The sequence below is a fragment of the Stenotrophomonas sp. 116085_Sma genome (assembly GCF_056479585.1).
Map to the genome: position 1 here is coordinate 4,162,955 of NZ_CM151057.1, position 222,839 is coordinate 4,385,793.

At 66.9% G+C, this 222,839-nt stretch carries 209 protein-coding genes, 1 tRNA gene, 1 pseudogene and 2 riboswitches (2 of these 213 running past the window's edge); of the genes and pseudogenes, 83 read left to right on the plus strand and 128 right to left on the minus strand.

The genetic code is table 11. The annotated features are described in order from the left end of the window. Positions 1 to 6: the end of an oxidoreductase gene (locus ACZK0Z_RS19265; protein WP_197632644.1), read on the plus strand. The gene continues 1,038 nt to the left of window position 1, outside the view; 6 of the gene's 1,044 nt are visible here — the last part of the coding sequence; its start codon lies off the left edge, out of view; the stop codon is at positions 4 to 6. 346 nt (positions 7 to 352) lie between these two features. Here the strand turns inward: ACZK0Z_RS19265 and gnd are convergent, their stop codons facing one another. The 7 genes from gnd to ACZK0Z_RS19300 all read right to left on the minus strand — a co-directional run bounded on the left by gnd (position 353) and on the right by ACZK0Z_RS19300 (position 7,824). Continuing rightward, positions 353 to 1,258, minus strand: coding sequence for a phosphogluconate dehydrogenase (NAD(+)-dependent, decarboxylating) (gene gnd / locus ACZK0Z_RS19270; protein ID WP_049429378.1), 906 nt, complete (start codon positions 1,256 to 1,258; stop codon positions 353 to 355). A gap of 10 nt (positions 1,259 to 1,268) precedes the next feature. Further along, positions 1,269 to 2,504, minus strand: coding sequence for a hypothetical protein (locus ACZK0Z_RS19275; protein ID WP_197632643.1), 1,236 nt, complete (start codon positions 2,502 to 2,504; stop codon positions 1,269 to 1,271). Between the two features lie 17 nt (positions 2,505 to 2,521). Then, entirely contained in the window at positions 2,522 to 3,112 is a 591-nt protein-coding gene (locus tag ACZK0Z_RS19280) for a DUF2242 domain-containing protein (RefSeq protein ID WP_197632642.1), read from the minus strand. Positions 3,113 to 3,346: 234 nt separating this feature from the next. After that, positions 3,347 to 5,524 carry a carboxy terminal-processing peptidase gene (locus ACZK0Z_RS19285; RefSeq protein ID WP_049429375.1) on the minus strand — a complete coding sequence of 726 codons (2,178 nt, stop codon included), beginning with the start codon at positions 5,522 to 5,524 and terminating at the stop codon, positions 3,347 to 3,349. Positions 5,525 to 5,818: 294 nt separating this feature from the next. Then, positions 5,819 to 6,829, minus strand: coding sequence for a lipoyl synthase (gene lipA, locus ACZK0Z_RS19290; RefSeq protein WP_197632641.1), 1,011 nt, complete (start codon positions 6,827 to 6,829; stop codon positions 5,819 to 5,821). 18 nt (positions 6,830 to 6,847) lie between these two features. Then, a complete protein-coding gene (lipB, locus tag ACZK0Z_RS19295) occupies positions 6,848 to 7,558 on the minus strand; it encodes a lipoyl(octanoyl) transferase LipB (protein WP_197632640.1) in 711 nt (236 codons plus the stop codon). Then, entirely contained in the window at positions 7,546 to 7,824 is a 279-nt protein-coding gene (locus tag ACZK0Z_RS19300) for a YbeD family protein (protein ID WP_478449260.1), read from the minus strand. Before ACZK0Z_RS19300 ends, lipB begins: the two co-directional genes overlap by 13 nt. Before the next feature lie 302 nt (positions 7,825 to 8,126). On the opposite strand from ACZK0Z_RS19300, the gene ACZK0Z_RS19305 reads away from it, so the two are divergent. Both ACZK0Z_RS19305 and ACZK0Z_RS19310 read left to right on the plus strand, forming a co-directional pair. Beyond that, positions 8,127 to 9,200, plus strand: a complete 1,074-nt coding sequence (locus ACZK0Z_RS19305) for a lipid A deacylase LpxR family protein (protein WP_404830726.1) — start codon at positions 8,127 to 8,129, stop codon at positions 9,198 to 9,200. A 379-nt stretch (positions 9,201 to 9,579) separates the two neighbouring features. After that, a complete protein-coding gene (locus ACZK0Z_RS19310) occupies positions 9,580 to 10,461 on the plus strand; it encodes a trypsin-like serine peptidase (protein WP_197632638.1) in 882 nt (293 codons plus the stop codon). Positions 10,462 to 10,563: 102 nt separating this feature from the next. Here the strand turns inward: ACZK0Z_RS19310 and ACZK0Z_RS19315 are convergent, their stop codons facing one another. From ACZK0Z_RS19315 to ACZK0Z_RS19360, 10 genes are all read right to left on the minus strand, one after another. After that, entirely contained in the window at positions 10,564 to 11,784 is a 1,221-nt protein-coding gene (locus ACZK0Z_RS19315; RefSeq protein ID WP_197632637.1) for a serine hydrolase, read from the minus strand. Between the two features lie 100 nt (positions 11,785 to 11,884). Then, on the minus strand, positions 11,885 to 13,147 hold the full coding sequence (locus ACZK0Z_RS19320) for a septal ring lytic transglycosylase RlpA family protein (RefSeq protein ID WP_197632636.1): 1,263 nt from the start codon (positions 13,145 to 13,147) through the stop codon (positions 11,885 to 11,887). Then, positions 13,144 to 14,289 (minus strand): lytic murein transglycosylase B, encoded by a 1,146-nt coding sequence (mltB, locus tag ACZK0Z_RS19325; protein WP_197632635.1) that lies wholly within the window; start codon positions 14,287 to 14,289, stop codon positions 13,144 to 13,146. Before mltB ends, ACZK0Z_RS19320 begins: the two co-directional genes overlap by 4 nt. A gap of 234 nt (positions 14,290 to 14,523) precedes the next feature. Next, a complete protein-coding gene (locus ACZK0Z_RS19330) occupies positions 14,524 to 14,763 on the minus strand; it encodes a hypothetical protein (RefSeq protein ID WP_152906619.1) in 240 nt (79 codons plus the stop codon). Between the two features lie 632 nt (positions 14,764 to 15,395). After that, positions 15,396 to 16,490 (minus strand): rod shape-determining protein RodA, encoded by a 1,095-nt coding sequence (gene rodA, locus ACZK0Z_RS19335; RefSeq protein WP_049431831.1) that lies wholly within the window; start codon positions 16,488 to 16,490, stop codon positions 15,396 to 15,398. 158 nt (positions 16,491 to 16,648) lie between these two features. Next, positions 16,649 to 17,761, minus strand: coding sequence for a rod shape-determining protein RodA (gene rodA / locus ACZK0Z_RS19340; RefSeq protein WP_005411073.1), 1,113 nt, complete (start codon positions 17,759 to 17,761; stop codon positions 16,649 to 16,651). After that, complete coding sequence (gene mrdA, locus ACZK0Z_RS19345) at positions 17,758 to 19,833, minus strand: penicillin-binding protein 2 (protein ID WP_197632634.1); 2,076 nt, start codon at positions 19,831 to 19,833, stop codon at positions 17,758 to 17,760. The genes rodA (ACZK0Z_RS19340) and mrdA overlap by 4 nt, the downstream gene beginning before the upstream one ends. 3 nt (positions 19,834 to 19,836) lie before the next feature. Continuing rightward, positions 19,837 to 20,322 carry a rod shape-determining protein MreD gene (gene mreD / locus ACZK0Z_RS19350; protein ID WP_049431823.1) on the minus strand — a complete coding sequence of 162 codons (486 nt, stop codon included), beginning with the start codon at positions 20,320 to 20,322 and terminating at the stop codon, positions 19,837 to 19,839. After that, positions 20,319 to 21,449: a rod shape-determining protein MreC gene (gene mreC / locus ACZK0Z_RS19355; RefSeq protein ID WP_049431821.1), complete on the minus strand. Its 1,131-nt coding sequence runs from the start codon at positions 21,447 to 21,449 to the stop codon at positions 20,319 to 20,321. The genes mreD and mreC overlap by 4 nt, the downstream gene beginning before the upstream one ends. Positions 21,450 to 21,570: 121 nt before the next feature. Continuing rightward, on the minus strand, positions 21,571 to 22,617 hold the full coding sequence (locus ACZK0Z_RS19360) for a rod shape-determining protein (protein ID WP_005411077.1): 1,047 nt from the start codon (positions 22,615 to 22,617) through the stop codon (positions 21,571 to 21,573). Positions 22,618 to 22,900: 283 nt separating this feature from the next. Here ACZK0Z_RS19360 and ACZK0Z_RS19365 point away from each other — a divergent pair, with 283 nt between their 5' ends. After that, entirely contained in the window at positions 22,901 to 23,839 is a 939-nt protein-coding gene (locus ACZK0Z_RS19365) for a carbohydrate kinase family protein (RefSeq protein WP_049431820.1), read from the plus strand. A 220-nt stretch (positions 23,840 to 24,059) separates the two neighbouring features. On the opposite strand, the gene ACZK0Z_RS19370 is transcribed toward ACZK0Z_RS19365, so the two are convergent. From ACZK0Z_RS19370 to ubiE, 4 genes are all read right to left on the minus strand, one after another. Next, positions 24,060 to 24,680, minus strand: coding sequence for an HAD family hydrolase (locus tag ACZK0Z_RS19370; RefSeq protein WP_049431834.1), 621 nt, complete (start codon positions 24,678 to 24,680; stop codon positions 24,060 to 24,062). Next, positions 24,680 to 25,411, minus strand: coding sequence for a hypothetical protein (locus tag ACZK0Z_RS19375; RefSeq protein ID WP_197632632.1), 732 nt, complete (start codon positions 25,409 to 25,411; stop codon positions 24,680 to 24,682). Before ACZK0Z_RS19375 ends, ACZK0Z_RS19370 begins: the two co-directional genes overlap by 1 nt. Before the next feature lie 125 nt (positions 25,412 to 25,536). Beyond that, positions 25,537 to 27,465 carry a M1 family metallopeptidase gene (locus ACZK0Z_RS19380; RefSeq protein ID WP_049431813.1) on the minus strand — a complete coding sequence of 643 codons (1,929 nt, stop codon included), beginning with the start codon at positions 27,463 to 27,465 and terminating at the stop codon, positions 25,537 to 25,539. A gap of 264 nt (positions 27,466 to 27,729) precedes the next feature. Further along, a complete protein-coding gene (gene ubiE, locus ACZK0Z_RS19385) occupies positions 27,730 to 28,491 on the minus strand; it encodes a bifunctional demethylmenaquinone methyltransferase/2-methoxy-6-polyprenyl-1,4-benzoquinol methylase UbiE (protein WP_008267586.1) in 762 nt (253 codons plus the stop codon). A gap of 80 nt (positions 28,492 to 28,571) precedes the next feature. Here ubiE and ACZK0Z_RS19390 point away from each other — a divergent pair, with 80 nt between their 5' ends. The 4 genes from ACZK0Z_RS19390 to ACZK0Z_RS19405 all read left to right on the plus strand — a co-directional run bounded on the left by ACZK0Z_RS19390 (position 28,572) and on the right by ACZK0Z_RS19405 (position 30,386). Further along, a complete protein-coding gene (locus ACZK0Z_RS19390) occupies positions 28,572 to 29,024 on the plus strand; it encodes a nucleoside deaminase (RefSeq protein WP_049431809.1) in 453 nt (150 codons plus the stop codon). 200 nt (positions 29,025 to 29,224) lie between these two features. Next, positions 29,225 to 29,485 carry a hypothetical protein gene (locus tag ACZK0Z_RS19395; RefSeq protein WP_049431806.1) on the plus strand — a complete coding sequence of 87 codons (261 nt, stop codon included), beginning with the start codon at positions 29,225 to 29,227 and terminating at the stop codon, positions 29,483 to 29,485. A 75-nt stretch (positions 29,486 to 29,560) separates the two neighbouring features. Next, complete coding sequence (locus ACZK0Z_RS19400; protein WP_005411085.1) at positions 29,561 to 29,896, plus strand: hypothetical protein; 336 nt, start codon at positions 29,561 to 29,563, stop codon at positions 29,894 to 29,896. A gap of 67 nt (positions 29,897 to 29,963) precedes the next feature. After that, positions 29,964 to 30,386 carry a low affinity iron permease family protein gene (locus ACZK0Z_RS19405; protein ID WP_049431804.1) on the plus strand — a complete coding sequence of 141 codons (423 nt, stop codon included), beginning with the start codon at positions 29,964 to 29,966 and terminating at the stop codon, positions 30,384 to 30,386. Between the two features lie 39 nt (positions 30,387 to 30,425). Here ACZK0Z_RS19405 and ACZK0Z_RS19410 read toward each other — a convergent pair whose 3' ends face one another. The 5 genes from ACZK0Z_RS19410 to smeD (ACZK0Z_RS19430) form a co-directional block, all read right to left on the minus strand. Beyond that, positions 30,426 to 33,539 carry an efflux RND transporter permease subunit gene (locus tag ACZK0Z_RS19410; RefSeq protein WP_458998408.1) on the minus strand — a complete coding sequence of 1,038 codons (3,114 nt, stop codon included), beginning with the start codon at positions 33,537 to 33,539 and terminating at the stop codon, positions 30,426 to 30,428. Positions 33,540 to 33,551: 12 nt separating this feature from the next. Beyond that, the gene (gene smeD / locus ACZK0Z_RS19415) at positions 33,552 to 34,703 is read right to left on the minus strand and encodes a multidrug efflux RND transporter periplasmic adaptor subunit SmeD (protein WP_458998561.1); all 1,152 of its coding nucleotides are present in this window, start codon (positions 34,701 to 34,703) and stop codon (positions 33,552 to 33,554) included. Between the two features lie 315 nt (positions 34,704 to 35,018). Beyond that, a complete protein-coding gene (gene smeF, locus ACZK0Z_RS19420) occupies positions 35,019 to 36,404 on the minus strand; it encodes a multidrug efflux RND transporter outer membrane subunit SmeF (protein ID WP_049431838.1) in 1,386 nt (461 codons plus the stop codon). Between the two features lie 97 nt (positions 36,405 to 36,501). Further along, on the minus strand, positions 36,502 to 39,624 hold the full coding sequence (gene smeE / locus ACZK0Z_RS19425; RefSeq protein WP_336339866.1) for a multidrug efflux RND transporter permease subunit SmeE: 3,123 nt from the start codon (positions 39,622 to 39,624) through the stop codon (positions 36,502 to 36,504). 12 nt (positions 39,625 to 39,636) lie between these two features. Further along, positions 39,637 to 40,821, minus strand: a complete 1,185-nt coding sequence (gene smeD / locus ACZK0Z_RS19430) for a multidrug efflux RND transporter periplasmic adaptor subunit SmeD (RefSeq protein ID WP_478449268.1) — start codon at positions 40,819 to 40,821, stop codon at positions 39,637 to 39,639. Positions 40,822 to 41,043: 222 nt separating this feature from the next. Here smeD (ACZK0Z_RS19430) and smeT point away from each other — a divergent pair, with 222 nt between their 5' ends. Both smeT and ACZK0Z_RS19440 read left to right on the plus strand, forming a co-directional pair. Beyond that, the gene (gene smeT, locus ACZK0Z_RS19435; protein WP_049429262.1) at positions 41,044 to 41,703 is read left to right on the plus strand and encodes an efflux transporter SmeDEF transcriptional repressor SmeT; all 660 of its coding nucleotides are present in this window, start codon (positions 41,044 to 41,046) and stop codon (positions 41,701 to 41,703) included. A 45-nt stretch (positions 41,704 to 41,748) separates the two neighbouring features. Beyond that, positions 41,749 to 42,741 (plus strand): Gfo/Idh/MocA family protein, encoded by a 993-nt coding sequence (locus ACZK0Z_RS19440; protein WP_049429261.1) that lies wholly within the window; start codon positions 41,749 to 41,751, stop codon positions 42,739 to 42,741. Positions 42,742 to 42,837: 96 nt separating this feature from the next. Here the strand turns inward: ACZK0Z_RS19440 and hslU are convergent, their stop codons facing one another. The 8 genes from hslU to ACZK0Z_RS19480 all read right to left on the minus strand — a co-directional run bounded on the left by hslU (position 42,838) and on the right by ACZK0Z_RS19480 (position 50,394). Next, the gene (gene hslU / locus ACZK0Z_RS19445; protein WP_049429260.1) at positions 42,838 to 44,211 is read right to left on the minus strand and encodes an ATP-dependent protease ATPase subunit HslU; all 1,374 of its coding nucleotides are present in this window, start codon (positions 44,209 to 44,211) and stop codon (positions 42,838 to 42,840) included. Positions 44,212 to 44,305: 94 nt separating this feature from the next. Continuing rightward, positions 44,306 to 44,857: an ATP-dependent protease subunit HslV gene (gene hslV, locus ACZK0Z_RS19450; RefSeq protein ID WP_197632718.1), complete on the minus strand. Its 552-nt coding sequence runs from the start codon at positions 44,855 to 44,857 to the stop codon at positions 44,306 to 44,308. Positions 44,858 to 44,942: 85 nt separating this feature from the next. Further along, positions 44,943 to 45,839 carry a tyrosine recombinase XerC gene (gene xerC, locus ACZK0Z_RS19455; protein WP_049429259.1) on the minus strand — a complete coding sequence of 299 codons (897 nt, stop codon included), beginning with the start codon at positions 45,837 to 45,839 and terminating at the stop codon, positions 44,943 to 44,945. Positions 45,840 to 45,855: 16 nt separating this feature from the next. After that, positions 45,856 to 46,530, minus strand: a complete 675-nt coding sequence (locus ACZK0Z_RS19460) for a DUF484 family protein (protein ID WP_197632719.1) — start codon at positions 46,528 to 46,530, stop codon at positions 45,856 to 45,858. Further along, entirely contained in the window at positions 46,527 to 47,378 is an 852-nt protein-coding gene (gene dapF, locus ACZK0Z_RS19465; RefSeq protein ID WP_336339864.1) for a diaminopimelate epimerase, read from the minus strand. Before dapF ends, ACZK0Z_RS19460 begins: the two co-directional genes overlap by 4 nt. Then, positions 47,371 to 47,643, minus strand: a complete 273-nt coding sequence (gene lptM / locus ACZK0Z_RS19470; RefSeq protein ID WP_197632721.1) for an LPS translocon maturation chaperone LptM — start codon at positions 47,641 to 47,643, stop codon at positions 47,371 to 47,373. The genes dapF and lptM overlap by 8 nt, the downstream gene beginning before the upstream one ends. Before the next feature lie 159 nt (positions 47,644 to 47,802). Further along, entirely contained in the window at positions 47,803 to 48,228 is a 426-nt protein-coding gene (locus ACZK0Z_RS19475; protein WP_049429256.1) for a YbaN family protein, read from the minus strand. Between the two features lie 54 nt (positions 48,229 to 48,282). Further along, positions 48,283 to 50,394, minus strand: coding sequence for a S9 family peptidase (locus ACZK0Z_RS19480; RefSeq protein WP_049429255.1), 2,112 nt, complete (start codon positions 50,392 to 50,394; stop codon positions 48,283 to 48,285). A 191-nt stretch (positions 50,395 to 50,585) separates the two neighbouring features. Here ACZK0Z_RS19480 and ACZK0Z_RS19485 point away from each other — a divergent pair, with 191 nt between their 5' ends. Beyond that, complete coding sequence (locus ACZK0Z_RS19485) at positions 50,586 to 51,770, plus strand: pyridoxal phosphate-dependent aminotransferase (protein ID WP_197632735.1); 1,185 nt, start codon at positions 50,586 to 50,588, stop codon at positions 51,768 to 51,770. A 109-nt stretch (positions 51,771 to 51,879) separates the two neighbouring features. On the opposite strand, the gene ACZK0Z_RS19490 is transcribed toward ACZK0Z_RS19485, so the two are convergent. Further along, positions 51,880 to 53,976 (minus strand): prolyl oligopeptidase family serine peptidase, encoded by a 2,097-nt coding sequence (locus tag ACZK0Z_RS19490; protein ID WP_049429253.1) that lies wholly within the window; start codon positions 53,974 to 53,976, stop codon positions 51,880 to 51,882. A 69-nt stretch (positions 53,977 to 54,045) separates the two neighbouring features. Next, complete coding sequence (locus ACZK0Z_RS19495) at positions 54,046 to 54,375, minus strand: hypothetical protein (protein ID WP_049429252.1); 330 nt, start codon at positions 54,373 to 54,375, stop codon at positions 54,046 to 54,048. A 127-nt stretch (positions 54,376 to 54,502) separates the two neighbouring features. On the opposite strand from ACZK0Z_RS19495, the gene ACZK0Z_RS19500 reads away from it, so the two are divergent. Then, complete coding sequence (locus ACZK0Z_RS19500) at positions 54,503 to 55,105, plus strand: lipocalin family protein (protein ID WP_197632722.1); 603 nt, start codon at positions 54,503 to 54,505, stop codon at positions 55,103 to 55,105. 120 nt (positions 55,106 to 55,225) lie between these two features. Here ACZK0Z_RS19500 and ACZK0Z_RS19505 read toward each other — a convergent pair whose 3' ends face one another. The 3 genes from ACZK0Z_RS19505 to ACZK0Z_RS19515 all read right to left on the minus strand — a co-directional run bounded on the left by ACZK0Z_RS19505 (position 55,226) and on the right by ACZK0Z_RS19515 (position 58,026). Then, on the minus strand, positions 55,226 to 55,915 hold the full coding sequence (locus tag ACZK0Z_RS19505; protein ID WP_049429251.1) for a methionine ABC transporter permease: 690 nt from the start codon (positions 55,913 to 55,915) through the stop codon (positions 55,226 to 55,228). Then, the gene (locus ACZK0Z_RS19510; RefSeq protein ID WP_010481369.1) at positions 55,912 to 56,919 is read right to left on the minus strand and encodes a methionine ABC transporter ATP-binding protein; all 1,008 of its coding nucleotides are present in this window, start codon (positions 56,917 to 56,919) and stop codon (positions 55,912 to 55,914) included. Before ACZK0Z_RS19510 ends, ACZK0Z_RS19505 begins: the two co-directional genes overlap by 4 nt. A gap of 210 nt (positions 56,920 to 57,129) precedes the next feature. Then, on the minus strand, positions 57,130 to 58,026 hold the full coding sequence (locus ACZK0Z_RS19515) for an EamA family transporter (RefSeq protein ID WP_197632723.1): 897 nt from the start codon (positions 58,024 to 58,026) through the stop codon (positions 57,130 to 57,132). Between the two features lie 91 nt (positions 58,027 to 58,117). Between ACZK0Z_RS19515 and ACZK0Z_RS19520 the strand changes: the two genes are divergently transcribed. Then, positions 58,118 to 58,600 carry a YajQ family cyclic di-GMP-binding protein gene (locus ACZK0Z_RS19520; protein WP_005419468.1) on the plus strand — a complete coding sequence of 161 codons (483 nt, stop codon included), beginning with the start codon at positions 58,118 to 58,120 and terminating at the stop codon, positions 58,598 to 58,600. 35 nt (positions 58,601 to 58,635) lie between these two features. On the opposite strand, the gene ACZK0Z_RS19525 is transcribed toward ACZK0Z_RS19520, so the two are convergent. From ACZK0Z_RS19525 to ACZK0Z_RS19535, 3 genes are all read right to left on the minus strand, one after another. Next, positions 58,636 to 59,730: a helix-turn-helix domain-containing protein gene (locus ACZK0Z_RS19525; RefSeq protein WP_238378644.1), complete on the minus strand. Its 1,095-nt coding sequence runs from the start codon at positions 59,728 to 59,730 to the stop codon at positions 58,636 to 58,638. A 339-nt stretch (positions 59,731 to 60,069) separates the two neighbouring features. Beyond that, positions 60,070 to 61,197, minus strand: coding sequence for an NAD(P)-dependent alcohol dehydrogenase (locus tag ACZK0Z_RS19530; protein WP_197632724.1), 1,128 nt, complete (start codon positions 61,195 to 61,197; stop codon positions 60,070 to 60,072). Positions 61,198 to 61,214: 17 nt separating this feature from the next. Next, complete coding sequence (locus tag ACZK0Z_RS19535; RefSeq protein ID WP_197632725.1) at positions 61,215 to 62,681, minus strand: aldehyde dehydrogenase family protein; 1,467 nt, start codon at positions 62,679 to 62,681, stop codon at positions 61,215 to 61,217. Positions 62,682 to 62,874: 193 nt separating this feature from the next. Here ACZK0Z_RS19535 and ACZK0Z_RS19540 point away from each other — a divergent pair, with 193 nt between their 5' ends. Next, the gene (locus tag ACZK0Z_RS19540) at positions 62,875 to 63,441 is read left to right on the plus strand and encodes a DUF1415 domain-containing protein (protein WP_164147128.1); all 567 of its coding nucleotides are present in this window, start codon (positions 62,875 to 62,877) and stop codon (positions 63,439 to 63,441) included. Next, positions 63,438 to 64,241 carry an SDR family oxidoreductase gene (locus tag ACZK0Z_RS19545; protein ID WP_197632726.1) on the plus strand — a complete coding sequence of 268 codons (804 nt, stop codon included), beginning with the start codon at positions 63,438 to 63,440 and terminating at the stop codon, positions 64,239 to 64,241. Before ACZK0Z_RS19540 ends, ACZK0Z_RS19545 begins: the two co-directional genes overlap by 4 nt. A gap of 108 nt (positions 64,242 to 64,349) precedes the next feature. Here ACZK0Z_RS19545 and ACZK0Z_RS19550 read toward each other — a convergent pair whose 3' ends face one another. Then, positions 64,350 to 66,380, minus strand: coding sequence for a M3 family metallopeptidase (locus ACZK0Z_RS19550; RefSeq protein ID WP_197632727.1), 2,031 nt, complete (start codon positions 66,378 to 66,380; stop codon positions 64,350 to 64,352). A 170-nt stretch (positions 66,381 to 66,550) separates the two neighbouring features. Between ACZK0Z_RS19550 and ACZK0Z_RS19555 the strand changes: the two genes are divergently transcribed. Further along, positions 66,551 to 66,955 (plus strand): hypothetical protein, encoded by a 405-nt coding sequence (locus ACZK0Z_RS19555; RefSeq protein WP_197632728.1) that lies wholly within the window; start codon positions 66,551 to 66,553, stop codon positions 66,953 to 66,955. A 48-nt stretch (positions 66,956 to 67,003) separates the two neighbouring features. On the opposite strand, the gene ACZK0Z_RS19560 is transcribed toward ACZK0Z_RS19555, so the two are convergent. Next, positions 67,004 to 68,116, minus strand: a complete 1,113-nt coding sequence (locus ACZK0Z_RS19560; RefSeq protein WP_049429245.1) for a PLP-dependent cysteine synthase family protein — start codon at positions 68,114 to 68,116, stop codon at positions 67,004 to 67,006. 125 nt (positions 68,117 to 68,241) lie between these two features. Here ACZK0Z_RS19560 and gloA point away from each other — a divergent pair, with 125 nt between their 5' ends. Both gloA and ACZK0Z_RS19570 read left to right on the plus strand, forming a co-directional pair. After that, on the plus strand, positions 68,242 to 68,760 hold the full coding sequence (gene gloA, locus ACZK0Z_RS19565) for a lactoylglutathione lyase (RefSeq protein WP_049429244.1): 519 nt from the start codon (positions 68,242 to 68,244) through the stop codon (positions 68,758 to 68,760). A gap of 79 nt (positions 68,761 to 68,839) precedes the next feature. Continuing rightward, complete coding sequence (locus ACZK0Z_RS19570; protein WP_049429243.1) at positions 68,840 to 69,268, plus strand: VOC family protein; 429 nt, start codon at positions 68,840 to 68,842, stop codon at positions 69,266 to 69,268. A 67-nt stretch (positions 69,269 to 69,335) separates the two neighbouring features. On the opposite strand, the gene ACZK0Z_RS19575 is transcribed toward ACZK0Z_RS19570, so the two are convergent. Further along, positions 69,336 to 69,767: a CBS domain-containing protein gene (locus ACZK0Z_RS19575; protein ID WP_005411115.1), complete on the minus strand. Its 432-nt coding sequence runs from the start codon at positions 69,765 to 69,767 to the stop codon at positions 69,336 to 69,338. Between the two features lie 444 nt (positions 69,768 to 70,211). Then, entirely contained in the window at positions 70,212 to 72,050 is a 1,839-nt protein-coding gene (gene glmS, locus ACZK0Z_RS19580) for a glutamine--fructose-6-phosphate transaminase (isomerizing) (protein WP_049429242.1), read from the minus strand. Positions 72,051 to 72,253: 203 nt separating this feature from the next. Here glmS and ACZK0Z_RS19585 point away from each other — a divergent pair, with 203 nt between their 5' ends. From ACZK0Z_RS19585 to ACZK0Z_RS19615, 7 genes are all read left to right on the plus strand, one after another. Beyond that, positions 72,254 to 73,531, plus strand: a complete 1,278-nt coding sequence (locus tag ACZK0Z_RS19585) for an efflux RND transporter periplasmic adaptor subunit (protein WP_049429241.1) — start codon at positions 72,254 to 72,256, stop codon at positions 73,529 to 73,531. 35 nt (positions 73,532 to 73,566) lie between these two features. Further along, positions 73,567 to 74,292, plus strand: a complete 726-nt coding sequence (locus ACZK0Z_RS19590; RefSeq protein ID WP_049429240.1) for an ABC transporter ATP-binding protein — start codon at positions 73,567 to 73,569, stop codon at positions 74,290 to 74,292. Between the two features lie 10 nt (positions 74,293 to 74,302). Continuing rightward, positions 74,303 to 75,601: an ABC transporter permease gene (locus ACZK0Z_RS19595; protein WP_005414537.1), complete on the plus strand. Its 1,299-nt coding sequence runs from the start codon at positions 74,303 to 74,305 to the stop codon at positions 75,599 to 75,601. A 20-nt stretch (positions 75,602 to 75,621) separates the two neighbouring features. After that, on the plus strand, positions 75,622 to 76,839 hold the full coding sequence (locus ACZK0Z_RS19600) for an ABC transporter permease (protein ID WP_049429239.1): 1,218 nt from the start codon (positions 75,622 to 75,624) through the stop codon (positions 76,837 to 76,839). A 1-nt stretch (position 76,840) separates the two neighbouring features. Next, entirely contained in the window at positions 76,841 to 77,233 is a 393-nt protein-coding gene (locus tag ACZK0Z_RS19605; protein WP_049429238.1) for a PDZ domain-containing protein, read from the plus strand. Between the two features lie 123 nt (positions 77,234 to 77,356). Beyond that, on the plus strand, positions 77,357 to 78,703 hold the full coding sequence (locus ACZK0Z_RS19610; RefSeq protein WP_049429264.1) for a sigma-54-dependent transcriptional regulator: 1,347 nt from the start codon (positions 77,357 to 77,359) through the stop codon (positions 78,701 to 78,703). Further along, positions 78,700 to 80,052: a sensor histidine kinase gene (locus ACZK0Z_RS19615; RefSeq protein WP_197632729.1), complete on the plus strand. Its 1,353-nt coding sequence runs from the start codon at positions 78,700 to 78,702 to the stop codon at positions 80,050 to 80,052. Before ACZK0Z_RS19610 ends, ACZK0Z_RS19615 begins: the two co-directional genes overlap by 4 nt. Before the next feature lie 90 nt (positions 80,053 to 80,142). On the opposite strand, the gene ACZK0Z_RS19620 is transcribed toward ACZK0Z_RS19615, so the two are convergent. Both ACZK0Z_RS19620 and glmU read right to left on the minus strand, forming a co-directional pair. Further along, positions 80,143 to 80,676 (minus strand): GNAT family N-acetyltransferase, encoded by a 534-nt coding sequence (locus ACZK0Z_RS19620; RefSeq protein ID WP_197632730.1) that lies wholly within the window; start codon positions 80,674 to 80,676, stop codon positions 80,143 to 80,145. Next, on the minus strand, positions 80,645 to 82,012 hold the full coding sequence (gene glmU, locus ACZK0Z_RS19625; protein WP_049429235.1) for a bifunctional UDP-N-acetylglucosamine diphosphorylase/glucosamine-1-phosphate N-acetyltransferase GlmU: 1,368 nt from the start codon (positions 82,010 to 82,012) through the stop codon (positions 80,645 to 80,647). Before glmU ends, ACZK0Z_RS19620 begins: the two co-directional genes overlap by 32 nt. Positions 82,013 to 82,095: 83 nt before the next feature. On the opposite strand from glmU, the gene ACZK0Z_RS19630 reads away from it, so the two are divergent. Beyond that, a complete protein-coding gene (locus ACZK0Z_RS19630) occupies positions 82,096 to 82,479 on the plus strand; it encodes a GtrA family protein (RefSeq protein WP_049429234.1) in 384 nt (127 codons plus the stop codon). 184 nt (positions 82,480 to 82,663) lie between these two features. On the opposite strand, the gene ACZK0Z_RS19635 is transcribed toward ACZK0Z_RS19630, so the two are convergent. The 9 genes from ACZK0Z_RS19635 to ACZK0Z_RS19675 all read right to left on the minus strand — a co-directional run bounded on the left by ACZK0Z_RS19635 (position 82,664) and on the right by ACZK0Z_RS19675 (position 89,881). Beyond that, complete coding sequence (locus ACZK0Z_RS19635) at positions 82,664 to 83,086, minus strand: F0F1 ATP synthase subunit epsilon (protein WP_005411127.1); 423 nt, start codon at positions 83,084 to 83,086, stop codon at positions 82,664 to 82,666. Between the two features lie 113 nt (positions 83,087 to 83,199). Beyond that, on the minus strand, positions 83,200 to 84,606 hold the full coding sequence (atpD, locus tag ACZK0Z_RS19640; RefSeq protein ID WP_049429233.1) for a F0F1 ATP synthase subunit beta: 1,407 nt from the start codon (positions 84,604 to 84,606) through the stop codon (positions 83,200 to 83,202). 38 nt (positions 84,607 to 84,644) lie between these two features. Beyond that, positions 84,645 to 85,508 carry a F0F1 ATP synthase subunit gamma gene (gene atpG, locus ACZK0Z_RS19645; protein WP_006471334.1) on the minus strand — a complete coding sequence of 288 codons (864 nt, stop codon included), beginning with the start codon at positions 85,506 to 85,508 and terminating at the stop codon, positions 84,645 to 84,647. 97 nt (positions 85,509 to 85,605) lie between these two features. Next, entirely contained in the window at positions 85,606 to 87,153 is a 1,548-nt protein-coding gene (atpA, locus tag ACZK0Z_RS19650) for a F0F1 ATP synthase subunit alpha (protein ID WP_005419511.1), read from the minus strand. Positions 87,154 to 87,197: 44 nt separating this feature from the next. Beyond that, complete coding sequence (locus ACZK0Z_RS19655; RefSeq protein ID WP_005411131.1) at positions 87,198 to 87,725, minus strand: F0F1 ATP synthase subunit delta; 528 nt, start codon at positions 87,723 to 87,725, stop codon at positions 87,198 to 87,200. A 2-nt stretch (positions 87,726 to 87,727) separates the two neighbouring features. Continuing rightward, entirely contained in the window at positions 87,728 to 88,198 is a 471-nt protein-coding gene (locus ACZK0Z_RS19660) for a F0F1 ATP synthase subunit B (RefSeq protein ID WP_005419512.1), read from the minus strand. A 106-nt stretch (positions 88,199 to 88,304) separates the two neighbouring features. Beyond that, complete coding sequence (gene atpE, locus ACZK0Z_RS19665; RefSeq protein WP_005411133.1) at positions 88,305 to 88,610, minus strand: F0F1 ATP synthase subunit C; 306 nt, start codon at positions 88,608 to 88,610, stop codon at positions 88,305 to 88,307. A 73-nt stretch (positions 88,611 to 88,683) separates the two neighbouring features. Next, on the minus strand, positions 88,684 to 89,484 hold the full coding sequence (gene atpB, locus ACZK0Z_RS19670) for a F0F1 ATP synthase subunit A (RefSeq protein WP_010481316.1): 801 nt from the start codon (positions 89,482 to 89,484) through the stop codon (positions 88,684 to 88,686). Between the two features lie 31 nt (positions 89,485 to 89,515). Continuing rightward, on the minus strand, positions 89,516 to 89,881 hold the full coding sequence (locus ACZK0Z_RS19675; RefSeq protein WP_197632731.1) for a hypothetical protein: 366 nt from the start codon (positions 89,879 to 89,881) through the stop codon (positions 89,516 to 89,518). A 459-nt stretch (positions 89,882 to 90,340) separates the two neighbouring features. Here ACZK0Z_RS19675 and ACZK0Z_RS19680 point away from each other — a divergent pair, with 459 nt between their 5' ends. Then, a complete protein-coding gene (locus ACZK0Z_RS19680; protein ID WP_197620382.1) occupies positions 90,341 to 91,159 on the plus strand; it encodes a hypothetical protein in 819 nt (272 codons plus the stop codon). A gap of 507 nt (positions 91,160 to 91,666) precedes the next feature. Here the strand turns inward: ACZK0Z_RS19680 and lpdA are convergent. The 3 genes from lpdA to ACZK0Z_RS19695 form a co-directional block, all read right to left on the minus strand. Beyond that, entirely contained in the window at positions 91,667 to 93,475 is a 1,809-nt protein-coding gene (lpdA, locus tag ACZK0Z_RS19685; RefSeq protein ID WP_197632732.1) for a dihydrolipoyl dehydrogenase, read from the minus strand. Positions 93,476 to 93,582: 107 nt separating this feature from the next. Beyond that, positions 93,583 to 95,295: a dihydrolipoyllysine-residue acetyltransferase gene (gene aceF / locus ACZK0Z_RS19690; RefSeq protein ID WP_197632733.1), complete on the minus strand. Its 1,713-nt coding sequence runs from the start codon at positions 95,293 to 95,295 to the stop codon at positions 93,583 to 93,585. Between the two features lie 167 nt (positions 95,296 to 95,462). After that, the gene (locus tag ACZK0Z_RS19695) at positions 95,463 to 95,978 is read right to left on the minus strand and encodes a DNA-deoxyinosine glycosylase (RefSeq protein WP_197620385.1); all 516 of its coding nucleotides are present in this window, start codon (positions 95,976 to 95,978) and stop codon (positions 95,463 to 95,465) included. Positions 95,979 to 96,164: 186 nt separating this feature from the next. On the opposite strand from ACZK0Z_RS19695, the gene ACZK0Z_RS19700 reads away from it, so the two are divergent. The 3 genes from ACZK0Z_RS19700 to glpK all read left to right on the plus strand — a co-directional run bounded on the left by ACZK0Z_RS19700 (position 96,165) and on the right by glpK (position 100,082). Continuing rightward, positions 96,165 to 96,800: an OmpW/AlkL family protein gene (locus tag ACZK0Z_RS19700; RefSeq protein WP_005411140.1), complete on the plus strand. Its 636-nt coding sequence runs from the start codon at positions 96,165 to 96,167 to the stop codon at positions 96,798 to 96,800. Between the two features lie 192 nt (positions 96,801 to 96,992). Continuing rightward, entirely contained in the window at positions 96,993 to 98,480 is a 1,488-nt protein-coding gene (glpD, locus tag ACZK0Z_RS19705; protein WP_049429099.1) for a glycerol-3-phosphate dehydrogenase, read from the plus strand. A gap of 102 nt (positions 98,481 to 98,582) precedes the next feature. Beyond that, positions 98,583 to 100,082, plus strand: a complete 1,500-nt coding sequence (glpK, locus tag ACZK0Z_RS19710; RefSeq protein WP_197632734.1) for a glycerol kinase GlpK — start codon at positions 98,583 to 98,585, stop codon at positions 100,080 to 100,082. 177 nt (positions 100,083 to 100,259) lie between these two features. Here the strand turns inward: glpK and ACZK0Z_RS19715 are convergent, their stop codons facing one another. Continuing rightward, entirely contained in the window at positions 100,260 to 101,054 is a 795-nt protein-coding gene (locus tag ACZK0Z_RS19715) for a MetQ/NlpA family ABC transporter substrate-binding protein (RefSeq protein WP_049429097.1), read from the minus strand. 26 nt (positions 101,055 to 101,080) lie between these two features. Continuing rightward, complete coding sequence (locus ACZK0Z_RS19720) at positions 101,081 to 102,052, minus strand: helix-turn-helix transcriptional regulator (RefSeq protein ID WP_005411144.1); 972 nt, start codon at positions 102,050 to 102,052, stop codon at positions 101,081 to 101,083. 81 nt (positions 102,053 to 102,133) lie between these two features. Here ACZK0Z_RS19720 and ACZK0Z_RS19725 point away from each other — a divergent pair, with 81 nt between their 5' ends. Next, on the plus strand, positions 102,134 to 102,736 hold the full coding sequence (locus ACZK0Z_RS19725; protein WP_197620388.1) for a hypothetical protein: 603 nt from the start codon (positions 102,134 to 102,136) through the stop codon (positions 102,734 to 102,736). A 106-nt stretch (positions 102,737 to 102,842) separates the two neighbouring features. Then, positions 102,843 to 103,619 carry a DUF481 domain-containing protein gene (locus ACZK0Z_RS19730; RefSeq protein WP_005411146.1) on the plus strand — a complete coding sequence of 259 codons (777 nt, stop codon included), beginning with the start codon at positions 102,843 to 102,845 and terminating at the stop codon, positions 103,617 to 103,619. 73 nt (positions 103,620 to 103,692) lie between these two features. On the opposite strand, the gene hemC is transcribed toward ACZK0Z_RS19730, so the two are convergent. The 6 genes from hemC to mdoH form a co-directional block, all read right to left on the minus strand. After that, positions 103,693 to 104,604, minus strand: coding sequence for a hydroxymethylbilane synthase (hemC, locus tag ACZK0Z_RS19735; protein ID WP_197620390.1), 912 nt, complete (start codon positions 104,602 to 104,604; stop codon positions 103,693 to 103,695). Positions 104,605 to 104,760: 156 nt separating this feature from the next. Then, positions 104,761 to 106,112, minus strand: a protein-coding gene (locus tag ACZK0Z_RS19740) for an IS3 family transposase (protein ID WP_197633811.1) whose coding sequence is annotated in 2 segments (ribosomal slippage) — positions 104,761 to 105,665 and positions 105,665 to 106,112 — 1,353 coding nt in all. Because the reading frame shifts where the segments join, the coding sequence is not laid out codon by codon here. A 502-nt stretch (positions 106,113 to 106,614) separates the two neighbouring features. Next, a complete protein-coding gene (locus tag ACZK0Z_RS19745) occupies positions 106,615 to 107,346 on the minus strand; it encodes a LytR/AlgR family response regulator transcription factor (protein WP_012481330.1) in 732 nt (243 codons plus the stop codon). Between the two features lie 10 nt (positions 107,347 to 107,356). Further along, positions 107,357 to 108,400, minus strand: a complete 1,044-nt coding sequence (locus tag ACZK0Z_RS19750) for a sensor histidine kinase (protein WP_180849008.1) — start codon at positions 108,398 to 108,400, stop codon at positions 107,357 to 107,359. Positions 108,401 to 108,403: 3 nt separating this feature from the next. Next, on the minus strand, positions 108,404 to 109,063 hold the full coding sequence (locus tag ACZK0Z_RS19755; protein ID WP_080355019.1) for an alpha/beta hydrolase: 660 nt from the start codon (positions 109,061 to 109,063) through the stop codon (positions 108,404 to 108,406). A gap of 50 nt (positions 109,064 to 109,113) precedes the next feature. After that, a complete protein-coding gene (mdoH, locus tag ACZK0Z_RS19760) occupies positions 109,114 to 111,039 on the minus strand; it encodes a glucans biosynthesis glucosyltransferase MdoH (protein WP_049429463.1) in 1,926 nt (641 codons plus the stop codon). A gap of 492 nt (positions 111,040 to 111,531) precedes the next feature. Here mdoH and ACZK0Z_RS19765 point away from each other — a divergent pair, with 492 nt between their 5' ends. Then, the gene (locus tag ACZK0Z_RS19765; protein WP_197632479.1) at positions 111,532 to 113,577 is read left to right on the plus strand and encodes a TonB-dependent receptor domain-containing protein; all 2,046 of its coding nucleotides are present in this window, start codon (positions 111,532 to 111,534) and stop codon (positions 113,575 to 113,577) included. 60 nt (positions 113,578 to 113,637) lie between these two features. On the opposite strand, the gene ACZK0Z_RS19770 is transcribed toward ACZK0Z_RS19765, so the two are convergent. Next, positions 113,638 to 113,811, minus strand: coding sequence for a hypothetical protein (locus ACZK0Z_RS19770; protein ID WP_180849012.1), 174 nt, complete (start codon positions 113,809 to 113,811; stop codon positions 113,638 to 113,640). 215 nt (positions 113,812 to 114,026) lie between these two features. Between ACZK0Z_RS19770 and ACZK0Z_RS19775 the strand changes: the two genes are divergently transcribed. Further along, on the plus strand, positions 114,027 to 114,413 hold the full coding sequence (locus tag ACZK0Z_RS19775) for a DUF2628 domain-containing protein (RefSeq protein WP_197632480.1): 387 nt from the start codon (positions 114,027 to 114,029) through the stop codon (positions 114,411 to 114,413). Positions 114,414 to 114,511: 98 nt separating this feature from the next. Here ACZK0Z_RS19775 and ACZK0Z_RS19780 read toward each other — a convergent pair whose 3' ends face one another. From ACZK0Z_RS19780 to ACZK0Z_RS19790, 3 genes are all read right to left on the minus strand, one after another. Next, positions 114,512 to 117,043, minus strand: coding sequence for a methyl-accepting chemotaxis protein (locus tag ACZK0Z_RS19780; RefSeq protein WP_478449278.1), 2,532 nt, complete (start codon positions 117,041 to 117,043; stop codon positions 114,512 to 114,514). 209 nt (positions 117,044 to 117,252) lie between these two features. Beyond that, positions 117,253 to 118,146, minus strand: a complete 894-nt coding sequence (locus ACZK0Z_RS19785; RefSeq protein ID WP_005414561.1) for an NAD-dependent epimerase/dehydratase family protein — start codon at positions 118,144 to 118,146, stop codon at positions 117,253 to 117,255. Positions 118,147 to 118,244: 98 nt separating this feature from the next. Continuing rightward, entirely contained in the window at positions 118,245 to 119,156 is a 912-nt protein-coding gene (locus ACZK0Z_RS19790; RefSeq protein ID WP_049429459.1) for a S41 family peptidase, read from the minus strand. 49 nt (positions 119,157 to 119,205) lie between these two features. Here ACZK0Z_RS19790 and ACZK0Z_RS19795 point away from each other — a divergent pair, with 49 nt between their 5' ends. Both ACZK0Z_RS19795 and ACZK0Z_RS19800 read left to right on the plus strand, forming a co-directional pair. Further along, entirely contained in the window at positions 119,206 to 119,670 is a 465-nt protein-coding gene (locus tag ACZK0Z_RS19795; protein WP_049429458.1) for a MarR family winged helix-turn-helix transcriptional regulator, read from the plus strand. Positions 119,671 to 119,860: 190 nt separating this feature from the next. Then, positions 119,861 to 120,154 (plus strand): KGG domain-containing protein, encoded by a 294-nt coding sequence (locus ACZK0Z_RS19800; protein ID WP_049429457.1) that lies wholly within the window; start codon positions 119,861 to 119,863, stop codon positions 120,152 to 120,154. A gap of 11 nt (positions 120,155 to 120,165) precedes the next feature. On the opposite strand, the gene ACZK0Z_RS19805 is transcribed toward ACZK0Z_RS19800, so the two are convergent. Further along, the gene (locus ACZK0Z_RS19805; RefSeq protein ID WP_049429456.1) at positions 120,166 to 121,638 is read right to left on the minus strand and encodes an MFS transporter; all 1,473 of its coding nucleotides are present in this window, start codon (positions 121,636 to 121,638) and stop codon (positions 120,166 to 120,168) included. 126 nt (positions 121,639 to 121,764) lie between these two features. Between ACZK0Z_RS19805 and ACZK0Z_RS19810 the strand changes: the two genes are divergently transcribed. Continuing rightward, positions 121,765 to 122,394 (plus strand): TetR/AcrR family transcriptional regulator, encoded by a 630-nt coding sequence (locus tag ACZK0Z_RS19810; protein WP_049429455.1) that lies wholly within the window; start codon positions 121,765 to 121,767, stop codon positions 122,392 to 122,394. Positions 122,395 to 122,409: 15 nt separating this feature from the next. Here ACZK0Z_RS19810 and ACZK0Z_RS19815 read toward each other — a convergent pair whose 3' ends face one another. Both ACZK0Z_RS19815 and ACZK0Z_RS19820 read right to left on the minus strand, forming a co-directional pair. Continuing rightward, positions 122,410 to 122,760: a VOC family protein gene (locus tag ACZK0Z_RS19815; RefSeq protein ID WP_005411161.1), complete on the minus strand. Its 351-nt coding sequence runs from the start codon at positions 122,758 to 122,760 to the stop codon at positions 122,410 to 122,412. 156 nt (positions 122,761 to 122,916) lie between these two features. Continuing rightward, a complete protein-coding gene (locus ACZK0Z_RS19820; protein WP_049429454.1) occupies positions 122,917 to 123,117 on the minus strand; it encodes a hypothetical protein in 201 nt (66 codons plus the stop codon). A gap of 188 nt (positions 123,118 to 123,305) precedes the next feature. Between ACZK0Z_RS19820 and ACZK0Z_RS19825 the strand changes: the two genes are divergently transcribed. Further along, positions 123,306 to 126,662: an autotransporter domain-containing protein gene (locus ACZK0Z_RS19825; RefSeq protein ID WP_197632481.1), complete on the plus strand. Its 3,357-nt coding sequence runs from the start codon at positions 123,306 to 123,308 to the stop codon at positions 126,660 to 126,662. 71 nt (positions 126,663 to 126,733) lie between these two features. On the opposite strand, the gene ACZK0Z_RS19830 is transcribed toward ACZK0Z_RS19825, so the two are convergent. Then, on the minus strand, positions 126,734 to 127,186 hold the full coding sequence (locus ACZK0Z_RS19830; protein ID WP_049429452.1) for a PA2169 family four-helix-bundle protein: 453 nt from the start codon (positions 127,184 to 127,186) through the stop codon (positions 126,734 to 126,736). Positions 127,187 to 127,661: 475 nt separating this feature from the next. Between ACZK0Z_RS19830 and ACZK0Z_RS19835 the strand changes: the two genes are divergently transcribed. After that, entirely contained in the window at positions 127,662 to 128,303 is a 642-nt protein-coding gene (locus ACZK0Z_RS19835; RefSeq protein WP_049429466.1) for a glutathione S-transferase family protein, read from the plus strand. A 23-nt stretch (positions 128,304 to 128,326) separates the two neighbouring features. On the opposite strand, the gene ACZK0Z_RS19840 is transcribed toward ACZK0Z_RS19835, so the two are convergent. Together ACZK0Z_RS19840 and ACZK0Z_RS19845 are read right to left on the minus strand one after the other, a co-directional pair. Then, complete coding sequence (locus tag ACZK0Z_RS19840) at positions 128,327 to 128,734, minus strand: hypothetical protein (RefSeq protein WP_049429451.1); 408 nt, start codon at positions 128,732 to 128,734, stop codon at positions 128,327 to 128,329. A 49-nt stretch (positions 128,735 to 128,783) separates the two neighbouring features. Continuing rightward, positions 128,784 to 129,203 carry an H-NS histone family protein gene (locus ACZK0Z_RS19845; protein ID WP_049429450.1) on the minus strand — a complete coding sequence of 140 codons (420 nt, stop codon included), beginning with the start codon at positions 129,201 to 129,203 and terminating at the stop codon, positions 128,784 to 128,786. A 118-nt stretch (positions 129,204 to 129,321) separates the two neighbouring features. Here ACZK0Z_RS19845 and ACZK0Z_RS19850 point away from each other — a divergent pair, with 118 nt between their 5' ends. After that, on the plus strand, positions 129,322 to 129,714 hold the full coding sequence (locus ACZK0Z_RS19850) for a DoxX family protein (RefSeq protein WP_100443696.1): 393 nt from the start codon (positions 129,322 to 129,324) through the stop codon (positions 129,712 to 129,714). A gap of 18 nt (positions 129,715 to 129,732) precedes the next feature. On the opposite strand, the gene ACZK0Z_RS19855 is transcribed toward ACZK0Z_RS19850, so the two are convergent. The 6 genes from ACZK0Z_RS19855 to dtd form a co-directional block, all read right to left on the minus strand. Next, on the minus strand, positions 129,733 to 131,508 hold the full coding sequence (locus tag ACZK0Z_RS19855) for a serine hydrolase domain-containing protein (RefSeq protein ID WP_414489364.1): 1,776 nt from the start codon (positions 131,506 to 131,508) through the stop codon (positions 129,733 to 129,735). A gap of 61 nt (positions 131,509 to 131,569) precedes the next feature. Further along, positions 131,570 to 132,211, minus strand: coding sequence for a hypothetical protein (locus tag ACZK0Z_RS19860; RefSeq protein WP_049429448.1), 642 nt, complete (start codon positions 132,209 to 132,211; stop codon positions 131,570 to 131,572). 90 nt (positions 132,212 to 132,301) lie between these two features. Continuing rightward, positions 132,302 to 132,377, minus strand: a tRNA-Ile gene (locus ACZK0Z_RS19865). Positions 132,378 to 132,417: 40 nt separating this feature from the next. After that, a complete protein-coding gene (locus tag ACZK0Z_RS19870) occupies positions 132,418 to 132,747 on the minus strand; it encodes a hypothetical protein (RefSeq protein ID WP_219632053.1) in 330 nt (109 codons plus the stop codon). A gap of 578 nt (positions 132,748 to 133,325) precedes the next feature. Continuing rightward, complete coding sequence (gene rpoD / locus ACZK0Z_RS19875) at positions 133,326 to 135,179, minus strand: RNA polymerase sigma factor RpoD (protein ID WP_049429436.1); 1,854 nt, start codon at positions 135,177 to 135,179, stop codon at positions 133,326 to 133,328. A 90-nt stretch (positions 135,180 to 135,269) separates the two neighbouring features. Beyond that, complete coding sequence (dtd, locus tag ACZK0Z_RS19880; RefSeq protein ID WP_043034581.1) at positions 135,270 to 135,710, minus strand: D-aminoacyl-tRNA deacylase; 441 nt, start codon at positions 135,708 to 135,710, stop codon at positions 135,270 to 135,272. A 61-nt stretch (positions 135,711 to 135,771) separates the two neighbouring features. Between dtd and ACZK0Z_RS19885 the strand changes: the two genes are divergently transcribed. From ACZK0Z_RS19885 to ACZK0Z_RS19900, 4 genes are all read left to right on the plus strand, one after another. Beyond that, positions 135,772 to 136,692, plus strand: a complete 921-nt coding sequence (locus tag ACZK0Z_RS19885) for a lauroyl acyltransferase (RefSeq protein WP_049429435.1) — start codon at positions 135,772 to 135,774, stop codon at positions 136,690 to 136,692. A gap of 86 nt (positions 136,693 to 136,778) precedes the next feature. Beyond that, entirely contained in the window at positions 136,779 to 137,915 is a 1,137-nt protein-coding gene (gene ribA / locus ACZK0Z_RS19890; RefSeq protein WP_197632483.1) for a GTP cyclohydrolase II RibA, read from the plus strand. A 75-nt stretch (positions 137,916 to 137,990) separates the two neighbouring features. After that, complete coding sequence (locus ACZK0Z_RS19895; RefSeq protein ID WP_049428937.1) at positions 137,991 to 138,491, plus strand: PH domain-containing protein; 501 nt, start codon at positions 137,991 to 137,993, stop codon at positions 138,489 to 138,491. Further along, positions 138,488 to 140,026, plus strand: a complete 1,539-nt coding sequence (locus ACZK0Z_RS19900) for a PH domain-containing protein (RefSeq protein ID WP_197632484.1) — start codon at positions 138,488 to 138,490, stop codon at positions 140,024 to 140,026. Before ACZK0Z_RS19895 ends, ACZK0Z_RS19900 begins: the two co-directional genes overlap by 4 nt. A gap of 169 nt (positions 140,027 to 140,195) precedes the next feature. Here ACZK0Z_RS19900 and ACZK0Z_RS19905 read toward each other — a convergent pair whose 3' ends face one another. Beyond that, on the minus strand, positions 140,196 to 141,254 hold the full coding sequence (locus ACZK0Z_RS19905) for a CDP-glycerol glycerophosphotransferase family protein (protein WP_197632485.1): 1,059 nt from the start codon (positions 141,252 to 141,254) through the stop codon (positions 140,196 to 140,198). Between ACZK0Z_RS19905 and ACZK0Z_RS19910 the strand changes: the two genes are divergently transcribed. Continuing rightward, positions 141,253 to 142,071, plus strand: a complete 819-nt coding sequence (locus ACZK0Z_RS19910) for a glycosyltransferase family 2 protein (RefSeq protein ID WP_049428934.1) — start codon at positions 141,253 to 141,255, stop codon at positions 142,069 to 142,071. The two genes, ACZK0Z_RS19905 and ACZK0Z_RS19910, sit on opposite strands and share 2 nt — an antisense overlap. Before the next feature lie 43 nt (positions 142,072 to 142,114). Beyond that, complete coding sequence (locus tag ACZK0Z_RS19915) at positions 142,115 to 143,236, plus strand: glycosyltransferase family 4 protein (RefSeq protein ID WP_049428933.1); 1,122 nt, start codon at positions 142,115 to 142,117, stop codon at positions 143,234 to 143,236. Here the strand turns inward: ACZK0Z_RS19915 and ACZK0Z_RS19920 are convergent. From ACZK0Z_RS19920 to def, 5 genes are all read right to left on the minus strand, one after another. Then, entirely contained in the window at positions 143,209 to 144,498 is a 1,290-nt protein-coding gene (locus ACZK0Z_RS19920; protein ID WP_049428932.1) for an O-antigen ligase family protein, read from the minus strand. The two genes, ACZK0Z_RS19915 and ACZK0Z_RS19920, sit on opposite strands and share 28 nt — an antisense overlap. A 117-nt stretch (positions 144,499 to 144,615) precedes the next feature. Beyond that, positions 144,616 to 146,337: an ArnT family glycosyltransferase gene (locus ACZK0Z_RS19925; RefSeq protein ID WP_197632486.1), complete on the minus strand. Its 1,722-nt coding sequence runs from the start codon at positions 146,335 to 146,337 to the stop codon at positions 144,616 to 144,618. 23 nt (positions 146,338 to 146,360) lie between these two features. Further along, positions 146,361 to 147,692 (minus strand): 16S rRNA (cytosine(967)-C(5))-methyltransferase RsmB, encoded by a 1,332-nt coding sequence (gene rsmB, locus ACZK0Z_RS19930; protein ID WP_049428930.1) that lies wholly within the window; start codon positions 147,690 to 147,692, stop codon positions 146,361 to 146,363. A gap of 3 nt (positions 147,693 to 147,695) precedes the next feature. Then, positions 147,696 to 148,619: a methionyl-tRNA formyltransferase gene (gene fmt, locus ACZK0Z_RS19935; protein WP_197632487.1), complete on the minus strand. Its 924-nt coding sequence runs from the start codon at positions 148,617 to 148,619 to the stop codon at positions 147,696 to 147,698. Between the two features lie 120 nt (positions 148,620 to 148,739). Then, the gene (gene def, locus ACZK0Z_RS19940; protein WP_010481177.1) at positions 148,740 to 149,252 is read right to left on the minus strand and encodes a peptide deformylase; all 513 of its coding nucleotides are present in this window, start codon (positions 149,250 to 149,252) and stop codon (positions 148,740 to 148,742) included. A 126-nt stretch (positions 149,253 to 149,378) separates the two neighbouring features. Here def and ACZK0Z_RS19945 point away from each other — a divergent pair, with 126 nt between their 5' ends. The 9 genes from ACZK0Z_RS19945 to ACZK0Z_RS19985 all read left to right on the plus strand — a co-directional run bounded on the left by ACZK0Z_RS19945 (position 149,379) and on the right by ACZK0Z_RS19985 (position 158,988). Beyond that, the gene (locus ACZK0Z_RS19945; protein WP_049428928.1) at positions 149,379 to 150,512 is read left to right on the plus strand and encodes a LysM peptidoglycan-binding domain-containing protein; all 1,134 of its coding nucleotides are present in this window, start codon (positions 149,379 to 149,381) and stop codon (positions 150,510 to 150,512) included. 180 nt (positions 150,513 to 150,692) lie between these two features. Further along, positions 150,693 to 151,820 (plus strand): DNA-processing protein DprA, encoded by a 1,128-nt coding sequence (dprA, locus tag ACZK0Z_RS19950; RefSeq protein ID WP_197632488.1) that lies wholly within the window; start codon positions 150,693 to 150,695, stop codon positions 151,818 to 151,820. A 43-nt stretch (positions 151,821 to 151,863) separates the two neighbouring features. Then, positions 151,864 to 152,337: a DUF494 family protein gene (locus ACZK0Z_RS19955; RefSeq protein ID WP_005411195.1), complete on the plus strand. Its 474-nt coding sequence runs from the start codon at positions 151,864 to 151,866 to the stop codon at positions 152,335 to 152,337. A 39-nt stretch (positions 152,338 to 152,376) separates the two neighbouring features. Then, positions 152,377 to 153,135, plus strand: coding sequence for a pilin (locus ACZK0Z_RS19960; RefSeq protein ID WP_197632489.1), 759 nt, complete (start codon positions 152,377 to 152,379; stop codon positions 153,133 to 153,135). Positions 153,136 to 153,184: 49 nt separating this feature from the next. Continuing rightward, positions 153,185 to 154,117, plus strand: coding sequence for an RDD family protein (locus ACZK0Z_RS19965; protein WP_049428925.1), 933 nt, complete (start codon positions 153,185 to 153,187; stop codon positions 154,115 to 154,117). A gap of 193 nt (positions 154,118 to 154,310) precedes the next feature. Beyond that, complete coding sequence (locus ACZK0Z_RS19970; RefSeq protein ID WP_197620484.1) at positions 154,311 to 156,791, plus strand: DNA topoisomerase I; 2,481 nt, start codon at positions 154,311 to 154,313, stop codon at positions 156,789 to 156,791. A gap of 94 nt (positions 156,792 to 156,885) precedes the next feature. Beyond that, positions 156,886 to 157,476, plus strand: coding sequence for an L-threonylcarbamoyladenylate synthase type 1 TsaC (gene tsaC / locus ACZK0Z_RS19975; protein WP_080354994.1), 591 nt, complete (start codon positions 156,886 to 156,888; stop codon positions 157,474 to 157,476). A 43-nt stretch (positions 157,477 to 157,519) separates the two neighbouring features. Further along, complete coding sequence (locus ACZK0Z_RS19980; protein WP_049428924.1) at positions 157,520 to 158,209, plus strand: DUF4124 domain-containing protein; 690 nt, start codon at positions 157,520 to 157,522, stop codon at positions 158,207 to 158,209. A gap of 35 nt (positions 158,210 to 158,244) precedes the next feature. Next, positions 158,245 to 158,988, plus strand: a complete 744-nt coding sequence (locus ACZK0Z_RS19985; RefSeq protein WP_197632490.1) for a hypothetical protein — start codon at positions 158,245 to 158,247, stop codon at positions 158,986 to 158,988. 115 nt (positions 158,989 to 159,103) lie between these two features. Here the strand turns inward: ACZK0Z_RS19985 and ACZK0Z_RS19990 are convergent, their stop codons facing one another. After that, positions 159,104 to 159,880, minus strand: coding sequence for an SDR family oxidoreductase (locus ACZK0Z_RS19990; RefSeq protein WP_019660789.1), 777 nt, complete (start codon positions 159,878 to 159,880; stop codon positions 159,104 to 159,106). A gap of 111 nt (positions 159,881 to 159,991) precedes the next feature. Here ACZK0Z_RS19990 and ACZK0Z_RS19995 point away from each other — a divergent pair, with 111 nt between their 5' ends. After that, positions 159,992 to 160,204 carry a hypothetical protein gene (locus tag ACZK0Z_RS19995; protein ID WP_164136776.1) on the plus strand — a complete coding sequence of 71 codons (213 nt, stop codon included), beginning with the start codon at positions 159,992 to 159,994 and terminating at the stop codon, positions 160,202 to 160,204. Between the two features lie 120 nt (positions 160,205 to 160,324). On the opposite strand, the gene sppA is transcribed toward ACZK0Z_RS19995, so the two are convergent. The 4 genes from sppA to ACZK0Z_RS20015 form a co-directional block, all read right to left on the minus strand. Beyond that, entirely contained in the window at positions 160,325 to 162,247 is a 1,923-nt protein-coding gene (sppA, locus tag ACZK0Z_RS20000; protein ID WP_049427515.1) for a signal peptide peptidase SppA, read from the minus strand. Positions 162,248 to 162,362: 115 nt separating this feature from the next. Further along, complete coding sequence (locus ACZK0Z_RS20005; protein ID WP_014038646.1) at positions 162,363 to 163,727, minus strand: MATE family efflux transporter; 1,365 nt, start codon at positions 163,725 to 163,727, stop codon at positions 162,363 to 162,365. A gap of 295 nt (positions 163,728 to 164,022) precedes the next feature. Beyond that, complete coding sequence (locus tag ACZK0Z_RS20010; protein ID WP_049427519.1) at positions 164,023 to 164,607, minus strand: DUF3106 domain-containing protein; 585 nt, start codon at positions 164,605 to 164,607, stop codon at positions 164,023 to 164,025. Next, positions 164,600 to 165,604, minus strand: coding sequence for a hypothetical protein (locus ACZK0Z_RS20015; RefSeq protein ID WP_049427521.1), 1,005 nt, complete (start codon positions 165,602 to 165,604; stop codon positions 164,600 to 164,602). The genes ACZK0Z_RS20010 and ACZK0Z_RS20015 overlap by 8 nt, the downstream gene beginning before the upstream one ends. A gap of 413 nt (positions 165,605 to 166,017) precedes the next feature. Here ACZK0Z_RS20015 and ACZK0Z_RS20020 point away from each other — a divergent pair, with 413 nt between their 5' ends. Continuing rightward, a complete protein-coding gene (locus tag ACZK0Z_RS20020; protein ID WP_197632498.1) occupies positions 166,018 to 168,195 on the plus strand; it encodes a primosomal protein N' in 2,178 nt (725 codons plus the stop codon). Positions 168,196 to 168,291: 96 nt separating this feature from the next. Here ACZK0Z_RS20020 and ACZK0Z_RS20025 read toward each other — a convergent pair whose 3' ends face one another. After that, positions 168,292 to 168,912, minus strand: coding sequence for a glutathione S-transferase family protein (locus ACZK0Z_RS20025; protein ID WP_197632491.1), 621 nt, complete (start codon positions 168,910 to 168,912; stop codon positions 168,292 to 168,294). Positions 168,913 to 168,991: 79 nt separating this feature from the next. On the opposite strand from ACZK0Z_RS20025, the gene ACZK0Z_RS20030 reads away from it, so the two are divergent. After that, positions 168,992 to 169,183, plus strand: a complete 192-nt coding sequence (locus ACZK0Z_RS20030; RefSeq protein ID WP_152906551.1) for a hypothetical protein — start codon at positions 168,992 to 168,994, stop codon at positions 169,181 to 169,183. Positions 169,184 to 169,217: 34 nt separating this feature from the next. On the opposite strand, the gene ACZK0Z_RS20035 is transcribed toward ACZK0Z_RS20030, so the two are convergent. Beyond that, complete coding sequence (locus ACZK0Z_RS20035; protein ID WP_010481148.1) at positions 169,218 to 169,997, minus strand: NYN domain-containing protein; 780 nt, start codon at positions 169,995 to 169,997, stop codon at positions 169,218 to 169,220. A gap of 123 nt (positions 169,998 to 170,120) precedes the next feature. Between ACZK0Z_RS20035 and ACZK0Z_RS20040 the strand changes: the two genes are divergently transcribed. Then, positions 170,121 to 171,401, plus strand: coding sequence for an NAD(P)/FAD-dependent oxidoreductase (locus tag ACZK0Z_RS20040; RefSeq protein ID WP_049427525.1), 1,281 nt, complete (start codon positions 170,121 to 170,123; stop codon positions 171,399 to 171,401). 128 nt (positions 171,402 to 171,529) lie between these two features. On the opposite strand, the gene ACZK0Z_RS20045 is transcribed toward ACZK0Z_RS20040, so the two are convergent. The 3 genes from ACZK0Z_RS20045 to ACZK0Z_RS20055 all read right to left on the minus strand — a co-directional run bounded on the left by ACZK0Z_RS20045 (position 171,530) and on the right by ACZK0Z_RS20055 (position 172,843). Further along, positions 171,530 to 171,985 (minus strand): hypothetical protein, encoded by a 456-nt coding sequence (locus ACZK0Z_RS20045; protein WP_049427680.1) that lies wholly within the window; start codon positions 171,983 to 171,985, stop codon positions 171,530 to 171,532. Between the two features lie 3 nt (positions 171,986 to 171,988). Further along, positions 171,989 to 172,420: a nuclear transport factor 2 family protein gene (locus tag ACZK0Z_RS20050; RefSeq protein WP_049427681.1), complete on the minus strand. Its 432-nt coding sequence runs from the start codon at positions 172,418 to 172,420 to the stop codon at positions 171,989 to 171,991. A 147-nt stretch (positions 172,421 to 172,567) separates the two neighbouring features. Beyond that, a complete protein-coding gene (locus ACZK0Z_RS20055; protein WP_197632492.1) occupies positions 172,568 to 172,843 on the minus strand; it encodes a GIY-YIG nuclease family protein in 276 nt (91 codons plus the stop codon). Between the two features lie 40 nt (positions 172,844 to 172,883). Beyond that, positions 172,884 to 172,973: riboswitch (glycine riboswitch) on the plus strand. Positions 172,974 to 172,986: 13 nt separating this feature from the next. Next, a riboswitch (glycine riboswitch) is annotated at positions 172,987 to 173,090 on the plus strand. Between the two features lie 84 nt (positions 173,091 to 173,174). Between ACZK0Z_RS20055 and ACZK0Z_RS20060 the strand changes: the two genes are divergently transcribed. Further along, entirely contained in the window at positions 173,175 to 173,792 is a 618-nt protein-coding gene (locus tag ACZK0Z_RS20060; protein WP_005411215.1) for a trimeric intracellular cation channel family protein, read from the plus strand. Positions 173,793 to 174,003: 211 nt separating this feature from the next. Here the strand turns inward: ACZK0Z_RS20060 and ACZK0Z_RS20065 are convergent, their stop codons facing one another. From ACZK0Z_RS20065 to ACZK0Z_RS20095, 7 genes are all read right to left on the minus strand, one after another. Beyond that, positions 174,004 to 175,077, minus strand: coding sequence for a 3-deoxy-7-phosphoheptulonate synthase (locus tag ACZK0Z_RS20065; RefSeq protein WP_197632493.1), 1,074 nt, complete (start codon positions 175,075 to 175,077; stop codon positions 174,004 to 174,006). A gap of 297 nt (positions 175,078 to 175,374) precedes the next feature. Then, positions 175,375 to 175,632 carry a hypothetical protein gene (locus tag ACZK0Z_RS20070; protein ID WP_049426991.1) on the minus strand — a complete coding sequence of 86 codons (258 nt, stop codon included), beginning with the start codon at positions 175,630 to 175,632 and terminating at the stop codon, positions 175,375 to 175,377. Positions 175,633 to 175,722: 90 nt separating this feature from the next. Continuing rightward, a complete protein-coding gene (locus ACZK0Z_RS20075) occupies positions 175,723 to 176,061 on the minus strand; it encodes a DUF6616 family protein (protein ID WP_197632494.1) in 339 nt (112 codons plus the stop codon). 46 nt (positions 176,062 to 176,107) lie between these two features. Continuing rightward, positions 176,108 to 176,848, minus strand: a complete 741-nt coding sequence (locus ACZK0Z_RS20080; RefSeq protein ID WP_197632495.1) for a DNA alkylation repair protein — start codon at positions 176,846 to 176,848, stop codon at positions 176,108 to 176,110. Then, the gene (locus tag ACZK0Z_RS20085; RefSeq protein ID WP_197632496.1) at positions 176,845 to 177,339 is read right to left on the minus strand and encodes a MarR family winged helix-turn-helix transcriptional regulator; all 495 of its coding nucleotides are present in this window, start codon (positions 177,337 to 177,339) and stop codon (positions 176,845 to 176,847) included. The genes ACZK0Z_RS20080 and ACZK0Z_RS20085 overlap by 4 nt, the downstream gene beginning before the upstream one ends. A 72-nt stretch (positions 177,340 to 177,411) precedes the next feature. Continuing rightward, positions 177,412 to 178,710 (minus strand): sensor histidine kinase, encoded by a 1,299-nt coding sequence (locus ACZK0Z_RS20090; protein WP_049432072.1) that lies wholly within the window; start codon positions 178,708 to 178,710, stop codon positions 177,412 to 177,414. Between the two features lie 32 nt (positions 178,711 to 178,742). Continuing rightward, positions 178,743 to 179,450 (minus strand): response regulator transcription factor, encoded by a 708-nt coding sequence (locus tag ACZK0Z_RS20095; protein WP_049432076.1) that lies wholly within the window; start codon positions 179,448 to 179,450, stop codon positions 178,743 to 178,745. A 106-nt stretch (positions 179,451 to 179,556) separates the two neighbouring features. On the opposite strand from ACZK0Z_RS20095, the gene ACZK0Z_RS20100 reads away from it, so the two are divergent. Together ACZK0Z_RS20100 and ACZK0Z_RS20105 are read left to right on the plus strand one after the other, a co-directional pair. Further along, positions 179,557 to 180,486 carry a pepsin/retropepsin-like aspartic protease family protein gene (locus ACZK0Z_RS20100; protein WP_336339780.1) on the plus strand — a complete coding sequence of 310 codons (930 nt, stop codon included), beginning with the start codon at positions 179,557 to 179,559 and terminating at the stop codon, positions 180,484 to 180,486. Positions 180,487 to 180,556: 70 nt separating this feature from the next. Further along, positions 180,557 to 181,720 (plus strand): serine hydrolase, encoded by a 1,164-nt coding sequence (locus ACZK0Z_RS20105; protein ID WP_197632497.1) that lies wholly within the window; start codon positions 180,557 to 180,559, stop codon positions 181,718 to 181,720. Positions 181,721 to 181,748: 28 nt separating this feature from the next. Here ACZK0Z_RS20105 and ACZK0Z_RS20110 read toward each other — a convergent pair whose 3' ends face one another. The 3 genes from ACZK0Z_RS20110 to ACZK0Z_RS20120 form a co-directional block, all read right to left on the minus strand. Beyond that, positions 181,749 to 182,360: a DUF6445 family protein gene (locus ACZK0Z_RS20110; RefSeq protein WP_049432082.1), complete on the minus strand. Its 612-nt coding sequence runs from the start codon at positions 182,358 to 182,360 to the stop codon at positions 181,749 to 181,751. Between the two features lie 133 nt (positions 182,361 to 182,493). After that, entirely contained in the window at positions 182,494 to 184,143 is a 1,650-nt protein-coding gene (groL, locus tag ACZK0Z_RS20115) for a chaperonin GroEL (protein WP_100443702.1), read from the minus strand. Positions 184,144 to 184,224: 81 nt separating this feature from the next. Next, positions 184,225 to 184,512: a co-chaperone GroES gene (locus tag ACZK0Z_RS20120; RefSeq protein ID WP_049427125.1), complete on the minus strand. Its 288-nt coding sequence runs from the start codon at positions 184,510 to 184,512 to the stop codon at positions 184,225 to 184,227. Positions 184,513 to 184,863: 351 nt separating this feature from the next. Here ACZK0Z_RS20120 and ACZK0Z_RS20125 point away from each other — a divergent pair, with 351 nt between their 5' ends. The 4 genes from ACZK0Z_RS20125 (at position 184,864) to ACZK0Z_RS20140 (ending at position 189,999) form a co-directional block, all read left to right on the plus strand. After that, positions 184,864 to 186,654: an endonuclease gene (locus ACZK0Z_RS20125; protein WP_049427126.1), complete on the plus strand. Its 1,791-nt coding sequence runs from the start codon at positions 184,864 to 184,866 to the stop codon at positions 186,652 to 186,654. 68 nt (positions 186,655 to 186,722) lie between these two features. Further along, positions 186,723 to 187,061: a divalent-cation tolerance protein CutA gene (cutA, locus tag ACZK0Z_RS20130; RefSeq protein WP_197633749.1), complete on the plus strand. Its 339-nt coding sequence runs from the start codon at positions 186,723 to 186,725 to the stop codon at positions 187,059 to 187,061. Continuing rightward, on the plus strand, positions 187,058 to 189,439 hold the full coding sequence (locus ACZK0Z_RS20135; RefSeq protein ID WP_197633748.1) for a protein-disulfide reductase DsbD domain-containing protein: 2,382 nt from the start codon (positions 187,058 to 187,060) through the stop codon (positions 189,437 to 189,439). Before cutA ends, ACZK0Z_RS20135 begins: the two co-directional genes overlap by 4 nt. Then, the gene (locus ACZK0Z_RS20140; RefSeq protein ID WP_049427132.1) at positions 189,436 to 189,999 is read left to right on the plus strand and encodes a TlpA family protein disulfide reductase; all 564 of its coding nucleotides are present in this window, start codon (positions 189,436 to 189,438) and stop codon (positions 189,997 to 189,999) included. Before ACZK0Z_RS20135 ends, ACZK0Z_RS20140 begins: the two co-directional genes overlap by 4 nt. 435 nt (positions 190,000 to 190,434) lie before the next feature. Here the strand turns inward: ACZK0Z_RS20140 and ACZK0Z_RS20145 are convergent. Continuing rightward, a protein-coding gene (locus ACZK0Z_RS20145; protein ID WP_197633811.1) for an IS3 family transposase occupies positions 190,435 to 191,786 on the minus strand; the annotation gives its coding sequence in 2 pieces (ribosomal slippage) (positions 190,435 to 191,339 and positions 191,339 to 191,786; 1,353 coding nt in all). A gap of 265 nt (positions 191,787 to 192,051) precedes the next feature. Here ACZK0Z_RS20145 and ACZK0Z_RS20150 point away from each other — a divergent pair. Then, positions 192,052 to 194,574 carry a PepSY domain-containing protein gene (locus tag ACZK0Z_RS20150; protein WP_197633747.1) on the plus strand — a complete coding sequence of 841 codons (2,523 nt, stop codon included), beginning with the start codon at positions 192,052 to 192,054 and terminating at the stop codon, positions 194,572 to 194,574. Positions 194,575 to 194,694: 120 nt separating this feature from the next. On the opposite strand, the gene ACZK0Z_RS20155 is transcribed toward ACZK0Z_RS20150, so the two are convergent. Continuing rightward, positions 194,695 to 197,235, minus strand: a complete 2,541-nt coding sequence (locus ACZK0Z_RS20155) for a methyl-accepting chemotaxis protein (RefSeq protein ID WP_049428688.1) — start codon at positions 197,233 to 197,235, stop codon at positions 194,695 to 194,697. A gap of 203 nt (positions 197,236 to 197,438) precedes the next feature. Between ACZK0Z_RS20155 and ACZK0Z_RS20160 the strand changes: the two genes are divergently transcribed. Both ACZK0Z_RS20160 and ACZK0Z_RS20165 read left to right on the plus strand, forming a co-directional pair. Beyond that, positions 197,439 to 198,278, plus strand: a complete 840-nt coding sequence (locus ACZK0Z_RS20160; protein ID WP_197633746.1) for an arylamine N-acetyltransferase family protein — start codon at positions 197,439 to 197,441, stop codon at positions 198,276 to 198,278. A gap of 102 nt (positions 198,279 to 198,380) precedes the next feature. Further along, positions 198,381 to 198,611, plus strand: a pseudogene (locus tag ACZK0Z_RS20165) (arylamine N-acetyltransferase family protein); the annotation flags it as partial. A 65-nt stretch (positions 198,612 to 198,676) separates the two neighbouring features. Here ACZK0Z_RS20165 and ACZK0Z_RS20170 read toward each other — a convergent pair. Genes ACZK0Z_RS20170 through ACZK0Z_RS20180 form a run of 3 tightly spaced genes read right to left on the minus strand, consistent with a single transcriptional unit; the run spans position 198,677 to position 200,863 of the window. After that, entirely contained in the window at positions 198,677 to 199,048 is a 372-nt protein-coding gene (locus ACZK0Z_RS20170; RefSeq protein ID WP_197633779.1) for a VOC family protein, read from the minus strand. A 22-nt stretch (positions 199,049 to 199,070) separates the two neighbouring features. After that, positions 199,071 to 199,709: a response regulator transcription factor gene (locus ACZK0Z_RS20175; RefSeq protein ID WP_049429006.1), complete on the minus strand. Its 639-nt coding sequence runs from the start codon at positions 199,707 to 199,709 to the stop codon at positions 199,071 to 199,073. Further along, positions 199,706 to 200,863 (minus strand): sensor histidine kinase, encoded by a 1,158-nt coding sequence (locus ACZK0Z_RS20180; RefSeq protein ID WP_459018392.1) that lies wholly within the window; start codon positions 200,861 to 200,863, stop codon positions 199,706 to 199,708. The genes ACZK0Z_RS20175 and ACZK0Z_RS20180 overlap by 4 nt, the downstream gene beginning before the upstream one ends. Positions 200,864 to 201,024: 161 nt before the next feature. On the opposite strand from ACZK0Z_RS20180, the gene ACZK0Z_RS20185 reads away from it, so the two are divergent. From ACZK0Z_RS20185 to ACZK0Z_RS20195, 3 genes are all read left to right on the plus strand, one after another. Then, positions 201,025 to 201,447, plus strand: a complete 423-nt coding sequence (locus ACZK0Z_RS20185; protein ID WP_049428966.1) for a DUF2141 domain-containing protein — start codon at positions 201,025 to 201,027, stop codon at positions 201,445 to 201,447. Positions 201,448 to 201,473: 26 nt separating this feature from the next. Further along, a complete protein-coding gene (locus ACZK0Z_RS20190; RefSeq protein WP_197633778.1) occupies positions 201,474 to 202,997 on the plus strand; it encodes a carotenoid oxygenase family protein in 1,524 nt (507 codons plus the stop codon). Positions 202,998 to 203,060: 63 nt separating this feature from the next. Continuing rightward, the gene (locus ACZK0Z_RS20195; RefSeq protein ID WP_019338955.1) at positions 203,061 to 203,777 is read left to right on the plus strand and encodes an ABC transporter substrate-binding protein; all 717 of its coding nucleotides are present in this window, start codon (positions 203,061 to 203,063) and stop codon (positions 203,775 to 203,777) included. Positions 203,778 to 203,868: 91 nt separating this feature from the next. On the opposite strand, the gene ACZK0Z_RS20200 is transcribed toward ACZK0Z_RS20195, so the two are convergent. Further along, entirely contained in the window at positions 203,869 to 204,768 is a 900-nt protein-coding gene (locus tag ACZK0Z_RS20200; protein WP_010481100.1) for a LysR substrate-binding domain-containing protein, read from the minus strand. Between the two features lie 98 nt (positions 204,769 to 204,866). Here ACZK0Z_RS20200 and ACZK0Z_RS20205 point away from each other — a divergent pair, with 98 nt between their 5' ends. After that, on the plus strand, positions 204,867 to 205,010 hold the full coding sequence (locus tag ACZK0Z_RS20205) for a hypothetical protein (RefSeq protein ID WP_180849023.1): 144 nt from the start codon (positions 204,867 to 204,869) through the stop codon (positions 205,008 to 205,010). 7 nt (positions 205,011 to 205,017) lie between these two features. Here ACZK0Z_RS20205 and ACZK0Z_RS20210 read toward each other — a convergent pair whose 3' ends face one another. Both ACZK0Z_RS20210 and ACZK0Z_RS20215 read right to left on the minus strand, forming a co-directional pair. After that, on the minus strand, positions 205,018 to 205,584 hold the full coding sequence (locus ACZK0Z_RS20210) for a GIY-YIG nuclease family protein (RefSeq protein ID WP_049428968.1): 567 nt from the start codon (positions 205,582 to 205,584) through the stop codon (positions 205,018 to 205,020). Positions 205,585 to 205,626: 42 nt separating this feature from the next. Continuing rightward, positions 205,627 to 207,180, minus strand: coding sequence for an alkaline phosphatase (locus ACZK0Z_RS20215; RefSeq protein WP_197633152.1), 1,554 nt, complete (start codon positions 207,178 to 207,180; stop codon positions 205,627 to 205,629). Positions 207,181 to 207,299: 119 nt separating this feature from the next. On the opposite strand from ACZK0Z_RS20215, the gene ACZK0Z_RS20220 reads away from it, so the two are divergent. Next, entirely contained in the window at positions 207,300 to 208,094 is a 795-nt protein-coding gene (locus ACZK0Z_RS20220; protein WP_197633153.1) for a serine hydrolase, read from the plus strand. A 6-nt stretch (positions 208,095 to 208,100) separates the two neighbouring features. Here ACZK0Z_RS20220 and ACZK0Z_RS20225 read toward each other — a convergent pair whose 3' ends face one another. Both ACZK0Z_RS20225 and ACZK0Z_RS20230 read right to left on the minus strand, forming a co-directional pair. Beyond that, positions 208,101 to 208,694, minus strand: a complete 594-nt coding sequence (locus ACZK0Z_RS20225) for a TetR family transcriptional regulator (protein ID WP_197633154.1) — start codon at positions 208,692 to 208,694, stop codon at positions 208,101 to 208,103. Between the two features lie 16 nt (positions 208,695 to 208,710). After that, positions 208,711 to 209,307, minus strand: coding sequence for an NAD(P)H-dependent oxidoreductase (locus ACZK0Z_RS20230; RefSeq protein WP_197633155.1), 597 nt, complete (start codon positions 209,305 to 209,307; stop codon positions 208,711 to 208,713). Between the two features lie 126 nt (positions 209,308 to 209,433). Between ACZK0Z_RS20230 and ACZK0Z_RS20235 the strand changes: the two genes are divergently transcribed. Then, a complete protein-coding gene (locus tag ACZK0Z_RS20235) occupies positions 209,434 to 209,967 on the plus strand; it encodes a hypothetical protein (protein WP_197633156.1) in 534 nt (177 codons plus the stop codon). A 151-nt stretch (positions 209,968 to 210,118) separates the two neighbouring features. Here ACZK0Z_RS20235 and ACZK0Z_RS20240 read toward each other — a convergent pair whose 3' ends face one another. Further along, positions 210,119 to 210,946: an isocitrate lyase/PEP mutase family protein gene (locus tag ACZK0Z_RS20240; RefSeq protein ID WP_049429008.1), complete on the minus strand. Its 828-nt coding sequence runs from the start codon at positions 210,944 to 210,946 to the stop codon at positions 210,119 to 210,121. A gap of 168 nt (positions 210,947 to 211,114) precedes the next feature. Here ACZK0Z_RS20240 and ACZK0Z_RS20245 point away from each other — a divergent pair, with 168 nt between their 5' ends. From ACZK0Z_RS20245 to accC, 5 genes are all read left to right on the plus strand, one after another. Continuing rightward, the gene (locus ACZK0Z_RS20245) at positions 211,115 to 211,843 is read left to right on the plus strand and encodes a DOPA 4,5-dioxygenase family protein (RefSeq protein ID WP_197633157.1); all 729 of its coding nucleotides are present in this window, start codon (positions 211,115 to 211,117) and stop codon (positions 211,841 to 211,843) included. A gap of 358 nt (positions 211,844 to 212,201) precedes the next feature. After that, a complete protein-coding gene (aroQ, locus tag ACZK0Z_RS20250; protein ID WP_049428974.1) occupies positions 212,202 to 212,651 on the plus strand; it encodes a type II 3-dehydroquinate dehydratase in 450 nt (149 codons plus the stop codon). Beyond that, entirely contained in the window at positions 212,648 to 213,073 is a 426-nt protein-coding gene (locus ACZK0Z_RS20255) for a lysozyme inhibitor LprI family protein (protein WP_197633158.1), read from the plus strand. Before aroQ ends, ACZK0Z_RS20255 begins: the two co-directional genes overlap by 4 nt. Before the next feature lie 53 nt (positions 213,074 to 213,126). Next, positions 213,127 to 213,606, plus strand: coding sequence for an acetyl-CoA carboxylase biotin carboxyl carrier protein (gene accB / locus ACZK0Z_RS20260; protein ID WP_010481080.1), 480 nt, complete (start codon positions 213,127 to 213,129; stop codon positions 213,604 to 213,606). Between the two features lie 10 nt (positions 213,607 to 213,616). Continuing rightward, positions 213,617 to 214,984, plus strand: coding sequence for an acetyl-CoA carboxylase biotin carboxylase subunit (accC, locus tag ACZK0Z_RS20265; RefSeq protein WP_049428976.1), 1,368 nt, complete (start codon positions 213,617 to 213,619; stop codon positions 214,982 to 214,984). 127 nt (positions 214,985 to 215,111) lie between these two features. Here the strand turns inward: accC and ACZK0Z_RS20270 are convergent, their stop codons facing one another. Further along, positions 215,112 to 215,486: a hypothetical protein gene (locus ACZK0Z_RS20270; protein ID WP_005411254.1), complete on the minus strand. Its 375-nt coding sequence runs from the start codon at positions 215,484 to 215,486 to the stop codon at positions 215,112 to 215,114. Continuing rightward, positions 215,483 to 216,448 carry a hypothetical protein gene (locus ACZK0Z_RS20275; protein WP_049428977.1) on the minus strand — a complete coding sequence of 322 codons (966 nt, stop codon included), beginning with the start codon at positions 216,446 to 216,448 and terminating at the stop codon, positions 215,483 to 215,485. The genes ACZK0Z_RS20270 and ACZK0Z_RS20275 overlap by 4 nt, the downstream gene beginning before the upstream one ends. A gap of 164 nt (positions 216,449 to 216,612) precedes the next feature. Between ACZK0Z_RS20275 and prmA the strand changes: the two genes are divergently transcribed. The 3 genes from prmA (at position 216,613) to fis (ending at position 218,736) form a co-directional block, all read left to right on the plus strand. Further along, positions 216,613 to 217,533 (plus strand): 50S ribosomal protein L11 methyltransferase, encoded by a 921-nt coding sequence (gene prmA / locus ACZK0Z_RS20280; RefSeq protein WP_197620223.1) that lies wholly within the window; start codon positions 216,613 to 216,615, stop codon positions 217,531 to 217,533. Between the two features lie 42 nt (positions 217,534 to 217,575). After that, positions 217,576 to 218,346 (plus strand): DUF3426 domain-containing protein, encoded by a 771-nt coding sequence (locus ACZK0Z_RS20285; protein WP_049428979.1) that lies wholly within the window; start codon positions 217,576 to 217,578, stop codon positions 218,344 to 218,346. Positions 218,347 to 218,460: 114 nt separating this feature from the next. After that, positions 218,461 to 218,736, plus strand: a complete 276-nt coding sequence (fis, locus tag ACZK0Z_RS20290; protein ID WP_005419706.1) for a DNA-binding transcriptional regulator Fis — start codon at positions 218,461 to 218,463, stop codon at positions 218,734 to 218,736. A gap of 128 nt (positions 218,737 to 218,864) precedes the next feature. On the opposite strand, the gene ACZK0Z_RS20295 is transcribed toward fis, so the two are convergent. The 5 genes in view from ACZK0Z_RS20295 to ACZK0Z_RS20315 are tightly spaced (at most 23 nt apart) and all read right to left on the minus strand, a layout consistent with a single transcriptional unit that may run on beyond the window. Then, a complete protein-coding gene (locus tag ACZK0Z_RS20295) occupies positions 218,865 to 219,860 on the minus strand; it encodes a phosphatidate cytidylyltransferase (protein ID WP_049428980.1) in 996 nt (331 codons plus the stop codon). Beyond that, entirely contained in the window at positions 219,857 to 220,486 is a 630-nt protein-coding gene (locus ACZK0Z_RS20300; protein WP_049428981.1) for a lysophospholipid acyltransferase family protein, read from the minus strand. The genes ACZK0Z_RS20295 and ACZK0Z_RS20300 overlap by 4 nt, the downstream gene beginning before the upstream one ends. 13 nt (positions 220,487 to 220,499) lie before the next feature. Then, positions 220,500 to 220,937 (minus strand): hypothetical protein, encoded by a 438-nt coding sequence (locus tag ACZK0Z_RS20305; RefSeq protein ID WP_049428982.1) that lies wholly within the window; start codon positions 220,935 to 220,937, stop codon positions 220,500 to 220,502. Then, a complete protein-coding gene (locus ACZK0Z_RS20310; RefSeq protein WP_238378662.1) occupies positions 220,934 to 222,238 on the minus strand; it encodes a phosphatase PAP2/dual specificity phosphatase family protein in 1,305 nt (434 codons plus the stop codon). The genes ACZK0Z_RS20305 and ACZK0Z_RS20310 overlap by 4 nt, the downstream gene beginning before the upstream one ends. 23 nt (positions 222,239 to 222,261) lie before the next feature. Further along, positions 222,262 to 222,839, minus strand: the 3' end of a protein-coding gene (locus tag ACZK0Z_RS20315) for a class I SAM-dependent methyltransferase family protein (protein ID WP_197633159.1). Its footprint extends 1,174 nt past the window's final position; only the last 578 of its 1,752 coding nucleotides appear in the window; its start codon lies off the right edge, out of view — the gene reads right to left on this strand; it ends in the stop codon at positions 222,262 to 222,264.

The window sequence follows — 222,839 nt, forward strand, 5'->3', positions numbered from 1 at the left end:
GGATGATCGGCAGGGCTGCGCCCTGCACCTGCCGAATCAACGGCAACGGCAACGGCAACGTCAAAAGCAAGCTATCCGTGAGATGGCGGGGTGGCTCAGGCCGCGGGGGACGGCGCAAGTACGTCCATGTAGCCTCGGTCGCGCCATCCCTGGCGCTCACGCCCCCGCAACCTGAGCCACCCCGCCTTCGACAGTTTCCTGCGGGCTATTGGAACCTGCTGCTGTTGGTGGGTACCGACCGTTGGTCGGCACTGGATCGGATCTGGTAGGTGTCGACCTTGGTCGACACAGTAATGGGTTGATGGGTTCGGAGCCCTTTCCTACGGAAAGGGCTCCGAACCCACCGCAGTGCTTACGACTTCTTGATCGCGTGGCCGCCGAATTCATTGCGCATCGCCGACAGCAGGCGATCGGTGAACGAATTGGATTCGCGCGAACGCAGGCGCTCCAGCAGTGACAGGGTGATTACCGGTGCCGGCACATCAAGTGCGATCGCTTCGGCCACGGTCCAGCGGCCTTCGCCGGAATCCTCCACGTATGGCGCGATGCCATCCAGCGAGGGATTGCGCTTGAGCGCTTCGGTGCTCAGGTCCAGCAGCCAGGAACGCACCACGCTGCCGTGGCGCCACACCTCGGCCACCTGCGCCAGGTCCAGCTCCATCTCCTGCTTGCGCTCCATCAGCGCGAAGCCTTCGGCATAGGCCTGCATCATTCCGTACTCGATGCCGTTGTGGACCATCTTGGTGAAGTGGCCGGCGCCAGACGGTCCGACACGTGCCCAGCCGCGATCTTCGGCCGGTGCCAGCGTGCGCAGCAGCGGTGTGATCTGCTCCACCACCGGCGCTTCGCCACCGACCATCAGGCTGTAGCCTTCCTGCAAGCCCCACACGCCACCGCTGGTGCCGCAGTCCACGTAGCCCAGGTCATCCTCGGCCAGCGCCTTGGCGCGGCGGATCGAGTCCTGGTAGTTGGAGTTGCCGCCGTCGATGACGATGTCACCCTCGGCCAGGTGCGGGGTCAGTTGGCCCAGGGTCTGGTCGACGGTTTCGCCGGCCGGCACCATCAGCCACACCACGCGTGGCACCGGCAGCGCGGCAACCGCGGCGGCCAGCGAATCAACCACCTCCAGGCCAGCCTCGGCGGCGCGCTGGCGGGCGCCTTCGCCCGGGTCGTAGCCGACCACGCGGTGGCCGCCGCGATGCAGGCGCTGGGCCATGTTGGCGCCCATGCGGCCGAGGCCGATCATTGCAATATCCATTGTTTCACCTTCAGTTGGGGTCTAGGGTCAGGCTGCCTGGCCTGCCGGTAGCCGCGCAGTGACGCAGCTGCGCCTCGCGCCAACGCCGGTAGAGCGTGGTATGCAGATTGTGCACTGCCAGGTCGATCGAAAACGGAGTTCTCGGGTTGCGGTCGAGCAGGCGGGCGATGTGGTAGCCGATGGGACGTATACCGCGTGGGTGCACATAGATCACGAACTGCTGGTAGAACGGATCGTCCAGCAGCTGGTCCATGCGTGCCAGCGTGGCGTGGTAGCGCGGTTCCAGCCGTGCACGAAGGTCCGGATCGCGCTCGAACAGCAGGCGCTCGAAGTAGCGCTGGCCGATACGCGGGATGTCCTGCGCGAGTTTCCATAGTTCGACATTGCGCTGGTCGTACCAGGCCAGGCCGCCGTGCGCAGCCAGGGCCTGCGCGGCCTCCTCGCCCACCGACACCACCACGAAGTTCTCGGCCTGGTTGCTCAGGTCGTCCAGCGTGCCCTTGTCGTACACATGTTCGATGAAACCAGGCACGCCGACGAAGGCCTGCTGGCCCATCGCCGATGTGCGTATCGCCTTGCCATCGGCGAAGAGATCACCCGCATGTGCGCCGAGCAGGATGCTGTCGGTCTCGTGCAATGCGAGGAAGGTGCCGATCGACAGTTCGTCTGCGGCGAATTCAGCATCGAATGCCGTGTCGCCATACAGTTCGCGCTGGGTGGCCAATTGAGCGACCTGGCGACCGACCCCGCATTCGGCGCGCACATTGCCGCTGTAGAACGCCTGCAGCGCCTGGCTGTTGCCCGCAGTGGGCGCGAAACCACGACCGAAGCTTCGCGTGCGCTGCCAACCTTGCACCTGTGCGCCGTGCAGACCGAAGCCGATCCAACCGAGCTGCAGGCCAGAGAAACGGAATCCTGGATTGCCCTGCAGTGCACTAGCGGCACGTTGCGTGGCGGCGCCCAGTTGGAAGGCGTAGGCGCAAACCGTAGCTGGATCGTCCAGCACCTGCTGCAGCAACGCCTTGCGCGCTACAGCGGGCATGTCCACCGGCCATTGCACGCGCAGATCGCCCGCCGCCTGTGCCTCCGGCAGCGACGCGCGCGTGCACACAGGACCACCATGCACCTGCGGTGCACTGATCGCGCGTGCTTCGAAGTGCCAGCCCAGGCGCTGCAGCAGCCCTTGTGTACAGTCCAGCGGCGTGGCTGTCGCGCCCAGCACAGGCAGCAGCAGGGCCACGGCCATCCATCTACCGCGCACAATCAACCCTGGTCCGTGCTGGCCGGTGGGGGTTCGGGAGTTGCAGACGCGGGAGGCGCAGGCGTGCCGGTGTCCGATGGCAGGTACTGCTGCAGGCGCTGGAAGAAGCGGCGATAGAACTCGGCATCGGTGACCGTGCTGCTGGCCACCTTCACCAGCGAGTCGTCGTTGCTGCCGAACGGCAGCGACACCGAACCCAACGCGCCAACACCGACGCTGGCCGAAGTCGGACTCTTCTTCAACGCATAGCGATCCTGCACGGCACTGACGAATACCAGTGTCTGGTTCCCCCGTGGTGCGCAGGAAATGCGCAGCACCAGCTGCTCATGGTCGTCCTCGCGCGGCTGGAAATTCTTGTTGCCTTCCACCTGCGCCGTGTCGGAACGGGCGATGGCATAGCCCTGGCTGAGCAGGGTGCGCCGCGCAGCCTCGCACGCATCCCCCGGGCGACCATCGACGGTACGCGAGAAGGTATCGCTGGAATCAAAGGATTCGCGCAGCAGCGTGCTGTCTGCGGCACGACCACCACAGGCCGACAGGATCAGGGCGCCGGACAGCGCCACGGCAACGCTGGAAAGACGGGAGGCCCGCATGGGTACTCCTGCGAGGACGGTACCGCCAAGGGTAGTCCCGCCACCGTGTGCGGCAGGTCGACAACACCGCCCACGTTGTTCCCGGTTCATGCGCCGGTAGCGCCGGGCCATGCCCGTCGGAAGCGCGCCATGCACACAGCTCGCCGGGCATGGCCCGGCGCTACCGGGATCAGGTCCCCAGACGAAGAGGGGCCGGCAATGCCGGCCCCTCGGGTATACACGCGTCCTGCCGGCTCAGTCAGCCCAGCGGCCGGCACCGGTGGACTGCGGCAGCACCTGCGCCGACAGCGGGCGGTCGTTGGCCAGCAGGTTCACCGCGTCGGCCAGGATCGAGGCCGACTCGCGCAGCAACGGGTCCGGACGCTTCTCGGCGGCCTTCTCGCGGGCGGCATCCTTCACGATGTCGCGCTCGTTGCCGGTCAGGCCGTCGTCGTTGCTGTCATCGGCCAGCGGGTCCAGGGCCAGGCCCAGCTCCTTGCGCATCGCCTGGCGCTCCTTGCGCTGGGTGTCCTGACGCTCACGCTCGGCGCGGCGGGTGGCCTCGTTGAGCGAGATGTACTTCTTCGCGGCCTCGGTGCGGAACTGCTGCACGTCCTCGTTCCACCACTGGAATTCCTTGTCGGCGGCAATGCGCGCGTCATGGCGGGTTTCCAGCTTCGGCAGCAGCGGCGCGAAGTTGCCGTACTGGGTGTGCGGCACGGCAGCGATGCGGGTCCACGGCAGCGCGTTGTCGTAGGTGCTCTCGCCGAACTCGGTGGCATCGACGCTGGCCGGGAAGGCCAGATCCGGCACCACACCCTTGTGCTGGGTGCTGCTGCCGCTGATGCGGAAGAACTGGGCGATGGTCAGCTTGACCTGGCCGAAGCGCTGGGTCTCGCCACTCGGCCAGCGATCCAGGTCGACGATGTTCTGCACGGTGCCCTTGCCGAAGCTGGTCTCACCGATCACCAGGCCACGGCCGTAGTCCTGGATGGCACCGGCGAAGATCTCCGAGGCCGAGGCCGAACCGCGGTTGATCAGCACCGCCAGCGGGCCGTCCCACGCCACGCCCTGGTTGCGGTCGCTGTTGACGGTGACGCGGCCACCGGACTCACGCACCTGCACCACGGGGCCCTGCTCGATGAACAGGCCGGTCAGTTCGATCGCCTCATCCAGCGAACCACCACCGTTGTTGCGCAGGTCCAGCACCACGCCATCCAGCTTGTCGTTCTTGAAACCGGCCAGCAGCTTGGCCACGTCACGGGTCGCCGAGGCATAGTCGGCCGCATTGCGGCGACGGCCTTCGAAGTCCTGGTAGAAAGTCGGCAGCTTGATCACGCCGATCTTGCGCGCCGGTTCGCCATTGGCGGCCGGAATGGTCATGGTCTCGCCCTTGGCAGCCTGTTCGGCCAGGCGCACCTTCTGGCGGGTCAGCACCAGCGTGTGGTGCTTGCCGTCGGCACCCTCGGCGGCCGGGATGAACTCCAGCTTGACCTGGGTATCCTTGGCGCCGCGGATCTTGGCCACGACATCGTCGATGCGCCAGCCGATCACGTCCTCGACCAGGCCGGACTTGCCCTGGCCAACGCCGACGATACGGTCACCCGGTTTCAACGTGCCGTCTACCGCCGCCGGGCCACCGGCGATGATCTCGCGGATCACCACCACGTCGTCCTGGCGCTGCAGCTGCGCGCCAATGCCTTCCAGCGACAGCGACATCGCCTGGTTGAAGTTCTCGGCGGTGCGCGGGGTGAAGTAATCGGTGTGCGGATCGACCGCACTGGTGTACGAATTCATGAAGAACTGGAAGACGTCCTCGCCCTTCAGTTCATTGACCGACTTTTCCAGCGTGGCGTATCGCTTGTCCAGCGTCTTGCGGATGTCATCCGGCTTCTTGCCGGCCAGCTTCAGGCGCAGCCAGTCGTTCTTGACCGACTTGCGCCACAGCTCATCCAGCTCGGCACTGCTGGCCGCCCACGGCACCTTCTTGCGGTCGTACTCGAAGCGTTCGTCGGTGGTGAAGTCCGGCTCCTGCTTGAGCAGCTTGCGCGCATAGGCCACGCGCTCCCCGACGCGCTGCTTGTAGACGGCGAACACCTGGAACGCCGGCTCCAGCTCGCCACCACGGATGGCCGAGGAGATGTTGGCCTCGAACGGTGCGAAGCGCGCCACATCGGCCTGGGTGAAGTACTGCTTGCCGCCGTCCAGCGTTTCCAGATAGCGCTTGAACACGTCCTTGGAGGTGGCCTCGTCCAGCGCCCGAGGGCGGTAGGCGTAGCGGCTGTCGGACAGCAGGCCGTACACCAGCTTGGAGGTGGTCACCTGATCGGCGGTTGCCGCGGCGGGCAATGCCGGCGAGTCGGCCTTGGCCGCCAACGCCAGCGGCGCGACCAGCGCCAGGGCCATCAGGAATGCGGGGGCTTTGAATTTCATTGAAGTGCTCGAAGGCGCCTTGCCAAGGGGGAGACTGCGTGGTGTTCAGACACCACGACAGTGCCGAAAGTTGCCGGGTTTGTCACCCGCCCACATCCGGTGGAAAACCAGCCTAGCGGGGCCGGTGTAGCAAATTGTGAATGCAGGCGAAGGCTGGGCCGGCCCTGTAGAGCCAAGCCTGTGCTCGGCTGTGCGACCGAAAGCAGCCGAGCATGGGGCTCGGCTCTACGGCAGGCAGAGGCGTGCGAACCAAGGTTCGCACCCACAGGAAACAATCCCCCCACCGGCTGGGCGTCAGGAAACCCCTGCGCCCTTGGCCTGGACGTCGGCGTGGTACGACGAGCGCACCATCGGGCCGGAGGCCACGTGGCTGAAGCCCAGCGCGTAGCCGTAGTCTTCCAGCGCCTTGTAGTCTTCCGGGGTCCAGTACTTCAGCACCGGGTGGTGGTGCGCGGTCGGCTGCAGGTACTGGCCGATGGTGATCATGTCCACGTCATGCGCTCGCAGGTCGCGCATGGTGGCCTTGATCTGTTCGAAGTCTTCGCCCAGGCCCAGCATGATGCCGCTCTTGGTCGGCACCTCCGGGTGCTGCGCCTTGAAGTTCTTCAGCAGGTTCAGCGACCACTGGTAGTCCGCACCCGGGCGCACGTTGCGGTACAGGTCCGGCACGGTTTCGATGTTGTGGTTGAACACGTCCGGCGGGTTCTGCGCCAGGATCTCCAGCGCGCGCTCCATGCGGCCCTTGCCGCGGAAGTCCGGGGTCAGCACTTCGATGCGGGTGCCCGGCGACTTCTCGCGGATGGCGGTGATGCAGTCGACGAAGTGCTGGGCACCACCGTCACGCAGGTCATCGCGGTCGACGCTGGTCACCACCACGTACTTCAGGCCCATGTCGGCCACGGTCTGGCCGAGGCTGGCCGGTTCGTTGGCATCCGGCGGCTTCGGGCGACCGTGGGCCACGTCGCAGAACGAGCAACGCCGGGTGCAGACCTCACCGAGGATCATGAAGGTGGCGGTGCCGTGGCCGAAGCACTCGTGGATGTTCGGGCAGCTGGCTTCCTCGCACACGGTCACCAGGCGGTTCTCGCGCAGCTTGGCCTTCAGGTTCTGCACGGCATTGCCCGAAGGAATGCGCACGCGGATCCAGGACGGCTTGCGCAGCACCGGCGCATCGGCGAACTGCACCGGCGAGCGGTTGATCTTGTCACCGCCCAGCTGCTTGACCCCGGCCTTCAAAGGCGCGGCGGACGGGGAGTCGCCCTGCACGATCTGCAGGGGAATGGAACGGGCGGTGGTTTCAGTCATGGCAGTTCCGGGGAGCGGTCAGGCGGCCGCAGAAAGATCGGGCAGTTCGGGGGTGTGCCGCAGCAGCAGGCCGAACTGGCGGGCCAGGTGGTCCAGCAGCACCGGCTTGACGGCCTCCATCCCGGAGGGGCCGCCCAAGTCTACCACCGAGGTCACCTGCAACCCCTGATAGCCACAGGGATTGATGCGGTGGAAGGGTTCCAGGTCCATGGCCACATTGAAGGCCAGGCCATGGAAGGTGCAGCCGCGACGCACGCGGATGCCGAGTGCAGCGATCTTGGCGCCACCGACATAGACACCCGGGGCGCCCTCGCGGCGTTCGGCGCCGATGTTCCACTCGCCCAGCGTATCGATGATGGCCTGTTCGATGCGGCACACGTAGTCGCGCACGCCGATGCCCAGCCGCGGCAGGCGCAGCAACGGGTAGACCACGATCTGGCCGGGGCCGTGGTAGGTCACCTGGCCGCCCCGGTCCACATGCAGCACCGGGATATCGCCCGGCGCCAGCACATGCTCGTCCTTGCCGGCCTGGCCCAGGGTGAACACCGGGTCGTGCTCGACCACCCACAGTTCGTCGGCATCGGTGTCGCTGCGCTGGTCGGTGAAGCGCTGCATGGCGCGCCACACCGGCTCGTACGCCTGGCGGCCGAGGTCACGGACCACCGCCGGACGCGGCGCGCGGTCTTCCGGGGCGGCGTCGGCCGGGCAGCTGTCGGCTACAGCGTCCACTTCACTTCCGGGTGGTCGCGCAGCGCCTGGTGCGCCAGGTCGTACTGTTCGCGGCTCTGGGCCTTGAACACGATGCGGACGGACACGTACTTGCCGTTGGAGGAATGCTTCCAGCTGATGCGTTCATTGACGACATCGATGCCGGCAGCCAGCAGCAGGCGGGGGAGCTCATGTTCCAGGCCGCGGTTGGCCGGGCCCATGGCGCTGAGCTCGAACTGGCCGGGGAACTGGAAGCCGTGGTCGGGGTTGTCGGACTTGATTTCCATGGACCCATTATCGGGCCGCAGGGCAACAAACCCAAGAGTATTCATCAAAGTCAAAGGCGGCACGGGCGAGCCGCTGCGTTGCAGGGAGCCGCGGCGCCCCTGATGGCCAAACGCCAGCTGACTGGAACCGGCACGCTGCTGGCCGGATCCGGCCATGGCACCGATCGCACGCATGTAACGAATTGTGTCCGCCGGACAATGTTGTTTTCGGAACAGACAAGTGATCGGAAAGCGCTCGTTCCGTCACGTACTCACGCGTACCGTGTCGTTGCATAAAACGACAGACAACCGCCCCCTTCCCCATGAGCATTCCATCCATGCGTAGCGTCGCAGTCCTCGGGCTGTCCGGCCTGCTGGCCGCCACCCTCCCCCTTGCCGCCCAGGCGGCCGAACAATGTGGCCCGGACGCGATGCGCGACCACCCGCCGCAGGTCAACTTCCGCGTCGACAACGACCTGTTTGGTGGCCGCCACCAGGACCAGGGCTATACCAACGGCGCGCAGCTGACCCTGGTCTCGCCCAACCTGGTCGACTACACCGACGACCCCTGCCTGCCGCGCATGGCGCGCTGGGTGAACCAGTACCTGGAAGGCCTGCACCCGGGCAGGTTCGAGCAGCAGAACATGATCTTCAGCATCGGCCAAGGCATCTTCACCCCGACCGACCCGACCCGCCGCGACCTGATCGAGGATGACCGCCCGTATGCCGGCGTGCTGCTGGTCAGCTTCGGTTTCAACGCACGCAGCGGCGACCGCCTGCAGACCACCCAGCTGGCCGTGGGCGTGGTCGGGCCGTGGGCACAGGGCAAGCAGGTGCAGGATGCCGTGCACAACATCCTGGGCGACAAGAAATTCGAAGGCTGGGACAACCAGCTGCACAACGAGCCGGTGTTCATGCTGACCCACGAGCGCATGCGCCGCTGGCCGGCCGATGCCAGCGTCAATGCCGGCGGCTGGGGCTGGGATGCGATCAGCCACTATGGTGGTGCGATCGGCAACCTGGAAACCAAGGCCAACGCCGGTGGCGAAGTGCGCTTCGGCTGGAAGCTGCCCGACGACTTCGGCAGCACGCCGCTGCGCCCGGCCGGCGAGAACACCGCGCCGACCCGTGGCGGCCGCCCCAGCGGCTGGTCCTGGCACCTGTTTGCGACCACCGACGCGGCATGGGTGATCCGCGACATCACCCTGGACGGCAACACCTTCCGCAACAGCCACAGCGTGGACAAGCGCCACGTGGTCGCCCAGGGCGGCTACGGCATCGCGGTGATGCGCGGGCGCTGGAAGTTCGCAGTGGCGCGCTACCACAGCACCCGCGAGTTCAATGGCCAAAGCCAGTCGCCGGTATTCGGCAGCTTCACCATCAGCCGCTCGCTGTAAGCGAGGGGCTGATGGTGAAGCGGGTGGGTGCCGACCGTTGGTCGGCACACCGGTTTGCGCCGCTCGCTGCATAAGGCACATCGTCCGCCGGGCATGACCCGGCGGCATTGCCCAGGCAAAGGCCGAAACAGGTGACCTCCAGGCCGCGTTGAGCCTCGAAAGGGTCCACCCGATCACACGCCAGCGACGAAGTGGGCTGAAAGTACAACTTGTCTCATGGCACTGCCGCTGGCGCCACGCTATCTCTGTTAGCACTCCGAGCAGAGGGCCTGTCATGCACCAACACCGACATGCGTTTCGCATGGCATCGGGTATAGCAATCACCGCATGCGCCACATTCCCGACCACTGCGTCGGCTGGCGATCTGGTTGAACACTGGATGGAGACCTCCCAGGAAGAGGTCCTCGCCTACTGGACGAACGAAAGACTGGCTGCTGTGCCCGACAAGGGAGACGCTCCCATCAAGCCGCCGGGGCAGGATCCTCTGCAGACCGACGGTGACCCGTGGCGGGGCACAGGACCACACCCTGTGGGTGTCGGGCGGCTTTTCCTGACACGCCCGGATGGCAAGGACGCTTCGTGCACCGCCACCGTGGTCGACAGCCTTGGTGGCGACATCCTGGTGACAGCGTGGCATTGCCTTGCGCAGCTGGACGAGCAAGGTGCGGTCCACTGGAGCCAACACCTTCTCTTCGCACCGTATTTCGAGAATGGCACTGCCCCGCTGGGAAGGTACCCAATACGGCGGATCGTCGCACCGCAGGCCTCGATTTCCGGCTCACTCGACACCAGTTTCCTGCAGACCCACACCGGTGCATCCGGCGAAGGACCGGCGCGCCACGCTGGCAGCCAGGCCATCCGCTTCGATGAGCGACCCGCAGCCGGTCCCCGCGTTACGTTCGGCTACCCCGTTTCAGCCAATGGCATCGGCCTCATCCCCCCGACACCCTGGTACGAATTCGGAAATCCCGAATACACCGGCCAGCAACTGGCCTATTGCGCCACTGCACGCGTTGAACTTTCGGCGTGTCGACCCTTCGGTTCGGAGAAAATTCTTCAGTGGGGCCTTGCCTGCGTGCAGGGCCCGGGCTCCAGCGGAGGACCGGTACTGGAAGACTTCGATTTCGACAGCGGCCATGGAGTCGTCGTGGGGGTAAACAGCATGGGCGTGGTCAACGACGGCCGCGCCCACCTGTGTTCGGCCGAGACCGAGGCACTGGCTGAGCGTGCCTACCGGTACATCCAGCAGCAGACCCCCTGAAGCTTCAAGGTTCTCCATTCAAGCCTGCATCGCGATTCCAAAGGAGAGAAGAAAAAAGGCCGGCATTTGCCGGCCTTTTCCTTCACCACACCGGGGCGTGGATCATTCCGATTCCCACCACATCCAGAAGCTGTCCCACAGGCGCTTGAAGAAGCCGGCCTGCTCGACGGCAGCCACGGCCACCAGCGGTGCCTCGGCGATGACCTTGCCATCCAGGCTGACCTTCACGGTGCCGATCTGCTGGCCAGCGGTGAACGGTGCTTCCAGGGTCTTGGGCACGTCGATGCTCGGCTTCAGGTCGTTGTAGCGGCCGCGCGGCACGCTGACCAGCATCGGCTGGGCCACGCCCAGCTGCACCTTGTCGGTGGTGCCCTTCCAGACCTTGTGCTCGGCCACGGCCTTGCCCGGCTCGTACAGGCGATGGGTCTCGAAGAAGCGGAAGCCCCAGTTCAGCAGGGCCAGGCTGTCATCGGCACGCTGCTTCTCAGACGCACCACCCAGCACCACCGCGATCAGGCGCTGGTCGCCACGCTGGGCCGAGCTCATCAGGCAGTAGCCCGCCTCGGAGGTGTGGCCGGTCTTGATGCCGTCCACGCTGCCATCGCGCCACAGCAGCAGGTTGCGGTTCGGCTGCTTGATGTTGCCGACCTGGAATTCCTTGATCTTGTTGTACGCGTAGGTTTCCGGGTAATCGCGCACCATCGCGCGGCCCAGCAGTGCCAGGTCGTACGCGGTGCTGTGGTGGCCCTGCGCGGTCAGGCCGTGCGCGTTGACGAAGTGCGAGTCCTTCATGCCGATCTTGGCGGCGTAGCTGTTCATCAGCGAGGCAAAGGCTTCTTCGCTGCCGGCCACGTGTTCGGCCAGGGCGATCGCGGCGTCATTGCCGGACTGGATCGCCATGCCCTTTTCCATGTCTTCCAGGCGTGCAGTCTGGTTGACAGGGAAGCCGCTGTAGCTGCCGTCGGTACCGGCGCCACCTTCGCGCCAGGCGCGCTCGCTCATCATCACCTGGTCATCTGCACGGACCTTGCCGTTCTTGACCTCGGCGGCGATCACGTAGGACGTCATCACCTTGGTGATGCTGGCCGGGGCCAGCTGCTCGTGGACGTTTTCACCGGCCAGCACCTGGCCGGTGGCGTAATCCATCAGCACCCAGGCCTTGGACACGCTCGGCGCCGGGGCCGGCGGAGTGGCGACGGTGGCCGGGGCGGCAGCGGCAGCGGCGGGCGCCGGCGTGGCCGGAGTCGGCAGCGGCGTCTGGGCGGAAGCCAGGCCCACCACCAGGGTGGCGGCCAGGGCGGTGGCGGCGGAACGGAAATTCATTGGACAGCAGGCTCCAGGGGACGGCCGGGAATGGAGGGTGGAACGTAACGGCCATTGTAAGGCCGGGGGAGCATGGGCCGGCAGCACCGGCCCGGGCGGATCAATCCTTGACGATCTGCGGCGAACCCAGGCCAAGACCGGCGATGCGACCGACAAGTTCCGCAGCACTGGCATGGTCGCTGGCAGGAACGCGCAGGCGGAACAGGGTACGGCCACCGGCGGCGATGTCGCTGATGGTCGCGCCCACGATGCCGGCGGCACTGAGCTGGCCCATCGCGCGGTTGGCGTTGTCGCGGTTGGAGAAGCTGGCGACCTGCACCATCACCGCGCCGACCACCTGCTGCGACAGGCTGGGTGCGGCCGGGGTGGCACGCACCGGTGCCGGTACCACCGCGCGCGGGGCAGCACTGGCCACCACGGCCGATGCCGGTGCCGTACTGCGCACCGGCGGCGCGCTCGGCGGCAGGCTGCTGACCGCCACGTCCGGCACGGTGCTGGCCACGCCCTGGGTGGTGGCCGGCTGGCCACGCGCCGGGGCGCCATCGGTGGGCAGGCGGTTGACCAGGCGATCGATGTCGCTGTCGGTGGAAGCACGCGGAGCCGGCACCGGGCGCGCACTGGCCACGGCGGCGGCGGCTTCAGCAGCGCGACGCTCGCGACGCGACGGCTTCTGCGCCATCAGGTTGCTCTCACCCGGCTGCAGCGCGCGCACCTCGACGTTGCCGGTACCGCGCTGGGTGATGCCCAGCCGCACAGCGGCGGCGTAGCTGAGATCGACCACGCGGCCATCATGGAACGGGCCACGATCATTGACGCGCACGATCACCGACTCGCCGTTGTCCAGATTGGTCACGCGGGCGAAGCTGGGCAGCGGCAGCGTCTTGTGCGCGGCGGTGAACTGGTACATGTCGTAGACCTCGCGGTTGGAGGTCAGGCGGCCATGGAACTTGGCGCCGTAGTACGACGCGGTGCCGCGCTCGACGTAGTTGCGGGTGTCGTCAAGCACGTTGTACGACTTGCCCAGCACCACGTAGGGCGACTTGTTGCCGATCGCCGAACGTTCCTGAGCGGTCACTTCCGGCTCGGGAATGCAGGCCACGTTGGGAATGTAGGTGGGCGTGCTGTCCTTCACCCCGGGCTTGTACAGGCCACCGGCAGTGTAGTTGCCGCGGGTGCTCAGGTCTTCCTTGGCTGCCGCATAGGGCGAACCTTCCGGGCAGTGCGCCGGTCGCGAACCGCGGCCCTGCACCAGCGTGCCGCTGGACTTGCCACCATGACCGGCCGTGGCCGGCTTCTTCGGCGCGCTGCTGCAGGCCGCCAGCGCGAGGACGATCAAGCTCGGGACCAGCCATCTGATGTTCATGCCGGGGGCAGCTCCTGTCCGGCGATGGCCTGGGACAGCTGGAACACGGCCATCGCGTACATCTTCGAGAGGTTGTAGCGGGTGATCGCGTAGTAGTTCTGGAAGCCCAGCCAGTACTGCTTGCCGGTGCTGCCTTCAAGCGTGATCGGAGTGGCGGTGGCGCCCGGCTGCACCGGCGCGCTGGGCTGGTAGCCACGCTGCGCCAGGTCGGCCAGCGACCAGGTGGGCATCCACTCGGTCGGGTTGAACTCATCGCGGCCCGGCGCCAGCGTGGCCGGCACGGCCACCTGGCCGCCACGCACCCAGCCGCCCTTTTTGACGAAGTAGTTGGCGATCGACGAGAACACGTCGTCGTAGCTGTTGAACAGGTCGCGACGGCCATCGCCGTTGCCGTCCACCGCGTAATCAAGGTAACTGGACGGCATGAACTGGCCCATGCCCATCGCACCGGCATAGCTGCCCTTGAGCGTGGTGATGTCGAGCTTTTCTTCGCGCCCCAGTTCGAACAGCTTGGCCAGCTCATCGCGGAAGAACAGCTCGCGGCGCACTTCGCGTTCCAGCTTGGCCGGATCGCCGCTGCGCGGGTAATAGAAGGCCAGCGTGTACAGCGCATCGAGCACACGATGGCTGCCGGCGTTCTTGCCGTAGCTGGTTTCCACGCCGATGATCGCCACGATCACTTCGGCCGGCACGCCGGTGCGCTGCTGCACGCGATCCAGTTCAGCGCGGTGTTCGGCCAGGAACGCGCGGCCACCATCAATGCGTGCCTTGCTGATGAACATCGGCCGGTATTCGTTCCACGGCTTGACCCGCTCGGCCGGGCGCGACATCGCGGCGATGATCGCCTGGCGCACCTGCGCCTGGTCCAGCACGCTGCTGATCTGCTCCGGCTTCAGGCCATAACGCTTGGCGGTATCGGCAATGAAGCGCGCCCGCGCGGTCTCGAACGGCACCGGGGTGAGATCGACCGGCGGCGCGGTGGCTGCGGTAGCTTCAGGTGCTGCCTCGGCCGGGCCATGGGCCTTGGGGGCGGGCTGGCGCGGCGTACTGCTGGCCTGGGGCGAAGACGGTGGGGACTTCGGCTGGGTCGCGCAGGCGACCAAGCCGAGGGTGAGCATGCAGGCCAGAGTGCGTCGAATCATCGTCGCAGGTTAGCAGGTCATGGATGAATTAAAACCCCTAACACCATGAATCACAACGATTTGCCCGCGTTCAGCGGGAAATGTGAAGACGTCGTGATCGTGCTTCCCCATTCAGAGAGAGGTGGCCGGTTGCGTCCCCATCCCCGCAGACGCAACCGGCGACCGGATCCGGTCGATACCTGCGCGGCTGCCGCTCCCCAGTGGCAGTACCCCGCGCTCCTTGTATCCGTTGGATCAGTACTGCTCCCGCCCGACGCCCCCCTCGCGCTGCAACGATTGACGGCGCGCCGTGCCGAACGGGCCGCCATTGTGCAGGCCGATTACGACAAGTCCATTGATCAGGATCAACGCGGCGTAAAAGTGTGAACTCCTTAACAATTTTTCTGGACTTTGGTCGGTGGGCGGGCGTCCGCGCGTTGTTGTGAGAACGCTTCCACAACAGGCGTTGCGCAGAGTCAGGAAGGTTTCATCCAACGGCGCAGCCCCTCGTGGGTGGCCGCGCAAAGCAGTTCATGGGTGGGGCCGGGTAGATGGGCTGCGCAGGGGGCGCTGCAAGTACGTCCATGTAAGCTCGGTCGCCGCTTGCTCGTGTGCGCTGTCCTGCGCACACGGCAAGACCCGGGTTGGGCGTCCTGCCCAACCCGCCCGAGGCATGCCTCGGGCCCATGCGGCTCACGCCCCTGCGCAGCCCATCTACCCGGCCACGGACAGGCTCCCGTGCGCGTCCACCCACGGAAAAGAAGAGAAGATCAAAAGCAAAAGCAGCCTGGCAGGCCGCTATTTGTAGAGCCGAGCCCATGCTCGGCTTCGCGGACCCGGCGGAAAGGAGCCGAGCGTGGGCTCGGCTCTACACGAGCAAGCGCAGCGCTGCGATCGGCTGTTGATTTTCTCTTTCTTCTCCGTGGGTGGCAGACCGCCAAAATCTGTCTGAGGCCGGTCGGGTTGGGTACGCGGGGGTGTCAGCCGCATGGATGCGGCTGCCAAGCCTCCAGGGACGGATTCACGGCGTCCCCCGCGTACCCAACCCGACCGGCCCACCCGCGGCTTCTGCTTTCCGAGACCCCCCAGACACCACCCACGAGGGGCTGCGCCGTTGGCTGGAAACCCTATCCCCCGTGCACGGGCCGGTGCCCGCGCACCGCCATCACCAGCCCGATACCCGCCAGCAGCGACACCGCCGAGGTACCGCCATAACTGATCAACGGCATCGGAATGCCCACCACCGGCAGCAGGCCGGAGATCATCCCGCCGTTCACCAGTACGTACACGAAGAACGCCAAGCCCAGGCTGCCGGCCAGCAACCGTGCGTGCGTGTCGCGGGCGTGCACCGCGATCCACAGGCAGCGGCCGACCACGAACAGGTACAGCGCGAACACGGTGGCCACGCCGATCCAGCCGAACTCTTCGGCCAGCACCGAGAACGCAAAGTCCGTGGTGTACTCGGGCAGGAAATCCAGCGTGGCCTGCGTGCCCTGCCCCCAGCCGCGGCCGTCCCAACCACCGGAGCCGATCGCGATGCGCGACTGCAGGATGTTCCAACCGGTGCCGAGCGGATCCGCCGCAGGGTCGAGGAAGGTCAGTACGCGATCCTTCTGGTACTGCCGCAACAGGCCGAACCAGGCCAGCGGCGCAGCCACCGCCAGACCCGTCGCACCGGTCGCCACCCAGCCCCAGTGCAACCCGGCCAACAGCAGTGCGAACACGCCGCTGGCGGTGACCAGCGTGGCGGTACCGAGGTTGGGCTGCATCAGGATCAACACGGCGGGTACGCCGATCAACACTGCGGCCGTCAGCACCGTGCGTGGCGAGGGCGGCAACGGCTGCCGGTGCAGGTACCAGGCCATCATCAGCGGCAGGCTGAGCTTGAGCAGCTCGGACGGCTGCAGGTAGAACACGCCGAGATTGAGCCAGCGTTGCCCGTACTTGCCGGTACCGATCACATACACCGCCATCAGCGGCAGCATCGACAGCGCGTAGATCGCAGGGGTCCACGCGCGCAGTCGCAGCAGCGAAACGCGCGACAGCAGCCACATCGCGGCCAGGCCACCGGCAAAACGCGCCGCCTGCCCGGCCACCGGGCCGGACACGCTTTGCAGCACCGCCAGGCCAGCCGCCATCAGGATCAACAGCGCGACGAGCAACGGCAGATCAATCGTGCGCACTGCCTCACGGCAGCCGCCAAGCAGTCGTTTCCATTCCACGCGGGCACGGTAGCAATGCGTGCTTGCGTGAAGCTGTCATGGCCGATCCGTGCTTATGTAGCGCCGAGTCATTCGCGGCTCGGGACCCGTGCGCATTGCACGGAGGGCAGCCGAGCATGGCTCGGCTCTACAAAGAGCAGGAGCAGGAAGCGCGGCGGCTAGCCGTAGCCGCCGTGCACCGGGTTGTGGCTGCGCACCGCCATCACCAGTCCGAAGCCGGCCAGCAGCGATACGGCCGAAGTGCCGCCGTAGCTGATCAGCGGCATCGGCACGCCCACCACCGGCAACAAGCCGGAAATCATCCCGCCGTTCACCAGTACGTAGACGAAGAACGCCAGGCCGGTGGCACCGGCCAGCAGGCGCGAATACGAATCGCGCGACTGGCTGGCGATCCACAGGCAACGCCCGATCACCACCAGGTACAGGGTCAGCACCAGGGCCACACCCATCCAGCCAAATTCCTCGCTCAGCACCGAGAACGCGAAGTCAGTGGTCTGCTCGGGAATGAAGTTCAGGTGCGACTGCGAGCCTTCGCCCCAGCCTTTGCCATCGAAGCCGCCGGAGCCAATCGCGATCTTCGACTGGATGATGTTCCAGCCGGCCCCCAGTGCATCCATCTCCGGGTCCAGGAACATCATGATGCGGTCCTTCTGGTATGGCCGCAGCAGCCAGAACCAGGCCACCGGCGCAACCGCGGCCACGCCGCCCACGCCCAGGCCGACCCACCACCACGGCAGGCCCGCGAGCAGCAGCACGAACACGCCGCTGGCGGCGATCAGCACGCCGGTACCGAAGTCCGGCTGCAGCATCACCAGGCCGGTCGGCACCCCGATGATGATCAAGGCCACCAGCACGGTGTTGAAGCGCGGCGGCAGCGGCATCTTGTGCAGGTACCAGGCCACCATCATCGGCAGGCTGACCTTCAGCAGCTCGGCCGGCTGCAGGTAGAAGAACTTCAGGTCCAGCCACTGCCGGCCGTACTTGCCGGTGCCGAGCACGAATACCGCCAGCAGCGGAATCATCGAGATCGCATAGATCATCGGCGTGGCCGAGCGGATGCGCAGGATCGGCACCCGCGAGATACCCCACAGCGCGGCCATGCCCACCGCGAAACGCGCGCCCTGGGCCATCACCAGGCCGTCGCCACCGGCACTCTTCAACGTGGCCAGGCCAATCACCATCAGCGCGCCCAGGGCCAGGCACAGCACCCAGTCCAGCGTGCTGAAGAAGCGGCGCAGCATGTCGCCGGCCCAGCGCAGGAACACTTTCATCGTGCGGGCTCCGCAACTGTCGCGCGTGGCGTGGCTGGCAGTGCAGCCGCGGCCGGCGTACCGGGCTGCGGCGCAGGGGCCGGTTCGGGCGTGGGTGCCCCCACCTGCACCGGGTGTTCGCCCAGCTGCGCGGCCGCCAGATCACCGGCCTTGCGTGCGCCGGCGTCTTCGTTGTCGAACGCGGTGGCGCCGATGGCGGTGGTGCCACGCTCGCTGTCCAGCGGCTGCATGCCTTCGGGCATCTTGCCCAGCAGGTAGGCGTCGAACACCTTGCGTGCGATAGGCGCAGCGGCCGAACCGCCGTAACCGCCACCTTCCACTGCCACCGCGATCGCGATCACCGGGTTTTCGACCGGCGCGAAGCCGACGAACAGCGCGCGGTGGCGCAGGTGCATCGGCAGGCTCTTCGGGTTCACGGCAGCGGTGCCCTTGCGGCTGATGACCTGCGCGGTACCAGTCTTGCCAGCCATCACGTACGGCGCACCGACCGCCACGCGCCAGCCGCTGCCGCCGGGCCGCATGGTCGCCATCATGCCCTCGCGCACCGCCTGCACGTTGTTGGGGTTGGGGCTGACCGGCTTGCTCGCGCCGGGCGGCGTCGCCGTCCAGTCGCTGTCGAAACCGTCGCGTTGCTGGATCACCAGGTGCGGGGTGCGCAGCTGGCCGTCGGCCAGGCCGCTGACCCCGCGCGCCAGCTGCAGCGGGGTGACCTTCCAGTCGCCCTGGCCGATGCTGATGTTGACCGTATCACCGGGGTACCAGGCTTCCTTGCGGCTCTTCCGCTTGTAGGCCGGCGACGGCAGGATGCCACCGATCTCGCCGGTGAGGTCGATGCCGGTCGGCTGGCCGAAGCCGTAGTACTCCATGTAATGGTCGAAGCGCTCGATGCCCAGGTCCAGCGCCAGCTTGTAGTAGTAGGTGTTGACCGACTCGGCGATGGACTTGCGCAGGTCGGTCCAGCCGTGGCCGCCACGATGCGCATCACCCCAGCCACGGCTGGTGCCGGGCAGGTAGAACATGCCGGTGGACAGCACCTTGTCTTCCGGGCGGCGCACGCCCGAGTCCAGGCCGGCCAGGCCGATCAGCGGCTTCAGCGTGGAACCGGGGGCAACGCCACCGAGCACCAGGCGGTTGAACTGCGGCCGCGACGGGTTCTCGTTCAGCGCCTTGAAGTCGGCATGGGAAATGCCGTTGACGAACAGGTTGGGGTCGTAGGACGGCAGGCTGACCATCGCCAGCACCTCGCCGGTACGCGGGTCCATCGCCACCGCCGAGCCTTCCTGGTCACCGAACGCGGCCACCATGGCGCGCTGCAGGTCGGCGTCGATCGACAGCCGAAGGTCGGCGCCGGACTGCGCGGCCACCCGGCCGATGGTGCGGATCGCACGGCCCTGCACGTTGGTCTCGACCTGCTCGTAGCCGACCTTGCCGCGCAGCTGCTGCTCGTAATAGCGCTCCAGGCCGGACTTGCCGATGTGGGTCAGCGCGGCATTGCCCTCGCCGAGGATCTCCAGATCCTTGTCGTCGACACGGCCGACGTAGCCGATGATGTGCGCGAACAGGTCGCCGTACGGGTAGCGCCGGGTCAGGTAAGGCTCCAGCTCGACGCCGGGGAAGCGCCAGCGGTCGACGGCGAAGCGCGCCATCTCCTCGTCGCTCATGCGCAGCTTCAGCGTGACCGGCAGGAACTTGCGGCGCGCCTTGCGCGACTTGTTGAACGCTTCCAGCTCTTCCGGGCTGATGTTGATGATCTTCGCCAACCCTTGCAGGGTGGCGTCCATGTCCTTGACCTTGTCCGGGGTCACGTCCAGGCGGAACGCTGGCACGTTCTCGGCCAGCAGGCGACCGTTGCGGTCGTAGATCATGCCGCGCCCGGGCACTACCGGCCGCGGCTTGATGCGGTTGGCCTCAGAGCGCGTGGCGTAGACGTCGTGGTCCAGCACCTGCAGCTTGAAGTACCAGCCCCCCAGGCCCAGCAGGCACACCAGCACGCCCAGGAAACCCAGCGCCGCACGGCGGCGGAACTGTTCGGCTTCGGCGTGCGGATTCTTGACCTGGCGGCGCGGGATCATGGCTCAGCGCCCGCGCTTGCCGAAGCGCACCGCGTCCAGCAGCACGAACACCAGCGGCCACAGGCCCATGCCCAGCAGCGGGGCCCACCAGTACGACCACGGCAGGGTCGGCTCGCCCACCAGGATGTGGACCAGCGCGCTGACGATGCGATCGTTGAACAGCAGGCCACCGATGGCCAGCATCTGCTGCGACATCGGGAAGAAGCGGATGCGGGCGCGGAAACGCTGCAGGATGAAGGCCAGCATCACCAGCCGCAGTGCCTGTTCACCGAGCACGCCGCCGTACAGCAGGTCGGCCACCACGCCGCTGGCGAAGGCGATGCCCAGGCCGACGCGCTCGGGCGTCTCGATCACCCAGTACGCCAGCACCAGCGCCAGCCAGTACGGGCGCAGCGGCTGCAGCAGCGCCGGCAGCGGCAGCAGGCCCAGCAGCAGGGCCACCACCACGCTGGCCGGCAGCACCCACGGGTTGTCGCGCAGGCGGCTCATCGCTGGGTCTCCGGCGTGGTCGGTTGCCGGCCAGCGGCCGGCACTACCGTGGATCCGGCTGGGGCAGAGCCCCCCTCTTGTTGAGGGGGGCGCGCCGAAGGCGCGGGGGTAAGGGAGGATGCGGGGGCAACCGTCCTCGTCTGCGACGAGGGCTGTTGCTGGCCAGCGGCCGGCACTACCGGAGCGCTGGCCGGAGCCGGCGTCGTCGGAGCCGGCGCGGTGACGCCGGTAGCCGGGCCACCCGGGGCAGTCTCTTCCAGCTGCAGGCGCAACTCCGGCGGAATGCGGATCGCTGCACCCGGGCGCAGCAGCAGCACATCGCGGCCGCGGTCGAGCTGGGCGGCAGGCTTCAGTTCACCGACCAGAAAGGCATGGGTGTCATCCGGGCGCAGGCCGGTGATGGTGCCGACCGGGAAGCCGGCCGGGAAGCGGCCACCGAGGCCGGAGGTGACAATCTCATCACCCACTTCCACGCCGGCGCTGAGCGGGATGTCGCGCAGCTCCAGCGTGTCGCCGCGCCCGTAGACGATCAGGCGTACGCCGTTGCGGGCCACGGTGACCGGCACCGCGTGGTCGGGGTCGGTGAGCAGCAGCACGGTGGAGGTACCGCCGGTGACGCTGATCACCTGCCCCATCAAGCCGCCCGCGTCGATCACCGCCTGGCCGACATGCACGCCTTCCCGGCTGCCGGCGTCGAGCACCAGGCGCTGCTTCACCGGATCCAGGTCGATATCCAGGATCGGCGCCAGCTGCACGTCCAGGCCACTGCGCTCGGCCACGTTCAGCAGTTCGCGCAGCTGGGCGTTGTCCAGCGCAGCGGTCTGCAGACGGGTCAGGCGCGCGTTGGCCAGCAGCAGCTGGTTGCGCAGCTCACGGTTCTCGGTGACCAGCTGGGTATGGCTGGCCGCGGAATCCTTGACCTGGTTGCCGAGCTTGCCGGGCAGGCCGGCCAGCGCCCACACAGGCTGCACCAGGCTGTTGGCCTGCTCGCGCAGGCGCGCCAGCCAGCCGGCCTGGTCGTCAAGGACGATCAGGGTGATGGCCAATGCGAGGTAGGCCAGCAACCGCAGGGGGCTGGCGGCATCACCGGATCGGGAGGCAACGGGAGGACCGGCGTAGGGCGGCACGGCAACGATTCAACTGGCAGAAGGCGGAAGGGAAACACGCGGACGCCCCGCCGGTGCCGGCCCGCCATCGCGGCGGGCCGCACCCCGGAAGGGCGCGGCGGGCAGGAACGGCCGGGACGGCTTATTCCGGCGCAAAGAACTCGTTGCCGTGCATGTCCACCAGCTCCAGCGCACGACCACCACCGCGGGCCACGCAGGTCAGCGGATCGTCGGCCACCTGCACGTGCAGGCCGGTTTCCTCGGAGATCAGGCGGTCCAGGTCGCGCAGCAGGGCGCCGCCACCGGTCAGCACGATGCCGCGCTCGGCAACGTCGGCACACAGTTCCGGCGGGGTCTGCTCCAGCGCCAGCTTGACCGCGCTGACGATGCCCGACAGCGGTTCGTGCAGGGCTTCGAGCACCTCGTTGGAGCTGATCTTGATCATCTTCGGCACGCCCTCGGCGAGGTTGCGGCCGGAGATCTCCAGCTCCTGCACCTCGGCCTGCGGGTAGGCACAGCCCAGCTCGACCTTGATGCGCTCGGCGGTGGCTTCACCGATCAGCATGCCGTGGTTGCGGCGCACGTAGTTGGTGATGGATTCGTCGAAGCGGTCGCCGCCGATGCGGACCGAGGCCGAATAGACGATGCCGTTGAGCGAGATCACCGCCACTTCGGTGGTGCCGCCACCGATGTCGATGACCATCGAGCCACGGGCTTCGGTGACCGGCATGCCGGCGCCGATCGCGGCAGCCATCGGCTCTTCGATCAGGTACACGTCACGGGCACCGGCTTCCTCGGCCGATTCCTTGATCGCGCGGCGCTCGACCTGGGTCGAACCGGCCGGCACGCACACCAGCACGCGCGGGCTCGGGCGCAGCACGCGCGACTTGTGCACCTTCTTGATGAAGTGCTTGAGCATCGCCTCTGTGTAGGTGAAGTCGGCGATGACGCCGTCCTTCATCGGGCGGATGGTGGTGATGTGGCCCGGGGTACGGCCGAGCATCTGCTTGGCCTCGGCGCCAACGGCTGCCACCGAGCGGGTGCCACCGATGGCACGGTCCTGGCGCACGGCCACGACCGACGGCTCGTTCAGCACGATCCCCTGCCCGCGCACGTAGATGAGGGTGTTGGCCGTGCCCAGGTCGATGGACAGGTCGTTGGAGAACATGCCACGGAGTTTCTTGAACATCTGAGGAAGGAGTCCTGAGGGGTGTCGTGCCCGCCGCGGGATGGCGAAAAAATGGGCAGAAATCGAGGCCGACAAGCCTAGCAACCCGCCTGCCGCCGAGCAAGGAAAAAACTAGCTGAACCCGCGTCTTCACAGGCTTTCGGCCTGATCGGGCATCACCCGGTTCTGGCCCTGAGCGGCACCAGCGGGTAACCTTTGCGCCGTCGGGCGCCCAAGGGCGCCGTTTGCTTGCCCGCCGAACCGGGCCGGCCCATCCCAAAATTCACCGCATAGGCTTACATCGATGTCCGCTCTGATCTGTGGTTCTCTTGCCTTCGACACCATCATGGTGTTCCCGGACCAGTTCAAGAATCACATCCTGCCGGACAAGGTGCACATCCTGAACGTGTCGTTCCTGGTCCCGCGCATGCGCCGCGAGTTCGGCGGCTGCGCCGGCAACATCGCCTACAACCTGCACCTGCTGGGCGGCCAGCCGATCCCGATGGGCACCGTGGGTTCGGACTTCGGCCCGTACCGCGAATACTTCGAAGGCCTGGGCATCGACCTGTCGCGCGTGCGCGTGATCGACGAGCTGTTCACCCCGCAGGCGTTCATCACCACCGACCACGACAACAACCAGATCACCGCCTTCCACCCGGGCGCGATGATGCGTTCCTACGAGAACCACGTGCGTGGCGTGCCGGGCGTGACCCTGGGCCTGGTCGGCCCTGACGGCCGCGAGGGCATGATCCAGAACGCGCAGGAATTCCACGAAGACGGCATTCCGTTCATCTTCGATCCGGGCCAGGCCATGCCGCTGTTCAACGGCCCGGAACTTCGCGCCTTCATCGAGCAGGCCGACTATGTGGTGGTCAACGACTACGAGTCGAACCTGCTGCAGGAGCGCACCGGTTGGGACGAACAGGAAATCGTCAGCCGGGTGAAGGCCTACATCACCACCCGTGGCCCGAAGGGCGCGGTCATCCACACCCCGGAAAAGAGCTACGACATCCCGCCGGCACACGAGCGCCGCGTGGTCGACCCGACCGGCTGTGGCGACGCCTTCCGCGCCGGCCTGATCTACGGCATCCAGAAGGGCTACGACTGGCTGACCATCGGCCGCATGGGCAACCTGATGGGCGCACTGAAGGTCGAGCACCCGGGCACCCAGAACCAGCGCTTTACCTTTGATGAGTTCAACGAGCAGTTCAAGCAGCAGTTCGGTTACGCGCTGAGCGCGTAACCGAACTGCCCGCGCATTCCACCTTATCCCCGCGCCTTCGGCGCGCCCCCTTGAACAACAAGGGGGCTTTCCACCCGACGCGCTGCTGGGAATGCTGTTGGCAGGTGTCGACCTTGGTCGACACGCTGTTTGATTCCTGTAGAGCCGAGCCATGCTCGGCTTGCGCGCGCCAGCGCGATCTGACCGGACAGCAGCCGAGCGTGGGCTCGGCTCTACATCATCAGGCGCCCTGCCAGGCAGCCAGCAAGGCGCGGCAATCGGCGAAATGCCAATCGGCGCGGCCCGGCCACGGGTTCTCCGGCAGGTTGACCAGCACGGTATGCGTGCCGGCTGCGCGGCCACACTCCAGGTCGTAGGCGTGGTCACCGACCATCACCGCCTCGGCGGGCCCGATGCCCCAACGCTGCAAGTGCTGCTGCAGGCCCTCCGGTGAGGGCTTGGGCACCGCTTCATCGCGGCCGATGATGTCGGCATCGTCGAACAGCTCACCGACCCCGATCGCCTCCAGCGTCAGCTTCGCCAGCGCGTGGTCGTTGCGGGTCAGGATGCCCAGCCGGCAGCCCGCAGCCGCCAGCGTACGCAGCAGCTTCACCGCACCCGGCGCCGGCAGCGCGTCCTCGGCCAGCGCGCGCTCGTGATCCAGCAACCACTCACGCTTGGCCTGCGCCGATGCATCCGGCAACGCCGCGATATGGTCGAGGATGTCTTCCTCCGCGGCGATCTGCAGCGTACGGCGGATCGCCGCGAAGTCATGCACAGCCACGGTCAGCGTGCCATCCATGTCAAACACCCAGTGCCGGATCGCGGACAACGCCTGCACGGCACTGCCCGCCACCGCCATCACTGCCACCACTGCGGCATGCGGCTGGCGTCGACGCCCCCGGTCTCGAACACGGCCGTACGCGTGCCGCCAGCCTTGACCGGGAACTCGATGCTGATCGACTTGCCCTTGCGCGCCAGCTTCCAGAGCGCCTTCTGGTCGGTGATGAACATCGCGATGGCTTCATCGGTCTTCGGGCGCCATGCCGCCATCGACACCGGCTTGCCGTCGTCCACGGTCACTTTCACCGTGCATTGCGGGCAGCGGAAGTCACCGGCCTGCAGCACCAGGTAAGCATGCCGCTTCCACTCCGGGTGATCGCGGAACACCAGCTGCACCGGCTTGGCACCACTGCCGTCCACATCCACCCGTTCCTTGCTGTAGATCGACGCCGAGACCTGGTTGCCCTTGCTGGCGACCGGAATCTGGTTGTACTGCCACAGCCCCTGCATGCGGCGCAGGTCGCGCGCAGCGTCACCCTTGGCCTTTACGTCATCGAAACCGGCGGCGATGCGCTCGGCGGCGGCGGTGTCCTTGTACTGGTCCAGCAGCGAGGCGCCATGCAGGCGCGCGCGCTCCCAGTCCTGCGCGGCCACGGCCATGTCGTACTGCTTGGCCACGTCCTCGGCCTTGGCCTCCTTCTGCGCCTGCACGGCCGCCGCGGCGGCTTCCTGCGCCTTGCGCTCTTCCTCGGGATTGCTGCAGGCGGCCAGGGCCAGGATGCAGGCGGTGAGCAGGATCAGTCGTTTCATGGCGGAGGTCCTTCGTGTTTTCGCGATTCTGTAGAGTCGAGCCATGCTCGACTGGCCGTCCAACAGCAGTCGAGCATGGCTCGACTCTACAAAAAAAAGCGCCGGGGGATGCCCGGCGCTTTTTCTTACTTGGCTTCAGCCTTGGCCAGCATGTCCTGCACCGAGGCCGTGGTGATCGGGTGGTAGCCCGGCTTGGCCTTTTCGAAGGCCTGCTTGGCCAGCTCCAGACCCTTCGGGGTCTTCACCAGTTCGGCGTAGATCGGCATGATCAGCTTGCGACGGCCGACGCGCTCGATGAATGCAGCCGCGCCTTCATTGGCCTGCTCGTAGCCGCTGCGGATCGCCAGCGGGTACCAGCGCATGGCGATCTCGCCATTCGGGGTGCCGGTGAAGTGGAAGGCCTTGTCCAGCGTGGCCAGCTTGTCCAGCGGCTGGGTGGCGCCCAGGCCGTCGATGAAACGCACCCATTCCTGCGTGCTCCAGTCGGCGATGACCTGGCTGCTCGGCACGGTGCCGGCGCTGGCAAACGCGATGCGCGCGGTGTCGACGCTGCTGAAGTTGCGCGACTGCGCCTTGGTGGCGAAGGCCGGAATGCCCGGCTCGTCCAGCCACGCCTTCAGCTCGGCCTCGGTCACTGCCGACGGATTCTTCGGCAGCAGGTTCTTCTTCATGTAGTCGACGAACTGGTCGGTGTTCGCGCTCTGGAAGGCATGGTCATCGAACCAGCCGCGCAGGAACGGGTCGAAGGTCTCCCGGCCGAAGCGCTGTTCCAGGAACTCCAGGAACCACGAACCCTTGACGTAGGCGACCTGGCTGAGGGCTTCGTCGGGGTCACGCTCGTTCAGCGGCGGCAGCGCCAGCGCCTGGTCGGCCGGGCTCATGTCCTTCACTTCGGCCAGCAGGTCGGTCTGGTCGATCTGCTTTTCCATCTCGGCCATCTCCTTGCCGTACAGGGCTTCGGTGATGCGGCCCTGGACGTAGGTGGTGAAGCCTTCATTGAGCCAGATATCCTTCCAGCTGGCGTTGGTCACCAGGTTGCCCGACCAGCTGTGCGCCAGTTCGTGGGCGACCAGCGAGACCAGCGACTTGTCGCCGACGATCACGGTCGGGGTGGCGAAGGTCAGGCGCGGGTTTTCCATGCCGCCGAACGGGAACGACGGCGGCAGCACCAGCATGTCGTAGCGGCCCCAGCGGTACTCGCCGTACAGCTTCTCGGCGGCGCCGATCATCTTTTCGGTGTCTTCGAATTCCTTGGCGGCCTTGTTGACCATGGTCGGCTCGGCCCAGACGCCGGAGCGGCCGGAGATCGGCTCGAACACCAGGTCACCGGCGGCGATGGCCAGCAGGTAAGACGGGATCGGCTGCGGCATCTTGAAGGTGTAATCACCGTCACGCGCGGCCTTCGGATCGTTGTCGGCGCTCATCAGCACCATCACGTCCGGGCGCGAGACCACGTGCGCACTGTAGGTGAAACGCACGCTCGGGGTGTCCTGCAGCGGCACCCACGAACGGGCGTGGATGGCCTGCGACTGGCTGAACATGAAGGGCAGCTTCTTGCCCTCGGTCATCGACGGTGCCAGCCACTGCAGGCCTGAGGCGGTCGGGGCGGTGTGGTAGGTCACTTCGATCTTGGCCGGCTGTTCCGGCGCTTCGATGGTCAGCTTGCTGCCGAACACCTTGTCAGCGGCGGCCAGCTCGAACTTCAGCGGGCTGCGCGCGCCATCGGCGGCAACGGCCTCGACCTTGGACACGGTCAGCTCGCGGGTGTCGAGCACCAGCTGCTTGGCGTCCTTCTGCTTCCATTCCAGGGTGTAGGTGGCGGTGCCGCCGATCTGCTTCTGGTCGAAGTCCAGCTTCAGATCCAGCGCGATGTCCTTGATGGCGACCTTGTCCGGCTCGGCGTACGAGCTTTCGTCGTGGCTGCGGTTCTCGGCGTTCACGGGGGCGGCGGGGGCCTTTTCGGCAGTCGGTGCGGCGGCGGGCGCGGCCGCCTCCTGGGAGCAGCCGGCGGCCAGGGCCACGGCCAGCGGAAGGAGCATCAGCGGATTACGCATGAATCGGGACCGTTACGGGGATCAAACCCCAATGGTACCTCCCTCCGGCCCCGCAGGCGTTGCGCGGTGCGGGGTAATGGCGGCGGGAGCGCAGGCGCCGCGCCTTGATGGGTGCCAACCTTGGTTGGCACGGATCCATCAACGCTCGCGGCAGCTTCTGTGCCGACCAAGGTCGGCACCCACCAGAGCAGATGCCGGCAGCAGCTGTGCCAACCAAGGTTGGCACCTACCAGAGCAGATACCGGGGTTTCCCCCGTCCAGGGCTTACAGCTTGTAGCCGGAGTGGATCGAGACGATGCCGCCGGTCAGGTTCTTGTAGTGGCAGCGCTCGAAACCGGCCTGCCCCATCATCGCCTTCAGCTCTTCCTGCGGCGGGTGCTTGCGGATGCTCTCGGCCAGGTACTGGTAGCTGTCCGAATCGTTGGCGAACAGCTTGCCCAGCTTCGGCAGGATCCTGAACGAGTGGAAGTCGTAGATCGGCTTGAACCAGTCCGCGGTGACTTCGGAGAACTCCAGCACGCGGGCCTGGCCGCCCACCTTCAGCACGCGGTACATCTCGCGCAGGCCGGCGTCCTTGTCGGTCACGTTGCGCAGGCCGAAGGCGATCGTCACCAGGTCGAAGCTGTTATCCGGGAACGGCAGGGCTTCAGCGTTGCACTGCACGTAGTCCAGGCCGAGCACCAGGCCACGGTTGGTCAGGCGGTCACGGCCGACCGACAGCATGCCGGCGTTGATGTCGCCCAGCACCACCGAGCCCTCGGCGCCAACGCGCTCCTTCAGCAGGGCGGCGATGTCGCCGGTGCCGCCGGCCAGGTCGAGCACGCGGTCACCCGGCTTCACCTGCGCGGTGGCCACGTAGTAACGCTTCCACGCCCGGTGCACGCCCAGGCTCATCAGGTCGTTCATCAGGTCGTAGTTGCGCGCGACCGAGGTGAACACCTGGCCGACCAGCTTCTGCTTGTCCTTGGCGGCGACGTCGCGGAACCCGAAATGGGTGGTACCGGCTTTGTAGGGGGATTCGCTCATGGCCCCGATTATCGCACCGCCGGGGGCCAGCGGCACCCCCTGCCCGTATCATGGCGTGCCACGACTTACCGGAGCCCCGCATGATCACCACGCCCGACTACCAGGCCCTGCTGAAGACCGCCATTGCCGAAGCCCGCCAGGGCCTGGCCGAGGGCGGCGTGCCGATCGGCGCGGCGCTGTACCACAACGACGGCCGCCTGCTCGGCTGCGGCCACAACCGCCGCGTGCAGGAAGGCGACCCGTCCGTGCACGGCGAGACCGACGCGTTTCGCAAGGCCGGCCGCCAGCGCCGTTACCAGGACACCATCATGGTCACCACCCTGGCACCGTGCTGGTACTGCTCGGGCCTGGTGCGCCAGTTCAACATCGGCACCGTGGTGGTGGGCGAATCGCGCACCTTCCAGGGCGGCATCGACTGGTTGCGGGAAAACGGCGTCAACGTGATCGACCTGGACAGCCAGGAATGCGTGGACCTGCTGGGCGGCTTCATTGCGCAGCACCCGGAGATCTGGAATGAAGACATCGGTGAATGATCACCACGCAGTGGCCTGTTGAATCCGTTTAATGAACGCTTCAGTGCCGGCACGCCCTAGTGCCGGCAGCGTTTGCGGCCATTGCCGTGAACCCGTGCACAGTCAGCTGCGCAACGCGCACACGCTGCGATAACACCCTGCCCGGCTGCCGCGCCTAGGGTGGGGGTTACCGGGACTTTCTTTCCCCGGCGGAGCCAGCCATGTGCGCGCACGCCGTACGACCTGCACCAGACTCGATCCTCGACCCGATCCGCGAACGCCTGCAGCGGCAATATGCACTGCACCGGCGCGGCGCCCTGTTCTGGACCGCTTACCAGCGCATGCAACTGGAGCTGGTCCGTCGCCATCCGCACGACCACCAGCGCCTGTGCAACGCGATGGCCACCCTGGCCGAAGATCTCGGTGCCGTCGAGCATGCGCAGTTGATCGGACATGCCAACGCCAGCTCCACATCGCGCTGACGCGGCATGCACCGCCATATACGCCACACTCCGATGAACCCCCACTCCCTTTCCACTCAACCGAACTGGATTGTCATGCACGCTGAAGTCCCCACCATTCCTCCGGTCATCAACGTAGACGCCGAGCTTGACCACTGGCGCCGCCAACATGCCGAAGGCGCACTGCCGCACAACTCGTTCGGCTCGTACGTGCCGTGGATCAAGTTTGCCTGCGATTCGCTGATCACCCAGCCGCGCGCCAGCGAGGCCGAACGTGACGAGATGTTCCAGACCCAGTACGCCCTGCAGATCATGCCGCGACTGAGTGAAGCCCAGGCCCGCGAGTTCGTCGACCGTTGCTGGCAGCACGTCTACCAGAGCAGTCCCGTGCGCAGCCTGCAGGCACCGCGGCTGCAGCGCATGCGCGCCTGACCGCCGCTGCACGGCGCCTGCACGGGCCACTGCCGATCATCCTCGTCACCTGAGTGGGACGACGACGATGAAAGTACGAAATCTGTTCAATACGATCGCCAAGAAGGCCGCGGCCGCCACCGGCTCGCCGTGGACCTTCCTGGCTGCAGTAGCGATCGTGGTGATCTGGGGCATCAGTGGCCCGGTGTTCGGTTTCAACGACACCTGGCAGCTGGTGATCAACACCGGCACCACCATCATCACCTTCCTGATGGTGTTCCTGATCCAGCACACGCAGAACGCAGATACGGCCGCGATGCAGATCAAGCTGGACGAGCTGATCCGGGCGACGGCCGAGGCCAACAACGAACTGTTGGATCTGGAAGAACTGGACGAGGAGCGGCTGGAGGAGATCCGCGCCGAATACGAGCGCATGGCCCGCGAGGCCGGTGACGCGCTGCTGCGCGTGCGTGCCTGCCGCGCGGCTCCGCGCGATGATGAAGCGGTGTAGCGCGACGCTGCATGGCATGGTAATTCCCGATCAGGCCATCTATCCACGCTTGAACGCGCGCTGCACTACCACGAAGAAGAGCGGTACGAAGAGCAGGCCCAGGCTGGTGCCCGCGACCATTCCGCCGAGCACCCCGATACCAATGGCCTGCTTGGCGCCTGAACCCGCCCCCGAGGACACGGCCAGCGGAATCACTCCCATGCCAAAAGCCAGCGAGGTCATGACGATCGGGCGCAAGCGGTCGCGCACGGCGTGCATGATCGCGTTGATCAGGCCTGCCCCGTGCTCCATGTGCTCCTTGGCAAACTCGATGATCAGGATCGCGTTCTTGCTGGTCAGGCCCACCGTGGTCAGCATCGCCACCTGGAAGTAGATGTCGCGTTCCAGACCATTGACGGTATTGGCCAGCACCGCACCAAGGATGCCCAACGGAGCCGCCAGCAGCACTGCAACCGGTACGATCCAGCTCTCATACATGGCCGCCAGGCAGAGAAACACCATCAACAATGAAAGAACGTAGAGCAGCGGCAACTGGGAGCGGGAATCCCGCTCTTGGCTGGCCGCACCCGTCCATTCAATGCTGAAGCCCGGGGGAAGCAGTGCGACGAGACGCTCGATCTCCCTCATCGCTTCGCCTGACGACGTACCGGGCGCAGGCTGGCCATGGATTTCCATGGCCGCCGTGCCGTTGAAGCGCTCCAAGCGCGGTGACGACTGGATCCAGTGGGTACTGCCCAGCGTATCGAAGGGCACCATGCGGGCCTGGTCATTGCGGACCGCCCACTGGCTGAAATCCTGCGGAAGCCCGCGGCTGGACGCATCGGCCTGCATGATGATCCGCTTGACCCGCCCCCTGTCCAGGAAGTCGGCGACATAGCGGCCGCCCCAACCAGCCCCCAGTTCGTTCCCGATCCGCTCGGCGGTGAGGCCATGCGCCCTGGCCTTCGCATCATCGATGCGCACCTGCAGAGCAGCCACATCCTCCATGCCGTTGGCGCGCATCTGCTGAAGCAATGGGCTCTGTGACGCAGCGGCAAGAAGCGTATCGCGCGCCTGGGCCAGGTGCGAATGTCCCTGCCCGGCATCATCCTTGAGGAAGAAGCCGAACCCGGATGCATTGCCCAGCGCGGGAATCGGGGGCGGCGCCAGCACGTGGAAATCGGCCATTCCCTGCGTTGCCAGGGCCCGGGTTGCGCGCAGTGCGATGGCTTCAGCATTGTCGGCTGAGCCGCGTCGCGCCCAGTCCTTCAGCCGGATGAAGGCAAGGCCCGCATTCTGGCCCATCCCCGAGTAGCTGTAGCCGGCGACCGTGAACATCGCCTCGGCCATGGGATCGCTCTCCAGGAAGTAGTGCTCGACCGCCTGCAATGCATGCGTGGTCTGTTGCAGTGTCGATCCCGCCACTCCGTTCACCAGCACTACCAGCGTTCCTTGATCTTCATTGGGCAGGAATGCGCTGGGCAGGCGCACGAACAGCACGCCCATCAGCACGAACAGCGCCGCAACCATGCCCATGAAGCGCCACGGACGGTGGATGATGCCGCGCACGCCACGCTGGTAGCTTTCGCTGGTGCGGTCGAAACCGCGGTTGAAGCCGTTGAAGAAGCGACCGGCCAGGCCGCGATGGGCAACATGGTGCTCGCCCTTCTTCAGCGGCTTGAGCATGGTCGCGCACAGCGCCGGGGTCAGCATGATCGCGACCAGCACCGACAATGCCATCGCCGAGACGATCGTGGCCGAGAACTGGCGGTAGATCACGCCGGTGGAACCGCTCATGAAGGCCATCGGCACGAACACCGCCGACAGCACCAGACCGATGCCCACCAGCGCGCCAGTGATCTGGCCCATCGACTTGCGGGTAGCCTCGAGCGGAGACAGCCCTTCCTCGGACATGATGCGTTCGACGTTCTCCACCACCACGATGGCATCGTCCACCAGCAGGCCGATCGCCAGCACCATCGCGAACATGGTCAGCATGTTCACCGAGAAGCCCAGCATGGCCAGCACGCCGAAGGTACCCAGCAGCACCACCGGCACGGCGATGGCCGGGATCAGGGTGGCGCGGAAGTTCTGCAGGAACAGGTACATCACCACGAACACCAGCACGATCGCTTCGATCAGGGTCTGCACCACGCCCTTGATCGACATGCGTACGAACGGTGTGGCGTCATACGGTACTACCACCTCCACGCCTGCAGGCAAGGACGCAGACAGGCCTTCCAGCGCTTGATCCACCGCTGCACGGGTCTGCAGCGCATTGGCGCCCGGCGCGAGCGTGATGCCGACGCCAGCGGCAGGCCGACCATTCAGGCGATTGCTGAACTCATAGCTTTCAGCTCCCAGTTCCACCCGTGCCACATCGCGCAGACGCAGTTCGCTGCCATCGGTGCTCGCACGGATGACAATGCCGCCCACGTCCTCTGCCGTGCGTGCCGAAGGCTCACCTTCGATATAGGCCGAGATCGGTTGTCCATCCACAGCCGGCCCCCCTCCAAGCTCGCCAAACGCAGGCTGGAGGGTCCGGCCACGCACGGCCTGGGCGATATCTTCGGCACTGACGGCATACGCCTGCAGTTTCGCTGGATCCAACCAGATGCGCAGAGCGTACTTGCCGGCGAATTCGCGCACATGTCCCACCCCAGGTACGCGGCTCAGCGTGTCCACCACCGATGATCCGACGAAATCGGCGACATCGGCGGCATCCAGGGCACCATCGGTTGATACGAATGCCACGATCTGCAGGAAGCCACTGCTGGCCTTGGCGGCGCTCACCCCGCGCATGCGGACCTGTTCGGGCAATGCCGGCATGGCCTGCTGTACGCGGTTCTGGACCTGCACCAGGGCCGCATCCAAGTCCGTGCCTGTGTGGAACACGAGAGTGACGTTGGAGTAGCCCGCATAGGAGTAGCTCTGCGAGGTGAAGTACTGCAGGCCATCAATGCCAACCAGCTTCGTCTCGATGATCTGGGTCACCGTTTCCTCGATGGTGCGCGCGGAAGCCCCGGGATGGATGGCGGTCAACGTAATCGTGGGAGGCGCAACGTCGGGGTACATCTCCACCGGCAGCTTGAACAGGGCCAGGCCGCCGGCGAGCATGATGATGATGGCGATGACCCATGCAAAGATGGGTCGATCGATGAAAAAGCGTGCCATGGGGTTCTCCGCTTACTTCGCGCCGCCGGCCGGGGCCGCAGGCTGGGCGGCCGCCGCCGGCTTGGCCGGGGCAGCGCCCTTCTCGGTGGCTTTGACCGGCATGCCGGGGCCGATCTTCTGCAGGCCTTCGACGATGACCTTGTCGCCGGCCTTCAGACCGTCCTCGACCAGCCACTTGTCACCGACCGTGCGGCTGACCTTGACCGGGCGCACCTCAACCTTGTTGTCCTTGCCGACCACCATCGCGGTGGTGTCGCCCTTCGGATCGCGGGCGATGCCCTGCATCGGCACCAGCACTGCATCGCTGCGCACGCCGCCGCCGATCACTGCGCGCACATAGGTGCCCGGCATCAGCAGGCCGTCCGGGTTGTCCACCTTCACGCGCAGGCCGAAGCTGCCGGTAGCCGGATCGACGCTGACTTCGGAGAACTCCAGCGTGCCCTTGTGCTCGAAGGTGCTGCCGTCTTCCATCAGGATGCTGACCGGCAGCGACTGATTGTCCTGCAGGCGGCCGGCGGCCAGTTCGCGGCGCAGCTGCAGCAGCTCGGCCGAGGACTGGGTCAGGTCGACGTAGATCGGGTCCAGCTGCTGCACGGTGGCCAGTGCATTGGCCTGGCCGGCGCTGACCAGCGCACCCTGGGTGACGCTGGACTTGCCGATGCGGCCGCTGATCGGCGCGGTGATGCGGGCATAGCCCAGGGTGACGTTGGCCGCGTCCAGCGAGGCCTTGGCGGCACCGACGTCGGCCTCGGCCTGCTTCTGCGCGGCCACGGCGTTTTCCAGATCCTGCTGGCTGACCGCGTCGACCTTGGCCAGCTCGGTGATGCGCTTGGCGCTGAGGCGGGCAGCGTTGGCGGTGGCTTCGGCACGGGCCAGCTGGGCGCGGGCGCTGTTGGCCTGGGCGCGGTAGCTGGCGTCCTCGATCTGGTACAGCGGCTCGCCGGCCTTGACCATGCCGCCCTCGGTGAACAGGCGCTTGGCGACGATGCCGTTGACCTGCGGGCGCACTTCGGCGACCAGGAAGGCATTGGTACGGCCCGGCAGTTCGCGGGTCAGGCCCACGGTCTCGGGCTTCAGCGTGACCATCTGCACTGCCATCGGTCCGGGATCGTGGCCCATCGCGGAAGGCTGGCAGGCAACCAGCAGGATGCTGCTGACGAAAATCAGCCAGCGGCGGGAACTGCACAACAGGGAGTGGGACAAGCACATCGCTCCACGCGTCAGGTGCGGGGCCCCCGTCGCCTCCCGTGGCGATCGATGCAGCGTTCCGCCACGCGATGAGACGGCGAGACAGCTGCAATAGGTATGAGGAAAGTTGTATCTAGCCCTGAAAGCAAGCCAGGCCTTCAGCCGCAGGAAAGCTTTCCTGCTGGAACGTGATCGACAGGGGATGAGATCCCCTCGAAACGGACAATGCCGGCCAGTGGCCGGCATTGCCGTCGATCACCCAGGTAGAGCCGGCCGTTGGCCGGCTCTACCTCAGCTGCGCTCGTGCCAGCCGCCGCCCAGTACCTTGTACAGGGTGATGCGGTTGGACTGCTGGGCCAGTTCGGCCTGCAGGCGGGTCTGCTGCGCGGTATAGGCGGTGCGCCGTGCATCGAGCAGGGTGACGAAGCTGTCCAGGCCGGCGTCGTAGCGTGCCTGCGACAGGCGATTGGCCTGTTCGGCGGCTTCCACCAGGCGCTGCTGCGCGCTCACCTGCTCATCCAGGCTGACATTCAGCGCGAGTGCGTCCGCGGTTTCGCGGAAACCCACCTGGATCGACTTCTCGTACTGCGCCAGCGCGATATCGCGATCCGCATTGGCGATGGAAAGGTTCGCGCGCAGCTTGCCACCCTGGAAGATCGGCAGGGTGATCTTCGGCAGGAAGCTCCACACGCGGGTGCCGCTGTCGAACAGGTTGGACAGTTCATTCGAGCCACTGCCGATGCTGCCGGTCAGCGAGATGCTCGGGAAGAACGCTGCACGTGCCGCACCGATGTTGGCGTTGGCGGCCAGCAGCTGGTGTTCTGCAGCCATGATGTCCGGGCGCTGCAGCAGCACGTCGCTGGGCAGGTCGGCCGGCGGCGGGGCCAACGCCAGCAGCTGCGGTTCGATGCTGTCCGGCAGCAGCGCCGGATCCAGCTGGCCTCCGGCCAGCAGCGCCAGCGCGTTGCGGTCTTGGGCCAGCTGGCCGCGCAGACGTGCGGCATCCGTGCGCGCGGTTTCCACCAGCGTACGGGTCTGGGTCAGTTCCAGCGCCGAACTACCGCCACGTTCATGGCGGGCTTCGGCCAGGCGCAGCGAATCCTCGTAGGTCTTCAGCGTCGCTTCGGCGATCTTCAGCCGCTGCGCGTCGGCCCCGTAGGTCAGCCACGCGGTGGCGGTCTCGGCCACCAGGCTCAGCTGCGCGTTGCGGCGGTTGGCGGCCACGGCGAAGTACTGTTGCAGTGCCGCTTCGCTGAGGTTGCGCACGCGGCCGAACAGGTCCAGCTCGAACTCGGCCACGCCGACGCCGGCAGTGAACTGCTCGGTGACGCCGGCATCGGTACCGCGACGCTCCATCTGGCCGGTGACGGCCACGCCGGGCACGCGATCGGCGCGCTGCACGCGGTACTGGCCGCGCGCGCGTTCAACATTGAGCACGGCCACGCGCAGGTCGCGGTTGTTCTGCAGCGACTGCTCGATGACCTGCTGCAGGCGTGGATCGGTGAAGAAGTCCCGCCAGCCGACGGCGGCGACATCGGCCACCTGGCCCTGTGCAGCTTCGGCCGGCCACTGCGCTGGGATGGCAGGTGCAACGGCGGTGTTTTTAGGCGCCAGGGTGGAGCAACCGGCCAGCGCAAGCGCGGCGGCCAGGGATACAGCAAGAGAAGAGAATTTCATGGCGACACCTTGGGGGTCACGGTGGTAGCGCCGGGCCATGCCCGGCGGCTACGCGGTGAGGCATCCGCCGGGCACGGCCCGGCGCTACCGGATTTCATCACGTCGTGGATTTGCGCTTGAACACGCGCTGCACCACCACGAAGAACAGCGGCACGAAGAACACGCCCAGTACCGTGCCGACGATCATGCCGCCGAGCACGCCGGTGCCGATCGCCTGCTTGGCGCCTGAGCCGGCACCGGTGGAGATCGCCAGCGGTACCACGCCCATGCCGAAGGCCAGCGACGTCATCACGATCGGGCGCAAGCGGTCGCGCACGGCGTGCATGATCGACTCGATCAGGCCTGCGCCCTTCTCCAGGTTCTCCTTGGCGAACTCCACGATCAGGATCGCGTTCTTGCTGGTCAGGCCCACCGTGGTCAGCATCGCCACCTGGAAGTAGATGTCGCGTTCCAGGCCCTTGAAGGTGTTGGCCAGCACCGCGCCGAGAATACCCAGCGGGGCCGCCAGCAGCACCGCCGTCGGCACGCTCCAGCTCTCATACATCGCGGCCAGGCACAGGAACACGATCATCAGCGACAGCGTGTAGAGCAGCGGCGTCTGCGAGCCGGCCTGACGCTCCTGGTAGGACATCGCCGTCCACTCGATGCCGAAGCCCGCCGGCAGCTGCTTGGCCAGCTGCTCAATCTCGGCCATGGCATCACCGGAGGCGACACCCGGGGCCGGTTCGCCCTGGATTTCCATCGCCGACACACCGTTGTAGCGCTCCAGGCGCGGCGAACCGTAATCCCAGTGCTTGGTGGCGAACGCACTGAACGGCACCATCTCACCCTTGTCGTTCTTCACGGACCAGAGGTCGAAGTCCTCCGGGACCATGCGGAACGGCTGGTCGGCCTGCACGAACACGCGCTTGACGCGGCCGCGATCGACGAAGTCATCGATGTACGAGCTGCCCCATGCGGCAGCCAGCGTGCCGTTGACCTGGTCGATCGACAGCCCCAGCGAAGTCGCCTTGGCCGCATCGATGTCGATGCGGAACTGCGGCGTGTCTTCCTGGCCGTTCGGGCGCACGTTGGCCAGTTTCTTGCTGCCGGCGGCGAGGCCGAGCAGCTGGTTGCGCGCGGCCACCAGTGCCTCGTGGCCCTGGCCGCTGTTGTCCTTCAGGGAGAAGGTGTAACCCGAAGCGGTACCCAGTTCCGGAATGGCCGGCGGCGGGAAGGCGAAGATGAAGGCATCCTTGATCTGGCCCAGTGCCGCCATCGCGCGACCGGTGATCGGCATCACGCCATTGTTGGCGTCACGCTCGCTCCAGTCCTTCAGCTTGACGAACGCCATGCCCGCGTTCTGGCCCATGCCGGCGAAGCTGAAGCCCTGCACCGAGAACACCGAGTCCACCGCATCCTTCTCGTTCTGCAGGAAGTGGTTTTCCAGCGCCGCGATCGATTCCAGCGTGCGTTCCTGGGTGGCACCCACCGGCGCCTGCACCAGCGCCATCAGCACGCCCTGGTCTTCGTTGGGCAGGAACGAGCTTGGCAGGCGCACGAACAGCACGCCCATCAGCACGAACAGCGCCGCAACGATGCCCATGAAGCGCCACGGACGATGGATGATGCCGCGCACGCCACGCTGGTAGCTTTCGCTGGTGCGGTCGAAACCGCGGTTGAAGCCGTTGAAGAAACGACCGGCCAGGCCGCGATGGGCAACATGGTGCTCGCCCTTCTTCAGCGGCTTGAGCATGGTCGCGCACAGCGCCGGGGTCAGCACGATCGCGACCAGCACCGACAATGCCATCGCCGAGACGATCGTGGCCGAGAACTGGCGGTAGATCACGCCCGTGGAACCGCTCATGAAGGCCATCGGCACGAACACCGCCGACAGCACCAGGCCGATGCCCACCAGCGCGCCAGTGATCTGGCCCATCGACTTGCGGGTAGCCTCGAGCGGAGACAGCCCTTCCTCGGACATGATGCGTTCGACGTTCTCCACCACCACGATGGCATCGTCCACCAGCAGGCCGATCGCCAGCACCATCGCGAACATGGTCAGCATGTTCACCGAGAAGCCCAGCATCGCCAGCACGCCGAAGGTACCCAGCAGCACCACCGGCACGGCGATGGTCGGAATCAGGGTGGCGCGGAAGTTCTGCAGGAACAGGTACATCACCACGAACACCAGCACGATCGCTTCGATCAGGGTCTGCACCACGCCCTTGATCGACACGCGCACGAACGGGGTGGTGTCGTACGGGATCTCGGCCTTCAGCCCGGCCGGGAAGAAGCCCTTCATGTCTTCCAGCGCCGCATCCACGCCGGCGGCGGTATCCAGCGCGTTGGCGCCGGTGGCCAGGGTGACCGCCAGACCGCTGGCCGGCTGGCCGTTGTAGCGGGTGACGAAGTCGTAGGACTCGGCACCCAGTTCGACGCGGGCGACATCGCCGAGGCGCAGTTCGGCACCGTCCTGCGCGCCGCGCACGATGATGTTGCGGAACTGCTCCGGGGTCTGCAGGCGCGACTGCGCGTTGATGGTGGCGTTGAGCTGCTGGCCCTTCACCGACGGCGCACCGCCGAGCTGGCCGATGGCCACCTGGGCATTCTGTGCCTTCACCGCCGCGGTCACTTCGGCAACCGACAGGCCGTAGGTGTGCAGCTTGTTCGGGTCCAGCCAGATGCGCATCGCGTACTTGCCGCCGAACACCTGGATGTTGCCCACGCCCGGCACGCGGCTCAGGCGATCAACGACATTCGAACCGACATAGTCGGCGATGTCGTTGGCGTCCATGCTGCCGTTCTCGGACACGAACGCGATGACGTTCAGGAAGCCCGAGCTGGACTTGGCCACGTTGATGCCCTGCCGCTGCACTTCCTGCGGCAGCAGCGGCATGGCCAGCTGCAACTTGTTCTGCACCTGCACCTGGGCGATGTCCGGGTTGGTGCCGCTCTCGAAGGTCAGGGTAATGGTGGCCTGGCCGTTGGACGAGCTGTTGGAGGAGAAGTAGATCAGGCCATCAAGGCCCTTCATGTTCTGCTCGATGATCTGCGTCACCGAGTCCTCGACCACCTTGGCCGATGCACCCGGGTAAGTTGCGCTGATTTCCACCGCCGGCGGCGCGACGTTGGGGTACATCGAGACCGGCAGCTTGAACAGGGCCAGGCCGCCGGCGAGCATGATGATGATGGCGATGACCCATGCAAAGATGGGTCGATCGATGAAAAAGCGTGCCATGGGGTTCTCCGCTTACTTCGCGCCGCCGGCCGGGGCCGCAGGCTGGGCGGCCGCCGCCGGCTTGGCCGGGGCAGCGCCCTTCTCGGTGGCTTTGACCGGCATGCCGGGGCCGATCTTCTGCAGGCCTTCGACGATGACCTTGTCGCCGGCCTTCAGACCGTCCTCGACCAGCCACTTGTCACCGACCGTGCGGCTGACCTTGACCGGGCGCACCTCAACCTTGTTGTCCTTGCCGACCACCATCGCGGTGGTGTCGCCCTTCGGATCGCGGGCGATGCCCTGCATCGGCACCAGCACTGCATCGCTGCGCACGCCGCCGCCGATCACTGCGCGCACATAGGTGCCCGGCATCAGCAGGCCGTCCGGGTTGTCCACCTTCACGCGCAGGCCGAAGCTGCCGGTAGCCGGATCGACGCTGACTTCGGAGAACTCCAGCGTGCCCTTGTGCTCGAAGGTGCTGCCGTCTTCCATCAGGATGCTGACCGGCAGCGACTGATTGTCCTGCAGGCGGCCGGCGGCCAGTTCGCGGCGCAGCTGCAGCAGCTCGGCCGAGGACTGGGTCAGGTCGACGTAGATCGGGTCCAGCTGCTGCACGGTGGCCAGTGCATTGGCCTGGCCGGCGCTGACCAGCGCACCCCGGGTGACGCTGGACTTGCCGATGCGGCCGCTGATCGGCGCGGTGATGCGGGCATAGCCCAGGGTGACGTTGGCCGCGTCCAGCGAGGCCTTGGCGGCACCGACGTCGGCCTCGGCCTGCTTCTGCGCGGCCACGGCGTTTTCCAGATCCTGCTGGCTGACCGCGTCGACCTTGGCCAGCTCGGTGATGCGCTTGGCGCTGAGGCGGGCAGCGTTGGCGGTGGCTTCGGCACGGGCCAGCTGGGCGCGGGCGCTGTTGGCCTGGGCGCGGTAGCTGGCGTCCTCGATCTGGTACAGCGGCTCGCCGGCCTTGACCATGCCGCCCTCGGTGAACAGGCGCTTGGCGACGATGCCGTTGACCTGCGGGCGCACTTCGGCGACCAGGAAGGCATTGGTACGGCCCGGCAGTTCGCGGGTCAGGCCCACGGTCTCGGGCTTCAGCGTGACCACAGTGACGTCACCCGGGCCCTGCTCGGGGGCCTGGGGTTGGCCGCCGCAGGCAGCCACGGTCGCGGCGATCGCCAGCGACAGTGCAAAGGGTCGGATTCGGCTCAGCAACATGACGGAAAGGCTCTTGGAGGAAGGAATCTCAGAAGACGCTGATACAACGGCTTTCCCCTGTTCCGGTGAAACCCCGCAGATCGCGCCCACCCGGGTGGCGCGGGAGCCGGACAGGCCTGCCACGCACACGACGGGAATGATGGGAACGAAATATACATACATGCTTGTTTGTTTGTAAACCGGTACAATTCAGCCACGTTTCACCCGCACTCGTACCCATCCATGGCCCGCAAGACCAAAGAGGACACCCAGGCAACCCGGGAAGGCATCCTTGACGCCGCCGAAGCCTGCTTCCATGAACACGGCGTGGCCCGTACCACGCTGGAGATGATCGGTGCCCGCGCCGGCTACACCCGCGGCGCGGTCTACTGGCACTTCAAGAACAAGAGCGAGGTGCTGGCCGCGATCGTCGAGCGCGTGCACCTGCCCTTCATGCAGGAACTGGAGCGCACCTCGACCGACCAGCGCGACACCCCGGTGCACGACCTGCGCGCGGTGATGATCCACTCGTTCATCGAACTGTCCGAGGACGAGCGCCTGCGCAAGACCATGGAGATCATGCTGCGCAGCGATGCCTCGGCCGACACCAAGGTGCTGACCGAGCTGCAGCAGGCCGGCTTCCGCGACGGACTGGAACGGATGGAGCGCGCCCTGCGCCGCGCCCGCGATCTGGGCCAGCTGCGCGAAGGCGCCGATCCGAAGATCGCCGCACGCATGCTGCACGCCACCGTGCTGGGCGTGCTGCACGGCGCGATGGTCGAACCGGAACTGATGGACCTCAAGCGCGATGGCATGCTCGCACTGGACATGACCCTGGCCGCCTACGTGAAGGACGGCGTGTTCGTGCCCGGCACCGTGCCCGAGCCGCTGCCCGAAGCGTGAGCAGCGCTGCTGCCGCCACCGCCGCGCCCATCTGAGGACAGCCCCATGATCCTGGACAACGTGGTGTGGGGCTTCGTCGGGTGCGGCAGCGTCACCGAGAAAAAGAGTGGCCCGGCCCTGGCCAGCACGCCGGGCTCACGGGTAGCGGCAGTGATGCGCCGCAATGCGGCACTGGCTGAAGACTACGCGCGACGCCACGGGGTTCCCCGCTGGTACGCGGATGCCGATGCGCTCATCGCCGATCCGGAAGTGAACGCGATCTACGTTGCAACGCCCCCCTCCACGCACATGCACTATGCGCTGCAGGCGATTGCAGTGAGCAAGCCGGTCTACATCGAAAAGCCGATGGCCATGGACCATGGCGAGTGCCAGCGCATCATCGCGGCCAGTGCCCGCAGCGGCGTGCCGGTGTTCGTGGCCTACTACCGCCGTGCCCTGCCCCGCTTCGCGAAGGTGAAACAGCTGCTGGACAGCGGCGCGATCGGCACACCGCGCAGCGTGCGCGCCAGCCTGCACCGGCCACACTCGATGCAGGCAGCGTCACCGGACTTCTGGCGGACCAATCCCGCGATCTCCGGTGGCGGCCTGTTCGTCGATCTGGGCTCGCACACGCTGGATCTGCTCGACCATCTGCTGGGGCCTTTGATCGATGTCCATGGCCTGGCCAGTTCGCTGACCGGTGCCTACGCCGCCGAGGACAGTGTCTCGGTGTGCTTCCGTACCGGCAACGGCGCGCACGGCATCGCGCAATGGAGCTTCTGCGCCTTCCGCCGCCAGGATGAGGTGGAGATCACCGGCGACCGCGGGCAGCTGCGCTTTGCCACCTTCGAAGACGTTCCGGTCGTGCTGGACACCGATGCCGGCGTGCAGGCGTTCGATATCCCGAACCCGCCGTCGGTCCAGCAGCCTTTGATCGCTTCCATCGTGGACGAGCTGCGTGGCAACGGGCGCTCACCGTCGACCGGCATCAGCGCCGCGCGCACCAGCGCAGTGATCGATCAGGTGCTACAGGCCTACCGCGTCAGGCACCCGCACTGACCGACAACAAAAAGGCCGCCTTTCGGCGGCCTTTTCTGTTGCAGTGGGTGGGGTCGGAGCCCCTCGCAACGGAGAGGGATCCGACCCCGTCGGACGTTACAGGATGTAGCGGCTCAGGTCCGGATCCTGCACCAGCTCACCCAGGTGCGCATCGACGTAGGCGCTGTCGATGGCCAGGGTCTCGCCGTCGCGGTCCGGTGCCTCGTAGCTGAGCGAATCCAACAGGCGTTCCAGCACGGTGTGAAGGCGACGGGCACCGATGTTCTCCTGGCGCTCGTTCACCTGGAAGGCGATCTCGGCCAGGCGCTCAATGGCGTCGGCGGTGAAGCTGACCTTGACGCCTTCGGTAGCCAGCAGTGCTTCGTACTGCTTGGTCAACGCGGCCTTCGGCTCGGTCAGGATGCGCACGAAGTCACCCTTGCTCAGCGCGCCCAGCTCGACGCGGATCGGGAAGCGGCCCTGCAGCTCCGGAATCAGATCGCTGGGCTTGGCCAGGTGGAACGCACCGGAGGCGATGAACAGGATGTGGTCGGTCTTGATCGTGCCGTACTTGGTGGACACGTTGGAGCCTTCCACCAGCGGCAGCAGATCGCGCTGCACACCTTCGCGCGACACATCGCCACCACCCACGTTGTCACCACGCTTGGCAACCTTGTCGATCTCGTCGATGAACACGATGCCGTGCTGCTCGCAGGCCTCGATCGCCGCGGTGCGGATGTCGTCTTCGTTGACCAGCTTGCCGGCCTCTTCCTCGATCAGCAGCGGACGCGCGGCCTTGATGGTCAGCGTGCGCTTGTGCGCCTTGGCGCCACCGCCGAGGTTGGCGAACATCGACTTCAGCTGCTGGCCCATTTCCTCCATGCCCGGCGGGGTCATGATGTCCATGCTGACATTGGCGGTCAGGTCGAGTTCGATCTCGCGCTCGTCCAGCTCACCGTTGCGCAGCATCTTGCGGAACTTGATGCGGGTCTCGTTGTCCTGCGCCGACGGTTCGTTGCGGGCGACTTCCGGATCGAAGCCGATGCCACCGCTGCGGCGCGGCAGCAGCGCATCGAGGATGCGGTCTTCGGCGCGTTCTTCGGCCTGGGTACGCACGCGCACCTTGGCCTGTTCGCGGTACAGCTTCACTGCGGTATCGGCCAGGTCACGGATGATCTGCTCGACATCCTTGCCGACGTAGCCGACTTCGGTGAAGCGGGTCGCTTCGACCTTCACGAACGGCGCGTTGGCCAGCGTGGCCAGGCGACGCGCGATCTCGGTCTTGCCGACGCCGGTGGGGCCGATCATCAGGATGTTCTTCGGCATCACTTCATTGCGCAGCTCCGGCACCAGCTGCATGCGACGCCAGCGGTTGCGCAGGGCAATGGCCACCGCGCGCTTGGCGTCGTGCTGGCCCACGATGTGCCGGTCCAGTTCCTGCACGATCTCGCGCGGGGTCATGGTGGCGGAGGAAACTTCGATCTTCGGCATGGTTGTGCTCACGAATTCAGATGCATGTAGAGCCGAGCCATGCTCGGCTGACGGGCAGCCCTGCCGAGCATGGCTCGGCACTACAGAAGAGCGGTCAAAGCTCCTCGACCACCACGTTGCGGTTGGTGTAGATGCAGATTTCACCGGCGATGCCGATCGCCTCGCTGGCGATGGTGCGTGCATCCAGCTCGGTGTGTGCCATCAGCGCACGCGCAGCCGAAAGGGCATACGAACCGCCGGAACCGATGGCGATGATGCCGTCCTCCGGCTCGATCACATCGCCGGTGCCGCTGATGATCAGCGAGGTTTCCTTGTCAGCCACTGCCAGCAGGGCTTCGAGCTTGCCCAGGCGGCGCTCGGTGCGCCAATCCTTGGCCAGCTCGACCGCTGCACGCTGCAGCTGGCCGTGCTTTTCCAGCTTGGCCTCGAACAGCTCGAACAGGGTGAAGGCGTCGGCGGCGGCACCGGCAAAGCCGGCCAGCACCTGGCCATCACGGCCGAGGCGGCGCACCTTGCGCGCATTGCCCTTCATCACGGTGTGGCCCAGCGTGACCTGGCCGTCGCCGGCAATGGCCACGTGCTCGCCGCGACGGACGCAGACGATGGTGGTGGCGTGGAAAACGTTGGGGTTCTGACTGGGGTCCATGATGCCTCCGGGGTGACAGAACCAGAGGTGGGGACTGCGCTGCGCCCTTCAAGCCACCCGCGACCGCCTGCCGCAGGGGCAACGTTCAGCTTTCTCCGCTGCCCTCGTTGCTGCGTCGACGCTTCGCGCGCGGATGCGCGGCGTCGTAGACCTTGGCCAGGTGCTGGAAGTCGAGGTGGGTATAGATCTGCGTGGTGGCGATGTCCGCATGGCCAAGCAGTTCCTGCACGCCACGCAGGTCACCGGACGATTCCAGGATATGGCTGGCGAAACTGTGCCGCAGCATGTGCGGGTGCACGTGCTTGAACAGGCCCTGGCGTTGCGCCAGCTGGCGGATGCGGATCTGCACCGCGCGTTGGCTGATCGGCCCGTTGCGGCCGGGAAACACCGGCGAGGCCGGGCCACCACCACTCTCCGTGCGCCACGCCTGCAGCGCTTCGCGCGCCGGCCGGCCGAACGGCACGCGGCGTTGGCGATTGCCCTTGCCCAGCACGTTGACCAGGCCACTGGCGAAATCCAGGTCGCGCCAGGTCAGCGCGCAGACTTCGCTCAGGCGCAGGCCGGAGGAGTAGAACAGTTCCAGCAGCGCGCGGTCGCGGCGGCCGAGCTCGCCTTCCGGCTCCAGCTCGACCAGCTGCACGGCTTCGTCGGCGTCGAGGACCTGTGGCAACCGGCGCGGTGCGCGCGGTGCCTTCAGCGTCGCCGCCGGGCTGACCTCGATGCGCCCGTGCTTGAGCAGCCAGGCATAGAAGCTCCGGCACGCCGACAACCGGCGCTGCAGGCTCTTCGCGGACAGGCCACGGCGATGCTCATCGGCAACAAACTGGCGCAGCGCGTCGGCATCGAGTGCCTCCACCGCCACGCCACGCGGCTCGGCCCAGACCGAGAGCGCATCCAGGTCGCGGCGGTAGGCGTCGAGCGTATGCGCCGACATCCGCCGCTCCACCTGCAGGTGCTGCAGGAAGGCCTGTACCGCGCTCATCGTCGTGATGTCCTGCTCAGCCCGCGAAGCGCTTCAGGCCGGCGACCAGGGCATCGCCCATCATGCGCAGGAACAGCGTGCCCATGCCCGGATAGAAGCGGTTCGGATCGTGGCTGCCGACCGCGATCAGGCCCACGCCCGGCAGCGGCAGCAGTGCGGTGGTCTGCACCTCCTCGCTGCGCACGCCATACAGCACGGCGTTCTTTTCCGGCTGCAGGCGGCCACAGATCGGCTCGCCGTCCTTCAGGCAATCGCGGAACGGGCCCAGCTGCGGATCATCGGCGGCGATCACCTGCAGCCAGTCGGCCTGTTCCAGCCCGGAAACAGGCGTGTGCACCACCAGCCGTACCAGATCGCCAGCGAAGTCTTCCTGAAGCGAGGCCGCCATCGCACGCAGGGTGTCGGCGGCGTTGTCCTGCTTCATCAACGCCAGGGTCAGCTGGTGCGTGCGCACCGCCAGGCGTTCGTTGACCTGGGCAGTCGCGCCCAGGTCGGCCAACCGTCGTGCCAGCTCGCGGTTCTTCTCGCGCAGCACTTCCAGCTGGTAGCTGGCCAGCGACGCGGTCGGGCCATCGTCACGCGGCACCACCAGGGTCAGGGCCAGGTCCGGGAACTGCTTGAGGAAGCCGGGATGACGCCGCAACCAGGCAGCGACTTCGTGGGCCCCGAGCTTGTCGACGGTTTCGGTCATGCGATCCACTCCCCTTCGAAGACGAATGCGGTCGGGCCGGCCATCACCACCGGCTGGCCATCGCCCGGCCACTGGATGCGCAGGTCACCACCGGGCAGGCTGATGCGTGCATCACGCTGCAGGCGGCCGCGCTGCATCAGGGTCACCGCTGCGGCGCAGGCGCCGCTGCCGCAGGCCAGGGTTTCGCCGACGCCACGCTCATTCACACGCAGACGCGCATGCGCCGGGCCCATCACCTGGGCGAAGCCCACGTTCACCGAGCGCGGGAACGATGCATGCTGCTGCAGCAGCGCACCGACGCGCTCGACCGGCGCAGCATCGATCAGGCCCACTTCGATCACCGCATGCGGGTTGCCCATCGACACCGCGGCAAATCGCACGCTTTCGCCCTGCAACGGCAGCAGGTACTCCTCGCGCGCGTGGGCAAAACCCATCAGCGGCACGTTGGCCGGCTCGAACGCGGGCACGCCCATGGTCACCGCGTACTGGCCATCGCCCAGCACCTCCACGTCATGGCTTGCCAACGGACTGTCGATGACGAAACGGTCTCCCTGTGCACTGCCTTCGCGCACCAGCCAGGCGGCAATGCAGCGCGCGCCGTTGCCGCACTGTTCGGAATTGGAGCCGTCGGCATTCCAGATGCGGTACGACGCTACCGAACCTTCCGCGCGTGGCGCTTCGATGGTCAGGATCTGATCGCAGCCGACACCGGTGTGGCGGTCGGCCAGGCGCGCGGCCAGCTCAGGCGTGGGCGGCGCGGTGCCGTCACGCAGGTCGATCACTACGAAATCATTGCCCGCGCCATGCATCTTGCTGAAACGCAGGGCCTTGGAACCGCCCTTACTCATTCCCGCCGCCCGCCTTCTTCGCAGGCGCAGGCGCCGGTTGGGTGGTCGGTGCAGCCGGGTCCACGGTCGTGGCCGGCGTGCCGCTGCCCTGGGTCTCCGCCGGGGTCGCTTCGGTCGCGGGCTCGGCAACGGGTTCAACGGTCTCTTCCACCGGCACCGGCTTCTGCGGCAGTACCAGCGGGCCCTTGTTGCCGCAGGCGGCGAGGAACAGCAGCGAGGCCGCTGCCAGCGGAATCAGGATGGCGTTTGGATGGGGGATCTTCATGCCCCGAGTATAGCCATTGGCGGCTGAGCGGTAGGTAGAGTCGACTGTTAGTCGACTGCTCTTCGATCAGATAGCGAAAACCCCGCGCTGCGCGCGATAGTCGACTAACAGTCGACTCTACCCCTTGCCGCCCCCATGGGGGCCGCTGGCGGGCCATGTTCAGCCCTCCGACGGTGGCAACGGCCGGGTCCACAGCCAGATCGCCACCACGGTCATGCTGCCGATCGAGAACCACTTCACCCAGGCGATCGGCACGCACCACAGCATGATGCCGGCACATACCGCCATCGTGATCGTGGCCATCCACTTGCCGTAGCGGCTGACCGCCCCGTGCGCCTGCCAGTTGGCGATGGCCGGACCGAAGCGCGGATGCTGCAGCAGCCAGGTGTGCAGGCGCTCGGAGCCGCGCGAAGCGGCCCAGGCCGAAATCAGGATGAATACGGTGGTCGGCAGGCCCGGCACGAAGATGCCGACGATGCCGGTGCCAAGGCTGACGTAGGCCAGCAGCCACCACGCCCAGCGGAAACGCACCACGCGCGGTGGCGTGGTGGCGTCGCGTGGGGCGGAAGGATCTGGCGCGCTCATGGCCGCAAGGATACCGGTTCAGGGTGCCCGGCAGTGCCCGGCACCCTGTCGCGATCACGGCTGGGCGATGCCCAGCTGCTGCAGCACGAACGCGTACGACTCGGACAGCTCGCGGTAACGCTGGAAGCGCCCCGACTTGCCGCCGTGGCCGGCTTCCATGTTGGTGCGGAACAGGATCGGGTAATGGCCGGTGTTGTCGTCACGCAGCTTGGCCACCCACTTGGCCGGTTCCCAGTACTGCACCTGCGAATCCCACAGGCCGGTGCCCACGAACAGCGCCGGATAGGCCTGCTTCTTCACGTTGTCGTAGGGCGAGTAGGACAGCATGTAGTCGTAGTACGGCTTCTGCTCCGGGTTGCCCCACTCGTCGTACTCGTTGGTGGTCAGCGGAATGGTCGGGTCGAGCATGGTGGTGACCACGTCGACGAACGGCACCTGCGCCACCATCACGCGGTAGTCCTGCGGCGCCTGGTTGGCTACCGCGCCCATCAGCAGGCCACCGGCACTGCCTCCGGATGCCGCCACGCGATCCTTCGCCGCCCAGCCCTGCGCCACCAGGGCACGGGTGACGTCGATGAAGTCGTTGAAGGTGTTCTGCTTGTGCAGCAGCTTGCCGTTCTCGTACCAGTCGCGGCCCATTTCCTGGCCACCACGGATGTGGGCAATGGCATACACCACGCCACGGTCGAGCAGGCTCACCGCGGTCTGGTTGAAGTACGGGTCCATCGACATGCCGTAGCTGCCATAGGCGTACTGGAACAGCGCGCCCTTGCCGTCCTTCTTGTAGCCCTTGCGGTAGACCAGCGACACCGGCACCTTCACGCCATCGCGCGCGGTGATCCAGACGCGGTCGGTTTCGTACTTCGACGCGTCATAGCCGATCACCGGCTGCACCTTCAGCTGGCGACGCTCACCGGTGGCGGTATTCAGTTCGAACACCGTGGTCGGGGTGGTCATCGAGGTGTAGATGTAACGCAGCCACGGCGTGTCGGCTTCGGTATTGTCGCCCAGGCCCATCGAATACGCCGGCTCATCGGCCTTCACGTAGTCGCTGCGGCCGTCCTTGAAAAGCAGGCGGATGCGCTCCAGGCCTTCGGAACGTTCGGCGATGGCGGTGTAGCTGTCGAACAGTTCGAAGCCCTCGATGAACACGGCATCGTCATGCGCGATCCAGTCCTTCCACTGCGCGCGCGAGGTGGCATCGGTGGGTGCGGTGACCAGCTTGAAGTTCTTCGCACCGTCGTTGGTGCGGATCACCCAGCGGCCATCGTAGTGGTCGGCGTCGTACTCGACGTCGCGCTGGCGCGGCGCCAGCACGGTGAAGGTGGTCGGGTCGCTGGCGGGTGCATATCGCTCTTCCGAGGACACCGTGCTGTGCACGCCGATGGTGATGAAGCGATCGTCGCGGGTGCGGCCGATGCCCATGTAGAAGCTGTCGTCCTTCTCCTCGTAGACGACGGTGTCGGCGCTGGCCGGGGTGCCCAGCACGTGCTTCTTCACGCGCACGGTCAGCAACGTTTCCGGATCGTTCTCGACGTACAGCACGGTGCGGTTGTCGTCGGCCCAGACCAGGTCGCCGGAGCTGCCGGTGATCACGTCGGGCAGCACCTTGCCGGTGGCCAGGTCCTTGAAGCGGATCGTGTACTGGCGGCGACCGACGTCATCATCGGCCCAGGCCAGCAGCTGGTTGTCCTGACTCACTTCCATCGAGCCGACGCTGAAGTAGCCCTTGCCGGCAGCCATCGCATTGACGTCCAGCAGGACTTCTTCGGCCGCGTCCATGCTGCCCTTGCGGCGCGCATGGATCGGGTAGTCCTGGCCGGTCTCGAAGCGGCTGTAGTACCAGTAGCCGCGCTCACGCGCCGGCACGCTGGAATCGTCCTGCTTGATGCGGCCGACGATCTCCTTGTACAGGGTGTCTTCCAGTGGCTTCAGCGGTGCCAGCAGCTGGTCGGCATAGGCATTCTCGGCCTGCAGGTAGGCCAGCATGTCCTTGTTCTCGCGCTTGTCGTCGCGCAGCCAGTAGTAGTCATCGCTGCGGGTCGCGCCGAACGGCGCCTTGACCACATGCGGGTGCTTGGCGGCATCCGGCGGAACAGGCAGGGGGGCGGCGTTGGCAGTGGTGGTCATCAGGCTGGCAAGCAACAGGCAGAGGGTAGGTTTCATGAAATAAGGCTCCAGGCGCATCAATGCAATGGTCTTCGACGGGGTCAGATCCCTTTTCCCGAAAAGGGATCTGACCCCAATCGCGGCGATGCGGCAACCCTGCGGATCGTCATGGTGCGGCTCCTGCTGGGGTCAGAGCCCTTTTGCGTGCAAAAGGGATCCGACCCCAGCGCGCGGCGTACCATGGGCGCATGAGCACCCTGCCCCACACGCCGGGCTACAGCCGGCGCAGCCATGAAATCGCCCCGTTCCACGTGATGTCCCTGCTGGCCCGCGCCCAGGCGCTGGAACAGGCGGGCCACGATGTGATCCACCTGGAGATCGGCGAACCGGACTTCACCACCGCCGAACCGATCGTGCGTGCCGGACAGGCCGCACTGGCCGCCGGCCATACACGCTACACCGCCGCACGTGGCCTGCCGGCCCTGCGCCAGGCAATCAGCGGCTTCTATCGCAGCCACTACGGGCTGGACATCGACCCCGAGCGCATCCTGGTTACTCCGGGCGGCTCCGGTGCGCTGCTGCTGGCCAGCAGCCTGCTGGTCGACCCCGGCCGCCACTGGCTGCTGGCCGACCCCGGCTATCCGTGCAACCGCCACTTCCTGCGCCTGGTGGAAGGCGGCGCGCAGCTGGTGCCGGTCGGGCCGGAGACCGCCTATCAACTCACTCCGTCGCTGGTCGAACAGCACTGGAATGCCGACAGCGTCGGCGCGCTGGTCGCCTCGCCGGCCAACCCCACCGGCACCGTGCTCTCCGCCGACGAACTGGCAGCACTGTCGAAGACCCTGCACGCGCGCGGCGGCCACCTGGTGGTGGACGAGATCTACCACGGCCTGACCTACGGCCTGGATGCGCCCAGCGTGCTGCAGGTGGACGACAGCGCGTTCGTGCTGAACAGCTTCTCCAAGTACTTCGGCATGACCGGCTGGCGGCTGGGCTGGCTGGTGGCACCGCCGGCGGCGGTGCCGGACCTGGAGAAGCTTGCGCAGAACCTGTACATCAGCGCGTCGAGCATCGCCCAGCATGCCGCACTGGCGTGTTTCAGCGAGGAAGCGATGGCGATCTTCGAGCAGCGTCGCGAAGCCTTCCGCCAGCGCCGTGACTTCCTGTTGCCGGCGTTGCGTGAACTGGGCTTCCGCATCGAAGTCGAGCCGCAGGGTGCGTTCTACCTGTACGCCGATGTCAGCGCATTCACCGGTGACGCGCAGGCGTTCTGCGCCCATTTCCTGGAAACCGAGCACGTGGCATTCACGCCGGGGCTGGATTTCGGCTTCCACCGTGCGAACCAGCACGTGCGGTTGGCCTACACGCAGGAAGTGCCGCGGTTGCAGGAGGCGGTGGAGCGGATCGCGCGCGGGTTGAAGCATTTCCGGTAGCGCCGGGCCATGCCCGGCGGCATCCTGCCGCGCTACGCGCGCGCCGGGCATGGCCCGGCGCTACCCGATAACGGAAAACGCCGCCCTGGGGCGGCGTTTTCCGTTCTGCTTACTTACCGCCGAGGCGTTCCCACAGGAAGCTGTAGGCCAGCGCCGACATGTGTGCGGCCTGCGCGTTGTTGGCTGCGCCGCCGTGGCCACCTTCGATGTTCTCGTAGTAGGTCACGTCCTTGCCGGCGTCGATCATCTTCGCCGCCATCTTGCGGGCATGGCCCGGGTGCACGCGGTCATCGCGGGTGGAGGTGGTGAACAGCACCGGCGGGTAGTTCTTCTTCGCGTCGAACAGGTGGTACGGCGAGAAGGTCTTGATGAACTCCCAGTCGCTGGTATCCGGGTTGCCGTACTCGGCCATCCACGACGCACCGGCCAGCAGGTGGCTGTAGCGCTTCATGTCCAGCAGCGGCACCTGCACCACCACCGCACCGAACAGCTCCGGGTACTGGGTCAGCATGTTCCCGGTCAGCAGGCCACCATTGCTGCCGCCCTGCACACCCAGGTGCTTGGCGGTGGTGATCTTGCGCTTGACCAGATCGCGTGCCACGGCGGCCATGTCTTCATAGGCCTTGTGGCGGTTCTGCTTCAGCGCCGCCTGGTGCCAGCGCGGGCCGTACTCGCCGCCGCCACGGATGTTGGCAACCACGTACACGCCGCCCTTCTCCAGCCAGGCGCGGCCCATGCCACCGGAGTAGCCCGGGGTCAGCGAGATTTCGAAACCACCGTAGCCATACAGCAGGGTCGGGTTGGAGCCGTCCAGCTTCATCGCCTTGTCGTGCACCACGAAGTACGGCACGCGGGTTCCGTCCTTGCTGGTGGCGAAGTGTTGCTCGATCACCTTGCCCTTGGCATCGAAGAAGGCCGGCATGGTCTTCAGCGTTTCCGGGGCCTGTCCGATCTCGGCCAGTGCCAGGGTGGTCGGGGTCAGGTAGTCGGTGGCGGTCAGCCAAACAGCGTCGCTGTCGTTGCTGTCGACCGCGGACACGCCCAGCGTGCCGAAGGCCGGCGCGCCGACGAAGCGGCTGGTCTGCCAGCCATTGGCGCCCGGGGTCAGCACCGACAGGCGGTTCTTGACGTCATCCAGCACGTTCAGCACCAGATGGCTCTTGGTCCAGGTGGCGCCGGCCAGCGAGGTGGTCGCAGTCGGGGTGAACAACACGTCGAACTCGCGCTTGCCGGCCAGGAAGTCATCCAGCCTGGTCGCCAGCAGCGAACCGGACGCATAGGTCTTGCCACCCACGGTCCACGGATCACGCAGCTCCAGGGTCAGCCACTGCTTGTGCAGGCCCTTCTCGGCCGAGTTCGGCGCGTCGATCTTGGTCAGCGTGCCATCGTCGCCGCGCAGGTAGATCTCGTTGTTGTAGAACGCCAGCGTGCGGCTGACCAGGTTGCGTTCGAAGCCCGGAGTGTCATCGTGCATCGCCGCGATGTACATGTCTTCCGGCTTGCCTTCATACACCACGCTGGCGGAGGCCATCGGCGTACCACGCTTCCACAGCTTGGCCACGCGCGGGTAGCCGGAGGTGGTCATCGAGCCGGCACCGAAGTCGGTGTAGACGAACACGGTGTCGCGATCGATCCAGTTCAGGCCACCCTTCGACTCGGGACGGAAGAAGCCGTCCTTGATCCAGCTCTTGCTGGACAGATCGAATTCGCGGGTGACGTCGGCATCGGCACCACCGCGCGACAGCGCGATCAGGCAGCGGCTGTAGTCCGGGCGCAGGCAGTCGGCGCCGTGCCAGACCCAGTTCTCGCCCTCGGCCTTGTTCAGCGCATCCAGGTCGAGCACGGTTTCCCACTGCGGCGAGGCCTTGCGGTACTCGGCCAGCGTGGTGCGCCGCCACAGGCCGCGCTCGTGCTGCTGGTCCTTCCAGAAGTTGTAGTAGTAGTCGCCGATCTTCTGCACGGCGGGAATCTTGGCGTCGGAGTCGAGCACCTCGCGGATGCTGGTCTCCATCTGCTTGAAAGCCGGGGTCTGCGCCAGGCGCGCTTCGGACTTGGCGTTCTGTTCCTTGACCCAGGACAGCGGCTTGTCGCCGGTGACGTCCTCCAGCCAGGCGTAGCGATCGGTGTCTTCAGCGGCCACGGCGGTCCCCACCGAGGCAGCGGTCATCATGCCGGCCAACAGGCAGGCGGAAGCGAGTCGAGACATTGCAGCTCCAGGCAGTCATAAGCCGTGGAACGCTAGCATGGATCGCTGCAGCCGCCCCCGTGTCGAAGGTCAGGCCGCGGCGGTCGAGCTACGGCGGCCACCACGGACGGCGCCACGGCCGCGGCGTCGCGCCTGTCCACCGGTGCGACGGGCCAGCCGCAACCACGACAGGCGCGGCGCAGGGAAGCGCAGCAGCGCCCACCAGGCCACCAGCGGCATGCCCACCAGCCACATCGGCAGCCAGCCCAGCCAGGCGTTGCTGCCACGCGCGGCTGGCCAGACCAGTACCAGCGCCAGGCCGGCCAGAGCGACCTGACGCACGCTGCGCAGCAGGCGCGGATGGGCGCGTTCAATGATGACGCGTTCAGTTGCAGGGCGACGAACGGAACGAGCGTTCATGGGGCTTCTCCGGTGGACAATGCAACACAGCTTGGGCAAGGCCCTTCTCACAGGTTGCGACACCATTGACGGATCGCGTGCACACAGTCGACCATGCGCGTGCAAGCCCACTGGAGCCCGCTCCCGCATGACTTCGATCCGCCCGCTCTGCGCCGCGCTGCTGGCCCTTTCCCTGGCCGGCCCCGCCGTGGCCGCCAGTGAGCCGCCGTCGCCCCGTACCAGCGCCTCTGGTGCGGCTACCCTGGACGCACCGATCGACCTGAAGCGCTTCATGGGCACCTGGTACGTGATCGGCCGCGTGCCGAACTTCATCGAACGTGGCCATGTCGCCAGCGTCAACGAGTACGAACTGCGCGACGCACACAAGGTCGGCATCACCTACCGCTACCGTGATGGCTTCGGCGAACCGCTGCAGGAAGTGCGTGCCCGCGCCAGCGTCGACCCGGACAGCGGCAACCACGGCTGGCGTACCTGGTTCTACCGCGTCGTGCCGACCCATTCGCGGGTGCTGGAAGTGGCACCGGATTATTCCTGGGCGCTGATCGGCTACCCCGGCCGTGAGATGGCCTGGATCTTCTCGCGCACCCCGGACATGGACAAAGGCCTCTACAAGGAGCTGGCCGAGCGCCTGCGCGACGAGTACGGCGTGAACACCGACAAGCTCAAGCGCGTGCCGCAGCACCCCGAGCAGGTCGGCAAGCTGGGCTACGAAGTGCCGAACGTGCGTTGACCGCATGTGGAATTGCCGGCCAGCGGCCGGCACTACCGTTTCCAGACAATGGGGTAGAGCCGGCCGCTGGCCGGCTGCCGCGATGCACCGGGCGACGCCGGGGCAGCACGGGGCGCCGCGTCATTTGCGGCTGTAATGCGCGACCAGGCGGTCGCCGAGCATCTGCAGCAGCTGCACCAGGATCAGCAGCAGGACCACCGTGACCAGGGCCACGTCGGTGTGCGAGCGCTGGTAGCCATCGCGGAACGCCAGGTCGCCGAGGCCACCGGAACCGATCGCGCCGCCCATCGCCGTGAAACCAATCAGCGCCACGGTGGTGACCGTCGCACCGGCAATCAGGCCGGGGCGCGCTTCGGGCAGCAGCACGCGGGTGACCAGCTGCCAGGTGGTGGCGCCCATCGCCTGGGTCGCCTCGATCACGCCCCGGTCGACTTCACGCAGCGCGGTCTCGACCAAGCGCGCATAGAATGGTGCCGCGCCGATCACCAGCGGCACGATCGCACCGCGCACGCCCAGCGAGGTTCCCATCAGGAGCAGGGTGACCGGGATCAGCACGATCATCAGGATGATGAAGGGCACCGAACGCAGCAGGTTCACCACCAGCGCCAGCACGCCATAGGCGAACGGCCGGCGCTTCATCTGCGGTGCGCCGAACAGGTACAGCAGCACACCCAGCGGCAGGCCGATGGCCAGGGTCAGCGGCAGCGAACCGAGCAGCATCAGCAACGTGTCGATGGTGGCCTGGCCGATGTCGGCCCACTTGCCCGCATCCAGGTGGCGGAAGAAGCCGCCGGCAGTAGCGATGATCATCGACGCAGCTCCTCAACATGCACGCCGGCGGCCACGAACGCGGCCTGCGCGGCGGACTGGTCGCCGCCCACCAGGGCGACCACCAGCTGGCCATACGGGGTGTCCTTGATCCGGTCGATACGGCCGGACAGGATGTTGTAGTCGACCCCGGTCTGCCGCGCGACGCTGCCGAGCAGGGGTTCGTAGGTGTCGCCGCCGAGGAAGGTCAGGCGCACGATGCGGCCCCCGACCACGTCGAAATCGCGGTGCAGCGCGCCCTCGTCCACATGCTCCGATTCGCTGACGAACCGGCGCGTGGTCGGGTGCTGCGGGTGCAGGAACACGCGGGTGACCGGCCCGGTCTCGACCATCTGGCCGGCGTCGAGCACGGCCACGCGGTCGCAGACGCGGCGGATCACATCCATCTCATGGGTGATCAGCACGATGGTCAGGCCCAGCTCGCGATTGATCTTCGACAGCAGCGACAGCACAGACGCGGTGGTCTGCGGGTCAAGCGCACTGGTCGCCTCGTCGCACAGCAGGATCTGCGGACGGGTCGCCAGCGCACGCGCAATGCCCACGCGCTGCTTCTGTCCGCCGGACAGCTGTGCCGGGTACTTCTGCGCATGCGCTTCCAGGCCAACGGTCTGCAGCAGCTCGGCCACACGCGCGTCGATTTCCGCTTTCGGCGTGCCGGCCAGCTCCAGCGGGAAGGCCACATTGCCGGCCACGGTGCGCGAGGACAGCAGGTTGAAGTGCTGGAAGATCATGCCGATGCGCCGGCGCAGCGCGCGCAGGCCGTCCGCGTCCAGCGCGGTGACATCCTCGCCGCCGATCAGCAGACGGCCACCGCTGGGCTCTTCCAGGCGGTTGATCATGCGGATCAACGTCGACTTGCCGGCGCCGGAATGGCCGATGATGCCGAATACCTCACCAGCTTCGATGGTCAGGTCCAGCGGTTGCAGCGCGCTGACTTCGCGGCCGGCAACGGCATAGGATTTGTGCAGGCGCTGGAACTCGATCACGGGCGTGGCTCACCGGCTGGGTGACGGAAGGGGGCGTGCAGCCTACCAGCGCCGGCGCTCGCGCGCCCGCGCCATGGGCCAGAATGTTATTCCTTTTGGTTCTAAGGCGCCCGTGACGGTGATTGAGCCGAGGTCAGAGCCCCTGCGGGGATCCGGCCCCGGGGTCGGATCCCCGCAGGGGCTCTGACTCCATTCCCCGGCCGACCCAGCTCAGGGATGATCAAGCGGCTTCGGCGGTTCCTGCCGGTTCACCCGCTCGCGGTGCAGCAGGTACAGCCCCGACGCCACGATGATCGCCGCACCCACCCAGGTATAGCCGTCCGGCAGCTGGCCCCAGAAGGCCAGGTCCCAACCGATCACCCAGACCAGGCCGCTGTACTCCAACGGCGCGATCATCGACGCCTCGCCCAGCTGGAAGGCCTTGGTCAGCGCGATCTGGCCCAGTGCCCCGGCCAGGCCCATGCCGGCGATCAGCGGCGCATGCGCCAACTGCAGCGGTACCCAGCCGGGAAGGGCCAGCAGGCCCGCGCCGATCGCCATGATCACCAGGAACCAGACCACCATCGACTGCGAAGTATCGGTGCGGGTCAGCAGGCTGACCGTGATCGCAGCCACGGCATAGGCGGTGGCCGCGGCGAGCACCATCAGCCCCGGCACCGAGATGAAGCCATCCACGCCCGGCCGCAGCACCACCAGCACGCCAACCAGGCCGATGCCGATGGCCACCCAGCGCCGCGGCCCGACCCGTTCACCGAGCAGCGGTACCGAGAGTGCAGCGATCAGCAGCGGCGCAACGAAATAGATGGTGTAGGCGGTGGACAGCGGCAGGTCGCGCAGGGCGAACACGAAGCACCCGATCATCGCCATGCCCAGCGCGCCACGCAGCAGGTGCAGGCCCCAGCGCCGCGGCACCAGCGAGCGCGGGCCGGCACTGACCAGCACCCACACCAGCACGAACGGCAACGAGGCCGCGCCGCGCAGGAAGGTCACTTCCAGGGTGGGGTAGCTGGCCGCCAGCTGCTTCATGCCAGCGTCCATCAGCGAAAAACAGGCGACCGCAGCGACCATCCAGGCCACCGCACGCGAGGGGGAGCGTTGCACGTTCATGCCCCATTATCGCCGACCGCGCGCCCCGCCGGGCGCCGGGCATGGGCGCCGCGATAGAATGGCCGCCACTGAATTCCGCGGAGCCACGCCCATGCCTTCCTTCGACGTCGTGTCCGAAGTCGACACCCACGAGCTGACCAACGCCATCGACCAAGCCAACCGCGAACTGGCCACCCGCTTCGACTTCAAGGGCGTGGATGCCAAGTTCGAACGCGATGGCGACGTGATCAATCAGTTCGCGCCGACCGAATTCCAGCTCAAGCAGATGAACGACATCCTGCGTGCACGCCTGGCCGCGCGCGGCATCGATGTGCTCAGCCTGGAGTTCGGCGACATCGAGACCAACCTGGCCCAGGCCCGGCAGAAGATCACCGTCAAGCAGGGCATCGAGCAGAAGATCGCCAAGAAGATCGCCGCCGCGCTGAAGGAAGCGAAGCTGAAGGTGGAGAGCCAGATCAACGGCGACAAGCTGCGCGTGCAGGGCAAGAAGCGCGATGACCTGCAGGATGCCATCGCCGTGCTCAAGGCCGGCAAGTTCGAGCTGCCGCTGCAGTTCAACAATTTCCGCGATTGATCTGCCCGCCGGGCATGGCCCGGCGGACTGCAACGTCAACCGCGCAGCAGCTTGTACAGCGTGGTGCGCGAGATACCCAGCTGGCGCGCGGCCAGGCTCAGATTGCCATCCGCCGCCTGCGCGGCACGGCGCGCCGCTTCACGCTGCTGATCACGCAACAGCGGTGCATCCATCGTCGCCGCTGAAGGCCGTTGCGCGCTGCGGCCAGCGACCTTGCGCGGCGCCTGCAGGTGCTGCAGGTAAACCGCACTGCCCTCGCCCACCCGCACCCGATGCGGCGCCCCGGGTTGCAGCAGGCGCCGCCGCTGCGCGGCACTGGCGCCGGCAAACACGCTTTCCAGGTTCAACAACGGCAACGGTCCCCGACGCGGCAGGCCCAGCAGGCGCCGCGCAACACGGTTGGCCGCGCGCAGCTGGCCATCCTCCTGCACCGCCAGCAACCCCTGCAATGGTGACGCCAACCAGCGCGGATCGTGCTGCAGCGCCAACAGATGCACGTCGGCAAGCGCGTGGAACAGCCGGTTCTCGCTGGCCAGCGCGGCCTGCCGAAAATAGCCCTGCAACAACGATGGATCACGCTCACCCAGGCCGGTGATGTCGATCACCCCGCATACCTGCCCATCGAGATCGTGCAGTGGCTCGCTGAGGCAGAACACCGGGGCGAAGCGCTGCAGGTAGTGTTCATTGCCCCGTACCAGCGCAGGCAGGTCGTCGGCCAGGCTGACCGCCGGCGCCGTGGTGCCGATCTCGCCCTCGCCCAGCCTCCGCCCAACCTGGATCGGACGCAGCAGCGGTGCATCTTCCAGGCCATGGGCCTGCTGCGCGATCACCATGCCCTCACGGTTGGCACAGAACATCGTCCAGCCACGCCCGCCAAAGGCAGCCCACAGCTGTTCCAGCTCCGGCCGCACGCAGCGCGCGAGCCGACGGTCGCCGGAATCGGAAAGATGCCGGCCGTCACCCAGCAGCGGACGATAGTCCGGCTCCTGCCCGGGCAGCAGGCCCGCCGCGCGCGAACGCAGCCATGACTGCTGCAGCGGCAGCGGCAACACGCCCAATGAACGCGCGTCGCCCTCGGCGAAGGCGGCGCGTGCCGCCACCAACTGCTGTTGCCCGACTGTCGTGGCCATCATGAAGGCAGCGTACACCCGTCGGCGGCAACGCCACGTTACGTTCCGACAACGGAATGTTTCCGCCAGCGGGTCAAACAAGGGGTCAGAGCCGTTTTCCTTTGGAAAACGGATCCGACCCCGTGCCGACCAACAGCAGCGGGAACCTGTCGAAGGCGGGGTGGGCCCGGTTGCGGGGCGTGAGCGCCATGGATGGCGCGACCGAGCTTACATGGACGTACTTGCAGCGCCCCCCGAAACCGGAGCCACCCCGCCATCCCACGGAATGCCCGCTTTTGCCATTGCCGTGGACGTTGCTTCGGCGGGTGCAGGGCGCAGCCCTGCAACCCCACCTTCTGCTCAGGCCGCGATGCGCAGGATCGGCTTGAGCGTGATTCCCTTCGTGCTGTCCTCCGCCGCCTGGTTGATCTGTTCCAGCGGATAGAACTTCACCAGCTTGTCGAACGGGAAGCGGCCTTGCTGGAACAGCGTCACCAGCTGCGGAATGAACACCTGCGGCACGCTGTCGCCTTCCACGATGCCGCGAATGCTCCGGCCACCGAGCAGCAGGTTGTTCACATCGAAGCTGGCGGTGGTACCCAGCTTCGGTGCCCCCACCACGCCCATCATCCCCAAGCCACCCAGTGCCTCGACACCGGCCGACAGCACCTCGGGGCGACCGGTCGATTCCAGCGCGAAGTCCGCACCACCGCCAGTGATCGCGCGTACGGCCTCGATCACGTCGGTTTCGCGGCTGTTCACCACGTGGGTCGCACCCAGTTCCAGTGCCAGCTCCAGACGCGAGGGCACCACGTCGATGGCGATGATGGTGGTGGCGCCGGCCACCTTGGCCGCCATCACCGCGCTCAGGCCCACAGCACCGGCGCCGTAGCTGGCGAAGCTGCTGCCCGAGCGCACCTGCAGCGAATTGAGGACCGCACCGGCACCGGTCTGGATGCCGCAGCCCAGCGGGCCCAGCAGTTCCAGCGGCGCGTCGTCGGGCACCTTGATCGCGTTGATCTCGCGCGCGATGGCGAAGGTGGCAAACGAAGACTGCGCGAAGAAATGGTCGTGCAGTGGCTGGCCCTGCGCATCGGTGATGGCGGTATGGCCGTGGCCATCGTCGCCACCGAAGTTCAGCGCAAAGAAGTCCTTGCAGTAGGCACCGTGGCCGCCCCGGCAGGGATTGCAGTGACCGCAGGCGCCATAGGTCAGCACCACATGGTCGCCCACCTTGAGGTCGCGCACGTTCGGGCCCACCGCCTCGACGATGCCAGCCCCCTCATGGCCGAGCACTGCCGGCAGCGGCACCGGGTAGTACTGGTCGCGCACGATCAGGTCAGTGTGGCACAGGCCGGTCGCCACCACCTTCACCAATACCTCGTCGTCCTGCGGGCCACGCAGCCGGGCCTGCTCGATGACGAAGGGCTGTTCTTTGCCGCGGACCACGGCGGCGGTGATCTCGTGGGTCGTGGTCTTGTCGTTCATCGTGATGGCTCCTTCGATCAGATCGGGTAAGCGGGCGCTTCGCCCTTGACGGTCAACCACTGCCACTGGGTGAACTCTTCCCCGTTGGCGGCGCCACCGATGCTGCTGCCGTTGCCGGACGCACCGACGCCGCCGAACGGGTTGATCACTTCGTCGTTCACGGTCTGGTCGTTGATATGCAGCAGGCCGGTGCGCAGGCGCTCGCCTAGCTTCAACGCACGCCCGACGTTGCTGGACACGATGGCCATCGACAGGCCGTACTCGCTGTCGTTGGCCAGGCGCACGGCATCGTCGTCATCGTCGAACGGCACCACCACCGCCACCGGTGCGAAGATCTCCTCGTTGAACGCCGGATTGTCGGCAGAGACGTTGCCAAGCACGGTCGGTGCGAAGAACAGATCGCGGTGCGAACCGCCGGCCTCCAGCGAAGCACCGGCCTGCACCGCCTGTTCGACCACGCGCGTGGCGTGGTCACGCTGGCCAGCATTGATCAGCGGGCCGATCGCCACGTCTTCCCGTGCCGGGTCGCCCACCTTCAGCGAATTGGCCTTGGCCACCAGCTTCTGCAGGAACGCATCATGGATCTTCCGATGCACCAGCACGCGGCCGGTCGCCATGCAGATCTGTCCCTGATGCAGGTAGACGCCCCACGCGGTGTTGGCGACCGCCAGGTCGAGGTCGGCATCATCGAGGATGATCAGCGAATTCTTGCCACCCAGCTCCAGCGACACCTTCTTCAGGTGCCTGCCCGCCGCTTCGCCGACCTTGCGTCCAGCGGCGGTGGAACCGGTGAACTGGATCATCGCCACGTGCGGATCGCTGGTCAGCGCGGCACCGGCCGCGCCATCACCGGGCAGCATGTGCAGCACACCTGCCGGCAGCCCGGCCTGCTCGAACAGGCGTGCGATCACCGCGCCGCCGCACACCGCCGTGCGCGGGTCCGGCTTGAGCACCACCGCGTTGCCCAGCGCGATGGCCGGCGCCACCGCGCGCATGGCCAGGTACAGCGGGAAATTGAAGGGTGAGATGACGCCGACCACGCCCAGTGGCCGACGCCGCGCCAGGTTCAGCCGGCCCGGCTCGGACGGCAGGATCTCGCCGACGCTACGCGAAGGCAGCGCCGCGGCTTCGTGCAATGCCTTGATAGTGACCTTCGCCTCAAAGCCGGCCTTCAGGCGAGTGGAGCCGCTTTCGCGCACCAGCCACTCGACCAGGGTGTCAATGTTCTCTTCGGCCAGGCGTGCCGCTTTGCGCATGACCTCAGCGCGCTGCTCGTAAGGCGCTGACGCCCACGCCTGTTGCGCCTGGGCAGCGGCTGCCGCCGAGCGCGCCACCTGCGCCGGGTCGGCCAGGCCGATCTCGCCGAGGGTGTTGCCGGTGGCCGGCTCGATCACCAGCTGCCGTTGCTCGGCCGCCTGCCAGCGACCATCGAAGAAGGCGCCGGCCCAAAGGGCATCCGGCAGCCACGGGGAAGATGCAGTCATGGGTGTCCTCCTGTGTCGTGCGCCCATTCCACGCCCGCCGTCCGCGGCAGGCAATCGGCCATCCAGCGGCCGCCCGCAAGGGCTTGAATCGGCGGGGATTTCCAGCATGACGACTGTCCAGTTCCTGCACAGTGAACAGCGCGGCGGCGGCACACTGCCTACAATGTCCGCCCCGCCAGCCGACGTGCCCGCCATGACCGATGCCCACCTGCCCACCGATGACCCGATCGCCGCCACCCGCCTGTGGCTGGAGCGCATCGTCATCGGCCTGAACCTGTGCCCGTTCGCCAAGGCGGTGTACGTGAAGGACCAGGTCCGTTTCGTGCTCAGCGATGCGACCACGCCGGAAGCGCTGGTCGAACAGCTGGCCGAGGAGCTGGTGCTGCTGCGCGATACGCCGGCCGAGCAGATCGATACCACGCTGATCGTGCATCCGCAGGTGCTGACCGACTTCCTCGACTACAACGACTTCCTCGACAACGCCGACGCCGCGATCGAGGCACTGGACCTGCAGGGCATCCTGCAGGTAGCCAGCTTCCATCCGGATTACCAGTTCGAGGGCGTGGCCGCCGACGACGCCAGCAACTACACCAACCGTGCGCCCTTCCCCACCCTGCACCTGCTGCGCGAGGACAGCGTGGCGCGCGCGGTGGACGTCTATCCGGACCCGGACGTGATCGTCGAGCGCAACATCCAGACCCTGGACCGCATCGGCGTGGACGGCTGGCATCGCCGCCTGCGTGGCGACGACCTGTCATGAGCCGCGTTCCGCCGATTGCCGCATGGCCGGCCGCGCCGCTGTCGGGCAAGGTGGTGCTGATCACCGGGGGTGCCAACGGCATCGGCCGCGGCATCGCCCAGGCCGTGCTTGGTGCCGGTGGCCGCGTGCTGATCGGCGACCTGGACGTGGAGGCCGGCGAAGCGTGTCTGGTGGAATGGCAGCGCGGTGATGACGCTGCGTTCCAGCGCCTGGACATCACCGACGAAGGCAGCGTGGGCGCGTTCGTCGCCGAGGCGCTGCGTCGCTTCGGACACATCGACGGGCTGGTCAACAATGCCGGCATCGCGGGGCCGCACGGCACGCGGCTGCAGGACATGGAGTGGGACGAATGGCAACGCCGCCTATCGTCGCTGCATGGCGCCTTCCTGTGCAGCAAGCACGCGCTGTCGGCGCTGTCGGCCAGCGCTGCCGGGGCAATCATCAACATCGCCTCAACCCGCGCCTGGCAATCCGAGGCGCACAGTGAGGCCTATGCGGCCGCCAAGGGTGGGTTGGTCGCCTTCACCCATGCGCTGGCGATCAGCGCCGGCCCGGCGGTGCGGGTGAACAGCATCAGCCCCGGCTGGATCGGCACCACGGCCTGGCAGGCGCCCTCACGGCGCCATGAGCCTGAGTACTCGGCCATCGACCATGCGCAGCACCCGATCGGCCGGGTCGGCCAGCCCGAGGACATCGGCGCGCTGGCGGTGTACCTGCTGTCGTCGCTGTCCGGCTTCACCACCGGCCAGGACTTCGTCGTCGACGGCGGCATGACCCGGAAGATGATCTACGCCGAATGACCCGCCTCATCCACGCATGGCGTGGATCTACTGAAGATCATTGGTAGATCCACGCCATGCGTGGATGGCGGTGAAGTGCCAACCAGGGTTGGCACCTACCAGAGCGGCTTACGCCATGCCCGAATGGCGCAGCAGCGCGTCGATCTGCGGTGCGCGGCCGCGGAAGGCCTTGAAGTTCTCCGCCGCCGGGCGGCTGCCACCCCGCGACAGGATCTCATCGCGGAAGCGTGCACCGGTTTCCGCCAGCGCCTGCGGCGCTTCCTCGAACGCGGCGTAGGCATCGGCACTCAGCACCTCGGCCCACTTGTAGCTGTAGTAGCCCGCCGCATAGCCACCGGCGAAGATATGGCTGAACTGGTGCGGGAAGCGGTTCCAGACCGGCGGATGGTTCACCGCCACTTCCGCGCGCACGCGATCCAGCAATGCCAGCACGCTGTCCTGCGCCGGTTCGAACTGGCTGTGCAGCAGCATGTCGAACAGGCCAAATTCCAGCTGGCGCACGGTGGCCATGCCGCTGTGGAAGTTGCGCGCGGCCAGCATGCGCTCGTACAGCGCGCGCGGCAGCGGCTCGCCACTGTCCACGTGCGCGGTCATCGCCTGCAGGTGATCCCACTCCCAGCAGAAGTTCTCCATGAACTGGCTGGGCAGCTCCACTGCATCCCATTCCACGCCATTGATACCGGCCACGCCCAGTTCGCCGATGCGGGTCAGCAGCTGGTGCAACCCATGGCCCATCTCATGGAACAGCGTGGTCACTTCGTTGTGGCTGAAGGTAGCCGGCTTGCCATTGGCACCACGGCCGAAGTTGCACACCAGGTAGACCAGCGGCGTCTGCACGCTGCCATCGGCGCGCACGCGGCGGTTGCGGCAATCATCCATCCACGCACCACCGCGCTTGCCCTCGCGCGCATAAAGATCCAGATAGAACTGGCCGACCAGCGCGCCCTGCGCATCGACCAGGCGGAAGAAGCGCACGTCCTCGTGCCACACCGGGGCGCTGTCCTCCTGCACACGCAGGCCGTACAGCTGCTCGATCACCGAGAACAGGCCGCCCAGTACCTTCGGTTCGGTGAAGTACTGCTTCACGTCCTGCTCGGAATAGCTGTAGCGCGCCTGCTTCAGGCGATCGGCGGCGAAGGCCAGGTCCCAGGCCTGCAACGGCTCGATGCCCAGCTGCTCGCGCGCGAACTGCTCCAGCTCGGCGCGATCCTTGGCCGCGAACGGCTTGGCACGTGCAGCGAGGTCACGCAGGAAGCCGAGTACTTCGGCCGGGTCCTGCGCCATCTTGGTCGCCACCGAATACTCGCCGTACGAACCGAAGCCGAGCAGCGCCGCCAGTTCCGCGCGCAGGGCGAGAATGCGGTCGATATTGCCGCTGTTGTCCAGCGCGTCGTCGCCGAATTCGGAGGCGCGCTGCGCACTGGCGCGATACAGGATCTCGCGCAGATCACGGTCCTCGCCCCAGGTCTGCACCGGCAGGTAGCACGGCATCTGCAGGGTCAGTTTCCAACCTGCTTTCCCCTCCTTTTCTGCCGCAGCGTGCGCGGCGGCCTTCACGTCATCGGGCAGGCCGGCCAGGCGCGCTTCGTCCTCGATGATCAGCGACCACGCATCGGTAGCGTCCAGCACGTTCTGCGAGAACTTCGCCGACAGCGCCGACAGTTCCTCCTTGATCGCGGCGAAGCGCTGCTGGGCCTCCGGCGCCAGTTCGGCGCCCCCCAGGCGGAAATCGCGCAGGGTGTTGTCCAGCACCTTGTGCTGGGCCTCATCGAAGGTCGCCGCCTCGGGGCTGCCGGCCAGCGCCTGGTACTGGCGATACAGCGCCAGGTTCTGGCCCAGTGCACTGGCAAAGCGGGTCACCCGCGGCAGGTTGCTGTTGTAGGCCTCGCGCAGTTCCGGCGTGTTGACCACGCCCTGCAGGTGGCCGACCAGGCCCCAGGCACGCCACAGGCGCTCGGTGGCATCGTCCAGCGGGGCCACGAAGGTCTGCCAGGTGACCGGCTGCACCTGCTCGGCGACGCTGACAGCGGCTTCCGCCTCGGCCAGCAGCACGTCCAGCGCCGGCGCCACGTGCTCCGGACGGACCGCCTCGAAACGCGGCAGGCCGGAAAAATCGAGCAGGGGGTTGGCAACGGTCACGGCAGGTCTCCAGGGTACGGGCCCGGCGGGCGGGCAGTTCTGTAGATATGGCGCTGGCAGGCGTGGCTGACAAGGGGGCACGGCCCGGCATTCACATCGGCCTTACGGCCACGCACCGAAGCTCTGAGTGCGGGGGAGTCCGCAGCGGTACGCACCGAACGAGGCCCCACATGGAAGGTCTGGCTGCAGTTGCATCCTCCTCACCGGCCCGGTCACTGGCATTGTCCGCCAGCCCGGCCGAACTGACCTGGATCGCCGCATTGTGCGATGCCGGCGACGACGCCCCGCGCCACCTGCAGCAATTGCAGACGGTGCTGCAGCAGGGCGGCACGTTCAGCGATGCCCAGGAGTGGTACCCGTTCGAAGTGATCGAACGCGGCGCCAGCCAGCTGCGGCTGGGCCATGAGCGCGAGTTCGTGATCTGCGTGCTGCTGTGGCTGCAGGCGTTGGCGCAGGGCCGCGCCAGCACGCTGGACCCGAGCCTGCATCTTGATGACCGCGCGATGGACATCGAGGCGCTGCCCGATGCCCTGCGTGATGCGGTGCTGGATGCGTTCACCGCAGCGGGGTATTGAGACGCCATCGTGATCGCCGGGCGTGGCCCGGCGACAACATCGACCGTCCTACAGCGCTTCCAGGCTGCACCACGGCAACGCCGGCAGTCCCTGCCCGGCCACCGCCGCCGCCAGCTGCGCGTCGGCGCCGTCGACATCGATGCCCTGGCGCGCGTACCACGACGGGTCGTAATAGCTCTGCGCGTAGCGCTCGCCGCTGTCGCACAGGATGCTGACGATACTGCCCTGATGGCCCGCCTCGCGCATCCATTGTGCGGCCTGCAGCACGCCGATGAAGTTGGTGCCGGTGGAGCCACCGACGCGGCGGCCCAGCTGGCGGCTGACATGGCGCATCGCGGCCAGGCTCAGCGCATCGGGCACCTTCACCATCGCATCGACGCTGGTCGGGATGAAGCTCGGCTCCACCCGCGGCCGGCCAATGCCTTCCACGCGCGAGCCACCGCTGCAGGTCAGGCCACGCCAATCCTGCTCACCGGCCACGGCGGCCTGGTAACCGTCGAAGAACACCGACACTTCCGGGTCCGCGCACAGGATGCGGGTGTCATGCCGGCGGTAGCTGACATAGCGGCCCAGCGTGGCGGCGGTACCGCCGGTGCCGGGGCTGCACACGATCCATTCCGGAACCGGGCTGGGCTCTTCGGCCATCTGCTTGAAGATGGATTCGGCGATGTTGTTGTTGGCGCGCCAGTCGGTCGCACGTTCGGCGTAGGTGAACTGGTCCATGAAGTGGCCGCCGGTTTCACGGGCCAGCTTTTCCGAATCGCAGTTGAGATCGCAGGCACGCTCGACCAGATGGCAGCGGCCACCGTGGAATTCGATTGCCGCGATCTTCTCCGGCGAGGTCGTGGCCGGGATCACCGCAATGAACGGCAAACCAAGCAGGCGCGCGAAATAGGCCTCGGAGACCGCGGTCGAGCCGCTGGATGCTTCGATCACCGGGCGCCCTTCGCGTAACCAGCCATTGGTCAACGCATACAGGAACAGCGAGCGCGCCAGCCGGTGCTTCAGGCTGCCGGTGGGATGGCTCGATTCATCCTTCAGGTACAGGTCGATGCCCTCGAACCCGGGCAGCGCCAACGGGATCAGGTGGGTATCGGCGGAACGGTTGAAATCGGCTTCGATCTTGCGGATGGCGGCGGCCACCCATTCACGCTGCGACATGGCGGGCAATCGTTGTCAGGACGGAACGGTGCGATCCGGCCATTGTACGTCGCAGTGCCGTCAGGTGCTGGCCGGTAGAATGGCCCCATCCGGCCGGCAACGGCCCTGCCTGAAGGACCTCCCCCATGACCATTCCCGCCCTGCGCGATGTTCCCGGCGTCGCCGCCCAGGCCCCGGCCGAAACCACCGGCTTCGTGTTCAACCACACCATGCTGCGGGTGAAGGACATTACCGCCTCGCTGGACTTCTACACCCGCGTGCTCGGCTACCAGCTGATCGACAAGCGCGATTTCCCGGAGGCCCAGTTCAGCCTGTACTTCCTGGCCTACGTGCCCGCCGGCGTCATGGTGCCGGAAGATGACAACGCCCGCCGCCTGTGGATGGCCGGCCTGCCGGGCGTGCTGGAACTGACCCACAACCACGGCACTGAGAGCCAGGACGGCGCGGTCTACCACGACGGCAACAGCGACCCGCGCGGCTTCGGCCACATCTGCGTGTCGGTGCCGGACATCGAGGCCGCCTGCCAGCGCTTCGAGGATCTGGGCGTGACCTTCCAGAAGCGCCTGACCGACGGCCGCATGAAGAACCTGGCCTTCATCAAGGACCCGGACGGCTACTGGGTCGAGATCATCGCCAACGCCTGACCCGGAAAGGGGCACAATTCCGGTAGCGCCAGGCCATGCCCGGCGCTACCGACTCCGTCCCCTTTTTTGCGAGGTTCGTATGGAAACGATGGAACTTCACCGTGGCCGCCTGATCGACCACATCCAGCTGGTAGTGCGCGACCTGGCGGCCAGCCGCCGCTTCTACCAGGCGGTGTTCGACACCATCGGCATCCCGGTGGCCGGTGAAGGCGAGGACTACTTCTGGGCCGACGAGCTGTTCGTTTCCAGCGCCAGCAGCGAGGCCGCCGCTGGCCAGCTGACCGGACGCCACCACCTGGCATTCCAGGCCCGCGACACCGCCACTGTCGATGCCTTCCACAGCGCCGCCATTGCCGCCGGCGGTACCGACAACGGCGCGCCCGGCGAACGCCCCTACCACCCGGGCTATTACGGTGCGTTCGTGCTCGATCCCGATGGCAACAACATTGAAGTGGTCTACCACGGCCCGGCCAACTACAGCGCCGACTCGGTGAAGGTCACTTTCTGATTTCACCGATGCCGTAAACGAAGAAGCCGGGCAATGCCCGGCTTCTCTGCTTCCGACGGTGTGGCCCTCAGTGGGCGGCCATGTAGATGTCCTGCAGCACGGCCTTTTCAAGCTCCAGCTCGCCCAGCAGGTTCTTCACGATGTCGCCCAGGCTGAGGATGCCAACCAGGCGGGTGCCTTCGGTGACCATCAGATGACGGCGCCGCGAGTACGTCATCAACGACATGGCCTGCTTCAGGGTGGCCTCCGGGGCGATGCCTTCCAGGCCGGTGGACGGCAGGCTGGAAATCACCCGGCGGCCGGCCTGCGGGCCGTCGTCGGCCAGGGTGCGCACGATGTCCTTTTCGGAAATGATGCCGACCGGGGCATCGTCCTTCATCACCACCAGCGCAGCGATCCTGTTCGCGCTCATCTTGTGGGCGGCGGCACCGATGGTGTCTTCGGCGTCGATGGTGATGACAGCTTCTTTCTTGGATTGCAGGAGTTCGCGGACGTTCATTCTTGTTTCCTGGTGCAGGTCACTGAAGTCAAAAAAGTGTGCTCTTCCGATACGCCCCCTCCCCGGGAACAGACCTTTCAGCGCACGTCTGGCGCACCCGGCTGCCGGTGGAATGCATCGACAGGCGACGTGCTGCAACGCGAACGAGGCGGGTTCAACAGCACAGCCCGTATCTCGGTCAAATCGATTCTACGACTGCGTCCCTCGGTCACTATCGGCATCGATGGGACAGTTCGTCGTGGGAACCAACCGACGATCCAGAGAATGGCACCGTGGCTGAAACCGCCGCTGAATACTGGCGATGCCGCGCGTTAAAGATTGATTGATGGCTGCCGACGGCGGACAGAACACCCTGAGGCTGTCCCACTTCGCACGGACGCCGGCACAAACGAAAGGGGCCACTGGGGCCCCTTTCGCTTGCAGCATCCAACCGAGCCGACGGGTTTACTCCACTGTCACGCTCTTGGCCAGGTTGCGCGGCTTGTCCACGTCGGTGCCACGTGCCAGCGCGGTGTGGTACGCCAGCAACTGCACCGGAATGGTATGCACGATCGGGCTGAGCACGCCGGCATGGCGCGGCGTACGAATCACGTGCACGCCTTCGGACGCGTTGAAGTTGCTGTCCTGGTCGGCGAACACGAACAGTTCACCGCCACGCGCACGCACTTCCTGCATGTTCGACTTCACCTTTTCCAGCAGGCTGTCGTTCGGCGCGATCACCACCACCGGCATGTCCTCGTCCACCAGCGCCAGCGGACCATGCTTCAGCTCGCCCGCCGGGTAGGCCTCGGCGTGGATGTAGGAGATTTCCTTGAGCTTGAGCGCGCCTTCCAGCGCGATCGGGTAGTGCAGGCCGCGGCCCAGGAACAGCGCGCTGCTCTTGCGCGCGAAGCGCTCGGCCCACGCAGCAATCTGCGGCTCCATGTTCAACGCGTGCTGCACGCTGCCCGGCAGGAAGCGCAGCTGCTCCAGGTAGTCCGCTTCCTGTGCCGCGTCGATGCGGCCATGCAGCTTGCCCAGCACCACGGTCAGCTGGAACAGTGCCGCCAGCTGGGTGGTGAAGGCCTTGGTCGATGCCACGCCGATCTCGGCACCGGCACGGGTGTAACAGACCAGTTCGCTGGCACGCGGGATCGCGCTTTCCGGCACGTTGCAGATCGACAGCGTGTGCTTGTGGCCCAGCGACTTGGCGTACTTCAGCGCTTCCATCGTATCCAGCGTTTCGCCGGACTGGGAAATGGTCACGATCAGGTGCTTCGGATTCGCGTAGGCGGCGCGGTAGCGGTACTCGCTGGCGATCTCCACGCTGCACGGCAGGCCGGCGATGGCCTCGACCCAGTAGCGTGCAGTCAGGCCGGCGTAGTAGCTGGTACCGCAGGCGATGATCTGCACGCCCTCGATGCCCGACAACACGGCTTCGGCGTTCTTGCCGAACAGCTCGGCCGGGAAACCACCGGCATCGATCGCCGCCTCGATGGTGTCGCCCAGGGCGCGCGGCTGCTCGTGGATTTCCTTCTGCATGAAGTGGCGGTACGGGCCCAGCTCCAGCGATGCCAGCGATACGTCGGACAGATGCACGTCGCGCTCGACCGGCTGGTCGTGCTCGTCGAAGATGCGCACGCCATCGCGGCGGATTTCGGCGGTATCGCCTTCCTCCAGGAAAATCACCTTGCGGGTGGCCGAGATCACCGCCGAGACATCCGAAGCGACGAAGTTCTCGCCCTCGCCCAGGCCGATCAGCAGCGGGCAGCCCATGCGCGCACAGACGAAGCGCTCCGGCTCGGCGCGGCTGACCACGGCCAGCGCGTAGGCACCGGTCAGTTCCTTCACCGTGTGCTGCAGCGCCACCAGCAGGTCGTCGCCGCTCTTCAGGTGATGGTGGATCAGGTGCGCGATGACTTCGGTATCGGTCTGCGACTCGAACGTGTAGCCCAGGGCGCGCAGCTTCTCGCGTTGCTCTTCATGGTTCTCGATGATGCCGTTGTGCACCAGCGCCACGCCCTGGCTGATATGCGGATGCGCATTGGCCTCGGTGACACCGCCGTGGGTGGCCCAGCGGGTGTGACCGATGCCCAGCACCGCGTTGAAGCCCTCGGCCTCGGCCGCGGTGGCCATTTCCGACACGCGACCGGTACGACGCACGCGACGCACCTCCGACCGCTCGGCATGGTCGATCACCGCGATACCCGAGGAATCGTAACCACGGTACTCAAGGCGCTTCAGACCCTCGATCAGCACCGGCACTACGTCGCGATCAGCGATCGCACCCACGATTCCACACATGTCACGCGTTTCCTTGAAGACGATCGTCGCATTCTAGCCTGCGTGTCCGGCTTCCCCCTCCTGTCCGCTTAATGAAAGTGTCCGGAAAGGTGTCCGCGGACACCCGGACACTTCAGACACCCACCCAACTCATTGATGGAGAAGGAAATAAAGTTGGCACGCTACGTGCTTGGTACTGGCTACCACCGTCAGGCACGCACCCGATGATCCGCGACACTTCCGCCCAGGACCAGATCGTTTCCTCCGCCCCGGCCAGCGCCCCGCGCGCCAACTGGCACCGTTACCGTTGGCCGGCGCTGGGCACGATCGCCCTGCTCGCCGGCATCGGCTGGGCCGTGCACGCCTGGTCCAACGCCAGCCGCTCCTTCGACAGCAGCCGCGTGCGCATCGCCGAAGTGAAGCGTGGCGACCTGGTTCGCGACATCGCCGCCGATGGCCGCGTGATCGCCGCCAACAGCCCGATCCTGTATGCCATCTCTGCGGGCACCGTGGACCTGAAGGTGGTCGCCGGCGATGTGGTGAAGAAGGGGCAGGAGCTGGCGATCATCGACAGCCCCGAACTGCGCAGCAAGCTGGCCCAGGAACAGGCCACCCTGGCCGGCCTGGAAGCCGAAGCCAGCCGCGCCGCGCTGGACGCCACCCTGGCCCGCGCCAAGTCGCGCAAGGAAACCGACCAGGCCACCATCGAACGGCAGGCCGCCGACCGCGACCTGCAGCGCTACCAGCGCGGCTACGACGGCGGTGCGGTGCCGCAGATCGACCTGGCCAAGGCCAAGGACTCGCTGAAGAAGGCCGACATCACCCTGGCCAACGCCACCACCGATGCACGCCTGCAGAGCCAGGGCGCCGACCTGGATGCCCGCAACAAGCGCCTGCTGGCCGATCGCCAGAAGGCGGTGGTGGCCGAAGTGCAGCGCCAGGTCGACGCGCTGACGCTGCGTGCCCCGTTCGATGGCCAGGTCGGCCAGGTGCAGGCGGTGCAGTCCACCAACCTGGCCGCCAACGCACCGGTGCTGGGCGTGGTCGACCTGTCCAAGTTCGAAGTCGAGATCAAGGTGCCGGAGAGTTTCGCCCGCGACCTGGCGATCGGCATGCCGGCGCAGCTGACCGGTGGCAACGGCCAGCCGTTCCCGGGCGAAATCAGCGCAGTGTCGCCGGAAGTGGTCAACGGTGAGGTAAACGCCCGCGTGCGCTTTGCCAGCGCGCAGCCGGAAGGCCTGCGCCAGAGCCAGCGGATGTCGGTGCGCGTGCTGCTCGATACCCGCAGGAACGTGCTGAAGGTCGAGCGCGGCCCGTTCGTCGAACAGGGCAATGGCATGGCCTACGTGATGGATGGCCGCACCGCCGTGCGCCGTCCGGTGGAACTGGGCGTCAGCAGCCTGGGCGAAGTGGAAATCAAGTCGGGTGTGCAACCGGGCGACCGCATCGTGGTCTCCGGCAGCGACCTGTTCAAGGACGCCGAGCGCGTCTCCGTCAACTGATACCTGATACCTGAATCCTGGAGAGAGGACACCCCATGTACATGCTCGAAATGCGCTCGGTCGCCAAGGTCTTCCGCACCGAACAGGTGGAAACCCACGCACTGCGCTCGCTGGAACTGCAGGTCAAGGAAGGCGAATTCGTTGCCGTCACCGGCCCGTCCGGTTCCGGCAAGACCACCTTCCTCAACATCGCCGGCCTGCTGGAAACCTTCACCAGTGGCACCTACATGCTGGACGGCCAGGACGTGAGCACGCTGGGTGATGATGCGCGCAGCCGCCTGCGCAACCAGAAGATCGGCTTCATCTTCCAGGGCTTCAACCTGATCCCGGACCTCAACCTGTTCGACAACGTCGACGTGCCGCTGCGCTATCGCAAGATGAGCGCCAACGAGCGCCGCGAACGCATCGAGAAGGCGCTGACCCAGGTCGGCCTCGGCTCGCGCATGAAGCACTACCCGAACGAGCTGTCCGGCGGCCAGCAGCAGCGCGCGGCGATCGCACGTGCCCTGGCCGGCAGCCCGCGCCTGCTGCTGGCCGACGAACCGACCGGCAACCTGGATACGCAGATGGCCCGTGGCGTGATGGAACTGCTGGAAGAGATCAATGCCGCCGGCACCACCATCGTGATGGTCACCCACGACCCGGAACTGGCCGCACGCGCGCAGCGCAACGTGCACATCGTCGATGGCCAGGTGACCGACCTGGTGCGTGAGCCGGTGCTGGCCACGCCGGTGCGCCACATCGTCGCCGTCAACGAGTGAGGGCCCGACCATGTTCGCCTACTACGCCCGATTGGCGGCGCGCAGCTTCCGCCGCAACAAGGTCCTGACCGCGCTGATGGTGGTTGCCATCGCGCTCGGCATCGGCGCCTCGATGACCACGTTGACCGTGTTCCACGTGTTGTCCGGCGACCCGATCCCCGGCAAGAGCGACCGCCTGTTCTACGTGCAGCTCGATGCCGCGACCGGCGCCTATGTCGCCGGCGAAGAGCCGGAAACCCAACTCACCCGCTTCGACGGTGAAGCGCTGCTGCGCGAAGCCAAGGGTGAACGCCAGGCGCTGATGAGCGGCGGTGGCGGCACCATCGAACCGGACAACAGCACCCTCAAACCCTTCAGCATCGACACCCGCTGGACCTCGGCCGACTTCTTCCCGATGTTCGAGGTGCCCATGCAGTACGGCCGGCCCTGGACGCGCGAGGACGATGAAGGCCGCGCACGCGTGGTGGTCATCTCCAAGGCGCTCAACGACAAGCTGTACCAGGGTGCCAACAGCGTGGGCCGCGACCTGCGCATGGAAGGACAGAGTTACCGCATCGTCGGCGTGATGAAGGAATGGAGCCCGGAGCCGCACTTCTACGACCTGACCACCGGCAGCTACGGCAAGAACGAAGACCTGCTGCTGCCGATCTCCACCTCGTTCGACCTGAAGCTCGGCAACAACGGCAACATGAACTGCTTCGGCGAAAACCCCGACGGCAACAGCTACTCGCTCAATGCACCGTGCGCATGGCTGCAGTACTGGGTGGAGATGGATCCGGCCAAGGCCGGCGACTACCGCCGCTACCTGGAGAACTATTCGACCCAGCAGCGCGAGGCCGGCCGCTTCAAGCATCCGCCGAACGTGCGCCTGCGCACCGTGATGGAATGGCTGGACTTCAATGGTGCAGTCCCCAGCGACGTGCGCTTGCAGCTGTGGCTGGCGCTGGGCTTCCTCGGTGTCTGCCTGGTCAACACGGTAGGCCTGCTGCTGGCCAAGTTCCTGCGCCGCAGCGGTGAGATCGGCGTGCGCCGTGCACTCGGTGCCAGCCGCGGCCAGATCTTCCTGCAGTGCCTGGTGGAAGCCGGCGCGGTCGGCGTGGTCGGTGGCGTGCTGGGCATCGGTCTGGCCCTGCTCGGTCTGTTCGCGGTGCGCCAGCAACCGGTGGAGTACGCCAAGCTGGCCCACCTTGACGGCAACATGCTGCTGCTCGCACTGGGCCTGACCCTGTTCGCCAGCCTCGCCGCCGGTTTCCTGCCCGCCTGGCGCGCCATGCAGGTCACCCCGGCCATCCAGCTCAAGTCGCAGTAAGCACCCGAACGAGGACTCCCATGGACATCCGCCCCATCCTCAGCACGCTGCGCCGGCACAAGACCGCCGCTGCCCTGATCGTGCTGGAAGTCGCACTGACCTGCGCCATCGTCTGCAACGCGCTGTTCCTGGTCAGCCAGCGCGTGGAAAAGATCAGCATGCCCAGCGGCATCGCCGAGAGCGAACTGGTAATGCTGCGCGTCAGTGGCATCGGCAAGCAGACCGACGCCATGGCCCGCACCCGCGAGGACCTGGCATCGCTGCGTGCGATTCCCGGCGTCAGCAACGTCACGATCATCAACCAGATCCCCTTCCGCAACGGTTCCTCCAGCAGCAGCATCTCGCGCGTGATCGACCAGGAACGGCCGACCACCAACGCCTCGATGTACACCCTGTCCGAGAACGGGCTGGCGACGATGGGCATCAATCTGATCGCCGGCCGCGATTTCCTGCCCGACGAGTACCAGAACTTCGAAGACGTCAGCAAGGGCGGCGCCAAGGAAAAGGCCATCCCGGTCATCCTCACCCAGGCCACCGCCGCCAAGATGGAGCCCAATGGCAGTGCGCTGGGCAAGACCTATTACATGGGCAAGCAGTCGCTGCACGTGGTCGGCATCGTCGACACGCTCAGCACGCCCAATGGCTGGAATGACAACTGGACCAACTCGATGCTGCTGCCGATCCGCCGCACCTTCGACGACGGTGGCACCTACATCCTGCGCACCTCGCCCGAACGCCGCCAGGACGTGCTCGACGCCGGTGCCGCCGCGCTGGAACGCAACGACCCCAACCGGCTGATGCGCGACAAGCTGACCTATGAAGACCAGCGCAAGGACTTCTTCAAGAACGACCGCGCGATGGTCGGCCTGCTGATCACCGTCAGCATCTCGCTGCTGGTGGTCACCGCGCTGGGCATCATCGGCCTGGCCAGCTTCTGGGTGCAGCAGCGCAGCAAGCAGATCGGCATCCGCCGTGCGCTGGGCGCCACCCGCGGGCAGATCCTGCGCTACTTCCAGACCGAGAACTTCCTGCTGGCCACGCTGGGCATCGTGCTGGGCATGCTGGCGGCGTACGCGATCAACCTGGCGTTGATGAACCTGTACGAGCTGCCGCGCATGCCGCTGTACTACCTGCCGCTGGGTGCGCTGCTGCTGTGGGTGCTGGGCCAGATCGCGGTGTTCGGTCCGGCCCGGCGTGCGGCGGCGGTACCGCCTGCGGTCGCCACGCGGGGCGCGTGAGATGCGTGCCTGCGCGATGTGCCTGATCCTGCTTCTGCCACTGCCGGCGCTGGCCGGTGGTGGCAGCGCACAGACGCTGGAATGGCGCCAGGATGGAGCGCGGCTGTCGCTGCGCTCGACCGAAGGGCAAGTGCATGTGGAGGCCGCCAGCCCGGAAGCACGCTTCGGCGTGCGCAGCGGTGATCGCATCCTCCGCGTGGACGACACGGCGGTGCGCCGGGTCGAACACCTTGCCGTGGCCCTGCGCCATTCCAACGCAGCCACCGCCTACCTGTTGCTGCGCCGCGACAGACGCGAACTGACGGTGGCGGTCGACGCGGCGGCCTGGCGCCAGGCGCTGGACGCGCCACCGCCACCAGCGCCGCCAGCGCCCCCGGCCCGGCCCCAGCGCTGAGCGAGGGTCGCTCCTGCACAGCCACGGGTTTGGCTATGCTTGATGGGTGGCGCCGGGCTCTCCCGGTGCGTGGACACGAACGGCTCCATCGGCGCCGCCCATCCCTTTCTGCAGAACCGCTTGATGCCCGCGATCCTGATCATCGACGACAACGCCAGCGTGGGCACCGCGCTGGACGTGCTGTTCTCCCTGCACGACATCGACACCCTGCAGGCGCAGACGCCCGCAGACGGGTTGGCTCTGCTCGAATCACAGCCGGTCGACCTGGTCATCCAGGACATGAATTTCAGCGAGGACACCACTTCCGGTGAGGAGGGCGAGGCCCTGTTCGCACAGATCCGTGCGCGCCACCCTGACCTGCCGGTGATCCTGCTGACCGCCTGGACCCACCTGAGCAGTGCGGTGGACCTGGTCAAGGCCGGTGCCGCCGACTACCTGGCCAAGCCCTGGGACGACCGCAAGCTGATGACCACGGTCAACAACCTGCTGGAACTGTCCGAGGCACGCCGCGAGCTGGACCGCCGGCGCACGCGTGAACTGCGCCAGCGCAATGCGCTGGAAGCGAAGTACGACCTGTGCGGTGCAGTGGTCGCCGATCCGGCCAGCGAGCGTGTGGTCACCCTGGCCTGTCAGGTTGCACGCTCGGAACTGCCGGTGCTGATCACCGGCCCCAACGGCGCCGGCAAGGAAAAGATCGCGCAGATCATCCAGGCCAATTCACTGGTGGCCAAGGGTCCGTTCGTGGCGGTCAACTGCGGCGCGCTGCCCTCGGAACTGATCGAAGCCGAGCTGTTCGGTGCCGAAGCCGGTGCATATACCGGCGCCAACAAGGCACGCGAAGGCAAATTCGAAGCCGCCGATGGTGGCACCCTCTTCCTGGATGAGATCGGAAACCTGTCGCTGGGCGGGCAGATGAAACTGCTGCGTGTGCTGGAAACCGGCCGCTTCGAGCGCCTGGGCTCCAACCGCGAACGCCAGGTCAAGGTCCGCGTGGTCAGCGCGACCAATGCCGACCTGCCGGCGATGATCCGCGACGGCACCTTCCGCGAAGACCTCTATTACCGCCTCAATACGGTGGAACTGGTGCTGCCGCCGCTGGCCGAACGACCGGGCGACATCGTGCCGCTGGCCGAGCGCTTCCTGGCCGCCGGCAAACCGCTGTCCAGCGCGGCCACCGCAGCGCTGCAGCGGCATCCGTGGCCGGGCAACGTGCGCGAACTGCGCAACGTGATCCAGCGTGCCGAACTGCTGGCCACCGGCAACCGTATCGAAGTGGGCGATCTCAACCTGCCGCGCGCAGCCGTCGCACCGCGACCCGCACCCAGCGCAGGCAATGATCCCGACCGCGCACGCATCGAGGATGTACTGGCGCGCAACCATGGCGTCATCGCCCAGGCCGCCGCCGAGCTTGGCCTGAGCCGCCAGGCGCTGTACCGGCGCATGGACCGCCACGGTATTCCACGCGAATGAAACGACGCTCGTTCACTTTCCGCCTGTTCCTGCGCCTGCTGCCGGTGTTGGCACTGGCGGCGGCACTGCCGTGGCTGCTGGCCTACTGGATGGACCATGGTTGGGTGGTGACCACGGTATCGGCGCTGATCCTGCTGTCGCTGATGTGGTGGACCCTGCGCCGCGCGACGGCGCCGGTACGCTCGCTGATGCGTGCGCTGGCGGGTACCACCAGCAGTTATCGCGACGGCGAATACAACTTCGGCGTGCACTGGCCTGGGAACGACGAGCTGGGCGATCTGGTGCAGGCCCACCGCGAGCTGGGCGACGTACTGCGCGCGCAGCGACAGGGACTGGTGCAACGCGAGCTGCTGCTGGACACCATGGTGCAGAACACACCGGTGGCGATGCTGCTGATCGCCTCCGGCGGTGATGGCGTGGCCCGCGTGGTGTTCTCAAACCTGGCGGCGCGCAAGCTGCTGCACGGCGGCTGGAAGCTGGAAGGCCAGCGCCTGGAAGACGTTCTGGAACAGGTGCCGGTGGAACTGCGCGATGCCATCGCCCGTGGCGGTGACAGCCTGTTCGCGGTACATGCCGATGGCGAAGACGGCGACGAGGACGATGAGCAGGTCTACCACCTCTCGCGCCGCGCGTTCCAGCTCAACGGCCGCCCGCACGACCTGTTGCTGGTGCGGCTGCTGACGGCTGAACTGCGCCGCCAGGAAGTGCAGACCTGGAAGAAGGTGATCCGGGTGATCAGCCACGAGCTCAACAACTCCCTTGCGCCGATCGCTTCGCTCGCCCATTCCGGCGGCGTGCTGGTGCAGCGCGAGCGCTTCGACCGGCTGCCCGAGATCTTCACCACCATCGAGGACCGCGCGCGCCATCTGGAAGGCTTTATCCGCGGCTATGCACGCTTTGCCAAGCTGCCGCAGCCGCAGCTGCAGACCGTGCACTGGGCACCGTTCCTGTCCAGCCTGCGCCAGCAGATTCCGTTCGGCATGGATCGCGAGCCGGACGAGGAGCTGAGCAGCCGCATCGACATCGCGCAGTTCGGGCAGGCGTTGTTGAACCTGCTCAAGAACGCACATGAAGCGTGCGCCGAAGCCGATCCACCCAACGATGACGTGCAGGTGCAGCTGACGCGGCTGCCGCAGTGGCTGCGCCTGGACGTGCTGGATCGTGGCAAAGGCATGAACGAACAGGTGCTGCAGAACGCACTGATGCCGTTCTATTCGACCAAGCGCAACGGCACCGGGCTGGGGCTGGCGCTGACGCGCGAGATCGTGGAGGCACACGGCGGGCGCGTGTCACTGCAGAATCGCGGCGATGGTGGATTGTGCGTGTCGATCCTGCTGCCGGTGGGTTGAGCGGGTCGATCGGGGCTGCCGGTAGTCGCCCCCTGGTCGGCCAGTCAGTAGATCCACGCCATGCGTGGATATGTCGACCAAGGTCGGCAGCTACCAGGCGCGCCGCATCGCGACCCGCAGATGCATCGGAAACCCGAGCGCGGCCTCTTCGGCCATCTCCGACTGCAGTCCGGCTCCCCACTCCGCCTCCGGCACGGCGGCGAACCCTTCGCTGGCATAGAAGCCCGCATTCCACGGCACGTCGGACAACGTGGACAGCACCGCCGAGCGATAGCCTTCCACCCGGGCCTGCACCAATGCGTGGCGCAACAACGCGCGCCCAAGACCTTGCCGCGCATGCGCAGGATCCACATCCATCTGCAACACGTGGAACTCACCCGCCAGTTCGCCGCCAAGCAGATAGCCGGCGATGCCACCGTCAGCCGCGTCCACCACCCACAGCTGCCGGCGCTCGAGGCCCTCCTGTAATGTCGCCAGGTCCAGGCCATGCCCGGCGAACACCGGATAGGCCTCATGGCCCTTCAACAGCTCGCCGGCGCGCTGCTCGATGCCGGGCAGCACACCGAGTTCTTCGGCGCGAGGAAGGCGGGGCTCAGGACTTCTTGAGCGGGCGCTTCCAGCCATCGATGGTTTCCTGTCGTGCACGCGCCAGTGTCAGCTTGCCATCCGGCGCGTTGCGGGTGATGACCGAGCCGGCGGCAATGGTCGCCCCGTCGCCAATGGTCACCGGCGCTACCAGCGAACTGTTGGAGCCGATGAACGCGTTGTCGCCGATGGTGGTGGTCGACTTGTTCACGCCATCGTAGTTGCAGGTGATGGTGCCGGCGCCGATGTTCACCTTGCTGCCGATCACCGCATCGCCCAGGTAGGTGAGGTGATTGGCCTTGCTGCCCACACCCAGCGTGACCTTCTTGGTCTCGACGAAGTTGCCGACGTGCACGCCATCGGCCAGCACGGTGCCCGGGCGCAGCCGCGCGAACGGGCCGATCTGCGCAGCGCCTTCGGTGACCACGCCTTCCAGATCGCAATGCGCGCGCACCTCGGTGCCCGGCCCGAGGTTGACGTCCTTCAGGCGGTTGAACGGGCCGACGGTGACGCCGTCACCGAGCACGATGTTGCCTTCCAGCACCACGTCGACATCGATCAGCACGTCGCTGCCGACGGTGACGGTGCCGCGGATGTCCAGCCGTGCCGGGTCGCGCACGCGCGCGCCCTGCGCGCACAGCGCACGCACCGCGCGACGCTGCCAGGCACGCTCCAGCTGCGACAGCTGCCAGGGGTCGTTTGCACCTTCGGCCTCCTGCGCATCGGCCACCAGCGCCATTTCGGCCGGTGTGTACTCGTGCGCGGCAAAAGCAAAGACATCGGTGAGGTAGTACTCGCCCTGTGCGTTGCTGTTCGACAGCTGCGACAGCCAGCGGCGCAGCGCGGTCGATTCCGCGGCGATGATGCCGGTGTTGATCGTACGCACGCGCAGCTGGTCATCGGTGGCGTCCTTCTGCTCGATGATCGCGCCGACCTTACCCTCGGCATCGCGCAGCACGCGGCCATAGCCGGTCGGGTCATCCACCTCGGCCACAAGTACCGCCAGCCGGCCCGGCTGCGCCAGAAGGTCGCGCAGGGTCTGCGCACGGATCAGCGGCACATCGCCGTACAGGACCAGCACCTGCGCCAGGTCGGGAACCTGGGGCATCGCCTGCGCCACCGCGTGGCCGGTGCCGAGCTGTTGCGCCTGCTCGGCCCATTGCAGGTCGGGCTGTCCGGCGAAGTACTGACGCACCGCCTCACCGCCATGGCCATGGACCACGTGTATCGCCGTCGGCTGGAGCTCACGGGCCGCATCGATCACGTGCGCCAGCATCGGCTTGCCCGCGATCGGCTGCAGCACCTTCGGCAGCACCGACTTCATGCGCTTGCCAGCGCCGGCGGCGAGGATGATGACGTGCAGGGGTTGGGTCATGGGAACGGCAGTCCGTGGTTCGTTGCCGATGATTCTAGAGCGTGCGCCGTTAACATGGGCATCCCTCCCCCTTCGCCATGCCGATGAGCCTCATCCGCCAGGGAAGCGCCTACCTCGTCATCGGGCTCGTGCAGCTGCTGCTCGACTGGCTCGTGTTCGTGGCCGCCACCGCGCTGGGCATGCCAGTGGCGCCGGCCAACGTCGCCGGGCGCCTGGCCGGCATGCTGCTGGGCTTCTGGCTCAACGGCCGCTACACCTTCGCCGAGGCGGGCGCACACAGGCTGGGCTGGAAGCGCTTTGCCCGCTTCTTCGGGCTGTGGCTGCTGATGACCGCGGCAAGCACGCTGCTGGTGAGCCTGGTCGATCACGCGCTCGGCCTGCAGTACACCTGGCTGGCCAAGCCGCTGGTGGAAGGTGCGCTGGCCTTCGTGTCGTTCCTGCTGATGCGCTACGTGGTGTATCGCTGAGACCGCGCCAGGATCTGGAAGCGGAACCGGAACGGTAGAGTCGACTGTTGGTCGACTGCTCTTCCGTGAGGTCGCGAAAGTCCCGCGCTGCGCGCGGTAGTCGACTGACAGTCGACTCTACCCGGCAACCCAAACAAAAACGCCGGCACAAGGCCGGCGTTTTCGTGGATGCAGCGCGTGAACCTCAGTGCTTGAGGGTCTTGCGCAGGCGTTCCAGGGCCTGCAGCTGGACAACGGCTTCGGCCAGCTTCTGCTGGGCTTCGGCCACTTCCATGGCTTCACCGCGGTTGGCCAGGATGCGCTCGGCTTCTTCCTTGGCCTTGCGGACCGAGGCTTCGTCGATGTCCTGCGCGCGGATCGCGGTGTCGGCCAGCACGGTCACCACCTGCGGCTGAACTTCCAGGATGCCGCCGGAAATGGCGAAATCCAGCTGCTCGCCGTTCGGCGTGGTCACCACCACCTTGCCCGGCTTCAGGCGGGTGATCAGCGGCGCGTGCTTGGGCGCGATGCCCAGTTCGCCCAGCTCACCGGTGGCCACGACCAGGGTCGCTTCGCCACGGAAGATTTCCTGCTCGGCGCTGACGATGTCGCAACGGATCGTGCTCATGCAAATCTCTTCGCTGTTCGCGGCGGCGCAATGCCACCGTGGGAGTCCACCGGCGCGGGCGGTTGCCCGGCGCCGGCGTCAGGTCGGGCAGGATCGCTCCCGCCCGCCCCGGATCAGGCCTTCTCGGCCATCTTCTTGGCCTTCTCGACCGCTTCTTCGATGCCGCCGACCATGTAGAACGCCTGCTCCGGCAGGTGGTCGTACTCGCCATCGACGATGGCCTTGAAGCCACGGATGGTGTCCTTCAGAGGCACGTACTTGCCCGGCGAACCGGTGAACACTTCGGCCACGTGGAACGGCTGGCTGAAGAAGCGCTCGATCTTACGGGCGCGCGACACGGCCTGCTTGTCCTCTTCGGACAGTTCGTCCATGCCCAGGATCGCGATGATGTCCTTCAGTTCCTTGTACTTCTGCAGGGTCTGCTGGACGCGCTGGGCGGTGTCGTAGTGCTCGTGGCCGATGACCAGCGGATCCATCTGGCGGCTGGTGGAGTCCAGCGGATCGACGGCCGGGTAGATACCCAGCGAGGCGATCGAACGCGACAGGGTGACGGTCGAGTCCAGGTGGGCGAAGGTGGTCGCCGGCGACGGGTCGGTCAGGTCGTCCGCGGGAACGTAGACGGCCTGGATCGAGGTGATCGAGCCATTCTTGGTCGAGGTGATGCGCTCCTGCAGGACGCCCATTTCCTCGGCCAGGGTCGGCTGGTAACCCACGGCGGACGGCATGCGGCCCAGCAGTGCCGACACTTCGGTACCGGCCAGGGTGTAGCGGTAGATGTTGTCGACGAACAGCAGGACGTCCTTGCCCTTGCCGTTTTCGTCCTTCTCGTCGCGGAAGTACTCGGCCATGGTCAGGCCGGTCAGGGCGACGCGCAGACGGTTGCCCGGCGGCTCGTTCATCTGGCCGTACACCATCGCCACCTTGTCGAGGACGTTGGAGTCCTTCATTTCGTGGTAGAAGTCGTTGCCCTCACGGGTACGCTCACCCACGCCGGCGAACACGGACAGACCGCTGTGCGCCTTGGCGATGTTGTTGATCAGCTCCATCATGTTGACGGTCTTGCCGACGCCGGCGCCGCCGAACAGGCCGACCTTGCCGCCCTTGGCGAACGGGCACATCAGGTCGATGACCTTGATGCCGGTTTCCAGCAGCTCGGTGGCCGGGGACTGGTCTTCGTACGACGGCGCCGCACGGTGGATTTCCCAGTTGTCGCTGGCAGCCACCGGGCCGGCTTCGTCGATCGGACGGCCGAGCACGTCCATGATGCGGCCCAGGGTGCCGGCGCCGACCGGCACCGAGATGCCACGACCGGTGTTGGTGGCGACCAGGTTGCGCTTCAGGCCGTCGGTGGAACCGAGGGCGATGGTACGCACCACGCCGTCGCCCAGCTGCTGCTGGACTTCAAGGGTGATTTCGGTGTTGTCGACCTTCAGCGCGTCGTACACCTTCGGCACCGACTCACGCGGGAATTCGACGTCGACGACCGCGCCGATGATCTGAACGATCTTGCCCTGACTCATTGCTGCATCCTCTAAATGTGTGCTTTGAACGAACGCGGTCAGACTGCTGCCGCGCCGCCGACGATTTCGGAGATTTCCTGGGTGATCGCTGCCTGGCGCGCCTTGTTGTAGACGAGCTGCAGGGTGCCGATCAGCTTGTTGGCGTTGTCGCTCGCCGCCTTCATCGCAACCATGCGTGCTGCATGCTCGGAGGCGACGTTTTCCAGCAGTGCCTGGTACACCAGCGACTCGATGTAACGCGTCATCACGTGCTCCAGCACGGTCGCGGCATCGGGTTCGTACAGGTAATCCCAGTCGTGGTGAGCGACCTGCTTCTCAGCCGGCGGCAGCGGCAGCAGCTGATCGAAGCTGGCCTTCTGCGTCATGGTGTTCACGAAGCGGTTGTAGACCAGGTACACGCGGTCGACCTTGCCTTCGGTGAAGGCGTCGAGCATGACCTTGATCACACCGATCAGCGATTCCAGCTTCGGCACGTCGCCGATGTGGGTCACGCTGCCGACCATGTTGACCTTCACGCGTCGGAAGAAGGTCGATGCCTTCTGGCCGATGGTCACCAGGTCCACTTCAGCACCCTTGTCCTGCCATGCCTTGGCTTCGCCCAGCATCTTGCGGAACAGGTTGTTGTTCAGGCCGCCGGCCAGGCCGCGATCGGAGGAGATCACGATGAAACCGACCCGCTTGACCTGCTCGCGCTCGACCAGGAACGGATGCTGGTAGTCGGTGCTGGCCTGGGCCAGATGACCGATCACCTGCTTCATCGCCTGCGCGTACGGACGCGAGGTCTTCATCCGATCCTGCGCCTTGCGGATCTTGGAGGCCGAGACCATTTCCAGGGCGCGCGTCACCTTGCGGGTGTTCTGCACGCTCTTGATCTTGGTTTTGATTTCGCGTCCGCTTGCCATCTCTTGTTTCCCGTGGCGCGGGGCTGATGCCCCGCGTTGTTCAACCGTTTGTCATCTGGTCCAGCGGAGCCAGCGGCTCCGCTCTACAGGACCGCGATTACCAGCTGCCGGTGGTCTTGAACTCGGCGATGCCCTTCTTGAAGGCACCTTCGATGTCGTTGTCCCAACCGCCGGTGGCGTTGACCTTGCTGATCAGCTCGCCCTGGGTGTTGGCGAAGTGGGCGTGCAAGCCTTCTTCGAACGCCAGCAGCTTGTTGACCGGCACGTCGTCGAGGTAACCCTCGTTGACGGCGTAGATCGACAGCGCCTGGTTGGCGATCGACATCGGCGCGTACTGCTTCTGCTTCATCAGCTCGGTGACGCGCTGGCCACGCTCCAGCTGCTTGCGGGTCGCTTCGTCCAGGTCCGAGGCGAACTGCGCGAACGCAGCCAGCTCGCGGTACTGGGCCAGCGAGATACGGATGCCGCCCGACAGCTTCTTGATGATCTTGGTCTGGGCCGAGCCACCGACGCGCGACACCGAGATACCCGCGTTCACGGCCGGGCGGATGCCGGCGTTGAACAGGTCGGTTTCCAGGAAGATCTGGCCGTCGGTGATCGAGATCACGTTGGTCGGAACGAAGGCGGACACGTCGCCGGCCTGGGTTTCGATGATCGGCAGCGCGGTCAGCGAACCGGTCTTGCCGGTGACCTTGCCTTCGGTGAACTTCTCGACGTACTCCTCGGACACGCGGGCTGCGCGCTCAAGCAGACGGGAGTGCAGGTAGAACACGTCACCCGGGTAGGCTTCACGACCCGGCGGGCGCTTCAGCAGCAGCGAGATCTGGCGGTAGGCGACGGCCTGCTTGGACAGATCGTCGTACACGATCAGCGCGTCTTCGCCGCGGTCCATGAAGTACTCACCCATGGTGCAGCCCGAGTAGGCGCTGATGTACTGCATGGCAGCCGATTCGGAAGCGGTCGCGGCCACCACGATGGTGTGGGCCAGCGCGCCGTTCTCTTCCAGCTTGCGCACGATGTTGGCGATGGTCGAAGCCTTCTGGCCGATCGCAACGTACACGCACTTGATGCCGGTGCCCTTCTGGTTGATCACCGCATCGATCGCCATCGCGGTCTTGCCGGTCTGGCGGTCGCCGATGATCAGCTCGCGCTGGCCACGGCCGATCGGGATCATCGAGTCGACCGACTTGTAACCCGTCTGCACCGGCTGGTCGACCGACTTGCGCCAGATCACGCCCGGAGCAACGCGCTCCACCGGAGCGGTCAGGTCGGTGCCCAGCGGGCCCTTGCCGTCGATCGGCTCGCCCAGCGCGTTCACGACGCGGCCCAGCAGTTCCGGACCGACCGGCACTTCCAGGATGCGGCCGGTGGTCTTGGCGACGTCACCTTCGCGCAGGTGCTCGTAGTCACCCAGGACCACGGCGCCGACCGAGTCGCGCTCCAGGTTCAGGGCCAGTGCGAAGGTGTTGTTCGGCAGTTCGATCATTTCGCCCTGCATCACGTCGGCCAGACCGAAGATGCGCACGATGCCGTCGGACACGCTGGTCACGGTGCCTTCGTTGCGCGATTCCGCGGCCAGCTTGACCTTCTCGATGCGGTTCTTGATCAGTTCGCTGATTTCGGAGGGGTTGAGCGTGGTTGCCATCGTCAAGTCCTAGTGCCGGCAGCGGGGCCGGACGTTAAATGAATTCAGTTAGCGAGCGCGGTCTGCAGACGGGCCAGCTTGCCCTTCAGCGAACCATCGATGACCACGTCGCCGGCGTCGATCACGGCGCCGCCGATCAGCGAGGCATCGACCGCGGTGGTCACGTCGACCTCGCGGTTGAAGCGCTTGCGCAGCGCGACCTTGATCGCGTCCAGTTCACCGGCCGACAGTTCGGCGGCCGAGGTGACGGTGGCCTTGACCACGTGCTCGGCTTCGGCGCGCAGGGCGTCGAACATGCCGGAGATTTCCGGCAGCAGCGGCAGACGATGCGATTCGGCCAGGATGGCCAGGAAGCGCGAGTAGGTCTCGCCGTGCGACACCGGCGCCAGCAGGGCGACGGCGTCGTCACGACCCAGCTCCGGGTTGGCGAGCAGGGCCGCCACGCGCGGGTCGGCGGCGACGTGGGCGGAGAACGCCAGGGCGTCCGACCACGGCGCGAACGCGCCTTCGTCGCGCGCGGTCGCGAACGCGGCGCGGGCGTACGGGCGGGCAAGCGTGAGGGCCTGGCTCATCCTTAGATCTCCGAGGCCAGCTCGTCGAGCAGCGCCTTGTGGGCGTTGGCGTCGATTTCGCGCTTGAGCAGCTTTTCGGCACCGGTCACGGCCAGCGCGGACACCTGCTTGCGCAGATCTTCACGGGCACGGTTGGCGGCGGCGTCGATTTCAGCCTGGGCCAGTTCCTTCTGACGGGTGGCTTCGGTGATCGCTTCGTTGCGGGCAGCATCGACGATCTGGTTGGCACGTGCGTGGGCCTGATCGATGATCTCGTTGGCCTTGGTGCGTGCTTCCTTCAGCGCTTCGTTGACCTTCTCCTGCGCCTGGGCCAGATCTTTCTGGCTGCGGTCGGCAGCAGCGAGGCCTTCAGCAATCTTCTGCTGGCGCTCTTCGATCGCGTTCATCAGCGGCGGCCAGATCTTGGTCGCGATGATCCAGATCAGACCAGCGAAGGCCAGCGCCTGCGCAAGAAGGGTGAAATTGATATTCATGGTTAGCTCGATCGCTGGTTTCGGGGTGGACGCGCCGCCGTAGCGGCGCATCCGGCCTTCATCCGAAACCGGGTGCATCAGCACCCGGTCGTCTCAAACCGCTGTATCAGCCGGCCAGAGCCTTGGTGACGGCGCCAGCGAAGGCAGCCGACAGCGGGTTGGCGAAGGCCAGCAGCAGGCCGACGGCGACCGAGATGATGAACGCGGCGTCGATCAGGCCGGCGGTGATGAACATGCGGACCTGCAGGACCGGGATCAGTTCCGGCTGGCGGGCGGCCGACTCCAGGAACTTACCAGCCATGATGGCCAGACCCAGACCGGCGCCCAGCGCGGCCAGGCCGATCATGATGCCGACGGCAAGGGCGGTGGAGCTCTGAATCTGCGCGAAGTTGGTCAGGACGGCGAAGTACATGGTTATCTCCAGGAACTTAAGTTGCTAAGGGTGATGAAACGGATGAAGGTTGAAACGCGTTGAAGCTTGAAACTCAGTGAGCGTCTTCCGACAGGCTCAGGTACACGATCGACAGCATCATGAAGATGAAGGCCTGCAGCGGGATCACCAGCAGGTGGAACAGCATCCAGCCGAGGCCGAACACACCACCGGCAATGGCACCGAAGAAACCGGCACCACCCAGCACCCAGATCAGCAGGAACACGATTTCGCCGCCGAACATGTTGCCGAACAGTCGCATCGCCAGCGAGATCGGCTTGCTCAGCCACTCGACGATGTTGAGGATCAGGTTGAACGGCATCATCCACTTGCCGAACGGCGCCGTCAGGAATTCCTTGATGAAGCCGCCAAGGCCCTTCGACTTCAGTGCGAAGAACAGCATCAGGAAGAACACGCTGATGGCCATGCCCAGGGTGGCATTGACGTCAGCGGTCGGGACCGGCTTCCAGTAGTGCACGCCCACCCATTCCAGCGGCTTGGCGATGAAATCGGCCGGGATCATCTTCAGCAGATTCATCAGCAGAATCCAGAAGAAGATGGTGATGGCGATCGGCGTGACCAGCTTGCTCTTGCCGTGGTAGGTGTCCTTGGCCTGGCGGTCGACGAACTCCAGGCAGATTTCCACGAAGGCCTGCCACTTGCCCGGCACACCGGCGGTGGCCTTGCGGGTGCCCAGCCAGAACGCGACAACGATCACCAGGCCCATCAGGACCGCGGTGAGGAAGGTATCGACGTGGATATGCCAGAACATACCCTCACCCTTGCCGACCGGCGCGGTCAGGTTGTGCAGGTGATGCTGGATGTAGCTGGTAGGGGTTAGAGCCTCGCCCGCCATGTGTCCGGAACCTTCAGTTAATTGAATTCTGTCAACGCCTGGCCATCGCCAGGACCTGGAACATCAAGCCGACGGCGATACCGGCCAACAGCGCCAATGCAGGCAGCTTGAAGACCAGGAACCCCACCAGCAGGACGCCGAAAACCACGACCCACTTGGCTACGATCGCAATGATCAGGCGAGCCATCGCCGATCCTGCTGCCACCGCTCCCCCGCCCAGTGCCATCCGCGCCGCCACCCAGCCACCGGCCGAAATGGCCACACCGGACGCCAGCGCGCCGAGGGCGTATTTCGGACCCACCAGCAGGAAGGCCAGGGCCAGGACAGCGACCGCGGCCAGCGGGTAGACCGCGGCGCGCAGCATCAGTCGCCGACCCGCAGCAACGGAGTTCAGCACAGGACGTCCCGCGTGGTTGCAAGTGGAGGGCTGAGGCGGCTAAAGCAGGGGGGCCTCATCGAGCCGCCAAATTATAGCAATGGGACAATTTGCGAGACAACCGCTGCCTGTTCATCCCGGGAAGCCGCAAGTTGCGGTAACGGTTACATTTTTGCGTGCCACCCGGGGGACAATGACGTCCGTATGATGCTGCGGCGCAATATTGAACTTTGGTCGCATCCGGCGGAACTTTCGCCCAACGCACCGGTCCGATCTTTCGACCTGCCTGCAGCAACCTCGTCGACGCTCCGCCCCGCAGGTCCCACGATGGCCCCGAAGCCCGGCTCCGGGGCCATCTTTTTGCATCGTGGCGACAGCGCTGAACCGTGCACATCGCGTGGACCATACGTTCACGGATGGTGGACGCGCCTGTCCGGCACAGTGGATTTCATTCTGATGAACCACTGCAAGGACTCTTCGATGCGCTCCGTTCCCACCCTGCTCGCCCTCTCCCTGCTTGCCGCCGGCGCTTCGTTCGCCACTGCCGCCCACGCCGCCGAAGGCGATGATCGCTTCGCCCTGCGCCTGGGTGCGATGAACATCGACTCGGACAATACCCTGCGTGGCAAGACCAACGTCGCCGGCCAGGACATCGGCTTCTCGGAGGACTTCAAGCTGGGGGGCAAGGAATGGGAGCCGCGCATCGACGGCATGTTCCGCATCAGCAACCGCCAGCGCCTGCTGTTCAACTACTTCAAGTACGACAAGGACCGTCGCGAGACCCTCGGCCAGGACATTTCCTTCGGTGACGTCAACGTGCCGTCCGGCAGCTTCGTCAAGGGCGAGCTGAAGTACCAGGTGGCCAGCCTGGTCTATGACTACTCGGTGGTGGACACCGACACCTTCGATCTCGGCCTGCAGCTGGGTGCCGAGTACGCCAAGGTCAGCACCAAGGCATACGCGGATCTGGGCACCGTCTACGAAGGCCAGTTCCTCAACGAAAAGACCGACGGCGTAGCACCGGTGGTCGGCGCACGACTGAGCTTCACTCCGTCGGAGAAGTGGATGATCACGCTGCAGGGCCAGTACCTCAACACGCGCTGGGGCAGCTTCGACGACTACAAGGGCGACCTGAGCCGCGCCAACGCCATCGTCGACTACCGCTTCACCAGGAACTTCGGCGTGTTCGCCGGCTACGACTGGTTCAAGCTCGATGCGGACAAGAAGGGCAGCGACGGCACCATCGGCCTGAAGCAGGAATTCAAGGGCCCGGTGGCAGGCGTCAGCTTCGTGTTCTGATCCCCCGCTCCTTCCACACGCTCTCTCCTGGCGCGGCCTCCTGAACATCGGGGCCGCGCTTTTTTGTTTGCGACGCGGAGCTATGGGTAGAGTCGGCTGGGTAGAGTCGGCTGGGTAGAGTCGGCTGGGTAGAGTCGGCTGGGTAGAGTCGGCTGGGTAGAGTCGACTGTTAGTCGACTGCTTTCAGTCGTGATGCGGAAGAACCCGCGCTGCGCGCGCAAGTCGACTAACAGTCGACTCTACCGAAGCTGGGCATCACGGCGGCTGTTGCAGTGGCTCTGCGGCTAGACCGTCCGCAAGCCGAGCCGCTGCGCGGGTGGCAGGCGTTTGGACAAAGTAAAGGAGGAGGCGACCGCCGCAGGCGGGCGACGGGGGACATTTGTCGAAATGCCTGCCACCCGCGCAGTGGCCCGGACCCTCGCGATGACAACAGCCGAAGATATTCCTGCAGCCAACAAAAAACCCCGGCAGGAACCGGGGCTTTTCGTTTGGAACGGCGCGGGCGCCTTACTTCTTCTTCGGCATGTACAGATCGGTGATCGTGCCGTCGTAGATTTCCGAGGCCATCGCCACCGATTCGCTCAGCGTCGGGTGCGCGTGGATGGTGTGGCCGATGTCTTCGGCTTCCGCACCCATCTCGATGGCCAGGCCGATCTCGGCCAGCAGGTCGCCGGCATGCACGCCAACGATCGCGCCACCGATGATGCGGTGGGTCTCTTCGTCGAAGATCAGCTTGGTGAAGCCTTCGGTACGGCCGATGCCGATCGCGCGGCCGCTGGCGGCCCACGGGAACTTGGCCACGCCCACCTTCAGGCCCTTGGCCTTGGCTTCGGTCTCGGTCACGCCGACCCAGGCGATTTCCGGGTTGGTGTAGGCCACCGACGGAATCACGCGCGCCACCCACTCCTTCTTGTGGCCGGCAGCCACTTCAGCGGCCAGCTTGCCCTCGTGCGTGGCCTTGTGCGCCAGCATCGGGTTGCCGACGATGTCGCCGATGGCAAAGATGTGCGGCACGTTGGTGCGCATCTGACGGTCAACCGGAATGAAGCCACGGTCGGTGACCTGCACGCCGGCCTTCTCGGCATCGATCTTCTTGCCGTTCGGCGAGCGGCCCACGGCCACCAGCACACGGTCGAAGGTGCCCTGCGCCAACGCAGGCGCCTGGCCTTCCTCGGCGGCTTCGAAGGTGACGGTGATGCCCTTGGCATCGCCGGTGACGCCCGAGGCCTTGGTCTTCAGGTGCACGTCGATGCCCTGCTTCTTCAGGCGGTCGGCCAGCGGCTTGACCAGGTCCTTGTCGGCGCCCGGCATCAGCTGGTCCATGAACTCGACCACGGTGACCTTGCTGCCCAGCGCGCCATACACGGTGGCCATTTCCAGGCCGATGATGCCGCCGCCGACGACCAGCAGCGAGGCCGGCACGTCGGCCAGCTCCAGCGCGTCGGTGGAATCCATCACGCGCTTGTCGTCCCACGGGAAGTTCGGCAGCTTCACCGCCTGCGAACCGGCGGCGATGATGCACTTCTGGAAGCGCAGCAGCTGGGTGCTGCCGTCAGCGGCGGTGATTTCCAGCTCGTTGGCGGAAACGAACTTGCCCACGCCCTGCACACTGCGGACCTTGCGCTGCTTGGCCATGCCGGCCAGGCCCTTGGTCAGCTGGTTGACGACCTTTTCCTTGTACTGGCGCAGCTTGTCCAGGGTGATGGTCGGCTTGCCGAACTCGACGCCGAAATCACCGGCGTGGGCGACTTCGTCGATCACCGCGGCGGCATGCAGCAGCGCCTTTGACGGGATGCAGCCGACATTGAGGCAGACGCCGCCGAGGCTGGCGTAGCGCTCGACGAGCACCGTATCCAGGCCGACGTCGGCGGCGCGGAAGGCGGCGGTGTAGCCGCCCGGGCCCGAGCCCAGCACGACCATTTCGCATTCGATGTCGGCCGGCTTGCCGCTGGACAGCGCCGGCTTCGGTGCCGCCGGCTCGGCCGGGGCGCGGTGCGACGGAGTCACCGGCGGCTTGCTGGCCGGGGCGGCTGCAGCCGGGGCCGGCGCGGCGGCCTTGGCCGGGGCTTCGGCGGCGCCTTCGGCATCCAGCAGCACGACCACGGCGCCTTCGGACAGGGTGTCGCCCAGCTTGACCTTGATTTCCTTGACCACGCCGGCGGCCGAGGACGGCACTTCCAGGGTGGCCTTGTCCGACTCCAGGGTCACCAGGCCCTGGTCCTTCTTCACCGTGTCGCCGACGGCGACCAACACTTCAATCACCGGCACATCGCTGTAATCGCCGATGTCGGGAACCTTGACTTCAATCGTGGCCATGGTGGGTTTTCCTCGTGCCCGGCCGGCATGGCCGGCGGGCTGTCACTGCATCTGTTCACGCGGCCGCGCCAGGGGCAGCGGCCGCACGGTGGGGGCGAAGCGGTGCCTTACAGCAGCACGCGGCGCATGTCGGCCAGTACCTGCGACAGGTACGTGGTGAAGCGTGCGGCCAGGGCGCCGTCGATGACGCGGTGGTCGTAGCTCAGCGACAGCGGCAGCATCAGCTTCGGTGCGAATTCCTTGCCGTTCCAGACCGGCTGGATGGACGACTTGGAGACGCCGAGGATGGCCACTTCCGGTGCATTGACGATCGGGGTGAACGCGGTGCCACCGATGCCACCCAGCGAGCTGATCGAGAAGCAGCCGCCGCTCATGTCGGCCGGGCCAAGCTTGCCATCGCGCGCCTTCTTGGCCAGTTCGCCGGTTTCCTGCGCGATCTGCACTACGCCCTTCTTGTCCACGTCGCGGATGACCGGCACGACCAGGCCGTTCGGCGTATCGGCGGCGAAGCCGATGTGGAAGTACTTCTTCAGGGTCAGGTTTTCACCGCTGGCATCGAGCGAGGCGTTGAATTCCGGGAACTTCTTCAGCGCAGCGGCGCTGGCCTTGATCAGGAAGGCAAGCATGGTCAGCTTGATGCCGGCCTTCTCGTTTTCCTTGTTCAGCGCCACGCGCAGGCCTTCCAGATCGGTGATGTCGGCCTGTTCGAACTGGGTGACGTGCGGGATCATCGCCCAGTTGCGGGCCAGGTTGGCGCCCGAGATCTTCTTGATGCGCGACAGCGGCTGCACTTCGGTCTCGCCGAACTTGCTGAAGTCGACCTTCGGCCACGGCAGCAGGTTCAGGCCACCACCACCAGCAACGGCGCCACCGGCAGCCGCCGGCACGCCACCGCTGAGGGCGGCCTTGACGAACTTCTGCACGTCACCCTTGGTGATGCGGCCGCCCTTCTCGGTGCCGCTGATCTGCAGCAGGTCCACGCCCAGCTCGCGGGCGAACACGCGCACGGCCGGGGTGGCGTACGGCACCTTTGCCGGCAGCACGCCATCGGCGTTGAACTGCACCGGCGGGCTGGACGGAGCACCGGCCGAGGCGATCTCGCGGGCGGCCAGCTTGTCCGGCTGGGCCGGAACGGCGACCGGCTCAACCTTGGTAGCAGTCTCGGCAGCGGCCGGAGCGGCGGCCGCAGCGGCCTTGCTCGGGGCCGGCGCGGCAGCGCCTTCGGCTTCGATGATGGCGACCACATTGCCCTGCGACAGAGTGTCGCCAACCTTGACCTTGATCTCCTTGACCACACCGGCCACCGAAGACGGCACTTCCATGGTGGCCTTGTCGCTTTCCAGGGTGACCAGGCCCTGGTCCTTCTTGACCGTGTCGCCCATGGCCACCAGCACTTCGATGACCGGAATGCCGGAGTAATCGCCGATATCCGGCACCAGCGCTTCCACCGCACCGCCGCTGGCGGCCGGAGCGGCCGGCGCAGCTGCGGCCGGGGCCGGCGCACTCTGGGTAGCAGCAGCCGGGGCAGCGGCCTTGGCCGGTGCCGGCGCAGCCGCCGCCGGCTTGGCGGCTTCGCCTTCGGCCACTTCGATCAGGGCCACGACCTTGCCTTCGGACAGGCTGTCGCCGACCTTGACCTTCAGTTCCTTGACCACGCCGGCCACCGAGGACGGCACTTCCATGGTCGCCTTGTCGCTTTCCAGCGTCACCAGGCCCTGGTCCTTCTTGACCGTGTCGCCGACGGCGACAAGCACCTCGATTACCGGGATATCGCTGTAGTCACCGATATCGGGGACAAGTGCTTCCTTGATTTCGGCCATGGGGATAACTCCGGCAATCTGGTGTAGGGAAACGTCTATTGTGCGGCCAGCGGGGGCCAGCGCCAACCGTTACAGGTGTTTTCAGTACGCACGCAGCCGGGACAGGCTGTTGCCCATGGGGTGCGGCCGCGACCAGTCGGTAGCGTATTGTCCGGACGATGTCCGCTTCATGTCGCCAGCGCGTCGGCCACCGGCTGCCAGGCCACACGCAGGCGCGGCAACGACCAGGCCGCATTGGCCGGGCTGGTGGAAGGCAGCGCCATCAGCCGGGGTGGGGCCTCCAGCCATGGCAGCACCCAGCGCTGGAACGCCAGCATCGATGCACCGCCGTTGCAACCGATCAGCTCCAGCTCAGGAAGGGAGGCGATCAATGCCGGCAGCGCATTGGGTACTTCCGTGCCGCGCACGATGTGCGCATCCAGGCTGCCGCGACGTTCGCATTGGCCGATGACATCCCACAGGCCGACACCTGCCGCCTGCACTGCCTGCAACCGCTGTGCATACGGCAGGCCCGCATCAAACCCGCAGATATCAGCCATCAGCGGCCAGAAACGATTGCGTGGATGGGCGTAGTAGCGCTGCTCCTGCAATGACGCCGCGCCCGGCATCGAGCCCAGCAACAGCACCCGGCATTGCACGTTCACCTGCGCTTGCAGGCCGGTGCACAACGTTGCTTCGCTCACATCTTCTCCAACTGCATGAATGTCGGCACGCGCGGAAAACCCCATGGAAACAGGCTTTTCGCACTGCTCGCTGAACAAGGAAAACTATTTTTTAACGCGCGTCGGATTCGATTCATGTTGAGGCGACTACGGTGTGCTCGCCCCGCAACCGGGGGCCCAAAACAAGAAACACTAGGAGATACCCCCATGCGCTCCATCCGTATCCTGAGTCTCGCCCTGCTGACCTCCGCCGCCTTCGCGCCGGCGGCTTTCGCCCAGGACAGCAGCTCCACCGATACCGCTTCGGGCAAGCATTTTGCCGTGGTTGGCGGCGTCGCGCTGCTGCAGCCGAAGAATGATCCGATCGACGGCATCAAGAAGGTCGATGGCGGTCCGGCGCCGACCGTCAGCTTCAGCTACTACATCAACGACAACTGGGCCGTTGAACTGTGGGGCGCCGCCGACAAGTTCGACCACAAGGTGAAGGGCCCGAACAATGCCCGTCTGGGCAACGTCGAGCAGCAGCCGGTCGCGCTGAGCGGCCAGTACCACTTCGGCCAGGCTGACAACGTGTTCCGTCCGTTCGTGGGCGTGGGCTACTACCAGTCCAGCTTCAGCAATGAAACGCTGGCTGACGGCAGCAGCTCCGACATCCGCCTCAAGGATGCCAAGGGTGTGATCGGCACCGTCGGCGTGGACATGAACATCAACTCCACCTGGTTCGCCCGTGCCGATGCCCGCTACATGCGTTCGCGTCCGGACGTGAAGGTCGGCGGCGAGAAGATCGGCGAAGCGAAGATGGATCCGTGGACCGTCGGCTTCGGCATCGGCGCCCGCTTCTGATCCAGGCAGTACCGGCTTCATTGATGTAACGCGACGGGCCCTGCGGGGCCCGTCGTCGTTTCCGTCACCTGCGTTCCGCCTGTAGAGCCGAGCCCATGCTCGGCTGCTTTTTTGTAGAGTCGAGCTTGCCCGGCCACCCAGAAAGCAGCCGAGCATGGGCTCGGCTCTACATGAACAGGACACGGAGGCACGATGCACGAAGTCGACCTGCTGGTGATCGGTGGCGGCATCAACGGCGCTGGCATCGCCCGTGATGCGGCCGGCCGCGGCCTGCGGGTGCTGTTGTGCGAGCAGGATGACCTGGCCGCGCACACCTCCAGCGCCAGCAGCAAGCTGATCCACGGCGGCCTGCGCTACCTGGAACAGGGCGAGTTCGGACTGGTGCGCAAGGCACTGGGTGAACGCGAAGTGGTACGCCGGCAGGCCCCTCATCTGGTCCGTCCGTTGCGCTTCGTACTGCCATGGGAACCCCACCTGCGACCGCGCTGGATGCTGCGCACGGGCCTGTGGCTGTATGACCATCTCGGCCGGCGCAGCCCGGCGTTCCCCGCCTCGCGCGCACTGGACCTGCAACGCGACCCGCTCGGCCCCTGGCTCTCCCCGGATCTGCGGCAGGCCTTCAGCTACGCCGATGCGCAGGTCGACGACGCGCGGCTGGTGCTGCTCAATGCGTTGGACGCCGCCCAGCGTGGCGCACGGGTGCATGTGCGCAGCCGCTGCGTCGAACTGCGCCCTGTGCAGGGCCGTTGGCAGGCCACGCTGGAAGCCACCGACGGCCGGCAGCAAACGGTGATCGCCCACGCCGTTGCCAATGCGGCCGGTCCCTGGGCAGGAGGCCTGCTGGAACGGATGCAGGCGCGCGATGGCGGCCCTGCCCTGCGCCTGGTACAGGGCAGCCACATCGTGCTGCGCCGGCCCTGGCCCGACGACAGTGCCTGCCTGCTTCAGCAACCCGATGGCCGCGTGGTGTTCCTGCTGCCCTTCGCCCACGACCACCTGCTGGTCGGCACCACCGACACCGACTACCGCGGCAACCCGGCCCGATGCAGCGTGCTGCCTTCCGAAGTGGACTATCTGTGCGAGGCCGCCAATCGCTACCTGCGCGAACCCATCACCCCGGAAGACGTGGTCTGGCAGTTCGCAGGGGTTCGCCCGTTGCTGGCCGATCCGGACCCGCGTGCAGCGAAGCTGAGCCGTGACTACCGCCTGCAACTGCAGTCCGGCCCGGCGCCTGCACTGCACGTGCTGGGCGGCAAGCTGACCACGTACCGGGTGCTGGCCGAAGAAGCGCTGGAGCTGCTGCGCCCTGCCCTGCTGCAGATGGGACCGGCATGGACAGCAGCGGGCCACCCGCTGCCGGGCAGCGACTGGGGCGACGCCGCGCAGGCGCACTCCCGCCTGCAGGCATTGGCACCGTGGCTGCCCTCCTGTACGGCGCAGCGTTGGGCCGAGGCCTACGGCAGCCGCAGTGCTGCGCTGCTGCAGGGCGCGCACGGCCTGGAAGATCTTGGCGAGGACCTTGGTGCGGGCCTGCACGCGCGCGAGGTCACCTTCCTGCGTGACCACGAATGGGCGCGTAGCGCTGAAGACGTGCTGTGGCGAAGGAGCAAGCTGGGATTGCGGCTGGACGCCGCCCAGGTGGCCCGGCTGCAGGCGTGGATGGGGCAACCCACCCTGTAGAGCCGAGCCATGCTCGGCTGCGTTGTGCAAATGCGGCCGAGCATGGCTCGGCTCTACAGAGAGAAGGGTAAGTTACCCTGACCGTTCTACCGGAGACGCTGCATGACGCCCCGCTACGTGCTGGCCATCGACCAGGGCACCACCAGTTCGCGCGCGATCCTGTTCGACCGTGCTGGCGACGTCGTCGGCAGTGCGCAGCGCGAGTTCGCGCAGATCTTCCCGCAACCGGGCTGGGTCGAGCATGACCCGCGCGAGATCCTCACCAGCGTCTATGCCACGCTGACCGAACTGCTCACCCGCGAACAGATCGAACCGCGCCATATCGCCGCGCTGGGCATCACCAACCAGCGCGAGACCACCGTGGTCTGGGACCGCGCCACCGGCCAGCCGATCCACAATGCCATCGTCTGGCAGTCGCGGCAGAGCCACGCCATCTGCGAGCGGCTGAAGTCCGACGGGCATGAGGCACTGGTCCGCGAACGCACCGGCCTGCTGATCGACGCCTATTTCTCCGCTACCAAGGTGCGCTGGATCCTCGACCACGTGGAAGGTGCGCAGCAACGCGCCGAGCGTGGCGAGCTGCTGTTCGGCACCATCGACAGCTGGCTTGTGTGGAACCTCAGTGGCGGCCAGGCGCATGTGACCGACTACAGCAATGCCGCACGCACCCTGCTGTTCAACATCCACACGCTGGACTGGGATGACGACCTGCTGGCGCTGCTGGACATACCCCGCGCGATGCTGCCGCAGGTACGCGATTCCAGCGCGGTGTATGCGCACACCCGGCCGCAGTTCTTCTTCGACCACCCGATTCCGATCGCCGGCATCGCCGGAGACCAGCAAGCGGCGCTGTTCGGCCAGGCCTGCTTCCAGCCGGGCATGGTCAAGAACACCTATGGCACCGGCTGCTTCATGCTGATGCACACCGGCACGCAGGCGGTACGATCCCGTAACGGCCTGCTGACCACCATTGCCTGGGGCCTGGATGGCCGTGTGGAATATGCGCTGGAAGGCTCGATCTTCATCGCCGGCTCGGTGGTGCAGTGGCTGCGCGACGGCCTGCGCATGATCGACCGTGCCAGTGACAGCCAGGCATTGGCCGCGCAGGTGCCCGACAGTGGTGGCGCCTACCTGGTGCCGGCGTTCGTCGGCCTGGGCGCCCCCTATTGGCGCAGTGATGTGCGCGGCGCGATGTTCGGCCTGACCCGCGGCACCCGCAAGGCGCACTTCGTGCGCGCAGCGCTGGAGGCGATGGCGTACCAGACCCGCGATGTGCTCGACGCGATGCAGTCCGATGCGGGCATCGCGCTGACCGAACTGCGCGCCGACGGCGGTGCAATCGGTAATGACTTCCTGGCCGGCTTCCAGGCCGACATCCTCGGCGTGCCGCTGCTGCGGCCACGGTTGACCGAGACCACTGCACTGGGCGCGGCCTACCTGGCCGGTCTGGCAGTGGGGTTCTGGTCCAGCCGCGAGCAGATCGCCGCGCAATGGGGCCTGGACCGGCGCTTCGCGCCACAGATGGACGTGGCCCGGCGCGAGAAGCTGTATGCCGGGTGGCAGCAGGCCGTGGCGGCTACCCTCGCCTTCCACGTCGATTGAAACCGCGCCCCCCGTCCTGCTGCGACATCTGGGTTGACGCTGTAGAGCCGAACCATGCTCGGCTGCCGCTGTTGGGGCGCCGCAAAAAAGCAGAGCCGAGCGTGGGCTCGGCTCTACAGGGAAGGCAGTGTCGACCAAGGTCGACACCCACCATTCAAATCAACAAACCAGCCGCAATCAGAACGCCGGCAGCACCGCGCCCTTGTACTTGGTCTCGATGAAGGCCTTCACCTGCGGGCTGGTCAGGGCCTTGGCCAGCTTCTGCACGCGGGCGTCGTCCTTGTTGTCCGGCCGCGCGACCAGGAAGTTCACGTACGGCGAATCCTTGCTCTCGATCGCCAGCGCGTCCTGCGTCGGGTTGAGGCCGGCGTCCAGCGCGTAGTTGGTGTTGATCAGGGCCAGGTCGACCTGGTCCAGCACGCGCGGCAGCATCGCCGAGTCCAGCTCGCGGAACTTCAGGTTCTTCGGGTTGGCGATGATGTCGCGCTGGGTCGACAGGGCGTTGGTCGGATCCTTCAGCGCGATCACGCCGGCCTTGTGCAGCAGGATCAGCGCGCGGCTGTTGTTGCTCGGGTCGTTCGGGATCACTACGTCGGCGCCTTCGCGCAGCTCGGCCAGCGACTTGATCTTGCGTGAGTACGCACCGAACGGTTCGATGTGCACGCCGATCACCTTCACCAGGTCGGTCTTGCGGTCGCGGTTGTAGGCATCCAGGTACGGTTCGGTCTGGAAGTAGTTGGCGTCCACCTGCTTCTGCACCAGCTGGTCGTTGGGCTGCACGTAGTCGTTGAACACGCGCACGTCCAGGTCCACGCCTTCCTGCTTGAGGATCGGCTTGACCACCTCGAGGATCTCGGCGTGCGGCACGGCCGTGGCAGCCACCACCAGCTTCTGCGAGGGTTCGCCGGACTTGCCACAGGCGGTCAGGGCCAGCGCAGCGGCAAGCAGGGGCAGCAACAGGGTCTTCTTCATGGGCGGAGGGGTTCTCGGGGGGAGTGTCAGGATTTTTCGTAGTTGCTCAGGGCCAGCTCGAGCAGCGCCTTGGCCTGCTCGCGCAGCATCACCGGCTCGACGATCTCGGCATCCGAGCCGTAGTGCAGCACGTCCATCAGCAGCTCGCGGGAGACGCTGTACGGCACCTTCAGTTCATAGCGGCCATCGGCCAGGAAGCGGCCCTGCTGCTTGGAGTGCCAGTGCTCGTCGGCCACCCAGCGCGCGGCCTTGGCACTGAACAGGATGGTCGCCCAGCCCTTCGGTGCGCCGGAGAAGATGCCGTAGCTGGCACCCAGCTGCTCGTCCAGCTCGCTGTCGGCCACGTCGCGGGCAGTACTGTCGACCACCCGCGCCTTGTGGATGCGGTCCACGGCGAAGCTGCGCAGGGCTTCGCGGTCATGGTCCCAGGCATCCAGGTACCAGTTGTCGCGGTAATGGGTCAGGCGCTGCGGCGAGACGGTGCGCTTGGTCGGCTCGTCGGTGGAACGGGCACGGTACTCGAACGCCAGCTGGCGGCGCTCCAGCACCGCCGAGGCCACGCTGCGGAAGCTGCCTTCATCGAACTTGCGTCCGCGGTGCGGGATTACCCGCACACGGTCCACCGGCCAGTTGGAGACACCGGCCTGGGCTGCCAGCAGGCTCTCGATACGCTGCTGCAGCGGCGCCAGCACCGAGGACAGCACGCCGCCGCCGGTCCGCGCCAGCAGGTGCTGCGAGGCCAGCAGGGCATGCAGCTCCTCCGAGCTGAGCCACAGGCCGGGCAGCTCGAAGCGGTCGCTCTCGTCGGCCTGGTAGCGGAAGCCGGCCTCGCCGTCGCCCTCGATCGGTGCCATCAGCGCATCGCGCAGGAAGGCCAGGTCGCGGTAGACGGTGGCACGGGAACAACCGAGCTTGTCCTGCAGGGTCGCCACCGTCACCGGATAGCGCGCGGACTTGAGCAGACGATGCAGGGCGGTGATGCGTTCGTATCGGTCCATACCCCCGATTATGTCCGAGTCGCGGGTCTTGTGTGGGACGTTTGGGCTATCGTGGTCGCCCCCACCCCCATGGAACGCCCGATGCGCCGGTTGCCCGCCCTGTCCCTGCTGGCCTGCCTGCTGCTGGCTGCCTGCGATCGCGCGCCGGCGCCGGCCAGCACCGGAGCCCCCGTGCCCGCAGCAGATCCGGCGCAGGCCGTACTGGGCGCCAGCCAGCGCTTTGCGGCCCTGAATAGTTTCCATGCCGAGCTGGAGGTGCTGGGCGCACCGCAGCCGGTACGCAGCGCCATGGACTTCGTCGCCCCCGACCGCTTCCGGGTGCAGACCCCGGGCGGGCCGCAGACGATCATTGGCGACACCATGTTCCTGCAGGCCGACGGCGCGATCCGCCAGGTTCCCACCCCGCCGGGCCTGCTGGAGCAGTGGCGCAATCCATTGCCGGCCGACGCCCTGCCTGCCGACCTGCAGGCCGAGGATCTGGGCAGCCAATCGCTGGATGGGATCCAGACCCGTCACTACCGCCTGCGCGGCGCGCAGCCCGGCGAACGCCTGGAGTACTGGGTGGACGCCCAGGGCCTGCCGAGGCAGATCGTGCGCAGCGGCAACAGCAATGGCCGCAGTTTCCAGCTGCGCCTGCGCTATTCGCGCTTCAACGACCCGGCATTGCGTATCGATCTGCCCTGAATGGGCGTTCGCGGCAACGTCTGCTGAAGCGCGCCTTGGATCGATTCGGACCGCCATCACGCTTCCAGTATCATCACCGGCTGTCAACCGCTTCGGAGAAGCCCCGATGTCCCTGCGCGTGTCCCTGCTGATCCCCCTGCTGCTGTGCGCGCCGCTCGCGTATGCACAGGATGCCTCCGAACTGGCGGCGATGTCTTCGCCGTGGAGCGGCAGTGGCGGCGAGCTCGGCTTCGCCTCGGCACGCGGCAACAGCAGCACCGAGAGCTTCAACGGCCGCCTGCGCCTGCGCTACACCGACGGCGACTGGGTGCACAGCATGGACCTGGCCGGCCTGCGTTCCAGCTCCAAGGTGACCGAGACCCGCGACGACGGCACCACCACCCGCCGCAACAACACCACCGCCAACCGCTACACCGGCAGTGCCGGCAGCGCGCTGCAGCTGGGCGAGCACCGCCAGCTGACCGCGACGGTACGTACCGAGCGCGACGATTTCGCCACCTACGACCGCCAGAGCTCGTTCGGCCTGGGTTACGGCACCCGCCTGTGGAACACCGAGCGCTTCTCGTTCGACGCGCAGATCGGCCCCGGTGTGCGCCGCACCCACAGCACCGAGGACGACCGCACCCGCACCGGCATGATCGGCCGCGGCCTGTTCGACATGAAGTACTCGCTCACCGACAACACCGACCTGGTGAACACCCTGCTGGTCGAATCCGGTTCGTACAACACCTTCGGCCAGAACGACTTCGGCGTGTCGGTGAGCATGAACGAGCACCTGGCGCTGAAGGCCGGCTGGCAGGCGCGTTACAACAGTGACGTGGCCGAGGACAAGCGCAAGACCGATACGCTGACCACGATGAACGTGGTCTACAAGTTCAAGTAAGCAGAACGGGCGCCAAGGCGCCCGTTTCTCTTTCCCGGTAGGCGCCCACCTTGGTGGGCACGATCCAGCGACCTCAGACGTTCAACAGCTCGCCGGCGCCATCGTCCAGCAGCAGCTTCGCCACGCGCTGGCCCAGGCCTTCCGGGTCGCTGGCCGGACCCACGGCCTCGGCGCGCACCGCACGGCCGTCACTGGCGCTGCCGACCAGGCCCTGCAGGTGCAGGTCATCCCCCTGCCACTGCGCGACGGCCGCCACCGGCACGTGGCAGCTGCCATGCAGCGCGCGGTTCATCGCCCGCTCGGCTTCCACACAGGCACGCGTAGCTGCATCATCCAGATCGGCGAACAGCGCCATCAGGCGCGCGTTGCCGCCATCACACTCCACCGCTACTGCGCCCTGCGCCGGGGCCGGCAGCCACTGCGGCGGCTGCAGGCGCGCGACGATGCGTTCGCCCAGGCCCAGCCGTTCCAGCCCGGCCACCGCCAACACGATGGCGTCGTAGCCACCGTTGTCGAGCTTGGCCAGGCGGGTGTTGACGTTGCCGCGCAGGTCCAGCAGTTCCAGGTCCGGTCGCAGCGCGCGCAGCTGGGCCTGGCGGCGCAGTGACGACGTGCCGACCCGCGCACCGATCGGCAACGCGTCCAGCGAGGCATACAGATTGGAAACAAAGCCATCGGCCGGATCGTGGCGGGTCAGCATCGCCGGCAGCGCGAATGGCGCGTCCAGTTCCATCGGCACGTCCTTCAACGAATGCACCGCGCAGTCGGCCTCGCCACGCAGCATGGCCAGCTCCAGTTCCTTCAGGAACAGGCCCTTGCCACCGATGGCGGCCAGCGAGCGGTCGAGCACTTCGTCACCGCGGGTGCTCATCGGCACCAGTTCCACATGCAGGCCGGGGTGGGCCTGGCGCAGGCGGTCGGCGACGTGTTCGCTCTGCCAGAGGGCGAGCGGGCTCTTGCGGGTGGCGATGCGGACGGTTTCCATCCGGTCATTATCGCGCCTTCGGCGCGGATACGGCCAACGGCGGAGCCCCTCGTGGCTGGGGCTATCAAAGCAAAAGCCGTGCTTGGCCGGGGCGGCGGGGTCATGCGGGGACGCCGTGAACCCATCCGTGAAGTGCCCCCCGAGACTTGGACGGGGTCAGGCGGCCGATTGGGCCTGCTCCCGGTACTTTACCGGGCTCAGACCTTTCAGTTTCAGTTTGATGCGCTCTTCGTTGTAGTACTGGATGTATTCCACCAGCCCAGCCTCCAGACTCTCGATGCTGTCAAAGCTGTTCAGATAGAAGAACTCCGACTTCAACGTTCCGAAAAAGCTCTCCATTGCCGCATTGTCCAAACAGTTGCCACGCCGGGACATGCTTTGCTTCAACGAGTGCTTTTCCAGCATGTGCCGGTAGTTTTCATGCTGGTACTGCCAGCCCTGGTCAGAATGGATCATGGGGCGCTCATCCGGGGAAAGCTTGCTGATGGCCTCCTCCAGCATCTGACCCACCAGATCGAACACGGGCTGGCGCTTGATCTGATAAGCCACGATTTCACCGTTGTAGAGGTCCATGATCGGCGACAGGTACAGCTTCATGCCCTGCACCTTGAACTCGGTGACGTCGGTCACCCACTTCTGATTGGGTCGCTCGGCCTGGAACTCACGATTGAGATCGTTGCCAACCACAATATTGGCCGCCCCCTTGAAGGCCCGATAGCGCTTGACGCGCACGCGCGATTTCAGGCCCATCTCCCCCATCAGGCGCTGTACCCGCTTGTGATTGGTCCGATGGCCCTGATTGGCCAGTTCCAGCGTCACCGTGCGATAGCCATAGCGCCCTTGGCTCTGATCGTAGATTGCACGGATACGCTCACGCAGGTCTGCCTCGTCCTGATCCGGATGGGCCAGGACATGGTTCTGGTAATAGAACGTACTGCGCGACAGCCCTGCCGCTTCGAGCAGAAGCGACAGCGTATGAACCTGCCTCAATCCTTGGATGGCTTGCGCTTTGCGTCTTGCGCCGCCTGCTCTTCCCGGATCAAGGCATCGAGTTTTTTTAGGTAGTCGGTCTCCGCGCGCAGATAGGCGACTTCCTTGAGCAGCTCATCGCGGCTCATATCCTCAGGTGGCTTGGACGAACGGGTCTTTTTCATCGGCTTTCGGGGCGGCGGCAGGGGCGGTGCCAACGCTTGGGCACCGCCCTGAGCATACAGGCGCCGCCACTGCCCCACTGCGCCGGCATCACCAATCTGAAAGTAGGTGGTGGCCTCGCGCCCGGACATGCCGTCCTGGCTCATCTTCTCCAGGACAGCCAGCTTGAACGCGAGGTCATAGGACCGGGCCTGGCGGTGAAACCCGCGCCAACCGTGCAGCCGATAGGTCGCCACCCAGCGTCTGACCGTGGAGAACTCCAGGCTGTGGCGACGAGCAACGGCTTTGACCGATGTGGAGGTCTTGCAGGCCTCTTTGGCGACCTGCAGTTTGAAACGCGCGTCGTATCTGTTCATGTATCCCTCGGGGTTGGATCTGGCGTCCAACTCCCGGGGGTCACTTCACCGTGGGGGCTTGGCCGCGGCATCCATGCCGCGGACACCCCGCCTGACCCCACCGCCCCGACCTTTGACAGTTTCCGTGCGTGTCAGCCACGGAAGATCAAAAGAAAAAAGCAGAAGCAAAGGCAACAGCTGGCGGCTTCCGGGGTCAGATCCCTTTTCCGCAGGAAAAGGGATCTGACCCCTCTTTCCCACCCGACAACACCAACGCCTTTGCCGTCCGACGCAGGAGACAACGAGAGGGTTGGGCCGGGGTGGGGTGGCGGGATCGTTGGCGCCATGGATGGCGCCATCGAGCTTACAGGGATGTACTTGCAGCGTGTCCCGCCACCCCACCCCGGCCCGACCCAGCACGTAGCAACACCGAGCCATGAAACGCTGTTGCTGTTGCTGTTGCTGTTGCTGTTGCTTTCGATGTTGCTCGCAAGCAGTCGCGGCCGCAGGCCGCGCGGAACACTCACAGATGCCGCAGTTCCTGCTTCAACGTCGCCACGCAGCGGCGGCTGACTTCCAGCGGCTGCTTGCCATGCCGCAGTACCGCCTGCACCTGCCCGCCCGTACCACGGCGCAGCTCCACCAGCTCGTGACGCGCCACCAGGCAGTTGCGATGGATGCGGATGAAACGGCTGGCGAACTCCTCCTCCAGCGATTTCAGCGACTCCTCGATCAGGTCTTCGCCGCGCGCATGGTGCACCACCACGTACTTCTCTTCGGCCTGCAGGTAATGGATGTCGTCCAGCGGGATCAGCCGCAGGCTGCCACGCAGGCGTGCGCACAGCATGCTGCGGGCCTGCTGCCCGCCGCTGTCCTGGGGCTGGCCATCGCGGCCGGCCAGGAACGTGCGTGCGCGAGCGATCGCCGCGGCCAGGCGCTCGGCGCGGACCGGCTTCATCAGGTAATCGATCGCCGCCGCTTCAAAGGCCGACAGGGCGTGCGCGTCGTAAGCGGTGCAGAACACCACCGCCGGCCGTGGCTCGAAGCTGGCCAGGTGGCGCGCCGCCTCCAGGCCGTCCAGCCCGGGCATCGCGATGTCCAGCAGGACCAGGTCCGGCTGCAGCTCCGCGCACGCGTGCAGGGCCTGCTCGCCGTTGCCGGCCTCGGCCACCACGTCCACCCCGTCCTGCGCCGCCAGCAGGCTGCGCAGGCGCTCGCGCGCCAGCGGTTCGTCATCGGCGATGACTACCCTCACGATCGTCCCCTCACTGGATCGGCACTGTCACCTGGCAGGCATAGTAGCCCTCGCTCCAGCCAGCCGTCATCCGCGCGGCGCTGCCGAAGCGCCAGGCCAGCCGATGACCGATGCTGTGCTGGGCATGCCCGGCACCACGCGCCAGTGCCAGCCCCGGTGCCTGCGGATCCGGCGCGGGATTGCGCACCTGGATCTGCAGTTCATTGCCGTCGCGGTGCAGCTGCAGCTCGATGGTGCCGCCCTCGGGCAAGCGTGAAATGCCATGCAGCACCGCGTTTTCCACCAGTGGCTGCAGTACCAGCCTCGGCAGTGGCAGGTCCCACGGCAGCGGCTCGTCGCGTTGCCAGCGCACCTGCAGGCGTTCGCCCAGCCGCAGCGATTCAATCGACAGATAGCGCTCGGCCAGCTCGCATTCGTCGCGCAGGGTGGAGTCGCCCTCGCCCGCGCCCAGCGCGGCACGGAACAGGTCGGACAGGTCCAGCACCGCGCGTTCGGCCACCGCCGGATCGCGATGCAGCAGGCTGGCGATCAGGTTCATGCTGTTGAACAGGAAATGCGGGCGGATGCGCGCCTGCAGCGCGTCAGCCTGCGCGCGCGCGTTGGCCTGCACCTGCGCGGCCCAGCGATCGCTGACATAGAAGTAGCGCAGGGCCAGCGCGGCGATCAGTGCCGTGGTTGCCGCACTGCCGAGGGTGAAGCGCCAGAAGCTGATGCCGCGGGCGAAGTTGTCACCCAGTACCGCGTACAGCGCATGCACGATGCCAGCACAGATCACCGCGATCAGGGTCGCCAGCACGATCGCCGCGACAGCGCCCAGCATCTGCGGCAGCCTCGACAAAGCCTGCCGCAGCAGGCACAGGCTGGCGGTCACCGCCAGCGCCAGCCACAGCGCGAAGCCGCTGGCCGACAACAGCTCGCCGAAGGTCCAGTGGCGGCTGCCATCGGGCGCCAACGCCAGCACCACCACCACCAGCTCGGCCAGGCCGAGCATCGCCGCCAGCCGCGGCAGGCGGCACAGTTCCGGCATCCACGGCGGTGTGCTGGCGGGGGGCATGGCTCAGGCGGCGCCCAGCCGTTCCTGCAACCAGTTACCCAGCGCCTGGATCTCTTCGGCGCAGACCTGATGGGCCATCGGGTAGCTGTGCCATTCCACCTCCAGGCCCAACGCCTGCAGGGCCTGCGCGCTGTGTACGGCCACCGCCTGCGGAATCACCGGGTCGCTGCTGCCATGGGCCATGAACACCGGCACCTGCACCGCACCGTCAACGCGCTTGGCGCTCTGGGCTTCCGGCAGATAGGTGGACAGTGCGATCAGGCCAGCCAGTGGCGCGGTGCGCGACAGTGCGGCGGTGAGGATGATCGCGCCGCCCTGCGAGAAGCCGGCCAGGAAGATCTTCTCCGGCGCGATGCCGCGCTCGATCTCGCGTGCGATCAGCGCATCCAGCTGCTGCACCGATTCCTGTACGCCGGCCATGTCGGCACGCGAGCGGAAATCCATGCCGACGATGTCGTACCAGCCGCGCATCGGCACGCCGTTGTTGATCGTGATCGGCCGCACCGGTGCGTGCGGGAACACAAAGCGCAGCGCCGGCCAGTGCGGGCGCACCAGTTCCGGCACGATCGGCGCGAAGTCGTGGCCGTCGGCGCCAAGCCCGTGCAGCCAGATCACCGACCACTGCGGCGACGCGCCGGTCTCCTGTTCCACCGTTTGCAGCATGATGCGGCTCCTTCAAGTTCGAGCCGCATTATGCCGCTGGCGCAGGGCCATCAGTACAGCGGCGGTTGCTCGGCTGCTTCCCGGCGCAGCTGGGCGGCACGTACCAGCACCGGCGGCGGAATGTTCTCTTCGGGAATGTCGAGCAGGCCCAGGCGATGCAGGAAGGCCCCCGGTCCGCGCGAGGACGTCAGTGCCACTACCGGTACCGCCAGCACCATGCCGATCACCACCGGCGCCATCCACGCCGCCAGCGAGGGCGATACCACCCAGGCCAGCAGGCCCATGAAGGCACCGAACACGCCCAGCCCGCCGTAGCCGCGGATCAGGGCCATCCACGAGATGCCGCCATCGTCGCGCTGCTGTGCATCCCAGCCGGAATCACGGCCGGACAGCACTTCGGCCACGCCGCGCGACTGCACGTACATCACCACCGGCGCCATCAGCGCGGCCAGCACGGTCTCCACCAGCATCGACACGAAGGCACGGATCGCACCGCCGCAGCCGCGGCGGTCGACCGGGTCCAGCAACATCGCCAGGTAGCCCAGCACCTTGGGCAGCAGCAGCACCGCCATGGTCGCGGCGAACAGGCGTACCACCTGCTCCTCGTCCTGGGCACGCCAGTACACGCTGGGGGACAGGTGCAGCAGGGCGTTGAAGTCGATGCCTTCCTGGAACAGCGGAATGGCGATGCCGATCAGCATCAGCATCGCCCACATCGGCGCGGTGAAATAGTGGCCAATGCCGATCAGCATGTGCGTGCGGCTGATCCAGTGCAGGCCGCGGCTGCCGACCACCTTGCCGTGCTGCAGGTTGCCCTGGCACCAGCGGCGGTCGCGCACCAGCAGGTCGGTCAGCGTCGGCGGACCTTCTTCATAGCTGCCGCCCAGGTACGGCACCATGTGCGCAGCCCAGCCGCCACGCCGCATCAGCGCCGCTTCGACGAAATCGTGGCTGAGCACGTGGCCGCCGAACGGCTTGCGCCCCGGCAGCGCCGGCAGGCCGGCGTGGTCGGCGAAGGCACGGGTGCGGATGATCGCGTTGTGGCCCCAGTAGTTGCTCTCGGCGCCATGCCACCAGGCCACGCCACGGGCGATCACCGGGCCGTACACGCGCCCGCCGAACTGCTGCATGCGGGCGAACAGCGTGCGGCCGCCGATCACCGACGGCAGGGTCTGGATCAGGCCGACATCGGCGTTGTGTTCCATGCCGGCCACCAGGCGCACGATGCTGTCGCCGGTCATCAGGCTGTCGGCGTCCAGGATCAGCATCTGCGGGTAGGCGCCACCGAAGCGGCGCACCCAGTCGGCGATGTTGCCGGCCTTGCGCCCGCTGTTGTCGCCACGGCGGCGGTAGAACAGCCGCGTCTGGCCGTCCGGCACGCGGTCGCGCAGTTCGGCGAATACCTGCTCCTCGGCGCGTGCGATGTCCTCGCGCCGGGTATCGCTGAGCACGAAGAAGTCGAAGCGTTCGAGCTGGCCGGTGGCGGCCACTGACTCGTAGATCGCCTGCAGGCCCGCCAGCAGTCGACGCGGATCCTCGTTGTAGGTCGGCATCAGCAGCGCGGTGCGGCTGTGCACGGTCGGCAGCGGTTTGTCCGGGTCGATGCCGAGGCGATAGCCACGGTCGAACACGGCGGTCAGGAAGCCGGCCACGGCGCTGGCGAAGGACAGCGCGATCCAGGCGAACAGGCCGACGAACAGCACCAGCAGGCAGGCTTCCAGCACGCTGATGCCATTGGCCGACAGCACCCGCCACATCATGCGGGTGGCGATGGCGGTCATGGCCAGGGTGCCGCCGAAGATGTAGAACCGGCGCAGGCCGATCAGGCGTGGCGAGGTACGGTGCCGACGGACCTTCAGCGCGCCTTCGCGCAGGGTCTGTTCGGGCATCGGCAGCGGTGATTCGGCGGGCAGCAGCGCCCAGCCGGCGTCGAGCCGGGGCGCATCCGCGTCCGCGTGGATGGTTTGACCCCCCATCACCGCTTACTCCCCACGGTCGGCATGGCCGGCCGTCCCGGCCGGGCTGCATGCACGAAGGTTCCCGGCGCGCCTTCCCGGCGCCCGCACTTGTCCTGGCTGTGCCGGCCCTTGGCCGCACAGTCGCTGTCTGTCACTACCGGAACCCACACGATCTCCAACGGGGCGGAATCGAAAATGCGGCCCAGTCTAGGGCGCCGGATGTAAGCCGGGTGCGAAGGTCTACGCCGGGATTTATCCCCATTCAGCAAACAGCAGGCGATGGCGCGCCGAGCAGCGGGATGTCACTGCGTCACACCGGGTACTGGATCGTAACAAACGCGAACGGTTATCATTTCATTAACCAGGCAGGTCACCGTCTTCCGTACGGCCGAGACCCACCCAGCGGCGACGGTTCGAACCGCGCGCCCAACGACCCATGGAAGGGAGCTGCCTGCTGTGTGCGTGCGCCTGCTGCTTCCACCGGGTCTCCCTCCTCCGATGGAAGCCGTCATGTCCCAGCTGTTCCGTTCCCGTTCCGCGCGCCTGCCGCGCACCCGCCTGGCCAGTGCCCTGGCCACCGCCTGCCTGCTGGGCCTGCCCGGCCTTGCCGCCGCAGAGGCCAGCGCCGATGCCTCCACCAAGGATCTGGATACCGTGGTGGTCACCGCTTCGGGCAACCAGCAATGGATCAAGGATGCCCCGGCCAGCATCAGCGTGATCAGCCGCGAGGACATCGAGCGCCAGCCGGTGCACGACCTGGCCACCCTGCTCAGCCGCGTGCCCGGCGTGACCGGCGGCCTCAGCGCTGTCGGCGAGCAATCCAAGATCAAGCTGCGCGGCATGCCGTCCAACTACACGCTGGTGCTGGTGGACGGCAAGCGCATGGGCAGCTCGGCGTCGACCAACTACCGGCCGGACCTGGGCCGCCAGGATCTGAACTGGATTTCGCCCGACCAGATCGAGCGCATCGAAGTGGTGCGCGGGCCGATGTCATCGCTGTATGGCTCCGACGCCATGGGCGGTGTGATCAACATCATCACCCGGCGCATCGGCGATGAATGGAACGGCAGCGCGACGCACAGCTATACCCGCCCCGGCGACGGCAAGCGCGGTGACACCCAGCAGATCGGCGCCACCTTCTCCGGTCCGCTCGGCGAACGCTTCGGCCTGCGCATCGGTGCCAACAGCATGCGCCGCGACTCGGACCAGTCCAACGGGGGTGTCTACGGCAACGCCTATGCCGGCGAGAAGGACCGCAATGTCGACGCACTGCTGCAGTGGAAGCTCAGCGACGCGCAGGAACTGTCGCTGGAAGCCGGCCATGGCGTGCAGCAGGCCTTCATCGACGCCTCGCTGGAAAAGCAGGACGAAGGCGCCTGGGGGGCCAGCGAACTCAAGCGCAGTTCGCTGGCGCTCAACCACGATGGCAAGTGGAGCTTCGGCAATTCGAAGATCAGTGCGTACTGGACCGAGTACAAGAACGACATCGGTGCTACCGGCCGTTCCGAAGCAACCGATACGATCATCGAGGGCAGCCTGACCACGCCGTTCACCCTCGGCGTTGAACACCAGTTCGCCGTGGGCGGCCAGTGGAAGCGCCAGGAGCTGACCAACACCGACACCATCGGCCGCGCGCCGATCGACTATGCCGGCAATGCGGTCAGCGGCTCCGATCTGGAAGTGGATACCTGGGCCCTGTTCGTCGAAGACGAACTGAAGCTGCACCGCACCCTGGCGCTGACCCTGGGCGCTCGCCTGGACCACCATGAGAAGTTTGGTGGCCACGTCAGCCCGCGCGCCTACCTGGTCTGGCACCCGGCCGAACAATGGACGATCCGTGGTGGCATTTCCAAGGGCTTCCGCGCGCCCAGCCTGACCGAGAACTCCGCCACCGCCGCCACCCAGTCCGGTGGCCGTGGCTGCACCTCGCTGATCCCGCTGGGCTACACGCGCGGCGGCTGCTACATGGCCGGCAACCCGGACCTGGACCCGGAAACCAGTACCAACCGCGAGATCGGCATCAGCTTCGACAACGACCTGGTCGATGCCGGCCTGACCTACTTCCATACCGACTTCAGGAACAAGATCGAGTACGCCCCGCTGGGCAGGTTCAACGGCATCTGGTGGACGCGCATGAGCAACGTGCAGCGCGCGCGCACCAGCGGCATGGAGGGCAACCTCAATTTCCGCCTCGGCGAGCACTGGCGCTGGCGCACCTCGGCCACCTGGATGAAGGAAGCCAAGAACCTGACCACCGGCCGCAACCTGATCGACACCCCGGAATTCTCTGGCTATTCGTCGCTGGACTGGACGCCCGGCACGGTGTTTTCCAGCAGCCTGTCGGCGCAGTACACCGGCAAGCAGGCCGGCACGGCGACGACCTTCCTCAAGGCCTACACGCTGTATGACCTGACCGCGGCCTGGAACCTCAACGAGGTGCTGACCCTGCGTGGCGGTGTCAGCAACCTGGCCGACAAGAAGCTGTATGCGGAAGGCTCCACCGACTACTTCGTGGCCGGGCGCAGCTACTTCCTCAGCATGACCGCGCGGTTCTGAGCAGGAGCGTCCGCCGCGATCGCGCTGGCGACGGGCCAGCGCGATCGGCGGTGTTGCGGATTACTCGCTTTCCAGTGCGGCGGCGGGCGCCGCGCTCTGCGCAGCCGCCGTGCGTGCACGGTCCATCGCTACCGCCAGTTGCTGGCGTGCGAGCAGCTGTTGTGCCTGCACCACTTCAGGTGTCGGCAGGAGCACCGGTCCCGGTGCGTTTTCCGGTGTAGCAGGTGTGGTCATGCAACCTCCATGGACATCCCGCCACCGCACGGATTCAGCGGGTGCGGCAGCGGAACTGCGCACCCTATCCTAAAAACAAGGCGGGTGGGTGACGGTGCGCGCCCTGGCCGCAGGCCATTGCGCACTGAGCGTCACATTTTTGACGCCGCAGGGTAGCTTCCCGAACCGGCCACCCCGTATCATGTAAACGTTTTCCCACAAGGACGTGCACGTCAATGAACGCAGTCGACCTCTCCCGCTTCAGCCCGAAGTGGCAGTTCCGTTTCAACTTCTTCCAGCAGCACGGCGCACCCAAGGAACCGGGTTTCAAGCAGGCCTGGAAGGCGCTGTCCTTCGGCGACCGCCTGAAGGTCAACATCAACTTCTTCGCCTTCTTCTTCGGCTTCATCTACCTGCTCATCCTGGGCATGTGGCGCAAGGCACTGGTGGTGATCGGCATCGGCATCGTGCTGACCATCGTCTCGCTGTTCCTGCCGGATGTCGTCGCGCGTCCACTGTTCATCGCCATGAACTTCCTGGTTGCTTCAAGCACCAACTACAGCTACTACCTGGAGCAGGTGAAGGGTCGCGCCAGCTGGAACCCCTTCGAAGGGATGTTCTGAACCCAGGCCGTCACCGGACCTGGATCCGGTGCCCTGTGACCGGCTGAAACGAAAACGCCCGGCCTTGGCCGGGCGTTTTCATGTGCGCGTAGCGGACCTCAGGCCGCGCGGCGTGCCACGCCCACCGGCTCGGCCTGCAGGCGGAAGCGCGAGACCGCCACCGCCAGCTGCTCGGCCTGCTCTTCCATCGCGCGTGCCGCAGCACTGGCTTCCTCCACCAGCGCGGCGTTCTGCTGGGTGGTCTCATCCATCTGCACCACGGTCTGGTTGACCTGCTCGATGCCGGCCGACTGTTCGCGCGAGGCGGCCGAGATCTCGGCCATGATCTCGTTGACCCGCCCGACCTGGCCGACGATCTCCTGCATCGTGCGGCCGGCGCCGTGCACCAGCTGCGCACCGGCGCCGACCTGCGCCACCGAGGCGTCGATCAGCTCCTTGATCTCCTTCGCAGCGCCCGCCGAGCGCTGCGCCAGCGCGCGTACTTCGCTGGCGACCACGGCGAAGCCGCGGCCCTGCTCACCGGCCCGCGCGGCTTCCACCGCCGCGTTCAACGCCAGGATGTTGGTCTGGAACGCGATACCGTCGATCACCGAGATGATCTCGGCGATGCGCTGCGACGACGCTTCGATCTGCTCCATCGTCTGCACCACCTGGCTGACCACCTGGCCACCTTCGCTGGCAACGCCCGCTGCGGAGCCGGCCAGGGTGTTGGCCTGCAGCGCGTGGTCGGCGTTCTGGCGCACGGTGGAGGTCAACTCCTCCATCGACGCGGCCGTTTCTTCCAGGTTGGCCGCCTGCTGTTCGGTGGGGCGCGACAGGTCGCTGTTACCGGCAGCAATCTCACCCGCCGCCAGGCGGATGCTGGCCGCCGACTGCTGGATCTGCCCGACGATCCGGGTCAGCTGCTGCACGGTGCTGTTGGCATCATCGCGCATCACCGCGAACACACCGTGGAAGTCGCCCTGCATGCGCGCGCTCAGGTCGCCTGCGGCAATCGCGCGCAGCAGCGTCGACAGCTCGGCCAGGTTGTGGTCGCTCACCTCCATCATGGTGTTGAGGGTCTCCACCATGCGGCGGAAATCGTGATCGAAACGCTGGGCGTCGCCGCGTACAGCGAAGTCGCCGGCCGCCGCCGCGGCAGCCAGCTGCTGGATCTGCTCGTTGATCGCGGCCAAGTTGTGCTTGGTGGTGGCCATGGCGGCGGTGAACACCGCCTTCTCGCCCGGCAGTGCTTCCATGTCCACGCTGAGGTCACCTACGGCGTAGCGCTGCATCACCTCGACCAGGCGCTGGGTGACCGCATTGCTGGAGGCCACCAGCTGGTTGCTGTCGGCCACCATGCGGCCGTACTCGCCCGGGAACGCCGAGGCGTCCATGCGGTAGCTGAGCTCGCCGGCATCGTGGCGGCGCGCCATTTCCGCCTGCGCGGCCATCACCGCCTGCAGCTGGCCACGCATGCCCTGCATCGCCTCCAGCAAGCGGCCCACTTCATCGTTGCTGCGTGCCGGCAGCGTGCTGTCCAGCTTGCCGGCGGCCACGTCGCCCGCCACGCGCACGGCTTCGGCCAGCGGGCGTATCGCCAGGCGGCGCAGCAGCACGTAGACACCGGCGCTGAGGGTCAGCGCGGCCACCACGCCAACCAGCAGCGTCAGCCACAGCAGCTGACGGGCCTCGGCAACGATCACCGCATGCGGCATCACCACGCCCAGCGCGAAGCGCTGCGGGGCGTCGCCCACGCGCAGCGGCACGTACACGCGTACGTTGCCGGCCGCGTCCGGGGTGAAGGCTTCAAACCTGCGGTCGGCGGCAATGTCGGCCAGCATGCTGCGGGTCAATGCGTCGCTGCGCGGCTTGCCGATCTCGGCCGCATTGGCCGATGCCAGCACTACGCCCTTGGGCGAAAGCAGTTCGACGCGGCCGGCGCCCATCGGCGTCAGCGTCGCCAGATGCTTCTGCAGCGCCGCCAGCGAGAAGTCCACGGTGAACACACCGAGGAACCTGCCGTTTTCCACGATCGGCGTGCTCAACGTGCTCATCAGCACCTGCTGGCCGGCGATGTCGTAGGCGTAGGGCTCGCTGACCTTGGGCAGCTTGTCGCGGCTGGGCACCACGTACCAGTCGGCCGAACCGTCGGCGGCTTCGGTGTAGTCGGTCATGGTCGACTGCTGCGGCTTGCCGTCATGCCAGGCCCAGTAGCTCATGTAGCGGCCGCTGGCATCGTGCATCTCGGTATTGGCGAACTCGGCATCCTTGCCATCGAAGGCATCGGCCTCCCACATGGTGCTCTTGCCCAGCCATTCCGGATGGGTACGCAGCTGCTCACCGAGCACGGCCGCCAGGCTGGCGCGATCAGGCACGTCACCCCGCGCACGCTGGGCCAGCACGGCTTCAACCATCGCATCGTTGCTGGCGAACGCCGTGCCCAGGTCGGCGGCGACCTGGCGCGCTTCGGCATTGGCCTCGCTGGTCATGGTCTGGCGCGAGGCATCGATCAGGCTGGCGCTGGCCTGGCGATAGATCAGGAACGCCGTCAGGCCGAAGCACAGCAGCGCGATGGTAGCGGTGCCCAGCATCAGCTTGTGGGCGATGCTGCCCGGACGGCGGGCAGCGGCGGAACGGGAAGAAGGCATGGAGGGGTCCGCAAGGCAGTTCAGGACGACCGGCACCGCGAGGGCACCGCGCAGGTGCGCGATCCGTCGCGCAGGCCACCGGCCGCCGGGACCCGCCCGGCGCTGGAAGCGCACCGGGTTAGCGGCCGCCTGCCAACGAGGTTGAGGCGACCGCCCTACACATTCCTGAATGCACTCAGGGACGGGACAGGAACCCGCCCCGGCGTCCCCTATTCGGCCACCCGATCCTTGATCCACTCCGCGCGTGGCAACACCTCGATGCTGCCTGCGGCGTACTGCTGCAGCACGGCGTCCGGCCCGAAACGCGGCTGCCACCCCAGCTCCCTGCGGATGCGGGCGCTGTCGTAGACGCGGTCAACGCTCAGCGGCAACGGCCAGCCGCGGCGCTCGAACTCGGCCAGCAGCTGCGGCACGCGCCGGGCCAGTACGTTGCGCGGCTGGGTGGCAAGTTCCAGGCAATCCTCGCGCCGGAACGGGGTTGCCGCGCAGGCGATGTAGCGGGCGAAGGCTGGCCCCTCGTCCAGCAGCAGCGCGGCATGGGCACTGGCCACGTCACGGGCGTCGATCCCACGATGCAACCGGAACATCGCCATCCGTTCCGGCGGTTCCGGGAAGCAGCGCCCCATCCGCAGCACGCGCACGCCGAAGTCCGGTGCGGCCGCAGCTTCAGCCAGGGCCTCGGCCTGCAGCTTGCTGCGGTGGTAGATCGTTCGCGGCAACGGCTCGGTATCCTCATCGATCCAGCGGCATCCTCCTGCCACCACTGCGTGGCCGTACAGCGCAGTGGTACTGGTCAGCACGAACCGCCGTGCACCTGCCTCTCGCGCCGCCTGCAGCAGGTGCGCAGTGGCGTCCACGTTGATCTGCTGGAACACCGCATCCGGTACCAGGCCAACGTGCGGGGCATGCAGGGCCGCGGTATGGATGACCGCGTCGACACCCTGCACCGCGCGCACGACGGCTTGATGATCGGTGACATCGGCAATGATGCGCGTGGTGGCAAACGGGCTGCGATCCAGGCCCACCACTTCATGGGCAGCCGCCAACGCACCGAAGATCGCGCGCCCGATCCGCCCGGAACTGCCGGTCAACAGAATCTTCATTGAGTCCATTCACTCGAAGCGCCCGGGAACTACCGGGATGCCTCGATTCTAGGCATGCGACAACGCATCTGCGATAGCGCGAACGTACAACTGTGCGTTCATCTTGACGACTTCGGCGGCGCCAGCAGTTGACGCGCGATGAACAGCGGGTCGTCACCGCCTGCAACGTCAGGCACGACACCGGTCCGTTCCCAGTTGCCGCCCGTGCGCAGATTGATCGGTTGCCGGTCCGGAATGCTGATCTGATAGCCATCGGGCAGCAGCACAGGATCATCGAACATATGTGCGGCGCCACCACTGCGACCGCCGACGATGCGCGCACGTCCCTGGGCCTGCAGCGAATACGCCACGAACTCGGCCGCCGAGCCCGTGCGGCGGTCGACCAGTATCACCAGCGGCTTCAGGTACAGCGGAAGGCTTGCTGGCGGCAGTGGTACCGGAGTACGCCGGCCACGTTGCTCCAGCACCTGCACCGCGGTGACACCCGACTCCAAGAGGGTACGCACCAGCAGGTCCGCGCTGCCATCATCTCCGCCCCCGTTCTGGCGCAGATCCAGCACCAGGCCCTGGGTATCGGCCAGCAGGGTGAACGCTGCCACCAGCCTGGGCCGTGCCAGATCGAGCGGATAGAAGGTGCTCAGCCGCAGGTAACCGATGTTGCCTTCCAGCACCCGCACCTCGCGCACGCCCGCACCATTGCTGCGTGCATCCGCACGCCAGGCCATCAGCCAGTCGTCCTGGCCGGCGCTGGCATCCACCCGCTCGACATGGAAGTGGCCGTCGAACACGTCCAGATCCTGGTTCAGGCGCGCACTGAAGCCCTTGGGGTCCGTGCAGCTGTCCACATAGCGCTGCTGCCTCGACCAGTCACGCAGTGCATCGGCGATGCGCGCGCCTTCGGCCACGTCCAGGTAGTGCGCCTCTATTGCCGTAGCCGCCGCCTGCAGCACTGTGTCCTGGGCCGGGCAGGACGCCGCCAGCAGCGCGCCCAGCATCCACGAAACCGCCATGACCGCCCCCGCGTTGATGATATATAAGCACTTATATATCATTACGGCCATGGATCTCCAACATGCCAGCCTGGGCACCCTGTTGCGCGCCCTGCTCGATCAGCTCGACCCGGCGGTCGAGCAGGCCTATCGCGACCTGCAACTGGACTACCGGCCGCGGTACACCCCGGTGCTGCGCACGCTGATGGCGCAGGGCCCCTGCCGCATCAAGGACCTGGCGCTGGCCTGCGGGCTCAGCCATTCGGCGCTCAGCCAGACGGTAGCTGCGATGGTGCGCGATGGCTGGCTGCACGCCGTCATCGGCGAAGACAGCCGTGAGCGCATCCTGCAGCTGAGCCCGCACGCACTGCAGGCACTGCCGGCGCTGCAGGCGCAATGGCAGGCCACCGCACGCGCCGCACGCAGCCTCGATGCGGATCTCGGCCAGTCATTGGAGCAGGTGCTGCGCGAGGCACTGCAGGTTCTGGAGCAGCGGCCATTCGCGCAACGCCTGCGCGACGCCCGCCGGCGCTGACACTGCGCCGGTGCCTCACCTCTTCGCCGACGGCATCTCCCGCTGCGTTCGCCGGTAAGGCCACGCCATCAACCGCGTGCGCACGTGGCGTGAAGGCCATGGCGAGGATGGCGACCTGGACTTAGCACATGATGGCCAAGCATGGGCGCTGCCGTTGACGACGGCGCCGACCCTGCAGCAGGAGAGTCCCATGACCGACCAGAATCACCGCTCCAACCGGGGCTTCGCCTCGATGGACCAGGACAAACAGCGCGCGATCGCCGCCAAGGGCGGGCGCGCGGCGCACGCCTCCGGCAACGCGCACGAGTTCAGCCCCGACGAAGCGCGTGCTGCAGGCCGCAAGGGCGGCGAAGCGATCAGCCGCGACCGGCAGCACATGGCCGCAATCGGACGCGAAGGCGGGCACGCACGCCACGCCAATGCACGCCAGCAACAGCAGCAGATCGAGCACGGTGCAGAGGATCCACACCCCCAGCAGCGGTGAACCCCGCACGATCAGGCCGGGGCACGCTGCCGATACAGCCCAAGCGCCACAAGCAGGGCCAGCGCACCCGCAGCCGCCATCGCCCAACCGAACCCGCTGGCCATCGCACTGCGGTACCAGGCCAGCACCTGCGGCGTGGTGTGCATCGAGCCGGGGTGCAGGATCAGTTCACGCGCCTGCGCAACAAGCCGCTGCTGACCTGCGGCCTGCGCGGAAGCGGTGAACTGCTGTACGGCACGCTGGCCCATCAGGCTGCCCAGCAACGCGATGCCCAGGCTCATGCCTGCCTGGCGCAGCGCGTTCATCGTGGCTGAGGCAATACCCGCGCGTTCGGCCGGTGCGTTGTTCATGATTGCCATGCCGGTCGCTGGCACTGCCAGCCCCATTCCGATGCCAAGCAGCATCAGCACGGCACCGGCATAAGCGCGCGACGTAGCCGGTTCGAACGTGGCCATCACGCACAGCGCCCCCCCGGCCAGGGCGTAGCCCATCACCAGCGCGGCGTGCAGGCCGAGGTGGGCGACCAGACGACCGAACAGCAGCGAGACGACACCCATCAACAGGAACTGAGGAGCCAGCTGTGCGCCCGCCGCCGCGGCGCTGTGGCCCTGTGCCTGCTGGAAGAACAGCGACAGGAAGAACAGGCTCGCATAGGCGGTGAAGCCCAGTACGAAAGAGGCCAGGTTGAGCATGCCGAAGCGGCGGTCGGCAAACAGGTCCAGCGGCAGCAGTGGGCGTGCTACCCGCCGTTCGACGATGCCGAACAGGATCAGCCCGGCAGTTGCGGCGCCCAGCGCCAGAAGCGTCACCCGGGACAGCAGGCCATGCTCGCCGATCGCGATCAGGCCATAGCACAGCGCGCCCAGCGCGACGATGCTGAGCAGCTGCCCGGCCGGATCCAGCGCGGCGTGCTGCGGGTGGCGTCGCTCGGCAATGCCCCAGGCGCCAAGCACAAGCGCCAGCAGCCCCAAGGGCAGGTTGATCAGAAAAATGCTGGGCCAACCGGCGCGCTGCACCAGTGCACCGCCCAGCAACGGGCCGAGCACCAGTGCCAACGCGCTGAAGGCGGACCAGCCACCGATAACGCGCGCACGCTGGCCTGGATCGGGAAATGCGTGACTCAGGATCGGCATCGCACTGGGAATCAACAGCGCGCCTGCCACGCCCTGCACCGCGCGGCCGGCGACCAGGGTCGAAAGGTCCTTGGCGCAGGCGCACAGCAGCGAGCCCAGGGTGAAGGTGGCGACGCTCAGCAGCCACATCCGCCGATGACCATAGCGATCCCCCAACGGACCGGCTGACAGCATCAGCGCCGACAGTGCGATCGCATAGGCGTTGATCACCCACTGCAGGCCTGCCATGTCGGTCCGTAGCGCCTGCTGCAGGGTTGGCAGGGCCACGTTGACGATGCTGATGTCCAGCGAAGCGAGGAACGTACCGAGGTAGGCCGCCATCACCAGGGCGGGCCGTTGGAGGCGTTTCATGCGTGGATCCCGGGGGAGGATGTGCGCGCATCCTAGCGACTGACTGACCGTCGGTCAATGACCGACGGTCAGTCAATACGAAGAGGCCGCTAGAATGGCGGCCGTCACACCCTCATATCGCCCACCATGCAGACCCCAGCTGTCGCCAGGCCTCGCACCAAGCCCGCCGAAACCCGCCGGGAGGAACTGATGGACGCCGCGCAGGCGTTGTTCCTGTCGAAGGGTGTGGACGCCACCACCATCAGCGACATCGTCGCCGCGGCCGACGTGGCCAAGGGCACCTTCTATACCTATTTCGCCTCCCGCACCGAGATCCTGCAGGCGCTGGCGCAGCGCTACACGCAGCAGTTCATTGGCGAGGTCGAGCGGGCCGTGCAGCAGCACCCTGCCGGTGATGGCGCAGCGCGCCTCCGCGCCTGGATCCGCGCCAACGTCGAGATCTACGTGCGCACCCACGCGTTGCATGACGTGGTGTACGCCAACCATCACCACCACCAGCGCGGCAACGCCGAGCGCAATGCGATCCAGCAGCAACTGCTGGGCATCCTCGAAACGGGCAACGCAGCCGGACTGTGGCAACTGCCTGCTCCACAGGTCACCGCCTCGTTGATCTATGCCGGCGTGCATGGCGCCACCGACGACCTGATCGCCACACCGGCACAGGATGCCAATGCCTTCATTGCCGCCGTGGAAGTAGATTGCCTGCGCATGGTCGGCGTTCCGGCAGCTCCGACGCGCGGCGGCAGTCGCCGCTGAAGCAGCGCTCCCCGCTCAGGTGTGGGCGAGAATGTTCAACAGCCGCCCGAACGGGTCGCGGACGAAGAAGCGACGCACGCCCCAGGGCTCGTCGGCCGGGCCATACTCCAGCGGGATGCCGGCCGCGTGCATGCGCTCCAGCACCTGCTGCAGGTCGTCCACTTCGATCGACAGGTCGGGCACCGCAGTACCGGAACCCCCTTCGCTGGCAAAGCTCACCTGCGCCAGCGCACTGCCCTGCCCGCCATGGGTGACGATCCACCCATGATCCATCACCACCGGCATGCCCAGCAGCCCGCCATAGAACGCTGCGGCACGCGCCGGGTCAGGCGTGGCGATGTTGGCGACAATACGTTTGACGGCCATGCGCAGCGGCTCCGATGCGATTCCCCATCCTCGCCGCTGCGTGCATGGCCCGCAAGCGGGCTCAGGCCAGACGCCCGCATCGCCAACCGAGGCGATCGCTGAAACAGAAGAGCCCCGTCGATGACGGGGCTCCACGTACGGCTCAAACGGCGCGACTCACACGCCCATGCACAGATCGACCACGCAGGTGTTGTACGCCTGCTGGCATTCACCGGCATCGGCACCACTGGCCAGGCACATCTGATACGCCCGCCAGCAGGGCTGGTCGCAGGGCTCGACCGGCCCAGCCACTGCCACCGAACCGGTACACGCCAACGCGAGTACCGCCACTGCGATCACCTTCCTGATAACACGCATCGCCATCACTCCTTGATAAGCCTGGTGAGCCCAGGCCGGACCACGTTAGCGAGGACAGGGGGAGACGAAGTGAAGCCCTCTGTCACGCACACTTAACCCGTTCACAATTTTTCTTTCACATTCATGGGGGACATCGCCACGGATTGGCGTTAACGGCCTTGTTGTCCGTCCATCAAGGAAGTTGCCCGATGAATCACCCGCTGCACGGCCGTTCGTCCCACTCCCGCTCCCCGCTGCACAGCCGCCTCGCCCTGGCGGTGTCCAGCGCTCTGTTGCTTGCAGCCGCATCGCCCGTCATGGCCAGCGAAGCGCTCGACGCATGGCAGCAGCAGCGCCAGCTGCAGGCGGCCTGGGCACAGCCCGCCGTCAGCGCGCCTGCAGCACCGACGGCCACCACGCCAGCGGCAACCAGCACCGCCCTGCTCGGCAATCCGGGCGATGCCGCCAGCTGGCGCAGCGATGAGTTCAACGCCGACTGGGGACTGGGTGCGATGGGCGCCGACTACGCGTATGCCCGCGGCCTGACCGGCAAGGGCGTGCGCCTGGCGCTGTTCGACACCGGCTCGGCACTGGCTCACCCCGAATTCGCCGGCCGCAACACTTCCAGCATCACCATCGGCCCGAACTGTGCGTCACCAGGAACCGTCGGCGGTACCGGCGCGTGCAGCCAGACACAGGGGGATCAACCGGGTATCAACTACTACACGCTCGGCGCGGGCGTGCCTGCTTCCCTGCAGGCCAACATCATTGCCGCAGGCCGTGAATGGGGTTTCCGCTATGCCGATCACGGCACGCATGTCCTCGGAACCATTGGCGCCAATCGCAATGGCACGGGGGTGCACGGCGTCGCCTTCGGTGCCGATCTGACGACCGCCCGTGTATTTGGTGACACTTACTACGAGTGGAGGCGCCAGGCGAGCGGAGGCTACCTGCCTGAAGCCGTGGAACGGACGGACCCCGACGACGCAGCCACGCTGGACATGTACGCACAGCTGCAGGCACAGGGCGTGCGTGCCATCAATCACAGCTGGGGCATCTCCACCCGGAACATGACCGTTGCCGCGCTGGATGCCCAGTACGCACGCATCGGCGCCGGCTACGACGTATACGGAAGCATCTACAAGGACAGTGCGAACGCCCCTGCTTCGCAGTTGATCCAGGTCTGGTCGGCCGGCAATGGCAGCGGCGCCGTTGCCGGCATCACCGCGGCGTTGCCGCGCTGGAAGCCGGAGATCGAGCCCTACTGGCTGGCCGTCGCCAACGTTCGCCAGCCCAATGCAGCCAATGGCGAAACCGACTACGTGATCAACGCAGGCTCGAGCATCTGCGGCGCTGCAGCCAACTGGTGCATTTCCGCGCCCGGCACGGCAATCCTGAGCACCATCGTTTCCGGTGACATCCGGGGACGTCTGGAGAAGACCGCAGACTACGTCCGTCTTCTCATCGACAGCCAGAATCCCACGTACGACTACGGCCAGAAGACCGGTACTTCCATGGCCGCCCCCCATATCACCGGTGCACTCGGCCTGTTGATCGAGCGCTTCCCCTACCTGGACAACGCCCAGGTGCGCGACGTCCTGCTGACCACCGCGCGCGATCTGGGTGCCGCAGGCGTCGACCCGATCTATGGCTGGGGCATGGTTGACCTGCGCAGGGCCATCGAGGGCTATGGCTCGCTGCGCGTGGATACCAGCGTGGTGATGAACCAGAAGGCCGGTGGCCTGAAGGTGTGGGAAGGCGATGCCTGGGACGACTGGACCAATGACATCGGCGGCCCCGGCAGGCTGACCAAATCCGGTATCGGTTGGCTGCGCCTGAGCGGCAACAACAGCTTCAACGGCACGTTGCTGCGCGAGGGTACGCTGGAGCTGAACGGCACCAACACCCTCACCTCCGCGGTCGAGGTGCAGGCCGGGCAATTCCTGCTCAACGGCAGCCTGGTCGCCACCGCACTCATCACCACGGGTGGCGTCAGCACAGTCAGCGCCGGCGGCGTGCTGAAGGACGGCAACCTGACCGTCAACGGCGGCGTGGTGTCCTTCAACGGCATGCAGACCGGCGGCACCACCACGGTCGGCAGCAACGGCCTGCTGAAGGGTATCGGCACGTTGGGCAGCACCCGGGTGGACGGCACCATCGCCCCCGGCAATTCGATCGGCACGCTGACCGTCAACGGCAACTACGTGCAGGGCCCGACCGGCGTCTACGCCGCCGAACTCGCGCCTGGCGGGCGCAGCGACAAGTTGCATGTGACCGGTACCGCCACCCTCGGCGGCACCCTGGTCGCGTTGCCGGAACCGGGCATCTACTATCTCGGCGAGCAGTTCAACTTCATCCGCGCCGACGGTGGCATCAACGGCCAGTTCGCGAAAACCGACTTCAGCGCGTTCTCGCCGTTCCTGAAGTTCAGCCTCGCCTACGGTACCAATGGCACCCGCATCGACGTGGCGCGTGGCGCCACGCTGGCCAGTGCAGCCACCACGCCGAACCAGCGCGCGGTAGCGACGGCCGCCGATCTTCTGGCAATCAGCCAGGGCCTGCCCAAGCCGCTGACCCAGCTGTTCCCGCAGCAGGTTGGCGGCGTGCTCGACGGCCTCAGCGGCGAACTGCACGCAGCTACGCCGCTCGCACTGGTGGAAGGCAGCCGCTACGTACGCGATGCTGCGCTGTCGCGCGGTGCAGGGGCAGTCGCGCCGGGCGCCGATGCGGGCGACGCCACCGGCGCCTGGGTGCAGGCTCTGGGCGGCAACAGCAAGCTGGACGGCAACAGCAACACCGCCCGCACCGAAGCCAACAGCAACGGCCTGCTGGTCGGTATCGACCGCGAGTTCTCCGGCTGGCAGGTCGGCGTGCTGGCTGGCACCGGCCGCACCGACGTCAAGCAGCAGGCCCGTCGTGCCAAGTCGAAGATCGACAACACCCACTTCGGTGCATATGCCAGTCACAACTGGGGCGGCTTCGGCCTGCGTGGCGGCGTCGCCTGGAGCAAGCACAAGGTGAAGAGCACCCGCGATGTCGACTTCGCAGGGTTCAGCGACAGCCTGAGCGCACGCTACAACGCGCATACCCGCCAGGCCTTCATCGAAGCCGGCTACCGCTTTGGTGACCCGGAGGCCGGGCTGGAACCTTACCTGCAGGTCGCCCGCGTGGAGGTGGACCTGAAGCAGATCAACGAGCGCGGTGGTGCAGCCGCCCTGCACGGCAAGGTGGACGACACCAGCACCACGATCGCCACCGCTGGCCTGCGCTTCGACAAGGGCCTGAAGGCATCGTTCCAGAAGGACAGCTGGCTGCACCTGCGTGGTGGCGTGGGCTATCGCCGCGCCTCGGGCGACCGCAGCCAGCTGGGCAACCTTGCCTTCGCCAACAACAGCACCGCGTTCGCGGTCGAAGGCGCGCCGATTGCCGACAGCGCCGTGGTGGCCGAGCTGGGGTTGTCGGCGTGGCTGACCCCGCGCCAGCAGCTGGAGCTGGGTTACAGCGGCCAGTACGGCAGTGAAAGCCGCGACCACAGCGCCAACATGCGCTGGTCGGTTCGCTTCTAGACGCGTGTTCTCTTGACGGTTTGGGGCGGCCTTGCGGCCGCCCCTTTTTTTTCAGGTTCCGCCCTGATCGATCAAGCGGCCTTCATCGCATGCTTGCGTGCCCGCATGACGTTGTGGCACTCCTGCACATCCGGCATCAGCTGGGTCACTTCCTGACGTACCGCCGGCGGCAGATCGTTGTCCTGCAGCACATCCTTGAACGCGCCCAGCAGGCGGTCTTCGGACTCTTCCAGTTCGGCCACGTAGCCATAGTTGGTATCACCAAACGCGGCGCGCACCTTGCCGTAGAACTGCTGCATCGAACCGACCATGGTGCCATGTTCGGCCGGCTTGCCACCGCTGGCGGCCACCGAACCACTCAGTGCCGCGACGATGCGGCCCTTGACGCCGGCGATGCGGGTGAACAAGGCCGACAGCTCGGCATCCTTCACCTTGGTGGCCGCTTCTTCATAGAACGACTTGCCGTCACGAGCGATCTCGATCAGGTCGTTGAGGCGATGTTCGATGGTGGACTGGGTGCTCATGGCGTTGCTCCTGTGTGATCGATGTGCGGGGGAGAAAAGCAGCATCACGACGCTGCCTGTGGGAACACTGTGGACACCTCGGCGTGGTTCGCAGGTGAGTACCGGTTGATGCGCACGTCACTTCACCCAACCCGCACTGACTGCCTCACGCCGCAGCGTTTGGCCGTTCACATCGAACAGCCTTCGCCTGCATCACCACGGCACGAAGAGGATGATCAGCACGATCACCAGTACAGCGGCGAGCACTCCCATCAGTACGTTTCGCTGGCGCCAGCTGGGCGTGGGTTTGCCTGGAGTATTCATGTCTGCCTACCTCTCTGCACGGATGACCCCGGCAGCCTGATGGATGTGCGACAGCGAGTACGTGCAGAGTCCGTGCAGGCGACGTATACATCGATATCGACGATGTCGATTCTGGGACCGTCATTCGTCGAATCAGGACGAGGCAGGCCCGTCGGCCTGCAGGAGCGCCCCGATCTCCCCCATCCTCACCGCCTTCGCCACCTCCCCCGACCGCGGCCAGGGCCTGCCCCGTGACATGCGCGTGCGCTGGGCACTGGAGGAGCTGGGCGTGCCCTACGACGTGCAGCTGCTCACCTTCGCCGAAATGAAGCAACCTGCCCACCTGGCGCGGAATCCATTCGGGCAGATTCCTACCTGGCAGGACGGCGACCAGGTCCTGTTCGAGTCCGGCGCAATCGCCGTGCACCTGGCCGAGCTACACCCTGGCCTGCTGCCGCGCGATCCGGATGCTCGCATGCGCGCGATCATGTGGGTGTTCGCTGCGTTGAACACAGTCGAGCCGCCCATCGTCGAGCGCTCGATGGCCTGGGTTCTGGAGCGCGAACAGCCCTGGTATGCGCAGCGATTGGTGATGCTGGACGAGCGCGTGCGGATGCGTCTCTCACAGCTGTCCGCATGGTTGGGCGCGGCGGCGTGGGTTGACGGCGAGTTCGGCGTGGGCGACCTGATGATGGTCTCGGTGCTGTTGCGCCTGAAGAGCAGTGGTCTGCTCGATGAGTACCCGCTGCTGGTTGCCTATGTGGCACGGGCGACGCAGCGTCCCGCCTATCAGCGCGCGTTCGCGGCGCAGTTGGCGGTATTCCAGAACGGGTAGCTCCACGCCACGCGTGGAAACACTCAGGGCAACCTGCGCCGGCAGGCGGCCTGTACCAGCATCAGCTGCGCCACCAGGATCAGCATCGCGCAGCCTGACAGCAGCCACGGATCGATGTACCACTGCGCGTTGAAGCTGAAATCACCAGCGGAAATGCGCTTCCAGCCGTTGAAGTGCTGCATTGCCGCGACCACGAACGCGAAGCCACCACTGGCGAATGCAAGCCAGGGCACGACGATGCCGCCCGGCCGCGCGAACAATGTCAGCACGCCCAGCACACCGATGACAGTGCGTTGTACGCGGCAGTACGGGCAGACATAGGCCATCCCGCTCCATTCCACCGCCCAGGCCAACAGGCTGACCAGCACGGCCGCGCCTGCGGCGGTGTACAGGACTTTCGGCGTGATCGTCATGCCACCCTCGTTTGCCATCCCGCACTCCTTCGTTCAAAGACCCGGGCAGCGTAGCAGCGCCGCAGCCTCATCCCTTCTTGATGACGGTCCGCTTGCCGAGGGTGCTGGTCTTGCCAGCAGTCGGCCTGGCCAAGCCAGGAATCAGGAAATCGGTGGCCTTGTGGCCCATCGACACCTTGGACGCCAACCAGCGCGGCATGCGCCCGCGACCGGTCCAGGTCAGGCGCTTGTATTCCGGGTCGCGATACTTGGGCGCGACTTTGCCGGATTTGCGGCGGGCGGGCTTGCGCGCGGGCGCAGGTGTTTCCGAGGCTTCACCACCGAAGAGTTCTTCGAGGGTGTAACCAGCTTCGGCCGCAGCGGACTTCAACATCCGCCGCACCGCGCTGGCCGGGCGGCGGCTGGAAATGAGCTGTTTCCGCTGTTCAGCGGCAACCACCAAGGCGCCCAGCTCCCGAAGGCTGAGCGATTCAATATCGATCGTCATGGTGGAAAGGTCTCCTGCGGGCGGCCAGCTGTCAAGGCGCCTTGCCCGCTACGTAGACACGGGCTTCACTGCCGGTGGGCTCCGATCGCCTTCGCCAGCCATCTCCGAGGAAACCGACGTGAGCCACTCATCGCATTCGCTCGCCTACCTGCTTGCGCGCATCCTGCTGATGGCGCTGTTCCTGGTATCCGGCATCGGCAAGCTCGGCGACCTCAACGGTACCCAGGGCTACATGGAAGCCATGGGGGTACCCGGCATCCTGCTGTGGCCCACCATCGCCTTCGAGATCGGCAGCGGCCTGTGCATCCTGCTGGGCTTCCAGACCCGGCTGGTGTCGGTCGTGCTGGCAGGTTTCAGCGTGGTCACCGCTTTCATCTTCCACCACAACTTCGCCGATCAGACCCAGCAGATCATGTTCCTGAAGAATCTGGGGTTGGCCGGTGGGTTCCTGCTGCTGGCCTGCACCGGGGCCGGGCGCTACAGCATCGATGGGCGCGGGCGGCGCGGATGAGCACGCGGCATGCCGCCATCACCCCTGGCTCACGGGCTGGACGCGCTGCAGACGCAGGTTGCGCCATGTCGGCGGGGAGCTGCGGAAATCCACCGCTTCGCCATCGCTGGTGAACAGCAGGCCTGGCTCCACTTCAGTGACCAGGCGGATGCCATCGATGTACAGCCAGCCCTGTCGCTGCTCCAGCACCACGGACATCGACGGTTTCCCCCATTGGTCGATGCGATAGCGCCCCAGCCAGGGTTGCCAATGGGGCGCGTGCGGCCCGGTGGACCCATCGATGGGATCGTTCTGGTCCAGGCCATCCTCGCCGTTCGTACATTCCAGGTGCGCCGGCAGCATCTCCGTCGCCGCATGGTAACGGTACGTCGCAACCTCTCCATCGGTGTCCACGGTGAACAGCTGATCGCCGTCGAGGGCCGCAAAACGGCTGCCCAGAGCTTGCGCCCCACGATGCAGTTGCAGTTCACCGCTTCCGGCAATCACGATCTTCGCCTTGCCGCTGCGCCCGATCCAGTTTCCCGCCATCTGCTGCATCTGGTCCTGGTTCAACCTGATCGGCGCCAAGCTTGACAGGGGCACACGCGGCTGACGGGGCCCGAAACGCGCCGACAACAGCTGATCGAGCAGATGCTCGCCGATGCCGTACCCCGCAGACGTCGCGCGATTGAACATCGCGGCAAATCCAGCGTCTGCCTGCCTGCAGTAGGTGAACACGCACCCGAATCCGAAGCCCCCGCCGCGGTGGTGCAGCAGCCGCACCGGTGTACTGCCGTAGAGGCGTTCGCTGCGCATGACACCGAGCCCGTAGTCACCGCCCAGGCCGAAACCATGCATCTCGTCCCAGAAACGGGGCTCAAGCAGCTGCTGCGCACCGGCTTGGCCGCCACCGAGCAGGAAGCCAAGATACTTCGCCATGTCGGCGGCACTGGTCCAGACGCCTCCCGACACCACCAGCGGCGTCACCGGCGGTACCTGCGCATGGCCATCCTGGGTTCCCAGTGCCCGCCCCTTGCTTGCCAGGTAGATCGAGGCATCGGCCGTACTGTCGTGCATTCCCAGCGGCTCGAAGATCCGGCGCTGCAGCCAGGCCGGATAGCTGATGCCCGCAACCTGCTCAAGGACATGACCGGCAAGGTCGAAGCCCAGGTTGGAGTAGCGATAGCGCGTACCCACCGGAAAGCGCAGCCATGTCTGCGAGATGCTGCGGACGTGCGCATCAAAGCCCGGCGACGCCGGTTCGTAGTTGTTGCCCAGGGGCGCCTCGTGCGTGAATCCCGCGCGATTGGCAAGCAGCAGGCGCAGGCTGATGCGCTCCTGTGGAGCATGCTCGAAGCGGCTGCGCACCGTGAACGACGGCAGATAGCGGGTAATGGGCGCGTCCAGATCAAGGATGCCGTCCTGCACGGCCAACAGCACCGCCACCGCCGCGAAATTCTTCGAGGTGGACTGGATGCTGAACATCGTGCTGGCGTCTACGGGCACGCTGCCCTGGCCTGATGCGTGACCGAAGCCTTCAGTCCAGCGCACCTGCCCGCCTTCGACCAGGCAGACGGCAGCGGCACCGATGCCGCTGCCTTGCATGGCGGAGCAGATCACGCCGCGCTCCGCGTCGATCAGGCTCGCGGTGGTGACGCTTGGCCGCGCCAGGGTAGCAACACCGGTAGGCATGAGCGCGGCCGCAGGAACAGCCGCGGCATTGGCCAGGAAGGTGCGACGGCTGAGCGTACCAGGCATCAGATCACTCCACTTCAGCATGCCGCCATCTTCCCGCCAGCAGAAATAGCAGGGCATGTGTCATTCGGCATAGAGTGCGGTGATCGATGGTGCTGCACCTTCGCCGGCTGCGCAGGCCTCAGCCCGGAGGGTCCGGCAAGCGGATTCCCTGCGCCAAAACAAAGGCGCGGGACTCGCTCCAATAGGCCTGTGGCGGTTCCCGCAGCTCTGGTCGCGCCCAGTAGTCGTTGCCATGCAATGCGCTCATCACATGGCACCAGCCGTCACGCGGATCGTGAACCTGAAATCGCCCGCGATGATGGCGCGGATGATACGCGTAGTAGCCAAGCGCCTCCTGGCGCGCTTCATCCGGCCAACGACCCGCCTGATGGACCAGCGTCCATGCACGCATGTGGCGCGCATGCGCGAGCGCGCCAAGGTACTCGTCCTCATCCAGCAGTGGGACCCGCTCACTGCGGGCCAGGCACAGTGCGTCCGATTCGGCTTCGTAGCCCAGCGACGGCTCCGCCAGTTCCGGGTGCTGCTGCCAATACCCTTCGCCCTTCACGTGCAGCATCGCCCAGTGCCAGGGCTCGTCGTGGAAGATCAGCGCGTGTTCGTATTCGCGGCCGGGGCTATGGTCGGGATAGCGCTTCCGTGCCTGTTCGAGCGCCTGCGCCTCGGGCACCTGGCCATAGTGGACCAAGCACCAGGCAAACAGGTGCCGGCAGTCTTCGATTTCGGTGGTGAAGTCTTCCACCGGGGTATCGTTGCTGGCCATGGTCGATCCCTGTGTGCGGATCAGATGGTACCGACGCTGCAGGTCGCGGGGGTGAGCGATGAGGCCTGCGACCGGTCATGCGAGGTCGGTTGGTGGGCCCATCAGGATTCGAACCTGAAACCAAGGGATTATGAGTCCCCTGCTCTAACCGTTGAGCTATAGGCCCTGCGCAGCGCCACAGTGTAGTGGAGGCCGCGCTCGATAGGCTACCCGGCAGCAGCAAGAGCCTCAGCAGCACGTCCCAACCGCTTCTCCGCCACGTCCGCAAACCACACCTGCCGCCGCAGGTGTGCGTGGAACAGCGCCACCGTCCTCCCGGCCTCTTCCAGCCCCTTCTGCTTGTCGCCTCCGAAGCTCGCAAGCAACCCAGCACCCGACTGCGTCAGCAACGCCAATGTTGCTCTTCGGGCGAATCCCAGTGAATCCTCGCGCTCGTCGCGCATCACATCTTCCCAATCCAGTAGCGGCGCAAACGCGCAGTCATGCGCGTCCGATTCACGCCTACCGTGCCCGGCAGCAATTTCCTTCAGCTCCATACTCACTCTCCTACGATTCGTCGAACCTCTTCCGCCTCCTGTTGAGAGAGGCGACCGGGCGCTTCAACACGGTCGTAGGGCCGCCCGCAGCTTTCCCCCTTGCAGGGTCTTGTATGACTGCGCGCCACCCGGCCAGAAACCCTTGGCTCACCGCAATGGCGAGAGTTGCGGTTTGACCTTGGATTGCCTGCTGTTGCAGCAGACAGTCCGCCTACGACGGTGTGTTGATCACCTGCCGGGGACTGTGTGGAAGGAAGGCTAGAGGCTTCAATTGGTGAATGCGACATTGCGTGCGCTTATCACTCACATCCGGCTACTCATTTCATTGAGGCACTTGGGGTTTCGGCTGAATGACCACTTCCCACGGCAGCGAATCGCAGCGAAGGCCTCAACAATTCTCAGGCCAGTTGCGTCACAAGGTGCGGCAAGCAGCCGACGCCCGTTAAGAAGACCCGCCGGATACGTCATCGCGAACAGCAGCCGAGCATGGCTCGGCTCTACAGAAAGCGCAGGCACCCCAAAAAGAAAAACCCCGCACCAGGCGGGGTTTCTCTCAACGCTTCAACAACCGCCCGATATCAATCGATATCCAGGAAGCTGCGCAGCTGCTCCGAGCGGCTCGGGTGACGCAGCTTGCGCAGGGCCTTCGCTTCGATCTGGCGGATGCGCTCGCGGGTCACGTCGAACTGCTTGCCGACCTCTTCCAGCGTGTGGTCGGTGTTCATGTCGATGCCGAAGCGCATGCGCAGCACCTTGGCTTCCCTCGGGGTGAGGCCGGCCAGCACGTCGCGCACGGTTTCAGACAGATTGATGTTGGTGGTGTTCTCGATCGGGGACTCCACGTTGGTGTCCTCGATGAAGTCGCCCAGATGGGAATCCTCGTCGTCGCCGATCGGGGTTTCCATCGAGATCGGCTCCTTGGCGATCTTCATCACCTTGCGGATCTTGTCTTCCGGCATGTCCATTTCCTTGGCCAGCTCCTCCGGCGTAGCCTCGCGGCCGTACTGCTGGAGCATCTGGCGGGAAATGCGGTTCAACTTGTTGATCGTCTCGATCATGTGCACCGGGATACGGATGGTGCGTGCCTGGTCGGCGATCGAGCGGGTGATCGCCTGGCGGATCCACCAGGTGGCGTAGGTCGAGAACTTGTAACCACGGCGGTATTCGAACTTGTCCACGGCCTTCATCAGGCCGATGTTGCCTTCCTGGATCAGGTCGAGGAACTGCAGGCCGCGGTTGGTGTACTTCTTGGCGATCGAGATCACCAGGCGCAGGTTGGCCTCGACCATTTCCTTCTTGGCCTTGCGCGCCTTGGCTTCACCGTAGGCCATGGCACGGCTGATTTCCTTCAGCTCTTCCAGGTCCAGCTGGGTCAGCGTCTCGATGTCGATCGTCGCCTGCTGTTCGGCGATGATCTGGTCCTTCACTTCGCGCAGGGCCGACGACCACTTCTGCTTGCGCTTCAGTGCGTCTTCCACCCACTCCAGGTTGGTCTGGTTGCCTTCCCAGGAACGGATGAAGTCCTTGCGCGGCATGCGCGCGGTGACGGTCGCCAGGTTCAGCACGCGGCGCTCATGGGCCTTGATCGACGCCATGGTGTCGCGCAGCTGCTTGGTCAGCACATCGGTCAGCGGCAGCGGCAGCTTCAGGGTGACGAACACCGCCGACATCTCTTCGCGCAGGCGCGGCAGGTTCTTCTTGTCGCCCTTGGTCGCGGCCTTCTTGAAGGCGTTGAAGGCATCGCTCAACGCCTGCATGCGTGCAGCGACTTCCTCCGGGTCCGGACCGGTCGGTGCGGCTTCTTCCTCGCCACCCTCGACATCATCGTCCTCGTCCTCGTCGCCCTCGGCGTCCGCATCGCTGCTGTCATCGGCAGCGGCGGCCGGCGGTGCCGGCTCTTCGTCGGACAGGTCGTTGAAGCCGACGATCACTTCGGCCAGGCGCTTCTTGCCTTCCTTGTGGGCTTCGTAATCGGTCAGCAGCGACTCGACCGAGACCGGGAACTGGCCCAGGGCAGCCTGGACCTGCGAAAGGCCTTCCTCGATGCGCTTGGCGATGGCGATTTCGCCTTCGCGGGTCAGCAGCTCGACGGTGCCCATTTCGCGCATGTACATGCGCACCGGGTCGGTGGTACGGCCACCTTCGGTGTCGAGCGCGCTCAGCGCGGCGGCAGCTTCTTCGGCCGCGGTGTCATCGACTTCGCGGTTGCCGGTGTTGCCATCGTTGAGAAGCAGGGTTTCCACATCCGGCGCAACTTCATGGACATCGATGCCCATGCCGTTGATCATGCCGATGATGTCTTCGATCTGTTCCGGGTCGACCATGTCGTCCGGCAGATGGTCATTGACTTCGGCGTAGGTCAGGTAGCCCTGTTCCAGGCCCTTGCTGATCAGTTGCTTGATTTCGGATTGGGCAGGACGTTCGTTGGCCATGTAGTGCTCGCGCCACCGGCTAGGGAGAAATAGGGAACGTAGCATTATACCAGCCCGGGGCCCCGCCTGCCGGGCGGTGGTCCCGCAGGCTCAGGGCCTGAGAAGGAAGGTCACGGGACCGTCATTGACCAGGCTGACGACCATATGGGCACCAAATCGGCCCGTTTCCACCCCTGGCGCGTGATTTTCACGACAGATCTCGACAAAACGATTGAACCCGCGTTCAGCCTCGTCCGGCGGCGCGGCCGTGGTGAAGCTCGGCCGCATGCCCGATCGGGTGTCGGCGGCCAGGGTGAACTGGCTGACCAGCAGCAGGCCGCCGCCGGTATCGCGCAGCGAGCGGTTCATCTTCCCGGCCTCGTCGGCAAATACCCGGTAGCCCAGCAGGCGCTCGGCCATCCGCCGCAGCTGGGCCTCGGTATCGCCCGGCTCCATGCCGACCAGGGCCAGCAGGCCGGGCCCGATCTGCCCCACGGCCTCATCGTCGACATGGACGGCGGCCTGGCTGACACGCTGGATCAGGACGAGCATCGTGGGCTTCCAATGAACAGGGCCGGCCACGATAGCAGCGCCCTTGGCTAAACTGGCGCCGATGAATCCGCAACGCAAAGCCCGGCTGGTCTACCGCGCCACCACCCTGTTCGCCCGCCTGCCCTGGCCGCTGCTGCGGGCGTTCGCGCGCGCCCTGGCGTGGGCGTGGATCGCCCTCAATGCCCGCGAGAGCCGTGTCACCCGGCGCAACCTGGAGCTGGCCTACCCCGAGCTGGACGGCGCTGCCCGCGATCGCCTGCACCGGGAACTGCTGCGCTCCACCGCCCTGCAGGCCATCGAAACGCTGCGGCTGTGGAGCCAGACGCCGGCCGACAACCTGCGCCTGCACCTGAAGCAGCGCCATGGCGAGGCCCTGTACGACGCGGCGCTGGCCAGCGGCAAGGGCGTGATCGTGGCCGCCCCGCACTACGGCAACTGGGAGCTGCTGAACCAGTGGCTGGCCTCGCGCGGGCAGATCGCCATCGTCTACAAGCCGCCGGAGGACGAAGCCAGCGATGCCTTCCTGCAGCTGGTGCGCGGCGGGCAGAACGTGCAGCAGGTGCGCGCCGAAGGCCCGGCCGTGCGCCAACTGTTCAAGGTGCTCAAGGACGGCGGTGCCACGGGCATCCTGCCCGACCAGCAGCCCAAGGCCGGCGATGGCGTGTTCGTGCCGTTCTTCGGCGTGCAGGCGCTGACCATGACCCTGGTCAACCGGCTGGCCGAACGCACCGGCGCCACCGTGCTCTATGGCTGGTGCGAACGCATCGGGCCGGACATGGAATTCGCCCTGCACATCGAGCCGACCGACCCGGCCGTGGCCGATCCGGACCCGCTGGTGGCGGCCACCGCCCTCAACGCCGGCATCGAACGCATCGCCCGCCGCGACCCGGCGCAGTACCAGTGGACCTACAAGCGCTATACGCTGCGGCCACCGGGCAGCGATGAGGAAGATCCCTACGCGACCGAAGAGCATCCCCACTGACGGCCTCGCGCCCCGGGCCGCGCGGTCCCTGCTACCCGCGGCCGCACCACGTTGAATACGACGCCGTCGCCCCCATAGAGACTGCGATGTCCGCCTCCCCCGGTCCTGCCATGTCTGCTGCTTCTTCCCTGTTCGGCGATCCGGCCGCGATCCGCTGCGAGCGCGCGGTTGCCGAACTGCGTGCCGGTCGCCCGGTGCTGCTCCACGATAGCCAGGGCCAGCGCCTGGCGGTGATCGCGCTGGACAGCGCCACGGCCAGCAGCTTCGCCGCCTTCGCCACTGCCGCCCGCGAGCGCCATTATCTGTTCCTGACCGCCACCCGTGCCCGCGTGCTCGGCGTGGAGGCACCGCAGGGCGCGCGCCTGCCGCTGAGCGGTGTGGCCTTCGATGCCCTGCCCTCGCTGGGCTACCTGCGCGAACCCGGTCCGATGCCGGAAGGCTGGAGTGCCGGCGACGCCTTCGATGCCGGCGCGGTGGAACTGGCCCGCCTGGGCCTGCTGCTGCCAGCGATGGTCGCGGTGCGTCTGGACGTCGATGACCATACTTTCGACGGTGCGGCCGAGGTGGCCCTGTGCGACCTGGCCGAAGGCGCAGCACATGCGGCCCACGACTACGAACTGGTGGCGCGTTCGCCAGTGCCGCTGCGCGACGTCGGCATGACCACCTTCGCAGTCTTCCGCGGCGGCGTGGCGCAGCGAGACCAGGTCGCGATCATCGTCGGCGAGCCGGATCTGTCGGCCGTGGTGCCGGTGCGCGTGCATTCTTCGTGCCTGACCGGCGACCTGTTCGGTTCACTCAAGTGCGACTGCGGCGACCAGCTGCGGCGCGGCCTGCGCAAACTGAAGGAACTGGGCGGTGGCGTGCTGCTGTACCTGGACCAGGAAGGCCGCGGCACCGGCATCGCCGCCAAGATGCGCGCCTATGGCTACCAGCACGACGGCCTGGACACCATCGACGCCGATGCGCAGTTGGGCTTCGGTGCCGACGAACGCCGCTATGGCAGCGCGGTGGCGATGCTGCGCGGCCTGGGCATCACCCGCGTGGCCCTGCTCAGCAACAACCCGACCAAGGCGCAGCGCCTGCGCAACGCCGGCATCGAGGTGCTGGACTGCATTCCGGTCACCGGCGAGATCACCGCCGAGAACGAGCACTACCTGCGCACCAAGGCCGACCGCGCCGGCCACCTGCTGGATGTCGATGCGCTGATCCAGGCTGCCCAGTAACGCAGCCGACCTGCTACCGTCTGCGCGGTGCGGCCATGGCCGCTACCGCCCGCCCTGCTGCCTGACGGAGCCCGCGTGACCGACGCCTCGATTCCTGCACCACCCGACACCGATTGGCAGTCACTGCCGCAACGTGCGGCCCGCCTGGCCGCACTGGAAGGTGCCTTTGGCGGCCTGTTCATCCCGGGCCTGCCACTGGCGGCGGCGGCGTGGTTCTTCGATCTGCCCGGTGGCCTGTGGACCGCTGCAGCCGGACTGCTCATGGGAATCGCCTTTGGCGCATGGCTGGGCCGTCGACGCCTGGTCCGCACCCGTTGGCGGCTGGACGCACAGGGCCTGGGCCTGCGCCGCGACCTCATGTGGCAGCTGGAAACACGTATCCCGCTCTCGCGAGTGCAGCATCTCGATCTGCGCCGGGGCCCGCTGGAGCGCCGTGCCGGCCTGGCCACGCTGATCGTGCACACCGCCGGCACCCGCATGAGTGCGGTGACCGTGAGCGGCCTGGACGAAGCCGACGCCGAACGCCTGCGCGACACCCTGTCCCACCAGCTCGACCAGGACGCCGACGCCCTGTGAGCCTGCCGCCCCCCCTGCCTGCACCGCTGCCCGCTGGCACCGAGGACCACCGGCTGCACCCGTGGTCGTGGCTGTTCGTGCTGCTGATGCAGCTGCGCCACTATTTGCTGCCGCTGGTCGCGCTGCTGGTGTTCGGCCAGCGCGGCGACCGCGATCCGATGTGGGCCCAGCTGATTCCGCTGACGGCAATTGCCGCGCTGGTCCTGGTGTCGGTGCTGCAGTACCTCAGCTACCGCTACCGCATCGGCAGCGATGCGATCACCGTGCGCAGTGGCCTGTTGGCGCGCAACCGCCGCGAGATCCCGTTCGCCCGCATCCACAACGTGGAAGTGCGGCAGAACCCGCTGCACCGCCTGTTCGGCGTGGCCGAGCTGCGCCTGGAATCGGCCGGCGGTGTGCGCCCTGAAGCGGAAATGCGGGTACTGAAGCTGGACCAGGCGCTGGCGCTGGAACGGCTGGTCCGCCAGCGCGGGCAGGCGCCGCAGGCCGACGACGCCGTGGATGCGCCGCCCATTGCCGACGTCGACAGCGAACACGTTCTGCTGCGGCTGTCCAGCTGGGACGTGGTCCGCATGGGACTGCTCTCCAACCGCGGCTGGGCACTGGCGGTGGCCGCGTTCGGCGTGCTGTTCCAGACGGTGCCGCGGCCGGTGATGGACGATGCCATCCAGCGCGGCGGCCGTGAGGCCTTCGGCTATGCCAGCCACCTGCATCCCGGCGTGACCGGCGCCTTCCTGCTGGTGGCGGCAGCCCTGCTGCTGGGCTGGCTCGCGCTGCGCGTGCTGTCAGTGGTGCTGACCCTGTTGCGCTACCACGGCTTCACCCTCGTCGAGCAGGACCGCCGCCTGACGGTGTCGGCCGGGATGTTCAGCCGCACCCGCAGCAGCGTGGCACGTCGCCGCATCCAGGCCTGGACCCTGCGCGAAGGCACCCTGCAGCGCTGGTTCGGGCTGCGCCAGCTGCGCATCGACAGTGCCGCCGGTGGCCCTTCGCGTGATGAGGACCGCGCCCTGCGCGAACTGGCGCCGCTGGCAACCCGCGAACACTGCACACAGCTGGTGCAGCACCTGCTACCCCAGCTGCACTGGCCGCCAGCGCAATGGCAGTCCATTCCGCAGCGCGGCTGGTGGCGGCTGTGCCTGGGCGCGCTGCTGCTGGTGCCACTGCTGGCCGTCGCCGCGTACTGGCGTTGGGGCCCCTGGGGCCTGGTCGTGCTGGCCTGGCTGCCGGTCGCACTATTGGTCGCACACCGGCAGATGGCGCGCATGGGCTGGTATCTGGACGAGCACTATGTGGCCGTGCGCGGCGGCTGGTGGAAACGCTGGTGGCGCTGGGCCGAGCTGGACAAGGTGCAGGGCCTGCGCCTGCAGCGTTCACCGCTGGACAAGCTGCTGGGCACCAGCAGCCTGCAACTGGATACCGCCGGTGCACATGGCGACGTGGCACTCACCCTGCATCATCTGCCGCAGGCAGAGGCACAGCAGGCGATGGATCAACTGGCGGCCGCGCTGGTGCGGCGCAAACTGCGCTGGTGATGCGGGCATCCACGCAGGGCGTGGATCTACTGGACATCACTGCGTGCGTGGACGCCCGACGGTAGAGTCGACTGACAGTCGACTATCGCGCGCAGCGCGGGGGGCGCGACCCGAGGGAAGAGCAGTCGACTGACAGTCGACTCTACCCGGGCGACGCCGTCGCGCCCGATCACCGCTGCGAGGGGCCCCAGTAGCCCAGATCCTTGCGGATCTGCAGGTCGCGCATCCAGCTGCCGAACGGCTTGCGGCGCAGCGCCCCCATTTCACCGGACAGGAAATCCTCGGTGGCCGCGATCACGCGCTCGCTGGAAAGGCCATCGCGGTACGGGTGGATGGCATCGGCGTAGCGCACGATTTCCGCCTGCAGCGCGGCGTCCGGGTGCAGCGCGCGCTGCAGCATCGCCGGCAACTGTGCCGGGTCGTCGAAATCAATCATGTGCGGCTTCGGCACGCGGTTGCGGAAGGTCACCACCGGCTTGTGCTGGACGATGAATTCCGAAACGATCGACGAGGTGTCCGACACCAGCACATCGGCGGCACGCTGCGCGGCCATCACCTGCTCCGGCTCGATGAAGCGGGCATTGGTACCGGCCAGCGCGCGGTAGCGCTCGAACAGTTCCGGCGGACATTTGGGATGCAGGGTCAGCAGCCAGTAACGCCCACCGGCCGCGATATCGGCGGCGATCTGCGGATGCAGGTGCGGGGCCGCGCTCAGCCGCTCGGTGAAGGTAGAACCAAACAGGATCACCGGGCGGTCGCCGGCCGGCGCGCGCAGTGCGGCGCTCTCGCCACCGTCATCGCGGAACAGCGGGTCCAGCTTCGGCCAGCCGGTCTCGGCCACCGCGAAGTGGCCCTGCTGGGCCGCGATCTCGCGGAACGGCGTGGTGGTGGCCGGCCCCTGCGTGCAGTACAGGTCGAACATGCCGCGCACCCGGAAGTGGCCGCGCGCACTGTCGCGCTTTTCCACATTGAAGCCATGGAACAGCTGTACCTTGGCCCCCGAAAGGAAGGTCGGCACCCAGTTGGCCGCGCTGAACACCGCCCGCGGGCGCATTGCCAGGGCCTGCTTCAGGCCAACGTTGGGCACCCCCGGCAAGCTGCTGCCGGCTGCGCCGCCTTCGAACCAGGCCGCAACTTCCTGCCCGGACGCGTGCAAGGCCTGCGCCAACGGGGCGAGAATAGGCAGCGCATAGCGCTCCGTCGCAAACAACAGGTATCCGGCCATCATGTCCTCCACGACCGCTCCCATCGAACGGCCTCGCATCTCGGCGTGCATTATCGCGTTCAACGAGGCCGGGCGCATCGGCGACTGCCTGGCCTCGCTGGCCTTCTGCGATGAGATCGTGGTGGTGGACTCGCAGTCCACCGATGCCACCGTGGCCATCGCCGAGGCGGCCGGTGCCCGCGTGCTGCAGCGCGTGTTCGAGGGCTTCCGCAGCCAGAAGGCGTTCTGCGTCGAACAGGCCAGCCACGACTGGGTACTGTGCCTGGATGCCGACGAGCGCATCAGCCCCGAGCTGCGTACGGCCATCGAACAGGCCCGTGACGGCGGCTTCGCCGACCACGCCGGCTACCGCTTCGCTCGCCTGTCCGAATACTTTGGCAGGTTCCTGCGCCACGGCAATGCCTACCCGGACCGGGTGATGCGCCTGTTCGACCGTCGCCAGGGCGGCTGGCGCGGCAAGCGCGAGATCCACGAGGCGGCCAGCGTCGACGGCAGCGTCGGCACCCTGCGCGGCGATCTCATCCACTACCCCTATCGATCATTGCAGCAGCAGCTGGCCAAGACCGAGAAGTACGCGCGGATGATGGCCGAGCACGAATTCGCGCGTGGCAAGCGGGCCACGCTGGGCAAACTGGTGCTGGCCCCGGCCTGGCGGTTCTGGCGCGGCTTCCTGTTCCGCGGCGGCTTCCGCGACGGCTGGCACGGCCTGGTCTATGCCTATGTGCGTGCCAACTACGTACGGCAGAAAACCATCATGCTGTGGATGCTGGGCAACGGACAGGCGGTGGCCGATCCTCCGGCTCCCGTGGAACGGCCCTGAGCCGGCTGTGTCACACTTGCCGCGCGTTGCCTGAAGATCCCCCATGAAAATCCTCTACACCAACTTCCACTACGGCGACGGTGGCGGCCACACCACGTACATCGTGTCGCTGGCGCGAGCCCTGCATGGCCAGCACACGCTCCATGTCGCAGCCCCCGCCGACAGCCGCCTGCTGCGTACGGTGGCCGAGGAAGGAATCGCCACCCCGCTGCCGATGGCCTTTGGCAGCGGCCTGCCGACCCTGCCACAGCAACTGGCCGAGCAACACGCGCTGCGCCGGCTGGTGCGTGACGAGGGCATCGACCTGGTCCACGTCAACGGTGCTCGTGACCACCGCTTCGTGATGCAGGGACTGCTCGGCATGCGCCGCCCACCGATCATCCTGACCAAGCACAACAGCAAGCCCACCCGTACACTGGGCAATGCCGTCAGGGCACGCTGGGCCACCGACCGTGTGATTGCGGTTTCGGCCCACACCGGGCGTCTGCTCGAGCAGGGGCCCTACCGACGCTGCCCGATCGATGTTGTCCGCAACGGCGTCGACCTGGACCGCTTCGCACCGCTGCCGGCCGACGCCGGCCAGGCGATGCGACGGCAATGGACGCAGGACCCGGATGCGCTGCTGCTGGTCAGCAACGCCGGCACCGATGACTACAAGGGCTGGATCGACCTGGCGCAGGCCATTGCCCTGCTCCCCGACGCGATCCGCCCGCACGTGCACATGGCGGTCGCCGGGCACCTGCCCAGCGCGCAGCAACGCGCGCAGGTGCAGGCCCTCGGTGACGTCGCCGCGCAGGTCCACTTCACCGGCCTGCTGGCCGATACGCGGCCACTGATCGCCGCCGGCGACGTCGGCTTCGTACTGTCCAACGACATCGAAACGATCTCCTTCGCCTGCCGCGAAATGATGGCCAGCGCCAGGCCGATGCTGGTCAGCGACTACGCGGGACTGCCGGAAAACATCGAGCAGGGTGTCGACGGCTGGGTCGTGCCCACCCGCAACGTGGCCGCCATCGCCGCGCAGGTGCGGGCGGTGTATGAACAACGCCAGGCGCTGCCGGCGATGGGCATGGCCGCACGCCGCCATGCGGAGCGCGAGTTCGGCCTGCAGACTTTCGCCGGGGCGACCCTGGCCAGTTACGAAGCGGTGCTGGCCTCGGCCTGATCTGCCCGGCGCGGCTCGGACAGGGCCAGCAGCAGGGCAACCCAGGCGGCATAGAACGAAGCGGTTCGCATGTCACGCAGCATCATTTCGGTGACCCCGAAGACGGCGAATGCCACGCAGATGCTCAACCCTGCCGCGGCATGCAACCGCGACCGTTCGTCGCCACGCCACAGGCGTGGCACGAACACCAGCGCAGGGGCCACGTAGACCAGCACCAGGCCAAGCCCCCCCAGCACGCCGTAGGTGGCCAGGAAATACAGCAGGTCGTTGTGGGTCTCGCCGAAATCACGCGCGACCATCGCCGACACCTTTCCCTGTCCTGCAAGTCGTTCCAGTTCCTGGCGGAAGCGATCGCCACCACCGACACCGAACACCGGCTGCTCGCGGATCATGTAGCCCGCCGCGGTCCACAACTGAAGGCGGATGCAGACCGAGGTATCGGCCAGGTGGTCGGCACTGCAATCGCCATACTCGCTCACGCCAGCATCGATGCGATCGCGCAGCGCACCATCATGGGTGGCGATAATGCCGACACCGGCCGCCAGCACCAGGCCCAGCAGGATCTTCATCCGGCCAAGCCGGCGCCCCATCACCAGCAGGCCGATCAGCAGGAAGCAGGGAATCGCCAGCAGGCCACCGCGGGTCTGTGTCCACAGGAATGCGACCAGGCCAAGGATGCCGGTCAGCAGCTTCAGCGTGGCTTCGATGCGAGTGAAACGGGTCACCGGCAGGCCCAGCGACAACAGGCTCAGCACACCGAACAACAGGGTCAGGTCGCCGTAGGTCACCGCATTGAACTGCTGGGTGGCAGGCCGCACGCCTGTCTCCAGCGCCAACCAGCCAATGATGGCTGCTGCCGCCCATACTGCGGGCAGGGTGCCAAGCATCGCCCGCGCGAGGATCCTGCGCGGCACCCGCAGCGCGGCGAACAGGATCAGCAGCATCGACAACAGGCGCGCGGCCTTCTCGACCTCCGATCCCTTCCAGATGCCATGCACGCCCAGGCTGATCAGCACGCCGGCCAGCATCACGCCCATGCCGATGCCCATCCACGCATAGCGCCGGGCGGAACCGGGCAGCAGGCGCGGAGCAGCCGAGGGGACCAGCAGCAGGACGACCGACAGCAGGATCGCCAGGTAGAACCCCGCGCTGCCGCCCTCCATGGTGATCATCAGCAACGTCGGCAACGCGCCCAGCACCACGGCGTAGGCGCCGGCCAGCAGGCCCGTCGTGCGGGAGGTAGGCAGGGAAAGCGGAGTCACGTGGTGCGGTCGGCAGGTCGGTAGCGATAGACCGGCACGGTGCCGGGAGCGGTCCTCATTCTAGGACAGAGCAGGCCGCTGGTTGATGCAGGCTGGCCACGTCTGTCGCTCATTCGTTCAGTCCGCATCCGGTGGCCCCTGCAGCCGGTACTCGCGCTCCAGCTCCTTCAGGTCAGGCACGCAGGCCCCGGACACCGCCGTGGCGGGAACAAGCCACCAGCGACGGCGGTTGGATATGCCGGCCATCTCCGCCTGCGAACGATCAATGCACCCCTGCATCGCATCGTCATTCACCAGCAACCAGCGATGCAGGGGGGACAAGCGCTGCCAGCGCACGGCCGCCTGCAGCTGTTCATGCCAGCGGTTCTCGAATCCAAAGGTTGCCGCGCGGCGGTCCGCCATCAGCAGATTCTGTTCCTTCCAGGCCACCAGCCCCAGCTCCGCGTCTGGCCCGAGACGCGTGCCAACGTCACGCATCAGACCACGCGCGGAGCTTGAATCATTCAGCAACGGGTAGCCGAGCAGGCCGTAGAGCACCCAGGCCACGGCCAGGGTCGATACCAGCGCCAGATGGCTTCGACGCCAGCCAGCCACCACCAGGCTCAAGCCACCCCAGAGCCCCATCGCAAGGATCGTCCACGCCAATGCATCGGTGGCGCCGGGCGGCAGTCCACGTCCATGGGCAAGGTTCACCTCGAAGCGCGGATCACCCAGCAACGCGAGCGCCCCGACCAGGCTCAATCCCAGTGCCAGCAACGCGGCAAACCCTCCCAGTACCGCCTGCACATCCCGTCGCTTCAGCAACCCGGGCAGCAGCGGTGCCAGCGCCAGGCAGAACATCGGCAGCGCCGGCAGGATGTAGACATCACGCTTGCCCTGGGGAATCGAGAAGAACAGCACGACCAGCACCCACCAGGCCAGCGGCAGCAGGTAGCGTGGATCGCGGCGGCACAGGCGCCGGCGCCACGCCGGGATCGCCCATGGCAGCGCCAGGAACGCCGGTATCCACATCGCTGGCATGACACCGAAGAAGTACCACCACGGCTGGTGATGGTCCCAGGACTGCGTGTAGCGGCGGGCCGTCTGCCGCACCAGGATGTCGTTGATGTAGGCACGGTACTCGTCCGACCCGGTGCCCAGCGCGGCCAGCAGCATCGGCGCCAGCCACAGCGATACCGCCAGCAGGAAGGCCAGCGGTGCCAGCCAGAAGCGGCCATCGCGCGCGTGCAGGGAAACACGGGGCCAGTGCAGGGCTGCAGCGATGGCCGCCGGCACGATCATCAGCAGCGCCAGCATGCCCACGCCCTTGGTGATCACCCCGATACCGGCAAAGAACCAGCCCAGCCACCACCAGCGCCAGGCCGGGCCCAGCAGCAGGTGGCGCAGCAGGCCATAGTTGGCCAGGGTGATGAACAGCACCAGCAGCGGATCGATCTGCGCCTTCTTCGCCTGGAAGGTGAACTGCAGCGCGAACAGCAGTGCCCATCCGGCGTGGAGCCCGACCTGGCGCGTCCACAGCCGGCGCCCGAGGTCGACCACGCACCACAGCGTGCCCAGTGCGGCCAGCAGCGAGGGCAGCAGGAAGGCCACGCGCCAGTGGCCAACCAGGCCGTACAGCGAGGCCTGCCACCACATCAGCATCGGCGGCTTGTCCGAATACAGCTCGGTTCCGCGATGCGGGAACAACCAGTAACCGCTGTCGACCATCTGCCGGGCCACCAGCGCGAAGCGTGGCTCGTCAGAGGGCCACGGATCGCGGAGACCGAGACCGGCCCCCAGCACCAGCAGGGCCACCACCACGAACAACCACGTCTGGCGCGACGCGTGGGTTTTCAGCATGGGACTCGAAACGGCAGCGGGGGTCAGCCTGCTTTTATCAGACGCGCGTAGAAGAAACCGTCAGCATCGTTGTCACCGGGCAGCCGCTGGCGTGCCACGCCCTCGCAATCCACGCCGAATGCGTCACCCAGAGGCTGTGCCACGGCGTCCGGATGCCACTTCAGGAACGCGCGCACCTGGTCGATGTTTTCGGCGCGCAGGATCGAGCAGGTGGCATACAGCAGCACGCCGCCCGGGCGCAGCATCGACCAGCAGGCCTCCAGCAGGCGCGCCTGCACGCCCACCAGTGCATCGATGTCTTCGGCGCGACGGTGGAACATCACATCCGGCTGGCGGCGGATCACGCCGGTGGCCGAACACGGCGCATCCAGCAGGATCGCGTCGAACGGCACGCCGTCCCACCACGCGCCGGGATCGCTGGCATCGGCGACCAGGGTCTGCGCATGTTCGCCCACACCGGTGCGGGTGTAGGTGTCGCGCGCACGGGCCAGCCGGCGCGCGTCGATATCCAGCGCCAGCAGGCGCAGGCTCGGGTCACGCTCCAGCAGATGCGCCGACTTGCCGCCGGGTGCCGCGCAGGCATCCAGCACGCGGGCACCGGTCGCGGGCGCCAGCGCATCGGCCGCGCATTGCGCCGACAGGTCCTGCACCGACAGTGCACCGTCGCCGAAGCCCGGCAGCTGGTTCACGGCAACGGGGGCCGCCAGGCGCAACGCATCGGCACACAGTGCAGTGGCTTCAGCGGCAATGCCGGCCTCGGCCAGCGTCGCCAGGGCCTTGTCGCGACCACCGTGCTGGCGGTTGGCACGCAGCCACAACGGCGCGGGTTGCAGGCTGGCGCTGAAGATCGCCTCGGCCTGCGTCGGCCAATCGCGTTCGATCGCATCAGCCAACCATTCCGGGAAGGCGTCGCGCGCAGGCTGTTCGGGGAATCCCTCGCGCTGGGCGCGGCGCAGGATCGCGTTGACCAGGCCGGCCTGGCGCTCACGGCCCAGCGCGCGCGCCGCATCGACCGTGGCCGAAAGCGCCGCGTGCGCAGGCAGTTCGAGTACGTCCAGCTGGGCGAAGCCGACCATGAGCAACGTACGCAGGTCGGCATCACGCGCCGAAAGCGGCTTCTGCATCCAGGCCTGCAAGGCCGCGTCATACGTGCTGCGACGGCGCAGCACAGCGAAACACAGGGCTTCCAGCAGCGCACGGTCGCGGCTGTCGGCCAGCTTCGGCAGTGCCCAGGCCAGTTCGGCCTTCAGCGAACGGCCACGGGTGAACACCTGTGCCAGCACGCGTGCGGCCAGCATGCGCGTGGCCGCGCCCGGTGCCGCCTTGGCGACGGAGAAATCGTTCTGCTTGGACACCGCTTATGCCCCCACGCGCAGATCGCGGCGAGCGTTGAGGTAGTCGGCAGCGGTGATCGCCTTGCCGCCTTCACGCTGCAGCACGCGCAGGCGCAGCGCGCCCTGGCCACAGGCAATGTCGATGCCGTCGCGGCCGGCGGCCAGCACGGTGCCCGGTGCCTGGCCGTGGTCCGCCTCCAGCGCCACCGCGCCATGGATGCGCACCCGTTCACCGGCCAGCGTCGCCTCGGCGATCGGCCACGGATTGAACGCGCGCACGGTACGCGCCAGCGCGCCGGCGTCCTGCGCCCAGTCCAGCCTGGCTTCGGCCTTGTCCAGCTTGTGCGCGTAGGTCACGCCCTGTTCCGGCTGCGGCCGCGCGATCGGCTTGATGCCGGCGCGCAGCAGGCCCAGGCCGTCGGACAGCACCTGGGCACCCAGCTCGGCCAGCTTGTCGTGCAGCTGGCCGCCGGTATCGGTGGCCGCGATCGGAAGCTCCTGGTGCAGCAGCACCGGGCCGGTATCCAGGCCCGCTTCCATCTGCATCAGGCACACGCCGGTCTTCGCGTCACCGGCCTGGATCGCACGCTGGATCGGCGCGGCGCCGCGCCAGCGCGGCAGCAGCGAGGCATGCACGTTCCAGCAACCATGGGTCGGGATGGCCAGCACCGCCTTGGGCAGGATCAGGCCATAGGCCACCACCACCATCAGGTCCGGCAGCAGCTCGCGCAGCTGCTGCTGGGCGGCTTCGCCCTTCAGCGACTCCGGCTGGTAGACCGGAATGCCACGGGCCACGGCCTCAAGCTTGACCGGCGAAGGCGCCAGGCCACGGCCACGACCGGCCGGGCGGTCCGGCTGGGTGTAGACCGCCACGACCTCATGGTGGCGCGCGGCCGCGCGCAGCGACGACACCGCGAATTCCGGCGTACCGGCAAAGACAATCCTCATGGCTACCCCACTTGCAGGATGGATTCGTGCAGGAAAGAAAACGGCGCCGTCGGCCGGCGCCGTACAGCCCGCGCGAGCCGCGCAGGCACGGGCCACCCGAAGGGTGGCCCGGATTGGCGATCACGCCACGTGCTTGCGCTGCTTGGCCAGCTTCTTGCGCACCATCTCGCGCTTGAGCGGCGACAGATAATCGATGAACAGCTTGCCGTCCAGGTGATCCATCTCGTGCTGGATGCAGGTGGCCAGCACTTCGCCGGCTTCCATCTGCTGTTCCTGGCCGTTGCGGTCCAGGTACTTCACGGTGATGGTGTCGGCACGGGTGACGTCGGCGAAGATGCCCGGGACCGACAGGCAGCCCTCCTGGTACACCCGGCCCCCGTCCTTGGCGACGATTTCCGGGTTGATGAACACATGCGGTTCATTCTTTTCTTCGCTGACGTCGATGACCATGAAGCGCTTGTGCACGTCCACCTGGGTGGCGGCCAGGCCGATGCCCGGGGCGTCGTACATGGTCAGGAACATGTTGTCGATCAGTTCCTGGAAGGCCGGCGTGGTGACTTCGGCAGCTTCGATCAACGCGGCCTTGGTACGCAGGCGCGGATCGGGGAACTCGAGAATGGGGAGAAGGGCCATGGCTGTTTCCGGATAGGGGGCCGGCACGCCGGCATACGTCGCAGATTCTAGCTCCAACGCTTGCCTTGCGCCCCGGTTTCTGGACTATAGTGCGCGGACCTGTTGGGGAATCAGGGCTTCACACCTATGTTGCTTCGTTTTCGTACGGTCGTCGCCGCGGCGATGCTGACCGTGGCTGCCTATGCTACCGCCGTGGAAGTGAATGGCGGGCACCCGGACACCTATGTGGTCCGAAAAGGGGATACGTTGTGGGATATCGCCGCACGTTTCCTGCAGAAGCCGTGGCTGTGGCCGGAGATCTGGCAGGCCAATCCACAGATCGCCAACCCGCACCTGATCTATCCCGGTGACGTCCTGAGCCTGGCCTACCTGGACCGGGTGACCGTGGCGGCCCAGCCCGGCCCGCGCCAGGAGGCCCCGATCGACGCCATTCCGCTGGCCCAGGTCGAGCCGTTCCTGAAGCAGCTGAGCGTGGTCGACAGCATCGAGCAGCTGCCCTACGTGGCCGGCCTGGAAGAAGAACGCCTGCGCGCCACCAGCGGCCACGCCGTCTATGTGCGCCTGGCCGACGCCCAGGTGGGCCAGCGCTGGGCGGTCGTCCGCCCGACCGTGCGCTACGCCCAGCCCAAGCCGACCGAGGACCTGACCGCCAACGGCGACGTCACCCCGGGCAGCGGCAACCTGTGGCGCGCCTACAGCGCCCCCAACCACCGCCGCGGCGTGCTCGGCTATGAGCTGGCCCAGGTCGCCACCGGCACCATCACCCATGTCGCCGGCGGCAAGGTCGAGGCGTCCACCCTGGTGCTGGACAAGAACGAGGGCGGCCGCGAGGTGCGTGCCGGCGACCGCCTGGTGCCGATCGAGGCCAGGCCGTACGACCTGCAGTTCGTGCCCCATGTCCCCGCCGCCGGTGTCGAGGGCGTCGACGTACGCGTGCTGGCCGTCACCGACATGTTCACCGCCGGCGGCCCCCGCGACGTGATCGCGATCTCGGCGGGTCGCACGCAGGGCGTGGACAATGGAACCGTGTTCTCGCTGTGGCGCCCGGGCCGCCATGTGGCGCACCGCATGAAGTATCCGAACTCGTCGCGTACGGACGATTCGCTCAGCACCGGCGCCGGCCGGGTCTCGCTGCCGGACGAGTACGCGGCGCATGCCATGGTGTTCCGCACCTTCGACAACGTCAGCTACGCGCTGGTGATGCAGGGCGTGAAGCCGGTGCGCGTGGGGTACAACGCCCTGCACCCGGACGCGAAGTAGAGTCGACTGTGTAGAGTCGACTGTTAGTCGACTGCTCTTCACCCCCCCCCGGAAACGCCCGCGCTGCACGCGATGGTCGACTGACAGTCGACTCTACAGGGGCGGTCTCCGGCAAACCCTGACGGTCACATGCGAAGGCGCCCTAGGGCGCCTTCGTTGTATCCGGCCGATAGTGGGGGAATGACCAGACAGATGGATGAGGCGCTGCTGCGCCTGGTGATGGCAGGCGGCGCGCTGGCGCCACGGCGGGCCCTGCTGCAGGCCGCGGGCAACGCAGAGATTGCGATCGCGCAGGGCGCCGCGAACTGGCGCGCACACGATTGCACGCCAGAGCAGTGCGCTGCACTGGAACGCCCCGACGCCCGCGCCTGGACCGCGGCACGGCACTGGCTGGAAGACGACGACCACCATCTGCTGTCCTTTGCCGACGCGGCCTTTCCGCCGCCCCTGCTGGACGTCCCGAACCCGCCGCTGGCGCTGTTCGTGGCGGGCGATCCAAGCGTGGCCTGGCGCCCCTCGGTGGCGCTGGTCGGCAGCCGCTCGCCAACCCCGGGAGGACGCGCGCTGGCCGCGCGCTTTGCCAGCTGCTTCGTCGAGGCCGGACTGGCCGTAACCAGTGGCCTGGCGACCGGCATCGACGCCGCCGCCCACCTGGCCACGCTGGAGGCAGGCGGCTGCACCGTAGCGGTGATCGGGACCGGCCCTGATCGGGCCTATCCGGACAGCCACCAACGGTTGCAGGGGCGGATCGCCGCCGAGGGCGCGGTGCTGAGCGAGTACCTGCCGGGCACACCGGCACGCCCGGGCCACTTCCCCGCGCGCAACCGGCTGGTGGCCGGGCTGGCGCTGGCGACGGTGGTGGTCGAGGCCGCGCAACGCTCCGGCGCCCTGATCACCGCACGGCTGGCTGCCGAGGCCGGCCGCGAGGTCTGCGCCCTGCCCGGCTCGGTACTCAACCCACGCGCAGCGGGCTGCCACCGGCTGATCCGCGAGGGCGCCGCACTGGTCGAGCGCCCCGAGGAAGTGCTGGAACTGCTGGCCCCTGCCCTTCGCCAGCAGCTGCCGGGCTTGCAATCACGTCTGGATGCCCCCACTGAACAGGCACCGCCGGCGCTCCTGCCGGCGCGCTGGGCCGACGACCCTGACTACCAGCGCTTGTGGCGGGCCCTGGACCACAACCCAACCAGTATGGATTCACTGATCACGCGCTGTGGATTGACGGCGCCCCAGGTGTCCTCCATGCTGCTGGCCATGGAACTGGCGGGAATCGTGGTGTGCGTACACGGCCGCTACTGTCGAACTCCCTAGTTTCTTCACCTCCACAGCGTCGCGCGACGCAGGCCGAGGGGCAATGAAAGAGAGCATCCTGGACGTACTGCTGTACCTGTTTGAACACTATTTCAGCGAAGACGCGGACCTGATCCGTGACCGCGATTCGCTCCAGAACGGCCTGATCCAGGCCGGTTTCAGCCCAACCGAGATCAACAAGGCGTTCGACTGGCTCGACGCCCTGGCCGCGCAGCGGCCGAGCGTGGCCCAGGCACGGGTCGATGGCCCCGTGCGCGTCTACCACGGCCCCGAGCTGGACAAGCTGGACGTGGAATGCCGCGGCTTCCTGCTGTACCTGGAACAGCACGGCATCCTCGACGCCGACCAGCGCGAGCTGGTGCTGGACCGGGCGATGGCCCTGGACCAGGACGAACTGGACCTGGACGACCTGAAATGGGTCGTGCTGATGGTGCTGTTCAACCAGCCTGGCTCCGAAGCGGCCTATGCCTGGATGGAGACGCAGATGTTCATGGACGAGCCAGAACCCCTGCACTGACCGTACACTTGGGGGCATAGCGCATTCAGGAGCGTCCCCGTGAGCGAGTGGTTCCATGCAGAAGGCAACCGGCAGCAAGGTCCGCTGCCGGCGGAACAGTTGGTCGAGTTGTTCCGCAACAACCAGATCACCCTGGACACCCTGGTCTGGCGCGACGGACTGCCGCAATGGCAGCCGTTGCGCACCGTCGTGGACGAACTCGGCCTGATCGTGCCGGCGCTGGACGCCGCCGCACCGCCGGTCGAACCCGAGCCGGAACCGGAACCCGTCGCACCGCCTCCGCCGCAGCCACCGGTACTGCCGGCGTCCACGCCCTACGCCACCAGTGCATCGGCCACCGTCCTGCCGGCACCGAAAAAGAAGCTGTCCGGCTGTGCGCTGACCGCCATCATCTGTGGTGGCCTGCTGCTGGTGCTGGTGCCGATCCTGGCCATCCTCGCCGCGATCGCACTGCCGGCCTACAACGACTACACCGTGCGCAGCAAAGTCGCTGGCGCCGTGGCCGCGCTGCAGCCGCTGAAGGACCAGGTGCAGCATTTCGCCGATGACGAAGGCCGCTGCCCGGGTGCCAACGACGCCGGTTTCCCGGCCCCGGGCGACTTCGCCCACGCGGGTCTGTCGGCCGTGAACATCGGCCGCTTCAACAACGGCCACTGCGGCATCGAAGCAACGCTGGCGGTACCGGGCAAGGGCATCGACGGCGACCTGCTGTGGCTGGAATACGACCGTGACAGTGGCCGCTGGGCATGCAGCGGCGAAAGCGACGACAAGTACCTGCCGCAGTCGTGCCGCGGCTGAGCCGCGCGCATGCCAGCACCTCCATGGACGATCCAACAGGGAACACGCAATGACTGAGTGGTATTACGCCGAAGGACAGCAGCGCCAGGGCCCGCTGCCGGTGCAGGAAATCCGCCAGCGCTTCCAGCGCGGCCAGTTGAACCTGGACACCCTGGTCTGGCGCGAAGGCATGGACCAGTGGGCGGCGCTGCGCCAGGTGGTCGACGAGCTCGGGCTGCAGACCCTGGCCGATGCAAGTACCGCCACCGGCAGTGGCGGTTTCGACCTGCGCAACGACTATGCGGCCATCGACAACGGTACCGCGCCGCTGCCCGGCACCGGCGCCCTCAGCAGCTCACCCTACAGCGCCCCGGCAGCGCTCGGTGCCGGCGGCCATGTGCAGCCGGTGGTCGGCGGCGAAGTCGTCTATGCGGGCTTCTGGAAGCGCGTGGCAGCCTACGTGATCGACTACTTCGTGCTGGTCATCCCCGGCAGCATCATCGGCGTCATTCTCGGGGTGATCCTCGGCGCCGGCATGGGTGCGGTGGGCAGTGACGAGTCGGCCATCGAGATCGTGGCGCAGCTGGCCAGCGCACTGATCAACTTCGCCATCGGCATGGCGTACTACACCTGGTTCCATGCCTCGAAGGGCGGCGCCACGCTGGGCAAGATGGCGGTGGGCATCAAGGTCGTGCGCGGCAACGGCGAGCGCCTGACCAAGGCCCGCGCGTTCGGTCGTTACTGGGCCATGCTGCTGAGCAGCTTCACCCTCGGCATCGGTTTCCTGATGGCGGCCTTCACCGAGCGCAAGCAGGGCCTGCACGACATGATCTGCGACACCCTGGTGGTCGACCGCTGGGCCTACACCGACCAGCCCCACTTGCAGCGCCGCGAGCTGGGCACCGTCACCGTGCTGGTGCTGGTGTTGACCGGCCTGCTGTCGCTGGCGGGCCTGGCGCTGCTGGTGTTCGCGGTCGGCTTCATCGCCAAGATGGCCTCCTGAACGACCATCCTCACGCCTGGCTGCTTGACACGGGCTGGCCGGGCGTGATTCCTCTAATAAGGTGAAACCTGAACGCCCGGCACATTACCGGGCGTTCAGTTTATGGATTTGCGCGTGGCCGCTTCACTAATGCGGCCATTTGCTCCACCCTAGCGGCCCCTTCCCCACGGTTCGCCCCACAGACCCTGCTGCCATGCCCAAGCACCTGCTCATCGTCGAATCGCCGGCCAAGGCCAAGACGATCAACAAATACCTCGGCAAGGACTACACCGTCCTGGCCTCGTATGGGCATGTGCGTGACCTGATTCCGAAGGAAGGCGCGGTCGACCCGGACAACGGGTTCGCCATGCACTACGACGTGATCGACAAGAACGAGAAGCACGTCGATGCGATCGCCAAGGCCGCCAAGGGCGCCGACGACATCCTGCTGGCGACCGACCCGGATCGCGAGGGTGAGGCGATCAGCTGGCATATCGCCGAGATCCTGAAGGAACGCGGGCTGGTCAAGGACAAGCCGATGCAGCGCGTGGTGTTCACCGAGATCACCCCGCGCGCCATCAAGGAAGCCATCAGCCAGCCGCGCGCGATCGCCAGCGACCTGGTCGATGCCCAGCAGGCGCGCCGCGCGCTGGACTACCTGGTCGGCTTCAACCTGTCGCCGGTGCTGTGGCGCAAGGTCCAGCGCGGCCTGTCCGCAGGCCGCGTGCAGAGCCCGGCGCTGCGCATGATCGTCGAGCGCGAGGAAGAGATCGAAGCCTTCATCGCCCGCGAATACTGGTCGATCGCCGCCGAGTGCGCGCATCCCAGCCAGCACTTCAACGCCAAGCTGATCAAGCTGGACGGGCAGAAGTTCGAGCAGTTCACCATCACCGATGGCGACACCGCTGAAGCGGCGCGCATGCGCATCCAGCAGGCCGCGCAGGGCTCGCTGCACGTCACCGACGTGGCCAGCAAGGAGCGCAAGCGCCGCCCGGCGCCGCCGTTCACCACCTCCACCCTGCAGCAGGAAGCCTCGCGCAAGCTCGGCTTCACCACCCGCAAGACCATGCAGGTGGCGCAGAAGCTGTATGAAGGCGTAGCAATCGGCGAAGAAGGCACCGTCGGCCTGATCTCGTACATGCGTACCGACTCGGTGAACCTGTCGCAGGATGCGCTGGCCGAGATCCGCGACGTGATCGCCCGCGATTACGGCATCGCCTCGCTGCCCGACCAGCCCAACACCTACCAGACCAAGTCGAAGAACGCCCAGGAAGCGCACGAAGCGGTACGCCCGACCTCGGCCCTGCGCACCCCGGCCCAGGTCGCACGCTTCCTCACCGACGACGAGCGCCGCCTGTACGAACTGATCTGGAAGCGTGCAGTGGCCTGCCAGATGATTCCGGCCACGCTCAACACCGTCAGCGTCGACCTGTCGGCCGGCAACGAGCACGTGTTCCGTGCCAGCGGCACCACCGTGGTCGTGCCCGGCTTCCTGGCCGTGTACGAGGAAGGCAAGGACAACAAGAGCGCCGAGGACGAGGACGAAGGCCGCAAGCTGCCGGCCATGAAGCCCGGCGACCGCGTCCCGCTGGAACGCATCCAGGCCGAACAGCATTTCACCCAGCCGCCGCCGCGCTACACCGAAGCGGCGCTGGTGAAGGCGCTGGAAGAGTACGGCATCGGCCGTCCCTCGACCTACGCCTCGATCATCCAGACCCTGTTGTTCCGCAAGTACGTGGAGATGGAAGGTCGCAGCTTCCGCCCGTCCGACGTCGGCCGTGCGGTGTCCAAGTTCCTGTCCAGCCACTTCACCCAGTACGTGGATTACGACTTCACCGCCAAGCTTGAAGACGAGCTCGATGCCGTCTCGCGTGGCGAAGAAGAGTGGATCCCGCTGATGTCGCGCTTCTGGGAACCGTTCAAGGAACTGGTCGAAGACAAGAAGGAATCGGTCGACCGCGCCGAGGCCAGTGGCGCGCGCGAGCTCGGCACCGACCCCAAGACCGGCAAGCCGGTCAGCGTGCGACTGGGCCGCTTCGGGCCGTATGCCGCCATCGGCAGCACCGCCGAGGATGCCGAGGAGAAGCCGAAGTTCGCTTCGCTGCGCCCCGGTCAGTCGATGCACACCATCTCGCTGGAAGACGCGCTGGAACTGTTCCTGATGCCGCGCGCGCTGGGCGAGGACAAGGGCGAGCCGGTCAGCGTCGGCATTGGCCGCTTCGGACCGTTCGCCAAGCGCGGCAGTACCTATGCCTCGCTGAAGAAGGAAGACGACCCGTACACCATCGACCTGGCCCGCGCCGTGTTCCTGATCGAAGAGAAGGAAGAGATCGCGCGCAACCGGATCATCAAGGAGTTCGAGGGCAGCGACATCCAGGTGCTGAACGGCCGCTTCGGCCCGTACATCAGCGACGGCAGGATGAACGGCAAGATCCCCAAGGATCGCGAACCGGCCTCGCTGACCTTGGCTGAAGTGCAGCAGCTGATGGAAGAAACCGGCAAGCCGGTGCGCAAGGGCTTCGGTGCCAAGAAGGCCGCTGCGAAGAAGGCGCCGGCCAAGAAGGCCGCGGTGAAGAAGGAAGCCGCGCCGAAGAAGGCTGCCGCCAAGAAGGCACCGGCCAAGAAGGCGGTGAAGAAGGTGGTGAAGAAGGCTGCCGCGAAGAAGGCACCGGCCAAGAAGGCCGCCAAGAAGTAAATCCACGCCATGCGTGGATGAGGCGAGTGCGGGCCAACGGTCCGCACCCACCCGGGTTGCAGGTTCCACCCCCTCTGCACGCTGCAGGGGGATAATGAAGGCCCACGCCGGGCCGGTCGCCGCCATGAAAGAACTCACGCTGGACTCTGCTGTCGCCACGCTCCGCGCGGGCGGCGTGATCGCCTACCCGACCGAAGCGGTCTGGGGCCTGGGCTGTGACCCTTCGCACGAAGCGGCAGTGCACACGGTGCTGCGGTTGAAACAGCGACCGATCGAGAAGGGCATGATCCTCGTTGCCGCCGAACTGCCTCAGCTGGAAGGCTGGGTGCGCCTGCAGGCGCTGCCGGATGCACGCCAACGCGCAGTACTGGCCAGCTGGCCCGGCGCCAACACCTGGATCCTGCCGGCCGGACCCCGTGCCCAGCCGTGGGTCACCGGAGAGCACAGCGGCATCGCCGTACGCATCAGCGCCCACCCGCTGGTGGCCGAACTCTGCCGTGCCTGGGGAGGCCCGCTGGTCTCCACCAGCGCCAACCTGGCCGGCGAGCCCCCAGCGCGCCGCCGCGAAGAACTGGATCCACGCCTGCTGCGCCTGCTCGACGGCATCCTCGATGGCGAAACCGGTGGCCTGGCCCAGCCCACCCCGATCCGCGACGCGCTCAGCGGCAACGTGCTGCGCTCCTGATCGGCCAATTGCGCTGCCCCGGACAATCACGCACCCTGCCTTCATGAACCTGCTGCGCACCGCCCTGGGACTGTGCCTGCTGCTGCCATCGATGGCACCGGCGGCCGAGGATGTGCGCGTTTACCGCTGCGTCGCCAGCAACGGTGCGGTGGCCCTGCAGGACACGCCCTGCAACAGCGGCCGCCAGGAAGTCCGCGACCTGCAGCGCCCGCGCGATCCAGCGCCGCGGGTGGTTCGCAGCGATGCTTCGCCCGCACCGCCGGACGAAGCTCCGGTGATGCGTGACCGCGAGGTCCGCCACGTCTACATCCAACCGCCGCAGCCGCTGTACGAATGCGTGCGCGACGACGGCCAGCGCTATACCAGCGACAGCAACGAGGGCAATCCGCGATGGGTGCCGTTGTGGACCAGCGTCTGGCTGCCACACGGGCATCGGGGCCCGGCCTACCCGGGTCCGCGCCCGGCCATCGGCACACCGATCGGTTCGCCCGTCGGCGAGGGTGCAGGTTACCGGCCGCCGGCAGTCGGCGTGGGCGTGCAGGTCCCGGCCGGCAGCGTGCTGGTGCGCGACAGTTGCCACGCGCTGCCGCCGCAGGAGGTCTGCGCACGCCTGCGCGACCGCCGCTGGGAACTGGATCGTCGCTACAACAGCGCACTGCAGAGCGAGCGCACCGCCATCAGCAACGAGCAGCGTGGCATCGACGCGCGCCTGTCACGCGACTGCCAGCGCTGAGCGCAGCCCGGCATCGCAGCCTGTACGCTGTAGGCATGAACAGACTGATCTGGCTGGCCCTGGCGTTGTTGCCCGGCACGGCACTGGCCGAAGCCGGCGTGGTGTACCGCTGCACGTCCAGCAACAGCGACATACCGACCCTGCAACGTACGCCCTGCCCGTCCGGAACCAAGCAGCAGGTGCTGCGCGTGCCCGAGCCGGCCAGTGCACAGCCGGCGGTGGTCGCCGCGCCCCAGGCACCAGCACCTGTTGTCACCAGGACGCCCGCCGCGGCTCCGACCAGGCCCGAAGCAGTGCCTGCGGCCGCAGCGGCACCAAGGCGCGCGGACGAAGGGCGCACCATCATGGAAGCGGGAATGGTTGAACGCGAAGGTGGCAACCAGATTCTCGACAGTGCGACCCTGCGCCGTGATGCCGACGCTCGTGCCGAAGCAGGCAACGGACCACCGAAGCCACCACTTCCCCCGATCTTCCAGTGCACCGACGGACAGGGTGGTAGCTATCTGCACGAGTACGAGGCATCACCCGGCCGCTGCGAACCGATGACGGTGCAGGGCCTGGGCGGGGTCACGCCGATGAACGCGGCCGGCTGCGAAGTCGTGCGCGACCGTTGCGAGGAACTGCCCGAAGCACAGCGATGCGGCAGCTGGCAGCAGCGCTTCCGCGATGCACGCGGCCGTGAGCGCTTCGCCGCGCCGGAGAACCGCGAAACCGCGCGCGGAGAACGCGAGCGGCTGCAGGGCGTGCTGGAGGCCAGTATCTGCCCGGTACCGGGGTGACAGCGGCGGCATGGCCGCACCAGCCCAAGGGGTGGATCTGTTGTAGAGCCGAGCCATGCTCGGCTGCCGTTGGCGGAATGCAGCCGAGCATGGGCTCGGCTCTACAGCAGAGCGATCAGAACCCGTAACGCAGGAAACCGCCATCCACCGCGATGCACTCACCAGTGACATAGCTGGCGGCCGGCAGGCACAGGAAGCCCACGGCCGCGGCCACTTCCTCCGGCTCGCCAATGCGGCGCATCGGCGTGCGGTTGATCACTTCCTCGTAGTAATCCGGGTCCGACAACGGACCGGAGGTCCGCCGCGTGCGGATGTACCACGGCGCCACGGCATTGACCCGGATGCCATCCTCGGCCCACTCGACGGCCAGGTTGCGGGTCATCTGGTGCATCGCGGCCTTGGTCATGCCGTAGACCACGCCGCTGCGCACGTGGGTCAGGCCGGACACGCTGCCGACGTTGACGATCGACGAAGATGCGTGGCGAGCCAGCAGTGGATGCGCGTAGCGCGATAGCTCGAACGCCGAGAACAGGTTGGTCTCGAAGATCTTCCGCCATTCGTCCTCGGAATACTCCGTGGCCGCCTTGGTGACGTTGCCACCGGCGTTGTTGACCAGGATGTGCAGGCCATCGCTGTGGTCTTCCACCCAGTCCAGGATCTGGCGGCGGTCTTCGTCGTCGGAGACATCGGCGGCCAGCGCGTGCACCTGCATCTGCGGATACACGTCCAGCAGCTCGTCGCGCGCGGTCTCCAGCATGTCGATGTCGCGCCCGACGATCATCAGGTCAGCGCCGAAGCCGGCCAGTTCATGCGCGATGGCCAGGCCGATACCGGCGCTGGCGCCGGTAATCAGGGCCGTCTGGCCGTCCAGGCGCCACCGTTGCTGGGTCATGTGTCCTCCGGGGCCGCGCCCGCTGCATTTCGATGCGGCAAGGATACGCGCTCACGGTGGCCCCCTGCCGGGGATGCGACACTGCACCTACGCCCACCGCGGAGAGCCGCCATGCGCATCCTGACCCTGTCCTCGTCCCTGCTGGCCAGCGTGCTGCTGGTGGCCTGCCAGCGGCCGCCGACGCCGAACCCGGAGAAGCCACCGGTGCCCAAGGCGATGTCGCGCGCGATGCAGGAGCCGCTGGACCGTGCGAAGGACGCACGGAAGGCCGTGGAAGAGGCCGCTGCACGCGAGCGCAAGGCCGAAGCCGACGCGACGCAATGACGGGTCGCTTGTGGGGTCAGAGCCCTTTTCTGAGCAAAGGGATCCGACCCCATGAACGAAAACGCCCGGCCGAAGCCGGGCGTTTCCAAGAGATCCACGCCACGCGTGGATGCTTTCCGATCAGAACCCGCAGAAGCAATACGCCAGCGCCTTCACCGGCGCGCCATTGCCCTTCTCGCGGGCCGCGTTCTCGACGAAGCGCAACTGGGTGTCCACTTCCGGCATCGTGCGCGCCAGCATCATCCTCGCCATGCCCGAGTCGGACAGCATCCAGGCACCGGCGCGGCTGCCGGCGAAACCGCTGACGAACTGCGCGAACGGCGTCGCCGCCTTCTCGATGTAGCGCACGCGGTAGGCATCGGCCTTGCCCAGCTTGGCACGGCTGGCGGCATCGGCCACGGCGTCCTTCAGGCCACCGAAGGCGTCGACCAGGCCACGTTCCTTGGCCTGCGCACCGCTCCACACGCGGCCACGGGCCACTTCATCGACCGCCTCGACCGGCTTCTTGCGGGCATCGGCGACGCGACCGGTGAAGTCGGCATAGCCCTTGTTGATCACCGTCTGGATGACCTGGCCCACGGCCGGGTCCATCGGGCGGGTGACGTCGAAGGCACCGGCGAAGCGGGTGGTGCCCACGCCGTCGGTATGCACGCCAATCTTGTCCAGCGCGCGGCTGAAGTTCGGCACCATGCCGAAGATGCCGATCGAACCGGTGATGGTCGACGGATCGGCGTAGATGCGATCGGCGTTCATGCTGATCCAGTAGCCACCGGAAGCGGCCAGGTCACCCATCGACACCACCACCGGCTTGCCGGCGGCCTGCAGCGCCACCACTTCGCGGCGGATCTGCTCGGAGGCGAACACTTCACCGCCCGGCGAATCCACGCGCAGCACCACGGCCTTCACGTTCTCGTCGTCACGCGCGGCACGCAGCAGCGCCGAAGTCGATTCGCCACCGATGCGGCCGGCCGGCAGGTCACCGCCGCTGATCTCGCCTTCGGCCACCACCACCGCCACCTGCGGACGCGAGTCCACCGGGTTGCGGCGCGCGTCGAGCAGGGCCAGGTAACGACCGAAGTCGACGTTGCGGAAACCGCCGTCGGCATCGTCGTCGGCCACCCCGCGCTCGATCATCAGATCCTCGAATTCCTCGCGGGTCTTCAGTGCGGTCACCAGCTTCTGCTGCAGGGCGAACTTGGCCAGGTCGCCACCGGCGGCGGCGATGCCTTCCGGCAGCGTGTCGATGCCGGCGGCCAGCTGTGCCGGATCCAGGCGGCGTGCCTTGGCGATGTCGGCCAGGTAGCGCTGCCACACATCGTTCATCCAGAACAGGTCGGCTTCCTTCGAAGCCGGCGACGCCGCATCAAGCACGTACGGCTCGGCGGCGGACTTGTACTCGCCCACCTTGAACAGGTGCACGTCCACGCCCAGCTTGTCCTGCAGGCCGGTGCGGAAGTACTGGCGGTAGCGGCCCAGGCCCTCGAGCACCACCGACCCCATCGGGTCCAGGTAGACCTCGTCGGCCTGTGCGGCCAGCAGGTACTGCGACTGGCCCATGCTCTCGCTGTAGGCCACCAGCTGCTTGCCGGACGCACGAAGGTCCTGCAGCGCCGCGGCCACTTCACGCAGCGAGGCGAAGCCCGACGGCTGCAGCTTGTCCAGCTCCAGCACCACGCGCTCGATCTTCTTGTCTTCCTTGGCCGACTCGATCACCCGCAACAGGTCGCGCAGCTGGATCTCTTCGGCGCCGTTGTCGCCCACCGCCTTGGCCAGCGCACGGCTGACCGGATCAGCGCTGAACTGCTCGACCAGGCGGCCTTCCGGCGCGATCACCAGGGTGGTGCGGTCCTGCAGCGATTTGCTGGCACCGGCGCCCATGCCGGCGGCGATGACGAACATCACCAGCAGCAGGAACAGCAGGCCGAAGAACACCAGGTTGAGAATCAACCGGCGGGTGAAGTTCATGACGTCCCACAGCCCGATGAAGAAACTGGCGACGGGATTGCGACGCGCCGGGGGCAGTGGGGGCACGGGTTGATTCATGGAGCGCTCCGGATGGCTTCTTGCCGTGGTACCAGCATAGCCGGTGCCGCGTGATGCGGCATCGGACACAAGTCAGGGGATCGCCCGCCATGGGTCGGCATGGCAGGCGGGAGGATCAGGACAGCATCGACTGGCCGATGCGCAGGCTGCTGCGGCGCAGGCGCCAGCCCATCAGGATGGCGGCGGCGGTCAGGCCGACGATCAGGCCGATCCACATGCCCTGCGGGCCCATGCCCAGGCCCAGGCCGAGCCCGGCGCCGAGCGGCATGCCCAGGCCCCAGTACGCGAACATGGCGATGAACATCGGCACGCGGGTGTCCTTCAGGCCACGCAGCGCACCGGCCGACAGCACCTGGATGCCATCCGGGAACTGGAAGGTAGCCGCGTACAGCAGCAGCGTCGAGGCCAGGCCGGCCACCGCCAGGTCGTTGGTGTAGACACCGACGATGGCGTCGTGGCCGAACAGCAGCACCGCCGCCGACAGCGTCTGCGTGCCCATGATGATCGCGTAACCGGCCCACGCCGCGCGGCGCACACCAAAGCCATCGCCGCGGCCGACCGCATGGCCGACGCGCACGGTGGTGGCCTCGGCCACGCCCATCGGGATCATGAAGCACAGCTGCGCCACGTTGATCGCAATCTGGTGCGCGGCCGCTTCATTGGCACCGAGGCGGCCGATGAGCAGCGCGGTGACGATGAACAGGCCGCCTTCCATCAGCACGGTGATGCCGATCGGCAGGCCGGTGCGCAGCAATTCCCAGATCGCCTTCCAGCGCGGCCCCTCGAAGTGCGAGAACAGCTGCAGGTGGGCGAAGCGCTTGGTGAACCACAGGTAGGTGGCGAACGCGATCGCCTGCAGCCACATCATCACCGCCGAGGCGATGCCGAGGCCCTCCGCGCCCATTTCCGGGAAGCCGAGCTTGCCGTTGGCCAGCACGTAGCCCATCGGCGCCAGCACCAGCAGGCCGCCGAAGCCGAGCAGCATGGTCGGCAGCGTCCAGTGCATGCCCTCGCTGAGGTAGCGCATGCAGAAGTACAGGGTCAGCGCCGGACCACCCCAGCGCACCGCATGCAGGAACGCGGTGGCACCCGGCACGATGTCCGGCGCGATGCCGAACGCCGGCAGCAGCGGTGGCACCACGGTGAGGAAGGTGAACATGATCAGGCCCAGGCCCAGCGCCAGCCACAGTGCCTGGCGGAACAGCGGGCCGATCTCGCGCTCGCGGCCGGCGCCATGCAGCTGCGACACCGATGCGGTAAGCGAGATCAGGGTGCCGATCGGGATCAGCATCGGCAGCCACAGCAGCGCCGTGCCGATGGTCACCGCAGCCAGGGTCGCGGTGGCGTGGTGGCCGGCAATCACGTTGTCGACGAAGGAGATCAGGCCGGTGGACACATGCCCGAGCACAAGCGGCAGGGCGAGCAGACCGGTGGCGCCGACTTCCTTGCTGAAGCGCGGCGTGGAGGTTGCAGTAGACATAAGGTGCTTGACGCGAACTACGGTTGCGCGCGAAGGGCACAGGCACCGGGTTGCGGCCGGTCATCTTACGCGCGCAGCGCGCGCATTCCCATGACATGGCGTGAATGCCGGGTTCCGGCAGGCCCCGGCATCACGCGTTGCGATCGCGTTACCGGAAAAGACGCCCCCCTGTAGAGTCGACTGTCAGTCGACTGCTCTTCATACAGGACCGCGAAAACCCCGCGCTGCGCGCGGAAGTCGACTGACAGTCGACTCTACCCTGTCGAGGTTACCCGTCGACGCTACGCCTTCGGGTTTACTGGCCGGCCTGGCGCTTGAGCCAGGTGTCGCGCTCGGCGGCGGGCACGGCGAGGAACGCGCCACGCACCGTGTCGCGTTCCTGCGGTGGCGTGCGCTGCGCGACCAGGGTCAGCTGGGCCAGCTGCGCCGGGCTGAGCTGGCGCAGCACGGCCAGCGCGGCCTCGCGCTGTTCCGGTGGCACGAAGCCGAACAGGCCATGCAGCTTGGGGAACTCCAGTCCCAGCTGCGGGCCCAGCCGCCAGCCTTCACGGAAGGCTTGGTCCTGCGCCTGGAACTGCTGGCGCAGACGCTGCTGCTGGTCCGCCGGCAGCGCGTTGAACCGCGCCGCAGCCTGCCGGATGCGCTCCCGCTCGCTCTCCGGCAGGGCGCGCCAGGCCGCGTAGTCGGCTCGGCGCTGACGCTGCTGCGGAGCATCGAGCTGGGCAAACGATGCGGGCGCAGCAGGTGCAGCTGCCGGCGCTGGCGCGGCAGATGAGGTGGCCGGCACCGGCGGCGGCAATGGGACGTTCAAGGTCTGCGGCGCAGCGGACAGCGACAGCGGCAGGGCCAGCAGCAGGCTGGCGAATACGGTCTTATTCATCGGCAGCAGCGGTTTCCAGCGTGGCGCTGGCCGGCTCCGGCCGGCTCGGTCTGGATTGCGATTCATCCACCGGCAACGGGCCGCCCGCGGCGGTCCAGGCATACAGATCGGCATCAGCCACCAGCGGATAGTCGCGATCAGCCAGCATCGTGGCGTCGTCGGAGGCCTGGGCCGGGGTCGCATCCGGCGTAGCGTTGACCTTGCTCGGCGGAAGCGCTTCCACCGTGACCGGGCCAGCTTCACCCACGACGCCTTCCGGCAGAGGAGCATCGCTACCGGATGAATGTACTTGCCAGTAGCGCCAGCCCAGCGCCGCGGCCAACAGCACCGCCACCGTCACCAGCAGGATCACCGGACCGCGCCAGCGCGGCCTGGCATTGGGCCGCCGCCGCTTGCCCTGGGCGGCCGCACGATCATCGCGCTGCGGTGCGCGCCAACTGGTCGAGGGAGCTTCATTGCTGGCGGCTGGTGCAGCTGGCTGCTGCAGCTGCTGCAGGCGCTTGGCCGGCAGGTCGCGGATGCGCAGCTGCACCTGTTCGGCCAGCTGGCGCCAGGCCGACGCATCGGGCTGGCCATGTGCATCGCGGGGGCAGGCATCGGCCAGCAGGTGCTGGTAGCCCGCTTCGTCCTGATCGAGCACGCGCATGGCGATGCCCTCGTCCAGACTGCCGCCCACCCGCAGAAGGAGCGCCAAGCGTGACAGCGGCGCCATCTCGCCCAGCGCAGCCAACGGCGGCAACCACTGGCCGCCCACCGGCTCGCGCAGCGCCTGGCGCTGGCCCAGCAGGGTCCAGAAGCGGGTCGGCCACTGCGCCATCGGCAGGTCGCTGGCGACCGCGGCAAAGGCGCGCATCACCGCCACCAGGGTCTGCTCGGCACGCGCGGCGTCGCCGCACTGCAGCTCAGCCACCACCAGGGCGCGGCGCTCGACGCCGCGCAGGAACGCCGACAGCGCGCCGGCCGCGGTCGAGGAAACAGGGGCGGGCACAGCCGTCATCGGTCACTCCAAAGGTCTGCCAGCATGATAGCGGCAGCCCCTCGGCACCCGTAGGACTTGCGCCCAAAGGCACTTCGTGCTGCAGGTTGTGCACAGCACCAAGCCCGCCTCGGGGAAAACTGCGGCATCCAGCTGAATTCACTCTGTTTCAGCAATGTTTCACACTCAAGTTGTTGATTTTGAATGACTTTGAAGTGTGGCGATTTTTTGACCAACCCAAGCGTGAGCTCGTCGCCATCGGCCTCCTGCGTTCCCGTCGACCGGTAACGCACAACGTTATCCACAGAACATGTGGATAAGACTGAATCTCCAATGGACACCGATATTTAGGTGACATTTATGATTCAACGGGGGCTCCCCGGCCGCCTCCGCCCCCTGCCATTCGCGCGCGCATGGCCCGTTACACTGGCCCGATGCTTTCACCCATTCCGACCCTGCAGGTCGCCCTGCCCGTACCGCTGCCACGCCTGTTCGACTACCTGTCGCCGGAGGGCGATGGGCCCACGGTCGCGGTCGGCTGCCGCCTGAAGGTGCCGTTCGGCAACCGCGAGCTGGTCGGCGTGGTGGTCGGCCACGGCCAGACCGATGACGGCCAGGGACTACGCCAGGCCCTGGCGTGGTGCGACCCGCAACCGCTGCTGCAGGGCGAGTTGTGGCAGAGCCTGCAGTGGCTGGCGCGCTACACCCATGCGCCGCTGGGCGAGGTGCTGAGCACCGCCCTGCCGGGCCCGCTGCGCCATGGCGACGCCCTGCCCGACACCCACCACTGGGGCTGGCAGCTGACCGCCGAAGGCCGCGCCCAGCGCGAAAAACTGCGTGCCGGCAGCCGCCCCCGGCAACTGGCCGAACTGCTGGCCGACGCCATCGTCGATGAAGACGTGCTGGGAGAACGCATGGACGACTGGCGCACCGCCGCGCGCAGCCTCGCCAAGCGGGAACTGGCCGAGCGCGTAGCGCTGAGCGTGGCGCCGCAGCACGCGCAGCCACTGCCCGGCCCCACCCTCAACCCGGACCAGGCCGAGGCCGTGGCGGCAATCAAGGCAGTCGAGGGCTTCCAACCGTTCCTCCTGGATGGCGTAACCGGCAGCGGCAAGACCGAGGTCTACCTGCAGGCCATCATCCACTGCCTAGCGCAAGGCAGGCAGGCGCTGGTGCTGGTGCCGGAAATCGGCCTCACCCCGCAGACCCTGGCACGCTTCCGCGGCCGCCTCGGCATCGCCGTGCATGCCCTGCACTCGGGATTGAACGACAACGAGCGCGCGCGCGTCTGGGCAGCGGCCTCCCGCGGCGAAGCGCGGGTCATCGTCGGCACCCGCTCGGCGGTGTTCACGCCACTGCCGCAGGCCGGCCTGCTGATCGTCGACGAGGAACATGACGGCAGCTACAAGCAGCAGGATGGCATCCGCTACCACGCACGCGATTTCGCCCTGGTGCGGGCCAAGGCGCTGGGCATCCCGGTGCTGCTCGGCAGCGCTACGCCTTCATTGGAAACGCTGCACAACGCCTATGCCGGGCGCTACACCCACCTGCGCCTGAAGCAGCGTGCCGGTGATGCGCGGCCACCGCGCGTGCGCATCCTCGACGTGCGCAAGCGGCCGCTGCACGATGGCCTGTCGGCCGATGTGCTGGCCGGCATCAGTGAGCACCTGCAGCGCGGCCAGCAGGTGCTGGTGTTCAAGAACCGCCGTGGCTACGCACCGGTGCAGCTGTGCCACGACTGCGGCTGGACCGCACCGTGCAACCGCTGCGATGCGCCGATGACCGTGCATGGCGGCGGCCGTCGCCTGCAGTGCCATCACTGTGGCGCGCGGCAACCGGCACCGCTGGCATGCCCCGCGTGCGGGAGCCTGGCGCTGCAACCGCAGGGCATCGGCACCGAGCGCCTGGAAGAGCATCTCACCGCCGCCTTCGCCGATTTTCCGGTTGTGCGCATCGACCGCGGCACCACGTCACGCCGCGATGCACTGGAACAACAGCTGGCGAAACTGGGCGACCAGCCCGGCATCCTGGTCGGCACGCAGATCCTGGCCAAGGGCCACGACCTGCCCAAGCTGACCCTGGTGGTGGTGGTCGGCATTGATGAAGGCCTGTTCTCGGCCGACTTCCGCGCCAGCGAGAAACTGGCGCAGCAGCTGATCCAGGTGGCGGGCCGTGCGGGTCGTGCACGTGATCCCGGCGAGGTCTGGCTGCAGACCCATCACCCCGGGCATCCACTGCTGGAAACGCTGGTCAGCGGTGGCTACCACCCGTTCGCACAGGCCGAATTGAACCAGCGCCAGGCCGCCGGATTCCCCCCCTTCGCGCATCTGGCGCTGATGCGCGCCGAAGCGCAGCAGGTGGAGCATGCCAATGCGTTCCTGCTGGCAGCGCGACAGCTGCTGGGCGAGCAGAACGTGGTGGAGGCGTATGGGCCGATGCCGGCGCCAATGCCGCGGCGCGCCGGCTACCAGCGCACGCAGCTGCTGCTGTCTGCCGTGCACCGGCCGCCACTGCACGGCGTGCTCGGGCAGCTGGTGCCACAGCTGTACGCGCTGCCGGAAGCACGCAAGGTGCGCTGGTCGCTGGATGTGGATCCGACGGATCTGTATTGAGGGGTCAGAGCCCACCCGTCGGGTGGGATCCGACCCCGCGGTATTGGGGTCGGATCCCTTTTCGCAGAAAAGGGCTCTGACCCCGAACGCTCTCGCTTAGGTCAGCGGCGACATCACGCCGCGCTGGTAGGCGGGACGCTCGCGAAGGCGGGCGTACCATTCGGCCAGGTGCGGAAGCTCCGGGCGCTGGATCGGCAGTTCGAACCAGGCGTAGATCAGCGAGCCCAGCGGGATGTCACCCATCGCGAATTTTTCGCCCGACAGCCACGGCTGCCTGGCCAGGGTGGCATCGGCCATCGCCAGGTAGTCACCGGCACGGACGATGGCCGCGCTGATCCGCGCTTCGTCGCGGTCGGCCGGGGCGGTGCGCATGATGCCCCAGATCAGGTCGCTGTACAGCGGCGCCATCCGCGAGGTGCTCCAGTCCATCCACTTCTCGGCCTGGGCGCGCTCCATCGGGTCTTCGGCGTACAGCGTGCCCAATGCGTAGCGTGCGCTCAGATAGCGCACGATGGCGTTCGATTCCCACAGCGGCAGGCCGTGGTCTTCGATCACCGGTACCAGGCCATTGGGATTCATCGCCTGGTATTCCGGCGTCTGCGTGCCGCCATGGCTGCCACCGACTTCGATGGATTCATACGGCAGGCCGATCTCCTCGGCACACCACAGTACTTTGCGGACGTTGCTGGAATTGCGGCGGCCCCAGATCTTCAACATTGCGGATTTCCTTGCCTGCAGCGGTGCGCCACGGTGGCGCGGAAACGCTACGATACGCCCATCCACAGGGAGAGACGACGTGACTGCATGGGATGCTTTGAACTACGTTCTGCTGGCAGCAGGGCTGGGGATGCTGGTGCTGGGCTACCGCCGCTCCAATCGCAATCTGCTGCTGTGTGCGGGCCTGTTGCTGCTGGCCTTCAACGGCGTTGAGGATTTCGCCGCCGGGTTCGCCGACGGCTATGCGAATTCGGAAGCACGGGTGATCTGACCCGTTTGGGTGATGTGCCGGCCAGTGGCCGGCACTACCGGTTCTTTTTTGGCAGCGCGCGCACGTAGGACGACTTGCCGTCCTTCTTCAGCTCGAACAGGCCGATCGCCGCCAGCAGATCGCTGAGCTTGCCGTAGCCGTAGTTCCGCGGGTCGAACGAGGCCTGGTTGCCGATCTGGCTGCCGACCGGTCCCAGGTGCGACCAGCCATCCTCACCCTCGGCCGAGGACACCGCGCGACGCAGCATCTTCACCAGCCGCGTGTCGCTGCGCATTTCCGCACCACTCTTGCGCGGCCGGGCATCGTCGTTGGCCACCGGCTCATTCGATGCCTGTTCGCTGGACGCCTGTTCGGTATCCGGCACGCTGGCATGGGTCTGGCCCAGCGCTTCCAGATAGGTGAATTTCGAGCACGCATTGACGAAGGGCTCCGGCGTCTTCTTCTCGCCGAAGCCATACACCTTCACGCCATCGGTCAGCAGGCGCATCACCATCGGGGTGAAGTCGGCATCGCTGGACACGATGGCGAAGCCGTCCAGATTGCGCGCGTACAGCAGGTCCATGGCATCGATCACCATCGCCATGTCCGAGGCGTTCTTGCCCTTGCTGTAGGCGAACTGCTGGATCGGGCGGATCGCGTATTCGTGCAGCACGGCTTCCCAGCCCTTCAATCGCGGGCTCTTCCAGTTGCCGTAGGCGCGGCGCACGTTGGCCACGCCGTAGCGGGCCACTTCGGCCAGCACTTCGTCGATCTTCGAGGCCGGCGCGTTGTCGGCGTCGATCAACAGGGCGATGCGCTTTTCCGGTTCGCTCATGGACTCCTCGCGGGCGGTTGCCTGAACCCGAGTATCGCCGATCCACGCGGGCGCTGACGTGACAGGCGGTCGCCGTGCGAAGATGCCAGGCGCTTCCCCCAATGCCCCCACTGGAGTGAGTCGATGAGTCGCGAGCGCGTTCCCCACCTGGTCGTTGTCGGCGGCGGTTTTGCCGGTCTCTGGGCCACCCGTGCCCTGGCCCGCGAGCGCATGCGTATCACCCTGGTCGACCGCCGCAACCATCATCTGTTCCAGCCGCTGTTGTACCAGGTGGCCACCGCGGGCCTGTCCGCGCCGGATATCGCCGCACCGCTGCGCCACATCCTCGGCCACCAGCGCAATGTGGAAGTCCGCCTGGGCGAAGTGGTGGTCATCGACAAGCAGGCCCGGCAGATCCGCATGGCCGATGGCAGCGCGCTGGACTACGACAGCCTGCTGCTGGCCACCGGCGCCACCCACGCCTACTTCGGCAACGACCAATGGGCCGATGATGCGCCCGGCCTGAAGACGCTGGACGATGCCATCGCACTTCGCCGCAAGCTGCTGCTGGCCTTCGAACGCGCCGAGGCCGAACCGGACCCGGCAAAGAAAGCGGCGTGGCTGAGTTTCGCCATCGTCGGCGGCGGCCCTACCGGCGTCGAGCTGGCCGGCACGCTGGCCGAAATCGCGCGCCACACGCTGCGTAATGAATTCCGCCACATCGATCCGGCCAGCGCCAAGGTGCGGCTGGTCGAGGCCGGTCCGCGCGTGCTGTCCTCGTTCCCGGAAGTCCTTTCGCTGAAGGCGCGCCGGCAGCTGGAAAAGCTCGGCGTGGAAGTGCTGACGGGTACCCCGGTGAGCGACATCGACAGCCAGGGTTTCAAGCTCGGCGATCAGTTCGTGCCGGCACGCACCGTGGTGTGGGCCGCCGGCGTGGCCGCTTCACCGCTGGCGCGCACGCTGGACGTGCCGCTGGACCGCGCCGGACGCGTGCAGGTGCAACCGGACCTGACCCTGCCCGGTCACCCGGAGCTGTTCGTGGCCGGCGACCTGGCCGCGCTGAACCAGGCCAATGGCAAGCCGGTGCCCGGTGTGGCGCCCGCGGCCAAGCAGATGGGCAAGTACGTGGCCGAGGTGATCCGCGCGCGCCTGCACGGCAAGCCCGAACCCGGTCCGTTCAAGTACGCCGACTACGGCAACCTCGCCACGATCGGCCGCATGGCCGCGATCGTGCACCTGGGCCGGCTGCAGTTATCTGGTGTGCTGGCTTGGTGGTTCTGGCTGGCCGCGCACGTGTTCTTCCTGATCGGCTTCCGCAACCGCATCGTGGTGCTGCTGAACTGGGCGGTGGCGTACTGGAGCTACCAGCGCAGCGCACGCATCATCTTCGGTGATGACCGCGACGACCGGCGGCCGAAGCGGTAGGGCTGCACGCAACAGGGGTCGGATCCCTTTCCGCAGGAAAGGGCTCTGACCCCTTGCAGTAGATCCACGCCATGCGTGGATGAGCGCCTGTGCAGGCCGCATGGGGCTCAGCCACGCATGGCGTGGCTCTACTTCCTCATCGGGCCGCCCGGCACCCGCCGTTTCGACCATGCCCGGCAGAAATCCTCTTTTCTCGCGGTGTCGGCAATCTGCGCGGTACTCCAATGCCGGGTGATCCAGATCGTCAATGCGGTGCTGCTGAGATGCCAGCGCAGCATGTCTTGCTGCGGTTGCCGCCACAGGTGGCGTCGGGCAATCCAGAAGGCCTCCCGCTCCACTTCAGGCACCTTCTTCTTCATCACGTCCTTGTCGAAGAACTGGGCGATGAAACGCCACGGGTTCATCGGCTGGTATCCCGTTCGTGGTTCACTGGTGCACGCAGCCACACCACTCGGCACACGGTCTGCCGGCTGCGGCCGGCCTTCGACCAGCGTCAGCCCGAGCAGGTACAGCAGGCCAGGCAGCAGCGCGATGCCGGCGACCAGCACGACGACGGAGATCCATGCCTTGCCGGCGGCACGCATCAGTCACTGCGCCTTCGGCTTCGGGTACCACAGTGCGTTGACGATGACCCAGCGCTGCCCGAAGCGCCCCATGTGGAAGTAATCGACGAACCACGGTGTTTCCAGCCGCACCGAGGCAGCGCTGCCGGTCACATCCAGCACCGTGCAGCGGCGGTCCCATTGCTCCTTCGGGGTCTTCAGCGCGCCCTGCTTCGTCAGTGAGACCAGCTCTTCCTTCGACATCCGGCGCAGGCCAAGGCGCTCATCGGGTGTATCACCGAGGACCGCGCGCTTGGCCAGGTCCGGGTGCAGGGACCGTGCGACGCGCTGTGGGTCCGCCTCCAGCTGGCCGTCGACGTAGTCATGGCAGGTGGCTTCGATGGCCTCGATGGTGGCCGGGTCGGCGGCGGGGCTTATGGCTGCGGAAAGGGCGAACAGCAGGGCGATCGTGGACATCCGGGTCTCCAGCGCTGGGCGCGAGGCGATCATCGCACGGGCCGGGTAGCCCATCCACGCGTGGCGTGGATCTACTGTAGAGCCGAGCCCATGCTCGGCTTGACCATCAGGCAGCAGCAGCAACAACAGCCGAGCACGGGCTCGGCTCTACAGAAGCGCGGGATCCGGCGCCTGCAGCCAGGCCAGCTTGCGTTCGCGCGGCTGCTGCTTGAGCTGCCACTCGGCGCGCGAGGCGGCGGAACGGTCCGGGTATTCGCGTACGGCCAGCACGCGCAGTGGCGGCCGGGCCCGGGTGTAGCGCGCGCCCTTGCCGGCCTGGTGGGCGGCGAATCGCGCCTCCACATCGGTGCTGATGCCGGCGTAATAACTGCCATCGCGGCATTCGAGCAGGTACAGGAACCACGGGCGGGGGGACGGGGCCATGGCGGGATTATGCCGTGCTGCACTGCAGCGGATATACTGACGGCCGAATGCAGGAGAGAGGCGCCACGCTGGCGCCCGCCGAAGGCGCAGGCTCCCATGATCGCTCAGGCCGGTGGGCTGGAATCCCACCAACCATGCATTCGACTCGCCGAGCTGGAGAGAGGTCACCGGGCATGCCCGGGACGATCCGCCGAAGGGGCACGCGGCCCACGCCGCTGAACTCTCAGGCAAAAGGACAGCGGGAGCGGCACCGGTCATCGTCGTCCCGTCATTGCGCAGGCAGTGGCGGTAGTCGCGCATGGCCGGCCCCACCGCGCCCGGAGCCTGCCCCATGCTGCTGTCCATCATCTACCTGATCGCCATTTCCGCTGAAGCCATGACCGGCGCGCTGTCCGCCGGCCGCCGCCGCATGGACCTGTTCGGCGTGGTCATGATCGCCTGCGTCACCGCCCTCGGTGGCGGTTCGCTGCGCGACATCCTGCTCGGCCATTACCCGCTGGGTTGGGTGAAGCACCCCGAGTACCTGGGCTTCACCGTGTGCGCGGCGCTGATCGCCACATGGGTGGCGCGCTGGATGCACCACTTCCGCCGTACCTTCCTCGTGCTCGATGGCTTGGGCCTCATCGCCTTCACCCTGATCGGCTGCTCGATCGCACGCGAAGCGGGCCATGCGATGCCGATCGTGCTGATCGCCGGCATGCTGACCGGTGCGTTCGGCGGCGTGCTGCGCGACATCCTCTGCAACGAAGTACCGCTGATCTTCCAGAAGGAGCTGTACGCGATCATCGCGCTGCTGACCGGCGCGGCGTATCTGTTGCTGCTGCACTGGGGCGTGGCCGACGCCACCGCGATCCTGTGTTGCCTCGGTGGCGGGTTTGCGCTGCGCCTGTTGGCGATCCACTACCGCTGGGAAATGCCGAAGTTCGTGTATCACGACGAGGTGCATTGAACGATGGCGTGTTCGCCGGGCATGGCCCGGCGCTACCAGTCAAAGCCTGCACCACCCCGGCGATGTACCTGGCGCTGTCGCACATACGCAGCGCCAGGCGCATCGCCGGTGCGGACGGGTCGGCCTCCAACTCCGACCGACCCTGATCGCGGCCGCACCCCCGCAGGCGCTGGCCGCCATCCACACACATGCCGCACTCAGGCGGCTTCCATCAGGCGGCTTCGGACACCTTCACTTCACGACGGGCGCGCACGGCCGCAGCCAGTCGCTCCAGCACCGTCACGGTGGTGTCCCAGTCGATGCAGCCATCGGTGATGCTCTGCCCGTAGACCAGCGGCTGGCCTTCCACCAGTTCCTGGCGGCCACCGACCAGATGGCTCTCGATCATCACACCGACGATGCGCTGTTCGCCGTCTTCCAACTGAACGGCGATCTCTTCGATCACCTTCGGCTGGTTCTCGGGGTTCTTCAGGCTGTTGGCATGGCTGGCGTCGATCATCAGGCGCGTCGGCAGCTTGGCCTTGGCCAGCGCCTGGCAGGCCTCGGCCACACTGCCTGCATCGTAGTTCGGCTGCTTGCCACCGCGCAGGATCACGTGGCAATCCGGGTTGCCGGTGGTCGAAACAATGGCGGTGCCACCCTGCTTGGTGACCGACAGGAAGTGATGCGGATTGGAGGCCGCACCCACCGCGTCGGCGGCGATCTTCACGTTGCCATCGGTGCCGTTCTTGAAGCCGACCGGGCACGACAGTCCCGAGGCCAGTTCGCGGTGCACCTGGCTTTCGGTGGTGCGCGCACCAATGGCACCCCAGGCCACCAGATCGGCAATGTACTGCGGCGAGATCACGTCGAGGAACTCGACGCCGGCCGGCAGGCCCAGCTTGTTGATGTCGCGCAGCAGGCCACGGGCGATGCGCAGGCCCTTGTCGATCCTGAAGCTGCCATCCAGGTCCGGATCGTTGATCAAGCCCTTCCAGCCCACCGTGGTACGCGGCTTCTCGAAGTACACGCGCATGACGATTTCCAGCTCGCCGGCCAGTGCGTCACGCAGCGGCTTCAGGCGCTGGGCGTATTCGATGGCGGCGTGCGGGTCGTGGATCGAGCACGGGCCGACCACCACCGCCAGGCGGTCGTCACGGCCATGCAGGATCTGGTGCAGGGCCGCGCGCGAGGCGCTGACGGTGTCGGAGGCTTCATCGTCACACGGCAGCATCGCCAGCAGCTGGGCAGGCGGTGTCAGCGGTTCGATGGTGCGGATACGCAGGTCGTCGGTGTGCGGGGGCATTGGGGGGGAGGTCTCCGGAACGTTGGGGGTCCCCAGCGTGGCGGCATGAAAAAAGCCGCCAGGTTCGCTGGCGGCTTTCGGGAATGCGTCTGAAGCTTTCTTCAGGGTGAGCGCAGTCCTTCCTCCGCCAGTGGCTTCGGAAAGTAATACCAGTAAAAGCTGGTGGGGGCTGCGTTCATGGGTTCTATTGATAGCACAGCTTCTGCGCAGTGCAAAATGTTTCATCCGCAACTGGGGGCGCGGTTCAGCGAGTCGCGCACCTGGGCCATCCATGCGGCGCCAGGCACGCGAAGTCGCTCATCTGCCATGCACTTCCACGTCCAGCAGCAGGCCTTCATGGATGTCGGCCCAGCGCTCCAGCACGCGCCCCAGTTCCTGCCGGGCCTCATCCAGCTGCTCGGGATTGAGCAGGGAACGGGCGGTGTAAAGGTCGGATACCAGCCGCCGCAGGAGCGGTTCCGGGATCGCCACCGACGGCCCTTCCACCTGCGGCAGCTGCAGCGCCGGGGTGTCGCCAAGCGGGCCGTACAGCGTTACCTGGAGCGTGCTCTGCATGATCGACTTCCGTGCGGATGGACAGGGGCAGTGCACTGTTTACCGCGTCCGGGTGACAGGCGCATGTGCCATGCGCGTCCGAAGGCGCCGCTACAAGGCAGCCAGATCGGCCAGGTGCTGCCCCATCCCATCGTCCGCGCCGACGACATTGGTGGTGGCGAAGTACTGATGCCAACCGGTGGCGGCAATGCCTTCCACCAGGGCATCGGCGTCTTCCCGGCTCGCACATCTCCAGACAGCATGGAACTGCTCGCTGCCGCCGTGCGCTGCATCCGCGGCCACGCGGCCCATCGCCACCGGCGTGATGCGGGCCGGATCGAACTGTTGCATGCCGGCGCCGATGCGGGCGAAGAAGGCGGTGCGCTGGTCACGCGGGAGCGCAGTCCAGGCAGGGGTGGCTGTGTAGAGCTCGATGAAGATGTGGGACATGGGGTTCTTCCTTGAGGGTTTGAGGGTTGCCGGCCAGCGGCCGGCACTACCGCAGCGAGCGTAGTGCGCGCCTGCGGATGTAGGCGTTGGCGCTGCCGTCGTGTTCACGCTGCCAGCGCGCGCACAGATCGCGCAGCCAGCGCGGCTGGGTCTTGCCGGCATCGTTGAGCCAGTTGCCAACCGAGTCCTGTACGTAGCGATCCGGATCGTCGGCCAGCGCTTCAAGCAGTGGCAATGCATGGTCCGGGTGCTGCTTGAACAACGCGATGTGCGTGGCCCACACGCCACGCGGGCGCAGTGCTTCGCAGGCGAAGCGACGCAGGTAGGGTGAAGCTTGCTGCGTCCATGGCTGCAGGCACTCCAGCGCCTGCAACGGTGCAGCAACGATATCTGCACGCAGCGCGAGCCACGCCCACTCACGCACGCCGAAGTGCGGATCATCGGCGAGCGGACGCATCGCACGCAGCTTGGCCGGTAACGTTGCGCTGGCATCGCTGCCAATCAGGTAGCAGGCCCAGCCACGCACGGAATCGGACGCATGCTCCTGCCATTTCGCAGGAGCGCCCTGCCCGCTTTCGCGCAGCAACCGGGCAGCCAGGGCCATGCGCTGGGTGATGCCCTTGCCTTCAGCATCGCGCATGCGGTGCAGCGCGTCATGTTCAAGTGCGGGTGCCACCGCCTGTAACAGCGCTGCGAAATCCACCGCCAGGCATTCGGCCAGGTGGCTGGCGGCGACGCTGCCAGTGTTGAGCGCATTCAATCGCTCAGCCGTCACGGTCCCGCTCATGCCCCACGACCTGTATCGGTGTGCTGCCAGACCTTGTGCAGCAGCTGCGACAACTGCTGCTGTTCTTCCGCGTCCAATCCGCTGAACAAGCCGCCTATCCATTGCGTGTGCTGGTTGAACAGCGCCTCGGCCAGGCACTTCCCCTGTGTGGTCAGCACGATCTGCAGGCGCCTGCCGTCTTCGGCGTCACTGCGCCGCTGCAGCAGCCCTTCGCGCTGCAGGCCATCGATCAGGCCACTGATCGTGGCGCGGGTGACACCTGCGCGCTCGGCCAGTTCATGCGGTGGCAGTGTGCCACCGGCACCGTGCAGCAGGAAAAGCACGGTGAATCGCCCTTCACTGAGCCCGTGCGGCGCCAGGCGTGTGGCGCAGTCGCGATCGATGGCCGATGACAGCGACAGCAACTGGAAACACAGGCGCAGCTGCGCGACGCCAGTATGGCCGCGCCGTTGCGCTTCATCCAGCAGGGCACTGTGCTTGGCTTCCAGCATGGCTTCATCCAATATGATTAGGCGCCTAATCATATGCTATAGCATAGGCATTACGTTAATATCCCAGCGATATCAGGAAACCGGCCCCAGCAGCAGGCGTGCGATCAGTCCGCCGCCATCACGCTGCAGCAGCAGAAGCTCGCCCCCATGCCGTCGTGCGACGTTGGCCGCCACCGCCAGGCCCAGGCCGGTCCCACCCGTGGCGCGGCTGCGCGAGCTCTCGCTGCGCTGGAAGGGTTGCAGCAGGCGTGCGCGGTCGTCCTCGGCGATGCCCGGGCCGCGGTCCATCACATCCAGCTGCATCCGATTGCCTGCCATGGCGGCGTGCAGGTCTACCGCACCGGCGTAGCGGTCTGCGTTGTCGATGAGGTTGTCGATCGCCCGCCGCAGCAGGAGCGCGTCACCCTGCCACGGCAGGGCATCCGGTCCCTCGATGGAGATTTCGATGCCGCGCAGCAGGGCACTGTGCACGCATTCCTCCAGCAACGCGGCCAGATCCAGCGGCCGCAACTGCAGTGGTTGCAGTTCGCCGCGTGCGTAATCGAGCACCTGCTCGATCATCGTATCCATGCGTTCGATGTCAGCCACCATCCGCGCGGCCTGTGCCGGCGGTGCGAACTCCGCACGCAGACGCAGGCCGGTCAACGGCGTGCGCAGGTCGTGCGCTACTGCGGCCAGCATGCGCGTCATGTCCTGGGCCTGTTCGCGCAGGCGCTCGCGCCCGGTGCTGATCGCTGCGGCCAGCATCTGTACTTCGCGTGGGCCGTCGTCCGGCAGTGGTGTGCCGTCCTGCAGTTCGACCTGTGCACTGGCCTCGGCCAGCCGCCGCAGCGGCCGTCCCAGGCGGACCGATGCCCAGGCGGCAAGGGGTGCCAACAGCACGGTCCCCGCTACCAGCGCCAGCACGACCTGCCGACGCCACGCCGCCAGATCGCTGTGGTCGCTGCCGACCACGTGCCATCGGCCATCAGCTTGGCGCACCGCCAGTTCAAAGGGTGACCACTGCATCTTGGTCAGCACTGACACCTGCGCCTGCAACGCGTCCGTCCGTGCATTTCCATCGAGTTCCATGCCGCCTTCGATGACCTTCACATCAGGCGCCTTGCCGCGGCCACTCCAGACCAACCGCACGTGTTCCAGCGGCAGGCCCATCTGCGACGCAACCAGGTGGGTGAGCCAGCCATTGCTGCTGCCCTGCGGCGGCGACGCACGGGTTTCGAGATGCAGCCCCAGCGGCATGGCGGGCCGTTCGCCACGAACGACCTGCATGGCCTGGTCCAGCCGCATGGGGGGCGGTGCGGGTCGTGGCATCCAGCCCACCACCGCGACGCTGACCAGCGTGGCCAGCAGCAGGCTGGCCAGGGCCACCATCGCGATCCAGCGTGCAGTGGACCAACGAGCCCTCACAGCACATGTACCTCGGCGCCGAAGCGATAGCCTTCGCCGCGCAGCGTCTGCACAAGCGCTTCCGCGCCGGGAGCCGCCTGGCCCAGCTTGCGGCGCAGCCGGCTGATCGCCAGATCGACGGCGCGGTCGACGCTGTCGCTGTCTTCGCCATGGGTCAACTGCAGCAGCTGCTCCCGTCCCAGCACGCGTCCGGGGCGCTCGGCCAACGCCAGCATCAGGGCGAACTCCCCCCGGCTGAGCGCGAGTTCACGGCCATCGGGTGTGAACAGGCGGCGCTGATCGGGTAGCAATCGCCAGCCGGCAAACCGCAGCTCGCTGGCGACCTGGGCGCGCAGCTTGTCCTGCCGGCGCAGCAGGGCACGCACCCGCGCCAGCAGTTCGCGTGGATCGAAGGGCTTGGCCAGATAGTCGTCCGCTCCCATTTCCAGGCCGATCACGCGGTCCGGTGTGGCCCCCATCGCCGACAGCATCAGGATCGGGATGGCCCGCGCCTGCAGCCGGCGGCACACCGACAGGCCGTCCTCTCCGGGCATCATCCAGTCCAGGATGATGGCGTCCGGACGCTCGTTCAGCAGCAGCAGATCCAGGCCTGCAGCGTCGGCTGCCACGCGCACCTGGTAGCCATGCAGCAGCAGGCAGTCGGCGATGGCGTCACGGATGCTGGCATCGTCATCGACAACGATGACCCGGGCAGGAGTGTTCATGCAGCCAGTATCCCGCAGGCATGTATCAGGACGGTATCAACGCCGATATTCGCGGGATACGCCGATGCACGCCAATAGGCCTCCACTTCTAGTCCGGAGATCCAACGTGCGCCTGTCCGTGCTGCCCCTGCTTGCCGCTGCATTCCCCGCGCTGGCCGCCGCCCCGCCTGTACACGTGCTGCCGATGTGGATGCAGGGCAACCATCCGGCAGTGGCCGTCTCACTGAACGGAAGCGCCGAACCGCTGCGCTTCGTGGTCGACAGCGCGGCTGGGGTCACCCTCGTCGACGGTCGGGTAGCCCGCCGCCACGGGCTGGAGGATCCCCGGTCCGCCACCACGCATGCGCAGGGGGCCAGCGCCCAGAGCGCGCCGCTGCAGCGCATGCACACGACCTCCTGGCGGATTGGCGGATGGCAGCTGCGCGTCAGCGGTGTGCAGGCCGACCTTTCCAATCTGCAGAAGGACGATGACCCCGCCGTCGACGGCCTGATCGGCAACGACCTGACCGGCCGTTGGGATACCCGCTGGGACTTCAGCCGTGGTGAGCTGGCGCTGTGGAAGCCCGGGCAGCTTGGCGTCGATGGTCGCCAGTGCCAGGCCAATGCACTGCCTGATCGGCGCGACGGCTTGGAACACTTCGCCTTCATTAACGTGAAACTGGGTGAGGCGGAAGTGGAAGCCATCGCGGTGGTCGACACCGGTGCCGCGCAGACCGTGCTCAATGCCGAAGCCGCCCGCGCACTGGGCCTGCGCATCGACGGCAGCGATGAGCGCCTACGGGTCCGCGAGAAAGGCACGCAGGGACTGGGGGGCCAGCCGCAGGCGACGTGGTTGTACACCCTGTCCGGCATGTCCGGCACCGGTTGGCAGCACCCGGCGATGGAGGTCAGGATCAGCGAACTGTCGGTGTTCAGGTCCATCGGGCTGGAGGCTCGCCCCGCACTGATCCTCGGCGCCGACGCCATGGTCGCTAGTCAGGTGGACATCAGCGCCGGCGCCGCCCGGATCTGCCTGCGCCAGCCGGCGGTGACGTGACCCCGGCGTGCCATGACGCGGACCGCGGGCTGGCGTAGCATCGCGCCACGTCCCGCCAGGAGGTCCACGCATGCGCCGTGCTGCCCTGTTGTTGCTGACGCTGTTCCCGCTGGCCGTGCTGGCCGCACCACCCCCGGTACCCTCGCCGGCCCGCATCGATGCCGAAGTGCAGCGGCTGATGCGGGCCGCACAGGCGCGTGGCCTGGCGCTGGCGGTGATCGATGGCGGCAAGGTGGTGCACGTGGCTGCCTACGGCGAACGCAACGCCGCAGGCGAGCCGCTGCGCACCGATACGGTGATGTATGCCGCCTCGCTGACCAAGATGGCATTCGGCCATCTGGTCGCGCAGCTGGCGCAGGACCGCAGGATCGATCTGGATGCCAGCATCGCCACAGCGCTGGACAAGCCGCTGCCGGACTATCCGCCCGAAACGAAGAAGTACGCCGACTACAGCGTGCTGGCCGATGATGCGCGCTGGCGCCAGCTCACCCCTCGCCTGCTGCTCAACCACGCCAGTGGCTTTGCCAACTTCGGGTTCCTCGAACCGGACGGCCGGCTGAAGTTCCACTTCGATCCGGGCAGCCGCTACGGCTATTCCGGCGAAGGGTTGATCCTGCTGCAGTTCGTGATCGAGCGCGGGCGGCTGGGCGAGGATGTGGGCGCGTTGATGCAGCAGCGGGTGTTCGACCGCTTCGGCATGACCCGCACCAGCATGATGTGGCGCGAAGACTTCGCCACCAACCTGGCCGATGGCTGGACCATGGAGGGCACCGCCGAGCCGCACGATGAGCGCAGCCGCGTGCGTGCGGCCGGTTCGATGGATACCACCATCGCCGACATGGCCCGCTTCGCTGCCGGCTACGTGCGCGGCGATGGACTGTCAGCGGCGATGCGCAAGGAGCTGGTGCGGCCGCAGCTGCCGATCACCACCGCCAGCCAGTTCCCCACCCTGCAGCCGGAGTTGCCGAAGGCGCAGCAGCGCAAGGACCTGGCGGCGGGCCTGGGCGTAGTGACGTTCCGTGGCCCGCAAGGCGCAGGCTTCTACAAGGGCGGCCACGATGATGCGGTGGGCAACACGCTGGTGTGCGTGGAGCGGCAGCAGCGCTGCGTGGTGATCCTGGGCAACGATGTGCGCGCCGAAGCGACCTTCCCGGCGCTGGTGGCCTTCGTGCTGGGCGACACCGGCGTGCCGTGGCAGTGGGAGTACGGCGCGGAGAAGGCATTCGTGAAGTAGATCCACGCCATGCGTGGATGGCTTCTGCTTACCGCGCCTGCTCGAAGAACATCAGGTAGACCAGCCGCCCATTTTCCGGCCGGTCGCCGAAGGCCGGGCCAGCGGTATGCCAGAACCACGGGCGCAGCAGCACCAGGCGGTTGAAGCGCATCGGGATGCGCATGGTCATCTCCCACTGGCTGTCGTCAATGCTGTCGCGTTCGATGATGTCGCGATGCATGTCGCCGCCATTGGCGTAGCCCAGCGCAGCCAGCTCGTGGGCGTTCAGCGCCATGCGCTCGGTGTTGGTGCGGCGATGGCGGAAGAATTCGGTACCGCCTTCGCAGTGCTCCGGCGCGCTGAGGTAGAGGATGCCGGACCAGTGCGAATGATCGGTGTGCACCTTGGCGCGACCGACATCGCTGGCCAGGGTCAGCCGGAACTTGCCGTGCGACTGCAGCGGATTGACCGGCCGCAGCGGCTCGTTGACCAGCCGCGATGCGGCCTCGGACAGGCCGTCCAGCTCCAGCCGCTCGAGCGAATTGCGGCCGGGGAATGCACCCTCCTGCGCCGGGTAGGTCAGGCCCAGGCCGGCCTGGCGCAGGCCGTGCGCATCGGCCGGAGAGAGGAAGTCGTCGACGACGATGAACGAGGTAGGCATGGTCGCCGAGCGTAGCGACGCGGCGCCATGGCGGCAACCGTGCAACAAAAAACCCCGCCTCGCGGCGGGGTTTTCCTTTGCATCGGGGAGACGCGCCGGCCAGGGCCGGCAACGTCCGACGCGGGCGTGGACCTTAGAAGTCCATGCCGCCCATGCCACCCATGCCACCCATGCCACCGGCGCCACCCATGGCCGGCTCGTCCTTCTTCGGAGCTTCGGCAACCATGGCTTCGGTGGTGATCATCAGGCCAGCGATCGAAGCAGCGTTCTGCAGCGCCGAACGGGTCACCTTGGTCGGGTCCAGGATGCCGAACTGCAGCATGTCGCCGAACTCGCCGGTGGCGGCGTTGTAGCCGAAGCTGCCGGTGCCTTCCTTGACCTTGTTGATGATGACCGACGGCTCTTCACCGGCGTTGGCAACGATTTCGCGCAGCGGGGCTTCCATCGCGCGCAGGGCGATCTGGATGCCGTGGTTCTGGTCTTCGTTGGCACCCTTCAGGCCAGCCAGTGCGGTGACCGCACGGACCAGGGCAACGCCGCCGCCCGGGACCACGCCTTCTTCAACGGCTGCACGGGTCGCGTGCAGGGCGTCGTCGACGCGATCCTTCTTTTCCTTCATTTCGATTTCGGTCGAAGCACCGACCTTGATCACGGCAACGCCGCCGGCCAGCTTGGCCACGCGTTCCTGCAGCTTCTCGCGATCGTAATCGGAGGAGGTGTCCTGGATCTGGGTCTTGATCTGGCCGACGCGTGCGTCGACGGCAGCCTTGTCACCCACGCCATCGATGATGGTGGTGTTTTCCTTGGAAACCTGCACCTTCTTGGCGCGGCCCAGGTCCTTGATGGTGGCCTTTTCCAGCGACAGGCCAACTTCTTCGGAGATCACGGTGCCGCCGGTCAGCACGGCCATGTCTTCCAGCATCGCCTTGCGACGGTCGCCGAAGCCCGGTGCCTTGACGGCCACGACCTTGACGATGCCACGGATGGTGTTGACCACCAGGGTGGCCAGCGCTTCGCCTTCGACTTCTTCGGCAACGATCAGCAGCGGCTTGCCGGCCTTGGCGACGCCTTCCAGCACCGGCAGCAGGTCACGGACGTTGGAGATCTTCTTGTCGTGCAGCAGGATGAACGGGTCATCCAGGTCAGCGGTCTGCGACTGCTGGTTGTTGATGAAGTAAGGGGACAGGTAGCCGCGGTCGAACTGCATGCCCTTGACCACGTCCAGCTCGTTGTCCAGGCCCGAGCCTTCTTCAACGGTGATCACGCCTTCCTTGCCGACTTCCTTCATCGCGTCGGCGATGATCTGGCCGATCGACTCGTCCGAGTTGGCCGAGATGGTGCCGACCTGGGCAATCGCCTTGTCGTCGGCGGTCGGCTTGGAGATGTTCTTCAGCTCGGTGACGGCGGCCACGACGGCCTTGTCGATACCGCGCTTGAGGTCCATCGGGTTCATGCCGGCGGCCACAGCCTTGGCGCCTTCGCGGATCAGGGCCTGGGCCAGCACGGTGGCGGTGGTGGTGCCGTCGCCTGCGTCGTCGTTGGTGCGGGAAGCGACTTCCTTCACCATCTGCGCGCCCATGTTCTCGAACTTGTCAGCCAGTTCGATTTCCTTGGCGACGGAGACGCCGTCCTTGGTGATGGTCGGGGCGCCGAAGCTCTTTTCCAGCACGACGTTGCGGCCCTTCGGGCCCAGGGTGGCCTTGACGGCATTGGCGAGAACGTTGACGCCGCGCACCATGCGCGAACGGGCGTCTTCACCGAAACGAATATCCTTGGCAGCCATTGCGATTACCTCGATGTTTGCACCGGGCCGGGCCCGGCGACGAAAAGGGATGTCTTACAGAAAAGCAGGTCGCGCCGAGGCTCAGCCGATGATGGCGAGCACGTCGTCTTCACGCAGGACCTTGTACTCGACGCCTTCGCTCTTGTACGAGCTGCCGGCGTACTGGCCGTAGATGACCTTGTCGCCAACCTTCAGCGACGGCGCACGCACGCTGCCGTTGTCCAGCGGCTTGCCCGGGCCGACGGCCACGACTTCACCCTTGGTGGACTTTTCCTTGGCCGAATCCGGAATGACGATGCCACCGGCGGAGATTTCGTCGGCTTCGATCGGCTTGACCACAACGCGGTCGTGCAGCGGCTTGATGCTCATGAGAGACCTCTTAAGTTATTGATTGGTCTGAAAAAGTCTGGCGATGTTAGCAGTCGCACCGGGCGAGTGCCAGCAACGCGCGTGAAAAAGCCCGACAAGTCGGGAGCACGACAGAGATGGAGACCTCCACAGGCCTTTCAAGGGCCGATCCCGAAATTTTTCTCCGGGCCCGGAAACCTCCTTCCCTGCGTGGACGCCTGTATAGGGATGCAGTGCCGCAAGCCAAGGGGGGAACGGGTGACATTTGGTGACCAATGTCCCACTGTCAGATATCTGACGTTCATTTACGACAAAGTGTCACTGGATCGGCCTTAGGCTCGGCCGCGCATTCCCAATCACAAGGAGTTGTCGATGCGATTGCTGTCCCCGCTTGCCGCCGCCTGCCTGCTGGCGCTGGCCGCCGCGCCGGCCCAGGCCGAGGTCTTCATCAACGAACTGCACTACGACGACAGCACCGCCGCCGGTGACGTCGGCGAAGCGATCGAGGTCGTCGCCACCGCCGGAGAGGACCTGTCCGGCTATCGGCTTTACCTCTACAACGGCAGCAATCCTTCGGCTGCCGCGGTCTACGCCAACAACCCGGTCCCGGCCGGCACCGCCGCAGGCTGCGGCAGCGCGACCATCGCCGTGGTCAACTACCCGACCAACGGCATCCAGAACGGCCCGAACGATGGCATCGCCCTGGTCGATGCCAGCGGCAAGGTGGTCCAGTTCCTCAGCTACGAGGGCGCCATCACCGCCTCCGGTGGCCCTGCCGCCGGCATGACCAGCCAGAACATTCCGGTGGCCGAGACCAACAGCACGGCCCCGGGCACCTCGCTGCAGCTGACCGGCAGCGGCAGCCAGTACGCGCACTTCACCTGGGCCGAGTCGGCCAGGCAGACCTTCGGCAGCTGCAACAACGGCCAGACCTTCAGCGGCGGCGGCACCCCGGGCCCGAACACACCGCCGTCGGTGTCCACCACCACCCCGGCACAGGGCAGCAGCACCTTCCCGGCCGCGGCCGATCTGGAAGTGGTGTTCAGCGAGACGGTGAACCTGGCCAGTGGCGCCTTCGCGCTGAGCTGCGGCACCTCCGGCAGCGTGCCGCTGACCTTCCCGGCCAGCGGCCGCAGCGTGAAGCTGTCCACCAACACCGCGCTGGTGGCCGGTGAGGCCTGCCGCTTCGATATCCGCGCCGCGCGCATCACCGACCTGCAGGGCGCGCACCCGGCCGCCGACAGCCGCATCGCGTTCACCGTGGCCAGCACCGGCGGCAATCCGGACCCGGGCAACCCGGGCGTGCCGGCCGGCTACTACTCCAAGGTGAACACCTCCAGCCCGAGCCAGCTGCGCTGCTCGCTGCACGCCACCATCAAGGGCCACACCGCCTACCCGTACAGCGGCTCGGGCACCAGCACCTGGACCATCCTGGAGATTGCCGACGAGGACCCGAACAACCCGAACCGCATCCTCGACGCGTATCGCAACCGCAGCTACGCCAAGGTGACCGATCGCGCCGGCAGCGGCAGTGGCCTGAAGTACAACCGCGAACACACCTGGCCGAACTCGCTGGGCTTTGCCAGCACCACCGGTGACAAGGGCCTGCCGTACGCGCCGTACACCGACACCCACATGCTGTACCTGACCGATGCACAGTGGAACGCCGACCGTGGCAACAAGCCGTACGCCAAGTGCGATGCCGGCTGCGGCGAGCGTGCCACCGAGGCCAACAACGGCCAGGGCGGCGGCAGCGGTGGCTATCCGGGCAATTCCAACTGGGTGCGCACGCCGGACGGCAACACCGGCACGTTCGAGGTGTGGGGCAAGCGCAAGGGCGACATGGCGCGTGCGGTGATGTACATGGCCATCCGCTACGAGGGCGGCAAGGATGCGGCCACCGGCCAGTCCGAGCCGGACCTGGAGCTGACCGACGACCGCAGCAAGATCGTCAAGACCAGCAGTTCGCCGGCCTACATGGGCCTGCTGTCCACGCTGATCGACTGGCACCTGTCCGACCCGCCGGATGATGCCGAACGTGCGCGCAATGACGTGATCTACAGCTTCCAGGGCAACCGCAACCCGTTCATCGACCACCCCGAGTGGGCGACCCCGGGCCTGTTCACCTCGGCCAAGCCGGCGACCTGCCAGCTGGCCAACTGACCGCGCAACGCAGCGGTCCACTGCCGCCGCCGGGCCCTGACCCGGCGGCGGCCCTATACTCGACGGCCATGTCGACCGTCGATCCCGTCCTGCTGCTGTTGACCACCTGCCCGGACCGGGCCAGTGCCGAGCGCATCGCGCACGCGCTGGTCGGCGAGCGCCTGGCCGCGTGCGTGACCCGCCTCGATGGCGCACAGTCGACCTACCGCTGGCAGGGCGAGATGACCACCGACGCCGAGCTGCAGCTGCTGGTGAAGACCACCGGAAGCCGCGTCGATGACGCGATTGCACGGATCGTCGAACTGCATCCGTATGAACTCCCGGAGTGCATCGCGGTCGAAACCCGGGCCGGCCTGCCGGCGTATCTGGATTGGATCCGGGCACAGACCCGGGAGGACACTGATTGAAGACTCTGTTTGCGCGTGGCGCCGCCCTGTGCGCCCTGTTGTGGCTCTCGCTGCCAGCGTTCGCGCTGGATGAGAAGGACCTGCTGCCGGTGGACCAGGCGTTCGCGCTGACCGCCACCGCCCCCGAGCGCGGCCAGGTGCAACTGCAGTTCAAGATCGCACCCGGCTACTACCTGTATCGCCACCGCACCAGCGTCAAGGCCGATCCGGCGTTCAATGCCGGCGCGCTGCAGATGCCCAAGGGCGACAAGCACCACGACGATTTCTTCGGCGAAGTCGAAACCTATCGCGAACGCCTGCAGGCTACCCTGCCCGGCACGCCGACCGATGCCGCAGGCACCATCAGCCTGGAAGTACGCTACCAGGGCTGTGCCGACGCCGGTGTCTGCTACCCGCCGCAGAAGCGCGTGGTACAGGTCAGCCTGCCCGGTGCCGGTGCACAGGCCGCGGCCCCTGCCGCGCGTGCCGGTGCCGCCAGCCCGTTCAACAATCCGCTGGCAGGTGCCGGCAACAGCGGCGGGCTGCGCCTGCCGGGTGCCGCCAGCAACAGCCAGGCGCTGCCGCTTCCGTCCGAGCAGGCGTTCGGCTTCGATGCCATCGCCAGCGACGGCAACACCCTGCTGCTGCGCTTCAGCCCGGCGCCGGGCTACTACCTGTATCGCGACCGCACCTCGCTGAAGCTGGAAGGCAGCACCGGCGTGCAGGCCGGCACGCCGCGCTGGCCGGCTGCGCAGTCGCATCGTGATGAACACTTCGGCGATGTATCGGTCTACTTCAACCAGGTGGAAGTACCGCTGCCGCTGCGCCGCTCCGTTGCCGACGCGGTCGACAGCACCCTGGTGGTGACCTTCCAGGGCTGCCAGACCGATGGCATCTGCTACCCGCCGATGACCCGCCGGGTGAAGCTGTCGATCCCGGCCGGCAAGGTCAGCGCCAACGCCGACCAGACACCGCCGCGCAACGAGGTGATCAACCCGCTGCCCGGTGCCGCCGGTGCACCGCGCGAAGCTGCCAATGGCGCCCCACTGCGCCTGCTGCCGACCGTGCCCAACACCGAAGCGGCGTCGGCCACTGCGGGTGACGTTGCCTCCGGCAATGAATTCGCCGCCGATGCGCAGGGTGACAACGCACTGCGCACGCGTCCGCCGGCGACCACGCCGAACCCGGACCGCTCGTTCGTCTGGGTGCTGTTGTTGGCCTTGGCCGGTGGCTTGGTATTGAACCTGATGCCGTGCGTGCTGCCGATCCTGTCGCTGAAGGTGCTGAGCCTGGCGCAGAGCGGCGAGAGCCCGCAGCGCGCGCGCAGCCACGCGCTCTGGTACACGCTGGGCGTGCTGGTCGCCTTCGCGGTGATCGGCGCCTTGATGGTCGGCCTGCGCGCGATCGGCAACGCCGTCGGCATCGGTTTCCAGCTGCAGCATCCGGGCGTGGTGGCGGCACTGGCCTACATCATGTTCGCGGTGGGGCTGAGCCTGTCCGGTGTGTTCACCCTCGGCGGTGGCATCGGCAACCTTGGCCAGTCCCTGGCCAGCCGCAGCGGCCCGGCCGGCGACTTCTTCACCGGTGCGCTGGCCTGCGTGGTCGGCAGTGCCTGCGTCGGCCCGTTCATGGGTGGCGCGATCGCCTACGCGTTCATTGCGCCGCCGCTGAAGGCGATGACCGTGTTCCTGTTCCTCGGCCTGGGCCTGGCGCTGCCGTTCCTGCTGATCGGCTTCGTGCCGGCGCTGGCGCGCCGCCTGCCCAAGCCGGGCCCGTGGATGGAAACGCTCAAGCACGTGCTGGCCTTCCCGATGTATGCCACCGCGCTGTGGCTGCTGTGGGTGCTGGGCAAGCAGCGCGGCGTGGACGGCATGGCGCTGGTGCTGGGTGGCCTGCTGCTGTTCGCCTTCGGCCTGTGGCTGTTCGAGCGCAACCGCTGGACCGGCTCGCGTGCAGTGACCCTGCTCGGTGTGCTGCTGGCGATCGGTGCATTGGTACCGGCCTGGGGCGTGACCCAGCTGGCACCGCCGGCACGCGCCGCACAGGCGGCCAGCGACAACGTGGTGGAGTACTCGCCGCAGCTGCTGGACCGCCTGCGCGCCGACAACCGCGTGGTGTTCGTCAACATGACCGCCGACTGGTGCGTGAGCTGCAAGGCCAACGAGCGCGCCGTGCTGTCGCGCCCGGAGTTCAAGGACCTGCTCAAGCGCACCAACGCGGTGTACATGCGCGGTGACTACACCAACGTCGATCCGCAGATCACCACGTTCCTGGAAGAACACAAAGCCGTCGGCGTGCCGCTGTACGTGGTGTACGGCCCCGGTGCACCGCCGACCGTGCTGCCGACGCTGCTGACCCAGGCCGTGGTCGAGGAAGCGCTGCTGCGCACCGCACGATGAAGTGGCAACGGCCAGCGCTGCTGTGGACAGCGGTGCTGGCCGCCGGCCTTGGCCTGTGGGCCGGCCATCGATTGGCACCGGCGCCGGTGATGCCTGGGGCCATGCCGGCGGCGCCCGCCGTCGCGCCTGCGACGCCGGTCCTGCAGGTTGGCGACAGCCTGCCCGCATTGTCGCTGCCCGATCTTGAAGGCCGCCCCCTGGACCTGCACCAGCGCTTCGCCGGCCGCCCACTGCTGATCAACGTCTGGGCCAGCTGGTGCGCCCCCTGCGTGGAAGAGATGCCGGAACTTGCCCGCTTCGCCCAGGTGCAGGGCGACGACGGTGTGCAGGTGCTGGGCCTGGCACTGGATACCCCGGAAGACGTGCGCCGTTTCCTGCGGCAGGTGCCGGTGGATTACCCGATCGTGATCGAGACACCGGGCCCGCGCGATGCCAGCGTGCAGCTGGGCAACGCGCAGGGCCTGCTGCCCTACAGCGTGCTGTTCGATGCGCAGGGGCGGATGGTCAAGGCGAAGCTGGGACCGTTCGCTCACGGCGAAATCGAACGCTGGGTGAAGTGAGGGTTCGGCAGGGTTGCACCCTGCACCCGCTTCAGGCCAGAGCAACAGCCGAAGCAACAGCTACAGCGGGCTTTCCGTGGGATGGCGGGGCGATGTCGGAGTGCGGGGACGCTGCAAGTACGTCCCTGTAAGCTTGGCAGCCGCATCCATGCGGCTGACACCCCGCACTCCGACACCGCCCCACCTCTTACAGATTCCGATGGCTGTTGGTAGATGTCGACCTTGGTCGACACGGTAGATCCACGCCATGCGTGGATGGATCTCCATCGAAATCGAATATTCCGACAATTGAACGAAGAGCATCCACGCATAGCGTGGATCTACAGATCGCGGAGATCTGTCGAAGGCGGGGTGGGTCCGGTGGCGGGGGTGTCCGCGGCATGGATGCCGCGGCCAAGCCCCCAAGGTGAAGTGCCCCCCGAGACTTGGACGGGGTCAGGCGGCCGATTGGGCCTGCTCCCGGTACTTTACCGGGCTCAGACCTTTCAGTTTCAGTTTGATGCGCTCTTCGTTGTAGTACTGGATGTATTCCACCAGCCCAGCCTCCAGACTCTCGATGCTGTCAAAGCTGTTCAGATAGAAGAACTCCGACTTCAACGTTCCGAAAAAGCTCTCCATTGCCGCATTGTCCAAACAGTTGCCACGCCGGGACATGCTTTGCTTCAACGAGTGCTTTTCCAGCATGTGCCGGTAGTTTTCATGCTGGTACTGCCAGCCCTGGTCAGAATGGATCATGGGGCGCTCATCCGGGGAAAGCTTGCTGATGGCCTCCTCCAGCATCTGACCCACCAGATCGAACACGGGCTGGCGCTTGATCTGATAAGCCACGATTTCACCGTTGTAGAGGTCCATGATCGGCGACAGGTACAGCTTCATGCCCTGCACCTTGAACTCGGTGACGTCGGTCACCCACTTCTGATTGGGTCGCTCGGCCTGGAACTCACGATTGAGATCGTTGCCAACCACAATATTGGCCGCCCCCTTGAAGGCCCGATAGCGCTTGACGCGCACGCGCGATTTCAGGCCCATCTCCCCCATCAGGCGCTGTACCCGCTTGTGATTGGTCCGATGGCCCTGATTGGCCAGTTCCAGCGTCACCGTGCGATAGCCATAGCGCCCTTGGCTCTGATCGTAGATTGCACGGATACGCTCACGCAGGTCTGCCTCGTCCTGATCCGGATGGGCCAGGACATGGTTCTGGTAATAGAACGTACTGCGCGACAGCCCTGCCGCTTCGAGCAGAAGCGACAGCGTATGAACCTGCCTCAATCCTTGGATGGCTTGCGCTTTGCGTCTTGCGCCGCCTGCTCTTCCCGGATCAAGGCATCGAGTTTTTTTAGGTAGTCGGTCTCCGCGCGCAGATAGGCGACTTCCTTGAGCAGCTCATCGCGGCTCATATCCTCAGGTGGCTTGGACGAACGGGTCTTTTTCATCGGCTTTCGGGGCGGCGGCAGGGGCGGTGCCAACGCTTGGGCACCGCCCTGAGCATACAGGCGCCGCCACTGCCCCACTGCGCCGGCATCACCAATCTGAAAGTAGGTGGTGGCCTCGCGCCCGGACATGCCGTCCTGGCTCATCTTCTCCAGGACAGCCAGCTTGAACGCGAGGTCATAGGACCGGGCCTGGCGGTGAAACCCGCGCCAACCGTGCAGCCGATAGGTCGCCACCCAGCGTCTGACCGTGGAGAACTCCAGGCTGTGGCGACGAGCAACGGCTTTGACCGATGTGGAGGTCTTGCAGGCCTCTTTGGCGACCTGCAGTTTGAAACGCGCGTCGTATCTGTTCATGTATCCCTCGGGGTTGGATCTGGCGTCCAACTCCCGGGGGTCACTTCAAGGACGGGTTTACGGCGTCCCCCGCCACCGGACCCACCCTGCCATCCCACGGAATGCACGCTGTTGCTGTTGCCCTGGCCTGAAGCGGGTGCCGGGCGCCGCCCGGCCGATACCCCCTGCTTGACCGCAGGCAGGGCGCCCCGGAGAATTACGCGACTAATTCTCATTTGCTGTTGCGCAGGATGCGGGCGGCAGCCTTCCGGGCCCTCCTCCTCCGATGTTCAAGAACGTCCTGTTCCAACTGCACTGGCTGCTGGGCATCACTGCCGGTGCCGTCCTGGCCGTGATGGGCCTCAGCGGCGCCGTGCTGTCCTTCGAGGACGAACTGCTGCGTGCCGCCAACCCCGGCTTCGCCGAAATCGCCGAACACCATTCCGAAGGCCAGCATCCGCTGGCGCTCACTGAACTGGTGCCGCTGCTGCAGGCCGGCAGCGAGCGACCACTGCAACGCCTGCGCATCGATGCCACCGGACAGCGACCGTCAGTCGCACGGTTCGCTGGCGGCAAAGAGCACTGGGTGTACTTCGACCCGTACAGCGGCGAACGCTTCAGCGCGCTGCGCGGGCAGGCCTTCTTCGATTTCGTCGAAGACCTGCATCGCCACCTCGCTGCGGGCGAGCGCGGCAAATGGATCACCGGCAGCTGTGCCATCGCCCTGCTGTTCTTCACCCTGTCCGGCCTCTATCTGCGCTGGCCGCGGCGCTGGTGGCACTGGCGCAGCTGGTTGGCGGTGGAGTGGAAGCGCAGCGGCCGCGGGTTCCTGTGGAGCCTTCACTCGGTGGTCGGCACCTGGGTGCTGTTGATCTACCTGATGAGTGCGCTGACCGGCCTGTGGTGGTCGTTCGATTGGTACCGCAGCGCCGCCAACACCCTGCTGGGCGTCGCGCCGGCGGCCAAGCACAAGGTCGCCACCGACACGACGCTGGACCTGCGCCGCGTGGAAACCACCTTGTATGCGTTGCCCGGCGTGCGCACCGGCTTCATCGACCTGCGCCTGCCGGAAAAGCCCGGCCAGGTACTCAACGTGCGGGTGATGGCCGGTGATCCGTCTCAGCGCGGCGGCCACCATGACCGTGCACATGATCTGCTGCAACTGGATCCGGCCAGCGGGGCAATCCTCGATTCGCGCCCCTACGCGCGCCAGGGCACCGGCGGCCAGCTGGCCACCAGCGTGTTCGCGTTGCACTCGGGCAGCTACTTCGGCATACCCGGGCGCGTGGCGGTGATGCTCAGCAGCCTGGGCATGAGCCTGTTCTTCATCACCGGCTGGATGCTGTACCTGGACCGTCGCCGCAGCCAGCGTGCCGCACGCGGGCTGCGCCAGTCGCTTCCGGTTGCCGCCGCCGATGATGGCCGCACACCTTGGCTGGTCGTGCATGCCAGCCAGAGCGGGCTGGGCGAACAGCTGGCCTGGCGTGCTGCCGCGCAGCTGCAGGCCGCTGGCCATGCTGTGCAGGTACTGCCATTGGCCCGGGTCGATGCCACGCAGCTCGCGCGCACTGCGCAGGCGTTGTTCGTGCTGAGCACCTTTGGCGATGGCGAACCTCCGGATGCGGCGCGGGGCGCTGCGCGACGGCTGCTGGCACAAGCGCCCGATCTGTCGGGCCTGCAGTTCGGCCTGCTCGCCCTCGGTGACCGCCAGTACCCGCATTACTGCGGCTTTGGCCGCCAATTCGATGGCTGGCTGCTGGCCAACGGTGCACGTGCGCTGTTCGGGCGCATCGATGTCGATGCCGCTGCGGTACCGGCGCTGCGCCAGTGGCAGCAACAGCTGGGTGCGCTGACCGGCATCGCCACCGATGACAGCGTGCTGCCGGCCGCCACGCAGATGCACGAGTGGCGCCTGCTCGGCCGCGACCGCCTCAATCCAGGCAGCATCGGCGGTGCGATCTGGCGCATCCGTCTTGCTGCACCGGCCGAGGTGCAGTGGCAGGCGGGCGACATCCTGCATATCGCGCCCCGCCACAACGCACAGCACGCCGGTGCGGTACTGAAGGCACATGGGCTGGATCCCCTGCAGCCGCTGCTGATCGACGGCCAGCCGCGCACGCTGCTGGCGCTGGCCAGCGAGCGCGAGCTGCCCGATGCCGATGCTGCGCTGGCGGTGCAGGATGCGTGCCTGTGGCTGGCAGGGCTGTCACTGCTGCCGGGGCGGGAGTACTCCATCGCGTCCTGTACGGATGACGGTGCGGTCGAGCTGGTGGTACGGCTGGTCCATGACGAAGCCGGACGCACCGGCCTGGGCTCGGGCTGGCTGTCAGTGCATGCGCCGATAGGCGCCAGCATCGCCTCCCGCGTGCACCGCAATCCGGGTTTCCATCGCGTGACCGGTGCACCCATGGTATTGATCGGCAACGGCACCGGCATCGCCGGCCTGCGCAGCCTGCTGCGCGAAGCCGCCCATGCGGGAGAACACGGGCACTGGCTGCTGTTTGGTGAACGCCAGCGTGCGCACGATTTCCTGTTCGCCGACGAGATCGAGGCCTGGCAGGCCAACGGTCATCTTGCGCGGGTGGACCTGGCGTTCTCGCGCGATGGCGACGGCGGCTACGTACAGGATCGCCTGCGCGTGGCGGCCGATGCCCTGCGCGACTGGATGCAGCGTGGTGCCGTCATCCACGTGTGCGGTTCGCTGCAGGGCATGGCCGAAGGCGTGGACCAGGTGCTGCGTGAAGCGCTCGGTGATGAGGCGGTGGAAACACTGCTGGAGAGCGGGCGCTACCGTCGCGACGTGTATTGATTCCTGCCACCGCGCATTGGCGTGAGCCGGGCATGGGCTCGGCTCTACAGTGTTTCCCGAGCCCGATGATGTAGAGCCGAGCCTGCGCTCGGCTGATTCCCCTCCGGCCCACAGCACCGCCTAGGCCGCCGCGCGTGCCGCCCGCTGTTCCGGCTGCAGCCGGAACGCGCCCACAGCTTCGGCCAGCGCGTGTACCTGCGCCTGCATCTGCGCGGTGGAGGCACCGGCTTCTTCCACCAGGCTGGCGTTGCGCTGGGTGCTGGCTTCCATCTGCACGATGGTCTGGTTCACCTGCGCGATGCCGGCATGCTGGTCCTGCGATGCACTGCGGATACCGGCCAGCAGCTCGGCCAGCTGCTGCACGCTGCCAACGATCTCGCCCATGGTGGTGCCCGCCTGCTCGGCCTGCTGGTTGCCTTGCCCGACCCGCGCCACCGAATCCTCGATCAATCCCTTGATCTGCTTCGCCGCATCGGCACTGCGCTGGGCCAGCAGGCGTACTTCTGCCGCCACCACGGCAAAGCTGCGGCCCTGCTCGCCCGCACGTGCCGCCTCCACGGCCGCATTGAGCGCAAGGATGTTGGTCTGGAAAGCGATGCCATCAATCAGCTGGGTGATATCACCGATCCGGCGCGACGCCTCGCTGATGCCCTGCATGGTCGCCACCACCTGGCCCACCGCCTCACCGCCGCGCTGTGCCACCGCTGCGGCACCCTTGACCAGCGCGTCGGCACGCCCTGCGGCATCTGCATTGCGGCCAACGGTGTCGGTCAGCTCATGCATCGATGCGGCCGTTTCTTCCAGGTTGGCCGCTTGTTGTTCGGTGCGCTGCGAGAGGTCGTGATGACCGGCAACGATCTCGCCAACACCGGTGTCGAGGCTGGAGGTGGCGTGCTGGATGCGGGTGACGATGCGGCCGAGCTGAGCGACGGTGGCATTGGCATCGTCGCGCATGCGCGCGAACACCCCCTGCAGTTCACCCTCCATGCGCACGCTGAGGTCACCGCGGGCGAGCGCGGCAAGCAGTGCCTGCAGGTCGCCGAGATTGGTTTCAAAGGTCGCCAGCAGGCGATTGATGCTGGTCGACAGCGTGCGCACGAAGCCCTGCTTGCCCTCAAGCGCGATGCGCCCATGCAGGTCACCGTGAGCGGCGGCGTCGACCAGCGCGGCCACTTCGGTTTCCAACAGGGTTTCCAGCGCACGGCTGCGCCATTCCACCGCCACGCCAAGGAACTGGCCTTCGTCGATGATGGCGTTGGCAATCAGCTGGTAGCGCACCCCTGCATGGCCGATCTCGCGCTCCTCGCGCTGGCGCACGCTGGCCAGGCTGCCCAGCGCTGGATGCAGGCGCACTGCGTCGCTGCCCACCAGCTCTTCGATGCGGCGCTCGAGCTGCAGCAGCAGTGCCGGGTTGGCGTAGGCGACCTGCCCTTCCGCATCGATCACCATCAGGCCGGTCTGCGCGCTGTCCAACGCCTGGCGCACGCGGGTGTTGCCGCGCGCCACCGCCCGCTCGGTCTCGATGCGCGCACGCAGGCGTTGCTGCATGTCGACCAGGCGCTGGGCCAGCTGGCCGATCTCGTCGTTGGCGTTGTAGACGCGCAGGGTGGTGTCCAGGCGGTCGTCAGCGATGTCGCTGGCGAAACGCAGGGTGTCCTGGATCGGCTGGCGCACCGCGCGCAGGACCAGCACCAGGCTGGTGATCAATACACCGGCAACCAGCAGCAGCGTGAGTGCGAACAGCACGCTCATGGCGCGTGCGCCGGCTTGCTGGCGTGCCTGTGCACTGGCCAGCGCCGCGACCTGTGCCTGCTGGAATGCGGCCAGCGCCGGTGCCACGCCAGCGGCGGTTTCCAGCAGTGACTGTGCCTCCACATCCAGCCCGACACGCGCGGCGGTGTAGCCCAGCAACGCGATCTGGTAGCCCTCCATTCCGCTGCGCAGGGCGTCCTGCACATCGGTAGGCAGACCGGCCAGCGCCAGATCGAATGGCAGTTTTTCTTCGCTCGCACGATCAGCATGCGTGGAATCCCCATCGAGCAGCAACAGCGCCTCCTGACGGCGCATCTTCTGCAGGGACAGCGCCAGCGACGGTCGCTGCTGGGCGTCCACCTGGGTCTGCAGGGCATCGGCCGCCTGCTGCAGCTGCGCGGCAAGGCCAGCGTCGCCGCGACCCATTTCATCGACACGTTCGAACAGCGCTACCACACCCTGCGAGAACGCGTCAGCGGCCTCGGTCAGCGCCTGCAGGGCCTTGCGCCGGCCGGCATCCATCGGCATCGCACGCAGCGCCTGCAGATCGGCCTGCAGGGCTTTCTGGGTCACCAGCAACTGGTTGCGGTCGGCATCATCGAAACTGCGTGCATACTGGGTCTGCAGGCGGCGCGCTTCGGCCACCCGCGTGGCCAGGCTCGCAGCCAGATCGCTGCCGCGCTGGTAGCTGGCCTGGCTGCGTGCAGCCTGTGCGCTGGCGTGGCCGGTCCAGGCGTACACGGCAGCGATCGCGACCAGGCCAAGCCCACAGACCCACAGGGTCGCCTTGAGTTTGTTGGCCACGCTGAGCCGATGCGGCTGCAGCCAGCGCAGCAGGCCGGGGGACGCCGAGCGCAACGTGCCAAGGCGCGCGCGCAGGGACCTGAGGTGGGGGACAACGGCCGACATGACAGACTCCAGGCGGAAGGACGCACCTGTATCGGCTGGATCTGACAGAACTTTAGGATTTTTTTCGTTCGCCCACGCCGATCGCTGACGGACGCGGCCTTTGTACCGGGCACAGGCGACGGGGGGATGACATCGCCGGCGCGCTTGACCTCAACCCCGGTTGGGGGAGCACAGTGGACCTCCCTCCCCCGACCGGTGCCACGATGACGACGCTCGATGTCTCCCGCTACCTGCAACGCCTGCAGCTGGATGCACCGCCACCGCTGACGCTGGCCGGACTGACCCTGCTGCAGCAGCGCCACAACGCGCTGCTGCCATTCGAGACGCTCAGCTGCCTGCTGCGCGACGCGGTGCCGATCGACCTGGACAGCGTGCAGCGCAAGCTGCTCGACGAGCGCCGGGGTGGCTACTGCTTCGAACTCAACGGCGGCCTGCTGGCCCTGCTGCAGGCACTGGGCTTCGATGCGCAGCCGCTGAGTGCGCGTGTACTGCTGGCCGCACAGGACGGCGAACTGACGGCACGTACCCACCTGCTGCTGCGCGTCCAGGTAGAGGGCGATGACTGGCTGGTAGATGCCGGTTTCGGCAGCCTGACCCCGACCGTTCCGCTGCGGCTGCGTGACCCGCAGCCGCAGGCCACGCCACACGAGCGCTATCTGCTGCAGCGCCTGCCCGAGCAGGGCGACTTCGTGCTGTCAGCCGAATCCAGCGACGGCTGGCGGGCGATGTACCGCTTAGATCTGCAGGCACCGGCACCGATCGACAACGTGGTGGGCAACTGGTACGTGTGCACCCACCCCGATTCCAGCTTTCCGGGCCAGCTGCGCGCGTCGCTGACCGGGCCCGACTGGCGCCGCACCATCGGCAGCGGAAACTACACCGAGTACCGCCCCGGGCAGGCGCCGGACAAGCGCCCGCTGCACGATGTCGGCGATGTGCGCGAGGTGCTGCAGCAGCGTTTCGGCATGCAACTGCCCGACGATCCACGACTGGACCCGGCGATCAACGACTGGCTGCAGCGCTCGCGTGCCTCGATCTTGTAGAGCCGAGCCCATGCTCGGCTGAGCTTGGGCGGCTGGGCCAACAGCAGCCGAGCGTGGGCTCGGCTCTACAGAACTGCGCGGGCCTGCAGCGCGATGCGGTTGCCTTGCCAGCTGCGCGCGTCGCTGACCTGGCCCGACTGGCGCCGCACCATCGGCAGCGGAAACTACACCGAGTACCGCCCCGGGCAGGCGCCGGACAAGCGTCCGCTGCACGATGTCGGCGATGTGCGCGAGGTGCTGCAGCAGCGTTTCGGCATGCAACTGCCCGACGACCCGCGACTGGACCCGGCGATCAACGACTGGCTGCAGCGCTCGCGTGCCTCGATCTTGTAGAGCCGAGCCCATGCTCGGCTGAGCTTGGGCGGCTGGGCCAACAGCAGCCGAGCGTGGGCTCGGCTCTACAGAACTGCCCGGGCCTGCAGCGCGATGCGGTTGCCTTCACTGTCGCGGATCTCGGCCACTCGCCAATCGCCGGCATCGGCCGGGCCGAAGCGCAGTTCGGCACCTGCCTGCAGCGCGCGCGCGAGGCTGGCATCCAGGTCATCCACGCCGATGTAGATGCGCGCGCCCTGCTCGGAGGGCCTGTAGTCCGCACCTTGCACCAGCGCCATGCTGGCACCCTCCGCGTCATCCGAAAACGGCAGGTACGCCATCTGGCAGTCATGCAGCAGGATCGGCGCATCCACGTCCACCCGCAGCCATTGCTGGTAGAACGCAATGGCACGGGCCAGGTCACTGGAGGGGATCTCAACGTGCAGGATCGAGTTCATGACTTTTCCTGGTGCCGGCAACTCAGATGATGCGCAGGGTAATCGCCTTCAGCACCGCGCGGGTGCGGTCACGGGTGCCGAGCTTGTCGAGGATCGCCGAGACATAGTTCTTCACCGTGCCCTCGGCCAGGAACAGGCTGCGCGCGATCTCCTTGTTGCTGTAGCCACCGGCCAGCAGGCGCAGGATCGCTACTTCACGCTCACCGAAGGTATCGGTGGGCGGCGCTTCATCATGGAAGCGGTAGCGGGCGCGTACCGGCTCGGTGCTGACCGGCAGCAGCAGGGTCTCACCGGTGGCAACGCGCTCGATCGCCTCGCGAAGGTCGGCCGGTGCTGCGTCCTTGAGCAGGAATCCCTGCGCTCCCGCCTCGCTGGCGCGCAGCAGCAGATCGCTTTCGTCGAAGGTGGTCAGCAGCAGCAGCGGGGTGGCGTCACCGCGTGCGCGCAGCTGGCGCAGCGCTTCGATGCCGTCCATCCCGGGCATGCGGATGTCACTGAGCACCACGTCCACCGGCTGGGTGGCCAGCGCATCCAGCAGCGCCTGGCCGTCTTCGGCCTCCAGCACCACCTCCACGCCCAGCCCCTGCAACAGCGCGCGCAGGCCGGCACGGACCAGCGCCTGGTCGTCGGCCAGGGCAACACGGATCGCGCCGCCGCTCATGCTGGCACCCACGCGGTCAGGTGCATGCCACCCTGCGCGGTGCGGGCCAGTTCCAGCTGGCCGCGCACTGCGGCCAGGCGCTCACGCATGCCGGCGATGCCGTTGCCCTCTCGGATGCGCTCGGCGCACTGGCCGTCATCACGGATGTCGATACGCAACCGGGAATCCTCTTCGTTGATCGTCAGCCATACGGTGTCTGCGTTGCCATGCCGGGCGGCATTGGTCAGCGCTTCCTGTACCAGGCGCAGCACAGTCTCTGCCATCAGCGGGTCGGCCACGCGCACGCTCTCGCCGATCTGCAGCTGCAGCTTCGGGCGCGGAAACGGCGCGGCCACGCGCACGCTCTCGCCGATCTGCAGCTGCAGCTTCGGGCGCGGAAACGGCGCGGCCAGCGCGTGCAGCGCAGTAGCCAGATCGAGGCCGCGATCATCGCGCATCGATTGCACCACCTGGCGGATGTCGGCCAGCAACTCGCCGGACAGCTGCTCGGCCAGCACCAGTCCTTCGCGCCCGGCCAGCACAGGGTCGGCCGCAAGGGCGCGCAGGTTCAAGCGCATCGCGGTGAGCTTGTGCCCGGCCACATCGTGCAGTTCGCGGGCCAGGCGCAGGCGCTCGGCATCGCGTGCACTGTCGGCCAGCAGTGCACGTGTCGCCAGAAGATCGGCATTGACGCGGGCCAGGTCATCGCGGGCCAACGCAGTGCTGCGCGCGTAGTGTGCGGTCAGTGCGGCAAATGCCTGGAACCCGCCATACAGCAGCACCACCAGCAACGGCTGGGTGAAACCACTGTGGCGCAGCACGAGATACATGGCGAGGTTGGCCAGCAGTGCAACACCCAGCACGAAGCGCGGTGGCCAATGCTCGGCCAGCTGCGCCACCAGCACCACCAGCAGTACCGGCGCGGTTCCGGTGCGCGGCTGCAGGGCAACCAGTGTGATCGCCAGCACGGCCTGCAGCGCCGCAGCCAGTGCACGCACGCGGATCGGCATTGCCGCCCATCCGTGCACCACGAACAGCAGCAGGAACGCGCCAAGCGACGCCTGGCTGAGGCCGGCACCGGCGCCCTGCACGCCGAATGACAGGCCCACCACCAGCACGGTGACCAGGCCGGCGAGGCTGAGGGGACGCAACAGGTGGCGGAACAGGCTGGGCATGACCTGATGCTGACGGCCGCGGCAGCAACCGGCAATGGGTCCAACGCAGAAAGTGACTTCTGGCACGTCGGATCGATGACCACTGGCCCTGAACCCACCAACGCGCCCCGCGCAGACTGGCTCCACACCGCAACACACCACCCACCTCCGGAGCCACCGCCATGATCCGCACCGCCCTGCTCAGCACCGCCCTGACTGCCCTGGCCCTGGCCAGTGGTGCCCACGCTGCCGATCTGGCAGTGACCGTACACGATGTCCGCGTGCAGACCGGCACCCTGCGCGTTGCACTGGTCGACAGCGCTGCCGCCTGGGACGGCAAGGCCAAGCCGGTGCAGGCGCAGCAGGCGACGCCCAGCGGCGACAGCGTCCACTTCACATTCAAGAACCTGCCGGCCGGCAGTTATGCCGTACTGCTCACCCACGACGAGAACGACAACGGCAAGCTCGACACCAACCTGGTCGGCATGCCGGTGGAAGGCTATGGCTTCAGCAACAACCCGCAGGTGATGCGCAAGCCGACCTTCGACGAGGCACGCGTCGACGTGCCGGCTGCCGGCGCTGCCATCGACATCACCCTGCGCTGATTCCTGCATCCAGAACCGAGGCCATCATGGACCGTCGCCGCTTCCTCCATACCCTGCTCAGCAGCAGCGCCTGCCTGGCCCTGGGCGCCACCGCACTGCGCAGCGCGCCCGCCTTCGCCGGTGACCCGGCCCGTTTCGCGCAGGGCCTGCAGGAGCACCCGTGGCTGCTGGGCTGGCGCGGCGTCACCAGCGAGAGCCTCGGCCCGGCCACCGTGCAGCTGCAGGGCCGGCTGCCGGCCGGCCTCGCCGGAACGCTGTACCGCAATGGCCCGGCCTGGACCGAGCGCGATGGCTTCCGCTACGACCACTGGTTCGACGGCGACGGCATGGTGCATGGCTGGCGCTTCAACGGCGATGGCAGCCTGACCCACCACGGCCGCATGGTGGCCACGCCGAAGTTCAGCCGTGAACAGAAGGCCGGCCGCTTCCAATACCCGGCGGCCGGCACAAGCGTCCCCGGTGCCCTGGCGGTACGCAACAACGATGACGCCAACGTGGCCAACACCTCGGTGACGATGATCAATGGCCGGCTGTTCGCGCTGTGCGAGTCCGGCTCGGCGTTCGAAGTGGACCCCGATTCGCTGCAGACCCTCGGGCCGGTCACCTGGCGCCCGGATCTGGCCGCGCTACCGTTCTCCGCGCATCCGCTGCCGGACCGCGATGGCAGCGTGTGGAACTTCGGGTCGATCAGCCTGATGGGAGGCCACGGCCTGCTGGTCTGGCACATCGGCAGGGACGGCCAGCTGCGCAGTGCCAATGTGATTGAAACGCCGGAACATGGCTACCTGCATGCCTTTGCGATGACCGAACAGCACCTTGTGTTCGTGCTGATGCCGTTCGACTTCAACGGCACCGGCGGCAGCTTCTTCGAGCGCATGCAGTTCGCGTCGCAGCGCCCGTCACGCATCGCGGTGGTGGCCAAGGATGCGCCGGACAAGGCGCAATGGTTCGATGCACCGTTCGCGGCGATCTATCACTTCGGCGATGCCTTCACCCGCGACGACGGCATCGTGCTGCGCGCGGTGCGCCACGACGACATCAGCGAAGCGCGCTCGCCGATGAAGGAAGCGATGGCCGGGGACGGCGCGCACGCGGCGAACAGTGGCGCCAGCCTGGTCGAGTTGCACCTGGACCTGCGCCGCGGACAGGCACGCTGGGAAACCCTGGACATCAGCGCGGTGGAGTTCCCGCTGTTCGATCCGCGTTCGGCCAACACCCGGGGGGCGCGCCTCTACGCGCCGACCATCGATGGCCCGGCCACGGCGCCGTACTTCAACGCAGTGGCTGCATTCGATATCGAGCGTGGGCGTCGCCAGCTGTGGCACTACGGGCCGGACATCATGGCCGAGGAACATGTGTTCGTGCCGCGGCCGGGCAGTCGCAACGCCGATGACGGCTGGCTGGTCGGCACCCTGCTCGACCCGGTGAACAAGCGCAGCGGCCTGGCGGTGCTGGATGCGCGCCATGTGGATGACGGCCCGCTGGCACAGGCCTGGCTGCCGTATGCGGTACCACTGGGCTTCCACGGCACTTTCGCCGCGCACGGCTGAGTCCACGCTACGCGGACACCGTTGTTTGGCATGCTGGGACTCCCCTGCCCCGTGGAGTCCTGCATGTCCTTGGCCGACCATCGAAGTACGCTGGCACCGCACGGTTTCCTGCGCGTGGCGATCAACCTGGGCAACCCGGTGCTGGCACAGGGCGATGCGCGCTCACCGCGCGGCCCCTCGCTGGAACTGGCTACCGCATTGGCGCAACGGATGGGGGTGCAGGCACGCTTCACCTGCCACGATGCCGCAGCCTCGGTGGTCGCCGCAGCGGGCGAAGACGGCTGGGACCTGGCTTTCCTGGCCATCGATCCGGCACGCACCGACCGCATCGCCTTCAGTGCCCCGTACGTGGAGATCGAAGGCACCTATCTGGTTCGCGAGGACAGCCCTGCGCAGCAGGTGGCCGACCTCGACCGCGAAGGGCTGCGCATCGCGGTGGGGCGTGGCGCGGCCTATGACCTGTTCCTGAGCCGTGAACTGCGCAACGCCACGATCGAGCGGGCGGAGACCTCGGCGGCGGCCATCACCCTGTTCGATCAGCAGCGTCTGGATGCCGCCGCCGGCGTGCGCCAGCCGCTGGTGGCCTGGGCACAGGCGCATCCCGGCCATCGCGTGCTGGCCGACCGTTTCACCGCGATCCAGCAGGCGGTGGCGGCGCCAGCGTCGCGCCCGGCCGAGGCACTGCAGACGCTGTTCGACGAGGTGGAAGCGATCAAGACCGGTCCCTTGCTGGGCGAAGCGTTCGCCCGTGCCGGGCAGGCAGTCACGCTGGTGCGGTGACTGTAGCGTCGAGCCATGCTCGACTGCTTCTTCGAAAGACCAGTCGAGCATGGCTCGACGCTACAGATGCGAGATCGAGCACCGCGCCACGCTACAGATGCGCGTCTGCCATGTGCCGCACGTGCTCGGCGGCCTGCGCATGCAGCCAGTCGCGGAACGCGAGGAAGCCACGATGGCTGGCCGAGCGCTGCGGGTACACCAGCCAATGTGGCCAGTCGGTCTTCAGGCGCTGGCTGGACAGCGCGACCAACTGGCCCGAATCCAGCAGCAGCCGCGCCCGCGTCACCCGCCCGAGGGCCACGCCCACGCCATCCAGAGCGGCGCGATGGTGCGCCTCCGAATCATCCAGCACCGCCACGAAGCGCGACGGCGGGCTCTGCCCGCTCAACGCGAACCAGGCGCCCCATGCCCCGTCCGGATCACCCAGCAGCGGCCACTGGGTCAACGGCACACGGTCGACGCCTCCCATGCGTTCGATCAGCGCCGGGCTCGCCATTGGCAGCAGCCATTCGTCGAACAGCGGCTCCACCACCAAGCCTGGCCATTGCCCGCTGCCCAGCCGCAGCGCGGCGTCGAACTGGCGCTGCCGCTCGAAATCAATCAGGCGTTCACTCGACTGCAGGTTGATCTCGATCTGTGGGTGCTCTGCCACGAAGTGACCCAGGCGCGGCACCAGCCAGGCCGAGGCCATCGACGGTACCGCGCTGATCGTCAGCACGTGCTCGGCACGTGCGGCATAGGGCTGGAAGGCTTCGTTGATCGCATCCAGATGCGGACCCACCTGGTCGAGCAGGCGCTGGCCCTCCAGGGTGAGGGTGACACCACGCGGCTGGCGGATCAGCAGCGGCTGCCCGAGCCGTTCTTCCAGCTGCCGCATCTGATGGCTGAGCGCGCTGACGGTCAGGTTCATCGACGCCGCCGCGCGCGACAGGTTGCCGAGCCGGGCGGCGGCCACGAAGCCCTGCAGGGCATGGAGCGGTGGGCGGGACATCAGGCTTGAATTCCTCTCAAGGCATGCTTGCGGAAATGTCGCTTTTTCCCCGCCCATGCTGCCCGTATCGTGCAATCCACTCAAGTGGAGGCACGCTCATGAACATCTTCGGCGGCTTGTTGTTCCTGCAGGGCCACGTGGCCAGCACCGAGCTGGCACGCCAGCTGGCCAGCCCTCCCACACCTGCCCCGCAGTGCGCGCAGCAACCGGCTGCGCCTGTTCAGCCGCCGAGAACCCGTTGAACGCTCCTCACCCTGCGTACCAGCGTTGGACGTGTTCAGGCAGCCACGGGATCGGATCGATATCCAATGCCCGACAACCGTCGAGGGTGTCACGCAGCGCGCGCTCGCCGGGGCCACTGGGCAGCCGTAGGCCTTCCTCCTCCGGAAGTTGCACCGCAGCCCAGTCGTGCAGCCGGTCCATGCGCAGGCGCAGGGCGGCCCGCAGCCACGCCTTCAGTGGATAGCAGCGATAGCCTTGTTCGCCCAACGCGATAATTGCACGCGACAAGGCCTGGTTGGCACCACGTACCCATTCGGTGCGGCCTCCAGCCTTGTCCTGGACCGTCATCGGCGCCGGCGCGCGGTGCGCCTTGAACGGCGAACGCAGCTGCAGCTCCAGGTCTCGCGCATCGCGCTCGCTTTCCGCTTCCACCAGTGCACCGGCGTCGAGGTCGAAGAACTCGAACCAACGCCGGTGCAATGCGCTGATGCGTCCGAGCGGATCACGTGAGAAACCGATCTTCGCGTAGTCTTCCCACGCACAGGGGAAGACGTAGGCGAAGAAACGACCGTCGATGCGGATATCCGACTGCATGTGCGCAGGCTGCCTCGATAACAGCCCGGGTGCAACCGGGCGTTACCGTGGACGCTGCAGCGCCTCCTGCACCGCCGCAGCCACGTCGGTGTTGTCGATGTAACTGCCGTCGTTCCAGCGCACGTGCTGACGGTAGCCGGCATCAACGCCGCGCACGCGCTTGGCCAGCAGTTCCGACCCCGCGCCCTTGGCCCACAATGGCACCAGCGCGTTGGAGTGGTTACCGGTGGGTCGGAAGCTCATCCCCGGCATGCGGCCGCGTCCATGGTTCCTTATCGGTTCGAAGGCCACGATCTGCGCGTCAGGGCCCATCGGCATGCTGTTGTCGTGGTCGGTGGTGACGATCAACAGGTTTCGCTCCCAGCCACCGTTACGCTCGATCCAGTCGACCACCGCCGTCACCGCGTCGTTGAACTCCACAGTTTCCTCGATCAGACGGCCGTACTGCGGCTGGTCCGTGCACTGGCCGTAGTGCCATTCGGTACCGCAGGCACTGGTATGCGCGGCCCAGTCGGTGGCGCCGCCTTCCACCATCAGGAACAAGCCGCGGGGGGAACGCTGCTGCAGGAACTGCAGCGCGCCACGGGTCATGGTCGCCAGATCGGGCACGCTGTCGATCTTCCTCACTCCCGAAGGCGTGGCTGCATCCTTGCCCAGCACCTGCAGGCGGCGCGCCTGCTGCAGGGTGTTGGCCACGCGCGGTACACCGATCAGCGGCCTGTCGGCCGGCAACCGTCCCTGCGCCAGTGCGGCGAACGCTTCCTTGCTGCGGATCAGGCGCCACGGTCCCGCCGGATTGCCGGCGATGGTGCTGCCCGCTTCCAGCTGCTGCCAATCCTGCTGCGACACCCACTGCCATGGATTCGCGCAGCCCTCTGCGTTTGCGGCGTCCGTGCCTTCGTTACAGGCGCGGCCGTCGACGCTGTAGCCCGGGCCACCGGTGCCCATCACCAGGTCCATGTGCCCTTGCGACAGCATCTGGTGGGCGATGGCGTGGTAGTTGTTGCGCGATGCGTTCTGCGCTGCGAACGCAGCGGGCGTGGCGTGCGCGAAAGGCACCGAGGTGACCACGCCGGTGGCCATTCCCAGGCGCTTGGCGCGCAGCGTGTTGAATTCAACAGCGTTGCCATCGTTGTCCACATTGATGGCGTTGTTGTAGGTCTTGATGCCCGAAGACAGCGCCGTGCCTGCTGCGGCGCTGTCGGTCGCCACCGCGGCCAGGTACTGGTAACCGGCGAACGGCAGGTCCTGCGCCGGCACCGGCTCGGTATCCCAGGCCTTGCCAACGTCGTAGCCGAGGGTCTGCGCGTTGTCGCCGGTCGGCTGGCTGCTGGCGTTCAACGGGAACGTGGTGACCGCCAGGCGCTGCGGGAAATCCGCATAGGGGGCGCCTTCGCGGCTGCCGTACTGCCAGTAGGCAGCGGCATCCCAAGTGCCCCAACCCGCGCCGTCATTGATCATCACGATCACGTTGTACGGACGGACGTCACCGGAAGGAACGGCCCCGGCACGCAGAGCGGGCTGGCAGCCGCCAAGCCCGGCCAGCGCAAGCAGCAGCGAGGAGTGGAGCCAGCGGCGTGGCGTACGTGCCGTCATTGAACAGTCTCCCAGGCCATAGGCGGCCGAAATGACGGTACGTTATATCGTTTCAATATTGCAGCTTCATGCAGCCGCCGCGGACTATCCTGCAGGCCTCCTTCGCCATCGCCGCATGCATGCCGTCTCCCACCTCCGCGCGCGACCCGCTCTCGTCCATCACCCTCGATGCAGCAACCCTCACGGTGATCCACCAGCACAACGCCGACATCGCACGACAGCCGGCGTCGCTGACCAAGCTGATGACCGCCTACGCGGCCTACGCATGCATCGGGGAGTACGGGCACTCGTGGGACGAAACGGTCACCGTCGCTGACGACGATGTGCATGCCGTGGCCGACGACGAAACGCGCATGGGGCTTGTCCCCGGAGAGACCATCACCCTGGGACGTCTGCTGGAAGGCCTGATGATCGTCTCCGGCAATGACGCGGCACTGGCCATGGCACGTCATCTGGGCGGATCGCAGCCTGCATTCCTGGAACGCATGAACCGGCACGCGCGCCAGCTGGGCCTTCGCAGCACGTGGTTCGCCAGCGTGTCGGGCATCACCACGCCGCGTCATGCATCCAGCGCGCGTGACATGGCGGTGCTGGCCGCCTGCCTGCTGAACGATCATCCGCAGATCCTGGCGATCACCGCGCAGCGCGCGTTTGAACATGGCAGCTTCAGCCGCAACAACCAGAACGCCCTGCTGGGCGATGACGGCGTGGATGGATTGAAGACCGGTTATACCCGCGCTGCAGGCTTCTGCCTGGCGGCGACCGCGTGCCGGGCGGTACCCGGGCGTGCGCAGCCGGTGCGGCTGATTACCGTGGCCCTGGGTTCTGAAAGCCGCGAGGCACGCGATGCACGGGTACGTGAGTTGCTGGCCGACGGTTTCGCTGCGCTGGCCGGCACCGCCATGGATGCCTGAGGCCGATCAGCGGCGCTTGACCGTAGCCACGATCAGGCGCTGCAATTCGGCTTCGGCGTCACCCTTGTCCAGCGCCCCGGCAACCACGGCTTCGGACAGGGCTTCGGCTGCACCGAGAATCGCCCAACACCCCGCCAGCGGCACTGAGCCGTCAGCGGCGAACGGGCCCAGCCAGGCGTCGCAGTTGTCGATGAAGTCCTGCTGGTAGCGCCGGCGCACCTCATGCAGCTCCGGCGCGCCCACCAGCGCGGCGAGGATGCCCTGCACTTCACTGCCCTGGCTGAGGATGCAGTCGATGTAACCGGAGGCGATGGCGGCCGCACGATCAGCCAGCTGTGCCCTGGCGCGACCGATACGCTCGTGGAAGACCACCGTCTGCCGTCCGTCGTAGTCATCGTAGAGCGCGGCCAGCAGGCCGTTGCGGGTCATGAAGTGGTCGTAGGCCACCGGCTTGGTCACGCCCGCCGCTTCGGCCAGCCGGCCCAGCGTCAGCGCATCGGTGCCTTCTTCGCCGACCAGCGTCCACGCCACCTCCAGCAGCTGGCGGGCGCGCTGCTCTCGGGTCAGGCGGCGGCGCATGGGAGAGGTGTTGGCAGGCATCAGCGGAACACGGTGATCAACTCATCGGAGTACCAATTTTAAGGCCGATTTCCACGGCGGTCTGCAGGTGTGCCTGCGCGGCACCGCTGTCGGCGTCGAGCAGCAGTTCGGACGACAGCACGCGCGCGCCACAGTAGTCGAAGATGCCCATGTCGATCTGGGTCTTCATCGCTGTGCCATAGCCGCGCCGTTCGATCATTTCCGCGCCCGCACCGCCAACGCCGACCAGGTGCACGCGCAGGCGCTGCAGCTTCTTCTGCACCTTGCCATCGGCGCCGTCCTGATAGGCCCAGCCCTGGGTGAACACGCGATCGATCCATCCCTTCAGCAGCGCGGGGAACGACCACCAGTACAGCGGATAGACCAGCACCAGCGTATCGGTGGCGTCCAGCCGTGCATGCTCGGCGGCCACGTCGGCCGGCACCACGCCGGTGCCACGGAACAGCGCCTGGTCCTGCGCGGTGAAGCGCGGATCGAAGCCCTCGGCCATCAGGTCGGCGTGGGCCACGGTGTTGCCGGCATCGCTCGCAGCGATGGCGTCGCCGATGCGCTGGGCGATGGCATGGGTGAGCGAACCGGGCTCGGGATGGGCGGTGACGATGAGGCTATGCATGCGGGAACGCTCCAGGATTCTCTACCTACCAATGGTAAGTATCAATTTCCGGGACACCAGCACCACCGGTGGGACGCTGTTTTCGCACCCCTTATAGTGACGAGGTTGCCCGTGAGATTCCCGACGATGCGCCGATACCTGTTTGCTTCATTGATGTACCTGTTGCTGGTTACGTCGGCACCGCCTGCCTTGGCCGGCGAGCTCACCCCGGCCGAGTCGGCCGGCCTGCGCGAGGACGTACAGGCGATGTTGACCGCATTCGCCAAGGGCGATGCCGAGCTGATCATCGCCCGCGCGCATCCCAGCCTGAAACGCCTGGCCGGTGGCGATGAGACCTACGCCCAGTCGACCCGCGATACCGTCAAGGCATTGCACAAGGCTGGCGTCGTCATCATCAGTGACGAGGCCGGAGTGCCCGGCCGCACCTATGCCGCCGGTGACGAAGAAGTCTGCTTCGTACCGCGGCAGTCACTGCTGCGTGTGCGCGAAACCGCTATCCGCAGCACCTCGTTCATGGTTGCCGTGCGCCACGTCGGCACTTCGCAGTGGCGCTACCTTGATTGCGCCGGGCTGATCGACAATCCAGCGATGCTCCGGCAGCTGTTGCCGGCACTCGAGCCGGGCGTGATCCTGCCCAAGGGCGGAGTGGAAACGCTGTAGCGCACTTGCAGGGCGACGCTACGCTCCGGCGCATCCATCCACGCATGGCGTGGATCCATCGGCATGCGGGCACAGCTCTTCGGTGGGTGCGTAGCTTGCTGCGCACCGGGCATCCTGCATCCACGCATGGCGAGTATCTACCGGCTGTCCGCTAGCGGAACAACGCGTTCAACGCCGCACCCGAGGCCGCCTGCTGCAGGCCATCGAAACGACCGTCCTGCATGATCGGCTGTGTCGCCTGCATCAAACCTCCCCAGGCGGCGCGCGCCAGCGCACCCCCCAGGCTGACCCGCCGCACGCCGAGTGCGGCGATGTCCTGCAGGCTCAGCGGCGTCGGCCCACCTACCAGCAGGTTCACCGGCTTCGTTCCTGCTGCGGCAACCACTGCACGGATCTGCTCCGGGGTCGTGATGCCGGGTGCGTACAGCACATCGGCACCGGCTTCGGCATAGGCGCGCAGGCGCTGCAGCGTGTCCTGCAGGTCGGGCACGCCCACGAAGAAGTTCTCGGCACGCCCGACCAGCAGCACCTCGCCGCCCGCGCGGTCGATGGCCGCACGCGCCGCACGCAGGCGTTCGACCGCCTGGTCAATCGGGCGCAGCGGTGCATCGGCCACGCCACTGGCGTCCTCGATCGACAGCGCGGCGATGCCGGTATCGATCGCTGCGGCCACCGCCTCCCCCACCGCCTGCGGCGTGGCGCCGAAGCCATCACCGAAATCGGCATTCAATGGAAGTGCTGTCGCCGCCGCCATCAGCCTCAGGTGCTCCAAGGTGGCCTGCAGCGAGACCGCACCGTCCGGTCGCCCTTCGCTCCAGGCGCAGCCGGCACTGGTGGTGGCCAATGCCAGGAAGCCCTGCCGCTGCAGGTAGCGCGCACTGCCCACGTCCCATGGGTTGGGCAGCACGAAGCACCCCTGCGCGTGCAGTTGGCGGAAAGACACACGCTTGTGCTGTGTGTCGGCATCGGGCGGGGTCATGGCAGGGCTCCGGGGCGGCAGACCTGCACCGTAGCCCGCCGTGCGGTCGCGCTCAATGGCATCGAAGCCCGCCATGCATGAGGTGATGCTGCCTGCTTATTGGACGCCACCGGCCACACTGCCCGAGCGTGCGTGCTTGCCCACACCCATGCCGCCACGGAGCCCTTCATGCAGCCTGACCCGCATCTCCTCATCGATGACGGCGACGATGACGGCCACTGGGCCGACCTGCTTTCGCCGGCACGGCGGCGCCTCATCGCCTCGGCCGGGCTGGCCGCCGGAGGCCTGGCCAGTGCCTCGACAGCCTCGGCATCGCCCCATGGCGACGTTGCAGCGAACACCACCAAGCCCGGCCGTCCCGGCTTCCGTGCCATCGTGCCGCCGGCGCCGAAGGGGCGCAGTCCCTGGGGCCAGGCCACGGCCAGCGAACCCACCCCGCGGCCAGCCAGCGTGCGTCCCGGCGAAGCCACGCTGCCCACCACCCCGCGCGCCTATACCGACATCAAGAGCTATCACGCACATATCTACTTCGATGAAGACAGCTTCGAGAAAGCCGCCCTGCTGCGGCGCTGGGCGGCCGAGCGCTTCCCGGTGGAACTGGGCAACTGGAACCTGGAGCCGCGCGGCCCGCATGTAACACCGTCGTTCTACTTCGGCTTCAACAACGACCTGCTGCCGGTGTTGGTGCCGTGGCTGCAGCTCAACAGCCTGGGGCTGACCATCCTGATCCATCCCAACACCGGCGATGGCCGCGCCGACCATCTGTACTACGCCCTGTGGGTGAACCGCGCGCAGCCGGTGAACGCCTACAACTGGCCGGTGCCCAAGCCGGGCGAGCGGGAGGCATTGGAAGAAGTGTTCCCGAACGTGGTGCCGACGGTGCCGCTGGAGACGTGAGCCGCCTTTCCCGCAGGTGCGCAGCTTGCTGCGCACCTTGGGCTGCCCTCCGGTGGGTGCGTAGCTTGCTGCGCACCGAACTTCCATCATCCATGCATGGCGGGGATCTACCGGTCGGTGGCCCTTCACCCGCACGTGGCGCGGGTCCCCGGACAAGGCTCTTGCCGCCATCGTCGGCCTACGTGCACGCATCCCCCGCCCGCACGGCGTTCAGCGCGCCTTGAACCGCCGCCCCGCATAGGGCCACAAGCGCTTCGGCAGATTTCAAACAAACGATTGAAACGCAGCAAACTTCGCCGAACTGGACAGCATCCGCCGGTTCCGCCAGACTGCCGCCCTTTCCCGTCTTCCGGATCCCATGGCGAAGCTGCTGGTCCTGCACGGCCCCAACCTCAACCTGCTCGGCACCCGCGAGCCGGAGGTCTACGGCCACACCACGCTGGCCGACATCGACCAGGCCCTGATCGCGCAGGCCGCCGCCGCCGGGCACACCGTGGAGAGCCTGCAGTCCAACGCCGAGCATGTGCTGGTGGATCGCGTGCAGGCGGCGCGCAACGACGGAACCGCTTTCATCCTGATCAACCCCGCCGCCTTCACCCACACCTCGGTCGCCCTGCGTGACGCGCTGGCGGCGGTGGCGCTGCCGTTCATCGAGATCCACCTGTCCAACCCGCACACACGCGAACCGTTCCGCCAGCACAGCTACTTCAGTGACAAGGCGGTGGGCGTGGTGTGTGGTTTCGGTGCCGACAGCTATCGCTACGCGATGGATGCGGCGCTGCTGCGCGTACAGGCGGCCGTCGCGTGAAGGTGCTGCCGCACGTGCTTGCCAGCATCCTGCTGTGGGCCGGCCTGTGCGGTGCCGCCGCGGCATTCGACCGCAAGGACGAAGGCATCGACTGTGCGCATCCGACCACCACGATGGAGAGCGACCTGTGCGCCTCGGACGTGGCCGCGGCCGCAGACGCCGAACTCAATACCGTATACGCCCTGGCGCGAAAGCAACTGCGCACGCCGGCCAAAGGCGGCAGCTGCAGCTACTGCGGCGATGCCGAGCAGCAGCTGGTGCTGGCGCAGCGCGCCTGGGTGCAGCTGCGCGACCACGACTGCAACGCGGTCTATGCCCTCAATTCCGATGGCACGGCACGCAACGGCGCACAGATGCGCTGCCTGACCACCCTCGCGCGCGATCGTACGCGCCAGCTGCGCGAGTTCTACGAACTGCTTTGACCCGAGCGCGCTGCGCTCCCCACCACACTGACATCAAGAGCAAAGAGGCCACCATGGATCTCCGCAAAATCAAGAAGCTGATCGACCTGCTGGAAGAGTCGAACCTGGCTGAAATCGAAATCAAGGAAGGCGAAGAGTCGGTGCGCCTGTCGCGCGCCCCGGTGGCCGGCTATGCCGCCCCGGTCGCCGCACCGGTGTACGCCGCTCCGGCCGCCCCGGCACCGCAGGCGATGCCGATGCAGTCGCCGACCGAAGCCTCCACCGGCGGTACCGCCAAGCCGGGCCCGGCGCTGCCGGAAGGCCACGTGCTGCGTTCGCCGATGGTCGGCACCTTCTACGCTTCGTCCGCCCCGGACAAGCCGGCCTTCGTCACCGTTGGCCAGCAGGTCAAGGAAGGCGAGACCCTGGCCATCATCGAAGCAATGAAGATGTTCAACCCGATCGAGGCCGACAAGTCCGGCACCATCGTCGCCATCCTCGGCGAGAACGGCCAGCCGGTGGAATTCGACCAGCCGCTGTTCGTGATCGGCTGAGGGGCACGCCATGCTCGACAAAGTCGTCATCGCCAACCGAGGGGAAATCGCGCTGCGCATCCTGCGCGCGTGCCACACCCTCGGCATCCGCACGGTGGCCGTGCATTCCACGGTCGACCGCAACCTCAAGCACGTGGCCATGGCCGACGAGTCGGTCTGCATCGGCCCGGCGCCGTCGCCGCAGAGCTACCTCAACATCCCGGCGCTGATCGCCGCTGCTGAAGTCACCGACGCGCAGGCGATCCACCCGGGTTACGGCTTCCTGTCGGAGAACGCCGACTTCGCCGAACGCGTGGAAGAGTCCGGCTTCATCTTCATCGGCCCCAAGGCCGACACCATCCGCATGATGGGCGACAAGGTCGAAGCCATCCGCGCGATGAAGTCGGCCGGCGTGCCGTGCGTGCCCGGCTCGGGCGGCCCGCTGGGCGAGGACATCGTCGCCAACACCAAGATCGCCCGTGAGATCGGCTACCCGGTCATCATCAAGGCGGCCGGCGGTGGTGGTGGCCGTGGCATGCGCGTCGTGCACGCCGAAGCCTCGCTGAAGACCTCGATCGAAACCACCAAGAGCGAGGCCAAGGCCGCGTTCGGCAATGGCGAGGTCTACATGGAGAAGTTCCTGGAGAATCCGCGCCACGTGGAAATCCAGGTGCTGGCCGACGGCCAGGGCAACGCCATCCACCTGGGTGAGCGCGACTGCTCGATGCAGCGCCGCCACCAGAAGGTGGTGGAAGAAGCCCCGGCACCGGGCATCACCGCCGAACAGCGCGAGCAGATCGGCAAGGTGTGCACCGAAGCCTGCATCCGCATCGGCTACCGCGGCGCGGGCACGTTCGAGTTCCTGTACGAGGACGGCCGCTTCTACTTCATCGAAATGAACACCCGCATCCAGGTGGAACATCCGGTCACCGAAATGGTCACCGGCATCGACCTGGTGGCCGAGCAGCTGAAGATCGCCGCTGGCCAGAAGCTGTCGATCAAGCAGAGCGACGTGGTGCTGACCGGCCACGCGATCGAGTGCCGCATCAACGCCGAAGACGCCGAGACCTTCGTGCCGAGCCCAGGCACCATCACCGGCTTCCATCCGCCGGGCGGCCCCGGCGTGCGCGTGGATACCCACATCTACAGTGGCTATCGCGTGCCGTCCAACTACGACTCGATGATCGGCAAGCTGATCGTGCACGGCCCGGACCGCGAAACCGCCATCGCCCGCATGCGGGTGGCGCTGAGCGAGATGGTGGTCGACGGCATCAAGACCAACATCGCCCTGCAGCAGCGGATCATGCGTGACAAGGGCTTCCAGGCCGGTGGCCAGAACATCCATTACCTGGAAAAGCGCCTTGCCGAGCGCAAGAACAAGCCGATCGCACTGACCTGATCGGCAGCAGGTGCTGGACATGAAAAGGGCGGGGATATCCCCGCCCTTTTCTGTTGTTGTAGAGCCGGGCCCACGCTCGGCTTGCTGGAAAAGCAGCCGAGCATGGCTCGGCTCTACAGCAGGTGCATCAGCGCTTGTCGGCAGCTTCGGCCGGGATCTGCGAATTCGCCAGCGGGCGAACACCATTGGGCGAGCTCGGGTCGACGATCACCATCGTCTCGGTGGACCCATCGGGCCACACCACCTGGAAAGTACTGCCTGCCGGCAACGAAGCAAACGGCATGCCGCTCTGCGCGCGATAGACCGCAGCGACCTGGCTGGCACCCACGCGGCGCACATCTTCCTGCGCCTTCACCGTGGTCAGTTCCACTTTTGAAAGATGCCGGTAACGATCTTCATAGGTGTCGATCATCAACAGCCCGACCGCGCCGGCCGAATAGGCCACGAACAGCGCCACCCAGAACCAGAACTTGGCTCCATGCAGGAATCGACGGTAGTTCATTGCCCGCCCCTCTTTCCAACCAATCGCTTGATCCACTGCTTCATTTTCCCCGCACCTTGCCGCGAAACCGCAGCGTCATACACGAAATCCCGGAAATCCTGCGTCCCATCCTGCGAACAGATCCCTCCATTCGCACAAAAACTGTTGACCAGCACACTGTCGGCACCACACGGTAGACCGAGTTCGCAGGCCGCAACCCGCCATGCCAGTTCACTGAGCTGTTCTCCCGCCACCAGGCCAGTGAGCGCCTGGTCCCCCGCCGCGCGCACGCCCATCCCCGGCGCGATCGCCATGAAGGCCTCCGGATCGCGCGATGTGCGCACCCGCTCGACCAGGTCACGGCGGTACTCGGGGCTGTCATGCAGCGGTTCGCCCTCGGCGAACAGCGATGCTTCCGCAGCCAGGTTGCCCTGCGTGGCCGCCTTGCGACGCTCGGCCAGCACCAGCGCGGACCCCAGCTTGTCACCGGGTACGAAACCGCCACAGCGCTGTGCCACGCGCTCGCGGGCCTGCACCATGGCCGGCGCGGCGGTCAGGCCCAGCCCGGCCAGCACGTTGTTGTCCAACCGGTAACCGCCCGGATCGATGGCGTACTGCGCGCAGTAGTCGTAGACCCGGCTGAGCATCCAGCGGGCTTCGTGGTTGCCTTCGTCGGCCTGCACGCGCAGGCGCTGCGCGTAGGCGTACAGATCGGTCGCATCCTCGATGTCCGCGCGCAGGTCCAGCGGCAGGCCCGAAGGCAGCCCGTTGCCGCGCTCGAACGCCGCCAGGCGACGCGCCAACGCTTCCGGCACGACCGGCAGGCTTGCCGCATCGTCCGCCGCAACCCGCGCCGTCGGCAGCTCGCCTGCGGTCACCGGCACCGATCCGGCATGGCCGCTGGCCCGATACCCGGCCACGCCCAGCACGGCCACCGCCGGCAGCACGAGCAACCAGGTTTTCAGGGTCGGAGCAAAGGCCATTGGCGGCAGTGAGCGTTCACGGCGCACAGGAAAGCACCAAGTTTAACAAGGCCCGACAGGCCTGTCTGAACCGGTTCCGTTCATCTCCGAGCGGCATCTCAGGCAATACGGAGACGCTCCGATGGTCTAGCATGGCCCCCTTTCCCGCGATTGCCCCCACCGCCATGCCGTTCCTGGAACTGACCCTGCGTTGCACCGAAGCTACCCAGCCCCGCTATGAGAATGCGCTGGAGGACGTTGGCGCACTGGCCGTCACGCTGCTTGATGCCGAGGCCGATACCAGCAACGAACAAGCCATCCTCGAGCCGGGCGTGGGCGAGACCCCGCTGTGGGACACCCTGGTGCTGAGCGCGCTGTTCCCGGCCGACAGCAATGCGCTGCTGCTGTTGGCCGCACTGGAGTCCTTCGACCCGGAGCTGGACTGGAGCAGCGGCAGCTTCCGCGCGGTCGAGGACGAAGACTGGGAACGCGCCTGGCTGGACCAGTTCCAGCCGATGGATTTCGGCAGCCGTACCTGGATCGTGCCGTGGAACCATGAACTGCCGGAGGCCGCGCAGGCGGCCGACGCCGCCGTGGTGAGGCTGGACCCGGGCCTGGCGTTCGGCTCGGGCACTCACCCGACCACCGCGCTCTGCCTGCGTTGGCTGGACCAGCTGGCCGTGGACGGCCTGCTGCAGGGCCAGCGCGTGCTCGACTTCGGCTGCGGCTCCGGCATTCTTGCGCTTGCCGCGCTGAAGCTGGGCGCCGCTGAGGCCATCGGCGTGGACAACGATCCGCAGGCACTGGTCGCCACCGCCGACAATGCCGAGCGCAACGGCCAGCAGGCGCGCATGCACGTCTACCTGCCACAGGACGAACCCGTCGCCACCTACCCGATCGTCGTCGCCAACATCCTTGCCTCGGCACTGGACGCGTTGGCCGAGCTGCTGGCCGCACGCGTCGCTGCCGGTGGCCGCATTGCCCTGTCCGGCATCCTGCATGGCCAGGAAGGTGAACTGCTGCAGCGCTATGGCGCATGGTTCGACGATCTGCAGGCCACCCAGGATGGCGACTGGATGCGCATCACCGGCGTGCGCCGCGCCTGATCGTGGTTGAATGACCGCTGGATCCGAGCCCGCACCCTGAGCATGTCCGAGCCGAACCCACCGCGCCGTCCCCTGGCCACCTTCCTGCGCACGACGCCGGAGGGTGAGGCTGCGCCTGCGACCGATGCGCGCACGCAGCACGACGTTGAGCACACAGCGCCTGCAATGCAGGCGCCGACCGAGCCCGTTGATCTGGCACATGCGCCGACGGCGGAGATGCGACACGACGATGACACGGTCATCGTTGATGACACCGCGGCCATCGAACCGGCACCGGTCGTACTACCGGCAACGACGGTTGCCGCCGATGCACCCAGTTTCCTCGGCAACCCGCGCCCACCTGCCCTGCCAACGCCGCGCTGGCACTGGGTGCTGGTCGCCGCGCTGGCGCTGCTGCTGGTCCTGCAGAGCGTGCTGGCCGACCGCACGCGGCTGGCCGCCGACGCCGGCAACCGTGCATGGCTGGGCACGCTCTGTGGCGTCCTGCGCTGCAGCCTGCCGGCCTGGCATGAACCCACCGCCTTCACCATGACCAGCCGCGAGATCCGCCCGCTGCCCGGGCAGGCCGGTGTGCTGCAGGTGCAGGCCAGCATCCGCAACGACGCACGCTGGGCACAGGCCTGGCCGGACCTGCGCCTGTCACTGTCCGATGCTGATGGCCGTGTGATCGGCAGCGGTGTGTTCACGCCTGCGCAGTACCTGGGCGAGAACCCCGGTGCGGCCCTGCTGGAACCGGGCCAGAGCGCGCGCGTCGCGTTCCGGGTACAGGAGCCCGCCGCATCCACCGTCGCATTCACTTTCGACTTCCTCTGACCGTGAAAAGGCGACCGGCCGTGGCAGGCCGGGCACGCTCGCGCTAGACTGGCCGCCACCACCTCGTCCGGCCGCGCGCTCCGCGCGCACGGGCCAACCGAATCGGGAACCCCCTTGAACGCTGTCCTTTCTCGTCCTGACAACAGTCGTGGCGCTCCCCGGCCACCGCTGCGTGAACATGTCGCCCAGTCCGTGCGCCGTTACCTGCGTGACCTCGATGGCTGCGACGCGGACGATGTCTACGAGATCGTGCTGCGCGAGATGGAGATTCCGTTGTTCGTGGAAGTGCTCAACCACTGCGAAGGCAACCAGAGCCGCGCTGCGGCAATGCTGGGCATCCACCGCGCCACCCTGCGCAAGAAGCTGAAGGAATACGGCATCAGCGCCTGAGCGCGCGCGTGGATAGTGCCGGCCGCTGGCCGGCAACCCCGTGAACGATGGCAGGATGTTGCAGTTGCCGGCCAGCGGCCGGCACTACCGGTAGATCCACGCCATGCGTGGATGGAAGCCCGGCAGAATCACCCGCCCCCGCCCGCCTTCCAGTAATACCGCACCACATGGAAGAACACCGGCGCGGCGAAGCACACCGAATCCAGCCGGTCGAGCATGCCGCCATGGCCCTCGATCATGTGCCCCCAATCCTTGATGCCACGGTCACGCTTGATCGCCGACATCACCAGGCCGCCCCAGAATCCCATCAGGTTGATCAGCAGCGACAGGCCGAACGCCTGCAGCGGCGTGAACGGGGTGATCCACCACAGCGCCGCGCCCAGCGCGCTCGCACTCAGTACGCCGCCGATGAAGCCCTCCACCGTCTTCGACGGCGACAGCTTCGGCGCGATCAGGTGCTTGCCCAGCAGCTTGCCCCAGATGTACTGCAGCACGTCCGAGGACTGCACCACGATCACCAGGAAGGCGAACAGCAGCACATTGCGCGACGGATCATGGCCGGGCACGTGCAGGTTCAGCAGCAGCGGCACGTGCGAGATGCAGAACACGCAGATCATCAGCCCCCACTGCACCTTCGCCGTGCGCTCCAGGTAGTGCGTGGTGTCGCCGCCGATGGTCGACAGGATCGGCAGGAACAGGAACGCATAGACCGGAATCAGCAGCGTGTACATCCCGTACCAGTCGATCCACACCAGGTAGTACTGCCAAGGCAGCACGATGTAGAACGCCGCCAGCAGCGCGTAGTAGTCACCCGAGCGCGTCGGTGCCAGGGTGATGAACTCGCGCAGCGCGAACAGCGAGATGATCGCGAACAGCACGATCACCCCGGCACGGCCGAAGAACAGCGCCAGCCCGACCACGATCGCCATCACCCACCATGCGCGGATGCGCGACACCAGATTGGCGATCACCGCGCTGGGCCGGCCGCGCTGGCGCCAGCGCAGCGATTCGGCCACCAGCGTGGCCAGTACCAGCACCGCACCGACGCCGGCGAACAGCAGGCCGGTCTGCTGGCCCACACTCTGCGTTGCCAGGTCGCCGGAGACATCGATCAGGAAACTCATGCGCGCCCTCCGTTCGGCGCCAGGTCCAGCAGCGCCTGCCGGCTGCGGGCCAGGAATGCAGCCTTGTCCTCGTCGGCCTGCAACCGCAGCGGCGTGCCGAAGGTAGCCGTGCACAGCAAGGGCAGTGGCAGGAAGCGGCCCTTGGGCATCACCCGCTTCAGGTTGTCGATCCATACTGGAACGAACTCCAGCTCCGGGCGTTGCCGGGCCAGGTGGTAGATGCCGCTTTTGAACGGCAGCAACGGCTCATCGCCCACGTTGCGCGTGCCTTCCGGGAACAGGATCAACGAGCAGTCCTCGTCCACGGCATCGCGCAGGGCCTGCAGCGGGTCCTGCTGGCGATGCCCGGCCTCGCGCTCGACCAGCACGCCGTTGAACACCGCATCGATCAGGTAGCGACGCAGGGCATCGCGCTGCCAGTACTCGGCAGCAGCAACCGGGCGCACCTGGCGCCGCAGCGCAGGCGGCATGGACGACCAGATCAGCACGAAGTCACCATGGCTGGCATGGTTGCCGTAGTACACGCGACGCTCGCTGGACGGCGCGCAACCGATCCACAGCGCGCGCGCGCCGGTCACCACATGGATCGCGCCACTGCAGGCGCGGGCAATCAGTTCGGCGAACATTGGTCCCTCCCGTTCACGTCTGCGGCCACAGCACGGCCAGCACCAGCAGTGCGAACTGCGCCGCGGTCAGCAGGTACTGGCGCAGCAGCAGGCGACGCATGCCGGCCCAGCGCGCGTCCCAGCCCCGCAGGGGCGCATCGGGCGCCGCGCGGCGCAGGCCACTGTCCTGCAGCAGCTGATCGGTGCGGCGCGCGGCGGCATCGCCGTCCAGGCCCTCATCGCGCAGCAGCTGCAGCAGGCTGGCGTCCAGCGCCACCCGCCACGCGTGGTACGTCTGCGCCGCCCCCGCAAACATGCTGGCCAGCAACCACCCTGCAGCGACCATCGCCAGGCCCGGCTCGGTGCCAAGCAGCAGCAATGCCACCAGCAGCAGCCCCAGCGACAGGCATGCCGGCCAACGCCCCTGCCGCAACAGCAGCTGCATGGTCGCAATGTCAGGCGTCGTGCTCATGCAGGGTCTCCGGCGGCAACGGTGATCCCGCGCAGGTGCGCCTTGCCCAGCACGATGCCTGGACGCGCTGCACGCACGATCGCCACCGCCGCATCGGCATCAGACGCACGACCACTGCGCAGCAGCCAGGCCGCCACGCTGGCAGCACTGCGCGAGTAGCCCAGCGCACAGCACACCAGCAACGGCCCCTGCGCCCGCAGGCGCTCGATGGCCTCGGCTGCCTCGCGCAGCTGCTCCGGCGTGGGCACCACCAGGTCCAGCATCGGCACACCGGCGTATGCCGCACCCGGCGCGCAGCAGGACAGCTCGGCGCAGGCATCGACCACGCCCACCAAAGGTGTCGGCAATGCCGTGCAGGGAATCCGGCCCAGCCACACGCCGTCCAGCACCGGCACCGGCTGCGGCGCGCGCCGGGTCCATAGCCGTGAATTCATCCACGCTGCCGCCAGATATGGAGCCAGCAGCCAGCGTGCCGCCATGGTCAAGCGACCATCGGCGCGCTTCTGGAACACCGCCGTACCCAGCCCGGCATAGGCAAGCGCTACCAGCAGCAGCGACGCCACCGGCCACAGCAGCCACAACGCCGCGCCACGCAGAAGCACCACCGGCACCAGCACTACAGTAGCCGCCAGCAGGTACAGCGCCGCCAATCGCCAACGTTTGGCATCGCGCGCAGTACGCCAGGCACGCAGCGGCGGCGTGCCCTGTTCCGGCCACAGCCACACGCACAGCCAGCCGGCCAGCAGCCCGGTCGGGATGTCGATGAAATGGTGCTGGAACGTGGTCAGCACCGAGACACCGATCAGCAGCGCCCACACATGCAGCACCCAACGCCACACGCCGTGCAGGTACTGCGCGAACTTCACCCAAAGCACGATCAGCAGCACGATGTGCAGCGATGGCGCCTGGTTGAACGGCTTGTCGAAGCCCAGCAGCACATCGAACAGCCAACCGAACACGCCGCCGATCTCCGGCCGCTCGAAACTGAAGCGCAGCGGCCACAGCAGGAAGCAGGTCACCGCGATCAGCTGTGCACTGAACAGCCGCAGCGCATGCCGGTCCAGTTCCAACCGTTGCCGGCACAGGAAGAAGGAGACTGCGTAGAAAAGGTCGATCGACCAGTACGGCACGATCGTCCACGGGACGAAGGGAATGCGCGTCTCCCAAGCGAACGCCATCACCGGCAGTTCGGCATGGCGACCGGCCATCCAGTTGGCGAAGCCGTAGCTGGCGAAGAAGAACGGACCCAGCAGGGCCAGCCACAGCAGAGCGCGCCGCCAGGGGCGCCCTTCCGCGGCCAGCGGGGTGGCGGCCAGTGTCGCCATCACGCGGTCCGGCGTGCCAGTGACACGGTGAAGATGCCGAATTCGTCGATGCGCTGCGCCACCTTCTCGAACCCAGCCAGGCGCACCAGCTCATCCATCTCCTGCTGGGTACGACGACGCATCACCCACGCTGCGCCGCCGCGGTGGCTGGTCAGCGCGCGCGCAATGAATTCCAGCTGCGGGTGCCAGGGCTGGCCGGTGTAGGCCAGGTAGCCGCCCACCGGCACCGTTGCGGCGATGCCCTGCAGCGAGCGCAGCACGGCGTCGTTGTCGGGGAACAGTTCGTACAGGCCCGACACCACCGCCAGCGTCGGCGCCGGATCGACCTTCGCCAGCTGCGACGGATCGAACGCATCGCCCTGCTCGAAGCGTGCGATGTCGGACGCACCGAGGCGCTCGATCAAGGCCTGGCCCTGGGTCACGTTCAGATCGCTGAAGTCACGCAGCACGATGCGGTCGGCGCGCTGTTCGCCCTGGCCCAGCGCTTCCAGCACATAGCGGCCATGCCCGGCGGCCACGTCCAGCACACGCACCGGCGTGCCTTGCCCACGCAGGCGCTGGGCGGCATCGCGCAATA

Excerpts from the sequence above, each read along its gene's own strand:
- rpoD (WP_049429436.1), bottom strand. The coding sequence starts at position 135,179 with ATGGCCAACGAACGTCCTGCCCAATCCGAAATCAAGCAACTGATCAGC.
- mltB (WP_197632635.1), bottom strand. The coding sequence starts at position 14,289 with ATGATTCGACGCACTCTGGCCTGCATGCTCACCCTCGGCTTGGTCGCC.
- ACZK0Z_RS20105 (WP_197632497.1), top strand. The coding sequence starts at position 180,557 with ATGCGCCGTGCTGCCCTGTTGTTGCTGACGCTGTTCCCGCTGGCCGTG.
- ACZK0Z_RS19945 (WP_049428928.1), top strand. The coding sequence starts at position 149,379 with ATGTTGCTTCGTTTTCGTACGGTCGTCGCCGCGGCGATGCTGACCGTG.
- lpdA (WP_197632732.1), bottom strand. The coding sequence starts at position 93,475 with ATGGCCACGATTGAAGTCAAGGTTCCCGACATCGGCGATTACAGCGAT.
- ACZK0Z_RS19655 (WP_005411131.1), bottom strand. The coding sequence starts at position 87,725 with ATGAGCCAGGCCCTCACGCTTGCCCGCCCGTACGCCCGCGCCGCGTTC.
- ACZK0Z_RS19360 (WP_005411077.1), bottom strand. The coding sequence starts at position 22,617 with ATGTTCAAGAAACTCCGTGGCATGTTCTCCAACGACCTGTCCATCGAC.
- ACZK0Z_RS19785 (WP_005414561.1), bottom strand. The coding sequence starts at position 118,146 with ATGAAGATTCTGTTGACCGGCAGTTCCGGGCGGATCGGGCGCGCGATC.
- ACZK0Z_RS19545 (WP_197632726.1), top strand. The coding sequence starts at position 63,438 with ATGAGCCGCGTTCCGCCGATTGCCGCATGGCCGGCCGCGCCGCTGTCG.
- ACZK0Z_RS19885 (WP_049429435.1), top strand. The coding sequence starts at position 135,772 with ATGAATCCGCAACGCAAAGCCCGGCTGGTCTACCGCGCCACCACCCTG.
- ACZK0Z_RS19280 (WP_197632642.1), bottom strand. The coding sequence starts at position 3,112 with ATGCGGGCCTCCCGTCTTTCCAGCGTTGCCGTGGCGCTGTCCGGCGCC.
- ACZK0Z_RS19955 (WP_005411195.1), top strand. The coding sequence starts at position 151,864 with ATGAAAGAGAGCATCCTGGACGTACTGCTGTACCTGTTTGAACACTAT.
- glpD (WP_049429099.1), top strand. The coding sequence starts at position 96,993 with ATGCACGAAGTCGACCTGCTGGTGATCGGTGGCGGCATCAACGGCGCT.
- def (WP_010481177.1), bottom strand. The coding sequence starts at position 149,252 with ATGGCCCTTCTCCCCATTCTCGAGTTCCCCGATCCGCGCCTGCGTACC.
- ACZK0Z_RS19480 (WP_049429255.1), bottom strand. The coding sequence starts at position 50,394 with ATGAAACCTACCCTCTGCCTGTTGCTTGCCAGCCTGATGACCACCACT.
- ACZK0Z_RS19770 (WP_180849012.1), bottom strand. The coding sequence starts at position 113,811 with ATGACCACACCTGCTACACCGGAAAACGCACCGGGACCGGTGCTCCTG.
- ACZK0Z_RS19725 (WP_197620388.1), top strand. The coding sequence starts at position 102,134 with ATGCGCCGGTTGCCCGCCCTGTCCCTGCTGGCCTGCCTGCTGCTGGCT.
- smeF (WP_049431838.1), bottom strand. The coding sequence starts at position 36,404 with ATGAAATTCTCTTCTCTTGCTGTATCCCTGGCCGCCGCGCTTGCGCTG.
- hemC (WP_197620390.1), bottom strand. The coding sequence starts at position 104,604 with ATGGAAACCGTCCGCATCGCCACCCGCAAGAGCCCGCTCGCCCTCTGG.
- ACZK0Z_RS19965 (WP_049428925.1), top strand. The coding sequence starts at position 153,185 with ATGACTGAGTGGTATTACGCCGAAGGACAGCAGCGCCAGGGCCCGCTG.
- dapF (WP_336339864.1), bottom strand. The coding sequence starts at position 47,378 with ATGAGTAAGGGCGGTTCCAAGGCCCTGCGTTTCAGCAAGATGCATGGC.
- ACZK0Z_RS19970 (WP_197620484.1), top strand. The coding sequence starts at position 154,311 with ATGCCCAAGCACCTGCTCATCGTCGAATCGCCGGCCAAGGCCAAGACG.
- ACZK0Z_RS19730 (WP_005411146.1), top strand. The coding sequence starts at position 102,843 with ATGTCCCTGCGCGTGTCCCTGCTGATCCCCCTGCTGCTGTGCGCGCCG.
- ACZK0Z_RS19715 (WP_049429097.1), bottom strand. The coding sequence starts at position 101,054 with ATGAAGAAGACCCTGTTGCTGCCCCTGCTTGCCGCTGCGCTGGCCCTG.
- ACZK0Z_RS20185 (WP_049428966.1), top strand. The coding sequence starts at position 201,025 with ATGATCCGCACCGCCCTGCTCAGCACCGCCCTGACTGCCCTGGCCCTG.
- ACZK0Z_RS20225 (WP_197633154.1), bottom strand. The coding sequence starts at position 208,694 with ATGCCTGCCAACACCTCTCCCATGCGCCGCCGCCTGACCCGAGAGCAG.
- ACZK0Z_RS20215 (WP_197633152.1), bottom strand. The coding sequence starts at position 207,180 with ATGACGGCACGTACGCCACGCCGCTGGCTCCACTCCTCGCTGCTGCTT.
- ACZK0Z_RS20125 (WP_049427126.1), top strand. The coding sequence starts at position 184,864 with ATGCGATTGCTGTCCCCGCTTGCCGCCGCCTGCCTGCTGGCGCTGGCC.
- aceF (WP_197632733.1), bottom strand. The coding sequence starts at position 95,295 with ATGGCCGAAATCAAGGAAGCACTTGTCCCCGATATCGGTGACTACAGC.
- ACZK0Z_RS19475 (WP_049429256.1), bottom strand. The coding sequence starts at position 48,228 with ATGAGCGCGCCAGATCCTTCCGCCCCACGCGACGCCACCACGCCACCG.
- ACZK0Z_RS19635 (WP_005411127.1), bottom strand. The coding sequence starts at position 83,086 with ATGAGCACGATCCGTTGCGACATCGTCAGCGCCGAGCAGGAAATCTTC.
- ACZK0Z_RS19980 (WP_049428924.1), top strand. The coding sequence starts at position 157,520 with ATGAACCTGCTGCGCACCGCCCTGGGACTGTGCCTGCTGCTGCCATCG.
- ACZK0Z_RS20195 (WP_019338955.1), top strand. The coding sequence starts at position 203,061 with ATGTCCTTGGCCGACCATCGAAGTACGCTGGCACCGCACGGTTTCCTG.
- ACZK0Z_RS19845 (WP_049429450.1), bottom strand. The coding sequence starts at position 129,203 with ATGACGATCGATATTGAATCGCTCAGCCTTCGGGAGCTGGGCGCCTTG.
- glpK (WP_197632734.1), top strand. The coding sequence starts at position 98,583 with ATGACGCCCCGCTACGTGCTGGCCATCGACCAGGGCACCACCAGTTCG.
- ACZK0Z_RS19400 (WP_005411085.1), top strand. The coding sequence starts at position 29,561 with ATGCACGCTGAAGTCCCCACCATTCCTCCGGTCATCAACGTAGACGCC.
- ACZK0Z_RS19575 (WP_005411115.1), bottom strand. The coding sequence starts at position 69,767 with ATGAACGTCCGCGAACTCCTGCAATCCAAGAAAGAAGCTGTCATCACC.
- ACZK0Z_RS19765 (WP_197632479.1), top strand. The coding sequence starts at position 111,532 with ATGTCCCAGCTGTTCCGTTCCCGTTCCGCGCGCCTGCCGCGCACCCGC.
- ACZK0Z_RS19500 (WP_197632722.1), top strand. The coding sequence starts at position 54,503 with ATGACTTCGATCCGCCCGCTCTGCGCCGCGCTGCTGGCCCTTTCCCTG.
- ACZK0Z_RS19750 (WP_180849008.1), bottom strand. The coding sequence starts at position 108,400 with ATGCCCCCCGCCAGCACACCGCCGTGGATGCCGGAACTGTGCCGCCTG.
- fmt (WP_197632487.1), bottom strand. The coding sequence starts at position 148,619 with ATGAGGATTGTCTTTGCCGGTACGCCGGAATTCGCGGTGTCGTCGCTG.
- ACZK0Z_RS19390 (WP_049431809.1), top strand. The coding sequence starts at position 28,572 with ATGATCACCACGCCCGACTACCAGGCCCTGCTGAAGACCGCCATTGCC.
- ACZK0Z_RS19315 (WP_197632637.1), bottom strand. The coding sequence starts at position 11,784 with ATGAATTTCCGTTCCGCCGCCACCGCCCTGGCCGCCACCCTGGTGGTG.
- atpE (WP_005411133.1), bottom strand. The coding sequence starts at position 88,610 with ATGTACTTCGCCGTCCTGACCAACTTCGCGCAGATTCAGAGCTCCACC.
- ACZK0Z_RS20005 (WP_014038646.1), bottom strand. The coding sequence starts at position 163,727 with ATGTCTACTGCAACCTCCACGCCGCGCTTCAGCAAGGAAGTCGGCGCC.
- ACZK0Z_RS19405 (WP_049431804.1), top strand. The coding sequence starts at position 29,964 with ATGAAAGTACGAAATCTGTTCAATACGATCGCCAAGAAGGCCGCGGCC.
- ACZK0Z_RS19830 (WP_049429452.1), bottom strand. The coding sequence starts at position 127,186 with ATGAGCACCCAGTCCACCATCGAACATCGCCTCAACGACCTGATCGAG.
- mrdA (WP_197632634.1), bottom strand. The coding sequence starts at position 19,833 with ATGATCCCGCGCCGCCAGGTCAAGAATCCGCACGCCGAAGCCGAACAG.
- cutA (WP_197633749.1), top strand. The coding sequence starts at position 186,723 with ATGTCGACCGTCGATCCCGTCCTGCTGCTGTTGACCACCTGCCCGGAC.
- dtd (WP_043034581.1), bottom strand. The coding sequence starts at position 135,710 with ATGCTCGTCCTGATCCAGCGTGTCAGCCAGGCCGCCGTCCATGTCGAC.
- mdoH (WP_049429463.1), bottom strand. The coding sequence starts at position 111,039 with ATGGGGGGTCAAACCATCCACGCGGACGCGGATGCGCCCCGGCTCGAC.
- ACZK0Z_RS19870 (WP_219632053.1), bottom strand. The coding sequence starts at position 132,747 with ATGGAGCTGAAGGAAATTGCTGCCGGGCACGGTAGGCGTGAATCGGAC.
- ACZK0Z_RS19555 (WP_197632728.1), top strand. The coding sequence starts at position 66,551 with ATGGAAGGTCTGGCTGCAGTTGCATCCTCCTCACCGGCCCGGTCACTG.
- glmS (WP_049429242.1), bottom strand. The coding sequence starts at position 72,050 with ATGTGTGGAATCGTGGGTGCGATCGCTGATCGCGACGTAGTGCCGGTG.
- ACZK0Z_RS19595 (WP_005414537.1), top strand. The coding sequence starts at position 74,303 with ATGTTCGCCTACTACGCCCGATTGGCGGCGCGCAGCTTCCGCCGCAAC.
- ACZK0Z_RS19380 (WP_049431813.1), bottom strand. The coding sequence starts at position 27,465 with ATGCGTAATCCGCTGATGCTCCTTCCGCTGGCCGTGGCCCTGGCCGCC.
- groL (WP_100443702.1), bottom strand. The coding sequence starts at position 184,143 with ATGGCTGCCAAGGATATTCGTTTCGGTGAAGACGCCCGTTCGCGCATG.
- ACZK0Z_RS20065 (WP_197632493.1), bottom strand. The coding sequence starts at position 175,077 with ATGCCCCCGCACACCGACGACCTGCGTATCCGCACCATCGAACCGCTG.
- ACZK0Z_RS20240 (WP_049429008.1), bottom strand. The coding sequence starts at position 210,946 with ATGACCCCGCCCGATGCCGACACACAGCACAAGCGTGTGTCTTTCCGC.
- lipA (WP_197632641.1), bottom strand. The coding sequence starts at position 6,829 with ATGACTGAAACCACCGCCCGTTCCATTCCCCTGCAGATCGTGCAGGGC.
- ACZK0Z_RS19410 (WP_458998408.1), bottom strand. The coding sequence starts at position 33,539 with ATGGCACGCTTTTTCATCGATCGACCCATCTTTGCATGGGTCATCGCC.
- ACZK0Z_RS20055 (WP_197632492.1), bottom strand. The coding sequence starts at position 172,843 with ATGGCCCCGTCCCCCCGCCCGTGGTTCCTGTACCTGCTCGAATGCCGC.
- ACZK0Z_RS19275 (WP_197632643.1), bottom strand. The coding sequence starts at position 2,504 with ATGGCCGTGGCCCTGCTGCTGCCTGTGCTGGGCGCGACAGCCACGCCG.
- ACZK0Z_RS19925 (WP_197632486.1), bottom strand. The coding sequence starts at position 146,337 with ATGCTGAAAACCCACGCGTCGCGCCAGACGTGGTTGTTCGTGGTGGTG.
- hslV (WP_197632718.1), bottom strand. The coding sequence starts at position 44,857 with ATGGACCCCAGTCAGAACCCCAACGTTTTCCACGCCACCACCATCGTC.
- ACZK0Z_RS19515 (WP_197632723.1), bottom strand. The coding sequence starts at position 58,026 with ATGAACGTGCAACGCTCCCCCTCGCGTGCGGTGGCCTGGATGGTCGCT.
- ACZK0Z_RS19910 (WP_049428934.1), top strand. The coding sequence starts at position 141,253 with ATGTCCTCCACGACCGCTCCCATCGAACGGCCTCGCATCTCGGCGTGC.
- ACZK0Z_RS20210 (WP_049428968.1), bottom strand. The coding sequence starts at position 205,584 with ATGCAGTCGGATATCCGCATCGACGGTCGTTTCTTCGCCTACGTCTTC.
- ACZK0Z_RS19365 (WP_049431820.1), top strand. The coding sequence starts at position 22,901 with ATGTCCGCTCTGATCTGTGGTTCTCTTGCCTTCGACACCATCATGGTG.
- ACZK0Z_RS20020 (WP_197632498.1), top strand. The coding sequence starts at position 166,018 with ATGCTTTCACCCATTCCGACCCTGCAGGTCGCCCTGCCCGTACCGCTG.
- ACZK0Z_RS19300 (WP_478449260.1), bottom strand. The coding sequence starts at position 7,824 with ATGGAAATCAAGTCCGACAACCCCGACCACGGCTTCCAGTTCCCCGGC.
- dprA (WP_197632488.1), top strand. The coding sequence starts at position 150,693 with ATGACCAGACAGATGGATGAGGCGCTGCTGCGCCTGGTGATGGCAGGC.
- ACZK0Z_RS20075 (WP_197632494.1), bottom strand. The coding sequence starts at position 176,061 with ATGTCCCACATCTTCATCGAGCTCTACACAGCCACCCCTGCCTGGACT.
- ACZK0Z_RS19600 (WP_049429239.1), top strand. The coding sequence starts at position 75,622 with ATGGACATCCGCCCCATCCTCAGCACGCTGCGCCGGCACAAGACCGCC.
- ACZK0Z_RS19790 (WP_049429459.1), bottom strand. The coding sequence starts at position 119,156 with ATGGCGGTTTCGTGGATGCTGGGCGCGCTGCTGGCGGCGTCCTGCCCG.
- ACZK0Z_RS19305 (WP_404830726.1), top strand. The coding sequence starts at position 8,127 with ATGAGCATTCCATCCATGCGTAGCGTCGCAGTCCTCGGGCTGTCCGGC.
- ACZK0Z_RS20275 (WP_049428977.1), bottom strand. The coding sequence starts at position 216,448 with ATGGCCTTTGCTCCGACCCTGAAAACCTGGTTGCTCGTGCTGCCGGCG.
- ACZK0Z_RS19680 (WP_197620382.1), top strand. The coding sequence starts at position 90,341 with ATGCGCTCCGTTCCCACCCTGCTCGCCCTCTCCCTGCTTGCCGCCGGC.
- ACZK0Z_RS19805 (WP_049429456.1), bottom strand. The coding sequence starts at position 121,638 with ATGAAACGCCTCCAACGGCCCGCCCTGGTGATGGCGGCCTACCTCGGT.
- ACZK0Z_RS20170 (WP_197633779.1), bottom strand. The coding sequence starts at position 199,048 with ATGAACTCGATCCTGCACGTTGAGATCCCCTCCAGTGACCTGGCCCGT.
- ACZK0Z_RS19985 (WP_197632490.1), top strand. The coding sequence starts at position 158,245 with ATGAACAGACTGATCTGGCTGGCCCTGGCGTTGTTGCCCGGCACGGCA.
- ACZK0Z_RS20110 (WP_049432082.1), bottom strand. The coding sequence starts at position 182,360 with ATGCCTACCTCGTTCATCGTCGTCGACGACTTCCTCTCTCCGGCCGAT.
- ACZK0Z_RS19370 (WP_049431834.1), bottom strand. The coding sequence starts at position 24,680 with ATGGCGGTGGCGGGCAGTGCCGTGCAGGCGTTGTCCGCGATCCGGCAC.
- ACZK0Z_RS20175 (WP_049429006.1), bottom strand. The coding sequence starts at position 199,709 with ATGAGCGGCGGCGCGATCCGTGTTGCCCTGGCCGACGACCAGGCGCTG.
- ACZK0Z_RS19615 (WP_197632729.1), top strand. The coding sequence starts at position 78,700 with ATGAAACGACGCTCGTTCACTTTCCGCCTGTTCCTGCGCCTGCTGCCG.
- ACZK0Z_RS19825 (WP_197632481.1), top strand. The coding sequence starts at position 123,306 with ATGAATCACCCGCTGCACGGCCGTTCGTCCCACTCCCGCTCCCCGCTG.
- ACZK0Z_RS19620 (WP_197632730.1), bottom strand. The coding sequence starts at position 80,676 with ATGGCTGGAAGCGCCCGCTCAAGAAGTCCTGAGCCCCGCCTTCCTCGC.
- ACZK0Z_RS20205 (WP_180849023.1), top strand. The coding sequence starts at position 204,867 with ATGAACATCTTCGGCGGCTTGTTGTTCCTGCAGGGCCACGTGGCCAGC.
- xerC (WP_049429259.1), bottom strand. The coding sequence starts at position 45,839 with ATGAGCGCGGTACAGGCCTTCCTGCAGCACCTGCAGGTGGAGCGGCGG.
- ACZK0Z_RS19490 (WP_049429253.1), bottom strand. The coding sequence starts at position 53,976 with ATGTCTCGACTCGCTTCCGCCTGCCTGTTGGCCGGCATGATGACCGCT.
- ACZK0Z_RS19700 (WP_005411140.1), top strand. The coding sequence starts at position 96,165 with ATGCGCTCCATCCGTATCCTGAGTCTCGCCCTGCTGACCTCCGCCGCC.
- ACZK0Z_RS20200 (WP_010481100.1), bottom strand. The coding sequence starts at position 204,768 with ATGTCCCGCCCACCGCTCCATGCCCTGCAGGGCTTCGTGGCCGCCGCC.
- ACZK0Z_RS20305 (WP_049428982.1), bottom strand. The coding sequence starts at position 220,937 with ATGAGCACGACGCCTGACATTGCGACCATGCAGCTGCTGTTGCGGCAG.
- atpA (WP_005419511.1), bottom strand. The coding sequence starts at position 87,153 with ATGGCAACCACGCTCAACCCCTCCGAAATCAGCGAACTGATCAAGAAC.
- ACZK0Z_RS19530 (WP_197632724.1), bottom strand. The coding sequence starts at position 61,197 with ATGAACGACAAGACCACGACCCACGAGATCACCGCCGCCGTGGTCCGC.
- ACZK0Z_RS20120 (WP_049427125.1), bottom strand. The coding sequence starts at position 184,512 with ATGAGCATCAAGCCGCTGCACGACCGCGTTGTGGTCAAGCCGATCGAA.
- ACZK0Z_RS20155 (WP_049428688.1), bottom strand. The coding sequence starts at position 197,235 with ATGTCGGCCGTTGTCCCCCACCTCAGGTCCCTGCGCGCGCGCCTTGGC.
- ACZK0Z_RS20080 (WP_197632495.1), bottom strand. The coding sequence starts at position 176,848 with ATGAGCGGGACCGTGACGGCTGAGCGATTGAATGCGCTCAACACTGGC.
- ubiE (WP_008267586.1), bottom strand. The coding sequence starts at position 28,491 with ATGAGCGAATCCCCCTACAAAGCCGGTACCACCCATTTCGGGTTCCGC.
- ACZK0Z_RS19310 (WP_197632638.1), top strand. The coding sequence starts at position 9,580 with ATGGAGACCTCCCAGGAAGAGGTCCTCGCCTACTGGACGAACGAAAGA.
- ACZK0Z_RS19375 (WP_197632632.1), bottom strand. The coding sequence starts at position 25,411 with ATGAAACGACTGATCCTGCTCACCGCCTGCATCCTGGCCCTGGCCGCC.
- ACZK0Z_RS19520 (WP_005419468.1), top strand. The coding sequence starts at position 58,118 with ATGCCTTCCTTCGACGTCGTGTCCGAAGTCGACACCCACGAGCTGACC.
- ACZK0Z_RS20025 (WP_197632491.1), bottom strand. The coding sequence starts at position 168,912 with ATGTTGAAGATCTGGGGCCGCCGCAATTCCAGCAACGTCCGCAAAGTA.
- prmA (WP_197620223.1), top strand. The coding sequence starts at position 216,613 with ATGCCGTTCCTGGAACTGACCCTGCGTTGCACCGAAGCTACCCAGCCC.
- ACZK0Z_RS20245 (WP_197633157.1), top strand. The coding sequence starts at position 211,115 with ATGCAGCCTGACCCGCATCTCCTCATCGATGACGGCGACGATGACGGC.
- ACZK0Z_RS20285 (WP_049428979.1), top strand. The coding sequence starts at position 217,576 with ATGTCCGAGCCGAACCCACCGCGCCGTCCCCTGGCCACCTTCCTGCGC.
- smeT (WP_049429262.1), top strand. The coding sequence starts at position 41,044 with ATGGCCCGCAAGACCAAAGAGGACACCCAGGCAACCCGGGAAGGCATC.
- ACZK0Z_RS19995 (WP_164136776.1), top strand. The coding sequence starts at position 159,992 with ATGCGCATCCTGACCCTGTCCTCGTCCCTGCTGGCCAGCGTGCTGCTG.
- ACZK0Z_RS20230 (WP_197633155.1), bottom strand. The coding sequence starts at position 209,307 with ATGCATAGCCTCATCGTCACCGCCCATCCCGAGCCCGGTTCGCTCACC.
- ACZK0Z_RS20295 (WP_049428980.1), bottom strand. The coding sequence starts at position 219,860 with ATGAGTTTCCTGATCGATGTCTCCGGCGACCTGGCAACGCAGAGTGTG.
- ACZK0Z_RS20270 (WP_005411254.1), bottom strand. The coding sequence starts at position 215,486 with ATGAACTACCGTCGATTCCTGCATGGAGCCAAGTTCTGGTTCTGGGTG.
- ACZK0Z_RS20015 (WP_049427521.1), bottom strand. The coding sequence starts at position 165,604 with ATGACGGCTGTGCCCGCCCCTGTTTCCTCGACCGCGGCCGGCGCGCTG.
- ACZK0Z_RS19775 (WP_197632480.1), top strand. The coding sequence starts at position 114,027 with ATGAACGCAGTCGACCTCTCCCGCTTCAGCCCGAAGTGGCAGTTCCGT.
- rodA (WP_005411073.1), bottom strand. The coding sequence starts at position 17,761 with ATGAAAGTGTTCCTGCGCTGGGCCGGCGACATGCTGCGCCGCTTCTTC.
- ACZK0Z_RS20010 (WP_049427519.1), bottom strand. The coding sequence starts at position 164,607 with ATGAATAAGACCGTATTCGCCAGCCTGCTGCTGGCCCTGCCGCTGTCG.
- ACZK0Z_RS19820 (WP_049429454.1), bottom strand. The coding sequence starts at position 123,117 with ATGCGTGTTATCAGGAAGGTGATCGCAGTGGCGGTACTCGCGTTGGCG.
- accB (WP_010481080.1), top strand. The coding sequence starts at position 213,127 with ATGGATCTCCGCAAAATCAAGAAGCTGATCGACCTGCTGGAAGAGTCG.
- ACZK0Z_RS20220 (WP_197633153.1), top strand. The coding sequence starts at position 207,300 with ATGCCGTCTCCCACCTCCGCGCGCGACCCGCTCTCGTCCATCACCCTC.
- ACZK0Z_RS19505 (WP_049429251.1), bottom strand. The coding sequence starts at position 55,915 with ATGATCATCGCTACTGCCGGCGGCTTCTTCCGCCACCTGGATGCGGGC.
- ribA (WP_197632483.1), top strand. The coding sequence starts at position 136,779 with ATGTCCGCCTCCCCCGGTCCTGCCATGTCTGCTGCTTCTTCCCTGTTC.
- ACZK0Z_RS20035 (WP_010481148.1), bottom strand. The coding sequence starts at position 169,997 with ATGAGCGAACCGGAAAAGCGCATCGCCCTGTTGATCGACGCCGACAAC.
- ACZK0Z_RS19460 (WP_197632719.1), bottom strand. The coding sequence starts at position 46,530 with ATGACCGAAACCGTCGACAAGCTCGGGGCCCACGAAGTCGCTGCCTGG.
- gloA (WP_049429244.1), top strand. The coding sequence starts at position 68,242 with ATGACCATTCCCGCCCTGCGCGATGTTCCCGGCGTCGCCGCCCAGGCC.
- ACZK0Z_RS20160 (WP_197633746.1), top strand. The coding sequence starts at position 197,439 with ATGACGACGCTCGATGTCTCCCGCTACCTGCAACGCCTGCAGCTGGAT.
- tsaC (WP_080354994.1), top strand. The coding sequence starts at position 156,886 with ATGAAGGCCCACGCCGGGCCGGTCGCCGCCATGAAAGAACTCACGCTG.
- ACZK0Z_RS20070 (WP_049426991.1), bottom strand. The coding sequence starts at position 175,632 with ATGCAGAGCACGCTCCAGGTAACGCTGTACGGCCCGCTTGGCGACACC.
- ACZK0Z_RS19915 (WP_049428933.1), top strand. The coding sequence starts at position 142,115 with ATGAAAATCCTCTACACCAACTTCCACTACGGCGACGGTGGCGGCCAC.
- ACZK0Z_RS20140 (WP_049427132.1), top strand. The coding sequence starts at position 189,436 with ATGAAGTGGCAACGGCCAGCGCTGCTGTGGACAGCGGTGCTGGCCGCC.
- ACZK0Z_RS19840 (WP_049429451.1), bottom strand. The coding sequence starts at position 128,734 with ATGGCAAACGAGGGTGGCATGACGATCACGCCGAAAGTCCTGTACACC.
- accC (WP_049428976.1), top strand. The coding sequence starts at position 213,617 with ATGCTCGACAAAGTCGTCATCGCCAACCGAGGGGAAATCGCGCTGCGC.
- ACZK0Z_RS19585 (WP_049429241.1), top strand. The coding sequence starts at position 72,254 with ATGATCCGCGACACTTCCGCCCAGGACCAGATCGTTTCCTCCGCCCCG.
- ACZK0Z_RS20085 (WP_197632496.1), bottom strand. The coding sequence starts at position 177,339 with ATGCTGGAAGCCAAGCACAGTGCCCTGCTGGATGAAGCGCAACGGCGC.
- ACZK0Z_RS20060 (WP_005411215.1), top strand. The coding sequence starts at position 173,175 with ATGCTGCTGTCCATCATCTACCTGATCGCCATTTCCGCTGAAGCCATG.
- ACZK0Z_RS19605 (WP_049429238.1), top strand. The coding sequence starts at position 76,841 with ATGCGTGCCTGCGCGATGTGCCTGATCCTGCTTCTGCCACTGCCGGCG.
- ACZK0Z_RS20050 (WP_049427681.1), bottom strand. The coding sequence starts at position 172,420 with ATGTCCACGATCGCCCTGCTGTTCGCCCTTTCCGCAGCCATAAGCCCC.
- ACZK0Z_RS20300 (WP_049428981.1), bottom strand. The coding sequence starts at position 220,486 with ATGTTCGCCGAACTGATTGCCCGCGCCTGCAGTGGCGCGATCCATGTG.
- ACZK0Z_RS19795 (WP_049429458.1), top strand. The coding sequence starts at position 119,206 with ATGGATCTCCAACATGCCAGCCTGGGCACCCTGTTGCGCGCCCTGCTC.
- ACZK0Z_RS20235 (WP_197633156.1), top strand. The coding sequence starts at position 209,434 with ATGCGCCGATACCTGTTTGCTTCATTGATGTACCTGTTGCTGGTTACG.
- ACZK0Z_RS20090 (WP_049432072.1), bottom strand. The coding sequence starts at position 178,710 with ATGGTGGCCCTGGCCAGCCTGCTGCTGGCCACGCTGGTCAGCGTCGCG.
- ACZK0Z_RS20045 (WP_049427680.1), bottom strand. The coding sequence starts at position 171,985 with ATGCGTGCCGCCGGCAAGGCATGGATCTCCGTCGTCGTGCTGGTCGCC.
- atpB (WP_010481316.1), bottom strand. The coding sequence starts at position 89,484 with ATGGCGGGCGAGGCTCTAACCCCTACCAGCTACATCCAGCATCACCTG.
- ACZK0Z_RS19485 (WP_197632735.1), top strand. The coding sequence starts at position 50,586 with ATGAGCACCCTGCCCCACACGCCGGGCTACAGCCGGCGCAGCCATGAA.
- ACZK0Z_RS19990 (WP_019660789.1), bottom strand. The coding sequence starts at position 159,880 with ATGACCCAGCAACGGTGGCGCCTGGACGGCCAGACGGCCCTGATTACC.
- ACZK0Z_RS19810 (WP_049429455.1), top strand. The coding sequence starts at position 121,765 with ATGCAGACCCCAGCTGTCGCCAGGCCTCGCACCAAGCCCGCCGAAACC.
- ACZK0Z_RS19755 (WP_080355019.1), bottom strand. The coding sequence starts at position 109,063 with ATGCTGCAAACGGTGGAACAGGAGACCGGCGCGTCGCCGCAGTGGTCG.
- ACZK0Z_RS19660 (WP_005419512.1), bottom strand. The coding sequence starts at position 88,198 with ATGAATATCAATTTCACCCTTCTTGCGCAGGCGCTGGCCTTCGCTGGT.
- aroQ (WP_049428974.1), top strand. The coding sequence starts at position 212,202 with ATGGCGAAGCTGCTGGTCCTGCACGGCCCCAACCTCAACCTGCTCGGC.
- ACZK0Z_RS19800 (WP_049429457.1), top strand. The coding sequence starts at position 119,861 with ATGACCGACCAGAATCACCGCTCCAACCGGGGCTTCGCCTCGATGGAC.
- ACZK0Z_RS20150 (WP_197633747.1), top strand. The coding sequence starts at position 192,052 with ATGTTCAAGAACGTCCTGTTCCAACTGCACTGGCTGCTGGGCATCACT.
- hslU (WP_049429260.1), bottom strand. The coding sequence starts at position 44,211 with ATGCCGAAGATCGAAGTTTCCTCCGCCACCATGACCCCGCGCGAGATC.
- ACZK0Z_RS19560 (WP_049429245.1), bottom strand. The coding sequence starts at position 68,116 with ATGTCGCAGCGTGAATGGGTGGCCGCCGCCATCCGCAAGATCGAAGCC.
- ACZK0Z_RS19285 (WP_049429375.1), bottom strand. The coding sequence starts at position 5,524 with ATGAAATTCAAAGCCCCCGCATTCCTGATGGCCCTGGCGCTGGTCGCG.
- ACZK0Z_RS20040 (WP_049427525.1), top strand. The coding sequence starts at position 170,121 with ATGAGTCGCGAGCGCGTTCCCCACCTGGTCGTTGTCGGCGGCGGTTTT.
- ACZK0Z_RS19905 (WP_197632485.1), bottom strand. The coding sequence starts at position 141,254 with ATGATGGCCGGATACCTGTTGTTTGCGACGGAGCGCTATGCGCTGCCT.
- glmU (WP_049429235.1), bottom strand. The coding sequence starts at position 82,012 with ATGACCCAACCCCTGCACGTCATCATCCTCGCCGCCGGCGCTGGCAAG.
- ACZK0Z_RS19590 (WP_049429240.1), top strand. The coding sequence starts at position 73,567 with ATGTACATGCTCGAAATGCGCTCGGTCGCCAAGGTCTTCCGCACCGAA.
- ACZK0Z_RS19540 (WP_164147128.1), top strand. The coding sequence starts at position 62,875 with ATGACCGATGCCCACCTGCCCACCGATGACCCGATCGCCGCCACCCGC.
- ACZK0Z_RS19855 (WP_414489364.1), bottom strand. The coding sequence starts at position 131,508 with ATGCCCTGCTATTTCTGCTGGCGGGAAGATGGCGGCATGCTGAAGTGG.
- ACZK0Z_RS20190 (WP_197633778.1), top strand. The coding sequence starts at position 201,474 with ATGGACCGTCGCCGCTTCCTCCATACCCTGCTCAGCAGCAGCGCCTGC.
- smeE (WP_336339866.1), bottom strand. The coding sequence starts at position 39,624 with ATGGCACGCTTTTTCATCGATCGACCCATCTTTGCATGGGTCATCGCC.
- ACZK0Z_RS19395 (WP_049431806.1), top strand. The coding sequence starts at position 29,225 with ATGTGCGCGCACGCCGTACGACCTGCACCAGACTCGATCCTCGACCCG.
- ACZK0Z_RS20180 (WP_459018392.1), bottom strand. The coding sequence starts at position 200,863 with ATGCCCAGCCTGTTCCGCCACCTGTTGCGTCCCCTCAGCCTCGCCGGC.
- sppA (WP_049427515.1), bottom strand. The coding sequence starts at position 162,247 with ATGAATCAACCCGTGCCCCCACTGCCCCCGGCGCGTCGCAATCCCGTC.
- ACZK0Z_RS19780 (WP_478449278.1), bottom strand. The coding sequence starts at position 117,043 with ATGCCTTCTTCCCGTTCCGCCGCTGCCCGCCGTCCGGGCAGCATCGCC.
- ACZK0Z_RS19320 (WP_197632636.1), bottom strand. The coding sequence starts at position 13,147 with ATGAACATCAGATGGCTGGTCCCGAGCTTGATCGTCCTCGCGCTGGCG.
- lptM (WP_197632721.1), bottom strand. The coding sequence starts at position 47,643 with ATGAAGATCCCCCATCCAAACGCCATCCTGATTCCGCTGGCAGCGGCC.
- ACZK0Z_RS19525 (WP_238378644.1), bottom strand. The coding sequence starts at position 59,730 with ATGGCCACGACAGTCGGGCAACAGCAGTTGGTGGCGGCACGCGCCGCC.
- ACZK0Z_RS19610 (WP_049429264.1), top strand. The coding sequence starts at position 77,357 with ATGCCCGCGATCCTGATCATCGACGACAACGCCAGCGTGGGCACCGCG.
- ACZK0Z_RS19815 (WP_005411161.1), bottom strand. The coding sequence starts at position 122,760 with ATGGCCGTCAAACGTATTGTCGCCAACATCGCCACGCCTGACCCGGCG.
- gnd (WP_049429378.1), bottom strand. The coding sequence starts at position 1,258 with ATGGATATTGCAATGATCGGCCTCGGCCGCATGGGCGCCAACATGGCC.
- ACZK0Z_RS19495 (WP_049429252.1), bottom strand. The coding sequence starts at position 54,375 with ATGAACGCTCGTTCCGTTCGTCGCCCTGCAACTGAACGCGTCATCATT.
- ACZK0Z_RS19440 (WP_049429261.1), top strand. The coding sequence starts at position 41,749 with ATGATCCTGGACAACGTGGTGTGGGGCTTCGTCGGGTGCGGCAGCGTC.
- ACZK0Z_RS19720 (WP_005411144.1), bottom strand. The coding sequence starts at position 102,052 with ATGGACCGATACGAACGCATCACCGCCCTGCATCGTCTGCTCAAGTCC.
- smeD (WP_478449268.1), bottom strand. The coding sequence starts at position 40,821 with ATGTTGCTGAGCCGAATCCGACCCTTTGCACTGTCGCTGGCGATCGCC.
- ACZK0Z_RS19570 (WP_049429243.1), top strand. The coding sequence starts at position 68,840 with ATGGAAACGATGGAACTTCACCGTGGCCGCCTGATCGACCACATCCAG.
- ACZK0Z_RS19860 (WP_049429448.1), bottom strand. The coding sequence starts at position 132,211 with ATGGCCAGCAACGATACCCCGGTGGAAGACTTCACCACCGAAATCGAA.
- ACZK0Z_RS19630 (WP_049429234.1), top strand. The coding sequence starts at position 82,096 with ATGAGCCTCATCCGCCAGGGAAGCGCCTACCTCGTCATCGGGCTCGTG.
- atpD (WP_049429233.1), bottom strand. The coding sequence starts at position 84,606 with ATGAGTCAGGGCAAGATCGTTCAGATCATCGGCGCGGTCGTCGACGTC.
- mreD (WP_049431823.1), bottom strand. The coding sequence starts at position 20,322 with ATGAGCCGCCTGCGCGACAACCCGTGGGTGCTGCCGGCCAGCGTGGTG.
- ACZK0Z_RS19535 (WP_197632725.1), bottom strand. The coding sequence starts at position 62,681 with ATGACTGCATCTTCCCCGTGGCTGCCGGATGCCCTTTGGGCCGGCGCC.
- ACZK0Z_RS20095 (WP_049432076.1), bottom strand. The coding sequence starts at position 179,450 with ATGAACACTCCTGCCCGGGTCATCGTTGTCGATGACGATGCCAGCATC.
- atpG (WP_006471334.1), bottom strand. The coding sequence starts at position 85,508 with ATGGCAAGCGGACGCGAAATCAAAACCAAGATCAAGAGCGTGCAGAAC.